Origin of the sequence: Oerskovia sp. NPDC057915, assembly GCF_042887685.1 — a bacterium.
In the GTDB taxonomy this organism is placed as follows: domain Bacteria; phylum Actinomycetota; class Actinomycetes; order Actinomycetales; family Cellulomonadaceae; genus Oerskovia.
Window position 1 is genome coordinate 1 of sequence record NZ_JBHVOS010000008.1, and the last position, 162,153, is coordinate 162,153.

The window sequence follows — 162,153 nt, forward strand, 5'->3', positions numbered from 1 at the left end:
CGGTGGATCGAGATGGACGCCACGGGGGGTGCGCGTGCTATCGCGGACAACGGGAGCTCGGTCCTGACGATGGGGATCAAGGCCGCCGACGAGGGTTCGATGGCAGGTGGCTGGAAGAACTACCGCAACGACGCGATGCTCTCCGTGGTCTTCGACCGTCCCCCGAGCGGGCCCGCGAACGTGCACCTCTCCGACCCCTACACCCCCGCGTGCGTGGTCGGTGGCGCGCGTCCCTACATCCGCACCACGACCCCGACCATGAGCTGGACGGTCGCGGACCCCGACGGAACAAGCGTGATCGGGAACCTCGACATCGTCGACTACGCCGCACCGGGCTTCGCCTGGGACGCCCCCGAGGACACCGCGATGGCCTCCGGAAGCACCCACAAGCGCATCGTGCCTGCCGGAAAGCTCATCGACGGCCACACCTACCAGTGGCGCGCCGGTGGCAAGGACAGCGTCACCGGACGCTACGGCCCCATGTCCGCGTGCGAGTTCACCATCGACATGACGAAACCACCAGCACCGACCGTGACAGCGGTCACCGGGCAACCCGCCGTCTACCTCGAGAACCAGATCGCCGGCGGGATCGGCCAGGCCGGCAAGTTCACGCTCGATCCGAGCGGCGCAGCCGACGTCGTCGCGTACAAGTACTCGTTCAACTCCGACTCCCTGGGCACGACGGTCGCCGTGAGCAGCGGGCACACGCACACGATTCTGCATACGCCGACAGTCGCGGGTGGTACGACGCTGTATGTCCAGACGGTGGATCGTGCGGGGAACATCAGTCCTGTACGGACGTACTTCTTCCGGGTGGCGTACCCCGAGTTGGTGGGTTCGTGGTTGTTGAACGAGGGGTCGGGTTCGGTCGCGAGCGACGCTCTGGTAGGCAGCCAACAGACTCGTCCGTTGAATCATCTGGGTGTGGTGGGGTCGGGTATGTGGGTCGATGGTCGGTTGGGTGGTGCGGACAAGGGGTTGTTGTTCGACTCGGTCGACGACGTGGCCTCGTCTGCGGCTCCGGTGACGTGGACCGATGGGACGTTCGCGGTGAACGCGATGGTGCGTGCTGATGTGGTGGATGGTTCGACGCGGGTGGCGGTCAGTCAGGACGGTCGGGTCGCGAGCGGGTTCGGGTTGGGGGTGGCGTCGGGGGCGTCGTGTCCTGCGGGGTTGTCCTCGTGCTGGGCGTTCTGGATGAACGGGGCTGACTCGACGACCCCGGGGGCGGTGGTCTCGGCCTCGACGGTGCCTGTGGTGGAGGGGCAGTGGGTGTCGTTGACGGGGGTGTATGACGCGGCGAGCGACTCTTTGAGGGTGGTGGTGTGTCGGCCGTCGGAGTTCGAACAGCCGGTTGCTGGGCCTGGGGTGTCGTTCGTTCCGTCGTGGTTCGCGCCGGGTGTGTTGCAGGTTGGTCGTGGGCAGGTGGCTGGTGCTGGGGCGCAGCAGTGGCGCGGGGTCGTGTCCACGGTGCGGGCGTACACGGTCGTGCCGACTCAGGACATGTCGTCCACGGACTGCTACACGTCTGCGTCATGACCGACAGATCCAGACCCTTCGCCACCCACTCTCTGAAAGGCAGCGCGATGACGTCTGCGGTGTCCTTGTCCTGGGCGTTCTCGAGCGCTCGCTTCCGTGCGAGCGTCGGCGCCGCAGTCGGTACGGCTCTCCTTGCCGGGCTGCTGGTCGTCGCGCCCTCCGCCTCTGCGCAGGACGACCTGCTCGAGCGTGAGGGATGGACGCAGGAAGAGCGCATCGCGCACGGCCTGTCCCTGTACCCCGAGATCGATCCGGAGAAGCCCCTCAGCGTGACCGAGGGGAAGTCTCGACCGGCCGCGACGGCACAGTCGATCGCGGCGAATGCCGCGGCAGGCACCACGTGGCCACAGGGCGGGGCCGTCGACCTGTCGCTCCCACCTGAGGGTGGGGAGGTGTCCGGTTCGGCTGGTGGGCTTCCGGTGAGCATCGCTCCCGCCGCAGAGGCCGGGGCGATCGTCGACAGCGAGGTGAGCGTCGAGGTCTTCGACCAGAAGGTCGCCGCAGCGACGGGGGTCGACGGCGTGGTGCTCGAGGTCGCGACCACTGCCGCGGAACCGACGAGCCCGGTGGAGCTGACGGTCGACTACTCGGGCTTCGCCGGAAAGTACGGCGGAGACTGGGCATCTCGCCTTCGCCTGGTCGGCCTGCCTGACTGTGCCCTTTCCACCCCGGACGAGCCGGAGTGCCAGGAGAGCGTGCCGCTGACGTCGACGAACGACGTCGAGTCTTCGACCGTGACCGCTCGGGTGGAGCCTGCTGCGTTCGGTGCCATGGCCCTGACGGCAGGCGCCGCAGGTGGCGCAGGCAACTGGTCGGCGACCCCGTTGTCCGCGTCGGCGAGCTGGCAGGCGGGTGGACCCAGCGGGAACTTCTCCTGGTCGTACCCGATGCGGGTGGTGCCCTCTCCCGGCGGCCTGGCTCCCGAGCTCGCGCTGTCCTACTCGTCCGGGGGACTGGACGGTCGCGTCGTCTCGACGAACAACCAGTCCACCTGGGTCGGCGACGGGTGGGACTTGTGGTCCGGCTACGTCGAGCGCAAGTACACCTCGTGCAGCGAGGACGCGCAGGGGAACGCGAACAACCTCTCGCGCAAGACCGGCGACCTGTGCTGGAAGTCGGACAACGCGACCCTCGTGTTCAACGGCATGTCCACGGAACTCGTCAAGGATGTCGCGACCGGTGCCTGGAAGCCGGAGTCGGACGACGGCTCGCGCGTCGAGCGACTGACCGGTGCGTGGAACGGCGACAACGACACCGAGTACTGGAAGGTCACGACCCCCGACGGAACCCAGTACTTCTTCGGCCGCGACAAGCGGTCCGCGTCGGATCCTCTCGCGCTCGGCTCTGCGTGGACCGTCCCTGTGTACGGCAACCACCCCGGTGAGCCCTGCTACCAGGCGACGTTCGAGGCGTCGTCGTGCACGCAGGGGTGGAAGTGGAACCTCGACTATGTCATCGACCCGTTCGGCAACTCCCTGACGTACACGTACGGCAAGGAGACCAACAGCTACGGACGCAACCTCAACACCGCGGTGTCGTCGTACGACCGCGGCGGCTACCTGAAGTCGGTCGAGTACGGGACGCGTGCGGGTGCGGAGGCAGGGGCCCAGGCGCCCATGCGCGTCGACTTCACGGTCGCCGAGCGCTGCCTGCCGTCGGGCACCGTCACCTGCACCGAGGCCCAGCTGACCGCGGCCAACGCGTCGAAGTGGCCGGACGTGCCCTTCGACCTCATCTGCTCGTCCACCACGACGTGCCCCACGCAGAGCTCGCCGTCATTCTTCACGCGCAAGCGCCTGACGTCGGTCACGACGAAGGTCCTGAACGGCGCGTCGTACCGCGAGGTCGACTCCTGGACCCTGGGGCACCAGCTTCCTGACCCGGGCGACGGGAGCGACCCGGTCCTGTGGTTGTCGTCGATCGAGCACAAGGGGCTGGCCGGCGGCACGATCACGCTGCCCAAGGTCACGTTCATCGGCCAGCAGATGGCCAACCGGGTGGACACGCTCGGCGACCACGGACCGCCCATGAACCGCCTGCGAGTCATCGCGGTCAACAGCGAGTCGGGCGGGACGATCTCGGTCAACTACTCGCCGATCGACTGCACGAGCTCGAACCTTCCGGCCTCTCCCGAGACCAACACCCGCCGGTGCTTCCCGGTGTTCTGGACGCCCGAGGGACTCCCGGACCCGATCATGGAGTACTTCCACAAGTACCTCGTCACGTTGGTGGTCTCCGACGGCCGTGACTCGCAGTCGCTGGCGACCGAGACCCGCTACAGCTACGTGGGTACGCCCGCCTGGCACTACGACGACAGCGAGCTGACCCCGCCCAGGCAGCGGACCTGGGCGCAGTTCCGGGGCTACGGCACGGTCGACGTCATCACCGGCGCGTCCACCACGACCCAGCTCAAGACCCGCTACCGGTATTTCCGGGGCATGGACGGGGACCGCGCGGCTCCCGCAGGCGGGGTCCGCAGCGTCGCGGTCGACGGCATCACCGACCACGACCGGTTCAGCGGGATGACGCGCGAGGAGACCACGTACAACGGGGCCGAGGTCGTCTCGACGTCGCTCTCGACGCCGTGGCGCTCCCCGGCGACAGCGACCGGTGCCGACGGGACCAAGTCCTACTTCACCGGCGAGTCGGTCAGTGAGACGCGGACCACCGCGCCGAGCGTCCCGGGGGGCGTGCAGACCACCCGGACGGTCACGACGTACGACGACACCTACGGGTCGCCGGTCCAGGTCGAGGACCTGGGCGACGTCGCGACCGCTGCCGACGACAAGTGCACCCGCCTGGAGTACGCCCGCAACACGACGGCGAACATCCTGTCCACTGTCAAGCGGTCGGAGTCGGTCGCCGTGGCGTGCGGTGTCACGCCGTCCCGTCCGGGCGACGTGGTCAACGACGAGCGCATGCTGTACGACGGCGCCGCGTACGGTGTCGCACCGACCAAGGGGCGCGCGACCGCGACCCAGCAGGTCAAGTCCTTCTCGGGGGCGACGCCCGAGTACCTGACGACCATGACGAGCACGTTCGACGCCTTGGGCCGCGCCATCACGCAGACCGACGCGCTGGGACGGACGACCTCGATGGCGTACACCCCGGCGGGCGCCGGTCCGGTGACCAAGGTCGTGACGACAACTCCCGACCCTGATGGTGCCGGGGCCCTCACCCCGCTGGTCACGAGCATGGACCTCGACCCTGCGTGGGGCGTGCCGGTGAAGTCGGTCGACCCGAACGGCAAGGTCACGACGGCGACGTACGACGCGTTCGGGCGACTGACGAACGTGTGGATGCCGGACCGGCCGCAGGCCACGAAGTCCCCGAGCATCACGTACGAGTACCAGGTGCGGTCCGACGGGCCGAACTCGGTGACCACCAAGACTCTCACCTCGGCAGAGACGTACATGACGTCGGTCGCTCTTTACGACGGCCTGCTGCGTGCGCGTCAGACGCAGGCGCCATCGGTCGACAAGGACAGTCCCGGTCGCATCGTGACGGACCAGATCTACGACTCCCGCGGGTTGGTCATCCGGTCCACCAGCCCGTGGTTCACGGAGGGGATCCCTGGTCTGACCACGGTCGTCCCCACGACCCCGGTCCCGGGGCGCACGGTCATGGAGTACGACGGCGCGGGGCGCGCGACGGTGCAGAGCGTGCAGGTGGGCGAGCAGGAGAAGTGGCGCACGACCACGACCTACGGTGGCGACCGGGTCACGGTCATACCGCCTGCGGGTGGCACCCCTCAGACGACGATCAGCGACGCTCGCGGCAACCTCGTCGAGCTGCGTCAGTACACGACCGCCTCCGTCACCGGACCGTTCCAGTCGACGACCTACACCTACGACAAGGACGGTCAGCTCGCGACGACCAGGGACACCGCGGGCAACACGTGGTCCAACACGTACGACATCCTCGGTCGGGTCGTCTCCGCCTCGGACCCTGACAAGGGCACGACGAGCACGACGTACGACGACGCGGGCCAGGTGGTCACCACGACCGACGCGCGCGGCATCGTCCTGGCGAGCAAGTACGACCACCTGGGCCGTCCCACGGAGACACGTGAAGGCTCCCTGACGGGTGCGCTGCGCTCGTCGTGGTCCTACGACACCCTCGCCAAGGGGCAGCTCACCTCGACCACCCGCTACGACAAGGGCAACGCCTACGTCATGGCGGTCACGTCCTACGACGCGCTGAATCGCCCGTTGGGCCAGTCCCTGAAGCTGCCGGCGTCCGAGGGCGCCCTTGCGGGCACCTACACGAGCGCCCTGACCTACACGGCCGACGGCCAGGTGAAGACCGTCTCGCTGCCCGCGGTGGGAAATCTCCCGGCGGAGACGGTGGGAACCATCTTCGACGACCAGTCCCTGCCCAGCCGGGTGGTCTCGGGCAACGGTGGTGTCTATGCGGCGAGCACGAAGTACTCGCCGTACGGAGAGATCCTGGTCCAGGACCTGGGCGACGTGTACTCGACGATCCAGCACAACACCTACGAGCACGGCACCCGGAGGCCGATGACCGCCAAGGTCGAGCGCGAGGGGATCGCGAACCTGGACCTCGATGTGAGCTACGGCTACGACGCGGCCGGGAACATCACCTCGATCTCGAACAAGCCGATGGGCTCGACCAGCGACACCCAGTGCTTCACCTACGACGGCCTGCGACGCCTGACCGAGGCCTGGACCCCGGCGAGCAACGACTGCGCGACCCCTCGCACGGCTGCGGCTCTCGGCGGTGCAGCACCGTACTGGACGAGCTACACCTTCGACCCGGTCGGTAACCGGACGAGCACGACCCAGCACACCACTGCCGGCGACCGGACCTCCGCGTACACCTACCCCGCGGCAGGTGCTGCGCGACCGCACGCCGTCACGCAGGTGACGACGACGGGGACGGCAACCGCGACGAACACCTACGGCTACGACCAGACGGGGAACACCACCACGCGGGCGGTCGCCGGACAGCCGGTGCAGGCGCTCGCGTGGGACGCCGAGGGCAAGCTCGACACCGTCACTGAGGCCGGCGTCGTCACGGACGACTACCTCTACACGCCCGAGGGCGACCGACTCCTGCGACGCCAGGACGGGGCGACCACCATCTACCTGCCAGGCGGGCAGGAGCTCACTCTGACCCAGGGCGGAGACCTCAAGGCGACCCGCTACTACTCCCTGGCAGGGCAGACGGTCGCCGTGCGCACCGGGGTGGGTGCCGCAGGCGTCGACACTCTTGTCGCGGACCACCACGGGACCGCCGAGATGACGGTCAACAATGCGACCCAGCAGGTCACGCGTCGCTACCACGACCCGTATGGGAACGCTCGCGGCACCTCGCCGACGAGCTGGGTCGACGACAAGGGCTTCCTCGGGAAGCCGGTCGACTCGACCGGTCTGACCAGCGTCGGGGCCAGATACTACGACTCGCAGCTCGGCAGGTTCATCTCGGTCGACCCGATCATGGACCTCACCGACCCCCAGCAGTGGTCGGCGTACGCCTACGCCGACAACAACCCTGTGACGTACTCGGACCCCACAGGACTGCTGTCCTGGAAGGGGGCGTGGAACAAGGTCAAGAAGGCCGGCGGCGCCGTTAATGGTTTCGTCAAGAAGTACCAGGGCGAGATCGTCGGCGCTGTCGTGGGCGTCGTCGTCACCTCCGGTTGCCTGGCCGTCACGGCCGGCGCCGGAAGCCTGGGCTGCATGGCCCTCGGCGGCGCAGCGGGTGGAGCTGCCACCAACCTCTGGAAGAGCAAGGTCCAGAAGACCCAGAAGTTCTCCCTGATGGGGTTGGCTCGCGACACGGTGATGGGCGGAGCCCTGGGCTTCCTCGGTGGAGCCGGTGGAAAGCTGCTCGCGCCAGCGCTGGGCAAGGCTTCGACCAGCATCCGCGCCGCGGTCTCCCGGACGACCACAGCGAAGAAACCGGTGTCGACGTCGGCCGCCACAACGAATGCGACAAAGTCTCCACCAAAGCCAGCTGCTGCGGGTGCGTCCGCACCAAAGCCGTCTCCCGTTAGTGTTGCGGGTGCGGATGAGCTCCATTCGATCGCCACGGCGCCCATGAAGGGACAGTTGACTTCCGCTGGTCGAGCTCTCCAAAAGCATGGCGATACCAGCGTAGATAACATCGCCAAACGAGGCGCAGAACATGTTTCGCGATACGACTTCGGAAAGCTAACCAACTTGCAGAAGTCCGAGGTTGCCGACGAGATGATTCAGGAGATTCTTACAAACCCAAATGCGACGGATGTCGTATCGGCCGCATCGGCGCACTACGGTGCTGTCACTAGAGATATCATGATCCCTGGGGGTTGGGGCGCCCGATGGAGTATGCGCGGAGGTCAAGTTGCCTTCGAGGGCTTCTTGTAGTCGAGAGATTTCTGAAGGGTGGAAAAAGTGCACTACAAGGCCGAGGACTTTGAGATAGATGGTGCGCTGCGTGACATTTGCATCTTCGATACAAGTGTTCGGGACTGGGAACTGCTGATCGCCGCACTTTCGCGCTCTGGTTGGGAGATGCGTTTTCGTCTCACTCTGCCAGAGGGGGAAGCGGAGGTGTTGGAAGACGTATCTGAGCTATTTGATCGGCTTGCCGTCGACGGCGAGATTTCGGCTGCCATGTCGGTTCGCGTGGGCGAAGTAGTATTCTCCAGCTACTTCTTTGACCCAGAACGGGTTGAGTTTACTTTCAATCCGCGTGACGTCAGGGGCGAAGTTTCCTTTGGCTCGCTTGAGAAATTCATGACTTGGCTCGGGGGTGTCACGGGGAAGCGTGTGGTAATGACAATGGAGAGTGTTGACCAGCGATTGTTGCCGCCTCTTTTGGAGTACTTGCCAACGCAATAGACAGGTTTGCCTCTGTGTCTGAACGGCCGGTGCGGTCAACGCCGGGTTCCGATTCTTCGGTCGCGCACCTCGTGGTCGAGCTCGCTCGGCAAGGGTTCGTGAAGAGGGTTCTAGACGGGGAGTTGATTCGCTGACCGCTAGACTCGGCGCTCACCGTTCAAGCGAGCCGGTGTTGAGTCGAATCATGAAGCGCCCAGCATTACGTTCTCCTGTCCCAGGAGCCGCCCGTCCGCCAGGTGCACCCGCGCGTCGACCGTGCTGAGCGTCGCCTCGTCGTGGGTCACGACGATGGTCGCGGCTCCGGTCTCGCGGGTCAGCCGCGTGACGAGCTCGATGATCTGGAGGCCGCGTGCGTGGTCGAGCGCGGAGGTGGGCTCGTCGACGAGCAGGACCTCGGGGTGGTTCATGAGGGCGCGGGCGATCGCGACGCGCTGGCGCTGACCGCCGGAGAGCTGACCGGGTCGCTTGGCGGCCTGGTCTCGCAGCCCGACGGCGTCGAGCAGCTCGAGCGCCCGGTCGCGGTGCGCCGAGGGCCGCTCGCCGCGCAGGTGGCTCATGAGCTCGAGGTTCTCGAGCGCCGTGAGCGACGCGATGAGCTGCGGCTGCTGGAAGACGATCCCGATCCGGTCGCGCCGCAGCCGCGCCGCGTCCGACGAGACGGCGGACGCGGCGCGCCGCGATCGCTGTGGTGAGCCCTGCGACGCACCAGCCGGTGCACCAGCGGTCGCCCCGCCGACGGGCGCGTTCACGACGTCGCCCCCGATGCGCACTTCGCCCGCGGTCGGTGTCGTGAGGGTCGCCGCGACCGCGAGGAGCGAGGACTTGCCCGAGCCCGACGGGCCGAGCACCGCGGTCGTGGTCCCGGCGGGGACGGTCAGGGAGACGTCGTCGACCGCGGTGACGGTCGACTCGCCGTCGGGGTAGACGAGGGTGACATGGTCGAGAGTGAGGTCCATGGTGTGCCTTTCAGGAGCAGTCTTCAGGTGCAAGGAGCGTCAAGGAGGAAGGAGAGCGCCAACGCCGCCGCAGTAGCAGGGAGCAGGCGGTCGCCTCAGCGGGCCGCGAGCGCCGCGTGCGGGTCGATGCGGGTGATCCGCAGGATCGCCGCGACGGCGCCGACCGCCCCGAGGACGACGAGCACGAGCGCGGGCAGGAGCGTCGTGGCGGGGGAGACGACGACGGGCATGACCTGGGCCGCGAGCGCACCGGCCCCGGCTGCGATCGCGGTGCCGATGCCGACCCCGAGCACGAGCAGGACGAGCGCCTGGCCGATCGCGTCGCGCAGCAGGTAGGAGGTCGAGGCGCCGAGGGCCTTGAGCACCGCGACGTCGCCGGCCCGGTTGATGGTCCAGACCGTGAAGAACGCGCCGACGACGAGGGCCGAGATCGCGAGCAGGAAGCCCTGCATCATCGTGAGGGACATGTTCTCGGCCGAGAACGACGACACGGCGGCGCGGGCGCCCATCGGGGTCAGGGTCGCGGTGCCCGTCTGGGACTCGGCGGCAGCCAGGGCGGCGGCATCCGGGTTCCCGGTGAGCGCGACGACCGTCGCGACCTCGTCACCGGACGCTCCGCCGCCGCGCGCCCCGACGGTCTGCCAGTCGCTCAGGTCCATCCAGACGACGGGCGTGTGGGAGAAGTCGGCCTGGGTGTCGAGCACGCCCGCGACGGTCAGGGTCAGCGAGCCCAGCGCGACCTCGTCGCCCTCCTGTGCTCCCAGGTCGTCGGCTGCGCCGCTCGACAGCAGCACGGTCCCGGGGGCGGCCTCGGCGCCGTCGGGCACGAGGCCTGAGCCGGGCCGCGAGCCGAACGCGGTGACGGCCGCGGTGGTCCCGGCCTCGCCGTCGGCGCCTGCGGTGACCGATGCGCGCGTCGTCGCGATCCCGAGAGGCTGGGCCGAGGAGACACCGTCCACGGCGGCGAACGCCTCCCACTGCGTGGCGTCGACCTGGGACTCGGTGAAGGAGGGCTTGGCGTCACCGGTCACGGTGAACGCGAGGCGCTCGACCGGGAGGTCGGTGATGCCCGACGTGCTCGCGCGGGCGAGCCCCGCGGTCAGCGAGGCGAGGAAGCCCACGAGGAACGTGATGAGGACGATGACGGTGGACATGAGGACGAAGCGTCCCCGGGCGAAGCGCAGGTCGCGCAGCGCGACGAACATCAAGAGCCTCCGGTGGTCGGTGTGGAATCGATCTGCGTCCAGCCTCCCGCCGCGGGGCCTCGCGCGGATCGGGCCCGTGGACGGTCTCCGGTGGCCGCAGGGTGGGTCCGAGGATCAATCTTTCGATGGATCGCGCGCGGCACGTCGCGACCGCCGCGTGGCTAGGGTGGCGATGTGAAGCCTCGCGCCGTGATCTCCGCCGCCCTCGGGCTCCAGATCGCGCTCGACGTGCTCCTGGTGGCCCTCGTCGGGCTCGCGGTCGGCTCCCGCTGGGCCGAGGCCCTGAGCGCCGGTGGCCTGGACGCCGGGGCGTGGGGCGCGCTCGCGTGCGGCCTGGGACTCCTGCTCGTCTACGGCGTGGGGCGCTCGCGGATCAACGTGCGCGACACCGCGGTCGACGCCCCGCGCGGCGCCTGGTGGCCCACGGGCGCCTGGGTCGCGGCGCTGATCGTGGGCTGGGCGCTCCTGCTGCTCCTGACCCCGGTCGCGCTGTGGATCGCGTTCCCGCTCATGTTCCTGGAGATGCACGTGCTCGGCCCGCGCCGCGGGATCGTGGCCGTGGCGGCGACGACCGCGTGTGCGATCGGCGGCGCCATCCTGGGCGGCCAGCAGCTCGTGGGCTCGATCCTCGGCCCGACGTTCGGCGGCCTCGTCGCGATCGCCGTCGTCCTCGGCTTCGAGACGATCGTGCGCGAGTCGCAGGGCCGCCAGGAGCTCATCGACGACCTGGTCCGCACCCGCGCGGACCTCGCGGCCTCCGAGCGCGAGGCCGCGGTCGCGACCGAGCGCGAGCGCCTCGCGCGCGAGATCCACGACACGCTCGCGCAGGGCTTCTCGTCGATCGAGCTGCTGCTGCGCGCCGCGGACACCGCGCTCGCGGAGGTCGAGGCGCCGGGAGCGTTCGCCGAGGGAGCCCCCGGCCCGACGGCGGCACGCACCGCACGCGGCTACGTCACCCGGTCGCGGGTCGCCGCGCAGCAGAACCTCGCCGAGGCCCGACGCTTCGTGCGGGACCTCGCCCCCGCGGACCTCGAGTCGGCGACCCTCGTCGGGGCGCTCGAACGCGTCGCCGAGCGCACGGCGCTGGCCTCGGGCGACGACCTGCGCGTGAGAGTCGAGGTATCAGGTCGCCCGCGCGCGCTGCCCGTGCCCGTCGAGACCGCGCTGCTGCGGATCGCGCAGTCCGCGCTCGCCAACGTCGTCCAGCACGCGGCAGCCTCGCGGGCCGCGGTCACGCTCAGCTTCCTCGGCGACGCCGTCGCGCTCGACGTGGTCGACGACGGTCGCGGGTTCGACCCGCTCGCGCCCCCCGTGCCGCACCCGGGCGCCGACGGGGGCTCCGCCGTCTGGCAGGAGGGCCGTGACGACGGCGCGCCACGAGCGTCGGCGCCCCCGCCCCGCTCGGGGTTCGGCCTGACCGCGATGCGCTCACGTGTCGCCGAGCTCGGCGGCACGTTCTCGCTCGAGACCGAGCCGGGCGCCGGGACGGCGCTCGCAGTCCACCTTCCGCTCGACCCCCAGGAGCCTCAGTGACGATCGAGCGGGAGCCCACGACGACCGACCGCCTCCAGGAGGCACGGTGACCATCCGCGTCGTGCTGACCGACGACCACCCCGTGGTCCGCGCGGGCCTGCGCGCCGTCGTCGACGCCGAGGGGGACATGGAGGTCGTCGACGAGCTCGCGACGGCCGAGGAGCTCGTGCGCCGCGTCGGGGCCGGGCTCGAGGCCGACGTCGTGCTGCTCGACCTGCGCTTCGGCGAGGGACGCATGGGCGGCGCGCAGGCCGCCCGCGAGGTCGCGCGCCTGGGTGGCCCGCCCGTCCTGATCCTCACGACCTACGACTCCGACCAGGAGATCCTCGCCGCGATCGAGGCCGGCGCCATCGGCTACCTGCTCAAGGACGCGCCGACCGACGAGCTGACCGCCGCGATCCGCGCCGCGGCCGACGGGCAGGTCGCGCTCGGGCCGAGCGTGCAGCGACGCCTGCTCGGGCGCATGCGGGCACCGGGGGTCTCGCTGTCGCTGCGCGAGCTCGAGGTGCTCGGGCTCGTGGCGCAGGGGTGCTCGAACGACGAGGTCGCGCGCCGGCTGTTCCTGTCGAAGGCGACCGTGAAGTCCCACCTGGTCCACGTGTACGAGAAGCTCGGGGTCGACTCGCGCACGGCCGCGGTGGCCGAGGCGCGCAGGCGGGGGCTGCTGGGGGAGTGAGCCCGACGGGCCCCGAGGGCCTCCCGGTACGCTCGTCCAGGTACCGGGCTCGCCGTCCCGCGAGGTCAGGGCCGCGCCCCGGGCAACCCTGCTAGACTATGGGCGCCGTCAGAACGGCCGCGGAGGCTGGCAAGCCTGCCGAAGAGCCCAGGGATCAAGCCCTGGCGCGCCGCGCAACGAACACCACAAGGAGAGCCGTGCCCCTCGACACTGCCACCAAGCAGCGCATCATGACCGAGTACGCCACGAGCGAGGGCGACACCGGTTCGCCCGAGGTCCAGATCGCGATGCTGACGCAGCGCATCAAGGACCTGACCGAGCACCTCAAGGAGCACAAGCACGACCACCACAGCCGTCGTGGCCTGCTGCTCCTCGTCGGCCAGCGTCGCCGTCTCCTCGGCTACCTGCAGAAGGTCGACATCAACCGCTACCGCAGCCTCATCGAGCGCCTCGGCCTGCGTCGCTGACACCCCCTGACTCAGCCCGGCCCCGGACGGGGCCGGGCTGGTCCGGTGTGAAGCACCCGTAAGAAAACCCACGCCGCCAGCCTTTCGTTCGGTCCTCGGTAGTGGCTCCCGGAACCCGCCGCGTGCGGGAAGACCGTGGGCCTCGATCGAAGACCGCCGAGCGTCGAGTGGATGCACCCTCGACAGGCACCGAAGGCGGCACTTCGAGAGTGAGGAGGGCACCCGTGGAGGGTCCCGAGATCGAATTCACCGAGGCAACGATCGACAACGGTCGCTTCGGAACCCGCACCGTCCGGTTCGAGACCGGACGCCTCGCGCGCCAGGCCGGTGGCTCCGCCGCCGCCTACCTGGACGGCGAGACCATGCTGCTGTCGACCACGACGGCCGGCAAGCACCCCAAGGACCAGTTCGACTTCTTCCCCCTGACGGTGGACGTCGAGGAGCGGCAGTACGCCGCCGGCAAGATCCCCGGTTCGTTCTTCCGTCGTGAGGGTCGTCCCTCGACCGAGGCGATCCTGGCCTGCCGCCTGATCGACCGCCCGCTGCGCCCCCTGTTCGTCAAGGGCCTGCGCAACGAGGTCCAGGTCGTCATCACCGTGCTCGCGATCCACCCGGACGACGCGTACGACACCCTGGCCATCAACGCCGCGTCGATCTCGACGCAGCTCTCCGGCCTGCCGTTCTCCGGCCCGATCGGCGCCGTCCGCGTCGCCCTGATCGACGGCCAGTGGGTCGCGTTCCCCAAGTACTCCGACAAGGAGCGCGCCGTCTTCGACATGGTCGTGGCGGGGCGTGTCGTGGGTGACGACGTCGCGATCACCATGGTCGAGGCCGAGGCCACCGAGGGTTCCTGGAACCTCATCAAGAACGAGGGCGTCGGCGCCCCGACCGAAGAGGTCGTCGCCGAGGGCCTCGAGGCCGCCAAGCCCTTCATCCGCACGCTCGTCGAGGCGCAGCAGGAGCTCGCGGCCAAGGCCGCCAAGCCCGTGCAGGACTTCCCGACGTTCCCGGACTACCAGGACGACACCTACGCCGCGGTCGAGGCCGCCGCGTCGGCCCGCCTGGGCGAGGCCCTGAGCATCGCCGACAAGCAGGACCGCGAGAACCGTCTCGACGAGATCAAGGCCGAGATCCAGGCCGAGCTCGCCGGTGACTTCGCGGGCCGCGAGAAGGAGATCTCCGCCGCGTACCGCTCGGTGCAGAAGAAGCTCATCCGCGCGCGCATCCTCACGGACGGCTTCCGCATCGACGGCCGTGGGCTCGCGGACATCCGCACCCTGTCGGCCGAGGTCGAGGTCCTGCCCCGCGTGCACGGCTCGGCGATCTTCGAGCGCGGCGAGACCCAGATCCTGGGTGTCACCACGCTCAACATGCTCCGCATGGAGCAGCAGCTCGACACGCTCTCCCCGGAGACGCGCAAGCGCTACATGCACAACTACAACTTCCCGCCCTACTCGACCGGCGAGACCGGCCGCGTGGGCAGCCCGAAGCGTCGCGAGATCGGGCACGGCGCCCTCGCCGAGCGCGCGATCGTGCCGGTGCTGCCGAGCCGCGAGGAGTTCCCCTACGCGATCCGTCAGGTCTCCGAGGCCCTCGGGTCCAACGGCTCGACCTCGATGGGCTCCGTGTGCGCCTCGACGCTCTCGCTCCTCAACGCCGGTGTGCCGCTGCGCGCAGCGGTCGCGGGCATCGCGATGGGCCTCGTCTCCGACACGGTGAACGGTGAGACCCGCTACGCGGCGCTCACCGACATCCTCGGCGCCGAGGACGCGTTCGGCGACATGGACTTCAAGGTCGCCGGTACGCGTGAGTTCATCACGGCCATCCAGCTCGACACCAAGCTCGACGGCATCCCCGCCTCGGTCCTGGCCGGCGCGCTGACCCAGGCCCGCGACGCGCGCCTGACCATCCTGGACGTCCTCAACGAGGCCATCGACGTGCCGGACGAGATGAGCCCCAACGCTCCTCGCGTCATCGCGGTCAAGGTCCCCGTGGACAAGATCGGCGAGGTCATCGGCCCCAAGGGCAAGATGATCAACCAGATCCAGGAGGAGACGGGCGCGGACATCTCCATCGAGGACGACGGCACCGTGTACATCGGTGCCACCGACGGCCCCTCCGCAGAGGCCGCCCGCGCGGCGATCAACGCGATCGCCAACCCGCACGTCCCCGAGATCGGCGAGCGCTTCGTCGGCACGGTCGTCAAGACCACGTCGTTCGGCGCCTTCGTCTCGCTGTCCCCGGGCAAGGACGGTCTGCTGCACATCAGCCAGATCCGCAAGCTCGTCGGTGGCAAGCGCGTCGAGAACGTCGAGGACGTGCTGTCGATCGGCCAGAAGGTCCAGGTCGAGATCGGCGAGATCGACCCGCGCGGCAAGCTGTCGCTGCACGCGGTCGTCGAGGGCTCGGACGACGCTGCGGCCGACGCCGAGGCACCTGCCGGGGACGACGCCTGACGTGCCCTGGAACCTTCCGCTCGTCCCCTCGGGTTCGCCCGAGGGTGAGCTGACCGCCGGGCAGGACGGGGCGACGATTCGTCGCTCGGTCCTGCCCGGCGGGGTTCGGGTCCTCACCGAGTCGATGCCGGGCCTGCGCTCGGCGACCGTCGGCGCATGGGTCGGTGTCGGCTCGCGCGACGAGACCGACGGACACTTCGGCTCGACGCACTTCCTGGAGCACCTGCTCTTCAAGGGAACTGCCCGCCGGTCCGCGATGGACATCGCCGAGGCGTTCGACGCCGTCGGTGGTGAGGCCAACGCCGCGACCGGCAAGGAGCACACCTGCTACTACGCGCGTGTGCTCGACTCCGACCTGCCCATGGCGGTCGACGTCATCACGGACATGGTCACCTCGGCGCGCCTCGACGAGGACGAGCTCGAGACCGAGCGCGGCGTGATCCTCGAAGAGCTCGCGATGAACGACGACGACCCGTCGGACGTCGTGCACGAGGAGTTCGCGCAGGCAGTCCTGGCCGGGCACCCCCTGGGGCGCCCGATCGGCGGCACCCCCGACACCATCAACGCCGTGCCGCGCAGCGCCGTCTGGGAGCACTACCAGTGGCACTACCGCCCGGAGACGCTCGTCGTCGCCGCGGCCGGCGGCGTCGACCACGACACGCTGTGCGAGCAGGTCGCGACCGCGCTCACGACCGGTGGCTGGGACCTCGACCCTGCGGGCACGCCGCGCGCTCGCCGCGACAACGCGGACGTGCAGGGCGTCGGCATCGAGGGCGTCGAGCTCACGATCCGCCGCACCGTCGAGCAGGCCAACGTCGTCATCGGCGGCACGGGCCTGTCCGCGACGGACGACCGCCGCTTCGTGCTCTCGGTGCTCAGCGCCGTCCTCGGTGGCGGCATGAGCTCGCGGCTCTTCCAGGAGATCCGCGAGAAGCGGGGCCTGGCGTACTCGACGTACTCGTTCGCGTCCGGCCACGGCGGCATCGGCACGTTCGGCCTGTACGCGGGCTGCACGCCCTCGAAGGTCGACCAGGTGACCGAGCTCATGACGCGCGAGCTCGAGAAGCTCGCCGAGTCGGGCATCACGCAGGCCGAGCTGGACCGCAGCATCGGCCAGCTCTCCGGCGGGCTGGTGCTGGGCCTGGAGGACTCGGGCTCGCGCATGAGCCGCCTGGGCAAGTCGGAGCTCGTGTTCGGCGAGCTGCTGAGCGTCGCCGAGTCGCTCGAACGGATCCGTTCGGTGACGTCCGACGACGTGCGCAAGCTCGCGGAGGAGCTCGCCTCCCGCCCGCGCTCGACCGTGCGCGTCGGTCCTTTCGGGGACTGAGTCTCGACACGTGAACGAGGAGGGCCGGTGCGCATCGTGCGCACCGGCCCTCCTCTCGTTGCGGCTAGGGTTGTCCGGTGACCTCGAACGACGTGAACCCCGCCCAGAGCGCCCCCCAGCCCGCCCACGAGCCCGCCGCCCCGACGCCGATCAAGGTCGCCGTCCTCGGCGCCGCCGGGCGCATGGGCGCCACGGTGTGCGCGGCGGTCGAGGCCGCCGCTGACATGGAGCTCGTCGCGCGCATCGACGCGGGGGACGACCTGGCGCAGGTCGCCGCCGCGGGCGCCCAGGTCGCGGTCGACTTCACCGTCCCGGCGGTCACCGAGGACAACGTGCACGCGCTCATCGACCTCGGCGTGCACGCGGTCGTGGGCACCACGGGCTGGACGGATGTGAGCCGCGGGCGCCTCGTCGCGCACCTGGGGCGCAGGGCGGCCGAGGGCACGAGCGTCGGCGTGCTGATCGCCCCGAACTTCGGCCTGTCGGCCGTGCTCGCCATGACGTTCGCGGCCAAGGCCGCGCGCTACTTCGAATCGGCCGAGGTCATCGAGCTGCACCACCCGAACAAGGTCGACGCCCCGAGCGGCACCGCGACGCACACGGCCGGCGCGATCGCCAGGGCCCGCGAGGAGGCGGGGCTGGGCGCGAGCCCCGACGCGACCGAGTCCGGCTGGGAGGCGCGCGGCGCCGACGTGGACGGGGTCCGGGTGCACGCGGTGCGCCTGCGGGGCCTGGTCGCGCACGAGGAGATCCTCTTCGGCAACGAGGGCGAGCAGCTCATCATCCGCCAGGACTCGTTCGACCGGGTCTCCTTCATGCCCGGCGTGCTGCTCGGCATCCGCGAGGTCGTCTCGCGTCCGGGTCTGACGGTCGGGCTCGAGAACGTCATGGACCTCTCGTGAGGAACCGCAAGGGCCTGATCGGGGCCGTGGTCGTCACGGCCCTGCTCGCGATCTACGTGTGGGCGATCCTGGGTCGCGCCCAGGCGCTCGTGGGGACGGGCGAGCCCGTGGGGATCGCGATCGGGATCGGCGTGCTGCTCATCCCGCTCCTCGTGATCGGGCTCATCGCGTGGGAGTTCTGGCTCGCGGTCACGGTCCAGAAGATGGCCGACGAGCTCGCCGCCGCGGGCGAGCTGCCGGTCGACGACCTGCCGCGCTCGCCGGGCGGACGCATCGACCGGGCCGCGGCCGACGCGGCGTTCGAGGAGCACCGGGCCCACGCGGAGGAGCACCCCGACGACTGGCGGTCCTGGTACCACGTGGCGTTCGCGTACGACGCGTCGGGGGACCGCAAGCGGGCCCGGGCCATGCTGCGCAAGGCCGCGGGGATGTACCGGGCCGAGCGCAGGGCGTCCCGCTAGGACGCTCCGCGAGCGCCTCAGATCGAGGCGCTCCACCGGTGCTCGACGACGTCGCGCACCCCGGTCGCCAAGGTCCGGGTCCGCTGGTCCGGGCCCAGGCCCGCGCCGCCCAGGAACTGCTCGCGCGCGGTGTCGCCGTCCAGGATCCACGCCACGACCTCCTCGGACCCGTCCTGGCGCAGCCGGTCGACGGCCGCGGCCAGCAGCCGCGAGCCGTGCCCTCCGCGCTGGTGGGCGGGCAGGACCTCGAGCGCGACGAGCTGGCCGGGGGCCACGGCGGCGAAGCCCACGACACGGTCCGCGGCGAGGGCCACGAGCACCGCGAAGCCGGGCCCCGGCGGTGACGACACCGCCCCGGCCCACTGCTCCTGCATCCGCGGGACGTCGAGTGCGTCGAGCACCGCCGCACCGAGCACGTCGGCGTGCGCGGTGCGCCAGGACTCGATCTGGATCGCGGTCATCGCGACCTCGTCGCCGGGGACTGCCGGACGGACGGAGACGTCCGCCGACTCGCTGAAGAGGGCCATCCGCCAGACCCTACCCGAGGCCGCGACCGCTGCGGCCCGTCACGCGAGGCCGAGCGCGCGCAGCCCCGCGGCGGTCGCGGCCGCCAGGATCACGACGACGAGGAACGGCGCCCGCAGGGCGAGCGCGACCGCGGCGACGCCGAGCGCCGGGAGCCGGGCGTCGAGAGTGATCCCCTGACCGTCGCCGACGGTCTGGACCGCGACGAGGGCGGCGAGCAGCGAGGCCGTGACGAGGGCCGCGGTGCGCGCGACGCGGTCGGACGCCAGCCAGTGCTCGGGGATCAGGTGCCCCGCGAGCTTGAGCCCGAGGCACACGAGCGAGGCCGCGATCACGGTGGCCCACAGGGCGGCGTCGGACATCAGGGCTCCTCGGTGCGGTCGGTCGTGGCTGTCGGGGCAGAGGGGTCGACCGGGGCAGAAGGGTCGACCGGGTCGGTGGGCCGGTCGGCCGGGCCGGCCGGGTCGGTCGGGCGCGCCGTGGCGGGCGGCGCCTCGGGCGAGGGGGCGGGTGAAGGGGGCGCGGCGCCGTCGGGCACGTACTCCGTGACGGTGACCGGCTGCCGCGGCTGCCGGACGACCTGCCCCACCACGATGGCCACGGCCGCCGCCGCGAGCACGGGGACCCCGGGCGGCACGAACGGGAGCAGCGCGACCGCCACCACGACGGCGAGCGCCGCGGTGAGCTGCATGACCCGGCTCGCGAGGCGGGGCCACAGGAGCGCGAGGAACGCGGCGCCCGCCGCGGCGTCGAGGCCCCACGCCTTGGGATCGCCCATGGCGTCCCCGGCGAGCGCGCCGACGAGCGTCAGCAGGTTCCAGACGACGAAGATCCCGACCCCGGTCCACCAGAACCCGGCCCGGAAGGCCGCCCTGCTGCGCTGCGCGGTCGCGACGGCCGTCGACTCGTCGATCGTGACGTGGGCCGCCAGCACGCGCCGCCAGCCGTGCAGCGCGAGCAGCGGCGAGAGCTGGGCGCCGTACAGGGTGTTGCGCAGGCCGAGCAGGCCCGCGGTCGTGACCGCGGCGGCGGACGTCCCGCCCGAGGCGACGACGCCGAGGAGCGCGAACTGCGACCCGCCCGAGAACATGAGCAGGCTCAGGACCATGGTCTGCGGCAGGCTCAGCCCCGCGACCACGGACAGCGCCCCGAACGAGATGCCGTAGAGGCCCGTCGCGATCGAGACGGACACGGCCTGCCGGACGGCGGCGCGCACCTCGGTGCGCTCGTCGGGGCCGGCCGCGGACTCGGCGGGCAGGGGCGAGTCGGCCCCGGAGGAGGTCTTCACGGTGGGGTCAGAGCGCGACGTACACGGTCTCGAGGTACTCCTCGAGCCCAGCCTCGCCACCCTCGCGTCCGAGCCCGGACTGCTTCATGCCGCCGAAGGGCGCGCTCGCGTCCGAGACCAGGCCGCGGTTGATCCCGATCATCCCGGCGTCGACCTCCTCGCCCACGCGCACCGCGCGTGCGAGGTCCCGGGTGTAGGCGTAGGCCGCGAGCCCGTACTCGGTGTCGTTGGCCAGGGCGATGCCCTCGTCGTCGTCGGCGAACGCGACGATCGGGGCGACCGGCCCGAAGATCTCCTCGGTCACCGCGCGCGAGCCGGCGTCCACCCCGGTCAGGACCGTGGGGGAGTAGAAGTGCCCCGGCGAGCGCGGACGGTCGCCCCCCGTGAGGACCTGCGCGCCCTCGTCGGACGCGACCGCGACGAGCTCGTCGACCTTGTCGACGGCCTTGGCCTCGATGAGCGGCCCGACCTGCACGCCCTCCTCGCTGCCCGGCCCGACGCGCAGCTCCCCGAACGCCCGGGCGAGGCGCTGGCCGAAGTCGCGCGCGACGGCGTCGTGCACCAGGAAGCGGTTGGCCGCGACGCAGCTCTGCCCCGTGTTGCGAAGCTTGGCGACCAGGGCACCCTCGACCGCGGCGTCGAGGTCGGCGTCCGCGAAGACGAGGAACGGCGCGTTGCCGCCGAGCTCCATCGAGGTCCGCAGGACCTGGTCCGCGGCGCCCTTGAGGAGCGTGCGACCCACGCCCGTGGACCCGGTGAAGGAGAGCTTGCGCAGGCGCGGGTCCGCGAGGAGGGGCGTGGTCACCTCCGACGCCGACGACGTCGGCACGACGTTGACCACGCCCGTCGGCAGGCCGCGGTCCTCCAGGTGACCACGGATGATCTCGGCGACCAGCGACGTCGTGAGCGGGGTCAGGTGCGCGGGCTTGATCACGACCGTGCAGCCCGCGGCCAGCGCCGGGCCGATCTTGCGCGTGGCCATCGCGATCGGGAAGTTCCACGGCGTGATGAGCAGCGCCGGACCCACGGGGCGACGCGAGACGAGCTGACGGTTCGCCCCGCCCGGCGCCGTGCGGACCAGGCCGTCGGTGCGCACGGCCTGCTCGGCGTACCAGCGCAGGAACTCGGCGCCGTACACGACCTCGGCACGCGCCTCGGCGAGCGGCTTGCCGCACTCGGCCGTGATGAGCGCGGCGATGTCGTCCGCGCGGGCCGTCAGCGTCGCGAAGACCGCGCGCAGCAGCTCGGAGCGCTCGCGCGGGGCGACGGCACGCCAGGCCGGGGCTGCGGCGTGCGCGGCCTCGAGCGCGCGCAGGCCGTCCGCGGGGCTCGCGTCCGAGACGTCGAACAGGACCTCCTCGGTCGCCGGATCGGCGACCTCGAACGTCCGGCCCCCCTCGGCCGGACCCCACTGGCCACCGATCAGCAACCCGGTCGGCAGGTGCGAGACCAGGGCGGGGGACAGGGCGTTCGTGACGGGCGACATGGTTCGAGTATCACGCGCGGCGCGCGGGTTCGCATCGACGGGTCCTCGTCGGCCGGCGACCCGCCGAGGTGACCTGCGCCTCGAACACCGCAGAACCTCGCGCCCGGACCGCTGGTACCCGTGGACCGACACGCCGTTTCGGTCGCGCGCGCGGTAGTTTGTGCACATGGCACTTCCCCCCACGCAGGCCCGACCCTTCGGCGCCGTCCTGACCGCGATGGTCACCCCGATGACCCTCGCCGGAGAGATCGACCTCGACGCAGCGGTCAAGGTCGCCAAGCACCTCGTGGACAACGGGAACGACGGGATCGTACTGAGCGGGACCACGGGCGAGTCGCCCACGACGCACGCACCCGAGAAGGCCGAGCTCATCCGCGCGGTCGTCGACGCCGTCGGAGACCGCGCGCACGTGCTGGCCGGCGCCGGCTCGAACGACACCCAGCACGCCGTCCGCATGGCCGAGCAGGCCGCGGAGGCGGGCGCCCACGGGCTCCTCGTCGTGAGCCCCTACTACTCCCGCCCCTCCCAGGAGGGGCTGTACCGCCACATCGTGGCCGTCGCCGACGCGACGCCGCTGCCCGTGATGGTCTACGACGTCCCGGGCCGCTCGGGCGTCCGCATCGCCCCGGCGACGATCGAGCGCCTCGCCGCGCACGAGCGCATCGTCGCGAACAAGGACGCGACGGGCGACGTCTACACCGCGGCCAAGCTCATCGAGTCGACCGGCCTCGCCTGGTACAGCGGGGACGACGCCATGCTGCTGCCGTTCCTCGCGCACGGCGCCGCCGGCATCGTGTCCGTGTCCGCGCACGTGGTCGGCGCGCGCTTCGCCCAGGTCGTCGCGGCGTTCGACGCCGGTGACAACGCGGCGGCCCTCGCGGCCTTCCGCTCCGTCACCCCGACGATCGACGCCATCAACGGAGCGGGCTTCCAGGCCGTCATGGCCAAGGCCGCGCTCCAGCTCCTCGGAGTCACCGAGAACCGATACCTCAGGCTGCCGTACGTCGCAGCCACGGACGACGAGGTCGCCGTCGTCCGCGCCGGTCTGGAGGCCTCCGGCCTGCTGGACCCGGTGACCCCGCGGCCACGCTGAACAAGCTGAACAAAGGCCAGGAGGCCCCGTGAGCCACCCTCACCCCGAACTGTCCCTGCCCCCCGCGCTGCCGGCCGGTGCCCTGCGCATCGTCGCCCTCGGCGGCCTGGGCGAGGTCGGACGCAACATGGCCGTCCTCGAGTACGACGGGCGTCTGCTCGTCATCGACTGCGGTGTCCTCTTCCCCGAGGACAACCAGCCCGGCGTGGACCTGATCCTGCCGGACTTCGACTACATCAAGGACCGTCTCGACGACATCGAGGCGATCATCCTGACGCACGGCCACGAGGACCACATCGGTGCCGTGCCGTACCTGCTGCGCCTGCGCCGCGACATCCCCCTGGTGGGCTCGCAGCTCACGCTCGCGTTCATCTCGGCCAAGCTCAAGGAGCACCGCATCGCCCCCGTGACCCGCGTGGTCAAGGAGGACGAGACGGTCGAGCTCGGCCCCTTCAGCTGCGAGTTCGTCGCGGTCAACCACTCCATCCCGGACGCGCTCGCGGTCGCGGTCACCACGGGGGCCGGCACGGTCCTGCACACGGGCGACTTCAAGATGGACCAGCTGCCGCTCGACGGCCGCGTCACGGACCTGCGTGCCTTCGCGCGCCTGGGCGAGAAGGGCGTCGACCTGTTCATGGTCGACTCGACCAACGCCGAGGTCCCGGGCTTCGTGACCCCCGAGGTCGAGATCGGGCCCGTCCTGGACAGCGTCTTCGGCGCCTCGGACAAGCGGATCATCGTCGCGTCGTTCTCCTCGCACGTGCACCGCGTCCAGCAGGTCCTCAACGCCGCGCACAACCACGGCCGCCGCGTCGCTCTCGTCGGTCGTTCGATGGTCCGCAACATGGGCATCGCGGCCGAGCTCGGCTACCTCAAGGTGCCGGACGGCGTCCTGATCGACCTCAAGAAGGTCGACTCGCTGCGTGACGACGAGATCGTGCTCATGTGCACGGGCTCGCAGGGCGAGCCCATGGCCGCGCTGTCGCGCATGGCCAACGGTGACCACAAGGTCTCGGTCGGCCACGGTGACACCGTGATCCTCGCGTCGTCGCTCATCCCGGGCAACGAGAACGCGGTCTTCCGCATCATCAACGGCCTCACGCGCCTCGGCGCGCGCGTCGTGCACGGCGGCAACGCCAAGGTGCACGTCTCGGGCCACGCGAGCGCGGGCGAGCTCATCTACTGCTACAACATCCTGCGGCCCAAGAACGTCATGCCCGTGCACGGCGAGGTCCGCCACCTCGTCGCCAACGGGGCGCTCGCCGTCAAGACGGGTGTGCCCGCCGACCGCGTGGTCCTCGCCGAGGACGGCGTGGTCGTGGACCTCGTCGACGGCAAGGCCTCGGTCGTGGGCGCTGTCCCGTGCGGCTACGTGTACGTGGACGGGTCGAGCGTCGGCGAGCTCACGGACGCCGAGCTCAAGGACCGTCAGATCCTCGGCGAGGAGGGCTTCATCTCGCTGTTCGCCGTGGTCGACTCCGCGACGGGCAAGGTCATCGCCGGCCCGCACATCCTCGCGCGCGGTTTCGCCGAGGACGACGCCGTGTTCGAGGACGTCCGCCCGCAGGTCGTCCAGGCCCTCGAGGACGCCATCTCGGGTGGCGCCACGGACGTCCACCAGCTCCAGCAGGTCATGCGCCGTGTGGTCGGGCGCTGGGTGTCGAACCGCCTGCGTCGTCGCCCGATGATCGTCCCGGTCGTGGTCGAGGCCTGACGGTCCTTCCCGGGCGCGTCGTCCCCCCCCGGACGATGCGCCCGTAGGGCTTGGACGGAGCGCTGTCCTGGCGCTCCGTCCGAGCCTTCGGGAGGCCGCCTCGTCCTACCAGCGACCTGCCGACGTCCCGCCGTCGCAGGGCTGTCCGGTGGCGCCCCCACCGGCCCTCGGCCTCAGGGTGGCACCTCTGCAGGCACCGGCGCCCGGCTGGTCCTGACGAGGCACGATCTCCCGGGCGAGGTCGTGTCGGTGCGGGTCGCTAGCATCGCGGCCATGGCAACCTCAGCAGACTTCGCAGACCTCGCCCCGGTCCTCCTCGTGACCCACGACGCGAGCTCGAGCATCATCTACTCGCCGGGCGGGCCCGAGTACCTCGTGCACCAGGGCGCGCTCGAGCGCCACGGTGTCGAGGGGTCGGGCTACGACTTCGCGGGAGCGCTCCAGGCGGTCCTCACCGACGAGTCGCCCGCGACGCTCGACGCGGTCGGGTTCGATCCCGAGGGCGGGATGCTGAGCGTCTACGGCACGGACCTCGACGCGCTCCTGGTCGCGGCCCGGCACCTGTCGCGGATCATCGCCGACGACGCCGCGCTGGACGCCGCCCTCGCGCGGTCGGTCGAGCTCGGTCTCGACGACTGAGGACCCCGTGACGGACGAGCTCACGCTCACCGGGAAGCCCGCGCTCGACGCCGTCGCGACCGAGCTGCTGGAGGGTTTCCGGTTCGACGACGGAGAGGGGTTCCCGTCCTCGTACCGGCGGCTCGTCGGGCGGGCGGGGTTCTGCCGCCTGTTCGGTCTCTGGCTCGTGTACCCGCCGGCCCGTGACGGGTTCGCCGACGGGTGGCAGCACCGGGCCGCGCGCCTCACCGACCGCTTCCGTGCGACCTACGAGGACGGACAGGCCGAGGGGTTCGACTGGATGGTCGAGCCCGACGGGGACTGGTCGATCGCCCGGCGGCTCGTCGTCTTCGCGTTCAGCGAGAACGGCGACGCGCTGCTCTGGGACCCCTCGACGCGGACGGGCGGCGAGCTCGCCGTCTGGTGCAGCACCGGTCTGAACGCGCTCACCCTCCTGGGGGCGTCGTGGTCCCTCGCGCTGCCCCGGCTGCGCGCGCTGAGCGAGCCGTTCGCGACGGGAGCGGCCGCCGACGTCGAGTGCCTGACGCCCGCACGCGTCGGGTGACGCCCGCACGCGTCGGGTAGCGCCCGCCCGCGTCGGGTGGCGCGGCGGGCGCAGCGCCGCGGTGCCCGCACCGGCCGTCCGGAGGGCTAGGCGGGGCGTGTGCCGCGCAGGTGGTCGAGCTGCTTGCGGTGCTCGCCCACGACCCACTCGCCCGTGATGCGCAGGTCCCCGGAGGCGAGCGTCGCACCCTGGGTGGCGTCGCCGCTCGCCTCGGCCTCCAGGACGTCCAGGTAGGCCCGGTCGGCGCCGAAGCGCTCCCAGATCGCGTCGCTGCCCGTGGCGACGTGCCCGTGTCCCGGGACGAGGGTGTGCACGCCGTGCTCGGAGACCGCGCGCTCGAGCACGTCGAGGCCCGCGCGGTACGCGCCCACGGGGTCGGGGGACTCGAGGTCGAGGAGCGGCACCTCGATGTCCGAGAGCATGTCTCCCACGACGATCACCCCGGCGCCCGGCAGGACGAGCGCGCCGTGGCCGGGCGCGTGCGCCTGGTGCTCGACCACGAGCACGAGGGGCTCCGCGGCGCCGGTCGCCACGCCGGGCACCGCCGCAGCGCCCGACGGCGTCGCGCGCCCGGGCCCGTCGGGCCACGGCAGGTGCCGCCCGTCCGCATGCCCGGCTCCGGTGGAGCGGTCGGTCTCCGCCGGGGGCACCGGCGTGAGGTGGCCGAACAGGGTGAGGTCGTGCCCCGGGGCCTCGCGCTCGACCTTCACGAGGTCCTCGGCGAGGCTCCGCTCCTGGGCGCGCACCGCCGTCGGGCAGGCCCAGCGCGGGACGTCGCCCAGCGACCGGGACCACAGGACGTGGTCCCAGTGCGGGTGGGTCGAGAACCCGGCGGTGACGCGCCAGCCACGGTGCTCGATCGCGGCCGCGAGCGACTCGACCTCGGCGACCGTGATGCCCGGGTCCACGACCAGGGCCCGTCCGTCCGGGGCCACGACGACGGTCGTGATGCTCGTCCAGATCTCGGCCGTGGCGACGTGCACGCCGTCGGCGATCTCGCGCAGGCCGCGCAGCGGGGGAGGGGTGCTCATGCCCCGATCCTGCCCCGGTCGGGCCACCCGCCGCGACCGCTCCCGCCCGGCACGCCATGGCGCAGTGCCTCCGGGCAGGCCGGGGAGGTTGCCGGATTCGTCACAGGACACGCGCCCTCGGGGTGCGGGTCCGGCCTGGCGTGCACGGGTACGGTGGTGCGTACTATGGCGACCCGGACGTCCACCTCGGCGAAACGGCCCGCGACCTCCCGCAAGACCACCTCGCGTGGTGCGACGGGCAGATCGGGGGGATCCTCGAGCGCGTCCCGCGCTCCGCGGGGCTCGTCGGCACGCAGGCCGGCCGCCCGACCTGCACCCTGGCCCGTCCGCGCGGTGCGCGGCCTGTGGCTCGGGTGCGCGCACGCGGTCGGCGCGGTCACCCGCAGCATCGGCAAGGGAGCAAGAGAGCTGGACCCCTCACATCGGCGCGACGGCGTCGCGTTCCTCCTCCTGGCACTCGCCGTGATCGTCGCGGCCCGCGAGTGGTGGGGGATCTCGGGCGCGTTCGGCACCGCCGTCCACGCAGTCTCGGCGGGCGTCTTCGGCGTCGCCGCGGTCGCCCTGCCCGTCCTGCTCATCTGGCTGGCCGTCCGGATCATGCGGCACCCCGAGCGGACGCAGGCGAACTCGCGCGTCACGATCGGGCTCTCGTTCATCGTCGTGTCGGTCTGCTCGCTGGTGCACATCGCCGAGGACCTGCCCGCCCCGCGCGACGGCTTCGCGGCAGTTCAGGACGCGGGTGGCGTGATCGGCTACCTGTTCGCGACCCCGGTCCACACGGGACTCACCGAGTGGTTCGCGGTGCCGCTGTTCCTGCTGCTGGGGTTCTTCGGGATCCTCGTGGTCACCGCGACGCCCGTGCACGCCATCCCGAGCCGCCTGCGCGGCATCTACGACCGGTTGACCGGCAACCACCGGGAGGGCGAGGACGGGCGCGGCCCTCAGGACGACGACGGCCTGCAGCTCGCCGACGGCGTCTCACGTCACGACGGCACCGACGAGGCGCCGCGCAAGCGCCGCGTCGGGCGCAGCCGCAAGACCAAGGCCGAGCGCGAGGCCGACGCGGCCGAGCGCGAGCGGCTCGACGGCGGATACGTCGGCGACGAGGCCTTCGAGCGCGCAGCGATGCTCGAGGCCGAGGAGGAAGCGGCCCGCAAGAGCGCCCGGGGTCGCCGCGCGGGCCCCGTCGGCCCCCCGCCGCCGCCCGACGCGCACGAGGACGCGGCCGACCTGCCCACGCAGGTCATCCCCTCCCTCGGCAGGACGGCGCCGTCGCCCAGCGCACCCCCGCCGCCGCCCAACAACCCCGTGCCACGCGGCGTCCAGCCCATGCTCGAGGGCGACACGGTCTACGTGCTGCCCTCCGAGGACGACCTCGTCAAGGGCGCGCCGCACAAGGTGCGCTCCGCGGCGAACGACCGCGTGGTCGAGTCGCTCACGCGCGTCTTCGAGCAGTTCGAGATCGACGCCAAGGTCACGGGCTTCACGCGCGGACCGACCGTGACCCGCTACGAGGTCGAGGTCGGCCCGGCCGTCAAGGTCGAGCGCATCACGAACCTGTCCAAGAACATCGCCTACGCGGTGGCGTCGGCCGACGTGCGCATCCTCTCGCCCATCCCCGGCAAGTCCGCGATCGGCATCGAGATCCCCAACACCGACCGCGAGACGGTCGTCCTGGGCGACGTGCTGCGCTCGTCCGTGGCCCGGCGCACCGAGCACCCCATGGTCATGGGCGTCGGCAAGGACGTCGAGGGCGGGTATGTCGTCGCGAACCTCGCCAAGATGCCGCACATCCTCGTCGCGGGAGCCACGGGCGCCGGCAAGTCGAGCTTCATCAACTCCATGATCGTCTCGATCCTCATGCGGGCCACGCCCGAGGAGGTGCGCATGGTCCTCGTGGACCCCAAGCGCGTCGAGCTCACGATCTACGAGGGCATCCCGCACCTCATCACGCCCATCATCACGAGCCCCAAGAAGGCCGCCGAGGCCCTCGAGTGGGTCGTGCGCGAGATGGACGCGCGCTACGACGACCTCGCGATGTTCGGGTACAAGCACGTCGACGACTTCAACGCCGCGGTCCGCGCCGGGAAGGTCAAGCCGCTGCCGGGCTCGGAGCGCAAGATCGCGACGTACCCGTACCTGCTCGTGGTCGTCGACGAGCTCGCGGACCTCATGATGGTCGCCCCGCGCGACGTCGAGGCCTCGATCCAGCGCATCACCCAGCTCGCGCGCGCCGCGGGCATCCACCTGGTGCTCGCGACGCAGCGCCCGTCGGTCGACGTCGTCACGGGTCTCATCAAGGCCAACGTGCCCTCGCGCCTCGCGTTCGCGACGTCGTCGCTCGCGGACTCGCGCGTCGTGCTCGACCAGCCGGGCGCCGAGAAGCTCATCGGTCAGGGTGACGCGCTCTTCCTGCCCATGGGGGCTGCCAAGCCCATGCGCGTGCAGGGGGCGTGGGTCGCGGAGAGCGAGGTCCACGCCGTCGTCGAGCACGTCAAGGCGCAGCTCAAGCCGTCCTACCGGACCGACGTCGCGGCCTCCGCCGCGACCAAGAAGCAGGTCGACGAGGACATCGGCGACGACCTCGACCTGCTGCTGCAGGCCGCCGAGCTCGTCATCACGACCCAGTTCGGCTCGACGTCGATGCTGCAGCGCAAGCTGCGCGTCGGCTTCGCCAAGGCCGGGCGGCTCATGGACCTGCTCGAGTCGCGCGAGATCGTCGGCCCCTCCGAGGGGTCCAAGGCCCGCGAGGTCCTGCTCACGGCCGACGACCTGCCCGCGACGCTCGCGATGCTGCGCGGCGAGCCCGGGGCCGAGGTGTACGACGGGGAGTCGGGCGGTGCCGGGCCGGCCGCGGGGACCGGCCGTGACTACTCCGACGGCGCCGACGGGCACATGCCTCCCGTCGCCCAGGAGTACCACGACGACGCCGACGACGAGGCGGACTGGCGCGAGCGCTGAGTCGTGTGCGCGGCCCCCGTCCGTGCGGGCGGGCCTCGCCCCCGCTGGTCCAGCTGCTCGTCGAGCGCAGATCAGCGGGACGGATCAGCCGGACGCGTCCGTCGTGCCGGCGGCCGTCCCGACGACGGGCGCCCCGGCGGACCGGGGCGTCACGGTCGGCGGTGGTCCCGTGCCGGCCGGGGGAGCGACGCGTTCGGTGGTGGCGTCCCCGACCGCGGCTCTGACCCGGTCGTAGCGGGCGGTGAGGTCGGCCGCGCTCAGGGTGCTCGTGTTGTCGCCCGTGAGGTCGGCGAGGGCCAGGACCGCGTGCTTGCCCAGCCGGTCGACCGTGATCGCCGTCCAGTCGAAGCCGGTCACGCGGGCCGGCGCACCCGCCGGCTGGGTGATGGTCGCGGTGACGAGCAGACCCGAGTCGGTCCGCGCGTCGCAGCAGTCGCCGTCCTGGTTCGAGACGTAGTTGCCGAGCCCGTACGCGACCCACATGCCCTGACCGTCAGGGCCACCGGGCAGGAGAGCGATCGGCTGCGGGACGTGCGCGTGGTGTCCGAGCACCAGGTCCACCTGGCCTGAGGCGGCGAGGAGAGTCGCGAGCTGCACCTGCTCGTCGGTCGGAGGCGTCGAGTACTCGACACCGGAGTGCATGCTCACGATCACCAGGTCGGCCCCCGCCGCCCGCGCGGCCCGCGCGCGTTCGACGAGGTCGGCGCCGTCGAGCAGCGTGACCGACCAGGGCGCTGACGTCGGGATCGGCATGCCGTTGGTCCCGTAGGTGCCTGCGAGGTGCGCCACGACGATCGACCGTCCGGCCCGCTCGAGCGTGTACAGGGCGGGCGCCGCAGCCTCGGCGGCGCTGCGGGCGGTGCCGACGTGCCCGAGCCCTGCGGCGTCGAGGGCGTCGAGCGTGGCGGTCACGCCGGCGCTGCCCTGGTCCACCGAGTGGTTCGAGGCGGTCGAGCAGCCGTCCCAGCCTTGTTCGCGCAGGTCGGTCGCGAGGTGCGCGTCGGCCGCGAACAGGGGGTAGCCGGCGGGGCGGACGCCCGGAGGGGTGAGAGGGACCTCGAGGTGGCACAACGCGAGGTCGGCACCGCCGACCCAGGCGTCGGTACCGGAGAGGACGTCGCTGAAGTCGTAGCCGCCGGTCGTGGCGCGGGCCGAGACGTGCACCGGGAGGTGGGGGAGGACGTCACCCGTCGCGACCACGGTGAAGACGGCGTCCGGCTCGGGGCGGACCACGACCTCCGCGGCCGGTGTCGCCACGGCCGCGGGCGGGCGCACGTCGGGCGTCGTGCCTGCGTCGAGCACCAGGGCGCCGAGCATCGCGAGCGCTGCGGTCGTGATCCCGACCGTGAGGAGCTGGAGGAGGTGGCGCTGCCCGCCGTCGGGCCGCGCATGACGTGTCACGGCGCTGAGACTAGCGTCCCGGAACGAGGCACGTGACATCGCCATGGCCGTAGTCGGGTGTTGTGTCCTGGTGTGTCCGTTGAGTCGGAATCCGGGTCTGGTCGGACGAGGGGGCGTGCAGCGCCTACGCTTGTCGTGTGGTCACAGCCGTCCCGTCCCCCTGGAACTCCGCGAACGCGGTCACTATCGCCCGGATCGCCGTGGTCCCCTTCTTCGCGTGGGCGCTGCTCGCCGACGGCGGGCACACGGTCACCTGGCGCCTGGTCGCGACGGCGCTGTTCGTCCTCGCCGCCGCGACGGACCGGGTCGACGGCTACCTCGCCAGGAAGTACGACCTGGTCACGGACCTCGGAAAGCTCCTCGACCCCATCGCCGACAAGCTGCTGATCGGCGCTGCGCTGGTCCTGCTGTCTGCCCTCGGTGACCTGCCCTGGTGGGTCACGATCGTCATCCTGGCTCGCGAGCTGGGCATCACGCTCATGCGGTTCGCGGTCCTCAAGTACACCGTCATGCCCGCCTCGCGCGGCGGCAAGCTCAAGACGGTCCTGCAGTCCGTCGCGATCTCGATCTTCCTGCTCCCGCTGGACCAGATGCCCGGGTGGATCTCGGTCGTCGGCTGGGTCGTGCTCAGCGCGGCGCTGGTCGTCACGGTGGTCACCGGCGTCGAGTACGCCTACCAGGGCTGGCGGCTGCGCCGCGACGCGCTCCGCGCCGCGAAGACGGTCGGCCAGGACTGACCCGGCCCGTGGCGAGCGCGGACCTGACCCCTGCGACCGGAGCTGCCGAGCTCCTGGCCTCGCTCGGGTCGCGGGGCTGGACCCTCGCGGTCGCCGAGTCGCTGACCGGCGGGCTCGTCACGGCGCGCCTCGTGGCCGTCCCGGGAGCCTCCGCCGTCCTGCGGGGCGGAGTCACGGCGTACGCGACCGACCTCAAGGCGAGCGTGCTGGGGGTCGACGCCGGGCTGCTCGCCGAGCGCGGCGCCGTCGACCCCGAGGTCGCACGGCAGATGGCCCGAGGCATACGGCGCCTCCTGGGCGCGGACGTCGGTCTCGCGACGACCGGGGTGGCCGGCCCGGACCCCCAGGACGGCAAGGCACCGGGCCTCGTCCACGTGGCCGTGGCGTCGCCCGAGCGGACCGAGGCCGTCGAGCTGCACCTCGACGGCGACCGGGCAGCGGTCCGCGAGGCCACGGTGCTGCATCTCCTGGCGCTCGCACAAGCCGTCGTCACCGGGTGATCTCTGCGGAGCTCCACCGGTGGCCCGTCATGCCGTCGGCTGGCCCGGACGAGGGCAAGCGCTGGTGAGTGCGTGGAGAGTTCGTGAACTCCCGGCAACGTCGTGGACGTCTCCTCCTGGTGGGAACAACCCTGGGAGGAAGCGCGTTGAACAGCACGTGATCGCCAAGAGGCCATTCAACAGATCAGCGCATGAGACAACCCCGGGTGCGGGGTACGGTAGGACGATCCCCGCGCGAGGGGCGCGGGGAACGACAGGTCAGCGAACCACCACAGGAGCCAGGCAGGCTCCGTCGATCGCACGGGACACGGAAGGGGGCCGCCAGATGATTGTTCTTCGACGAGAGATCGGGGACGTGCTGCGAGACGCTCGCCAGCGACAGGGCCGCACCCTGCGAGAGGTGTCCTCGGCTGCACGCGTCTCCCTGGGATACCTCAGCGAGGTCGAGCGCGGCCAGAAGGAAGCGTCGTCCGAGCTCCTGGGCTCGATCTGCGAGGCGCTCGACATCCCCATGTCGGTCGTGCTCCGCGAGGTCAGCGACCGGGTCGCCGTGGCCGAGGGCCTCATGATCCCGGACACCATCCCCGCAGACTTCGCCACGAGCCTCATGGGCCGCGGTGCTGCGGCCGAGAGCGCACGACGCATGCGGGAGGACCTCCAGCCGGTCGGCTGACGGGCTCAGGGCATCTGACAGGTCGGACACCAGAAGATCGGTCGCTCGAACGGCGCTTGGTTCGCCGGAGCGACAGCGACGGGCGTGCCACACCGGTGGCACGCCCGTCGTGCTCTGCCGTGGACGTGCCGGCGCACCGTGCCGACTCCCTCCGCGACGCTGCGGAGCATCAGTCCGCGGGTCGTGCGCAGCAGGGCCTCCAGGTCGTGGTCGGACACGTCGTCGACCGGGGTCCACGGCCACAGTTGCTGGGCGAACAAGCCCTCGGCGGTGTAGATGGTGCCGAGACCCGAGACCCCGCGCTGGTCGAGCAGAGCGTCGGCGACCGGCAGCCGCTGGCTCCGTGGTTCCGGGGACGCGCTGCCCCCCACCGTGACCTGCGCGGGGAACCCGCCCTCGGCAGCGGCCGCCCGCAGGCGGGTCAGCGCGAGCTGCACGCCCGTCTCGGGGGCCGTGAGGAAGTCCGCCGCGAGGATGTCTGGCCCCAGGTGCCCCAGGAGCAGGTGCTCGTCGCGCGTGCGGACGACGTCGAGCATCCCGAGCCGCTCGCCGACGCACGTCCACACCTCGTTCGCGAGGACCGCCCGCACGTCGCCTCCTCGTGCGGCGGCAGCGGCCGACCCCGTACGGGCGATGCGCCACTGCCCTTCCATCCGCAGGTGCGTGTGCAGGGTCGTGCCGTCGTCGAGACGCGTCAGGAGATGCTTCGCGTACGCCAGCACCTCGGTCACGGTCCGGCCGGTCAGGTCGGTCCCGCCCGCCTCGGCCCAGCGCAGCTCGGCGCGCTCCAGGACGCGCCCGCTCAGCGCGGCGTCGAGGCGCTGCGCGGTGACCCGGACGACGTCACCCTCGGGCACGGTGCGTCTCCCTCCCGCGCTGGGTGTCGACCGCCAGCGGCCTCATGCGCGCAGGCCTCGCGGGGTGGGCCGGAAACCGGCCTCCATGAGTGCGGCCGTGACGCCGAACGCGCGCGACGCGGTGCTGCCCGCACCCGCCAGGGCGTCGATCCCGTCGATCCGCCCGATCACCATCCTGCCGAGCAGACCGGCCCGCGAGGCACGCGCGAGCTCGGCGCACGCCGTCGCGAGGCGGCGGACGGCGGACGGCGAGTCGTCACCGAACGAGATCAGCGACCGGCCGCCGCGCTCGACGTACAGCACCAGGTCCCCGCCCACGAGGACGACGACGGAGCCCACCTTGCGCCCCGGACGGTGCGTCGCGCGGGCCACGGGGCGGGCGGTGACCGCCTGGGCGGTCATGAGTGCGGTCGCGGACGACGCGCGCGAGGCACCGGTCACGGCGTCGGCCGTCGCTGACCCCCTCTCCGAGGCGGGCGACGCGATCCCGATCGGAGACCCGCCGCCGGGCTCGCGCGGCACCCGCGGCTCGGGCCACGGCAGGGCCGCACCGTAGGGGTTGGCCGGGTCGGTCGCGGCGAGCAGCAGCGCGCCGAGCTCGCGGCGTCCCGGCGACTCCTCGGCGTGCTCTCGGTCCTGGGCGTCCGTGCGGAGCTGGTCGACCGCTCCCGGCAGCGCGAACTGCGAACCGCCGAGGTGCTCGACGAAGTACCCCCGCCGGACCGTGCCCGTGGACTCGAGCTCCGACAGGACGCGGTAGACGCCGCGGAAGTAGTTCGTGACGCCCTCGGACGGGGCCGCTCCCCGGGTCAGCACGCCGTGGCGGTCGAGCAGCACCCTGGTGAGGGCGTGCGTGCGGCGCGTGGGGTCGAGCTCGCGGGCGGGCAGCGCCGACCACCGCCCGGAGCCGCCGCGCAGGTCGCTCTCGCCCCGTGCCGACGCGGACGCGCCCGCGCCGAGCGAGGCGAAGCGTCCCCGCGCCAGCGGACGAGCTCGGACGGGAGCGCGGGGGGCGCGGTGCGCCCCGCCCCCCGGACCGAGTCGGCTGCGCAGGGCACCCAGGCCGTCGTTCGTGACCCAGCCCGCCCACACGAGGTCCCACAGCGCCTCGAGCGTCGCCGCCTGGGACGCGCCCGCGAGCTCGGCGATGCGCGGCAGGAAGAAGCCGCCCGAGCCGGTCAGCAGGTCCACGACGGCGCGGTGCAGGTCGCTGTCGAGCGGGCCGTCCTCCTCGAGCGGGCTCGCGTCGGGGAGCGTGAGGGGAGCGGCGTCGGCCAGGTGCAGGCTCACGAGCCCGTCCTTGCCCCCGGGCAGCGACGAGTGGCCGCACCACAGGACCTCGCCCGTGGTCGTCAGCTCGTCGAGCAGCGCGGGCGAGTAGTCGGTCACGCGCGAGGGCAGCACGAGCGTCTCGAGGGCCGAGGCGGGGACCGCGGCTCCCGAGAGCTGCTCGACGACTCGCAGGAGCCCGTCCGTGCCACGCAGCGTGCCGATGCCGTGCCAGCGCGGCAGGAAGACCCCGAGGGCCTCGGGGGCGACGGGCTCGACCTCGGCCCGCAGCGCGGCGAGCGACCGACGCCGCAGGGTCCGCAGGACCTCGGCGTCGCACCACTCCTCGCCCGTCCCGCCGAGCGACTCGGGGCGCAGCCGCCCGCACACGAGCACGCGCGCGGCCTCGAGCCGTCGCAGCACCCCGGTGGCCACGGCCACCCCGATCCCGAACCGGGCCGCGACCTCGTGCGCCGAGAAGGGGCCGTGCGTGCGGGCGTGGCGCCGCACGAGGTCGCCCAGCGGGTCGGGGACGGGTTCGGTGAACACCTCGGGGATCCCCGTGGGCAGGGCGACACCGAGGGCGTCCCGGAGCCGCCCGGCGTCCTCGACCACTGCCCACTGCTGCGCGACGTCGTCGGGCACCCCGGCCAGACGCACCTGGATCACCCGGCGTGCCCCCTCCAGCGCGGTGAGCCACGCGGGCGCCTCGTCACGCACGTCCTCGCGCGTGCGCCGGGCCACCTCCGCGGCGGGCAGCGGGCCCAGCCGGCGCAGCAGGTCCCACACGTCCTCCGCGTGGCGGGTCTGGCGGGTCGGCACCAGGGCGCCGAGCTCGGCCTCGGTGCGCTCGACCGACCCGGGGTCCAGCAGGTCGGCGAGCTGCGACGCCCCGCCCTCGGTGCCGAGCAGCTCGGCGAGCAGCGTCGGGTCGAGGGACAGCGCGGCCGCGCGCCGCTCCGCGAGGGGCGCGTCGCCGTCGTACAGGAACTGGGCCGTGTACCCGAACAGCAGCGACTGCGCGAAGGGGGACGGGGTCGGGGTCGTGACGTCGACGAGCCGGACCCGGCCCGCGGCCAGGTCCCGCATGAGGTCGGTCAGCGCTGCGACGTCGAAGTCGTCCTGGAGGCACTCGCGCGCTGCCTCCAGGACGATCGGGAACTCGGGGTACTCGCTCGCGACCGACAGGAGCTGTGCTGAGCGCTGGCGCTGCTGCCACAACGGCTGCCGCTTGTCGGGGCGGCGCCGGGGGAGGAGCAGGGCCCGGGCGGCGGCCTCCCGGAAGCGCGCCGCGAACATGATCGAGCCGCCCAGCTCGGCCCGGACCTCGTCGAGGACCTCCTCCGGGGCGAGCAGCAGGTCCTCGGCCGTCACGCCGGGCGACCCGGCCGCCCCCGGCCCGGCCGCGCCGCCGGGCTCGTCGCCCCAGCCGCCGTCGCCCAGGTCCGGCAGGCGCAGCACGATCCCGTCGTCCGAGTGCATGGCCGCGGCGTCCAGGCCGTAGCGGTCGCGCAGCCGGGCGCCCAGGACGAGCGCCCACGGCGCGTGGACCTTGGCGCCGTAGGGCGAGTGGATGACGACCCGCCAGTCGCCCAGCTCGTCGCGGAAGCGCTCGACGACGACGGTCCGGTCGTCGGGCACACGACCGGTGGCCTCGCGCTGGTCGCCGAGGTAGGCCATGAGGTTGTCGGTCGCCCAGGCGTCGAGGCCCGCGTCGCGCAGCCGCTCCGCGAGCGGGCCGCCGGACGCGGCGAGGGTCTCGAGCTCCCGGACCCAGGCGCCCACGGCCCGGCCGAGCTCGGCCGGTCGGCCCGGCGAGTCGCCCTTCCAGAACGGCAGGCGCCCCGGGGCGCCTGGGGCCGGGGTCACGAGCACGCGGTCGGGGGTGATGTCCTCGATGCGCCACGTGCTCGACCCGAGCGTGAACGTGTCGCCGACCCGCGACTCGTAGACCATCTCCTCGTCGAGCTCGCCCACGCGCCGCCCGCCCCGGGCGCGTGACCCCGTCGCGGCGCCCCCCGGCGCGTCGCCGAGCACCCCGGCCGTGTCCTCGGGGCCTGCGGTCGTGGAGGGGTCCGTCGCGAGGAAGACCCCGTACAGGCCCCGGTCGGGGATGGTCCCGCCGCTCGTGACCGCCAGCCGCAGCGCTCCGGGTCGCCCGCTGAGGGTCCCCGACGTCCGGTCCCACACGATCCGCGCGCGCAGCTCGCCGAAGTCCTCGCTCGGGTAGCGGCCCGCGAGCATGTCCAGCACGGCGTGCAGCGTCGCGTCGCCCAGCGCCCCGTACGGTGCGCTGCGTCGCACGAGGGCCGCGAGCTCCGCGACGGTCCAGTCGTCGAGCGCGACCATCGCGACGACCTGCTGCGCGAGCACGTCGAGCGGGTTGGACAGCACGTGCAGGTGCTCGATCTGACCGGTCCGCATACGGTCCGCGATCACGGCCGAGGGCACCAGGTCGCCCCGGAAGGTCGGGAACACGACGCCGTGCGACACCGCGCCCACCTGGTGCCCCGCGCGCCCGATGCGCTGGAGCCCGCTCGCGACCGACGGCGGCGCCCCGACCTGGACCACGAGGTCCACCGCGCCCATGTCGATGCCCAGCTCGAGCGAGGACGTCGCGACGACCGCGGGCAGCCGCCCGTCCTTGAGCTCGGTCTCGGTGCGGGTGCGCTCGGCACGGCTCATGGAACCGTGGTGTGCGCGAGCGATCACGGGGTCCGTGCCCGCGCTGGCCCCCGACTGGGCCAGCACCTGGGCGGGCTGGAGCGTCCCGACGTCGGGGACGTCCTCGCCCTGGCGCTCGGCCCAGACCTCGTTCATGCGCGCCGTGAGGCGCTCGGCCCCGCGCCGGGAGTTGGTGAAGACGAGGGTCGAGCGGTGCTCGGCGACGAGGTCGACCACGCGCTCCTCGACGTGAGGCCACACCGACGGGCGCGGGGGGCGGGCCGTCGCGGGACCCGAGAGGTCGGGCTCGCCGTCGGGCAGGGGAGGGAGGCCGTCCGGCCCGGAGCTCCCGCCGGGACCCGGCGCGCTGCGCAGGTCGGCGAGGTCCGGGACGGGGACGACGATGTCGACCTCGATCTTCTTCTCGGACGGCGGCTGCACGACGACGACCTCCCGCCCCTGGTCCTGCGGCCGGCGGTGCCCGGCGAGGAACGTCGCGACGGCCTCGACCGGGCGGACCGTCGCCGAGAGGCCCACGCGCTGCGCGGGCACGGGGAGCAGCACGTCGAGACGTTCGAGCGAGACCGCGAGGTGCGCACCACGCTTGGTCCCCGCCACGGCATGGATCTCGTCGACGATGACGGTCTGCACGCCGGCCAGACCCGCGCGTGCCTGGGACGTCAGGACGAGGAACAGCGACTCGGGCGTCGTGATGAGGATGTCCGGGGGAGCGGTCCCGAAGCGGCGACGCTCGCTCGCAGGAGTGTCACCCGTGCGGGTGCCGACCACGACGTCCGGGACCGTGGTGCCGAGCCGCACCGCAGCCTGCCGGATGCCGGCGAGCGGGGAGCGCAGGTTGCGCTCGACGTCCGCGGCCAGGGCCTTGAGCGGGGAGACGTAGAGGATCTTGCAGCGGTGCGCGGGGTCGTCGGGAGCGCCCGTCCCCTCGGGAGCGCTGCCCGGGCTCAGCAGCCTGTCGAGCGACCAGAGGAAGGCCGCGAGGGTCTTGCCCGAGCCCGTCGGTGCGACGACGAGCGCGTGCCGGTCGCTCCCGATCGCCTGCCACGCGCCCGCCTGCGCGGCCGTCGGACGCTCGAAGGCGCCCTCGAACCAGGCGCGGGTCGGAGCGCTGAAGCCGGCGAGAGGATCGGGGGACGTCACCTCGCCATTGTGGTCTCTGGCACCCACAACCGCTCCCTGCCCGGGGGCCACCCCGTCTCGCGCCGTGCGGCGAGGCACCGGGATGACGAGGGATCCCCGGGGACGTGGCAGGCTGTCCCCGTGCGGTATCGAGAGTTCTGGCAGCTGGTGGACGAGGTCTTCGGATCGGCCTACGGTCGCGCCCTGACCCGGGACCAGGTGCTGAACGCGCTGGGCGACCGCACCGCGGTCCAGGCGCTCGAGGACGGCGTCGAGCCCCGGCACGTGTGGCACGCGCTGTGCGACGCGCTGGAGGTGCCGGACTCGCAGCGCTGGGGTACCGACAAGCACCGTCAGGCGCCGCCCGCTCGCTAGGGGTTCACCGCTGGGGTGGGGAGGTGTGCTGCCGAGCACCGTCAGGCGCCGCCCGCGCGGCAGGTCTGCCCGCGCGGCATCATGGCACCCATGTGGCACCGTCTCCCGTTCTCCGTGCACGACCTGACGGGAGCCCTCTGGTCGCTCGTGTCGACGACGGCGGGCCTGGCGCTCGCGATCTGGATCGTCCCCGGGGTGCGGATCACGTCGTGGTGGTCGGTGTTTCTCGCGGCGTTCGTGGTGGGGGTCGGTGACGCGGTCCTGCGGCCGTTGTGGCGAGTGGTCGCCGGGCGTGCGGGGGTCGTCGGGGCCCTGGTCTCGGGGCTCGCGGGTCAGGTGCTCGTGGCGTGGCTCGCGCTCACGTACCTGCCGGGCTTCGAGACCGACGACTGGGGCAGCGTCGTGGCGGTGCTCGTCCTGGCGGCGTTCTTCATGGCGATCGGTCGCTGGGCGATCGGTGCGAGCGACAACGAGTACGTGATCGACCACCTGCTGCGACGTGCCCGCCGGGCGCAGCGCGCGGCTGCCCGCCGGGCCGCGCGGTCGGCGTCGGGCGGGGCGGGCGGCCGTGCCGGGGGCCCACCCGGCACGCCCGGCCCCTCGGACGGCTCGCCGACCACCGCCCCCGGGACCCGTCCCGCGGGCCTCCTGGTCGTCCAGCTGGACGGTGTCGCCCGCTCGACGTTCGACCATGCCGTCCAGGCGGGGCTGGCGCCGAACCTCGCGCGCTGGATCAGCGAGGGCACGCACGACCTCGAGACGTGGTGGGCGCGCGTCCCGTCGACCACGCCCGCGAGCCAGGCCGGCCTCCTGCACGGCACGAGCGAGCACGTGCCGGCGTTCCGCTGGTGGGACCGCGCGCAGGGGCGACTGGTCGTGACGAACCGTCCGGCCGACGCCGCGCAGGTCGAGGCCCTCACGAGCGACGGGCGCGGTCTGCTCGCGGACGGCGGGGTCGCGGTCTCGACGATGTTCTCGGGCGACGCCTCGACGAACCTGCTCGTCATGAGCCGGGCGGGTGCGGGGCTGGGGCCGGGGCAGCTCTTCGTGCACTTCTTCTCGAGCCCGTTCGTCCTGGTGCGGGCGCTGGTGGCGACCGTGGGGGAGTTCTTCAAGGAGCTCTACCAGGGGTGGCAGCAGGCCGTGCGGGACGTCGTGCCGCGGGTCTCGCGCCTGGGCGCCTACCCGGTCCTGCGGGCGGTCTCGAACGTGGTGCTGCGCGATCTCAGCACGTCGCTCGTCGCGGAGCAGCTCGTGCGCGGGGCGCCCGTGGTGTTCGTGGACCTCGTGGACTACGACGAGATCGCGCACCACGCGGGGCCGTTGCGCCCCGAGGCGATGCGGGCGCTCGAGGGCCTCGACCGGGTCGTGGGGCTGTGGGAGCAGGTGGCCCAGGTCGCGCCGCGCCGCTACGAGATCGTCGTGCTGTCGGACCACGGCCAGTCGCTCGGTGCGACGTTCGAGCAGGTCGTGGGTCGTTCGTTCCTCGACGAGGTGCGCCGCCTCATGGCGGTCGCGCCCGCCTCGGGCGAGCGGCGCCGTCGGGCGTCCGGGGTGCGGTCGCCCGCGGGGGCGGACTCCGAGGCGTGGGGCGCGGTCAACACCGCGCTCAACGCGTTCGGGCGCGGTGGTGCGCAGGACGCGAGGGGCGGTCGCGTCGTGGTCGGTCCCGACCGGGAGCCCGGGGACGCGGGCACGGGCGACCTGCCCGAGGTCGCGGTCGTCGGCTCGGGGAACCTGGGCCTCGTGTGGTTCCCGCGCTCACCGGTGCGGCTCGTGGGCGACGAGATCCGGGCGCGCTGGCCCGCGCTCGTGCCGGGCCTGGTCGCGAACCCGGCTGTGGGGGTCGTCGTCGTGCAGGAGAGCGGGCCCGTGCAGGGCGAGGTGCCCGACGTCGTCGCGTACGGCCCGGCGGGCAGCCGCCACCTGGTCACGGGCGAGGTCCACGGGCGGGACCCGCTCGTCCCGTACGGGCCGCGGGCCGCGCCCGACCTCCTGCGGGCGGCCTCGCTCGAGCACGCGGGGGACCTGCTGCTGGTCTCGAGCGTCGACGACGCGGGGCTGGTCCACGCGTTCGAGGGCCTTGTGGGTTCGCACGGCGGTCTGGGCGGCGCCCAGAACGAGGCCGTGCTGCTGCACCCCGCGGGCCTGCGGGTGTCGGACGGTGCGCGCGAGGACGTGGGCGGGACCCGCATGCTCGTGGGTGCCGAGGCCGTGCACGGCGAGCTCGTCGGATGGCTGCGGGAGCTGGGGGTGCGGACGTGAGCGGGGGACGGGCGGCGCCGGGGCTGCGGGTGACATGGCTCGGGCACTCGACGGTCGTGCTCGACGTCGAGACCCCGGACGGGGACGTGCGCATCGTGACCGACCCCCTGCTCAGGCGTCATGCCGGGCTGCTGCGGCGACGCGGCGTGCGGCCCGCCGAGGCGTGGCGCGGCGCCGACGCGGTGCTGCTCTCGCACCTTCACCACGACCACGCCGAGCTCGGCTCGCTCCGTCTCCTGGGCGACGCCCCGGTCCTCACGGCGCCCGCGAACGCGCGCTGGCTGCGCGCGAAGGGGCGCCCCGGCGTCGGCCTCGGCGCGGGACCCGAGCACGACGACAGGCCGCTCGCGGGCCCCGTGCCGGGCCGCCCGCGCGTCCCGCCGCCCGCCTCCGAGGGGAGCGGGCACGGGGCCTGGCACGACGTCGGAGCGCACGTCCGCGTGCACCTCACGCCCGCGGTGCACGGGCACCGGCCCATGCCGCACCGGCCCAACGCCGCCGTGGGGCACCTGGTGCAGACGGACCGCTGGACGCTGTGGGCGGTGGGGGACACCGAGGCCTACCCGGGCATGGCCCACCTGCCGGCGCTCGCGGGCGGGCCGGTCGACGTCGCGCTCGTCCCCGTGGCGGGCTGGGGGCCACGGCTCTCGGGCGGTCACCTGGGGCCGGTCGAGGCCGCGCGCGTGTGCGCGACCGTCGGGGTGCAGGTCGCGATCCCGGTGCACTGGGGCACGCTGCACACGCCGGGCGGGCAGAACCTGCCGCGCGGGTGGATGGACCACGCGGGGGCGGCGTTCGCCGCGGCGGTGCACCGGTGGGCGCCCGGGACGCGGGCGGTCGTGCTGCGACCGGGGGAGTCGTGGGAGGGGTAGGGGGCGGGTTCCCGGGGTGGGCCGGGCCCGGCCGACGGCGCCGCCGAGGACGGGGCGGCGAGGGCAGGGAGGGGTGCCGGCGACACGCCGCGCCGTGAGGGTTCTCTCGAACAGGTGTTCGGGTAGAGTTGTGCACAGCACGAGCTGACCGTCCGTCGTCCACAGGCAGGACCAGGGGGACGGCGAGTGTCAGTGGCGGCACGTACCGTCGGGACACGACACAGGCTTCCTGAACACACTCTCGGCACGGTTCCGTGCCCCGCACGCAAAGGTGACCGACATGCCCGCACCCGCAGACCGCGAGAAGGCGCTCGAAGCCGCCCTCGCCCAGATCGACCGCAACTTCGGCAAGGGCTCGGTGATGCGCCTCGGCGAGGAGGGGCGTGCGCCCATCGAGGTCATCCCCACGGGGTCCATCGCCCTGGACATCGCGCTCGGCATCGGCGGGCTCCCGCGAGGCCGCGTCGTGGAGATCTACGGCCCCGAGTCCAGCGGCAAGACGACCGTCGCCCTGCACGCCGTCGCGAGCGCGCAGCGAGCGGGCGGCATCGCGGCGTTCATCGACGCCGAGCACGCGCTGGACCCCGAGTACGCGAAGAAGCTGGGCGTCGACACCGACGCGCTGCTCGTCTCGCAGCCGGACACCGGCGAGCAGGCCCTCGAGATCACGGACATGCTGATCCGCTCGGGCGCGATCGACATCATCGTCATCGACTCGGTCGCGGCCCTCGTGCCCAAGGCCGAGATCGAGGGCGAGATGGGCGACAGCCACGTCGGTCTCCAGGCCCGCCTCATGTCTCAGGCGCTGCGCAAGCTCACGGGTGCCCTGAGCCAGTCCGGCACCACCGCGATCTTCATCAACCAGCTCCGCGAGAAGATCGGCGTGTTCTTCGGCACGCCCGAGACCACGACCGGTGGCAAGGCCCTGAAGTTCTACGCGTCGGTCCGCCTGGACATCCGCCGCATCGAGACGCTCAAGGAGGGTACCGACGCGGTCGGCAACCGCACGCGCGTCAAGGTGGTCAAGAACAAGATGGCACCGCCCTTCAAGCAGGCCGAGTTCGACATCCTGTACGGCGTCGGCATCTCCCGCGAGGGTGGTCTGATCGACATGGGCGTCGAGCACGGCTTCGTGCGCAAGTCCGGGTCCTGGTTCACCTACGGCGGCGACCAGCTCGGCCAGGGCAAGGAGAACGCGCGCTCGTTCCTGCGCGACAACCCGGACCTCGCCAACGAGCTCGAGAAGCGCATCAAGGAGAAGCTCGGCGTGGGGGCCAAGGTCGACGCGCCCGCGGACCCCGCAGCGGTCGCCGAGCCGGTCGCCCCCGTGGCGGCCCCCGCCGGTAAGGGCAAGAAGGCCGTCCTCTGATCGTCGACGACCCGCTGGACCGCATGCCCGAGTGGGCGCGTCCCCTTCCCGGTGAGGAGGGGGACGCGCCCGCCGGTGCTTCCGGCACGGGCGGCACGTCCGGAGCCGGTGGCAGGTCCGACGCGGGTAGCGCGTCCGGAACCGGTGGCAGGTCCGGAACCGCTGGTACGTCCGGCGCGAGGAGCGCCTCCAGGACCGGAGGGGCTGCCCGCCCGGCGCCCGGTGCCGCCGCAGGGCGTGCCACCGGGGGGAGCTCGTCGTTCGCGCGCGGGGCCTCACGGTCGCGCGACGGGAGCGGTTCGTCGGGTCGTGGAGGGTTCGGGCAGCGCAGCTCGTCCGGGTTCGGCAGCAGCGGGCTGAACGGCGGGTTCGGCTCGACGTCCTCGAAGCGGGGCGCCGGTGGGTCGCGCCGCAAGGAGTACTCGGGGGAGCGCAAGGAACGCACGCCCCGCCCCACGGTCGCCGACCGCGTCGAGTCGGGGGCGCTCGCCGGCGCCGAGCTCACCGAGCACGCACGCGAGGCGATCCTGCGGACCCTGACCGCAGCCCCCAAGAGCAGGCGCCAGCTCATGGACGCCATGACGCGCAAGGGGTACCCCCCCGAGGTCCTCGAACCGATCCTCGAACGCTTCGAGGAGGTCGGCCTCGTCGACGACGCCGAGTACGCCGGGATGCTCGTCCGCACCCGGCACGGCGAGCGCGGGCTCTCGCGCCGAGCCATCGCCCAGGAGCTGCGGCGCAAGGGCATCGACGACGACACCGCGACCGAGGCCCTCGACCAGGTCGACGAGGACGACGAGGCCGAGGCCGCCCGTGACCTGGTCCAGCGGCGCCTCGCCCGCACGACCGGGCTCGACCGCGAGGTCCGTACCCGGCGCATCGTCGGGATGCTCGCGCGCAAGGGCTACAGCCCGTCCCTCGCGCTCACCCTGGTCCGCGAGGAGCTGGCCCGCGAGGGGGAGCCGCCCGACGACGACGAGCCCTTCGGCGGGCTCGACGACCTCTGAGGGCGAGCGGCGCCGTCGGGCCGTCCGCTCGAGCGATGCACCCGTACGGGGCACGCTGCGGCACGAGACGGCCGTCCCGGTCCGTGGTGGACCGGGACGGCCGCGTCACGCTCGTGCCGTCGCGGGCGCCTACTTCGGTGCCGGCGGGACGACGGGGGCCGTGCCCACAGGGGCCGCACCACGTGCCCCGACCGCGAGGCCCGGAGTGGCCGCCCGGACCGGCCCTGCGGTCCGCCCCTTGAGGCGGCGCGCGAGGATCTCGGCGACCTTCGACAGGACGTAGTTGATCGTGATGAACAAGATCGCCGCGACGAGCAGCGACTGGAGGATGTTGCCGTACGCCGACCCCAGGCGGCGCGACTCCTGGAGCAGCTCGGTGTACGTGATGATGTAGCCCAGCGCGGTGTCCTTGAGGACGACGACGAGCTGCGACACGAGAGCGGGCAGCATCGCGATGAGCGCCTGCGGCACCTCGACCGACCGGAGCGACTGGCCCCGCGTCAGACCGACCGCGAGAGCCGCCTCGTGCTGCCCCTTGGGCAGCCCGTACACGCCCGAACGGACCAGCTCCGCGACCACCGACCCGTTGTAGAGGATCAGGGCGATCACGACCGCCCAGAACGGGGCGTCGGGCACCTTGAGCTGGGCCAGGAACAGCCAGAAGAAGATCATCATGAGCAGCACGGGGACGGCCCGGAAGAACTCGACGACCAGCCCTGAGAGCCAACGGACAAGCCGGACCGACGAGAGCCGCCCGACACCGAACAGCAGGCCGAACACGATCGCCCCCACGATCGCCACGCCCGCGGCGCGCAGGGTGTCGACGAGGCCGGGCAGGTAGAAGTTCTCCCACGCGTCGGCCGTGAAGATCGGCTGCCACTTCTCGGCGGCCAGCTGCCCCTCACGACCCAGCAGGACCAGCGCGTAGGCGGCGATCCCCGCCACCACGACCGCGCCCACGACGTTGCCGACCACGATGGTCCGGCGCCCCCGGGGACCCGGTGCGTCGAACAGGACCGTCTGCTGCTGCGCGCTCATCGCTTCACCGCCAGGCGGCGGGACAGCGCCGTCGTCGCGAGGCCCACCGGGATCACGAGGATGACGTAGCCGATCGCGAACGTCAGGAAGATCGCGATGATGACGTCGGAGTCGAACTCGATCATGGTCTTCATGAGGCTGGAGGTCTCCGTCGCGACACCGGCCGCGGCGGCCACGGTTGAGTTCTTGATGAGGGCGATGAGGACGTTGCCGAGCGGGGCGACCGACCCGCGGAACGCCTGCGGCAGGATGATGATCCGCGCGGCGGGCAGGAACGACAGGCCGATCGCACGCGCGGCCTCGGCCTGACCGATCGGCACGGTGTTGACCCCCGAGCGGATCGCCTCGCACACGAACGCCGCGTGGTACACCGCCAGGCCGACCACGGCGAAGCGGAAGAAGTTCGACGGGAAGTCGTCGGCGAGCTGGATCTTGAGCTGCCCCCAGACACCCAGGGTCAGGAACACCATGATGATCGTCAGCGGCGTGTTGCGGAACAGCGTGACGTACGTGGCACCTGCCCACTGCAGGCTCGGGATCGGGGAGATCCGCATGAGCGCGAGCACCGTGCCGATGACCAGCGCGAGGATCGCCGCCCAGAACGTGAGCTGGATGTTGACCCAGAACGCGCCCAGGACGTCGTAGGACTCGAAGAGTCGCAGGAACTGAGAGAGGTAGTCACCCACTACGGGTCACCCTTCGCGAGGTGCGGCGCGGACGCCGCACGGGACTGGACAGGGACGGTTGCCGGGCCGGACCCGCGCCTGTGGCGCGAGCCCGGCCCGGCAGCGGACCTGTCAGGCGCAGGCGTCCGGCGTGGGCGGGTTCTCCGAGGCGTTCGGGGTGTACCCGGTGCCCTCGGTCGCGCTCGTGATCGCTTCCTCCCACGAGCCGTCGTCGATCATCTCGGTGATCGCGGCGTTGATGTCCTCGCACCTGTCGCTGCTCTGCGGGATCCCGACGCCGTAGCGCTCGGTCGAGAACGGCGCCCCGACGACCTTGACCTTGCCCTTGTTCGCGGGCTGCGCCGCGAGGCCGGCCAGGATGATGTCGTCCGTGGTGACCGCGTCGACCTGGCCTGAGAGCAGGGCGGTCACGCACTCGGCGTAGCCCGGCTGCTCGAGGAGGTTCACGCCCGCGGCGTACTCGTCCTTGATGCGCTGCGCCGATGTCGAGCCCGTGACCGAGCAGAGGTTCTTGCCCTCGAGGTCCTCGGGCCCCTTGATGTCGGTGTTGTCCTCCGCGACGAGCAGGTCCTGCCCGGCGACGAAGTACGGACCGGCGAACGCGACGGTCTCCTTGCGCTTGTCGGTGATCGAGTAGGTCGCGAAGATCATGTCGACCTGGTCGGTGCTCAGCAGCGTCTCGCGCTGGGCCGAGGGAGCTTCCTTCCACTCGATCTGGTCCTCGGAGTAGCCGAGCTTCTCGGCGACGTACCGGGCGACGTCGGTGTCGAACCCGGTGTAGGTGTCGCCCTCCTTGAAGCCGAGGCCGGGCTGGTCGAACTTGATGCCGATCGTGATCTTCTCTCCGCCGGCGCTCGCGGACGAGCCGTCGGTCGAGCCGCCGCCGTCGTCGCTGCCTCCGCACGCGCTCAGGGCGAGTGCGGCGGTCGCGGCGAGAGCGACGAGCCCTCCGGTACGGGTGCGTGTGCGCATGGTGTCTTCCCCTTCGTCGGTGCCGAGCCGTCACGGGAGTCCTGGTGGTCACCCGCTGCGCCCGGCGGTCGTTGCCGGTCGAGCTGTTCGGTTGCTACAGGTGGGCCGGGCTCGTCGGTGAGCCCGGGGACCGTGGGGCGTGCCTTGTGCTGTGGGGACTGCTGGTGGTCGCGAGACCGGGTGGTGAGGTGGGCCGGGGCGGACGCGCCTGTGCGTCCGCGAGGGTGTCAGTGGGTGAGGATCTTGGACAGGAAGTCCTGGGCGCGGTGGCTCTTGGGGTTCGTGAAGAACTCCTCGGGTGGTGCCTCCTCGACGATCTGGCCGTCGGCCATGAACACCACGCGGTGGGCCGCCTTGCGGGCGAAGCCCATCTCGTGGGTCACGACGATCATGGTCATGCCTTCCTTGGCGAGGGCGACCATGACGTCCAGGACCTCGTTGATCATCTCGGGGTCGAGCGCCGAGGTCGGTTCGTCGAAGAGCATGACCTTGGGGTGCATGGCCAGGGCTCGGGCGATGGCCACGCGCTGCTGCTGCCCGCCCGAGAGCTGGGCAGGCATCTTGTCGGCCTGGTTCCCGATCCCGACCCGGTCGAGCAGGGCCAGGGCCTCCTTCTTGGCGTCCGCGGACCTCGTCCGACGGACCTTGACGGGCCCGAGCGTCACGTTGTCGAGGATCGTCTTGTGGGCGAAGAGGTTGAACGACTGGAACACCATGCCGACGTCGGCACGGAGCTTCGCGAGCTCCTTGCCCTCCTCCGGCAGGGGCTGGCCGTCGATCACGATCGTGCCGATGTCGATGGTCTCGAGCCGGTTGATGGCACGGCACAGCGTGGACTTCCCCGAGCCCGAGGGGCCGATCACGACGAGCACCTCGCCCCGGCGGACCGTGAGGTCGATGTCCTGCAGGACGTGGAGGTCTCCGAAGTGCTTGTTGACGCCGTGGAGCTCGACGAGCGGAGGCCCGAGCTCGTCGTCACGCGAGGGCGCGTCGGGTGGTGGCGAGGGTGTGGTGGGCGACGCGTCGGGAGCGTCGCTCGGGGTGGTCGGTTGCGCGTCCATTTCATGAACCTAAGGGGGTTTTGTTGCGCACGCCACCGTTTCCGGCAACAGTTCGGCAACGGACGGGCAACAGATGCCCGGCTGGTGGCGAAAGAGCGTTTCGGTCCGGCGCCCGGCGCGCCGTACCCTTGACGGTGATGTTCTCCACCGCCCTCCGCCCCGAAGACAGCCCCCTCGCGGGTCCCGCCGACGCGCCCGTGGTCGACCCGCCGGGGGTCGCCGCGACCGCGGTCCCCGCCGGGGGCTCGCCGGCGGCGGCGCAGCGGACCTACATGGTCCGTACCCTCGGGTGCCAGATGAACGTCCACGACTCCGAGCACATGGCTGGCATGCTCGAGGAGGCCGGCTACACCCGTGCGGAGGCCGCCGACGAGGCCGCGCACCGCGCCGACGTCGTCGTCATCAACACGTGCGCGGTCCGCGAGAACGCCGCCACCCGCCTGTACGGCAACCTGGGTCAGCTCGCGTCGCTCAAGGCCAGGCGACCCGGCATGCAGATCGCGGTGGGGGGTTGCCTCGCGCAGAAGGACCGGTCGGGCATCGTCGAGAAGGCCCCGTGGGTCGACGTCGTGTTCGGCACGCACAACCTCGACGCGCTGCCCGTGCTCCTGGAGCGCGCGCGGCACAACGAGGCCGCGCAGGTCGAGATCGCCGAGTCGCTCCAGGTCTTCCCGTCGACCTTGCCGACCAAGCGCGAGTCCGTGTACGCGGGCTGGGTGTCGATCAGCGTCGGCTGCAACAACACGTGCACGTTCTGCATCGTGCCGCACCTGCGCGGCAAGGAGCGCGACCGGCGCCCGGGCCAGGTCCTGGCCGAGGTCCAGGCGCTCGTCGACCAGGGCGCGATCGAGGTGACCCTGCTCGGGCAGAACGTCAACAGCTACGGTGTCGAGTTCGGCGACCGTGGTGCGTTCGCCAAGCTCCTGCGTGCGTGCGGCGAGATCGAGGGGCTCGAGCGCGTGCGCTTCACGTCCCCGCACCCGGCCGCCTTCACGGACGACGTGATCGCCGCCATGGCCGAGACGCCCAACGTGATGCCCCAGCTCCACATGCCGCTCCAGGCAGGGTCCGACCGCATCCTGCGGGCCATGCGCCGGTCCTACCGCTCCGAGAAGTTCCTCGGGATCCTCGACCGGGTGCGGGCAGCCATGCCCGACGCGTCGATCACCACGGACCTCATCGTGGGCTTCCCCGGGGAGACCGAGGAGGACTTCGCCGAGACCTTGCGGGTCGTCGAGGCCTCGCGCTTCTCCTCGGCCTTCACCTTCCAGTACTCGCAGCGCCCGGGCACCCCTGCGGCCACGCTCCCGGACCAGCTGCCCAAGGAGGTCGTCCAGGAGCGCTACGAGCGTCTCCAGGCGCTCCAGGACCGGGTCAGCGCCGAGGAGTCGGCCCGGCAGGTCGGCCGCACGGTCGAGGTCCTCGTGACCGTGGGCTCGGGCCGCAAGGACGGTGCGACGCACCGCCTGACGGGCCGCGCCGCCGACAACCGTCTGGTGCACCTCGCGGTGCCGGACGACGTCGTCGCCCTGATGGCCGGACGCGCCGACGCCGACGTCACGGCCGACGACCCGCGCCTCGCCGACGACCTGGACGCGCGGCTGCCCCGCCCCGGCGACATGGTCACGGTCGAGGTCACGCGTTCCGCGCCGTACCACCTCGTCGCGGACTCCGTGCTCGCCGGCGGCGCCTACGCGGTACGTCGCACGCGCTCAGGCGATGCCTGGGTGGCGCGCGAGAAGACGCGCCTCGGTGGTGGCGACGACCACGGTCACTCGCACGGCGCACCCGCGGCGGGCGGCCCCGTGAGCCTCGGCCTGCCGAGCCTGCGCCGCCCCTGAGGCCGCGGTGGCCCGGCAGCGGGACGGGCTCAGGTGGGCGGGAGCTGGCCGCCGATCGTGCTGAAGAGCTGCACCGCGGTGCCCAGCCCGCACGAGACGATCTGCCCGAGCTGGTCGTCGGTCGCGCCCTGCTCGAGGTCGACCGAGACCTCGGCGTACACGGCGAGACCCTGGCTCTCCTCACGGACGTAGACCTTGGGCCAGATGCGCTCGCGGTTCCAGTCGTTGACGGTCTGCAGGAGCGCGAGCCGGGCCGCCACGGGAACGGTCGTCGACCAGCGGCCGCGGACCTGGAGGATCTCCTCGTGGTCGCCCAGGAGAAGGAACCAGAACCGGTTCCCGTCCCACGTGCCCGTGACGTCGCCGTCGTCGTCGATGCGGAAGTGGTAGCCGCGCCGCGCGAGGTAGTCGCCGACGCGGCGGGTCGACAGCGGCGAGGGAACCTCGACGTCGACGGGGACGTCCTCGACGGGCTTGGGCCGGTGGTTGCCGAACAGGCGCGCGAGCCAGCTCGTCCGGGGGGCGGGGCTCACGGCGCCGACCTCGCAGGGTCCGGGTAGAACTCGTCGAGGGCGTCGAAGAACATCGAGCCCGTCGAGAGGCCGCACTGCAGGAGCTGGTCGAGCTGGTCGTCGTTCACGCCGTGCTCGAGGTCGACCGTGACCTCGGTGAACACGTGGACCATGCCGTTGTCCCGCACGCGCGTGTAGGCCTTGGGCCAGATGCGGTCCGCGTTCCACTCGTTGCAGAACTCGAGGATCTCCTCGAGGCGCTCGATGGTGATGTCCCGGTTCCATTGACCGCGCACCTGCAGGATCTCGTGGTGGGAGCCGAACAGCAGGAAGTAGAACAGCCGCCCGTGCCACAGCCCGCCCACGTCGCCCTCGGCGTCGATGAAGTAGCTGTACCCGGCGTCGGCGATCCACTCCAGGACGCGGGCGCGGTGCAGGGGCGTGGGGATCTTGTCGTGCTCGACGTCGGCGATCATGGTGCCGCCGAGCTCGCGGAGCAGGAGACTCTCGACCGAGGCGTGCAGTGCCGCGTCGTCGAGCGGGCTGCCGGCGCCCGAGGGCCCGTCGGCCTCGTCCCAGGCGTGCTCGTCGGGAGCGTCCTTCCTGCCCTGGTCGCCCGAGTCGTCTCGTCCTGCCTGGTGTCCCCGTCTGCCGCCGAAGAACCTCATGTGCCCACCCTACCTGCGCCCGCTGGGGATCGTCCTGCTCGCGGGGTAGCGTGGCGCGCGTGATCGTTCGCGCCGTCGCCCTGCCCGGTACCCCACTGCTCGTCCCGGGCGTCGCGGGCGGCGCCGAGGTCCTCGCAGAGTCCCGCGCCCAGGTCCTCGACGCGCTCCGAGAGCTCGTGCGAGACGCGCGGCGCGTCGTCGTCCTGGACTGCGGGGCGCGCACGGCGGGCGACCGACGGGGCGAGATGCGCCCGGGGCTGGAGGCGGCCGGGGTCGACCCGCGCTGGTGGGGCTGGGTACCGCGAGCCTCTGCCCCGGGCCTGCCCGTCGCGGGCGTCCCCGCGTCGGTCGCTCTCCTCGCCCTCGACGCGGCGGGCTGGGAGGGCCCGGTCGAGGTCGTCGAGCTGGGGACCGGGAGCGTCCCGGGGACCGGGGTCGCCCTGGTACGAGGCGTCCTGGCGGAGCCGGGGACGGGACTGGTCGTCGTCACGGGGGCACGGCCCCCGCAGCCCGACGGCGCCGCTCACCGCGCGGTCGAGGGCGCGGCAGGCGGCACGGCCGCGGGTGCGCGTGCGGCAGGCGGCACGGTCGAGGACACCGTGCTCGGGGAGCTCCGCGAGGCCTGGGCGCGCGATGCCCGGCACGCGACGGGCGAGTACGAGGAGCGTCTCTACGAGGTCGTGAGATTCGGCGTCCCTGCGGACGGCCCGGTTGCTACCGTGCCCCGGTGACCTCACCGCTGCGCGTCGTCGCCCTGCTCTTCCCCGGCTGCACCCAGCTCGACCTGACGGGGCCCGCCCAGGTCTTCGCGCGCCTTCCCGGTGCGCGCGTGGACCTGGCCTGGCGTGACACCGACCCGGTCGCCACGGACTGCGGGTGGTCGATCGTCCCGACCACCACGCTCGCGGACGCACCCCCGGCCGACGTGCTCTTCGTGCCCGGCGGGGACGGGACGTTCGACCTGCTGGGGGACGAGGACGTGCTCGCCTTCCTGCGGCGGCAGGCGGCCGGCGCGCGGTGGGTGACCTCGGTCTGCACCGGGGCGTTCCTGCTGGCCGCGGCGGGCCTGCTCGACGGCTACCGGGCAACGACCCACTGGGCGTCCTTGCCGCTGCTCGCCGAGCTCGGGGCCGTCCCGGTCGCCGAGCGGGTCGTCGTCGACCGCAACCGTGTCACGGGAGCCGGGGTGACCTCGGGCATCGACTTCGCCCTCGTCCTGGCGGCCCGTGTCCACGGCGACGCCGTGGCCCGACGGCTGCAGCTCATGCTCGAGTACGACCCCCGTCCGCCGTTCGACGCGGGCTCGCCCGCGACGGCCGATCCCGCAGAGGTCGCCGCTATCCGGTCCGCGGTGCGCGACGCGCGATGGGGACGCGTGCAGGCGGCCGGGGCGCGCCGACTCGCCGCGGCACCGACCGCGGCGACGTGATCGGGGCGCCGCGGGCAGGACTGCCCGCGGGATGCACCGGTGTGCCGACCGGCCGGGGAGGTCCGGACCGGTCGGCACACCGGTGCCGCGCAGGTCAGCGGCGGCTCACCGACTCCGCCACCTGACCGGCCTCGTCGTCGCGGCCCAGGCGGCGCAGGACGCCGACGAGCTCGTTGCCCACGAGCGCACGGGAGGCCTGGTCGTGGGCGAGCCGGAACCCGTCGAGCGCCGACTCGAGCGCGAGGGCCGCGCTCCCGAGGTCGCCCGCGACGGCGCGCGTGGTCCCGGCCAGCCAGAACGCGTGCGCGGCACCGCTCAGGTCCCCCGCACGGGCGTACTCCTCGGCGACGGCCTCGGCGGCCGAGGACGCGTGCTCGTGCTCGCCGAGCGCGGCCAGGAGCCGGGCGCGCGTGTCGAGGAGCTCGCGGCGCTCACGGGCCGTCCGTTCCTCCTCCGCCGCGGAGACCGACCCCTCGGCGGGGCCGGCGCCGGTGGTGACCTCGGTGACGCCCCCCGGGCCCGTGGTGCCCTCGACGACGGTGCCACCCGCCTCCGCCAGAACCTTGTCGACGGCAGCGAGCCCTGTCCTCGCGGCACCTGCCTGCGCGGTGAGCCGTGCGTACGCCCGCACGACCGGGCCCCGGAACGCCGGAACCACGCCGCCGGCCCGCAGGAGCGCCACGGCACGAGGGAAGGCCGCGAGGGCGCCCTCGACGTCCTGCTCGGTCGCCGCGAGCTGCGCGGCCTCGGCCAGGGCGAAGCCCGCCAGATCGAGCGCACCCCTGGCCTCGAACGACGCGGCGGCCCGCTGGTAGAGGCCGGCGGCCCCGGCAGGATCGTCGGTGCTGAGGTCCTCCGCGAGGGCCAGGAGCGTCGCCGCGCCGTCGGCCTGCGCGCCGTCGTCCTGCGCGCCGTCGATCGCGGGCGCGGAGCTGGTGTCCGCGACGAGGGCCGAGATGTCGGCGGGTCCGCCCGTCGGCATAGGGGTCGGTGCGGTCCCTGCCTGGGCCGGGGAGGACGGTCCCGCCGGCACGGGCTCGTCGGTGCCCGTCGCCCCGAGCACGCTCAGGCTCACGGGCAGGAGCGTCGGGGTGGTCGCCCACACCGCCTCGGTGCGCTGCGCCGTCGCGCCGGTGCCGTTGCGGGCGTCGAAGGCCGCGGCGATCTCGCGCGCCTCGGCGTGCACCCAGGCGTCGAGCTCGGCGACCGTGGACGCCGGGACCTCGCGCAGCGCGACCGGACGCTCACCGTGCTCCGCCACGAGCAGCGACGTCGCCGTCCCGACGCTGAGGAGGAACGCCCAGCGGTCGCGGGGGGAGTCCGCGGTCACCAGGTTGTCCTGGTGCTCCACGATCCGGGTCAGTGCGCGCTCGACGTTGCCCGTCCGCGCGAGGAACTCGATGTGGCGGCCCTGCGGCCCCTCCATCGAGACCCCGTTGTCGAGGTGCCGCAGTCCTCGTCGGTGGGTGGCCGCCGCCTTGTCGGCGTCCCCCGTCTCGAGGTATGCGAGCTGGAGCCGGGAGAGCATGTCGCCCGGCTCGGTCGCGCACTCGGGGGAGCCCGCGAGCACCTGCTCCAGGAGACGGATGCCCTCGTCCACGCGCCCGGCGTCGAACAGGTAGGCGGCGCGGTCGCCCGGTTCGCACGCCTCGCACTGCGAGAAGTCGTCCCGGGGTGTCGCGACCCAGGCCTCGTACGCCGTCTCCGCGTCCTGCGTCCCCCGCTCGCGGGCCCACTGGAAGCGAGACATGGTCACGGCGTTCATGCCGTTGCCCGCGACGGCGTACCGGCGCTCCATGTCGTCGAGAGTCCGCTCGATCTGTGCGGCCGGGACGGCGGGGAAGTCCATGAGGTTGCCGACCATCCACTTGAACGACCAGAACAGCGAGTGCGTGTCCTGCTCGTCGAAGTGCTCCGGGTGCTCGTCCCACCACCGCAGGAGCTGGGTGAAGGGCAGGTAGGCCTTGGTGACCTCGTTGCCCCACACGTACGACTCGACCATGACGAACAGCGCGTACGCCCTGGCCTCGACGGGGCCGTCGGTCGTGATCCGTCCGAGCTCTGCCTCCGCCGCGGTGCTCCGGGCGATGCCGTACGGCATCTCGCGGACGTGGAACAGTGCTTCGTTGGCCTCGTGGACCGTTCGGGTCATCGGTTCTCCTCCAGGGGTGTCGTGCCGGGGCGCAGCGCGCGGTCGAGCAGCACGCCGAGCGAGCCGTTCATGAGGGTGGCCTCGGAGGCCCGCAGGGGCCGGCCGGACAGCAGCAGGGCGGTCACGTACAGGGACTGGGCGCCGGCCTCCAGGACCTGCGGGTCCGTCGTCGCGAGGAGCGAGCGGACGGTCTCGTTCGTGTCGTTGAGGACGAGCTGCCGCGACCGGGCGGGACCCGAGAGCTCGGCCAGCACCTGGCCCCAGACGTCGTCCGTCGCGTCGGCCGTGGCCCGGGCCTCGCGCTGGTGGTCGCCGTCGCGGTCGTGCAGGAGCATCGCGGGCAGCGCCGCGGGCTCGAAGGCACGCACGATCGCCTCGCAGTCCTGCGGTGCGAGCGCGTCGTGCACGGCCCGGACGGCGTCGGCGACCTCGAGCTCGCGCAGCGGGTCGACCTCCAGGAGCGCCTGGGAGACGTCGTCCGACGTCACGGGGGCCAGGCGCCACTGCGGGAAGCGCCGGGAGATGCGCTCGAGCAGGTCCGCGTCGTAGACGTACCCGCCGTTGACGAGGCCGAGCCCCTGGGCCGCGGCGACGGGTGCGACCCGCCGGAACTCCTCGACGCTCGGGGTCCACAGCAGGCGGGCCCCTTCCGGCAGGGTCGCCGCGAGGTCCGTGAGCGTGCCCGTCCCCTCGGTGGTCTCGAACGGCAGGACCCGGGCCGCGAGGTCGAGCATGTCGTCGTCCTGGAGGGCGAGCGCCCGCACGGCAAGATGGTGCACGCGCAGGAACGCGCGGCTCGTGGGCGAGCTCTCGGCCAGGGTGGCGAGCGCCCACGCCCGGACCTGGGCGCCGAGGGCCTCGCGCGTGGCGAGCAGCACCTCGTCCTCGTACAGTCCCTCGCGCGACGCGGTGGGGCGCAGCGCGGAGGCGTCCAGGACGCAGCGGACGAAGAACGCCCACGGCGGCAGGAGGTCGTCCACCCGGGTCCCCAGGAGCATGCGCTTGAGGTACACGCGGTGGCTCGAGGGCGTCGTGGGGGAGACCGCCGCGGGCAGCACGTACGCGACGCCCGTCAGGCCTGCGAGCGGGAGGTCGAGGTCGATGCGTGCCAGCGGCGTGAAGCCGAGCGTCTGCTCGGCGTACCGCGTCAGGGCCGCGTCGCGCTCGGCGGGCGTCGCGTGGCGCTCCTTCCACGGGAGGTCCGTGCCGCTGAGCCGGCGCCAGACCGTGGGCGAGGCATCGCCCGACGCCGGTGCGTCCCCAGCGGTCCCGGCGGCGTCGCCCGCCCCGGCTCCGCCGGCACGGTCGGCACCGTCGGCCAGGTCGAGCCGGACCTCGACCTGGAGGTCGACGGGAAGCAGCGACCCGAAGTCCTGCGCGAGCGCCGTGACGCTCTCCGGGGCGAGCCAGTGCTCCATGTCGCGGCGCGGACGCAGGCGGACGACGCTGCCGGGCTCGGCGGGGACCGCGGGGTCCTCGTCCGGGACCTCCGTCAGCTCGTAGCTGCCGTCCGCGAACCCGCGCCAGCGCACCGGGGCGGGAGCTGCGCCGTCGGGCAGGGTGCGCGCCGAGCGGGACGTGAGCTCGATCTCGTCGGCGACCATGAACGCGGACAGCAGCCCGATGCCGAACTGGCCCAGGAACTCCTCGCGGCCCGTGCCGAGCTCGACGTCGCGCTTGGAGCTGCGACCGATCGTCGCGAGCAGCTCGGCCGCCTCGGCGAGCGTCAGGCCCACGCCCGTGTCCGCGACCTCGAGCGACCCGTCGGGCAGGGGACGCAGCCGGATCGAGGCGGGGACGTCGTCCCCGTCGAGCTCCCGGCGCGCGGTGATGGCGTCCACGCCGTTCTGCAGGAGCTCGCGCAGGTACACGCGCGGGCTCGAGTACAGGTGACGGGCGAGCAGGTCGACGACGCCGTGCAGGTCGACCTGGAACGTGCTCGTCAAAGCGGCCGGTCCTCGACGAAGGTGTTCGCCTCGGAGGTGTCGGCGTCGGGGTCGGGGAACCGCTCGTCGAGCTGCTCGAAGAACTGCAGCCCCGAGTACAGGCCGCACTCGACGAGCTGGCCGAGCTGGTCGTCCGCGACGCCGAACTCCAGGTCGGTCGCGACCTCGGTGTAGACCGCGACCCGTTCGCCCTCGACCCGGCAGAAGACCTTGGGCCACACCTTGCGCTGGTTGAAGTCGTTGGCGAGCATGACGAGTCCCACGTGCTCCTCGGCGGGCAGCGTGCGGTGCCAGCGCCCGCGGACCTGCAGGATCTCCTGCTTCGCGCCCTGGACGAAGAAGTAGAAGACGTTCCCGTCCCAGCCACCGCCGAGGTCGCCGTCGTCGTCGATCCCGTAGTTCCAGCCCTTGCCCGCCAGGAAGGCCTCGACCCGGTCGCGCGAGAGCGGTGCGTTGGGGGTGCGGTCCAGGTCGCCGGGCTTGGTGAAGTAGCTCATGTCTCGTTCCTCGTCGTCGGTGGCCGCTGCGGTGCGGCGGCGAAGGCCGTGCGGGCGGGCACCTGCCCCTGTCCACCCACCCTGAGGAGCCTACGCAGAACCACCCACACCGGGACAGAGGGTTTCACCGGTCCGGCGCCCGCGTGGCGGTGCCGTACGCCGGGTACGGTTCTCGGATGCTCATCGTCGCCGTCGTCGGCCCCACCGCGACCGGGAAGTCGGACCTCGCCCTCGACCTCGCACAGGCCCTCACCCCTGCCGAGATCGTCAACGCCGACGCCTACCAGCTCTACCGCGGCATGGACGTGGGGACCGCCAAGGTGCCCGTCGACGAGCGGCGGGGGATCGCCCACCACCAGCTCGACGTGCTCGACCCCGCCGACGACGCGTCGGTCGCCGACTACCAGGGCGCGGCCCGTGCGGACCTCGACGCGATCACCGCACGCGGGGCGCGCCCGGTCGTCGTCGGCGGCTCGGGGCTCTACGTGCGCGCGCTCCTCGACGAGATGGACTTCCCCGGCACGGACCCGGCCGTCCGCGTCCGGCTCGAGGAGCGCGCCGAGCGCGAGGGCACCAGGGCGCTGCACACCGAGCTCGCCCGGTTGGATCCCGCGGCCGCGACGTCGATCGGTCCGTCGAACACCCGGCGCATCGTCCGCGCGCTCGAGGTCATCGCGATCACCGGCGAGCCCTTCACCGCGAACCTGCCGCGCCAGGAGTACGTCCGCCCGGCCGTGCAGATCGGGCTGGACTGCGACCGCGAGACGCTCGACGAGCGCGTCGCGGGCCGCGTCGAGCGGATGTGGGAGCACGGGCTCCTCGACGAGGTCCGCTCCCTCGCGCCGAGACTCGGACGGACCGCGGAACGGGCCGTCGGCTACGCCGAGGTGCTCGCGCACCTGCGCGGGGAGACCACGGCCGACGAGGCACGCGAGCAGATCACCGCGAACACGCGCCGGCTCGCCCGCAAGCAGATGGGCTGGTTCGGCCGCGACCCGCGCGTGCACTGGCTCGACGCGCAGTCGCCAACGCTGCTCGCCGACGCGCTCGAGATCGTCCGGGCCGCCGACGACGGCACCCTGGACGCGCGCACGGACGACCGCCCGACGCGCCGTAGTCTGGGCTCATGAGCCCCACGCCGCCCCGTTCGACGACCCGTTTCGCCAAGGGCCACGGGACCCGCAACGACTTCGTCCTGATCGCCGACGTCGACGGCAGCCGGGACCTCGACGCCGACCAGGTCCGGGCGCTCGCGGACCGCCGGTCCGGGATCGGCGGCGACGGCGTGATCCGGCTCGTACCCACCGCGTACGTGCCCGAGTCCGCGCAGGTCCTCGCGGAGGACCCCGACGCGATCTGGTTCATGGACTACCGCAACGCGGACGGCTCGATCGCGGAGATGTGCGGCAACGGGGTGCGCGTCTTCGCGGCCTTCGCCGAGCGGCTCGGTCTCGTGACCCTCGCCGCGGCGGAGGTCCACCCTGGTGCCGACGACGCGCAGGAGGCCCCTGCGGCTCCCCGCGTCCTCGCGGTCGGCACGCGCGCGGGCGTCAAGTACGTGCGCAAGGAGGCCAACGGCTGGTACGCCGTCGACATGGGCCCGTGGTTCCTGCCGGGCGGCCGCACAGCCCTCGACGAGGGCTTCGACGCCGCGGTCGCGATCTCGGGCTGGGACGTCCCGCGCCCCGCGCTGAGCGTCGACCTGGGCAACCCGCACACGGTCCTCGCGCTGCCGCAGGAGGACGAGCTCGAGGCCGCCGACCTCACGCAGGCACCGGTCGTCTCGCCCGAGCCGCCGCACGGCACCAACGTCGAGCTCGTCGTCCCGCTCGGTGAGGAGGTCTCGGTCGACGGGACCGTCGTCGGGCGCCTGCGCATGCGCGTGCACGAGCGCGGCGTGGGGGAGACCGAGTCCTGCGGGACGGGGGCGTGCGCCGCGGCGCTCGCGGTCCGCGCGTGGGGCGGCCCGGCCTCGCCCGACGTGTGGCTCGTCGACGTGCCGGGCGGCACGGTGCGCGTGACCGCCCTGGAGGGCGGCCGCGTCGAGCTCGCCGGACCGGCCGAGATCGTCTTCGGCGGCGAGCTGGACCTCGCGTCGTTCGGCCGCTGACCCACCCCGGGGCCCGACGGCGCCGCGCACCCCGCGTGCCCGGCGAGGGTCGGGCACGGGTCGGGTACGGGTCTCGTCGGCCGCGGCCGACGTCGGGCGCGGCCGCGGCGTTCGCACGTGCCTCGGACCGCGAGCCCTGCCGGCTCAGCCCGCGCGCGTGACCTCGAGCACCCGGAACCCCTTGGCGCTGGCGAGCTTGCCGACCGACAGGTCGTCGCCCAGGTTCTCGTCCAGCCAGGACATGAGCGAGTCCGCGCCGAGGTTGCGCTGCACCACGAGGTAGGCCTCGGTGCCGGGCTCCAGGCGCGGCAGCCAGTGGAGCAGCATGTCGTGGAGCACGTCCTTGCCGACCCGGATGGGCGGGTTGGACCAGATCGCCGCGAACCGGACGTCGGCCGGGACGTCCTCGGGGCGCACCGCGCGCACGTTCTCGAGCCCCAGCCGCGCGGCGTTGCGGCGCACCAGGTCGAGCGCGCGCTCGTTGACGTCGACGGCCCACACGGTCGCGGCGGGCGACTCGAGCGCCATGGTCAGCGCGACCGGGCCCCAGCCGCAGCCGAGGTCCAGGAGGTGCGCGGCGCCGTCGGGCCCGGACGTCGCGGGCGGGAGGTCCGGGACCGAGCGCAGGAGGACCTGCGTGCCCAGGTCCAGGCGGCCGGGGGAGAAGATGCCCGACGCGACCTCGACCGTGACCTCGCGGCCCGCGAGCCGGACCGTGAGCTCCCGGCGCTCCTCGGCGGAGGCGGGCTGCGCCGTGAAGTAGTGGTCGGGGGAGGGTTCGGGCGTCGCTTCAGGGGTCATGTCGGGAGGTGTCACGAGGACCGATCCTATCGGCCGGTGCTCGACCCGCCGCGGTATCGCGGGCCTGCCCCGACGGTCGGTCCGCGCTGCGCCCTGGGACGAACCGCGACCCGACGGGGCGAATTGGTTCGCGCCGGGACGATCCGGCGTGCCACGCTTGTTGTACGACATGCCGACCGGAGCCTCTCCGGACGGACCGACCGGCCCAGGTCACCTCGACCCGGGCCGGACCCTCAGCTGAAAGGCGGCCCATGACCCAGACCCCCGCGAACCCCACCCCCGAGACCGCACCGGAGAGCGCGCGCCCCGAGCGCGACATCGCCGGGGACGTCGTGGCACGGGTGCTCGCACGGGCGGGTACCGCGCGCGCCGAGGGAGGCACCCAGCACTCCGTCCACGACGGGGACCAGCTCGAGCTCGCCGAGCGCACCGCGCTGCGACGGGTCGCGAACCTGTCGACCGAGCTCGAGGACGTCACCGAGGTCGAGTACCGGCAGCTGCGCCTCGAGAAGGTCGTGCTGGTCGGTCTGTACAGCGGCAGCGGCGACGCCGCGGCGGCCGAGGCCGAGGTCTCGCTCCGCGAGCTCGCGGCGCTCGCCGAGACGGCCGGCTCCCAGGTGCTCGACGGCGTGCTCCAGCGGCGCCAGAAGCCGGACCCCGGGACCTACCTCGGGTCGGGCAAGGCCGAGGAGCTCGCGTCCGTCGTGGCCGTGAGCGGCGCGGACACCGTCGTGATCGACGGCGAGCTCGCGCCCTCCCAGCGCCGCGCGCTCGAGGACATCGTCAAGGTCAAGGTCGTCGACCGGACCGCGCTGATCCTCGACATCTTCGCCCAGCACGCCAAGTCCCGGGAGGGCAAGGCGCAGGTCGAGCTCGCGCAGCTCGAGTACCTGCTCCCGCGCCTGCGAGGCTGGGGCGAGTCGATGTCCCGCCAGGCCGGTGGCCAGGTGGGTGGTGCCGGTGCGGGCATGGGCTCGCGCGGACCCGGTGAGACGAAGATCGAGCTCGACCGACGTCGCATCCGCGACCGCATGACCAAGCTGCGCCGCGAGATCGCCGCGATGGCGCCGGGCCGTGAGACCAAGCGGTCCTCGCGCAAGCGCCACGCGATCCCGTCGGTCGCGATCGCCGGATACACCAACGCGGGCAAGTCGAGCCTGCTCAACGCCCTCACGGGCGCGGGCGTGCTCGTCGAGAACGCCCTGTTCGCGACCCTGGACCCCACGGTCCGCCGCGCGCAGACCGAGGACGGGCGCGTGTACACGCTCGCCGACACGGTCGGGTTCGTGCGGTCCCTGCCGCACCAGCTCGTCGAGGCGTTCCGCTCGACGCTCGAGGAGGTCGGCCAGGCAGACCTGCTGCTCCACGTCGTCGACGCGGCGCACCCCGACCCCGAGGGGCAGATCGCGGCCGTCCGCCACGTCCTCGCCGACATCCCGGGCATCGACCAGGTGCTCGAGGTGGTCGTGCTCAACAAGGTCGACGTCGCCGACCCTGACGTCGTCGCGCGCATCCGCGGGCGCGAGCGCCGCACGATCCTCGTCTCGGCGCACACCGGGCAGGGGATCGACGACCTGCTGCAGCTCATCTCCGACGAGCTGCCGCGACCCGACGTCTCGATCGACGTCGTGGTGCCCTACCACCGCGGCGACCTGGTCAACCGCGTGCACCTCACGGGCGAGATCGACCTCGAGGAGCACGTCGAGACCGGGACGCGCCTGCTGGGCCGCGTCGACGAAGGGCTCGCGCTCGAGCTCAACGCGGTGGCCGTCCGGGCCTAGCCGTCCGCGGGGGCCACCGTCCCGGCGCTCCATGAGCCCTGTCGGTGGCCCCACGTAGACTTCCGGGGTGCCCGAGGAGACCACCACCACCCTGACCACGGGCCCCGCGACCCCTGACGTCGAGGAGCTGCTCGACCTCGCCGTCGGCGCCCTGGGCGGCGGCCGCCGCGCCGGGCAGCACCAGATGGCCGTGGACGTCGCGCGGACGATCGACGGGTCGGGCGGCCCCGACCACCTGCTGGTCCAGGCCGGGACGGGTACCGGCAAGTCCCTCGGGTACCTCGTGCCGGCGGTGCGGCACGCCGTCTGCGAGGACGAGCGCGTCATCGTCTCGACCGCGACCCTCGCGCTCCAGCGCCAGATCATCACGCGCGACCTGCCGCTCGTCGCCCAGGCCGTCGCGGACCGCCTGCCGCGCCCCCCGCGGATCGCGCTCCTCAAGGGCTGGCACAACTACCTGTGCCAGCACAAGATCGAGGGCGGCTACCCGGCCGACGAGCCCACGCTGTTCGACCTGCCCACTGGCGGCGAGCGCGCGGGCGTCGCCGAGCACCCGGCGCCCGGTGCCGCGTCGGGGGCCGCGGCCCTGGGGGAGCAGGTCGTGCGCCTGCGCGAGTGGGCGCAGGAGACCACGACCGGGGACCGGGACGACCTCGTGCCCGGCGTGTCCGACAAGGCGTGGCGCCAGGTCTCGGTCACGGCGCTCGAGTGCTTGGGCTCCAAGTGCCCGCTGATCGACGACTGCTTCCCCGACCAGGCCCGCACGAGCGCCCGGGAGGCCGACGTCGTCGTGACCAACCACGCCATGCTGGGCATCGCCGCGTCGGGGTCGCCCGGCGTGCTGCCCGAGCACGGTGTCGTGGTCGTCGACGAGGCGCACGAGCTCAGCGACCGCGTCACGGCCGCTGCGACCGCGGACCTCTCCGTGCCGATCATCGAGCACGCCGCGCGCCTCGCGCGCCGCCACGGCGGCGTCCAGACGACGGACCTCGACCTCGCGACGGGAGCGTTCGGGACCGTCGTCGCGTCGCTTCCCGCGGAGCGCTTCCCCGACGGCCTGCCCGACGACGCGCGCTCGGCCGTGGCCGCCGTCCGCGACGCCGCACGCACCGTGCTGAGCGCGCTCAAGCCCGACACCTCGGGCGGCCCGCAGGCCCAGCCGGACACCGGCATGAAGATGGCCCAGGCCACCATGCTCCAGGTCTTCGAGATCGCCGAGCGCATGGCCCAGGACCCCACGGGACACGACGTCCTGTGGTGCTCGCGCGCGGGCGACGACGGCCGGTGGAGCGGGGACGGCGTGAGCAAGCTCCACGCCGCGCCGCTCGCGGTCGCGGGCCTCATCCGCACGCACCTCCTGACCGAGCGCACGGGCGTCTTCACGTCGGCGACGCTCGCGCTCGGCGGCACGTTCGACCCCGTGGCCCGCTCGCTGGGCCTCGACGACGACGGTGCCACCTGGACCGGCGTGGACGTCGGCAGCCCGTTCGACTACCCCCAGCAGGGCATCCTCTACATCGCCAAGCACCTGCCCCAGCCCGGTCGCGAGGCTGCCACGGACGGCCAGCTCGACGAGATCGCCGACCTCATCACAGCAGCCGGGGGCCGGACCCTCGGGCTCTTCTCCTCGCGCCGGGCGGCGCTCGCGGTAGCCGAGGCCATGCGCGAGCGTCTCGACGTCCCGATCCTGTGCCAGGGGGAGGACCAGCTGCCGACGCTCGTCAAGGAGTTCGCCGCGGACCCCGCGACGTGCCTGTTCGGCACGCTCTCGCTGTGGCAGGGCGTGGACGTCCCGGGCCCGAGCTGCCAGCTCGTCCTGATCGACCGGATCCCCTTCCCGCGTCCCGACGACCCCGTGAAGTCGGCCCGTGCCCGCGCGGTCGAGGCCGCGGGCGGCAACGGCTTCATGCAGGTCTCGGCGAACCACGCCGCGCTGCTGCTCGCGCAGGGGGCGGGACGGCTCATCCGCTCGACCGCCGACCGCGGGGTGGTCGCGGTCCTCGACCCGCGCCTGGCGACCGCCCGCTACGGCTCCTACCTCACGAGGTCGATGCCGGACTTCTGGACCACGACCGACCGCCGTGTCGTCCTCTCTGCGCTCGAGCGCCTGTCCGCCCTAGGCTGAGACCTGGCAGTCCACGCAAACGGACGTCGCGACGCTCGTGCAGCGACCGACGCCGTGCGCTCAACGTCCAGGAGGCACAGTGCCCGCCCGTACCACCAAGCTCGCGATCGTCGGCGCAGGTTCCGTCGGATCGACCCTCGCCTACGCGGCGCTCATGCGTGGAGCCGCTCACACCGTGAGCCTGCTCGACATCAACAGGACCAAGGTCGAGGCCGAGGTCCTCGACCTCCAGCACGGCATCCAGTTCATGCCCATGGCCAAGGTCGAGGGCTCCGACGACGTCGCGGTGTGCGCCGACGCCGACGTCGTGGTCTTCACGGCCGGTGCCAAGCAGAAGCCCGGACAGACGCGCCTCGACCTCGCCGAGGCGACGATCTCGCTCGTGCGCAAGATCCTGCCCGGGCTCGTCGAGGTCGCCCCCAACGCCGTCTACATCATGGTGACGAACCCGGTCGACGTGGTGACGTACGCGGCCCTCAAGTACTCGGGCCTGCCGCCGAACCAGCTCTTCGGGAGCGGCACGGTCCTGGACTCGTCCCGGCTGCGCTTCCTGGTCGCGCAGCACTGCGGCGTCGCGGTGCAGAACGTGCACGCGTACATCGCCGGGGAGCACGGGGACAGCGAGATCCCGCTCTGGAGCTCTGCGACGATCAGCGGGGTGCCGCTGCTCGAGTGGCAGGGGCTGAAGGGGCGGGGGCCGCTCACGGCCGAGGTGCGCGAGGACATCGCGCACGAGGTCGTGCAGTCGGCCTACCGCATCATCGAGGGCAAGGGGGCGACCAACTACGCGGTCGCGCTCGCCGCGACCCGCATCATCGAGGCCGTGCTCGACGACGAGCACCGGGTCCTGCCGGTGTCCTCGCTCCTCGAGGACTTCCACGGGATCAACGACGTCTGCCTCTCCGTCCCGTCGCTGCTCGAGCGGCGAGGGTGCGGTGAGCGGATCGAGGTCCCGCTGTCCGACCACGAGCTCGCCGGACTCCGCGCGTCCGCGGAGTCGGTCCGGGCAGTGGCCAAGAGCTTCGGGCTGTAGCCGTCTTCCCGGTGCCCGCGGAGGGCACCGGGCACGACGAAGGGGACGACCCGCCGGGCCGTCCCCTTCGTCATGCCCGCCGACGCTGGCCGCGACACGGCCACCGTGCCGGTGTGCTCAGAGGCTCCGCAGGACCGAGACGACCCGACCGAGGATCTGGGCGTCGTCCCCCGAGATGGGCCGGTACGCCGCGTTGTGCGGCATGAGCCACACGTGCTTGTCGATGCGCTTGAACGTCTTGACGGTCGCCTCACCGTCGATCATCGCCGCGACGATCTCCCCGTTCTCGGCGACGGGCTGGCGGCGCACCACGACCCAGTCACCGTCGCAGATCGCAGCGTCGATCATCGAGTCGCCGGCCACGCGGAGGAGGAAGAGCTCACCGTCCCCCACGAGCTGGCGGGGGAGCGGGAAGACGTCCTCGACCACCTGCTCGGCCAGGATGGGGCCACCGGCCGCGATGCGTCCCACGACGGGCACGTACGACGGCGTGGGGCGCTCGGGCGAGTCCTCCGACGCGTCGATGCCCTCGACGCGCGGGAAGGCGCTGCCGGGGAGTGCGGCGATCGTCCGCGCGTCGTCGTGCTGGACGACCTCGATCGCGCGCGGGCGGTTCGGGTCGCGGCGCAGGTACCCCTTGCGCTCGAGCGTCGTGAGCTGGTGCTTGACGCTCGAGGGGCTCGTGAGGCCCACGGCCTCGCCGATCTCGCGCATGCTCGGCGGATAGCCCCGCTGGTCGACCGACGCGCGGATCGTCTCGAGCACGAGGCGCTGGCGCGGTGTGAGACCGTCGCCGCCCGTCGTGCCGTCGGGCAGCTCGTGCACCTTCGCGAGCCTGCCCGTGGTGTCGGCCACCCGTCCCGCCATCGTCGTCTCCGCCCTGCTCGGCCGTCTCGGTCCCTGTCCTGCGAGCGGCACCGTGAGCGGCACCGGCTCTGACGTGGCCGACCGGGCTCTCGTCAGCCCGTGCGCGGGGAGCCGCGCCACGAGCGTCCGACATATCGGACGACCAGTACTCGAACAGCGTAGGTCACCGGGCGACACGAATCAAACACATGTTCGAGCATGTCTCGACATTCGCTCCCGACGGTGATAGAAATCGTACAGATGTTCGACGTACAGGTGTTCGAACCGACCGGGGAAGGCGGTTCGGGCGCCACGGGCGAAGGAGTGGGAATGAGTGCGATCAGTGCGATGGGCGCTTCCGATGGCTGGCGCGTCGAGCGACGGCCCGGCACGCAGGTCGAGGCTCCGCTGAGGCTGACGGCGCGGGGACGCCTCGTGCTCGTCCTGCTCGTCGCGGCGGTCGTCGCGCTCGGGGCCCTGTGGGGCGCTCGTGCGGTCGCGTCCGGGCCGGGCGAACCGGTCGAGGTGCGGATCCACGTCGTCCAGGCGGGGGAGACGCTGTGGCAGCACGCCTCGGCCCTGGCTGCGGGGGGACGCGACGTCCGCGACGTCATGGCGGACCTCGCCGAGCTCAACAATCTGTCCTCGACCGGGCTGCAGGTCGGTCAGCAGCTCCTGCTCCCGGTCGACCCGGACTTCGGGCGCTGACCCGCGGCACGCTGACTCGAGGCGCGTCGACCCGCGGCGCGGGCCTGTGCTGCGGCGGTCCGGGTGGGCCGGGGGTCGGTTCGAACCCAGACGGCTCGTCGGGCGACGTGAGGCCTCTCGGCGTCAGGGCTTGCGCGATTGCATTAGGTTCCCCTAAGTTAGTACTGCCTCACCAACCCGGCTGGGGGGTCGGTCGGTGAGGGGGAGACGCGCCACGCGCGTCTCCGCAGTTGCGTCGACGTCAGCGAGGCGAGTCGCGGACGTGAGATGGGGACGGGGGCGTCCCGACGGAGGTGGCCGGTCATCGGCCACCTCCGTTCTCATGTGCCATGACACATCTCTCAGGGGCCAGTACGCATCGTGACCGTCCTGCGAGGCGAGGCGCCTTGCGCCCTGTCGAGGTCGAGACATAGGTTCGGGACGCACCGTTCCGCGGCGTCCGCCCCGGAAGCCTCGCGCAGACCCACAGGAGTATCGCCTCATGCACTGTCCGTTCTGCCGGCACGCGGACTCACGGGTCGTCGACTCGCGCACCTCCGACGACGGTGCGTCCATCCGTCGTCGCAGGCAGTGCCCGGCGTGCAACCGCCGCTTCACCACGATCGAGACGGCGAGCCTGTCGGTCGTCAAGCGCTCGGGCGTGACCGAGCCCTTCAGCAGGGAGAAGATCGTCACGGGCGTCCGCAAGGCCTGCCAGGGGCGCCCCGTGAACGAGGACGACCTCGCCGTGCTGGCGCAGAAGGTCGAGGAGTCGCTCCGGGCCGGGGGGAGCGCGGAGCTGGACGCCTACGAGATCGGCCTCGCGATCCTCGGGCCTCTCCGAGAGCTCGACGAGGTCGCCTACCTGCGTTTCGCGAGCGTCTACCAGGCCTTCGACTCGCTCGAGGACTTCGAGACCGCGATCAACTCGCTCCGGGCCGAGCGCGAGGAACGCGCGGCGACCTTCGGCGGGGCGGGGGCGCGCCCGACGGGTGACGAGCCCGCCGACGACGTGGTGCCCGACCTGGCCTGAGCCGTCGGGCATGGTCCGCCGCCGGTTCCCCGGGGTCGACCGGCTAGAGGTCGCTCGAGCGGGCTGCCCAAATGTTGATCCCCGTGTCCAGGGGACGGCGGCTCCCGTCGGGGGCGACCTCGGTCGTCACGGCGTCGACGGCTGCCAGCTCGTCGTCCGTGAACGGCGGCGCACCGAGCGCTGCGAGGTTCTCGTCCACCTGGGCGGTCGTCCGGGCACCCACGAGGACCGACGTGACGCGCGGGTCGCGCAGCGTCCAGGCGATCGCGGTCCGGGCGAGGGGTTCCCCGCGACGGTTCGCGACCTCGCGCAGCGCGCGGATCCTCGCGAGGTTCTCGGGGGCTAGGTGCTCGGGACGCAACGAGACCGAGCGGGCAGCGCGCGAGTCGGGTGGTACGCCGTCGAGATACCGGTCGGAGAGCATGCCCTGGGCCAGCGGCGAGAAGACGATCAACCCGGTCCCCGAGTCGCCCGCGACGTCGAGCAGGGTGCGGCCACCCTGGCCGGGCGCCTCGATCCACCGGTTCAGCATCGAGTACGACGGTTGGTGCAGCACCAGGGGAAGGCCGAGGTCGTCCGCGACCGCGAGGGCCTCGCTCGTGCGTTCGGCAGAGTACGAGGAGATGGCCGCGTAGGTGGCCCGCCCCGAGGAGACCGCCGTGGCGAGCGCGCCGATCGTCTCGTGGAGCGGGGTCGTCGGGTCGAACCGGTGGGAGTAGAAGACGTCGACGTGGTCGGTGCCGAGGCGGCGCAGCGACGCGTCGAGCGACGACAGCAGGTACTTGCGCGACCCGCCCTCCCCGTACGGCCCGGGGCCCATGCGGTAGCCCGCCTTGGTCGAGACCAGGAGCTCGTCGCGGTGCCCTCGGAGGTCGTTCGCCAGGACGCGCCCGAAGGCGGCCTCCGCAGAACCCGGCGGCGGGCCGTAGTTGTTCGCGAGGTCGAAGTGCACGATGCCGCGCTCGTACGCGTGCAGGACCAGCTCACGCTGCGCCGAGTACGGGGTCGCTTCCCCGAAGTTCTGCCAGAGCCCGAGGGAGAGGCGGGGGAGGACCAGACCGGAGCGCCCGGCGCGGGCGAACGGCATCCCGGAGCCCGGCTCCGGCGCTTTGTGCGACATGTCTCGACCGTACCCGGTCGTATTCGCTGGCGTTACCCCGCCGGGTGCGACAGGCTGGGGCACGGGAGCGCCCGACGGCGCACCTGTACCACCGAGAGAAGGAGGCCCGCCGATGACGACGTCGAAGGACGAGACACCCGGGACCACGCCCAGCGAGGACGCCAAGGCGAAGTTCCGCGAGGCGCTGGACCGCAAGAACGCCGCGAGCCACCGCACCGCGGACGCAGGCTCGAACACGGGCTCGGTCCACGGGTCGGAGACCGTCGGACCTGTGCAGCGCACGTTCCGCCGCAAGTCCGGCTGAGTGTCGGCCGGGAACCGGGAGGTTCCCCCGCACCCGCACAGCATGAGGAAGGGGACCAGCCCGACGGGCTGGTCCCCTTCCTCATGCTGTGCGGGTTGCCCCGGTCAGGACAGGACGCGCAGCTTGACGGTCGCGTCCATGGCCTGCAGCTCCGCGATGGCGGCGGGCAGGAGCTCCGCACCGACATCGGTCACCACGTAGCCGAGCTCCCCGCGCGTCGCGAGCATCTGGCCCTCGATGTTCGTCCCGTGCTCGGCGAGGACCGCGTTGACGGCCGCGAGCACGCCCGGCGTGTTGCGGTGCAGGTGGGCGATGCGGCTCACACCGGTGCTCTGCTCGAGCGCGAGGTTCGGGATGTTGACGCTCAGGGTCGTGGAACCGGTCGCGAGGTAGTCGCGGAGCTTGCCCGCGACGAACTGGCCGATCGACTCCTGCGCCTCCTCGGTCGACCCGCCGATGTGCGGGGTCAGGATGACGTTCGGGAGGCCGCGCAGCTCCGAGTCGAAGTGGTCGCCGCGCTTCTTGGGCTCCTCGGGGAACACGTCGATGGCCGCCCCCGACAGGTGCCCGGAGAGGATCGCCTCGCGCAGCGCGCCGGTGTCCACGACGAAGCCGCGCGACAGGTTGAGCAGGATCGCGCCCTGGCGCATGCGCGAGATCTGCTTCTCGCCGAACAGGCCGGCGTTGCCGCCGCGCCCGTCGACGTGGAGCGTGACGACGTCCGCCGTCTCGAGGAGCTCGTCGAGGCTGTCCATGCGACGCGCGTTGCCCAGGGCCAGCTTCTCGGCCGTGTCGTAGAAGACGACCGACATGCCCAGGGCCTCGGCGACGACCGAGAGCTGCGTGCCGATGTTGCCGTAGCCGATGATGCCCAGCGTGCGACCGCGGACCTCGTGGGCGCCCTCGGCGGACTTGTCCCAGACGCCGTCGTGCAGCGCACGGTCGCGCTCGGTCAGGCGGCGGGTCAGCGCGATGATCTCGGCGAGCGCGATCTCGACGACCGAGCGCGTGTTCGAGAACGGCGCGTTGAAGGTCGCGACGCCGTGGGAGGCCGCGGCCTTGAGGTCGATCTGGTTGGTCCCGATGCAGAACGCGCCGATCGCGATCAGGTCCGGGGCGGACTCGATCACGCGGGCCGTGACATTGGTCTTGGACCGGATCCCGAGGATGTTCACGCCCTCGAGGGCTTCGATCAGCTCGGACTCGTCCATGGCCCCGGTGCGCACGGTCACGTCGATACCGGCGGACTCGAGGATCGAGGTGGCGAGAGGGTGCAGGTTTTCAAGGAGGAGGGCACGTAGCACGTGTCTATGGTGCGCCGAGTTGCTGCGAGCACCAAACGAGTCTTGTCCCTCGGACGACGCGATCTCCTCCGGTCAGTCGGCGAGCCCGCGGGGGAGCGGGCGGGAGTGCACGACCACGAGACGCTGGGTCGGGCGGGTCATCGCGACGTAGAGCTCGGAGGCCCCGGACGTCGCCGCTAGGACGTCGGCAGGTTCCAGGAGGACCACCGCGTCGAACTCGAGCCCCTTGGCCTGGGTCGGGCTCAGGACCGTGAGCGCCGCGCCCAGGGCACCCTCGACCTCGGCCGCGGGGCCCGACAGCAGCGGGTCGACGGCGTGGGCACGGGTCAGGTGCTCACGCACTCCCGCGACCCGGTCGGCCGGGGCGACGACCGCGACCCTGCCCGCGCCGTCGGGCCCGACGAACTCCGCGAGGGCCGACCGGACCCGGACCGCTACCTCGGTCAGCGGATCCTCGCCGTCCGGCACCGGAGCCAGGACGAGCGCTCCCGGCACGTCGCGCGCCGAGGTGAGCGACGACGTCGGCAGGCCGTGGGCCGCGGCGAAGCGCTGCGCGGTGTCCGCGATCTGCGTGGGCGTGCGGTAGTTCACGGTCAACGTCGCAAGACGCCACGAGGTGCGCAGCAACGGGTCGAGCATGCTCGCCCACGACCGGGCCCCCGCGAGCGACGACGTCTGGGCGACGTCGCCGACGATCGTCATGGACCGCGTGGGGCAGCGGCGGACCAGGGCGCGCCACGCCATCGCGGACAGCTCCTGGGCCTCGTCGACCACGACGTGCGCGTAGGTCCACGTGCGGTCCTGCGCGGCCCGCTCGGCAGTGGTCAGGCGAGAGCCGCCGCCGGCGAAACGGTCGGCGAGGATCTCCGCGCCCACGATCCCGCCGCCCGCACCGGACGACTCGAGGACCTGACGTGCGTAGTCCAGGCTGGCAGCCCGCTCCGCCGCCTCGGCCTTGGCCTGGGCCCGTGCGGCCTGGTCGTCCTCGCCGAGGAGCTCGGCGGCCTCGTCCAGGAGCGGGACGTCGGCAGGGGTCCACGGCGAGCCCTTGGCGCGCACCAGCGCAGCACGGTCCGTGCGCGACATGTCGGGGGCGGCCTCCGCGAGCCGGTGCGGCTTGACGAACAGGTCCTCGATCAGACGCTCGGGCGTCAGCGGCATCCACGCGAGGTTGAGGGCGATGCGGATCTCGCGCTGGTGGCGCAGGTCGTCGATCACCTCGGCCCGCTCCTCGGGGGCGACCGGGCCGCCGAGCTGCGCCACGTACTGGTCGGCGAGGCGGCCCAGCATCTCGCGCACGAACGGGACGCGGGCGAGGTTGTGCGGCTTGTGGGTGCGGTGGGCCTTGGCGATCGCCTCGCGCACGTCCGCTCGCCGGATCACGAGGTCGTGCCCGTCGACGCGCAGGTGCTGGTCCTCGGCGGGGACGCGCTGCCGCGCGCGGACGGCCCGCTGGACGACCCGGGCCCACGACGCGCGGCCCTTGATGCGCGCCACCTCGGGGGACTCCTCGCCGTCGGCGACGAGGCCCGGGAGGAGCTCGGCGACGGTCGTGCTCACGACGCCGGTCTCCCCGAGCGAGGGCAGGACCTGGTCGATGTAGTGCAGGAAGGACAGGCTCGGCCCGACGAGGAGCACGCCCGAGCGCTCGAGCAGGCGCCGGTGCGCGTACAGCAGGTAGGCGGCGCGGTGCAGCGCGACCGCGGTCTTGCCCGTGCCCGGCCCGCCCTGCACCACGAGGGCCCCGGCGAGCTCGGAGCGGATGATCGCGTCCTGCTCGGCCTGGATCGTCGCGACGATGTCGCCCATGCGGCTCGTCCGGCCGGCGGCCATCGCGGCGAGCAGGGCCCCCTCGCCCGACAGGGACGACTCGGCGACGGTTCCCGACGTGAGGTCCAGGACCTCGTCCTCGATGCTCGTGACCGACCGCCCCTGGGTCACGAGGTGGCGGCGTCGCCGGACCCCGTCGGGGTGCGCCGCGGTCGCGCGGTAGAAGGACTGCGCGGCAGGAGCACGCCAGTCGGTGAGGATCGACGTGTGCTCCTCGTCGGACAGGCCGATGCGCCCGACGTAGCGGGTCGCGCCGTCCTCCAGGTCGAGGCGGCCGAACGCGAGCCGGTCCTCGACCGCCTCGAGCTGGGCGAGACGGTCCTCGTAGAGGGTCGCGAAGGCGTCGCGCTCGCTGCGGTTCTGGGGAGATCCGGAGGGGCCGGACCTGCGCACCCCCGCCAGCCGCGAGCGGGTCGAGGCCCGCAGCTCGTCGAGCCGCGCGTAGAGCGTGTCGACGACGCCCTGCTCGGTGATGATCTCGTGCTGGCGGTTCGACGTCGGGACGTCCTCCGGCCGGACCTTCTCGCCGGTGGTCGACGCCCCGCTCGTCCGGTCGCTCGTCTCGCGCACGCTGTTCCGTCCTGTCGTCTGGTCCCTCGCGGTCCGCTCGCGCACCCCGCGACGCAGCCGTCCATTATTGCCGATCACGCACGTACCGGGCACCACCCGCCCCGCGCGTGGACACGCTCTCCCGAGAGGGCGCGGGCTGCGCGGTGCGGGCCGCACCTCCCAGCACGAGGCGCCCGCGTCCTCTACGATCGGGAACCATGGCGACTGACCGGAGGCGCGCGTCGTGGTGACTGAGCCCTTGTCGCCCCGTCCGGAGAGCGGGACTCCAGGCGTCCTGTCCCCCGAGGACCTCCTGCGCGTCCTGCTGGTCGAGGACGACGACGGAGACGCGGTCCTCGTGGAGGAGCTCCTCGACGACGCACGGGTCAAGGTCGAGCTGCACCGGGCGAGGAGCCTCGACGTCGCCCTCGAGATGCTGCGCCTGCACGACGTGCACTGCGTGCTGCTCGACCTCGGCCTCCCGGACGCGGTGGGCCTCACCGCGGTCGAGCGCCTCCAGTCCCGTCAGGACCCGCCGGCGCTCGTCGTGCTCACCGGGCACACCGGGATCGACCTCGGGGTCCAGGCCGTGGCGGCGGGCGCCGACGACTACCTGGTCAAGGGCGAGGTCGACGGAGACCTTCTGGGTCGATCGGTCCGCTACTCGGTGCAGCGCCGCCGGTCCAAGGAGCAGCAGCGCGCGCTGTACCGCAGCGAGGTGCGTGCCGCCGAGACCGCCCGGCTCGAGCACGCCCTGCTGCCCAAGCCGCTCGTGACGGACGAGACGATCGCCGTGATGGTGGGCTACATCCCCGGCGGCAACGGCCTGCTGGGCGGGGACTTCTACGACGCGGTCGAGCGGCCCGACGGGAGCGTCCTGTGCCTGATCGGCGACGTGGCCGGGCACGGCCCGGACGAGGCGGCGCTCGGCGCGACCCTGCGCACCGCGTGGCGCACCCTCGTCCTGTCGGACGTCGAGCCCGCCGAGATCCTGCCCCTCGTCGAACGTGTCCTGGTCCCGGAGCGTGCCCGGCCCGAGGTGTTCGTGACCCTCTGCCAGGTCGTCATCTCGCCGGACCGGGCGAGCGTCGACCTCTACCTCGCCGGCCACATGCCCCCGCTGCTCCTGCAGGGTTCGTGCACGGAGCTCCCGACGACCTCCCGGGGCAGGGCGCTGGGCATCCCCGTCACGGGTGGGTGGCGGGCCGAGCACGTACGGCTCGAGGCGCCCTGGGCGCTCATGCTCTACACCGACGGGCTGATCGAGGCGACCCTCGCCGAGGACACCCAGGCCGCAGGGGCCGACGCACCGGCCCCCGGCGGGACGCCAGGGCGGCGCGAGCGCCTCGGCGTCCAGGGGCTGGTCGCGGCCGTCGACACCGAGCTCGCGCACGGAGGGGAGGGGCTGGTCGAGAGACTCTTCCGGCGGGTGCGCACCCTGCACGGCGGGCCCCTCGCCGACGACGCGGCGGTGCTCGTGATCGGGTGGGGCGGCCCCGACCAGGACGCTCGGGGCGAGCGGACCGCGACGCTCGCCGACTCCGACGGATGGTCGCAGTGACGGTGTCGTCCTCGGCAGGTCCGGGGCAGGAGGCCCCGGCCGGGCCCGACGACACGCCCCTGCCCGACGAGACGTCGAGCGACCAGCCGGGGGCGACCGACCCGGCACCGCCCGCAGCCCCTCCCTCGGGACCGTCGCTGCGACGACGGCTCGGCGGCCTGCTCGTCCTCGCCGCCGCGATCCTCCTCGTGGTGGTCACCGTCTCGGTGATCGCTCTCGTCAACGTGGTGCGGTACCAGGACGAGGTCACCAACCCCTACTTCACGGCCGTCACGCAGGCCGACAGCGCGTACGTGACCCTCGTCGACGCCGAGTCCTCGGTACGGAGCTACCTGGCGACGGGGACGGCGCTGAGCCTCGAGGCCTTCGACCGGTCGCTCGCCACCGAGGAGGGCAGCGCGATCCACGACGACCTCACGGCCGAGCTCATCACCAGGTCGGCACCGGTCGCCACGGCGCTCGACGACGCGACGCGGGCGATCCACGCGTGGTCGGTCGAGTTCGCGCAGCCCGCCGTCGAGAAGGTGCGCGAGGGCGGGCCGGACGCCGTGACGACGGACGACCGGCTCGAGGGCGCCCGCCTCTTCGCGGAGGCCCGCACCGCGACGGGCGACTACATCGCCGTGCTCCGCGAGGTCCGGGAGGAGAAGGTCCGCTCGCTCGAGCTGTGGACGCAGGTGCTGTTCGGCTCGGTCGTCGTCCTGGTCGTCGCCGCGGTCCTCGTCGGTGGGTTCCTGTGGAGCGTGCTCAAGCGCTGGATCACCGATCCGGTGACGACGCTCGCCCACCAGGTACGGGTCGTGAGCGACGGGAACCTCCGCCAGCCCGTCGCCGTCCAGGCCCCGGGGGAGATCGGGGCGCTCGCGGTCGACGTCGAGCACATGCGCAGAGAGCTCGTGAGCCAGGTCGCGGAGATCCGCACGTCGCACGAGGAGGTCGAGCACTCGCACGAGCTCCTCGCGGCCCAGGCGCAGGAGCTCGCACGCTCGAACCGCGACCTGGAGCAGTTCGCCTACGTCGCGTCGCACGACCTGCAGGAGCCGTTGCGCAAGGTTGCGTCGTTCACCCAGCTCCTCCAGAAGCGGTACGGCGGCCAGCTCGACGACCGGGCCGACCAGTACATCGAGTTCGCCGTGGACGGCGCGAAGCGGATGCAGCGCCTCATCCAGGACCTGCTGGGCTTCTCGCGGGTCGGGCGCACAGGGACCGAGCGGGGACCGGTCGACCTCGAGAAGGCCTTCGGGGTGGTGCTCTCCGACCTCGAGGAGAAGATCACGACGACGGGCACGACCGTGACCCACGACCCCTTGCCCACGGTGCGCGGGGAGCGGGGGCTGCTCGAACAGCTCTTCGTCAACCTCGTCGGGAACGCCGTCAAGTTCCGGGACCCCGACCGCCCGCCGGTGGTCCACGTCGGGGTCCGCGCGCTCGACGACGCCTGGGAGTTCGCCGTCTCCGACAACGGGATCGGGATCGACGCCCAGTACGCGGAGCGGGTCTTCGTGATCTTCCAGCGCCTGCACCCCAAGGACGTCTACGAGGGGACCGGGATCGGCCTCGCGCTCTGCAAGCGGATCGTCGAGTACCACGGGGGCCGGATCTGGATCGAGCCGACCGCGGGCGGCGGAACGACCGTCCGGTTCACGATCGCGCACCGGTACGACCCGGTCGGGAGCGCGCCGTCGCCGTCGGCGTCGTGAGGCGCGCGGGCTCCCGCGGCGCGGGCGTCCGCGCCCGTCCGGTCCGCGTCGACTAGGCTCGCGGCGTGGCTCCGACCGGGGTCCGACGACGACGAGACGACGTGGTGGACGAGATGAGCAACGGGCACAAGGTGATCGACGTCCTGCTGGTCGAGGACGACCCCGGTGACGTGCTCATGACGCGCGAGGCCTTCGAGGACCACAAGGTGACCAACCGCCTCTCGGTCGTCAGCGACGGCGTCAGCGCGATGGCCTTCCTGCGCAAGGAGGGCGAGTACGCCGACGCCCCGACCCCCGACCTGATCCTGCTCGACCTGAACCTGCCCCGCATGGACGGCCGGGAGGTGCTCGGCGAGCTCAAGTCCGACCCGGCCCTGCGCCAGATCCCGGTCGTGGTCCTGACGACGTCGGAGGCGGAGGAGGACGTCGTGCGGTCCTACTCCTTGCACGCGAACGCCTACGTGACCAAGCCGGTCGACTTCGACCGGTTCATCGACGTCGTGCGTCAGATCGACGACTTCTTCGTCACCGTGGTCCGGCTGCCTGCCCGCTGAGACGCTGCACCGCCGCGCCTCGCGCGGCCGCGCGACCGTGCCCCTCCCGCGGCCGCAGCGCGGCTGCGGGAGTCCGACCCGTCGGGCGGGAAGCATCGGGCGGCCCTCGGTGTTGTCGTGATCGAACCGCCCGAGAACCGTGCCGGCCCCGACCGGCCGTCGACCTGGGCGGGCGAGGACGACGACGGAGGAGCATCTGGTGCTGGACCCACGAGAGATCTACGAGGTGGACGAGGCCGCTGTGGCGCGCGTCCTGCCCGCGGCGACGGGGACGCAGGGAGAGGTTGCCGTCCGCGCGACGGGCCCGGTCATGCTGCACTCCGTGCGCGGGTTCGTGGACGCGGGGACGACCGGCGAGCTCGCCGTCGAGCACCTGCTCGAGGAGTTCGAGGTCACGCGGCTGGTCACGTTCGACGTGGACCAGCTCCTGGACTACCGCTCGAAGCGCGTGACGATGGTGTTCGACGCGGACCGGTGGGCGTCGTACGACGAGCCGTTCCTGGCGATCGACCACGTGCGCGACGCCGAGGGCACGGGTTTCCTGCTCCTGCACGGCATGGAGCCGGACCTGCAGTGGGAGCGCGTGGTCGCTGCCCTGCGCGAGCTCGTGGACCGCTTCGACGTGTCGCTCGTCGTGGGCTTCCACGGCATCCCCATGGGCATCCCGCACACGCGTCCGCTGTCGGTGACGGCGCACGCGACGCGGCGCGAGCTGATCGAGGACCACACGTCGTGGTTCGGCACGGTCAAGGTCCCGGGCTCGCTGGCCTCGTTGCTCGAGCTGCGCCTGGGGGAGTCGGGGCACGACGCGATGGGCTTCACGGTGCACGTGCCGCACTACCTGGCGCAGTCGCCGTTCCCGCCCGCCGCCGTGGTGGCGCTCGAGAACGTCCAGCGCTCGACCGGCCTGGACCTGCGGGTCACGGCGCTCACGGCGGGGGCCCAGGAGGCCGTGGCCGAGGTCGAGCGTCAGATGGCCGAGTCGGAGGAGGTCACGGCGGTCGTGCGTGCGCTCGAGGAGCAGTACGACGCGTTCGCGCGCTCGGTGGGTCGCACGAGCCTGCTCGCGGAGTTGGCTCCTATTCCGACTGCTGACGAGCTCGGGGCCGAGTTCGAACGCTTCCTTGCCCAGCAGACGGGGGAGTGACGACCTCTCGCGGAGGTTCTGCGGAGGTTGTGCGGACGAATCACGGTATTTCCTCGGCGCCTGACGTGGCGAACTTCACCTTCACCGTGCAAAACTAAGTCTCGTTGCAGTGACGTGCTCGAGACATGCCTTCGCGTGAACCGGTATCGGCGCAGCAGGATCCCGGTCCGCCGGGGTCGTGCCAGTCCAACCGGCGGTCGCCACGACCGGACCTCGCGGAGCGCGTCGCGGGTCCGCGTGGCTGCGGCTCGATGAACGGGCGAAGGGTCCGTTCGCGGATGTCCCCGCATGGACAGAAGGTACGAGGAACAGCATGGCGCAGGGTTCTGTGAAGTGGTTCAACGCTGAGAAGGGCTACGGGTTCATCGCCCAGGACGGCGGCGGCGCCGACGTCTTCGTCCACTACTCCGCGATCGAGGCCCAGGGCTACCGGTCGCTCGAAGAAGCTCAGCGGGTCGAGTTCGAGATCACCCAGGGTCCCAAGGGCCCGCAGGCGGAGAACGTCCGCCCGCTCTGATCTCCCTGATCGTGTGCCGACTCTCGCGGGTCGGTGTCGGAGGCCGCATCCCCGCAGGGGTGCGGCCTCCGTGCTGCTCAGCCCTCGCCCTGCCCGACGGCGTCGCGCCCGTCCGCCGCCGGCGCACCCGGGCGCGTGGCGTCGTCGGGCAGGACGGGCGGTACGGGTGCCGGCGGGTCCTCGAGGGGCACCGCGGTGCCGGCGAACCGGCGCACCTCCTCGCCCGTGAGCAGCGTGGCCGGGACCGGCAGGCTCCGCAGCGTGCGGGCGAGCGTCGCGTCGCGCAGGTCGAGCCGGGCCGGGGCGTCGGACGGGTCGGTCGCCGTGGCGCCCGGGCGGACCGCGACCAGGACCAGGTTCCCGTAGCGGCGCCCCTTGAGCTGTCCTGGCTCGGCGATCAGTCCCACGTCGCCCCAGACCACCCGAGCGGTGGGGTCGTCCGCGGCGAGGGCGGAGGCGGCCGTCGCCACCTCGGCCCGGACGAGGGCGAGCGGCGGGCGGTCGGCGCAGTTCGCGAGGTAGACGCCGCCCGGGCGCAGCACGCGCAGCACCTCGCGCACGAAGCCGGTCATCGTGACGTGCGCCGGGGTCGTGTCGCCCGCGAAGACGTCACGCACGACGACGTCGGCGCTCGCGTCGGGCAGGGTCGCGAGGGTGGCGCGCGCGTCGCCCGCACGCAGACGCAGGCGCGGTGCGCGCGGGAGGGCGAACCACTCCCGCACGCGCGTGACGAGGTCGGCGTCGAGGTCGACCGCGACCTGTCGCGAGTCGGGACGCTCGTGCTCGACGTACCGGGCGAACGCGCACCCGGCGGCGCCCAGGTGCACGACCCGCAGCGGCCCGGAAGGGAGCGCGGCGAGCACCGCCGCCATCTGCTGCATGTACTCGAACGTGAGCAGGCCCGGGTCTGCGAGGTCCAGGTGCGAGCTCGGCACCCCGTTGACGAGGAGGGTGACGCCCGTGCTGCCGTCGGGGTCAGGTACCAGCCGGGCGGTGCCCGTCGAGGTGCGGACCTCCTCGGTGGGCAGGTCGCGGGTGGTCTCGGCACCCTGGTGCCGAGCGCCGGTGCGGCCGCGCCGCGAGGCCGCGACGGTCTCTGTGGGTGGCGAGGTGGATGCTGAGGAACGACGGGACGAGCGCCCGGTGGTCTTGCGGCCCATGGGGTCAACCGTAGGTGGTCCGTGGCCCGGGCGTGGCGCCGCGTCGCCGGGGCACCGCTCGGACGGGTGCCCGCGGGATTGACAGGATCGAACAGGTGTTCGATAGTTGGCATGGAGGTGTTCCGATGACCACGCAGCACAGTGCGCTCCCTGGAGCGAGGTTCGTGGCTCCCGAGGTCGCGCGCCTCCTGGCCCGTGCCGACGCGGAGCTCGTCGCCGCCGGGCTCACCGCGGACCCGGCCGAGCGCTTCGTCCACTCGCACCTCGGCGCGCTGCGTGCCGCGGCCGCCGTCGTCGCGCTCCGCGGCAGGCCGTCCCCCCGGTCGCGCGCCCGATCGGTCTGGGACATGCTCGCGCTCGTCGAGCCGGGGTTGTCCGCCTGGTCGGTCTACTTCGCGGGCGGGGCCCGGATCCGGGCTGCCGTCGACGCCGGGCGGTTCGACGCGGTCGAGGCGCGGCAGGCCGACGAGATCATGGCCTGTGCCGAGGACTTCCGGGACGAGGTCGCCATGCTCGTCGACCCTGGTGTCGGCTTCGTGCGCCACCCCTCGCTGCGGGTCGCGGCCTCGTGAGCACCTCCCGGGGGAGCGCGCGGTGAGCCGCGGCCCACGGGCCACCCTGGCCCGGCGCGACTGGGGTCACGACGAGTCGGGCTGCTCGATCATGCACGTGGACATGGACGCCTTCTTCGCCTCGGTCGAGCTGACGCGCCGGCCGGAGCTCGTGGGGCGTCCCGTGATCGTCGGCGGGGCCGAGCGCAGCGTCGTCCTCGCCGCGACCTACGAGGCACGCTCCTTCGGGGTCCACTCGGCCATGCCCATGGCGCTCGCGCGCCGGCTGTGCCCGCAGGCCGTCGTCGTACCGCCCGACCACCGTGCGTACCAGGACGCCTCGCGAGCCGTCATGGAGATCGTCCGCGAGATCACGGCGCTGGTCGAGCAGATCAGCATCGACGAGGCGTTCCTCGACGTGAGCGGTGCCCGTCGTCGCCTCGGCGCACCCACCCTCATCGCCCGGGACCTGCGCGCGCGGGTCCGGGAGGAGGTCGGCATCACCTGCTCGGTGGGGATCGCCTCGACCAAGTTCGTCGCCAAGCTCGCGTCGACGCACGCCAAGCCAGACGGCGTCCTGCTCGTCCCTGCCGCCTCGACCGTCCCGTTCCTGCGCACGCTGCCGGTCGGTGCGCTGTGGGGGGTCGGGGAGAGGACCGAGAAGACGCTCGCCGGGTGGGGGATCACGACCGTGGCGGAGCTGGCCGACACGGACGTCGCGACGCTGCAGGCCGCGGTCGGCAAGGCTGCCGGGGCGCACCTGCACGACCTCGCATGGGGCAGGGACCCTCGACCCGTCGAACCGGGCCGTGCCGAGCAGAGCATCGGCGCCGAGACGACCTTCGCGCAGGACCTCTACGACTTCGTGATCATCGGATCGGCCCTGCTGGGGCTCGCGGACCGGTGCGCCACGCGGCTGCGCGGCCAAGGGTTCGTGGCGCGGACCGTCTCGGTCAAGGTCCGGACGTCGGACTTCCGGACGCTGACCCGTTCGCGGACGCTCTCCTCTCCCACGGACGTCGCGCAGGAGATCCACGCCGTGGCGCTCGAGCTCGCCCGAGGGGTCGACCGACGGGGCCTGCCCGTCCGGCTCGTGGGTGTGCGCGCGGAGAACCTCGAGCGTCGAGGCGCCTCCGTCGAGCAGCCGACCCTCGAGGAGTCGGTGCAGGAGGCGTCCGGTGCGCAGCGTGAGGCCGAGAAGACTCTCGACCGGATCCGCGACCGTTTTGGGGTGAATTCGATCGGGCCGGCGTCCACCCGTCGACGCTCGACTACCACGCGGGCAGATGTCGAACTATCCTGAGGGAGACACATATCAACCGCTGAGAACCGGGGGTGCCCATGCCTCTGTCAGAGTACGAGCAGCGCGTACTGGAACAGATGGAAAGAGCGCTGACCTCGGATGATCCGCGGTTGGCGACGACGCTTCAGTCGAGCCCCCGCAAGTCGGGTCTGCGCTACGTTGCCGCAGGCATCGGCGTGGTCGGGGGACTGCTGCTCCTGGTCTTCGGTGCGGCGTCCGCCTCGCCCGTGCTGGGAGTGGTCGGGTTCGTCGTGATGTTCGCAGGAGTCGCGTTCGCCTTCTCCGCGCCCCGCAAGTCGACGACCGGGCCGGTCGGGGTCGTGGACGAGCACGGCAAGGTGACGCCCCCCAAGGCCTCCGCGAAGAAGGGGGCGCCCCGTCAGGGCTTCCTCAACCGACTGGAAGAGCGTTGGGACCGTCGACGTGAGCAGGGCGGTCGCTGAGCTCGTCCCGGACCCCCGCGACCACCGTGTCCCGCAGAGCGGCGAGGTCGCCCGGCGGCGGAGGTGACCAGGTGCGCGCGTAGCGCTCCAGCTCCACCTCTGCGGCCAGGGCGACGAGGGCGTCGGTCGTCGCGTCCGGCAGGTGCCGTCCCGTCCTCTCCGCGACCTGAGCCGCCACGACGGCGGGAACCCGGCGGAGCGTCACGGAGTCCTGCCAGCTGATGCCGAGGTCGGCGAGCTGCCGGGCGAGATCCGTCCACGTCGACTCGACGTCCGGCTCTGCCGAAGACCCGCGGCGACGGCGCGCCACGAGCCACCCCAGCGTCGACAGGACGACGACGACCACGAGGGCGATCAGGCCCATGCCCCAGCCTCGCCCGGAGGCCCCCTCGTCGCCGAGGGAGCCGGAGCCCGCCCCCGGGGCCGGAGCCGTGGACTGGGTCGCTCCCGGGGTCGCGTTCGGCCCGGCCTGGTTCGTCGCGACGTCACCCGGTACCGGGGTCGAGTCGTCGCCCGAGGGCCCGAGCAACGGGTCGGCCCACGCGGGCACCGGCCCGGCCTGCACTGCAGGCGTCGGCTCGAACCGGACCCACCCCTGACCGGGGAAGTACAGCTCCGGCCACGCGTGCGAGTCCTTGCCCGTCACCTGGAAGACGTTGTCGCTGGCCCGTTCCCCGGGCAGGAAGCCCACGGCCAGGCGGGCCGGGATCCCGACGGCGCGGGCCATGATCGTCATCGACGTCGCGAACTGGACGCAGTACCCCTCCCGGTCCTGGAGGAAGTTCCAGACCGTGTCGTCGGTCGCGCCGTCGGGGACCTCGGTGGAGTACGTGAAGTTGCTCCCGTCGCGGAAGTAGGACTGCAGGGCGACCGCGGCGTCGTAGCGGGTCGTCGCGCCCGCCACGACCTCCTCGGCGACCGCGCGGATCTCGTCCCGGTGCGCGCTCTCCGGTACCTCGACGACGTTCGGGTCGTCGATGTCGTCTCCCGCGCTGGCCCGCAGGGCGTCGGCGGTCAGGTCACGTGCGAAGACCTCGAACGAGTACGTCATGCCGGGCGTCGTCGCGGTGTTGCCCGTCACCTCGTCTCGGGAGTCGTCGTAGAACCACTCGCCGCCGACGTCGACGGACCGGGGTTCGGTCGGAAGGACGAGCTTCTCGTCGCGCAGGGTCCGGAGCGTGACGTCGACCGTCCGAGGTTCGGACGCCCCGGCCCCGGGGTCCCCGGGCCACAGGACCTGTCCGGCCTCGACCGGAGGGCCCACGCGCGAGTCGCCGCGTCGCCAGCTCTTCCCGTCGAAGCCGGTGAGCGTGAACATCCGCAGGGGGCCGATGCCGGTGCTCGCGCCCCCCTTGTCGATCTCCTGCGGGAACTCGTACGTCAGCGCGACCTCCTGGGAGCGGGCTCCGAGGTTCTCCTCCATGTCGAGGTCGCTCGCCAGGCGCACGGTCGGGCCGGCGCTCGTGAAGAACGACGACCACGGCGAGCTCAGGATCTGGGGGATCGCGCCCGCCGCGGTGCCGGCGACGAGAGCCAGCACGGCGATGGCAGCGGTGGCACCCAGGATGCCGCCCGCGCGCAGCGTCCGCGCGCCCGGCCCGACGGGGGCGGGCGCAGCACCTCGGCGACGGGCCGCGCGGTGCGGGTTGTCGACCGCTACCAGGAGGAGGAGTGCGACGACCGTGACCACGAACACCGGCGGCGGGATCGAGCCCTCGATCACCAGCGGAGGGATCCACAGGGCCAGCAGAGGCAGCGCGGCCGCCGCCGGGAACCGGAGGCCGGCCACGACGAGGTCGGTGGCGAGCAGGACGAGGATCGTCCCGGCCACGGCGATCAGGGCGAGAGGGAACGAGGCGTCGATCGGGGCGACCTCCTCGGCGATGAGCTGTTGCCCTGCACCGAGGCGTGCGAGCAGCCGGTCGATGCTCGCGCCGCTGATCGCCAGGTCGATGCCGCGCGAGGTGGGTCCGCCGAACACGGCCAGGAGCCCCCAGGCGCCCACGACCAGGCCCACGAGGGTCGGCACGACGCCGCGGAACCCGATGTCGTGCCGTCCCGGCCGGGCGTCGTGGCCGCGTTCCAGCAGGAGCCGGGTGCCCCCGGTCACGACGGCGAGCACCAGCACGAACAGCGTGCCCGTGCGTGTCCACTGCCCTGGTCCGATGAGCACGGTGAGCGCGTGGAACGAGGCGAGCGTCGCGACGGCGACGAGGGCGGACGTGGCGACGATCCTCAGGACGACGTCGCGGGAGACGGCGCGGGTCGCCGGCGTGGGCGTGGCGGTCACCGGTGCTCCTCCATGAGTCGGTTCCAGGCTGCGCTGATCGTGGTCTCGCGCGGGTCGACGCCGACTGCGAGCCAGCCGATCGCGCGCAGCACCGACAGCGTGTCCTCGACGGCGCTGCCCGGACGGTCCCCGTCAGGCGCGACGACGAACGCCCAGTGGTTGCCGTCGCCCGCCAGCGGTGCGACGGACGGTCCGGAGATCGCGCCCAGGGGTCCCAGCACGGCCACGGTGAGCTCGCCGGGACGACGGGAGCCGCGCAGGGCGTCGGCGGTCGCGGCGAGCGCACGCTCGGCGTCGCGCGGGTTCGCATGGCCACCGAGGTCGATCGTGTCGTCGAGGATCTGGGCCGCTCCGTCGCTCGTGCGTCCGGTGGAGTAGGGGTAGGCGTCGAGGGTCGGGGCTGCGGACGACGCGACGAGGCGGACGGGGTGACCCGCCCCCAGGAGCGTGACGGCGACGGACGCCGCCGCCTCGACCGCCCACTCCCCGTCCCGGGCCACGCTCGAGGACCGGTCGGTGTCCGGTGGCGGGAGGACGCCACGGTCGAGGAGCACCGTGACCGACGCCATGCCTGCGTTCTCGTCGGTTCGCACCATGAGCTGTCCGCGACGGGCGGCCGTGGCCCAGTGGACGCGGCGCGGGTCGTCGCCTGCGACGTACTCCCGCAGGACGCTGTCGTCGCTCGATGAGGTCCGTGCGCCGTTCCTGGACCTGGCGAGGTCGCCGAAGGCGCGCGAGCCTCGTACCGCCAGCTCGGTCGTGCGGGGACGGACCGAGACGGTGCTCGCCTCCCCGAGGGGCTGCCTCGCGCGGACCAGGCCGAAGACGTCCACCCTGCTGGTGAGGACCGGGCCGAGCGGCCAACGGCCCCTGTGGTCCGGACGGAGCCTGTAGCGGACGGCGATCCGGTCCGGGTGGGAGACGACCTGCGCGCGGAGAGCGTCGTGCTCGCAGAGCTCGGCCGCGGCCTGCTCGCTGATCTGCAGCCGCCCGAGCCGCCCGAGGGCCGTCGCGTTCGGCGAGACGGGGGAGACGAGGAGCCGGGTCGTGACCTGGTTGCCGCGGACCGCAGGATCCGGTTCGATCCGGCGCGCGACGCGCAGGGCGCCCCGGCCGCGATCGATCCGGCGCACCACCATCCAGGCCCACGCTGCCGCGACGACGAGCAGCCCCGAGGCTCCGAGCCCGACGATGTCGGTCAGTCCGAGGGCGGTGCCCGTGCCGACCAGCACGAGGCTCGCGGCGAGGACGGCCGTGCCTCTGGCGGTGGGGCGGACCTGCGCGACCCTCCCCCCGCCCGGCAGCGAGCGACGTGAGCCGGACACGTCAGCGACGTTCCGTCGCCGCGTGGGCAGGGATCGGGGTCGCCTCGACGATCCCGCGGACGACCTGCTCGGTCGTGCGTCCCGCGAGCCGGGACTCGGTCGACAGGATCAGGCGGTGCGCGAGCACGGGCTGCGCCAGCAGCTGGACGTCGTCGGGCAGGACGTGGTCCCGGCCGGCCATCGCCGCGACGGACTTCGCGGCACGCAGGAGCTGGAGCGAGGTGCGGGGCGACGCACCGAGCTTGAGCCCCGGGTGCTCTCTGGTCTGGGTCACCAGGTCCAGGACGTAGCGCTTGACGGCGACCGAGGCGTAGACCGACCGCGCGACCTGGGCGAAGCGCAGGATCGTCGCGCCGTCGACCACCGGCTCGATGTGCTCGAGGGGCGTGTCCGACTCCTGGCGGTCGAGCATCTCGAGCTCGGCGTCGAGGTCCGGGTAGCCGACCGTGAGCCGGGCCATGAAACGGTCGCGCTGTGCCTCCGGGAGCGGGTAGGTGCCCTCCATCTCGACCGGGTTCTGCGTGGCGACGACGAGGAACGGGCGGGGAAGCCGGTGGGTGGTCCCGTCCACGGTCGTCTGCCCTTCCTCCATGCACTCGAGCAGGGCGGACTGCGTCTTGGGCGAGGCACGGTTGATCTCGTCACCGATGACGATGTTGGAGAACACCGGACCCCGGCGGAACTCGAAGTCGTGGGTCTCCGTGCGGAAGATGTTGACCCCGGTGAGGTCGCTCGGGAGCAGGTCCGGGGTGAACTGGATGCGTCCGACCTGGCAGTCGATGGTCCTGGCGAGCGCCTTGGCGAGGGTCGTCTTGCCGACGCCGGGCACGTCCTCGAGGAGGAGGTGCCCCTCTGCGAGGAGGACGGCCACGGTGAGGTGGACGAGCTCGGGCCGCCCGGAGATCACCGACTCGATCCGGGTCCGGATCCGCCCTGTCGCCTCGACGAGCTCCCCGAGAGGATCGATCCCGTCGCGCCGTGGCGCGGTGGAGTAGTCGGTGAGCACGAGAACCTCCGTTGGTCACGCCTGGCGTCTGGAAGGTCGAGCCTAGTTGACCATTCTCCCCACTTCCCTCCACGTCCGGATCCCGGGACCGGCAGCGTGGGGGTGCAGCAGGGGGACGAGCCGGGCGTACGGCGCGAAGCGCCCGTACGTGCCTGGTGCGGCGCGCGTCGCGCCCCACGCCGAACCATGTGCCCTGACCTGCGGAGATTCTGCGAAGAGGGGTGAAATGGCGTGCATATCCCGGGCCTGGTGGAGGCTTGTGGAGTACTGTGGAGGACGAGGGAGCGGGAGGGGAGGTGGAGTCTGGTGAACGAGTCGTTCGGCGGTTCTCCGAGCCTGCTCCTGGGGACGTACACCCCTCGGCTCGACGACAAGGGGCGGCTCATCCTGCCTGCGAAGTTCCGCGGTCAGCTCGCCTCCGGTCTGGTCATGACGCGGGGGCAGGAACGGTGCTTGTTCCTCCTGCCGATGGACGAGTTCCGCCGGATGTACGACCAGATCCGCCAGGCCCCCGTCACCAGCAAGCAGGCGCGGGACTATCTCCGTGTCTTCCTCTCGGGAGCCAGTGACGAGATCCCGGACAAGCAGGGCAGGATCTCGATCCCGGCCGCGCTGCGGACGTACGCAGGACTCGACCGCGACGTCGCCGTGATCGGCGCGGGCACCCGCGTCGAGATCTGGGACGCCGCGGCGTGGGAGGCGTACCTCGCCGACCAGGAGGCCGAGTACGCGGCGACGGCCGAGGAGGTGCTTCCGGCGTTGCGCTTCTGAGCCCACGGCCCGGGCCCGCCCGGGACGAGACACGAGACACGAGCACGAGCAGCACTGAGCAGCAGGTGACGAGGCTCCGCACGATGAGGCCTCCTCCCGCCCGGTCTGGCGCACTTCCCCGGCGCCAGAAAGGACGCGGAGGGAGACCTGATCGGGTGGGGCCGCGAAGCAGCAGGACGGCGTTCCCCGGCAGTACAACAGCTGCAGCAGCGACAGGCAGCTGGCAGACCGCACGACAGACAGGCACCGCACCACATGCTCCACCCCTCATCGACCCGACGAGGACCCACCAGGAAGGAGGCGTCATGACCACACCTCGCAGCACGTCAGGATCAGGAGCGGGGGACCGCCACGTCCCGGTCCTCCTGCAACGGTGCGTGGACCTCCTCGCCCCCGCCCTCGCCGAGCCCGGCTCGGTGCTCGTCGACTGCACGCTCGGGATGGGCGGCCACACCGAGGCGGTGCTCGAGCAGGTGCCCACCGCTCGTGTGGTGGGGATCGACCGCGACCCGCAGGCCATCGCGCTCGCCTCCGAGCGGCTCGCCCGGTTCGGTGACCGCTTCCAGGCCGTGCACGCCGTGTACGACGAGATCGGGGACGTCCTCGGGGACCTGGGGCTCTCCGCCGTGCAGGGCGTCCTGATGGACCTCGGTGTCTCGTCGCTGCAGATCGACGAGTCGGAGCGCGGGTTCTCCTACGCCCAGGACGCGCCGCTCGACATGCGCATGGACACGACGACGGGCATCACCGCTGCGGACGTCCTCAACACCTACGACGAGCGCGACCTGACGAGGATCCTGCGGGAGTACGGGGAGGAACGGTTCGCGCAGCGGATCGCGCGGGCCGTCGTCCGTCGTCGTGAGGTCGAGCCGTGGACGCGCAGCGCCGCGCTCGTGGACCTCGTGCGTGCCAACATCCCGGCCGCGACCCGCAAGACCGGGGGCAACCCTGCCAAGCGCACCTTCCAGGCGTTGCGGATCGAGGTCAACGGCGAGCTCGAGGTGCTCGAGCGTGCCGTCCCGGCCGCGGTCGACGCCCTCGCGGTCGGTGGCCGGATCGTGGTCGAGTCCTACCAGTCGCTCGAGGACCGCATCGTCAAGCGGGAGCTCGCGCGTGGTGCGACGTCCAGCGCGCCGGCAGGGCTGCCCGTCGAGCCCGAGACCCACAAGCCGTACCTCAAGCTGCTCGTCCGTGGTGCCGAGGAGGCTCCGCCGGACGAGCTCGAGCACAACCCGCGCTCGGCCTCGGTGCGACTGCGCGCCGCCGAGAGGCTGCGTCCCACACCTGACCATCTACGCCACCGCCCGCGAGGGGAGAACAAGCCATGAGCCCACGACAGGCCGCCGCTCGGCCTCTGACGTCGTCCAGCCCTGCCCCTGCCCCGACCCGCAGGCCGTCGCTCACCGCCCTGCCGGGAGGGGCCGCGGGGCGGTCCCACCGCCCACGGCTCGAAGCGGTGCGCGCGCCGCTGCAGGTGCGCTCACGGGTTCCCTTCCTGGTCCTGTGCATGTCGATCCTCGGTGCTGCGCTCCTGGGGGCGCTGCTGCTCAACACCACCATGGCCAAGGGGTCCTACCAGCTCTCCGACCTGCGGACCCGGGCGGGCGTGCTCGAGCAGGACACGCAGTCCTTGCACTCGCAGCTGCAGGCCGCAGCGACGTCGCTCCCCAGCCGCGCCGGCGCGCTGGGCATGGTCGAGTCCGATGCGCCGACGATGCTCCGCCTGTCCGACGGTGCGATCGTGGGGGCGCCGGAGGCAGGGAGCACCCCGTGACGCGTGGGGCGGACCGGCCGGGGCGTGGCGAGCAGCCGCGCCGGGTCGGCCCGTCCCGCACGAGCACGTCGACCCGGTCGTCGGGCGAGGCGGCGGGCCGTGGCGCGACGCCGCGCTCCTCGACGCCGGGCGAGGCGCCTCGGACGACGCCTGGCCGGGCCGTGAGGAAGTCGTCGCCGGCACGCGGGGCGAGCGCCGCGCCGGGATCGGCCGTGGGGCGCAGCGGTTCGGGACGCGGCACGGGTCTCGGTCGACCTGCCGCTCCGGCCGTACCCGCCCCGGGGCGTCCGGAGCACCGTCAGCGCTGGATCATGGGTATCGCCCTGGCAGTGCTGCTGGTCTTCACGGTCCGCCTGGTGTACGTCCAGGTCGTGATCGGTCCGGGTCTCGCCCAGGCCGCCGAGAACCAGCGCACGCAGTCGCACGTGACGATGGCGCACCGGGGTGACATCACGGACGCCGACGGCGTCGTGCTGGCCACGTCGATCGACCGGTACACGGTCTCGGCGGACCAGAAGACGATCCCGGACTTCGTCCCGTCGGCGAGGCACACGGTGGACGGGAAGAAGGTCGAGGGCACGGGAGCGGTCGCGCTCGCGAGGCTGCTGGCGCCCATCCTCGACCGCTCGGCGCCCGAGCTCGCGGCCCAGCTCAGCGGGACGAACGGTCGGGTCAACCGCAACGTGGTCCTCAAGAAGGAGGTGGTCCCGGAGGTCCAGCGCCAGATCGTCGAGCTCGGCGTCTCGGCCTACATCAGCACGAAGCTGACCACCGAGCGCACCTACCCGGCAGGTACCACCGCCGGGAACATCGTCGGGTACGTCGGCGCGAAGCCCTCGGAGGACGGCGTGACCGAGCAGGTCGTGGGGCTCGGGGGCATCGAGGCGACCTACGACGACCTCCTCACGGGGACGCCCGGCACCGAGCTCTTCCAGCGGGCGGGCGGCGCGGGCGGCGTGCGCATCCCCGGCAGCACCCGGGAGAGCGTCGAGGCCGTGCCGGGAGACTCGGTGGCGCTGACCCTCGTCCGCGACATCGGGTGGAAGGCGCAGGACTCGATCGACAAGGCGGTCGCCGAGACGGGGGCCGACTACGGCATCGCGGTCGTGCAGGACGTCAGGACCCAGGAGATCCTCGCCCTGGCGGACTCGGGAGCGATCGACCCGAACGACCGGTCCAGCTCGCGCGTCGCGGACGGCAGCCGTGCCGTCAAGGACGTCTTCGCCCCGGGCTCGACGGGCAAGGTGATCACGATGGCGGCCGTGATCGAGGAGGGGCTCGCGACCCCTGCCAGCCAGTACGAGGTCGGGTACACCTACACGACGGCGAACGGTGAGACGTTCAAGGACTCGCACCAGCACGGCCTCGAGAAGATGACGCTCGCGGGCATCCTCGCCCAGTCGTCCAACACGGGGACCGTCATGGTGGGTCAGGACCTGCCCAAGTCGGTCCGGGAGGACTATCTCCGTGGGTTCGGGTTCGGGTCGAAGACCGGGCTCGGGCTGCCGGGCGAGTCCGCCGGTCTGCTCGCCCCGGCCGAGAAGTGGGACGGGCGCACCGAGTACGCGGTCCTGTTCGGTCAGGGGCTGGCGGTCAACGCCGTCCAGGCCACGAGCGTCTTCTCGACGATCGCCAACGGCGGCACGCGCGTGGCCCCGACCCTCCTGAAGGGCACGACCGGTCCGGACGGGGTCTTCACCCCGGCACCGCCGAGAGCGACGACCCAGGTCGTCTCGGAGTCGACCGCGGACCAGGTCCTGCACATGATGGAGGCCGTGGTCCAGGACGGCTCGGGTGCTGCGGCGGCGATCGACGGCTACCGGGTCGCGGGCAAGACGGGCACGGCGGAGGAGGTCGGTGCCAACGGTCGGCTCACGGACATCATGGCGTCGTTCATCGGCGTGGCCCCCGCGGACGACCCGCAGTACACGGTCGCGGTCTTCCTCAAGAACCCGCGCACGACGATCTACGGCGGGCTCGTGGCGGCCCCGGTGTTCAAGGACGTGATGGGCTTCACGCTCCAGCACATGAACGTCCCGCCCAGCTCGAAGGTCGAGGAGCCCTACGCGACGGAGTGGTGAGCAGCCGGCCCGCGGCCGCTCCGCCGCCGGAGCGCCGGAGCGCCATAGCGCCGGGAGCGCCCGGATCCCCCCGAGCATCCGGGCACCGGAGCACGCCCGACGCCGCGTCGCCGGGGCCCGCTGGCACCGTCGGCCCGAGGAGGGGCGGGGTCGCCCGGGTGCTCCGGGCACGCGGTCCTGGGGGTGCGTCCGCGGACCGTTCTGTGGGGGTTCCCACACGGGCTGCCCCGGCGCGCGCCAAGGACGCCGAGCGTGCGTGAAGGTCCCGTGAAGTACCCGGTCCGGGCGTCCTCGCCGACCGGCCGAGAGCCTGGCGCACGGTAGGTTCTACTCGTGACATCCCCGATCGACCGCCTTCGTCCCGCCACGTCCGTGCACCGCACGGCCCGGGAGCTCGCGACCACCTTCGGCCTTGCCGTCGCCGCCGGGGGGACGGCGTCGGGCCAGGGGCCGGAGGCCCTCGGCGCGGCCGAGATCTGGTCCGTGGCCTCGGACAACCGCGTCGTCGCCGACGGCGACCTCTTCGTCGCCCTGCCCGGTGCGGGCACGCACGGCGCGAGGTTCGCGAGCGACGCGATCTCTCGTGGTGCGCGCGTCGTGCTGACGGACCCGCAGGGGGCGCGGCTGCTCGCCGAGGCGGGCGAGAGCCGCGTGCCGGTCCTCGTGACCGAGGACCCGCGCGCCGTCCTGGGCCGCGTCGCGGCCTGGGTGTACGGGGAGCCCGCGACGCAGCTCACGACGTTCGCCGTCACGGGTACCAACGGCAAGACGACCACGACCTACCTGCTGGACCACGTCCTGCGCACGCTCGGCTGGAAGGGCGGCCTGATCGGCACGGTCGAGATGCGCTCGGGCGACCGTGTCCTGCCGAGCCGCCTGACGACGCCCGAGGCGGCCGACCTGCAGGCCCTGCTCGCCACGATGCGCGAGGACGGCGTCGGGACCCTCGCGATGGAGGTCTCCTCGCACGCGCTGTCGCTGCACCGCGTGGACGGCATCGTGTTCGACGTGGCGGGCTTCACCAACCTGAGCCAGGACCACCTGGACTTCCACGGCGACCTCCAGGAGTACTTCGAGGCCAAGGCCGCGCTCTTCACGCCGCAGCATGCCCGTCGGGGCGTGGTCGTGGTCGACGACGCCTGGGGGCGGCGGCTGGCCGAGGTCGCGACGATCCCCGTCTCGACGCTCGCCGTCACGAGCAGCACCGACAGCACCAGCAGCACCGACAGCACCGACAGCACCAGGGCAGTCGCCGACTGGACCGTGTCCGACGTGCGTGCCGTCGACGCGGCCGCGGGGACGGGGAGCACGTTCGTGCTGCGCCACCGCGACGGACGCGAGGTGCGCACGTCGACCGCGCTGCCCGGGGGGTTCAACGTGGCGAACGCGGCGCTCGCCCTGGCCATGGTCCTCGAGGCGGGCGCGGACCCGCGCGACGTCGCCGCGGCGCTCGACGCGGCGGACGGCGTGAGCGCCCAGGTCCCTGGACGCATGGAGGTCGTGGGCACCGCGCCACGTGTCGTGGTCGACTTCGCGCACAACACGGACGCGCTCTCGCTCGCCCTGGCCGCGCTGCGCCCGACGACGACGGGTCGCCTCGTCGTGGTCTTCGGGGCGACCGGCGACCGTGACAAGGGCAAGCGACCGAGCATGGGGGCGGTCGCGGTCGAGGGTGCCGACGTGGTCGTGATCACGGACGACGACCCGCACGGGGAGGACCCGGCAGCGATCCGCGCCGAGGTGCTCGCCGGGGCGAGGGCGGCACAGCAGGCCGCGGAGGCGGCCGAGGGCTCAGGAGGGCGCGACGCCGTCGGGCACGGGGGAGCGCCGCGTGCGCGCACCGTGGTCGAGGTCGCGCCGCGGGCCACCGCGATCCGTGACACGATCCGGGAGGCCGCGCCCCAGGACACGGTCCTGGTCGCGGGCCGGGGCCACGAGGTCTGGCAGGAGATCGCCGGGGTGGACCACGCCCTGGACGACAGGGTGGAGGCGCGTGCCGCACTGGCCGCGCGCCACGAGACGACGAAGGAGCACGGAGAATGATCGAGCTGACTGCGGCGGAGGTCGCCGCAGCGACCGGTGGGCGGCTGGCCGCCGACCCGGACGTGAGGGTGACCGGCTCGGTCGTCGTCGACTCCCGCCTGGTCCGCACGGGATCGCTCTTCGTGGCGCTGCCCGGCGAGCACGTCGACGGGCACGACTTCGTGCCGGTCGCGGTCGACAAGGGGGCGGCGCTCGTCCTGGCCGCCCGTGACGTGGACGCGCCCGCGGTCGTCGTGGAGGACGTGCAGACCGCGCTCGGTGCCCTGGCGCGCGAGGTGCTGCGGCGCCTGCGAGCCGAGGGCGACCTCCGGGTCGTCGGGATCACCGGGTCGGTGGGCAAGACGACCACGAAGGACCTGCTGGGCCAGCTCCTGACGCCCCACGGGCGCACGGTCGTGCCGAGGGGCTCGTTCAACAACGAGATCGGTCTGCCCCTGACCGTGCTCGAGGCCGATCCCTCGACCCGCTACCTGGTCCTGGAGATGGGCGCGAGCGGTCTGGGGCACCTGACCTACCTGACGCGGATCGCGCCCCCGGACGTGTCCGTGGTCCTGGCGGTGGGCAGCGCCCACCTGGGCGAGTTCGGCGGGATCGAGGCGGTGGCGACGGCCAAGGCCGAGATCGTCACGGGCCTCGCCCCGGGGGGGACGGCCGTGCTCAACGCGGACGACCTGCGCGTGGTCGCGATGGCGGACGTCGCGCCCGGACCCGTCGTGACGTTCGGGACCATCCCCGCGGCCGACGTGCGTGCCGAGAACATCGGGATGGACCGAGCCGGGTGCGCGTCGTTCGACCTGCGCGTGCGCGGCGTCGAGGAGACCTTCCCGGTCCAGCTCCGGCTCGTGGGCGAGCACCACGTCACCAACGCGCTCGCAGCCGCCACCGCGGCGGTCCGGCTCGGCCTCGACCCGCGGGTCGTGGCCGCGGGCCTGGCCGAGGCGACCGCGATCAGCCCGCACCGCATGGCGGTCACGCAGCGCCCCGACGGCATCACCGTGATCGACGACTCGTACAACGCGAACCCCGACTCGATGCGCGCGGCCCTCAAGGCCCTCGCGGTCATGGCGGGGCGCGAGCGCAGGTCGGTCGCCGTCCTGGGCGAGATGCGAGAACTCGGGCCCGACTCGCGCGCCGCTCACGACGAGATCGGCCGTCTCGTGGTCCGATTGAACATCAAGCTGCTCGTCGTGGTCGGTGACGGTGCCGGCGGCATCCACGACGGCGCCACCCAAGAAGGGTCCTGGGGCGATGAGACTCGGTTCGTGCCCGACGTCGAGGCCGCGTCCGCGCTGCTGCGCGACGAGCTGCTGCCGGGCGACGTGGTCCTGGTGAAGTCCTCGAACGGCTCGGGTCTGTGGCGCCTGGGCGACGAGCTCGCCGGTGAGGTGCACGCATGATCGCGATCCTCGTCTCCGCGTGCGTCTCGCTGCTCGTGGCCCTCCTGGGCACCCCGCTGTTCATCAAGTTCCTGATCCACCGCAACTACGGTCAGTTCGTCCGCCAGGACGGCCCGACGGCGCACTTCACCAAGCGCGGTACGCCCACCATGGGCGGGGTCGTCATCATCGGGGCGACCCTGATCGGCTGGGCGATGTCCTACGTCGTGTCCTCGATCGTCTCGGACACGCCGAGGACGCCGAGCGTGTCCTCGCTCCTCGTGCTGTTCCTCATGACGGGGCTGGGGCTGGTCGGCTTCTTCGACGACTTCACGAAGATCCGCAAGCAGCGCAGCCTGGGGCTGTCCCCGCGGGCCAAGATCGTCGGCCAGGGGGTCGTGGGCGTCACGTTCGCGGTCCTGGCGCTCCAGTTCCCCAACGAGAACTTCCGGACCCCGGCCTCGACGCACATCTCGTTCCTGCGGGACACGAACCTCGACCTCGCGTTCGCGGGGGCCACGGTCGGCCTCATCCTGTTCGTCCTGTGGGCCAACTTCCTCATCACGGCGTGGTCGAACGCGGTCAACCTGACGGACGGCCTCGACGGCCTGGCCACGGGCGTGTCCGTGATCGTCTTCGGCAGCTACATCCTCGTGAGCATCTGGCAGCTCAACCAGAGCTGCCAGATCCTCGACGCCGCCGGGCCGCGCTGCTACGAGGTCCGTGACCCGCAGGACCTGGCGATCGTCGCCGCGGCCATCATGGGGGCCTGCGTCGGCTTCCTGTGGTGGAACGCGAGCCCCGCGAAGATCTTCATGGGCGACACCGGGTCGCTCGCTCTGGGCGGCGCGCTGGCCGGCCTGACGATCCTGTCCCGCACCGAGGTGCTCGCGGTCATCATCGGCGGCCTGTTCGTCATCATCGTGCTGTCCGACGTCATCCAGATCGGGTACTTCAAGATGACCGGGAAACGCGTCTTCAAGATGGCGCCGCTGCACCACCACTTCGAGCTGTCCGGCTGGGGAGAGGTGACCATCGTCATCCGGTTCTGGCTGATCGCGGGACTGTTCGCGGGCCTGGGGCTCGGGATCTTCTACGCCGAGTGGGTGGTCAGCTAGTGTCCGACACCGCCGCCCACGCGCTGCGTGTCCCGTGGGAACGGGCGCGCGTCCTGGTCGCCGGGCTCGGGGTCTCGGGTCGTGCCGCGGTCGCCGCGCTGACGCCTCGGGCGGCCTCGGTCGTCACGGTGGACCGTGCGGCGCCCGACGCCGACGTGCAGGACGCCACGCGCGTCGACCTGGCGACGATCGACCTGGTGGTCGCGTCGCCCGGGTGGGCGCCGTCGTCGGACCTGCTGGTCGCTGCCCGGGAGGCGGGCGTGCCCGTCTGGAGCGAGGTCGAGCTCGCCTGGCAGCTGCGCACCCCGCGCGCCGACGGGTCGTACGCGCCGTGGCTCGCGGTCACGGGGACCAACGGCAAGACGACCACGGTCGAGATGCTCACGTCGATCCTGTCCGCCGCAGGGCTGCGGGCCGCCGCGGTGGGGAACGTCGGCACGCCGGTCGTGACCGCCGCGCTCGATCCCGACCTCGACGTGCTCGCGGTCGAGCTCTCGAGCTTCCAGCTCCACTTCACGCACAGCATGTCGGCCCAGGCCGCGGCCGTGCTCAACGTCGCGCCCGACCACCTCGACTGGCACGGCTCGCTCGACGCCTACGCGGGCGACAAGGGCCGCATCTACGAGCGTGCCCAGGTGGCCTGCGTGTACAACGTGGCGGACGCCCGGACCGAGCACCTCGTCCGGGAGGCCGACGTCGAGGAGGGGGCCCGCGCGGTCGGCTTCACGGTCGGGGCGCCCGCCCGGGCGCAGCTCGGCGTGATCGAGGACGTCCTGGTGGACCGCGCGTTCCACACGGCCCCCGACGACCCGGCACGGCACCGCAGCGCGCAGGAGCTCGCGACGTTCGCGGACCTCGCGCACCTCGCGGGGCCAGACGGCGTGGTGCCCGTCCACGTCGTCGCCAACGCCCTCGCGGCCGCCGCGCTCGCCCGGGCCCACGGGGTCGACGCACGCGCCGTCCGGGACGGCCTGCGCTCCTTCAGCCCTGGCGCCCACCGGATCGCGCACGTGGCGAGCGTCGACGGGGTCTCCTACGTCGACGACTCGAAGGCGACGAACGCGCACGCCGCGGCCGCGGCGCTCGGTGCCTTCGCTGCCGGGTCCGTCGTCTGGGTCGCGGGCGGCCTGGCCAAGGGGGCGACGTTCGACGAGCTCGTGCGTTCGCGCCTGTCGAGGCTGCGCGCGGTCGTGCTGATCGGGACCGACCCCGAGCCGCTGGCGGGTGCACTGGCCCGACACGCACCCGATGTCCCCGTGGTCCGCGTCGATCCCGGTGACACTGGGACGGTGATGCAGCGCGCGGTGTCCAGCGCCCGCGGACTCGCCGTCCCCGGGGACACGGTCCTGCTCGCGCCCGCGTGCGCGTCGATGGACCAGTTCGCGTCCTACGCGGCCCGGGGCGACGCGTTCGTGCGCGCCGTCCACGACCTGACAGGTTCCGAGACCGAGCTGGAGGGGTAGCCCAGTGGCCCAGACGACGAGTGGGCGAGGGCCTGCGTCCCGCTCGGCCGCGGGCCGCACCACGCCGAAGCCCCCTGCCTCGGGTGACGCCCGACCGGGAGCCGCTCGCCAGGCCGGGAGGCCGGCACCCACGAACCCTGTCCGGACGAAGGGGAGCGGGACGGGGGGAGCGGTGCGACCTCGGACGGAGGCGGGCACCGGCGCCGCCGGGACGCCCCGGACCACCGGCGCTGCGACGCCTCGGGCCACCGGTGCCGGGAAGCCGACGGGCACCCCCAGGACCACCGGGAGGGCCAAGCCCGCGGCGCGCTCCACGGGCACCGCCGCGACGGGCCTGCTCGGCCGGCGCAAGGACGCCGCGAAGGCGGGCACCCCCCGCAGTCGGGCGCGCGCGACCAAGCGGGCGACCGTCCAGGAACGTGCCTGGCTCGGTCAGTGGGACAGCGCGGTGACGAGCTACTACCTGCTGGTCGGCGCGACGACCCTGCTCGCGATCATCGGCCTGGTCATGGTGCTGTCGAGCTCGGCCGTCACGGAGATCGCCGCGGGCCGCTCGCCGTACCAGGCGTTCTTCACCCAGGCGCGGTTCGCCCTCATGGGGCTGCCCGTGCTGCTCGTCGCGACCCGGTTGCCCACGAGCTTCTACCGGCACGCCGCCTGGCCGCTCCTGGGTTTCAGCCTGCTCCTCCAGGTGCTGATCTTCAGCCCGCTCGGCAAGGAGGTCAACGGCAACCTGAACTGGCTGAACTTCGGCTCGTTCTACGTCCAGCCCTCGGAGCCGGCCAAGCTCGCGCTCGCGGTGTGGCTCGGGGTGGTGCTCGGCCGCAAGCAGCGGTTGCTGGGTTCGTGGAAGCACGCGATCGTCCCGGCCGTCCCCGGCTCGCTGCTGGTCATGGGTCTGGTCCTGGCGGGTCACGACCTGGGCACCATGCTCGTGATCCTGCTGCTCGTCGCGGGCGCGTTCTTCGTCGCCGGTGTCGACTGGAGGCTCCTCGCGACGGCGGGAGGCATCGCCGCACTGGTGGTCGGCGTCGGGTTCGTGGCCATGCAGGAGAGCTCCAACCGCACGAGCCGCTTCCTCGCGACCTACGCGGGCGTCTGCGACACGACCGACGCGAACGTGGGCACGGGGTGCTACCAGTCGGTGCACGGCCTGTGGGCCCTCGGGACCGGCGGGTTCGGCGGCGTGGGCCTGGGGGCGAGCCGCGAGAAGTGGAGCTATCTCCCCGAGGCGCACAACGACTTCATCTTCGGCGTGATCGGCGAGGAGCTGGGCCTGCTCGGCACGCTCCTCGTCCTCGCGCTCTTCGCGGTGCTCGGGCTCGCGATGAGCCGCGTGATCCGTCGGCACCCGGACCCGTTCGTGAAGATCACGACCGCGGGCATCGCGTGCTGGATCGTCGGGCAGGCGTTCATCAACATCGGTGTCGTGATCGGCATCGTCCCCGTCATCGGCGTCCCGCTGCCCCTGGTCTCCTCGGGCGGCTCGGCACTCATCACGACCATGGCCGCGCTCGGCGTCGTCATCTCGTTCGCGCGCGACGAGCCGGGGGCGCGCGAGGCGCTCAGCGCCCGGGGGAGCGTGGTGCGCAGGTCGCTCGCCGTCGTCGGGCACGCCGGGCGACGCGCCCTCCCGCGCCGACGCTCCCAGCAGCGATGACCGCGGGCCGGCACGGGTGCGACGCCCGGGCGCCGGGACCGTCGCCGACGCGCACGGCTACCCTCAGGACTCCGGGCCTTCCCGGGACAGCAACCAGCAGCGACAGCAAGGACAGGTGACAGGTACGTGGTGAGCTCTTCAGTCGGCTCGGTGGTGCTCGCAGGCGGCGGGACGGCGGGGCACGTCAACCCGCTGCTCGCGGTCGCGGACGAGCTGCGCGCACGCAACCCCGAGGCGGTCCTGACCGTGCTCGGGACGGAGAGCGGGCTCGAGGCGGACCTCGTGCCGGCGCGCGGGTACCCGCTGCGCTTCGTGCCCAAGGTGCCGATGCCGCGCCGCCCGAGCGGCGAGTGGGTCGCGCTGCCGGGGCGGCTCAAGGCCGCGGTCGAGGCGGCGGGGGCCGTGATCGACGAGACCCGGGCCGAGGTCGTGGTGGGCTTCGGCGGCTACGTCTCGACCCCCGCGTACATCGCGGCTCACCGCCGCGGCGTACCGATCGTGATCCACGAGCAGAATGCTCGGCCTGGCCTCGCGAACCGGGCGGGCGCTCGCTGGGCGACGTCGGTCGCGCTCACGTTCGAGGGGACCCCGCTCAAGGGTGGTGTCGTCACGGGGCTGCCGCTGCGCTGGGAGATCGCCGACCTGATCCGCGACCGCGGGGTCGACGCACCGACGGTGCGGGCGAACGCCGCGGCGTCGTTGGGCCTGGACCCGGCGCGCCCCACCGTGGTCGTCACGGGTGGCTCGCTCGGCGCCCAGAGCCTCAACGAGGCGGTGTCGGGTGCGGCGCGCGAGATCCTCGCGACCGGGGCCCAGGTCCTGCACCTGACCGGCCGGGGCAAGGCGGACGCGGTGCGCGCAGCGGTGGCAGGGCTGGGTGGCTACGACGTGCGCGAGTACCTCGCGGAGATGCACCTCGCGTACGCGGTCGCGGACCTCGTGGTCTGCCGCTCGGGCGCGGGGACGGTCAGCGAGCTCGCCGCGCTGGGTATCCCCGCGGTCTACGTGCCGCTGCCCATCGGGAACGGCGAGCAGAGGCTCAACGCCGGTCCGCTCGTGCGGGCCGGGGGCGGCATCCTCGTCGAGGACGAGGCGTTCACCGCGCCGTGGGTGGCCGTGAACGTCCCGGCGCTGGTCACCGACGGCGACCGCCTGCGCACCATGGCCTCGCTCGCCTCGCGGGCCGGGGTCCAGGACGCGACGGCACGGGTCGCGGACCTGGTCGTGAAGGCCGCCGGGAGCGCGCGATGACGGGCACCGACGGCGGGCCCGCGGCGGCGCCTCCGGCGCTCGACGACCTGGGGACCGTCCACCTCGTCGGCATCGGCGGCGCGGGCATGTCCGTCGTGGCCCGCCTGCTCGTCGCGCGCGGGGTGCGGGTCCAGGGCTCGGACGCCAAGGACAGCGCCGTGGTCGAGGCGCTGCGATCGGACGGAGTCACCGTCCACGTGGGGCACGACGCGCGCAACGTCGAGGGGGCCGACACGCTCGTGCTGTCGAGCGCGGTGCGTCCCGACAACCCCGAGCTGGTCGCGGCGCGAGCCGCGGGCCTGCGCGTGCTGCACCGTTCGGAGGCGCTCGCCGCGCTCATGGCGCTGGGCCGCTCGGTCGCGGTCGCGGGCGCGCACGGCAAGACCACGACGTCGGCCATGGTCGCGACGACCCTGCGCTCGGCGGGTCTCGACCCGTCCTTCGCGATCGGGGGCTCGGTCATCACGAGCGACGGCGCGGTCCCCGGGGGACACCTGGGGGCGGGGGACGTCGTGGTCGCGGAGGCCGACGAGTCGGACGGCTCGTTCCTCAACTACGCCCCGACCATCGCGGTCGTGCTGAACGTCGAGCCCGACCACCTGGACCACTACGGCTCGCGCGAGGCGTTCGAGCAGGCGTTCGTCGACTTCGCGCAGCGCATCGCGCCGGGCGGGTTCCTCGTCGCGTGCGCGGACGACCCGGGTGCCCGCACCCTGGCCGACGCGCACCGCGCGTCGGGCGGTCGGGTCGTCACGTACGGCACGTCGCCGGGCAGCGACGCGCGGCTGTCGGACGTCCGGCCCGACGGCGCCACGGGCGTGGCTGCGCGGCTCACCGTCACCGGTGAGGCAGAGGGCCGGGACGCCCGGGCGCTCGTCGGCGCGCCGGACGTCCTCGAGCCGAGGTCCCACGACCTGCGCCTGCAGGTGCCCGGCGCGCACAACGCGCTCAACGCCGCCGCGGCGGTCGCGACCGCGATCCTGCTGGGCGTGAGCACCGAGCAGGCCGTGGCCGGGGTGGGCGAGTTCCTGGGCACCGGTCGACGCTTCGAGTCCCGGGGCGAGGCGGGCGGCGTACGGGTGGTCGACGACTACGCGCACCACCCGACCGAGGTCGCGGCGCTCCTGGCCGCGGCGCGCCCCGTGGCTGCGGGCGGGCGGGTGCTCGTGCTCTTCCAGCCGCACCTGTTCTCCCGCACGCGCACCTTCGCTCGGGAGTTCGCCGACGCGTTGTCGCTCGCCGACGAGGTCGTGGTCACAGGCGTGTACGCGGCGCGGGAGGACCCGGACCCGACGACGGGTTCGTGGACGATCACCGACCTCATGGCGGGCGGGGTCGTCCGGGGCGTCGAGGACAGGTTCGAGGCGGCTCGTGCGATCGCGGCCTCCGCGCGTCCCGGTGACCTGCTGCTCACGGTGGGGGCCGGGGACGTGACCGAGCTCGGCGCGGTGGTCCTCGATGCGCTCTCGCAGCCCGTCGCGCCTGCGGGGGAGGGCGACGACTGATGCGTCCGCCGTCCCGCCCTCGGCCCGCGGCGCCTCGTCCGGCCTCGCATCCTGCGCAGCCTCGGCAGGCGCAGCCGGCCCGGCCTCCCCGGCCGGAGCCCGGTCCGGGCGGCCCGGCCGGTCCGACCCGGCCCCCGGAGGCGCCCGACGCGCCGGGCTGGGGCGAGGAGGCGGCGGGCGACGACGTCGCGACGCAGCCGCTCGTGCTCCGGGGCGCCGAGCTCGCACGGACCGAGCCCACGAACGCGCGACGGGAACGTCCCCCGACCGCCCCGGTCCCCTTCGTTGGGGCGGGGGGTGGGCAGGGTGGGCGACCGGTCGACCGGGTGGTCTCGACCGGGATGGCGGACCGGCTGGCCGAGAAGGCCGCGATGCGTCGGCACCTGCTCAGGAACCGGATCCTGGGGTGGGCCGCGGCGGTGCTCGCGGTCGTGGCCGGGGTGTGGGTCGTGCTCTTCTCGCCCCTGCTCGGGACGGACCCGGCCAAGGTCGAGATCTCGGGGGAGGGGACGGTGATCGACGTCGCCCAGGTCGAGCAGGCCGTGGCGCGGGTCGACGGCGTCCCGTTGCCCCGCGTGGACACGATCGGGCTGCGGGACGCGATCCTCGATCTCAACGGCGTCCGTGACGTGCGGATCCTGCGAGTGTGGCCGGACGGGCTGAGCGTGACCCTCGAGTCGAGGGAGCCGGTGGCGGCCGTCCCGCACGAGGGTGCCTTCGCTCTGCTGGACCGTGACGGGGTCCAGGTCGCCACGGTCGACGCGGTGCCGGACGGCCTGCCGGAGATCGGCGTGACGCTCGACGAGAAGGGTGCGCGGTCGTTGCATGCGGCTCGTATCGTGCTCAACGCTCTCCCTCCCGAGCTGCGGGCCGAGGTCGCAGAGGTCACGGCTCCGACGCAGGACGCGGTCACCATGACGTTGCGCGACGGTGCGGTCGTCGAGTGGGGCAACGAGGAGGACGCGGCGCTCAAGGTCCGGGTGCTCCAGGCGTTGCGGGCGCTGCCCGAGAACCAGGGGGTCACGCTCTTCGACGTGTCGGCCCCCACGATGCCGATCAGCCGGTGAGCGGCTGGGAGGATGTGACATGGACCATCGCGGAGGTTTTCGCCGACACGCGCGGGCGGGTCGTTGATACGGCAGGGACGGGCACCTACCGTCGACACAGCACAACCTGACATAACTATAACCCTCTAGTTGAGGGTGAAGGTTGAGGGCTACAGGATCGAGAGGCATTGACGTGGCAACTCCGCAGAACTACCTAGCAGTGATCAAGGTGGTCGGCATCGGCGGTGGTGGCGTGAACGCCGTCAACCGGATGATCGAGGTCGGTCTCAAGGGCGTCGAGTTCATCGCCATCAACACCGACGCGCAGGCGCTGCTGATGTCCGACGCGGACGTCAAGCTCGACGTCGGGCGCGAGCTCACGCGCGGCCTCGGAGCGGGGGCCGACCCTGAGGTGGGCAAGAAAGCGGCCGAGGACCACGCCGAGGAGATCGAGGACGTCCTGCGCGGCGCCGACATGGTCTTCGTCACGGCGGGCGAGGGCGGCGGCACCGGGACCGGTGGCGCGCCCGTGGTCGCGCGCATCGCCCGCTCGCTCGGCGCCCTGACCGTCGGTGTCGTCACGCGACCCTTCACGTTCGAGGGTCGTCGTCGGTCCGTCCAGGCGGACCAGGGGATCGAGGCACTGCGCAACGAGGTCGACACCCTCATCGTCATCCCGAACGACCGGCTCCTGTCGATGTCCGACCGCAACGTCTCGGCGCTCGACGCGTTCCACTCGGCCGACCAGGTCCTGCTCTCGGGCGTCCAGGGCATCACGGACCTCATCACGACCCCGGGCCTGATCAACCTCGACTTCGCCGACGTGAAGTCCGTCATGCAGGGCGCGGGCAGCGCCCTCATGGGCATCGGCTCCGCACGCGGCGAGGACCGGGCCGTCCAGGCGGCCGAGCTCGCGATCTCCTCCCCGCTGCTCGAGGCGAGCATCGACGGTGCGCACGGGGTCCTGCTGTCGATCCAGGGCGGCTCCGACCTCGGGCTCTTCGAGATCAACGAGGCGGCACGCCTGGTCCACGAGGCGGCCCACACCGAGGCGAACATCATCTTCGGTGCGGTGATCGACGACGCCCTCGGCGACGAGGTCCGCGTGACGGTCATCGCGGCCGGGTTCGACGGCGGCACGCCCCAGATCCGCAAGGACGCCCGCGCGCTGGGTCAGGTCGCCGGGACGCCTGCGGCCCCGCCCGTACCCGCACCGCTGCCCGCGGCCGTGCCGACGGCCACGGGCAGCCACACGCTCCCGCGCCCGGTGGTCCCGATCGCCTCGGAGCCCGACGACGTCCCCGTCACCTTCGGGGGCGGTGCCGCGACGGTCTCGGCCGGCTATGCGCCGATCCCGACGTTCAGCGTCGTCCCGACCGAGGAGAACGTCAACGCCGAGCAGCCGTCGGCCGAGCGCTCGGCCCAGGTCGAGGTTCCCCGCCTGTACGACGAGGAGCCCGTCCGGCGCAAGGTCGAGGACCTCGACGTCCCCGACTTCCTGAAGTAGCCCGTGCCCGATCCTGCACTCCCCGCACCCCCGGTTCTCGAGGTCGACCTCGGACCGGGGGTGCGTGCTGCTTTCACGGGACGGGTCGGCGGGTCCTCGCCCGCACCCTGGTCCGGGCTCAACCTCGGCCTGGGGGTCGGTGACGACGCCGAGCGTGTCCTCGCTCATCGCGAGGCGGTCGGTCGCCGGCTCGGTGCACCGCTGGTCTTCGGCACGCAGGTGCACGGCGCCGAGGTCCGCGTGCTCTCGGCGGCCGACCGGGCGGCCCGGGTCGAGACGGGCGAGGGGGCAGCTACGTGCGGCGAGCAGGACGCGCTCGTGACGGCCCAGCCCGGGCTCGGGCTCGGGGTCCTGGTCGCGGACTGCGTCCCGGTCCTGCTCGCCGACCCGTACGCCCGGGTCGTCGGCGTCGTCCACGCGGGGCGCCAAGGGCTGCTCGCAGGGGTCGTCGGCGCTGCGCTCGGGGTGCTCGTCGCCCAGGGGGCGCGCGCGGACCAGGTGCGTGCCGTCGTCGGGCCTGCTGCCTGCGGGCGGTGCTACGAGGTCCCCGAGCACATGCGCGACGAGGTCGCCGCGGCCCGTCCCGGCACGTCGTCGACCACGAGCTGGGGCACCCCGGCGCTCGACCTGCCCGCCGGGGTCGTCGCGGAGCTGCGTGCCGCCGGCGTGCGGACCGTCGTCGAGACCGGGATCTGCACCCTCGAGGACGAGCGCTTCTACTCCCACCGTCTCGCGACCCGTGGCGGCACCACGACGGGGCGGTTCGCGGGTGTCGTCGCTCTCGAGTGACCGGCCGCCGGGTCTCGACGTGCCGTTTCTCACCCCCCGGCCCGTTGTCGTCTCCTGGGCGTGTCGCATCACGCGCGTGTCCGGGGCTGGGCTAGCGTGCAAAGCACGGAACCAGCAGTCGACATGAGGACGGAGAGAGGGCGATGGCCGGAGCACTTCGCAAGACCATGCTTTACCTGGGCCTCGCTGATGATCGAGGCGAGGGCGACCAGGAAGAGTTCATCGACGAGTACGACGACTTGGGGGCCGACGTGCCGACCGACTACCAGGCTCAGGTGACCCCGCTGCACCGGACGGTCGCCCCACGAGAGGTACCCCAGACGAGCATGTCAGCAGCCGAGCTCCGCCGGATCACCACCGTGCACCCGCGCTCCTACAACGACGCCCGCGTCATCGGGGAGGCGTTCCGTGGCGGCACCCCCGTCATCATGAACCTCTCCGACATGGACGACGCGGACGCCAAGCGACTCGTCGACTTCTCCGCAGGCCTCATCTTCGGGCTGCACGGAGCCATCGAACGAGTGACCAACAAGGTCTTCCTGCTCTCTCCGGAGCACGTCGAGATCACCGGTGAGGAGCAGGCTCCCGAGCCTCCGGTGAGCCGGGCCGGCTTCTTCAACCAGAGCTGACCGCGGACTCTGGCACAGTTGACCCTGTGAATTTCGTCTTCGATCTGCTGGCATTCGTCCTCGGCCTCTACCTCGTGGTGCTCATCGGACGGGTGGTGTTCGACTGGGTGCAGGTCTTCGCCCGGGACTGGCGCCCTCGGGGCGTCATGCTCGTCCTGGCGGAGGCCATCTACACCCTGACCGACCCACCGCTGCGAGCGCTGCGCAAGGTCATCCCGCCCCTGACCCTCGGTCAGGTGCGGATCGATCTCGGCTTCATCGTGCTCTTCCTCGCAGTGTCGTTCGCTGCACAGATCCTGAGGGCCCTGTAAACACGTAGAAATCTGACATCACGGCGTTCTTGCGACCGACGCCCCCTGGAGGGGCTCGGTCGGAGGCCGCCTCCGCTGACAATCTCCGCTACTTTGGACTGTGGCGATCTCGAGATCGCCCGGACTGACGGCGCAAACGCATTGAGGTGAGACGATGGCACTGCTGACAGCAGAGGACATCCTGAACAAGAAGTTCTCCGCGACGAAGTTCCGCGAGGGATACGACGTCGAAGAGGTCGATGACTTCCTGGACGAGGTGGTGAGGACGCTCAACTCCGTGCAGGAGGAGAACGACGACCTCAAGACCAAGCTGGCCGCAGCGGAGCGACGTGTCGCCGAGCTCAGCCGGGCCGACGCCTCGGCGCCGTCCAAGCCGGCCGTGGTCGAGACCCCGTCGGCACCGGAGCCCGCACCCGTCGTGGCGAGCGTCGCGCCCGCCCTGGGCAAGCCGACCGCCGAGCCGGAGTCGGCCACCGGCATGCTCCAGCTCGCCCAGAAGCTGCACGACGACTACGTGCGCTCGGGCCAGCAGGAGGGCGACCGCCTCATCGCGGAAGCGAAGGAGGAGGGGACCCGGATCGTGCAGGAGGCCGAGGAGACCTCGCACCGCACGCTCTCGCAGCTCGAGCAGGAGCGGTCGCTCCTGGAGCGCAAGATCGACGAGCTCCGTCTCTTCGAGCGGGACTACCGCACGCGCCTCAAGAGCTACCTGCAGAACCTCATGGGGGACCTCGACAACCGCGGCAGCGCTCTCCCGCCCCGCAGCGGTTCCGGCGCGGGTCGCTCGAGCGACCTCAGCGCGGGCATCTAGTCCACCTGCCACCTGGCAGACGATCACACCAGGCGTGCGGACCACAGGGTTCGCCGTCGGTCGGTCCGTGACGACGCACCACACCGGTCCATCCGGCGTGGTGCGTTGTGCGTACCGGCGGGCGGCGTCTACTCTCACCGCAACTCGAACCGGAGGGGCGACATGACCAAGCTCAGCACCGCGACGCGCGCGGTCGTACGACAGCAGTTCCCGAACCTAGCTCGCGACGTCAAGTCCTTCCCCGTGCGTGACGGCGAGGAGCCGTGGACGCTGAAGGAGGCGGAGGAGCAGGCAGCGACCCTGCTGGAGGAGCGCGAGCGCCTCGAGCGAGAGCTCACCGAGGCGGACCAGGAGCTCTCGGAGCTCCTGCGCAACTCGGGGGACGGTGCGGGCGACGACCAGGCGGACTCCGGGTCCAGCGCGCTCGAACGCGAGCAGGAGCTCACCCTCGTCAACAACATGAGGGACCTGCTCGAGCAGACCAAGCACGCGCTCGACCGCATCGCGGCCGGGACCTACGCGACGTGCGAGGCGACCGGGCTCCCGATCGGCAAGGCTCGCCTGCAGGCCTACCCGCGGGCGAACCTGTCCGTCGAGGCGAAGCAGCGCGAGGAACGTCGCTGACGCGACCGCACGCCGCGTGCGAGAAGGCCGCCGTCCCCACGGGGACGGCGGCCTTCGCCGTCCGGATCGTTGACCAGCGGCTGGACATGGCAGACTTGCCGCCGATGCCATCGACTCCCTCTCCCCAGCAGCCCGTGCCCGCCGACCCGTCCGAGGGCGGCGCCGAGGCCGTGCCCGCGGCCCCCGCCGCGGACGTCCGGCCGCGCGCGACCGTCGCCCCACGGCGCCTCGTCCTGTGGGTCGTGGTGCTCGCGGCCCTCGTGATCCTGGTCGACCAGGTCACCAAGATCTGGGCCGTCGCAGAGCTCGAGGGTCGCGAGACCATCGAGCTCCTCGGCGAGTGGCTCCACCTGACGTTCATCCGCAACGAGGGGGCGGCGCTCGGGATCGGCTCGGGCTACACCTGGATCCTGACGATCGTCGTCACGGTCGTGATCGTGTTCATCCTGCGCAGCATGCGCAAGATCGGGTCGCGGGGCTGGGCGATCGCCCTCGGGCTGCTGCTCGGAGGGGCGCTGGGCAACCTCATCGACCGGATCTTCCGGGAGCCCGGGTTCGCACAGGGGCACGTGGTCGACTTCATCGGGTACGGCGACCTGTTCATCGGGAACGTCGCGGACATCGCGGTCGTGGCGGCCGCGGTGATGATCGCGATCCTCTCGGTCCAGGGGATCGGCATCGACGGGCAGCGGCACGTCGAGCAGGAACCGGCGAAGGACGACACTGACGAGGAGGGGAGCGCCGCCGCGGAGCAGGACACCGACGCACCCGAGCAGGGGGCCCCGACGACCTCCCCGGCCGCCGGGACCCAGGGTTCCGGCACGGCGACGGCCTCCGGCCCGACGGCCGGGACGGAGTCCTGATGGGCCAGGTGCGCTCGCTCCCGGTCCCGGACGGGCTGGCCGGCGAACGGGTCGACGCCGCGCTGGCGCGACTGCTGGGTCTGTCCCGGACGCGTGCCGCCGAGGTCGCCGCCGCGGGCGGCGTGCGGGTCGACGGCCGCGAGGTCGGCAAGTCCGACCGGCTGGTCGCCGGGGCCTGGCTCGAGGTGGAGATCCCCGACGAGCCCGAGGCCCGGGCGCCCCAGGTCGTCGCCGAGCCCGTGCCGGGCATGAAGATCGTGTACGACGACGACGACGTCGTGGTCATCGACAAGCCCGTCGGTGTCGCGGCCCACCCTTCTCCCGGCTGGACGGGGCCGACGGTCGTCGGCGCCCTGATCGCCGCGGGGTACCGGATCTCGACGTCGGGGGCCGCGGAGCGCCAGGGCATCGTGCACCGCCTCGACGTCGGGACGTCCGGCCTCATGGTCGTGGCCAAGAGCGAGCTCGCGTACTCGGTGCTCAAGCGCGCGTTCAAGGAGCGCACGGTCGAGAAGGTCTACCACGCGCTCGTCCAGGGACACCCCGAGCCGACGACCGGGACGATCGACGCGCCCATCGGGCGTCACCCGTCGGCCGACTACAAGTTCGCCGTCACGGCCGAGGGCAAGCCCTCGGTGACGCACTACGAGGTTCTCGAGATGCTCCCGGCGGCGTCGCTCGTCGAGGTGCACCTCGAGACCGGCCGGACCCACCAGATCAGGGTGCACTTCTCCGCGCTTCGCCACCCTTGCGTGGGCGACCTGACGTACGGGGCGGACCCGGTGCTGGCCAAGAAGGTCGGCCTCACGCGGCAGTGGCTGCACGCGGTGCAGCTCGGCTTCGAGCACCCGGCGACCGGGCAGTGGACGCAGGTCACGAGCGAGTACCCCGACGACCTGGCTCGTGCGCTCGAGGTCGTGCGCGGGGCCTACTCCTGACGACGTCGGCCGGGCTCGAGGGTCCGCCGGGAGAAGGACGACGATGCTGACCACCGAACGGGTCCGGACGCCCGAGCAGCTCACCGAGGCGCACGCGCTGCGGCTGGAGGTCTTCGTGGACGAGCAGCAGGTCCCGCTCGCCGAGGAGATCGACGACGCCGACTTCGCGCCCACCACGACGCACGTCGTGGTCCGGGACCCGTCGGGGGCCGTCGTGGGGACCGGGCGCCTGCTGACCGACCCCTCCCACCCGGGGGAGGTGCACATCGGGCGGGTCGCGGTGGCGCGCGCTGCGCGAGGCACCGGTGCGGGCGCTGCGGTCATGCGGGCGCTCGAGGAGATCGCGCTCGCCGAGCACGCGTCGCAGGGCAGCGTCCGGATCGAGCTCAGCGCGCAGACGCAGGCCACGGGCTTCTACGAGCGTCTCGGCTACCAGGTGTACGGCCCGGTGTACCTCGATGCCGGGATCGACCACCGCGACGCCGCCAGGACGCTCACGACCGGCGGCTGACGGTCGGGCCCTGCCGGCCCGGCAGGCGGACCGGGCAGCCTCCCGGCTGCCGCGGTTCCCGGCGGGGCGTCCGCGGGGCGCCGTGCTCCTGCGGCCCCGTCCACGCGGGCCGGCGCGCCGCTCCCACGGGGCGAGCGACGCCGTCGGGCGGGGAGGCGTGCCGCCCGGCGCGCATGAGACGAGGCACACGCCGGTGCCGGTGGGCGACACGCCGGAGGCGTCGGTGGGTCGATCTAGACTCGTCGCATGCCGTCTGCCGCCGCCCCCGGAAGCACCCAGAAGTCCGACGACTTCGTCCACCTCCACGTCCACACCGAGTACTCGATGCTGGACGGCGCCGCGCGGCTCGGAGACCTCTTCGAGGAGACCGCGCGCCTGGGGCAGAAGGCCATCGCGACGACGGACCACGGCTACATCTTCGGGGCGTTCGACTTCTGGTCCAAGGCGACCCAGGCGGGCATCAAGCCCATCATCGGCGTCGAGGCGTACGTCACGCCCGGCACGAGCCGTTTCGACCAGACCCGTGTGCGCTTCGGCGAGAAGGGCCAGGAGTCCGACGACGTCTCGGCCCGCGGCGCCTACACGCACCTGACGATGTGGGCCCGCAACAACGAGGGCCTGCACAACCTCTTCCGGGCGAGCTCGCTCGCCTCGCTCGACGGCCAGATGGGCAAGTGGCCCCGCATGGACCGCGACCTGCTCGAGCGCTACGGCAAGGGCATGATCGCGTCCTCGGGCTGCCCCTCGGGCGAGATCCAGACCAAGCTGCGGCTCGGCCAGTGGGACGCGGCAGTGCAGGCCGCCGGTGAGCTCCAGGACGTGTTCGGCAAGGAGAACTTCTACGTCGAGCTCATGGACCACGGGCTCGACATCGAGCGTCGCGTCATCAAGGACCTGCTGCGGCTCTCGGAGACCATCGGGGCCCCGCTGGTCGCGACGAACGACCTGCACTACGTGAAGAAGGAGGACAGCCACTCCCAGGAGGCGTTGCTGTGCATCAACTCCGGCTCCACGCTCGCCGACCCCGACCGCTTCAAGTTCGACGGCGACGGCTACTACGTCAAGTCCGCGGCAGAGATGCGTCACATCTGGAAAGAGCTGCCCGAGGCCTGCGACAACACGCTGCTCATCGCCGAGCAGTGCGAGGTCAGCTTCGACACGTCCGCGAACTACATGCCCAACTACCCCTGCCCTCCGGGCGAGGACGAGACCTCCTGGTTCATCAAGGAGGTCGAGAAGGGCCTGCACTACCGCTACCCGGACGGCATCTCGGACGCCGTGCGCAAGCAGGCCGAGTACGAGACCCAGGTCATCGTGCAGATGGGCTTCCCGGGCTACTTCCTCGTCGTCGCCGACTTCATCAACTGGGCCAAGGACAACGGGATCCGCGTGGGACCGGGACGTGGCTCGGGTGCGGGCTCCATGGCCGCGTACGCGATGCGCATCACGGACCTCGACCCGCTGCAGCACGGCCTGATCTTCGAGCGCTTCCTCAACCCGGACCGCGTGTCCATGCCCGACTTCGACGTCGACTTCGACGAGCGACGTCGTGGTGAGGTCATCCGCTACGTCACGGAGAAGTACGGCGAGGACCGCGTCGCCCAGATCGTCACGTACGGCACCATCAAGGCCAAGCAGGCCCTCAAGGACTCCTCACGCCTCCTGGGCTTCCCCTTCGCGATGGGTGAAAAGCTCACCAAGGCCATGCCGCCCGCGATCATGGGCAAGGACATCTCGCTCACGGGCATCTTCAACCCCGACGACAAGCGGTACAACGAGGCCGACGAGTTCCGCCAGATCCACTCGGCGGACCCCGACGCCCAGCGCGTGGTCGAGCTCGCCAAGGGTATCGAGGGCCTGAAGCGCCAGTGGGGTGTGCACGCGGCCGGCGTCATCATGTCGAGCGAGCCGCTCATCGACATCATCCCGATCATGCGCCGCCTCCAGGACGGTGCGGTCATCACGCAGTTCGACTACCCCACGTGCGAGGGCCTCGGCCTGATCAAGATGGACTTCCTGGGCCTGCGCAACCTCACGATCCTCGACGACGCGCTCGAGAACATCGTGATGAACGGCAAGGACCCGGTCGAGCTCGAGGCCCTGACCCTCGACGACCCCAAGACGTACGACCTCCTGGGGCGCGGCGACACCCTGGGCGTGTTCCAGCTCGACGGCGGCGGCATGCGGACCCTGCTCAAGCTCATGCGCCCCGACAACTTCGAGGACATCTCGGCCGTGGGCGCGCTGTACCGCCCGGGCCCCATGGGCGCCAACTCGCACACCAACTACGCGCTGCGCAAGAACGGGATGCAGGAGGTCACTCCCATCCACCCCGAGCTCGAGGAAGCCCTCGAGGACATCCTGGGGACCACGTACGGCCTGATCGTGTACCAGGAGCAGGTCATGGCCATCGCGCAGAAGGTCGCCGGGTACTCGCTCGGTCAGGCCGACATCCTGCGCCGCGCGATGGGCAAGAAGAAGAAGTCCGAGCTGGACAAGCAGTTCGAGGGCTTCTCGAACGGCATGAAGGAGCGCGGCTTCTCCATGGCCGCGGTCAAGACGCTGTGGGACATCCTGCTGCCGTTCTCGGACTACGCTTTCAACAAGGCGCACTCCGCGGCCTACGGAGTCGTCTCCTACTGGACCGCCTACCTCAAGGCCAACTACCCGACCGAGTACATGGCGGCGCTGCTCACGAGCGTGCGCGACGACAAGGACAAGTCGGCGCTCTACCTCAACGAGTGCCGCCGCATGGGGATCACGGTCCTGCCGCCGGACGTGAACTCGTCGTCGGCGAACTTCACCGCCGTCGGCAAGGACATCCGCTTCGGCCTCACGGCGGTCCGCAACGTCGGTGCCAACGTCGTGGACGCGATCGTCGCGACGCGCGAGGACAAGGGCACGTTCGCGTCCTTCACCGACTTCCTCGACAAGGTCCCCGCCGTGGTCTGCAACAAGCGGACCATCGAGTCGCTCATCAAGGCCGGGGCGTTCGACTCGCTCGACCACGCGCGGCGCGCCCTGCTCGTGGTGCACGAGCAGGCCGTGGACTCGGTCATCAGCGTCAAGCGCGAGGAGGCCAAGGGGCAGTTCGACCTCTTCGCCGATCTGGGGGGTGAGGACCCCGCCATGTCCTTCAGCGTCGACGTGCCCGACATCCCCGACTGGGACAAGAAGCAGCGCCTCGCGTTCGAGCGGGAGATGCTCGGCCTGTACGTCTCCGACCACCCGTTGTCGGGACTCGAGCACGTGCTGACCCGCGCGGCCGACACGTCGATCGCCGCGCTCATGGCCGACGAGGCGCGTCCCGACGGCTCGACCGTCGTGATCGCCGGGCTCATCACCTCGCTCCAGCGCAAGATGAGCAAGAACGGCAACCCGTGGGCCGCGGTGACGATCGAGGACCTCGAGGGCGGGGTCGAGGTCATGTTCTTCGGCGAGACCTACCTGGCGTACTCGACGATCCTCGCCGAGGACCAGGTCGTGGTGCTGCGGGGACGGGTGCGGCGACGCGACGAGACCATGCAGCTCCAGGCCATGGAGGTGTCGCTCCCGGACATCTCGACGGTCGCCGACACGCCGGTGCTCGTGAGCCTGCCCGAGTCGCGCTGCACACAGCCCGTGGTCGAGAAGCTGCGCGAGATCCTCTCGACGCACCCGGGGGTGACCGAGGTCCATCTCAAGCTCACGAGCCCCGGGCGGACCAAGGTCATGCGGCTCGAGGACACCCTGCGGGTCACCAAGAGCCCGGCGCTGTACGGCGACCTCAAGGCGCTGCTCGGTCCGACGTGCCTCACGGTGTGACCGGGGACGCGGGCCCAGGGGGCGCGGACGGGTACCGACCAGCGGCGGACGGGTCTCCGGGACGCTTCCAGGTGATCCCGGCGGCCTACGTGCTGCTGCGCCGAGGCGACCAGGTCCTGCTCCAGCTCCGGCAGAACACCGGCTACATGGACGGGCACTGGGCCGCGGCCGCGGCGGGGCACGTCGAGCAGGGCGAGAGCGTGCTGGCCGCCGCCCGGCGTGAGGCGCGCGAGGAGCTGGGCATCGACGTCGCAGCGACGGACCTCGAGCCGGTCACGGTCATGCACCGGACCCGTCCGGACGGGGGACCGATCGAGCAGCGGGTCGACTTCTTCTTCGTGTGCCGCACGTGGACGGGCGACCCGGTGATCGAGGAGCGGGAGAAGGCCGCAGACCTGCGCTGGTTCGCACTGTCCGCGCTGCCCGAGCCCCTCGTGCCGCACGAGGCCGCGGTGCTCGCCGGGCTCGCGCGTGGCGTCGTGCCGGCCGTCATGACCTACGGGTTCGGAGCCACGGAGGGCACGTAGACTCGCGGTCGTGATCCACCTGACCCCCGAGCAGCGCGTCTTCGTGACCGAGCGCCACCTGGCGACCCTGACCACCCTCCGCGCGGACGGCAGCCCGCACGTCGTCCCCGTGGGCTTCACGTGGGACCCCGAGACCGGGGTCGTGCGCATCACGACGAACGACACCTCGGTCAAGGCCCTCAACGCCGGCCGGCTCACGGCCGACGGCGCACAACCGCGCGCGGCCGTCTGCCAGGTCGAGGGCGGACGCTGGATCACGCTCGAGGGCACCGTCTCGGTCTCGCGCGACCCCGACGAGGTCGCCGAGGCCGTGCGTCGCTACACCAAGCGGTACAAGGAGCCGCGGGTCAACCCGCGCCGCGTCGTCCTGCGGATCGTCGCGGACAAGGTCATGAGCTCGAGCTACATGGCCTTCTGATCACTCGTGGGCGGCCCGTGCCGCCGCACGGGCCGTCTCCGGCTAGCCGACGATCGCGCCGATCTGGCCGGTCGGGACGTCGACCGTCACGACGTCGCCCTTGCGCAGCTGGCGCCCGCGGCGCGTGTCGACCTCGCCGTTGACCTGGACCTCCCCCTCGGAGATGAGGTCGCGGGCCTGGGCGCCGGAGTCGACGAGGCTCGCGAGCTTGAGGAACTGGCCGAGGCGGATGACGTCGTCGGTGATCTCCACCGTGGGTGTCGTGGTCATGAGAGCCATTCTCTCGCGTCCGGGACGTCCCGGGGAACTGCCCACCTGCTGAATGGCCTGGAGGTCGGTTCGCGGCCCGGCCTACGATGGACCGGTGATCAATCGCATCGACCTGCGTGGTCGTTCCCTGTCTCCCCGTGAGCTCACGGAGATCCTGCCCCGTCCGGAGATCGGCGTCGAGGACGCCGCGGAGAAGGTCGCCCCGATCCTGCACGACGTCCGCCTGCACGGCTCCTCCGCGCTGCGGGACCTCTCGGAGCGGTTCGACGGCGTGCGACCGGTCCACCTGCGGGTCCCGGCCGAGCGCCTGTCGGCCGCGCTCGAGACGCTCGACCCGCTCGTGCGCGACGGCCTCGAGGAGGCGATCCGTCGTGTCCGCACGGTGCACGCCGCGCAGCGCCCCCAGCCGTTCTCGGTCGACCTGGCCCCCGGGGCGCAGGTCCGCCAGCGCTGGATCCCGGTGCGTCGTGTCGGGCTCTACGTGCCCGGTGGGATCGCGGTGTACCCGTCGTCGGTCATCATGAGCGTCGTCGCGGCGCAGGAGGCCGGCGTGCGCGAGCTCGCGGTGGCCTCGCCGCCGCAGCGCGAGAACGACGGCCTGCCGCACCCCACGATCCTCGCGGCGTGCGCGCTGCTGGGCGTCGAGGAGGTCTACGCGGTCGGTGGCGCGCAGGCGATTGGCATGTTCGCGTACGGCGCCGCGGGCAGCGAGCCGCAGGACGGCGACTACCTGTGCGAGCCCGTCGACGTCATCACGGGTCCGGGGAACATCTACGTCGCGGCCGCCAAGCGGCTCGTGCGCGGTGTCGTGGGCATCGACTCCGAGGCCGGCCCCACCGAGATCGCGATCCTCGCGGACGGTGGCGCCGACGCGACGCACGTCGCGCTCGACCTCATCAGCCAGGGTGAGCACACTCCCGACGCCGCGGCGGTCCTCGTGACGCCGTCGGTCGAGCTCGCGGCCGCGGTGGACGCCCGCCTCGTGGACCTCGTCCCCGAGACCAAGCACGCGGCACGCGTGGCGCAGGCGCTGTCGGGTCCGCAGTCCGCGATCATCGTGGTCGACGACCTGGAGCAGGGGCTCGACGTGGTCGACTCGTACGGCGCCGAGCACCTCGAGGTCCAGACGGCCGACGCCGCGGCCGTGGCCGAGCGGGTGCAGAGCGCGGGCGCCATCTTCGTCGGCCCGTACTCGCCCGTCCCGCTGGGCGACTACATGGCGGGCTCCAACCACGTCCTGCCGACCGGTGGGTGCGCGCACTACTCGAGCGGGCTCGGGGTGCACAGCTTCCTGCGCGCGGTGCAGGTCGTCGAGTACTCGGCCGACGCGCTCCAGGAGCTGGCCGACCGCATCGTGGCCGTCGCGAACGACGAGGACCTGCCCGCGCACGGCGAGGCGATCAAGGCGCGCTTCCAGTAGGCGCGGCCCGTCCCGACGGGAGCGGGGTGCGGACCGGAGACAGGTTCTCCGGTCCGCACCCCGCTCTCGTGCGTCGTGGACGGCGCCCGGTCCTCAGCGCACCCCGAGCACGAACGGGTAGACCGCCGTGGCGCCCGCCTGGCGCAGCAGACGCGCGGCGACCGTGAGGGTCCACCCCGAGTCCGTGTAGTCGTCGACCAGGAGGATGCGGCGCCCCGCGAGCCCGGCCAGCGCAGGCCCCGAGAGCTCGAGCCGGAGGCGTTCGACGACCCCCGCCAGCCGCATGGCCGAGTTCACGTCGTGGCGGCCCGGCTGCTCGCGGCCCGGCACGGGACCGACCGACCCGACGAGCGGGCGGTCGAGGTAGCGCGCGAGCCCGCCGGCGAGGTGCTGGACGAGGTGGGGGCGAGTGGCCGACCGGACGGACACGACGCCGTCGAGCAGGAGCCGGCGCACGGGTGCCGGCTCGTCGGTCGCCGCGTCGCCCTCGTCGGGCGCCCCGGCTACGCCGGCGCCGTCGGTGGAAGGGGCCGCGTACAGCGCGTCCCACTCGTCGAGCACGCGCGCAGCCGCGCGACGCAGCGCGACGGGGGTCTCGCCGTCGGGCACACCGGGGGCGAACAGCTCACGCAGCGGACCCGACCAGCCCAGCCCGTCGAGGCGCGCGACGGCGCGCCCCGGGGAAGCGAGCTCCTCGGGGGACAGGCGGCCCTTGAGGTCGAGCCCCATCCGGTCGAGGCCCGTGGGCCACTGGCGGCGGGCCACGACCTCGACGCCCGGTCGGTCCATGTCGGCGCGGGCCGCGGACACGGCCTCGGCGTCCGGAGCCGCGGGCAGGTCGACGCCGCCGCAGCGGTCGCACCGCCCGCACGTCCAGCCGGGCTCGAGCTCGGGGTCGTCGAGCGTCGCGCGCAGGAACGCCATGCGGCAGCCTGTCGTGGCCTCGTAGTCGATCATGGAGCGCTGCTCGGCGAGCCGGGTCTGCTCGACGCGCGCGTAGCGGTCGGCGTCGTAGACCCACGGCTGCCCGGTCGAGACCCAGCCGCCCTTGACGCGGCGCACCGCGCCGTCGACGTCGAGGACCTTGAGCATGGTCTCCAGTCGCGACCGCTTGAGGTCGACCTGCGTCTCGAGGGCCGCGACCGACTGGGTGCCACCGCCCGCCTCGAGGGCCGCGAGGGTCTCGCGGACCTGGCGCTCGGCGGGGAACGCGAGCGAGCCGAAGTACTCCCAGATGCGCCGGTCCTCCTCGCCCGGCAGGAGCACCACGACCGCGCTGTCGACGCCACGTCCCGCACGGCCGACCTGCTGGTAGTACGCGATGGGCGAGGACGGCGCGCCGAGGTGCACGACGAACGCGAGGTCCGGCTTGTCGAAGCCCATGCCGAGCGCCGAGGTCGCGATGAGCGCCTTGACGCGGTTCTCCTTGAGGTCCGCCTCGAGCTGCTCGCGCTCGGTCGTGTCGGTCTGCCCCGTGTACGCGGCCACGGCCAGGCCCGTCGCACGGAGCTGGCTCGCGACCTGCTCGGCGGCCGAGACGGTGAGGCAGTAGACGATCCCCGAGCCGTCGACGTCCTGGAGGGTCTCCGCGAGCCACGCGATGCGGCTCGGCTGGTCGGGCAGGTTCAGGACGGCCAGGTGCAAGGACTCGCGGTCCAGGCCGCCGCGCAGCACGAGCACGTCCTCGCGCGGGGCGCCGGGCGCACCGCCGGCGGTGCCCGGGGCGCCCGCGCCGACCGACGCCCCCGTGACCCCGAGCTGCTCGGCGACGTCAGCGGTGACGCGCTCGTTCGCGGTCGCGGTCGTGGCGAGCACGGGGATACCCGGGGGCAGGTCCGCGAGCAGGGTGCGGATGCGCCGGTAGTCGGGCCGGAAGTCGTGGCCCCAGTCGGAGATGCAGTGCGCCTCGTCGATCACGACGAGGCCCGCGTCGGCCGCGAGCCGGGGGAGCACCTCGTCGCGGAAGCCGGGGTTGTTGAGCCGCTCGGGCGAGCAGAGCAGGACGTCGACCTCGCCCGCGGCGATCGCGGCGTGCACCTCGTCCCACTCGGTCATGTTCGAGGAGTTGATGGTCACGGCGCGGATCCCGGCGCGGGCCGCGGCCGAGATCTGGTCGCGCATCAGGGCGAGCAGCGGCGAGACGATGACCGTGGGGCCCGCGCCGCGCGAGCGCAGCAGCGAGGTCGCGACGAAGTAGACCGCGGACTTGCCCCAGCCGGTCCGCTGGACCACGAGGGCCCGACGGCGGAACGCGACCAGGGCCTCGATCGCGAGCCACTGGTCGTCGCGCAGCGCCGCGTCCTCCCGGCCGACCAGCTTGCGGAGCGCGGTCTCGGCCTCCTCGCGCAGGTCCTTGCCCTCGAGGAGGCCGCGGAGCATCGCGACCTTGGCGAGGCGCGCGGCGTCGGCGGCGGAGGCGCCCGACGCTGCGTCGACCGGCGCGTCGGCCGCCGCGGCCGAAGGAGCCGGGGCAGCGGCGGGGGCAGCGGACCGGCGAGCCGCAGGTGCCCCGGCGTCGTCGGGGACCGGGGGCTCGTCGTAGAGGTCGGCAGGGGGCTCCGACGCAAAGTCGGGAGGGAGGTCGGCGTACGGGTCGTGCTGGTCACGGGGGAACGAGGTCACCCAGCGATCGTAGGCGCTGGGTGGGACAGCGCGCGGTCGTGCACAGGCGAGGCCCGGCGCGTCCGACGGTGGTCCGTCGGGCGCGCCGGGCCCTCAGCGGTGCGCAGGGGCGGGCCGGCCCCCTCAGGGGCACGTCAGGAGCGCATGTCCATGACCACGCGCCCGTCGATCGCGCCCCGCTCCATCTCGCCGAAGATGTCGTTGACGTCGCTCAGCGGCCGGACGGTGTACGTCGGGGAGACCTTGCCCCGGGCGAAGAAGTCCAGGGCCTCGGCCATGTCCTTGCGGGTCCCGACGATCGAGCCGCGGACCGTCAGACCGAAGAGCACCGTCGTGAAGATGTCGAGCGGGAACTTCTCGGGGGGCAGACCCACGAGCGACACGGTGCCCCCGCGGCGCAGCGCACCGACGGCCTGGGGGAACGCGTGCGCGTTGACGGCCGTCACGAGCGCGCCGTGGACGCCGCCCCCGGTCTTCTCCTGGATCTCGGCCGCGGCGTCGGCCGAGGTGGCCGCGTTGACCGTGACCTCGGCGCCGTGCTTGCGGGCCAGGGCGAGCTTGTCGTCGTCGACGTCGACCGCGGCGACGCGGCGGCCCATGGCCACGGCGTACTGGACGGCGATGTGCCCGAGGCCGCCGATGCCGGAGATCAGGACCCACTCGCCGGGCTGGGTGTCGGTCTGCTTGAGGCCCTTGTAGACAGTGACGCCCGCGCACAGGATCGGCCCGACCGCGGAGTCCTCGACCCCCTCGGGGATGATCGGGGCGTAGCGCGAGTCGACGAGCATGTACTGGCCGAACGAGCCGTCGACCGAGTAGCCGCCGTTCTTCTGGTTCGGGCAGAGGGTCTCCCAGCCGGTCTCGCAGTACTCGCACTCGCCGCACGCGCTCCAGAGCCAGGCGTTGCCGACCTTGTCGCCGACCGCGACGCGCGTGACCTGGTCGCCGACGGCCACGACGGTGCCGACGCCCTCGTGGCCGGGCACGAACGGCGGGGACGGCTTGACCGGCCAGTCGCCGTGGGCGGCGTGCAGGTCGGTGTGACACACGCCGGTGTAGTCGACCTTGACGAGCGCTTCGAGGGGTCCGGGGGTGGGGACCTCGACGTCGTCGATCGTGAGGGGTGCGGCGAACGTGTGGACGACGGCTGCCTTCATGGTGCTCATGACTCTCCTCCAGGAGCGGACACCCGTGGTGGGTCGAGCCGTCGACTGGCGCGTCAGGCGCGACGGGACGCGCTGCGCGTCCGACGATGTCCGGCTCCTCGACCGTATCCGAGCGTGTCGGTGGGTGCGCGGCGAGGGCCGGTCGGGACCGTACGGCGGGGCGCGAAGATCCTCACCCGACGCGTCCGTGCAGGTCAGGCCTTCTTCCGCGACCGTCCCGACGCCCGACGGCGCTCGACCACGAGCGCCAGCAGCGCACCGACGAGCGCCACCCACTCGGCCACCGCGGCCGTGACCTGCTGGACGCCGCCGACGGTCTCGTTGACGCTGAAGAAGCCAACCGTCGTCGACAGGTAGAACGCGCCCAGCGTCGCGACGGAGAACCCGATCGCCCCCAGGAGCGGCAGCCAGTGCCGCCACACCAGGACGAGGAGCCCGAGCGCGAAACCCGCCACCGCGTTGAGGAGGAACAGCGGCCCGACGACCTCGATGTCCTGGTAGCCCTGGACGTAGAGGAACAGGTGCACGTCCGCCGACAGCAGCAGACCCGCGGCCGTCACGCCGCGCAGCAGCCACGCGCCGCGGGGCAGCGGCGGGGGCGTCGGAGGAGTGCCCGACGCCGGGGAGCGCCCGGTCGTCGAGCCGGCAGGGACGGTCTGGCCGGTCTGGCCGGTCCGGCCGTCGGTGGGAGGAGGGTCGGACGCGTCCATGAGGTGCTCCGAGTGCTCTGGCGCAGGTGTGCTGCGCGCCCCGGCACGCACGGGGCGCGCGTGCCGTGCGGGCGGCGTCTCGCTCGCGCGCGGCACCGGGCCCGATGCTTCAATTGAAGGACCGATCGACCCGGAACGCACGGCGGAGGGTGACCATGAGGACCTCGACCACGCAGGTGACCCAGACCCAGACCCAGACCCCAGCACCGGCACGGGCAGCGGCCCCCGCCCACGACCTCCTCTCGCGGCGCTCGCTCCTCGTGTCGGCGGGCACCGGTGCGGGCGCGCTGGTCCTCGCGGCGTGCTCGGGCGGCGGCGGAGGTGGCGGGACAGCGGGGACCACGGGCGGGGGCGGGGCGACGAGCGGGACGAGCGCGGCGCCGTCGGGCACCGTGGTCACCGCCACGGGCGACGTACCCGTGGGCGGCGCGGTCTCGGTCCAGGTCGACGGTGCCCCCTACCTCGTGACCCAGCCCGAGGAGGGGACGTTCGAGGCCTTCAGCGCGATCTGCACGCACCAGGGCTGCACGGTCGCCCCGGGCGACGGCGAGCTCGACTGCCCGTGCCACGGGTCCCGCTTCGACCTGAGCACGGGCGACGTGCTCGGCGGCCCGGCCCCCTCACCGCTGCCGCGCCTCGCCGTCACGGTCAGCGGGACCGACGTCGTCACCGCCTGACGCGCCCCGGCCCGGGCGTGACGCTCCGTCGGGCGGCCGCCGGGGCAGCCCGCCGCGGGCAGGCTCACCGCCCGCCTGCCGGACGTCCACCGCTCCCGCACGAACCGCTTCGTAGACTGTCCTGGTGACCACTCCACTCCTCGAGTCCCCGGACGGCGCACCCCAGGCGGGTGCCTCCCTCTCGCAGCCCCGCGCGCACGCCGCCTCCGAGGTGCACCTGCCGGTGCGGGCCGAGCACGCGGGGATCGAGCCGTACGGGGCGCCGCAGCTCGACGTCCCCGTCCTGCTCAACGTCAACGAGAACCCCTACGCGCCCTCGGCCGAGGTCGTCGCGACCATCGCCGCCGACGTCGCCGCGGCCGCCGCGACCCTCAACCGCTACCCGGACCGCGACTTCCTGGGGCTGCGCCAGGACCTCGCCGACTACCTCGCGGGCGAGTCGGGCGTGCGCGTGGACCCCGAGCAGCTCTGGGCCGCGAACGGGTCGAACGAGATCATGCTCCACCTGCTCCAGGCCTTCGGCGGACCGGGCCGCACCGCGCTGTCCTTCGCACCCACCTACTCGATGTACCCCGAGTACGCGCGCGACACCTCGACCGCCTGGGTCACCGGGCGCCGCGAGGAGGACTTCACGCTCGACGCCGACGCCGCCCGCGCGGCGATCGCCGAGCACGCGCCGTCCGTGATCCTCCTGGCCAGCCCCAACAACCCGACCGGCACGGCCCTGTCGCGAGAGGTCGTCGAGGCCGTGTGCGAGGCGGCGCTCGCGGTCACGCCGCGCGGCGCCGAGCCCGGCACCTCCGCGGTCGTCGTGGTCGACGAGGCGTACGGCGAGTTCCGGCGCGCCGGGGTCCCCTCGGCCCTCGAGCTGCTCGAGCGCTACCCGAACCTCGCGGTCACGCGCACCATGTCCAAGGCGTTCGCGCTGGCCGGCGCCCGCGTGGGCTACCTCGCCGCCGACCGCCCGCTCGTGGACGCGCTGCGCGTCGTCCGCCTGCCGTACCACCTGTCCGCCGCGACGCAGGCCGTCGCGCGCGCGGCGCTCAAGCACTCGGCGTCGCTGCTGGCCCAGGTCGACGACCTGCGGGCCGAGCGCGACGCCACGGTGGCCTGGCTGCGTGCCCAGCGCCCGGCCGCCCTGGGCGGCGAGCCCCTGCAGGTCGCCGACTCCGACGCGAACTTCGTCCTGTTCGGCACCTTCCCGGACCGCCACGCGATCTGGCAGGGCCTGTTGGATCGAGGCGTCCTCATCCGGGAGACTGGTCCCGACGGATGGCTGCGGGTGTCGATCGGCACGCCGCACGAGATGACGGCGTTCAAGAACGCCCTGGTGGAGGTGGCAGGACTGTGAAGCGCACCGCGCGCATCGAGCGCGCGACGTCGGAGTCGAGCGTCCTCGTCGAGCTGGACCTCGACGGGACCGGGAAGACGGACATCTCGACGACCGTCCCGTTCTACGACCACATGCTGACGGCCCTCGGCAAGCACTCGCTCATCGACCTCACGGTCAAGGCCACGGGTGACACGCACATCGACGCGCACCACACCGTCGAGGACGTCGCGATCACGATCGGCGAGGCGCTCAGGATCGCGCTGGGCGACAAGGCCGGGATCTCGCGCTTCGGCGACGCCATGGTCCCGCTCGACGAGGCGCTCGCGCTCGCGGTCGTCGACGTGTCGGGCCGCCCGTACCTCGTGCACGAGGGCGAGCCCGCGGGCCAGGAGTACCACCTCATCGGTGGACACTTCACGGGGTCGCTCACGCGCCACGTGCTCGAGTCGATCGCGCACCACGCGGCCATCTGCATCCACGTGCGCGTGCTCTCGGGCCGCGACCCCCACCACATCGTGGAGGCGCAGTTCAAGGCGCTCGCCCGCGCGCTGCGCTTCGCCGTGGCGCCCGACGCCCGGGTCGACGGCATCCCGTCGACCAAGGGCGCCCTGTGACCTCCGAGCCGACCACCCCCGCTCAGCCCGACGGGCCTGAGCACGGCGATCACCCCCGCGACCCGCGGACGACCGAGACGGACGACATGACCACCCCGCAGAACCCCGCCGACGAGCCCGAGCTGGACCTGGAGATCCCGGACGACATCTCGAGCCTGCTCACCCCGTCCTCCGACCCCGAGGTCGCCGTCCTCGTGACCCAGATCGCGGGCGCCGAGCCGCTCGCGGCGGCGTGCTCGATCGCGCAGATCGAGGTCGACGCCGTCCCCACGGGCATCGGTGCGCTCGCCGTCCTGCGCGACCTGACGGGCGACGCCCCGCAGCGGGCGGCGGCCGCCATCTCGACGCTCGTCAAGGGCGTGCCCCTGATCCTCCTCACGCGTCGTGGCGAGCAGCTCACCGCGGTGCGCTGGGAGGACGGCGTCGAGGGCGACACGCTCGCCCCCGGCCTGGTGCTCGGCGGCGCCCCCGAGGAGCTCGAGGACCTCGTGACCGGCCAGACGACCGTCGCGGACCTCCAGGGCGTCGTCCCCAGCGCGGACATCTCGCGCTGGAAGGCCATGCGCCTGCTCACGGCCTCTGCCCGCAAGGCGCGCAAGAAGTGAGCGAGGGCCCCTCGGTCGTCGTCCTCGACTACGGCTTCGGCAACGTCCGCTCGGCGGTGCGCGCGCTCGAGCGCGTCGGTGCACGGGTCGAGCTGACCGCCGACCGCGCACGCGCGTCGGAGGCCGACGGCCTGGTCGTGCCCGGCGTCGGGGCCTTCGCGGCCGTCATGGCGGGGCTCAAGGCCGTGCGCGGCGACCAGATCGTCGAGCGCCGCCTCGCGGGCGGTCGTCCCGTGCTCGGGATCTGCGTCGGCATGCAGGTCATGTTCGACGAGGGCGACGAGCACGGCACTCTCACCGAGGGCCTCGGCGAGTGGCCGGGCACCGTCGACCGGCTCGAGGCGCCCGTGGTCCCGCACATGGGGTGGGACACGGTCGAGGTGCCCGAGGGCTCGGTGCTGTTCGACGGCATCGCCGACGAGCGCTTCTACTTCGTGCACTCCTACGCGGCCCGTCACTTCTCGCTCGGTGTCGACGAGCCCGTGGGTGCGGCGTTCCGCGCCCCGCTCGTCACGTGGTCCGACCACGGCGGCCGGTTCGTCGCGGCCGTCGAGAACGGTCCGCTCTCCGCGACGCAGTTCCACCCGGAGAAGTCCGGCGACGCCGGTGCCCGCCTCCTGGAGAACTGGGTCCGTTCGCTCTGATACCCGTCCGGGCGGGGCCCGCCCCGCCCGCTGCTCGACCGTTCCATCGCGTCACCCGGCGTCCGCGCCCCGCGCTCGCGCCCACCCACTCGTGAATCCTCGGAAGGACCACCTCATGACCGATCGTCTCGTCCTGCTGCCCGCCGTCGACGTCGCCGCCGGGCAGGCGGTGCGCCTCGTCCAGGGGGAGGCGGGCTCGGAGACCTCGTACGGCGACCCGCTGTCCGCGGCCCTCGACTGGCAGGCCGGTGGCGCCGAGTGGGTGCACCTCGTCGACCTCGACGCGGCCTTCGGTCGCGGCTCGAACGCCGAGCTCCTCGCCGACGTCGTCGCGCGCCTCGACGTCAAGGTCGAGCTCTCCGGCGGCATCCGGGACGACGAGTCCCTGGCCCGCGCGCTCGCGACGGGCTGCGCGCGCGTCAACCTCGGCACCGCGGCCCTCGAGAACCCCGAGTGGACGGCCAAGGTCATCGCCGAGCACGGCGACGCGATCGCGGTCGGGCTCGACGTGCGCGGCACGACCCTCGCCGCCCGCGGCTGGACGCAGGAGGGCGGGGACCTGTGGGAGGTCCTCGAGCGCCTCGACGCGGCCGGCTGCTCGCGCTACGTCGTGACCGACGTGACCAAGGACGGGACGCTGCGCGGCCCGAACATCGACCTGCTGCGCGAGGTCGCCTCACGCACCGACGCCCCGGTCGTCGCGTCGGGCGGCATCTCGAGCCTCGCGGACCTCGAGGCGCTGCGTGCGCTCGTGGGCGAGGGTGTCGAGGGGGCCATCGTCGGCAAGGCACTGTACGCGGGCGCCTTCACGCTGCCTCAGGCCCTCGACGTGGCAGGCCGTCCGTGACCTCGTCGATCTCGCCCTCGGCGGACGCCTCGGCCTCATCTGCCGCAGGGGACCCGCACGCGGGGCACGCGCACGGCGCGTCGCCGTTCTCGAAGGGCTCGGCGGGGGAGGGGACGGGCAAGGCGCTGCCCCCGTCCTCGGGCTTCTCGGACGACGACGGCTCGGCGGACCCGGCGCTCACGAGCCTCCTCGCGGGGTTCGCGGCGGGCACGGCGAGCCTCACGGAGGTCGTCGCCCGGCTCGGTCGCACGCGACTGCTGATCCCCATCCTGGCCGAGCTCGAGAAGTCGGGCGTCGGTGAGCACGGGCAGAAGGTCGACAAGGAGGCCTCGGCAGGTGTCGTGGCGCTCGAGGCGCCCGACGGACGGCGGGCGCTCCCGGTGTTCTCGAGCGTCGCGAGCATGGCTGCCTGGCGGCCCGACGCGCGCCCGGTCCCGGTCGACGCGCCGCGGGCCGCCCTGTCGGCCGTGAGCGAGGACTGGTCCCTCCTGGTCCTCGACCCCTCGGGACCGGTCACGGTCCTGGTCCCGCGCCCGGCGGTGTGGGCGCTCGCGCAGGGCAAGCAGTGGGCGCCCGCGGTCGCGGACGGCGTCGTCGCCACCGACGTCGCAGCGGAGATCGCGGGCGCGGTCTCGGGGATCGAGCACGTCGCCGCGGTCCGCGCCGAGACGGGTCGCAGCGCGGAGGTCGCGGTCGTGCTCTCGATCGACTCGGGGCTCGACCGGCGCGGCCTGGACGCGGTGCTGGCCCAGGTCAACGCCGCCCTCGCGGGCAGCGACCTGGTCTCGGAGCGGGTCGACTCGCTCGAGCTGCGCATCGGGCGCGCCGACTGACCTGACGGCGCGACGTCGTCGGGCACGCTGCGGTGCCAGGTGGTGCCCCCGCAGGGCGCCCGACGACGTCGCCCGCCCTGCGAGGTTCGCTCGCCGGTTCAGCGGCGACGGCGCCCCAGGACCCAGCCGCCCACGAGCGCGATCACCATGGCCACAGCCTGGCCCCCCAGGATGACCCGGTTGAGGTCGAGGGCGGGGTGCCAGCGGGTTCCGTCGGGGCCCACGGAGTAGACGCCGACCGGTCGCACGTGCACGCCGTAGCCGCCGCCGCCCCCGGCTCCCTCGCCCGAGCCCTCGCCCTGCCCGGCGTCGTCGGCAGAGGGGCCCGTCGACCCGTCGAGCGCGCCGACGCCGTACCCGTAGCCCGTCCCGGTGCCGCCCCACACCTTGGCCACGGGGATCACGAGGGTCCCGTCGCGCTCGTAGGCGTCGCCGAAGACCTTGCGCACCGAGAAGGCGTCGCTCGCCGCGCGCGTGATGAAGGAGGGTTCGGGCCGACCGGCCGCGTCCTTGCTGGTGTCGCTGCTCATGCTCCGCAGCCTACGAGCAGGGCGGCAGGGTCGCGAAGGCTGACGAGTCGTCGAGCATGGCGCGCAGCGTCGAGACGGGCACGAGGAGCGACGCGTCGGTCGACTTCGCGTAGACCACGCCGATCACCTCGCCGGCCTCGTTGAGCGCCGCCGAGCCCGAGCTGCCGGGCTCGACCTGCGCGTCGGTCACGAGGACCTGGCCCAGGTTCTCGTGCAGGGGGTCGGTGGCGGTCCCCACGACCGTGCCCTGCGTGACCGTGAGCTGGCCGCCCTCGGGGTAGCCGACGACCGTCACGGTGTCGCCCTGGGCGGGGTCGGCGGCGGCGAGCGTCGGGGCCGAGGGGAGGTCGTCGCTCGTGCGCACGATCGCGAGGTCGGCGAGCCCGGCCGCGCTCGCCGTCTCGACCTGGATGTCACGGCCGTCGTACGTCAGCACCTGGAGGGACCTGGACCCCTCGACCACGTGCTTGTTGGTGATGAGCGTGCGGTCGTCGAGCGCGAAGCCAGAGCCGGTCGAGAGCGACGAGCACCCGACGTTGCGGATGCGGACCGCCATGCGCTTGACGGCGTCGAAGCCGTCGGGGGACAGGTTCTCGGACCCGACGGGGTCGGCCTGGGGGGCCACGCTGGGCACGACCGAGGTGGGCATGGGCTCGGGGAGCCCGGGCAGGACCCCGCACCCCGCGGCCAGGGTCGCGACGAGCGTCGCGGCGACGGCCGCGGTCACCGGGCGGACGAGCGGCCGGCCGGGGCGCCGTCTCCAGCTCACTTCTCGAGCTCCTTCTGGAGGTCGGTGTTGGCGGCGGTCGCGGCGTTGCACAGGTCGTCGACCTGGGTCGCGAAGCGCGCGAGGTCGTCGGGGTTGTAGGCGTCGCGGTTGTTGAGGTAGCCGATGAGCTCGTCCTGGGCGGTGGTGCACTGGCCGAGAGCCGCGGCGACCGTGCCGGCGGCCTCGGAGATGCGGGCCTGGTAGTCGAGGTACTGCTGCGAGGCCACGTTCTCGTCGCCCAGCTGGGCCTTCTCGTTCGCGAGCGCGGTGATGCGCTCCTGGGCCGTCGTGAGCTGGGAGCGCGCGGACTCGAGCTCGGCGTTCGCACCGTCGAGGTCTGCGTCGAGCCGGGCGACCTGGCGGCCGAGCTCGCGGGACTCCTTCTCCCACTGTGCGCTGCGGTCCTGCCAGCTCAGGGTCGTGACCAGGAGGTACGCCGCGAGCCCGAGCGCGACGACCAGCGCCGCGGAGAGCGCGAGGATCGCGACGGTCCTCCCGCGCCCGGACCTGGTCCGCGCAGGTCCGGTCGCCGGTCCTGCCCCGTCCGCGACGGACAGGTAGGCCTGGGTCTGCGGCGCGGCCCCGTGCGGGAGCGCGGTCGAGGTGCCCGGGACGAACGCCGGGGGAGGGGGCGGCGGCCCGGGGGTTCCGCCGGGCGGGGGCACGACGCCGCCGCCCCCGTGCGCGCTGGACGGCGGGGGAGGGGGTGTCGGCTGCCCGCCCGGCGGGGTGCTCAACTGACCGCGCCCGTGTACTTCTCGCCCGGGCCCTCGCCCAGGGCGTCGGGGTAGACCGAGGCCTCGCGGAACGCGAGCTGGAGCGAGCGCAGGCCGTCGCGGAGCGAACGCGCGTGCTGGTTGCCGATGTCGGGGGCCGAGGCCGTCACGAGCGCGGCGAGGGCGTTGATGAGCTTGCGCGCCTCGTCGAGGTCCAGGTGCTCCTTCTCGACGGCGTCCTCGGCGAGGCCGCACTTGACGGCGGCGGCGCTCATGAGGTGGACGGCGGCGGAGGTGATGACCTCGACGGCCGCGACGTCGGCGATGTCCCGGGTGGCGTCCTGGGCGATGGGGTCGTTCTCGGTAGTCATGTGCTCATCCTTCCAGAGGGAACGCGCGCCCGGGACCTGTGCGCGGCACCCGGGTCGCGCGGCTGGCGGGTGCGACGGGGCGTGAGGGTGCGCTCCGCCGTCGGGCCGGACGTGGAAGGTAAAAAGTGTGCCAAGCGACGATGCTCGACGATGCTCGACGCTGGTCGACCAGCCGGCCGGCGGTCACGAGAAGCCCGGAGGCCGGGCCCGCGGGGAGCGGACCCGGCCTCCGGGCTCCGACGACGGAGCGCGCTGACCGACGACGTCGCGCCAGGCAGCAGCGCGGGCGTCAGGAGTGCGCGGGCTCCGACGTGACGCCGGGCTCGTCGGCCGCGAGCGGGGCGACCTCGAGGGCGCTGCGCAGGGCGGCGCCCAGGTTCGCGTCCACGCTGGTCCAGTACTGGATCGCGCGCTCGCGGATCGCGATGCTCTGCACGCCGCCCACGGCGCCCGTGATGGTCTCGAGGAAGCGCGCCTTGGCCGCGTCGTCGAAGACCTCGCGGTAGAGCGTGCCGGCCTGACCGAAGTCGTCGTCCTGCGCGTGCAGCGTCGCCGCGGCGCGCGTCAGCTCACCGTCCGACTCCCAGGACCCGACGCCCGCACGTGCCTCGTCGGCCACGGGGCCACCCAGGCTGTTGGGCGCGTAGACCGGCGTCGTAGGCGCGTTGAACCCGTGACGCTGCGCACCGTCCTGCGAGTAGTTGTGCACCGGCGCCGCGTGCGGGGCGTTGACCGGGATCTGGTGGTAGTTCGTGCCCACGCGGTAGCGCTGCGCGTCCGGGTAGGAGAACACGCGGGCCATGAGCATCTTGTCGGGGCTGATGTCGATGCCCGGCACCGTGTTCGCGGGGGAGAACGCCGCCTGCTCGATCTCCGCGAAGAAGTTCTGCGGGTTGCGGTTGAGCGTGTGCGTCCCGACCTTGACGAGCGGGTAGTCCGCGTGCGGCCAGACCTTCGTCAGGTCGAACGGGTTGAAGCGGTACGTCTTGGCGTCCTCGTAGGGCATGACCTGGACGTACAGGTCCCACGACGGGAACTCGCCGGCCTCGATGGCCTCGTACAGGTCGCGACGGTAGTGGTCGGCGTCGGCGCCCGCGATGAGCTCGGCCTCCGCCCCCTCCATCTCGACGTTGCCCTGGTTCGACGTGAAGTGGTACTTGACCCAGAAGCGCTCGCCCGCAGCGTTGATCCACTGGTAGGTGTGCGAGCCGAAGCCCGGCATCTCGCGCCACGAGCGCGGCAGGCCACGGTCGCCCATGAGGTAGGTGACCTGGTGCGCGGACTCGGGGGACAGGGTCCAGAAGTCCCACTGCATGTCGGCGTCGCGCAGGCCCGAGCCCGGCAGGCGCTTCTGCGAGTGGATGAAGTCGGGGAACTTGATGCCGTCACGGATGAAGAAGACGGGGGTGTTGTTGCCGACGATGTCGTAGTTGCCCTCGGTCGTGTAGAACTTCACCGAGAACCCGCGCACGTCGCGCCAGGTGTCGGGGGAGCCCTGCTCGCCCGCGACGCTCGAGAAGCGCTGCAGCGTCTCGGTGCGCGCGCCCGGCTGGAACACGGCCGCACGGGTGTACGCCGAGACGTCCTCCGTGACGACGAACTCGCCGAACGCGCCGCCGCCCTTGGCGTGCACGATGCGCTCCGGGATGCGCTCGCGGTTGAACTGCGCGAGCTTCTCGACCAGGTAGCGGTCGTGCAGCGCGGTCGCGCCGTCGGTGCCCGCGGTCAGCGAGTGCGCGTCGCTCGGGACGGGGGCGCCCGTCTGGGTCGTGGTGAAGGGGGTGTTCGTCATCGTCTTCTCCTTCAGGTTGAGGGCGCTGAGGGCCCAGGGCCTGTATCTGGGTAGGGGGCGGTAGGGACAGGTGCTCCGGGGAGCGGTGAGGGGGACGAGGAGGTCGGCGGGACCCGCCCGGACGCGAGGGGTCCGGCGTCAGTCCGCGCAGTCGGGACACAGACCCCAGTAGGTGACCTCGGCGGTGTCGATCGTGAAGCCGCTGCTCCCGCTGGGGGTCAGGCACGGCGCGTGCCCGACCGCGCAGTCGATGTCCGCGACGGCGCCGCACGAGCGGCACACCACGTGGTGGTGGTTGTCGCCCAGGCGCCGTTCGTAGCGGGCCGGGTGGCCCGCGGGTTCGATGCGGCGCAGGAGGCCGTGCTCGGTGAGGGCGTTCAGGACGTCGTAGACGGCCTGGACGGACACCGAGCCGAGGACCTCGCGCGTCGCTCGCAGCACGTCGTCCGCGTCGGCGTGCTGCTGCCGGGTGACCACGTCGAGGACCGCGAGGCGGGCGGCGGTCACCCGGAGCCCGCTGTCGCGGAGCTCGGTCTCGTGGTCCGCGGGGCGGATCGTCTTCTCGGTGGGCACGTCCTCACTCTACCCACATTCTCTGGAAGAGTTCCATTGATGGAGGATGTCCAGTGTGTTGCGTGTCGATGAACGAGCGAGGTCGCGTCCCGGGCGCGCGGAGCCCCCGGTCGTGCGTGCTATTCTTGGTGGCTGACCGACCCGTAGGTTCTCGTCGAGGCTCCAGCTGGTGCTTCGACGACCGGATCACGGGTGCGCAAAGTGGATTCCATCCCACCTGAGCTTCAACTGCTGACGATCGTCACGACAGAGGCCGGGTCTCGGTCCGGAGCGTCGCCGTTCTTCACGGTGGCGCGACGGTGTGTTCGTCGCACCCCGCGACGACCCGATCGATGGCCTCCTCCCTGCGCTCTGGGACGGGGGCCTTTCCCGTTCCTGGTGGTCTACCGACGACTTCCTAGGAGCATCACATCAGCGAGCCTCGCATCAACGATCGGATCCGTGTCCCCGAGGTCCGACTTGTCGGCCCAGGTGGGGAGCAGGTCGGCGTCGTCCGCATTGAGGTCGCCCTGAGCCTTGCCCAGGACGCTGACCTCGACCTGGTGGAGGTCGCCCCCGACGCACGCCCGCCGGTGTGCAAGCTCATGGACTACGGCAAGTTCAAGTACGAGTCGGACATGAAGGCCCGTGAGGCTCGCCGGAACCAGGCGAACACGGTCCTCAAGGAGATCCGTTTCCGTCTGAAGATCGACCCGCACGACTACGGCACCAAGAAGGGCCACGTCGAGCGCTTCCTCGCCGCCGGCGACAAGGTCAAGGTCATGATCATGTTCCGTGGCCGCGAGCAGTCGCGCCCGGAGATGGGTGTCCGCCTCCTGCAGCGCCTCGCCGACGACGTCGCCGAGCTCGGCTTCATCGAGAGCATGCCCAAGCAGGACGGGCGCAACATGGTCATGGTGCTCGGCCCGGTCAAGAAGAAGGCCGAGGCCAAGAGCGAGCAGCGCAAGCGTGCTCAGGAGGCCGAGCCCCGCCAGACGAAGTCGGCCGCCAAGTCCGCTCCGGTCGAGGTCTCCGAGGAGCCCGCTGACGGCGGTGACGTGCCCTTCGAGGTGCAGGTCGCCGAGGCCGCCGAGCTCGTCGCGTCGGCCGAGGCCGCTGCCGCGGCCAAGGCTGCTGCCGCTCCCGAGCCCGCGCCGGCCCCCGCCGCTGCTCCGGCAGCAGCGCCCAAGGCTGCCGCCCCCAAGGCCGCACCCCGCACGTCCGCCCCGAAGGCCGCGCCCAAGGCTGCTGCTCCGGCAGCACCTGCGGCCACGCCCAAGCCCGTGACGGCTCCCAAGCCCGTCGCGGTGCCCAAGCCGGCCGCACTGCCCAAGCCTCCGGCCCCCCGGCCGGCAGCGCCCAGGCCGAGCGCGGCCAAGCCGAAGCCCGGCGGCAAGCCCAGCTGACCAACTGACACCGAGCCAGGCCCACCGGCCACGGCCCGAACACGTCGGGTCCCTCCCGGGATCTCGACCAGACAAAGGAGAAACGGCAGCCATGCCGAAGAACAAGACGCACTCCGGCGCTAAGAAGCGGTTCCGCATCACCGGCAGCGGCAAGGTCATGCGCGAGCAGGCCAACAAGCGCCACCTGCTCGAGCACAAGTCGAGCACCCGCACGCGTCGCCTGTCTGCTGACCAGGTCGTCGCCCCCGCTGACGTCAAGAAGATCAAGAAGCTGCTCGGTAAGTGATCTGCCTGGTGGTCGCGCCCCTGGTGCTGATCACCGCTGAGTCCCTACCTGAGCCCCGAACTGCAAGGAGCATCACGTGGCACGCGTGAAGCGGGCGGTCAACGCCCAGAAGAAGCGCCGTACAACTCTCGAGCGCGCTGCGGGTTACCGCGGCCAGCGTTCGCGTCTCTACCGGAAGGCGAAGGAGCAGGTCACCCACTCCCTCGTCTACTCCTACCGCGACCGCAAGGCGCGCAAGGGCGACTTCCGTCGTCTGTGGATCCAGCGCATCAACGCTGCGTCCCGCGCGCAGGGCCTGACGTACAACCGCCTCATCCAGGGCCTCAAGGCCGCTGGCATCGAGGTCGACCGTCGCGTCCTCGCTGACCTCGCGGTCAACGACGTCACGGTCTTCAACGCGCTCGTCCAGGCTGCGAAGGACGCTCTGCCTGCCGACGTGAACGCCCCGAAGGCTGCTGCCTGATCATCGAGCAGCGACTCTTCTCACCGGACGCCCGCACAGTGAACGATCTGTCCTCAGATCGCCCCGTACCGTTCTTCCGCCGCGTTCCCGAGGTCTCGAACCCTCGGAGCGACCGGGTCAAGGCGGTCCGGGCACTGTCCGGGCGTCCGGCGCGTTCGCGCCACCAGCAGTTCCTCGTCGAGGGACCGCAGGGGGTGCGTGAGGCCGTCCGGCACGGCGCGCGGCTCGTCCGTGACGTGTACGTGACGTCGTCGGCCGCCGACCGCTACGCCGAGATCGTCGACGACGCGCTCGCCGAGGGCCTGCGCGTGCACCTCACGACGCCCGACGCGTTCGAGGCCATGAGCTCGGACGCCCAGGGAATCCTCGCGGTCGTCCGGACCCAGGACCTCGCGCTCGACGACGCGGTCTCGGCCTCGCCGCGGCTCGTCGCGGTCCTCGCGACCGTGCGGGACCCCGGCAACGCGGGCACGGTGATCCGTGCCGCGGACGCCGCCGGCGCCGACCTGGTCGTCCTCGCGGGCGAGAGCGTCGACGTGCACAACCCCAAGGTCGTACGCTCCACAGCGGGCTCGCTGTTCCACGTCCCCGTCGTGACGGGCGTGAGCCTCGTCGAGACGGTCGACGCGCTGCGTGCCGCCGGTCTGGCCGTCCTGGCCGCCGACGGCGCCGGGGACCACGACCTCGACGACCTGCTGGACGTCGCCGGTCGTGCGCCTGCCGAGACTCCGGACCTCGCCCGGCCGACCGCGTGGATCTTCGGCAACGAGGCCTGGGGCCTCCCGCCCGAGGACCGTGAGCTCGCCGACGCGGTCGTGAGCGTCCCGATCCGAGGTCAGGCGGAGTCGCTCAACCTCGCGACCGCAGCGACGGTCTGCTTGTACGCGTCGAGCCGGGCGCACCGCCCGCACCGCGCGGACACGCCCGCCTCGCCCACGGACGTTCCCGACGGCACGGACGGGGCCCTGTGAGGGGACGGTCGGTGCGACTGTTCGCGGCCCTGTACCCCTCGGACGAGGCACTCGACCACCTGGGGCTCGCGCTCTCCGCCCTCGGTGCGGTCGCCCTCGACGACGGACGGCCCTCGGTGCGCTGGACCCCTCGCGACCTCATGCACCTCACGGTCGCCTTCTTCGGCGAGGTCGCCGAGGGGGCGGCGGACGACCTGGCCGGGGCGCTCGACGCGGTCGCCCGGGACGCGGGACCGCTGACGCTGCACCTGCGCGGCGCCGGGACGTTCGAGGACCGCATCCTGTTCGCGGGCGCGGGTGGCGACACGGAAGACCTGCGACGTCTGAGCGCCGCGACCGCGGAGGCGGCCTCCGACGTCGGGCTGCGGCTCGACCGGAGGCCCCGCCAGCGCGCCCACCTGACCGTGGCGCGCGCCTCCGGTCCGCGCCGGACCGGCCGTCGCAGGACCGACCCGCAGCCCACCGGCCCAGGACTCGGCGAGCTCGCGCACGCCCTCGCCGTCTACGAGGGACCGCGATTCACCGCGGACGAGCTCTGCCTCGTCGAGTCGACCCCGGGGGCCGGGCGCAGCGGCGGCCCGCTGTACGAGGTCGTGCGGACGTTCGGGCTCGGCGAGCACCGCTGACGCCGCTCGGCCCGTGGGCGGCCGGTCCGGCTGGACCCGCCGCCGGGCCGCGAGGGCCGGGCCCACGCCCCCCGGGCGCGCGCCCCGCACCCTCCGAGGCCGCGCCCCGCGCCCACGCCCACGGCGCGGCGGTGTGGGACGATGAGGACATGCAGCGCGATGATCGCCGATTTACGTGGCCCGCTCGAGGGCCGCGCGGCTGACGCTGCGCACGTCGACCACAGGCCACCGCGCGGTGGCCCCGGATCGACCGGTCGTGCCCCGGCGGGCGCTCTAGAATCTTCAGTTGGACGCGCGAGGTGACCTCTGCGCGTCCGATCCCGATCCCGCCAGGAAGGCACGCATGTCCACCCCTGATCCGGTCCAGCCCGCCGCGCCCTCGCCGCTCGACGGCCCCGCGCTCGAGACCGTCCTCTCCGAGGCCCTCGCGGCCGTCGAGGCCGCCCGCGACCTCGACGAGCTCAAGACGGTGCGTCTCGAGCACACCGGCGACCGCAGCGCCCTCGCGCTCGCGAACCGCCAGATCGGCCAGCTCGCGCCCGCCGACAAGGCCGCCGCGGGCAAGCTCCTCGGCCCCGTCCGTGGCCGCCTCAACCAGGCGCTCGCCGCGCGCACGCAGGTCCTCGAGGCCGAGCGCGACGAGCGTGTCCTGGTCGAGGAGTCGGTCGACGTGACGCTCCCCGTCGACCGTGCACCCGCCGGTGCTCGGCACCCGCTCGAGACGCTCCAGGAGCGCGCCGCGGACTTCTTCACGGCCATGGGCTGGGAGATCGCGGAGGGCCCGGAGATCGAGGCCGAGTGGTTCAACTTCGACGCCCTCAACTTCGGTCCGGACCACCCGGCCCGTCAGATGCAGGACACGTTCTTCCTCCAGGCGCCGACAGGACCCGACGGCGAGCCCGGTGAGCCGTCGAACCTCGTGCTGCGCACGCACACGTCGCCCGTGCAGGCCCGCACGCTCCTCGAGCGCGAGCTGCCCGTGTACATCGCGTGCCCCGGCAAGGTGTTCCGCACCGACGAGCTCGACGCGACGCACACACCCGTCTTCCACCAGGTCGAGGGCCTCGCGGTCGACAAGGGGCTGACCATGGCGCACCTGCTCGGGACGCTCGACCACTTCGCCAAGGCGATGTTCGGTCCTGAGGCCCGCACGCGCCTGCGCCCCTCGTTCTTCCCCTTCACCGAGCCCAGCGCCGAGATGGACCTGTGGTTCCCCCAGAAGAAGGGCGGGGCCGGCTGGATCGAGTGGGGTGGCTGCGGCATGGTCAACCCGAACGTCCTGCGCTCCGCGGGGATCGACCCCGAGGTGTACTCGGGCTTCGCGTTCGGCATGGGCATCGAGCGCACGCTCATGCTGCGCCACGGAATTGCTGACATGCACGACATGGTGGAGGGCGACGTCCGCTTCTCGACCCAGTTCGGAATGGGGATCTGATGCCGAACATCGTCATCGACTGGCTCGGCGAGCACGTCGAGCTGCCGGAAGGCCTGACGGCCGAGACGCTGGCCGCCGCGCTCGTGAAGGTCGGCCTGGAGGAGGAGGCGATCCACGGGTCGTCCGTCACCGGTCCGCTCGTCGTGGGCCAGGTCGTCTCGGTCGAGCCCGAGGAGCAGAAGAACGGCAAGGTCATCAACTGGTGCCAGGTCGACGTCGGGGCGCACAACGTCGACGGCGTCCCCGTCGCCGAGGGCGGGACCCCGCGCGGCATCATCTGCGGCGCGCACAACTTCGGCCCGGGCGACCGCGTCGTCGTCGCGCTGCCCGGCGCCGTGCTGCCCGGACCCTTCCCCATCGCGAGCCGCAAGACCTACGGCCACGTCTCGGACGGCATGATCTGCTCGGCCAAGGAGCTGGGGCTGGGGCAGGACCACGACGGCATCATCGTGCTCGACCGCTACGGGTACTCCCCGGAGACCGGCTACGACACGACGCCCGGCACCGACGCGCTCGAGCTCCTGGGTCTGGGCGACGAGGTCCTCGAGATCAACGTCACCCCGGACCGCGGGTACTGCTTCTCCTACCGCGGCGTGGCCCGCGAGTTCTCGCACTCCACGGGTGCGGCCTTCACGGACCGCGGGCTCCCGTCGGGCGACCTGCCCGGCGTGACGCCCGACGGCTTCCCCGTCGAGGTCGAGGACGACGCCCCGATCCACGGCGTGACCGGTTGCGACCGGTTCGTCACCCGGATCGTGCGCGGCATCGACCCGCAGGCGCCGACCCCGGCGTGGATGCAGCGCCGCCTGACCCAGGCGGGCATGCGCCCCATCTCGCTCGCGGTCGACATCACGAACTACGTCATGCTCGACCTCGGTCAGCCCCTGCACGCCTACGACCTCGCGAAGGTCGCAGGGCCGATCGTCGTGCGCCGCGCGACACCGGGGGAGCGGCTCACGACGCTCGACGCCGTCGACCGCCGCCTCGACGTCGAGGACCTGCTCATCACCGACTCGCCCGAGGGGGCGCGCGCCTCGCGGGTGCTCGGGATCGCGGGCGTCATGGGCGGGGCGTCGAGCGAGGTCAGCGCGACCACGACGGACGTCCTGGTCGAGGCCGCGCACTTCGACCCGATCACGGTGGCGCGTTCCGCCCGCCGCCACAAGCTGCCCTCCGAGGCGGCCAAGCGCTTCGAGCGCGGCGCCGACCCCGCGCTGCCGCCCGTCGCGGCGCAGCGCGTCGTCGACCTGCTCGTCGAGCTCGGTGGCGGCACGGCGGACGACGCCGTGAGCGACCTCAACGCGGTCGTCCCCGTCACCCCGATCGTGTTCCCGATCCACGAGGCCGAGCGCCTCGTCGGGGTCGCGTACACGTCGGAGCAGGTGCGTGGCGTGCTCGCCGAGATCGGCTGCACGGTCCGCGACCTCGACGGTGGCACGACCCTCGAGGTCACCCCGCCGACGTGGCGCCCCGACCTGACGGGCGCCGCGGAGCTCGTCGAGGAGATCGCGCGCCTCGTCGGCTACGACAAGATCCCGTCGATCCTCCCGCCCGCCCCGGCTGGTCGCGGGCTGACGACGTCGCAGCAGCTGCGCCGTTCGGTCGCCCGTGCCCTCGCGGAGGCCGGGTTCGTCGAGACGCTCAGCTACCCGTTCGTGAACCCGCAGTCGCACGACGACCTGCGTCTGCCCGCCGCCGACGACCGTCGTCGCGCCCTGCGGCTCGTCAACCCGCTCGCGGACGACCACCCCGAGATGCGCACGAACCTGCTGACGACGCTGCTCGGCACGCTCAAGCGCAACGTGGGCCGTGGGAACACCGACCTGGCGATCTTCGAGATCGGCCTCGTGACGCGCCCCGTGGCCGGTGCGCCGGCGGCCCCGCAGCTCCCGGGCGGCGTCCGCCCGAGCGAGCAGGACCTCGAGACCCTGCAGGCCGCGGTCCCGCCGCAGCCCCGCCGGGTCGCGGGCGTCCTGACAGGTCAGCGTCAGGCCTCGGGCTGGTGGGGCGCGGGTCGCGCGGCCGACTGGACCGACGCGCTGGCCGCAGCACGGCTCGTCGCCGAGCGCGTCGGCGCCCAGGTGAGCGTGGTCGCCGACCACGACCACGCGCCGTGGCACCCGGGCCGGACGGCGAGGCTCGAGCTGGCGGACGGGACCGTCGTCGGGCACGCGGGCGAGCTGCACCCCAAGGTGCTCGAGACGCTCGGCCTGCCCGCGCGGACCGTCGCGTTCGAGGTCGACCTCGACGCGCTGATCGCCGCCGCACCGGGGCAGCCCGTCCAGGCGGAGCCCGTCTCGTCGTTCCCGCTCGCGAAGGAGGACCTGGCGCTCGTCGTCGACGCCTCCGTGCCGGCCTCGGCCGTGCGTGCCGCGATCGAGGACGGGGCGGGCGAGCTGCTCGAGGAGCTCGCGCTGTTCGACGTCTACACCGGACCCCAGGTCGGCGAGGGCAAGAAGTCCCTCGCGTTCTCGCTGCGGCTGCGCGGCACCGACCGCACGCTCACCGCGGAGGACTCCGCGGCCGTGCGCGCCGCGGCGGTCGCCGCGGCGCACGAGAAGGTCGGGGCCGAGCTCCGTGGCTGACGTCACCACCGTGGCCCCCGCGCGCACCGCCCTCGTCACGGGTGGTGCGCGCGGGATCGGCCGCGCGGTCGTGCTGGGGCTCGCCCACGCGGGCCTCGACGTCGCGGTGCTGGGCCGGGACGCGTCCCGCGTGGACGACGTCGTCGCGCAGGTCCGCGCGCTGGGTCGCCGCTCCGTGGGCCTGGTCGCGGACGTGGGCGACCCCGCAGCCGTGGACGCCGCCGTCGCGCGGGCCGAGGCCGAGCTGGGCGGGATCGACCTCCTGGTCAACAACGCCGGGCGCATCGACGCCGAGGTCCCGCTGTGGGAGGCGGACCCGGACGAGTGGTGGTCCGTCATGGAGACCAACGTGCGCGGGCCGTTCCTGCTCGCGCGCGCGGTCGTCCCGGGGATGCTCGCGCGGGGCGGTGGGCGGGTCGTCGACCTGAACTCTGGTGCCGGGTCGCACGACATGGACGGCGCGAGCGCGTACAACGCGAGCAAGACCGCGCTGCTGCGCATCGGGTCGAACCTGCACCTGTCGGGCCACGCCCGGGGGCTGCGGACGTTCGAGGTCGCGCCCGGCGTGGTGCAGACCGACCTGACCGCGTCGATGGACATGCACGTGGGGCGCACCGAGTGGACGCCCGTCGAGCGGACGGTCGAGATGGTCGTCGCGATCGCGGGCGGCGAGCTCGACGCGTGGTCGGGGACGTTCGTGCGGGTCACGCACGACTCGCCCGCGTCGCTGCGGGCGGCCGCCACGGCCGGCTCCGAGGGTGCGGAGGCCGTGCCGGGTCCCGAGGCGCGCCGCTTGCGCGTGACGCGCTTCGGCGACGACGACCCCATGCCGGGAGCGCTCCCGGCACGCTGACCCGTCCGCGCCGGTCGTCGGTCAGTGGTGGTGGCCGTGCCGGCCGAGGGTCTCCACGGCGGTGGCCCCCGGCCGCGTCCACTGCGGCACAGGACGCGTGGACTCGCTCCAACCGGCCACGCCGTCCGCGTCTGACCGCCAGAACCAGCCCGGGCCCCGGCCTGCGGGCCAGCCCTCGGGGTCGACCTCCCAGGCCTCGCCGCGGCCGTACGGCGTCATGTCCAGCAGGGCGAACGCGGGGTTGGTCGGCTCGGTGCCACGGCCCGTCGTGCGGTAGGTGAGGAACACGTCGTCGCCGTCGCGCAGGAAGAACGAGAGGTAGCCCATCTCGCCGCCGACGGGCGCCTCCAGGTCGCGCACCGAGTACCAGGGCTGGGTGTAGCCCATGAACTCGACGTACGGGGCGACCTCGTCCCACGCCCCGGTCGTCACGAGAGCGAACGAGACGCCGCGCGCGTTGAGGTACACGGCGTCCTTCAGGTGCCACGCCGTCCAGGTGCAGCCCTCGCACTGGCCCTGGTGCGGCGCGCCGTCGTGCCACATGTGCTGGTAGACCACGAGCTCGTCGCGACCCTGGAAGAGGTCCAGGAACGGGACGGGGCCGTCGGGACCGACGACCTCCACGGTGCCGTCGACCCTCGCCATGGGCAGCCGCCGCCGGGCCGCGGCGATGGCATCACCCTCGTGGGTGTGCGCCTTCTCCCGGACCAGGAGCGCGTCCCGGGTGGCTTCCCAGGTGGCCAGGTCGACGACGGGCGGGCGGCCTGACGGGGCTGCGGTCGGGTCCTCGGGCGGGGTCGTCATGGTGTCCTCCGTGCGGGCTCGTGCAGGGCCGCGCCGGACGGCGCTCACCTGCGGTCACGAGGGCAGACTCGGGACCGGGCCGGAACTCATCGTCGGTGGCGCTGCCCGTCAGTGGTTTCGGCGCCCGCGCGAGGCGCCGAACGGGCCGCCCACGAACAGCCCCAGACCGAGCACGAAGCCGAAGTCGTACCAGTTCCCGTTGTTGTGGACCTCGTAGATGTTCACCGTGTCGGTGAACAACGAGACCACGAACGTCACGGGCACGATGATGCCCTGCCACAGGCCGAGCCAGAACCCGGCCGGGCTGCCGTCCGCGGTGGGCGTGCCCACGTCGGGGTTGGGACCCGGGGCGCAGGCCGCGAGCGCGAGCGCCCCGACGACCAGTGCCGCGGCGAGGACGACGCGTCGGGCTCGTGCGGACGTGAGCGCCGTACGTGCGGAGTCGTGGGGTGAGACGTCGTGCGTCGGGCGCATGGCCGACCTCCTCGTGGCTGGACCGGACGGTCGCCCCCAGCATCCGCCGTGGCGCGGCTCGGCTCAACCGGAGGGCGTCGGTCGCGCTCGGTACGCTGCCGGACATGTACGCCGCGACCCCACCCCACGCCCAGGGACTCCTCGACGTCGGCGACGGCCACGAGATCTGGTGGGAGGTGCGGGGCAACCCGGACGGCAAGCCCGCGGTCGTGCTGCACGGCGGTCCGGGAGCGGGGTGCACCCCGGGTTCGGCTCGGCCGTTCGACCCCGAGAGGTACCGGGTCGTGCTGCTCGACCAGCGCGGATGCGGTCGGAGCCGGCCGCTCGCGAGCGACGACGACGCCGACCTGCAGGCCAACACCACGGCCCACCTGCTCGCGGACGTCGAGCTCCTGCGCAAGCACCTGGGCATCGACGCGTGGCTGGTCCTCGGGACCTCGTGGGGCGCGACGCTCGGGCTTGCGTACGCCGTGGCGCACCCGGAGCACGTGACGGAGGTGGTCCTGGGCGCGGTCACGAGCACGACTGCCCGCGAGGTCGAGTGGATCACGCGCGAGATGGGGCGGCTCTTCCCCGAGGAATGGGACCGGTTCGTCGCCGAGGTGCCCGTGGCGGAGCGCGCCGGCAACCTCGCGGCGGCCTACGCCCGCCTGCTCGCCTCTTCGGACCGAGCGGTGCGTGAGCGCGCGGCGGCGGCCTGGTGCCGCTGGGAGGACGTGCACGTCTCGCTGGTGCACGGCTTCGAGCGGTGGGACCGCTACGACGACCCGACCTTCCGGCTGCTGTTCGCGCGCCTCGTGACGCACTACTGGTCCCATGCGGCGTTCCTGCCCGACGGCGCACTGCTGGCCGGGGTGCGCGCGCTCGGCGGGGTCCCGGCCGTCCTGGTGCACGGGCGCCAGGACGTGTCGGGACCGCTCGACGTCGCATGGCGCCTGCACCAGGCGTGGCCGGGGAGCGAGCTCGTGGTGCTCGAGGGCGCAGGGCACGGGGGACCAGGGTTCCCGGAGGCGCTGGTCGCGGCGACGGACCGGTTCGCGGGCTAGCCCGCGCGCCGGTCCGGTACGGTGGTGGCTCCACGCTGCCCCGCCTGCCCCACCTGCCCCGCAGTCGACGACGACCACCGAGGTGAGCGCCATGCCCCGCCGTTCCGCACTGCTCCTCGGAGTCCTGGTCGTGTCGTGCGGCTCGCTCGCGCTCGGTGCCGCGCTCGGCGCGGCCGGACCGGTCGCCGTGCCCGCCGAGGGGCCGTGGTCCGTCCATGTCGAGGGCCCGTCCGAGGGTGACGCGGAGTGCGCGGCGGATCCTGCCGTCGCCTTCGCCCTGACCCCGGCGATCATGCCCCCGGTCGGGACGTCGTTCGGGCTGGTCCCCGACGCCACCCGCGCCGACCTGGAGCGCGTCGTGTCGTGTCTGGCGAAGCACGTGTCGACGTCGCGGATCAGTGTCGTGCCGACCGGGACCCCGGCGTCCCCCTGACCGCGTCGCAGGGCGGGTCGCCGGGCGGGTCGACGGTGCTGGTGCCACCTGGCAAGCGGCAGCCCCCGGGTGTGCCGTCCGCCCGCTAGAGTTCCCTGCGAAGACACGGGGTGCCCGCTCCCACGAGCCGGGCTGAGATCACACCCGTCGAACCTGATCTAGCTAGCACTAGCGAAGGGATGTCGGCAATGTCGCTTGCTGCCACCACACCTGTCCTGCCCGTACCCGCCCGCACGCCGGCGGCGGACGCCCAGGCCGCGGACGAGCACGGCGCGTCGCGGGGGGCCGAGCCCTCCCGCCCTCGCGTCCTGTCGATCGCCGGCACGGACCCGACCGGGGGCGCCGGGATCCAGGCGGACCTCAAGGCGTTCGCGGCCCACGGCGCCTACGGCATGGCGGTCACGACCGCTCTCGTCGCGCAGAACACGCACGGCGTCCGCACGGTCCACGTCCCCGGCGCGGACTTCCTCGCCGAGCAGCTCGACGCGGTCTCCGACGACGTGGTGATCGACGCCGTGAAGATCGGCATGGTCGCCGACGAGCCCAACGCACGGGCGATCGCCGCGTGGCTGGGGCGCGTGCGGCCGCCGTTCGTCGTGCTGGACCCCGTCATGGTCGCCACGAGCGGCCACCGCCTGCTCGACGAGGGGGCCGAGCAGGCCGTGCGTGAGCTGGTCGCGCTCGCCGACCTCGTGACCCCCAACCTCCCCGAGCTCGCCGTCCTCGTCGGCGAGCCCGCCGCGACCACCTGGCCCGACGCCCTCGCCCAGGCGAGGCGCCTGCACGCGGCGAGCGGCGCCGTCGTGCTCCTGAAGGGTGGTCACCTCACAGGGGAGGAGTCACCCGACGCGCTGGTGGGCGCTCGCGGGCCCGACGACGTCACGACCTTCTCCGCGCCCCGCGTCGACACCGTGCACACCCACGGGACCGGGTGCTCGCTGTCGGCGGCGGTCGCCGCGCTGCGACCCCGGCGGGACGGCTGGGAGAGCGCGACGCGCGACGCCAAGACCTGGCTGACCGGGGCGCTCCGGGCCGGGGGAGCGCTCGCGGTGGGCACGGGCCGCGGACCCGTCGACCACCTGGCGCACCTGCCCGCGCTGGGGCAGCGGACGTTCTCCGAGGAGGCGTGGGAGCGCGTCGCGGGCTGGCGCGAGGCCGTCGAGAGCATGGGGTTCGTGCGGGCGCTCGCGGACGGGAGCCTCGCGGCCGGGGACTTCGGGTTCTACCTCGCGCAGGACGCCGCGTACCTCGCCGAGTACTCGCGTGTGCTGTCGCGGGCGAGCCAGCTCGCGCCGACGCCCGAGGCGCGGCAGTTCTTCGCCGGCGCCGCGGTCGAGTCGCTCGAGGTCGAGCAGGCGCTGCACCGCGACTGGTTGGGCGAGCACGCCGGGATGGACCGCGGGGCGGTCGAGAGCGTCGACCCGTCGCCCGTGACGGCCGCCTACACCAACCACCTGCACGCGGCCTCGAACGGGTCCTACGCGGAGACGGTCGCGGCCCTGCTGCCGTGCTACTGGCTGTACTCGCACGTCGGCGACGTCCTGGTGCGCCGGGCGGGGGACCTCGACGGGCACCCCTACGCGCGGTGGATCTCGCTCTACGGCGACCCGGCCTTCGCCGAGGCCACGCGCACCGCGTGCTCGTTCGCCGACGAGGCCGCGCGCTGGGCCTCGCCCGCCGAGCGCGAGCGCATGCTGCGCGCGTTCGAGCTGTCCTCGATGCACGAGTACCTGTTCTTCGAGCAGGGGCTGACGCGACCGACCTGGCCCGCGCCGCCTCTCGCTGCGCGCTGATCTCCCGCCGAGGAGCGAGCAGTCGCCCCGGACCTGGCTCGACCCGGGGCGACGGCTGACCTCTCGCCGCGGGAGTCGCTAGACGCTCTGCGCGCCGCCGTCCGGGTACCCGCAGTCGTACCCGGGTGGCCACCAGCGCCACGTCGTGGTGACCTCGCTGGTCGAGACGCCCTCCGGGCGGTCGGCCAGGCACTGCGTGCGCATCTGGTCGAGCCCGACGGTCAGGTAGTACACCGCGAGCACGCCCGTGAAGACGACCACGAGGACCGTCACCGCCAGGCGCAGGCGGCGGTCGGAGCGGCGGGTGGGCTCGTCCTCGCCGGGCCGTGGCGGGACCCAGTCCCAGCTCACGGGGCGGGGTCCGTCGTCGGGCCGGAGGCGGCGCCGGTGCCGGTGACTCCGTCGCTGCCGGGCTCGAGGTCCGGCACGAGCAGGACCTTGCCGGTCGTCGCGCGCCCCTCCAGGGCGCGGTGCGCGTCGGCGGCGCGCGCGAGCGGGAACGTCGCGCCCACGCGCACGTCGAGGTCTCCCGACGCGACGAGCGCGAACACCTCGCTCGCCCGGTCGAGGAGCTCGGCGCGCGTCGCGGTGTAGTCGTCGAGCTTGGGGCGCGTCGTGAACAGCGAGCCGCCCTTGTTGAGGCGTTGCAGGTCGAACGGCGGCACCTGGCCCGAGGACCCGCCGAACAGCACGAGCATGCCGCGGCGGCGCAACGACGCGAGGGACGCCTCGAACGTGTCCTTGCCGACCGAGTCGTAGACGACGGCGACGCCGCGCCCGCCCGTGAGGTCGCGCACGATCGCGGGCAGCTCGGACGTGAGGTCGTCGAGCTCGGCGTAGTTCACGACGTCGGAGGCTCCGGCCGCGCGCGACAGCTCGGCCTTGGCCTCGGTCGAGACGGTCGTGATGACGCGCGCGCCGCGGCGCACCGCGAGCTGGGTCGCGAGCAGCCCGACGCCGCCGGCGCCCGCGTGCAGCAGGACGTCGTCGCCGGGCTGGACCGGGTACGTCGAGGTCACGAGGTAGTGGGCGGTGAGCCCCTGCAGGCCGACGGCCGCCGCGACGCGCAGGTCGACCGACGCCGGGACCGGGATCGCGACGTCGGCGGGGACGACGACCTGCTCGGCGTACGAGCCGAACGCGTTGGTCCACGCGACGTGGTCGCCGGGCTCGAAGTCAGCGACCCCCGGGCCGACCGCGGTGACGACGCCGGCGCCCTCGGTCCCGACCACGTGGGGATACGCCATCGGGTACACCCCGGCCCGCCGGTAGGTGTCGATGAAGTTGACCCCGGCCGCCGCGACGTCGACGAGGAGCTCGCCGGGTCCGGGGACGGGGGTCGGGAGCTCGACGAGCTCGAGGACGTCGGGGCCGCCTGCCTGGAGTGCCTGGATCACGCGCATGGGGTCAGCCTAGGTGGCGGGACCCGGGTCGGTGGTCGGGGCCTCGCCGAGTGTGCAGTTCGGGCGGTCCAGGGCGCCCACCAGCAGCCCGAACTGCACACTCGGCGAGCCGGGCTTCAGGTCGTCGCAGGACCCGCCGAGGCCCGCCAACGTCCGCGGTGGCGTCCGACGTGGATGGGGTGGTCGAAGCAGCGCGAGACGGCCTCCGTCGTCAGCACCTCGTCGGCCGGTCCGGCCGCCGACACGCGACCCGGCGCGAGCAGCAGCGCGTGGGTCGTGGACGTGGGCAGCTCTTCGAGGTGATGGGTCACGAGCACCGAGGCGACCTCGGGGTGAACGACCCGCACGGCGTCGAGCGTCGAGAGGAGCTGCTCGCGCGCGGCGACGTCGAGGCCCGTGCTCGGCTCGTCGAGGAGCAGCAGCTCGGGTTCGGCGACGAGCGCCCGGGCGATGATGGTGCGCCCACGCTCACCCTGGGACAGCGTGGTCCACGGCTCGCGCTCCTTGCCGCCCAGGCCGAGGTGGGTGATCAGCGCGCGAGCACGGTCGACCTCGTCGGAGGTCGGCGCCCACCGTGGACGCAGTTCGATCGTGCCGGTGAGCCCCGTCAGGACGACCTCCTGGATCGTCAGGGCGGTGCGCAGCAGGTGACGCGGGTTCACGTGCCCGACGCGGCGGTGGAGGGCCTGGACGTCGACGCGCCCGAGCGTGTGGCCGAGCACGTCGACCGAGCCGCGCGTGGGGTGGTTGCGCGCGCCGCACAGGCTGAGGATCGTGCTCTTGCCCGCGCCGTTGGGGCCGATCAGCGCCCAGTGCTCACCCGCACGGACCGTGAGGTCAACGTGCTCGAGGATCGTTCGGCCGTCGCGGACGAACGCGACGTCGCGCAGGTCCAGCACGGCGGGGTCGCTGCTCGCCGGGGGCGACGGTGCGAAGAGCGTCCGGTCCTGGGCGGGCGCCGGGGACAGCGGCGAGGAGGCCGGGGACGTGGTGTCAGTGCTCACGGGTGACCTTCTCGTGGACGGAGGTGAGGTGCCGGCGGCTCGTCGCGGCGGCCCGGTCGGCATCGCGGTTGCGGACGGCGTCGAGGATCGCCTCGTGGGCGTCCTGGTCGTGCCGGTGGCGCTTGCCCGGGCCGTCGAGCTCGATCATGTCGACCATCGCCCGGCGCAGGCGGGGGAGGAACGTCGCGAACAGGTCGGTCAGGACCGCGTTGTGCGCGGCGTCCACGACCGCACGGTGGAAGACCAGGTCGGCGTCGACGTACTCCGGTGCGCTCGCGGTCGCGGGGATCTTGCCGCGACCCGCGAGCGCCGAGTCGAGCGTACGGAGGTCGGCCGGGGTGCGGCGGGTCGCGGCGAGCCGCGCGGCCTCTGTCTCCAGGGCGCCGCGGACCTCGAGGACGTCGACGATCTCGCCGCGCCGCAGGACCTCCTCCCAGTCCTCGCCCGACTCGGCCCGGACGACGTAGACGCCCGAGCCCTGGCGGCTCTCGAGCACGCCTTTGCCCGCGAGCTGCCGGACGGCCTCGCGCACGGTCGATCGCCCGACGCCGAGCTCTGCCGCGAGCGCGTGCTCACCCGGGAGGCGGTGGTCGAGCGGCCACGTGCCGGTGCGGACGCGGTCGAGCATGAGCTCGGCCGCCTGGTCGGCGAGGGGGAGCCGGCGGAGAGTGGGCATGGGAGCCAACCTCTCAGGTTGTCTGAGGACTTGATCGCCGCTAGCGTACTCGACATGTCGTGGAGCGCACTCCTTCTTGGTCGCCGCGGCGGGGTCTGAGCCGACCGGCTCCCCGCCGTGGGGGTCTGCCGTGCGCCGGTCGGACCCTCCTGCCGCGTACCGCGCGGCCCGCACCCCGGAGCCACGACCATGACCACGAGCCCGTTCCCCATGCTGCGCACCCCCGACGGCCCGCCCGCCCCTGACCAGCCCGCGTGGAACCGCCAACGCGCCTCGCACATGCCCTCGCACCGCTACGAGGACGTGTTCTCGCGCGTGCCGGTCCCCCTCACTGACCGCCGGTGGCCCGGCAACCGACTCTCGGTGGCACCGCTGTGGGTGCCCGTGGACCTGCGCGACGGCAACCAGGCGCTGACCGAGCCCATGGACCCGGCGCGCAAGCGTCGTTTCTTCGAGCTCCTGGTCGCGATGGGTTACACCGAGATCGAGGTCGGCTACCCGTCCGCCTCGCAGACCGACTTCGACTTCGTCCGCCTGCTCGCCGAGACGGACCTGGCGCCCGAGCACGTGACGGTCGTGGTCTTCACCGCGGCCCGGGCGGACCTGGTCGCCCGGACGTTCGAGTCGGTCCGCGGGCTGCGCAATCCCGTCGTGGTGCACCTGTACGCGGCGACCGCGCCCACCTGGCGCGACGTCGTGCTGGGCAAGGACCGTGCCGAGCTCTCGGACCTCGTCGCGGCTGCGGGCGCCGAGGTCCTGCGCCACGCGGGGGACGACTCTCGGGTCCGCTTCGAGTTCTCGCCCGAGGTCTTCAACCTCACCGAGCCGGACTACGCGCTCGAGGTCTGCGCGCGCATGACGACCCTGTGGGACGCCACCGCGGAGCGGCCGGTGATCCTCAACCTCCCGGCGACGGTCGAGGTCGCGACCCCCAACGTGTACGCCGACCAGATCGAGTACATGCACCGGAACCTCGACCGTCGCGACGCGGTGATCCTGTCCGTCCACCCGCACAACGACCGCGGCACGGGCGTGGCGTGCGCGGAGCTGGCGGTCCTGGCGGGCGCGCAGCGCGTCGAGGGCTGCCTGTTCGGCAACGGCGAGCGCACGGGCAACGTCGACCTGGTGACCCTGGGCCTCAACCTGCACGCACAGGGCGTGGACCCCATGATCGACTTCTCCGACATCGATGAGATCCGCCGCACGGTCGTGGACTGCAACGGCATCGGTGTCCACGAGCGCCACCCGTACGCGGGCGACCTCGTGCACACGGCGTACTCCGGGACGCACCAGGACGCGATCCGCAAGGGGTTCGCGCGTCACCGTGCCGACGCGCGTGCCACGGGCCTTGACCCGGCGGACGCTCCATGGAAGGTGCCGTACCTGCCTGTCGACCCTGCCGACGTCGGGCGCTCGTACGACGCCGTGGTGCGGGTCAACAGCCAGTCCGGCAAGGGCGGCATCGCGTACCTGCTCGAGTCCGCGTACGGCCTGGAGCTGCCGCGACGACTCCAGGTCGACTTCGCGCGCCGGGTCCAGGCGCACGCGGACGGCAGCGGGGGAGAGGTCACGGCCGAGGAGCTGTGGCGCCTCTTCGAGGCAGCGTACGTCCTGCCCGACGGCGGAGGTCGCCAGGTCGTGCCGCTCGCCTGGTCGGTGGCGCAGCCAGAGGCGGACGGCGACCACGAGCGGCTGGACGTCGCGCTGTCCCTGGACGGTGAGCGGGTCGAACGGTCCGCGTCCGGGTCCGGGCCGGTCGACGCGCTCACCCGAGTCCTGGCAGGGCTGGGCATGCCGGTCGAGGTGCTGGGACTGACGCAGCAGTCGGTCGCCTCGGGCAGCGACGCGGGGGCCGTGACCTACCTGGAGCACCGCGCCGCAGACGGCTCGGTCGTGTGGGCGGTGGGGCGGGACGAGTCGGTGCTGGGCGCGAGCGTTCGCGCGGTGACCCGGGCGGCGGCGAGCCGACCCCGTGCGACGGCAGCGGTGCGCCAGAGCCAGGTCGTCGCCTCGGCGGACCGTGCCTGAGCGACGCGCCCGACCCCGGTCGCGGCGGTGGGACGAGACGCCGCTGCCCTCTCACCCCCAGCGTGAGAGCGAGCCTTCGCCGAGTGTGCAGTTCGGGCGGTCCAGAGCGCCCACCAGCAGCCCGAACTGCACACTCGGCGAGCACGGCGCGTCGATCAGCGTCGTCCGGCCCCGTGTCGGTGCCGCGTGGCACGCTGCCCGCATGGCTACCCACGCGCACGGCATCCACCACTCGATCGACTACCTCGAGCTCTCGGTCACGGACATGGCGGAGGCGCAGGCGTTCTACGCGCAGGCCTTCGGGTGGGAGTTCGTCCCCTACGGCCCCGGCTATGCGGGCTTCCGGACGTCCGCGGAGGTGGGCGAGGCGGAGGCCGGCGGGCTGGCGCTCGCGGACCAGGTCACCCGGGGCGGCCCGCTGGTCCTCCTCTTCTCGTCCGACCTCGACGAGTCGCTCCTGCTGGTCCAGGACGCGGGCGGGGAGATCGCCGAGGGGCCGTACGACTTCCCGGGTGGCCGACGCTTCCACTTCCTCGACCCGAGCGGCAACGAGCTGGGCGTCTGGGGGAAGTAGGTCCCGATCGGGCGGGGTGCGGAACCCGAGGTGGGGCACAGCGGGGCGCAAGGCCTGGGAACCCTGGGCTCGGCCCCTGGTGGGCGACGCGTCGTGGTCCGTTCCCGATCGACTGCATAACTATGTATAGTTCTGCATATGACGATCACAGTGGCAGTCGCCGGTGCGTCCGGCTACGCGGGCGGGGAGATGCTCCGGCTGCTCGCCGGGCACCCCGAGGTCGAGATCGGCGCGCTCACGGCGCACTCCAACGCGGGGTCGCTGCTCGGGCTGCACCAGCCGCACCTGCGCTCTCTCGCCGACCGCGTCCTGCTGCCCACGAGCGTCGAGCACCTGGTGGGCCACGACGTCGTCGTGCTCGCACTGCCGCACGGCGCGTCGGGCGAGATCGCCGCGCAGCTCCCCGACGACGTCCTCGTCCTCGACCTGGGAGCGGACCACCGGCTCGCGTCCGCCGCGGACTGGACCGCGTTCTACGGCTCCGAGCACGCGGGCACCTGGCCCTACGGCCTGCCCGAGCTCCTGATCACCGAGCAGACCGGTGCGGGCGTCGAGTACACCAAGCAGCGCGAGGTCCTCGCGGGTGCGCGTCGCATCGCCGTCCCCGGCTGCAACGTCACGGCCGTGACCCTGGGCCTGCAGCCCGGCATCGCCGCGGGCCTGCTCAGCCCGGTCGACGTCGTCGCGGTCCTCGCGAACGGGTACTCGGGCGCGGGCAGGTCGCTCAAGACGCACCTGCTCGCCTCCGAGGCCCTCGGCTCCGCGCAGCCCTACGCCGTGGGCGGCTCGCACCGCCACATCCCGGAGATCGCGCAGAACCTGCGCTCGGCCGGCGCCGACGAGGTCACGATCTCCTTCACGCCGACCCTCGTGCCCATGGCGCGCGGCATCCTCGCGACCGCGACGGCCCGCCTGGCCCCCGGCCACGAGGACCTGAGCGTCGCCGACCTGCGCCAGGCGTACGAGCAGGCGTACGTCGGCGAGCCGTTCGTCGAGCTCCTGCCCGAGGGGCAGTGGCCCACCACGGCCATGACGTTGGGCGCCAATACGGCCCTGGTGCAGGTCGCGGTCGACCGCGCCGCGGGCCGCGTCGTGACCGTGACCGCGATCGACAACCTCGTCAAGGGGACCGCCGGCGGCGCCGTGCAGTCCATGAACATCGCCCTGGGGCTGCCGCAGACCCTGGGCCTGACCACCGAAGGGGTCGCACCGTGACCGTCACCGGACCGCTCGGCTTCCGTGCCGCAGGAGTCGCCGCCGGGCTCAAGTCGACCGGGAAGAAGGACGTCGCGCTCGTCGTCAACGAGGGCCCGCTCGACGTCGCCGCGGCCGTCTTCACGTCGAACCGCGTGTTCGCGGCCCCCGTCGCGTGGTCGCGCCAGGCCGTCGCGGACGGCATCGCGCGCGCCGTCGTCCTCAACTCGGGTGGCGCGAACGCGTGCACCGGGCCCGAGGGCTTCGCCGACACCCACCACACGGCCGAGTACGTCGCGGACCTCCTCGAGGTCTCGGCGGGCGACGTCCTGGTCTGCTCGACGGGCCTCATCGGCGAGCGCCTGCCCATGGACAGCCTCCTCGCGGGCTGCGACGCCGCGGCGGGTGCGGCCGACGCCGAGGGCGGCCCCGACGCGGCGCTGGCGATCATGACGACCGACACGGTCCCCAAGACGGTCCTCGTCACGCGCGACGTGACCGACGCGCACAGCGTCGACGGCGCCACGAGCTGGTCGGTGGGCGGCATGGCCAAGGGCGCCGGGATGCTCGCACCGGGCCTCGCGACCATGCTCTGCGTCCTGACCACCGACGCCGTGGTCGACGCCGCGACCGCAGACGCCGCGCTGCGCGCCGCGACCGCGACCACGTTCGACCGGGTCGACTCCGACGGCTGCATGTCGACGAACGACACGGTGATCCTCCTGGCCTCCGGTGCGTCCCAGGTGCCGGTGACCCTCGAGGAGCTCACGGCGGCCGTGACCGAGGCGTGCGCGGACCTCGCACGGGCCCTGGTCGCGGACGCCGAGGGCGCCAGCCACGACATCGCGGTGACCGTCACGGACGCGAGCGACGAGAGCGCGGCGCTCGCGGTCGCCCGCGCCGTCACGCGCTCCAACCTGTTCAAGGCCGCGGTGTTCGGCAACGACCCCAACTGGGGCCGCGTCCTCTCGGCCGTCGGTACCGTCCCCGAGGACGTCGCCCCCTTCGACGCGCTCGCGCTCGACGTGTCGATCAACGGCGTCCAGGTCTGCCGCGCCGGGGGAGTGGGCGAGCCCCGCGAGCTCGTCGACCTCGCCTCGGCCCGCGAGGTGCACGTCGAGGTCGACCTGCACGCAGGCGACGCCCGGGTCACGGTCTGGACCAACGACCTCACGCACGACTACGTCCACGAGAACAGCGCGTACTCGTCGTGAGCGCCCACACCTCCGAGGGCGCCGCGTTCGACACCCGCACCGACCTGACCCCCGGCCAGAAGGCGGAGGTCCTGCTCGAGGCCATGCCCTGGCTGCAGGAGTTCCGCGACGCGCTCGTGGTGGTCAAGTACGGCGGCAACGCCATGATCGACGACGAGCTCAAGGCCGCGTTCGCACGCGACATGGTGTTCCTGCGCCAGGTCGGCCTGCACCCCGTCGTGGTGCACGGCGGCGGCCCGCAGATCTCCGCGATGCTCGCGCGCCTCGGCATCGAGAGCGAGTTCCGCGGCGGCCTGCGCGTGACCACGCCGGAAGCCATGGACGTCGTGCGCATGGTCCTCACGGGCCAGGTCTCGCGCGAGCTCGTCGGGCTCATCAACGCGCACGGCCCGTACGCGGTCGGGCTGTCGGGCGAGGACGGGGGCCTGCTCCAGGCGCAGCGTCGCCATGCCGTGGTCGACGGCGAGCCCGTCGACGTCGGGCTCGTGGGCGACGTCGTCGAGGTCCACCCCTCCGCGGTCCAGGACCTGCTCGACGCCGGACGCATCCCCGTCGTCTCGACCATCGCGCCCGACATCGACGACCCGACCCAGGTCCTCAACGTCAACGCGGACACCGCGGCGGCGGCGCTCGCGGTCGCCCTCGGCGCGAAGAAGCTCATCGTCCTGACCGACGTCGAGGGCCTGTACACGTCGTGGCCGGACAAGAGCTCGCTCGTCGCCGAGATCACGCGCTCCGAGCTCGCCGACCTGCTGCCCTCGCTCGAGGCCGGCATGGTGCCCAAGATGGAGGCGTGCCTGCGGGCGGTGTCCGGGGGCGTCCCGCGCGCGACCGTGATCGACGGCCGCGTCGCGCACTCGGTCCTCCTGGAGGTCTTCACGACGCGCGGCAACGGGACCATGGTCGTCCCGGACGCGCTCGCCTCCACCCCCGTCGCACCCCTCCCCGTCCCGCAGGAGCAGTCATGAACGGCACGACCGGCGAGATCTCGCCGACACACCCCGCCGAGGTCTCGACCGCGACCACCGCGCCGCAGGCCGCCGACGCCGCCCGGAGCGTCGAGGGGGCCGCGGACACGACCCTGGCCGGCCCGGGCAGCGTCGCGCAGTGGACCGAGCGCTACACGCACGCGGTCATGGACACGTTCGGCGCACCGCAGAAGGTCCTGGTGCGCGGCGAGGGCGCGTACGTGTGGGACGCCGACGGCAAGCGCTACCTCGACCTGCTCGCGGGCATCGCGGTCAACGCGCTGGGCCACGCGCACCCCACGCTCACCGCAGCGGTCAGCGCGCAGCTCGGGACGCTCGGGCACGTGTCGAACTTCTTCGGGTCGCCCACGCAGATCGCGCTCGCCGAGCGGCTCCTGGACCTCGCGCAGGCTCCCGAGGGCTCGCGCGTCTTCTTCACCAACTCGGGCACCGAGGCCAACGAGGCCGCGTTCAAGATGGCGCGCCGCAACCGTGACGGGGCCGCCGGCCCGGGGACGCGGACCAGGGTCCTCGCGCTCGAGGGGGGCTTCCACGGTCGCAGCATGGGCGCGCTCGCGCTCACGTCGAAGGCCGCGTACCGCGAGCCCTTCGAGCCTCTGCCGGGCGGCGTCGAGTTCGTCCCGTTCGGCGACGTGGCCGCGCTCGAGGAGGCGTTCTCGGCCGAGGCGGTCGCTGCCCGCGGCGAGGTCGCCGCGCTGGTCGTCGAGCCGGTCCAGGGCGAGGCGGGCGTGCGCCCGCTGCCGCCCGGCTACCTGGTGGCCGCGCGCGAGCTGACCGCGTCGTCGGGCGCCCTGCTGGTCCTCGACGAGGTCCAGACGGGCGTGGGGCGCACGGGGTCGTGGTTCGCGTTCCAGCAGCAGGAGATCGGCGGGGGCATCACGCCCGACGTCGTCACGCTCGCCAAGGGGCTCGGCGGCGGCTTCCCCGTGGGTGCCGTCGTGGCGTTCGGCGAGCGGGCAGCGACCCTCCTGGGGCGTGGTCAGCACGGCACGACGTTCGGGGGCAACCCCGTCGCCGCGGCCGCCTCGCTCGCGACGCTCGGCGTGATCGAGCGCGACGGCCTGCTCGCCAACGTGCGCACGGTCGGCGAGGCGCTGCGCGACGGGATCGCCGCGTGCGGCAACCCCGTGGTCGCGGGGACCCGCGGCCTGGGCCTGCTGATCGCGGTCCAGCTCTCGGCGCCCGTCTCGGCCGAGGTCGTGCGGCTGGCGCTCGACGCCGGGTTCATCGTCAACGCCGTGCAGCCCGACGCGATCCGTCTCGCCCCGCCCCTGATCCTGACGCGCGACCAGGCGAGCGAGGTCGTCGCGTTCTTCGCCGGGCTCCCCGCCGACCTCGTGAGCCCGGGCAGCGCGCAGACCGCCCCCACCACCCCGTCCACGCCTCCGAAGGGCTGACAGTGACCTCGACCGCCCCCGTCCGACACTTCCTGCGCGACGACGACCTGACCCCCGCCGAGCAGCGCGAGGTCCTCGAGCTGGGCCTCGGCTTCCGCGAGGACCGCTTCATCCGCACGCCGCTGCGCGGGCCGCAGGCCGTCGCGGTGATCTTCGACAAGCCCTCGACCCGCACACGCGTGTCGTTCTCGGTCGGCATCGCCGAGCTCGGTGGCTACCCGCTCGTGATCGACGCAGCGTCGAGCCAGCTCGGGCGCGGCGAGCCCATCGCGGACACGGCCCGGGTCCTGGACCGTCAGACGTCGGCGATCGTGTGGCGGACCTTCGGCCAGGAGCGCGTCGAGGAGATGGCCCGGGTCGCGACCGTCCCGGTCGTCAACGCCCTGACCGACGAATTCCACCCGTGCCAGATCCTCGCGGACCTGCTGACGGTCGCCCAGCTGCGGGGCGGCGTCGACTCGCTCGCCGGGACGTCGCTCGTCTACCTGGGCGACGGCGCCAACAACATGGCGCACTCCTACCTCCTGGGCGGCGTGACCGCGGGCATGCACGTGCGAATCGGGGCCCCGGCCGGCTTCCTGCCGGACCCGGCGGTGGTCGCCGACGCCGAGCGCATCGCGCGCGAGACCGGCGGTTCCGTGCTCGTGACCACGGACGCGGTCGAGGCCACGCGCGGCGCGGACGTCGTCGCGACCGACACCTGGGTCTCCATGGGCGACGAGGCGAGCGCGGCCGAGCGCGAGCTGCCGTTCGTTCCGTACCAGGTCAACGCCGAGCTCATGGCGGTCGCCGCCGAGGACGCGCTCGTGCTCCACTGCCTGCCCGCGTACCGCGGCAAGGAGATCACGGCCGAGGTCATCGACGGTCCGCGGTCGGCCGTCTGGGACGAGGCCGAGAACCGCCTGCACGCCCAGAAGGCGCTGCTGACCTGGTTGCTGGAACGCTCGTGACGACCGCTCTCGGTCCGGGGAGCGTGCCCACCACCAAGGCGGCACGCCACGCGCGCATCGCGCAGCTCGTCGCCCGGCACGAGATCCACTCCCAGGCCGAGCTCGCCAAGGCGCTCGCCGAGGACGGGGTGAGCGTCACGCAGGCGACGCTGTCTCGCGACCTCATCGAGCTGCGGGCCGAGAAGGTCCGCAGCGCGTCGGGCGCGCTGGTCTACGCGGTGCCCGGAGAGGGCGGCGACCGCTCGGTCCAGGTCGCGAACGACGCCGAGTACGTCGCGGCCCGGCTCGCGCGGCTGTGCGCCGAGCTCCTGGTCTCGGCCGAGGCGTCGGGCAACCTGGTCGTGCTGCGCACGCCGCCCGGCGCGGCGCAGTACCTGGCCTCGGCGATCGACCACTCGGTGTTCGTCGGCGTCCTGGGCACGATCGCGGGGGACGACACCGTCCTGGTGATCTCGCGCGACGTCGACGGCGGCGAGGACCTGGCCGCGCGCTTCCTGGCCCTGACCAACCCCGTGGCCCCGGCCACACCCACGACCTCCTAGCCCGCGTCGGCCCTCACGGGCCGCGCAGCGACCACGGCGGCCGCCGAGCCTCGGCGGCTGCCACACTTGGACCCATCACCCCACGCAAGGAAGAGAACAAGTCATGACTGAACGCGTCGTGCTCGCCTACTCGGGCGGCCTGGACACCTCCGTTGCCATCGGCTGGATCGGCGAGGCCACCGGGGCCGAGGTCGTTGCCGTCGCGGTCGACGTCGGCCAGGGCGGCGAGGACCTCGAGGTCATCCGCCAGCGCGCCCTCGACTGCGGCGCCGTCGAGGCCTACGTCGCGGACGCCCGCGACGAGTTCGCCGAAGAGTACTGCATGCCCGCGCTGCGCGCGAACGGCCTGTACCTCGACCGCTACCCGCTGGTCTCCGCGATCTCGCGCCCCGTGATCGTCAAGCACCTGGTGCGCGCGGCCCGCCAGTTCGGCGCGACGACCGTCGCGCACGGCTGCACGGGCAAGGGCAACGACCAGGTCCGCTTCGAGGTCGCGACGACGTCGCTCGCGCCCGAGCTCAAGACGATCGCGCCGGTCCGCGACCTCGCGCTGACGCGTGAGAAGGCCATCGCGTACGCCGAGAAGCACTCGCTGCCGATCGCGACGACCAAGCACAACCCGTTCTCGGTCGACCAGAACGTGTGGGGCCGTGCGGTCGAGACGGGCTTCCTCGAGGACATCTGGAACGCCCCGACGAAGGACGTCTACAACTACACCGACGACCCGACGTTCCCGCCGGTCGCGGACGAGGTCGTCATCACGTTCGAGCAGGGCGTGCCGGTCGCGCTCGACGGCGTCGCGGTGACCCCGCTGCAGGCCATCCAGGAGATGAACCGTCGCGCCGGCGCCCAGGGCGTGGGCCGCATCGACATCGTCGAGGACCGCCTGGTCGGCATCAAGTCCCGTGAGATCTACGAGGCCCCGGGCGCGATCGCGCTCATCGCGGCGCACCAGGAGCTCGAGAACGTGACCCTCGAGCGCGAGCAGGCCCGCTTCAAGCGTGGCGTCGAGCAGCGCTGGACCGAGCTGGTCTACGACGGCATGTGGTTCAGCCCGCTCAAGAAGTCGCTCGACGTCTTCATCGACGACACCCAGCGCTACGTCTCGGGCGACATCCGCCTCGTCCTGCACGGTGGCCGTGCGACCGTGACGGGCCGCCGCAGCGAGTCGAGCCTGTACGACTTCAACCTCGCGACCTACGACGAGGGCGACTCGTTCGACCAGTCGCAGGCCAAGGGCTTCATCGAGATCTTCGGCCTCACGGCAAAGCTCTCCGCGGCCCGCGACGAGAAGTTCGGCAACGGCGTGGACTTCGGCACCGGGAGCCTGTGAACCATGGGTGACGAGATCACGTCCGGCGCCGCGGCGGGCGAAGTGGGCGAGGTGCAGGGCGCAGCCGGCGTGTCACAGGCTCCGGTGAGCCTGTGGGGCGGCCGGTTCGCCGGCGGTCCCGCCGAGGCCCTGGCCGCCCTGTCGCAGTCGACGCACTTCGACTGGCGCCTCGCGCAGCACGACATCGCGGGCTCCCGGGCCCACGCCAAGGTGCTCGCGGCGGCGGGTCTGCTCGACGACGACGAGCTGACCGCGATGCTCGAGGCGCTGGACGTGCTCTCGGCCGACGTCGGGTCGGGCGATTTCCTGCCGGTCCTGGCCGACGAGGACGTGCACACGGCCCTCGAGCGCGGGCTCATCGAGCGCGCGGGTCCGGAGCTCGGGGGCAAGCTGCGCGCGGGGCGTTCGCGCAACGACCAGATCGCGACGCTCGTGCGGTCGTACCTGCGCGAGGAGGCCCGGGCGATCGGGCTCCTGGTGCTCGACGTCGTCGACGCCCTCGTCGAGCAGGCCGAGGCGCACCCCGGCGCCCCGATGCCGGGCCGCACGCACCTGCAGCACGCGCAGCCGGTGCTGCTCGCGCACCACCTGCTGGCGCACGCGTGGCCGCTGCTGCGCGACGTCGACCGCTTCATCGACTGGGACGTCCGGGCGGGGCGCTCGCCCTACGGCTCGGGCGCGCTCGCGGGCTCGTCGCTGGGTCTGGACCCGGCGGCCGTCGCGGCGGACCTGGGCTTCGACGGCCCGGTCGAGAACTCGATCGACGGCACGGCCTCGCGCGACGTCGTCGCGGAGTTCGCGTTCGTCTCGGCGATGCTGGGGGTCGACCTCTCGCGCTTCGCGGAGGAGATCATCATCTGGAACACCAAGGAGTTCGGCTTCGTCCGCCTGGACGACGCCTACTCCACGGGGTCCAGCATCATGCCGCAGAAGAAGAACCCGGACATCGCCGAGCTCGCGCGCGGCAAGGCCGGGCGTCTGATCGGGGACCTGACGGGTCTGCTGGCCACGCTCAAGGGCCTGCCGCTCGCGTACAACCGTGACCTGCAGGAGGACAAGGAGCCGGTGTTCGACCAGGTCGACACCCTCAAGGTCCTGCTCCCCGCGTACGCGGGCATGGTCCGCACCCTGACGTTCGACACCGAGCGCATGGCGTCCCTCGCGCCGCAGGGCTTCTCGCTCGCGACCGACATCGCGGAGTGGCTCGTCCGTCAGGGCGTGCCCTTCCGGGTGGCGCACGAGGTCGCGGGTGCGTGCGTGCGGGTCTGCGAGGAGCGCGGCATCGAGCTGTGGGACCTGACGGACACGGACCTCGCGGACATCTCCGAGCACCTCACCCCGGGGGTGCGGGACGTGCTCACGGTCGAGGGGTCGCTCGCCTCGCGCGACGCGGTGGGCGGCACGGCTCCCGCGCGTGTCGCGGAGCAGCTCGAGGAGGCCAAGGTGCGTTCGGCCGAGTACCGCTTCTGGGTGCAGGGCTGAGGTCGCCGTGAGCGTGAGCGCTGCGGTCCTCGACGACCTCGTGGCCCGCGTGCACGACGGCGCAGCGCGCCTCGGCCAGGGACGTCCGGCGGGTCCGGGCGTCCCTGCCGGGGAGGGCTGCCGCCTGGTCGTCGTCGACGGCCCGGCAGGGTCGGGCAAGACGACCCTGGCCGCGCAGCTCGCGGCGGCCCTGCCTGCCCAGGTGATCCACATGGACGACCTGTACGAGGGCTGGACGGGCATGACGGCGGGCGTGGGGCGGCTCGTCGAGCAGGTCCTCGACCCGCTCTCCGCCGGTCGGCCCGGGAGGTACCAGCGGTACGACTGGACGCTCGAGGACTTCGCCGAGTGGCACGACGTCCCGCGAGCCCCGTTCCTCGTGGTCGAGGGCTGCGGTGCGGGCGCTCGGCGGATCGCCGACGTGACGACGCTTCTCGTGTGGGTCGAGGCCGACGACGAGCTCCGCCTGGCGCGTGGTCTCGCACGTGACGGTCAGGAGGCCCGGGTGCACTGGCTCGAGTGGATGGCCTCGGAGCGGGCGGTCTACGCGGCCGAGGGGACGGCCGAGCGGGCCGACGTCGTGCTCGACGGGTTCGGCGAGCCGGTCTCGCCGCGTCCTCGTGCGCAGGAGCACGCGGGCGACGTCTGACAGCCCACCCCCGCAGGCGAGAAGTCGAAACATGCGGGGCGTAGATTGCGGGGGAGACGCCCGCCCAGCCAGGAGGCCCACGTGACCGAGTCCCGCTCCACCACGGACCTCGACGCCCCCACACCGGACGTCCCCGCGCGCGGATGGTTCGCCCGCCCGAGCCTCGAGGTCGCGCGCGACCTCCTGGGGGCCTCGATCACGCACCGGACGCCCGCGGGCAGCGTCACCGTCCGCCTCACCGAGGTGGAGGCCTACGACGGCGAGCGGGACCCGGGGTCGCACGCCTTCCGGGGACGCTCCGAACGCAACCGGGCCATGTACGGCGAGCCGGGTCACCTGTACGTCTACCGCCACCTGGGGCTGCACCACTGCGTCAACGTGGTCTGCGGCCCGGTGGGCTCCGCGTCGGCGGTCCTCCTGCGGGCGGGCGAGGTGACCGACGGCGTCGAGCTGGCCCGGACGCGTCGGCTGGAGGCCGGCGTCTGCGACTCGGACCGCCAGATCGCGCGCGGTCCGGCGCGGCTCGCCGTGGCGCTCGGCCTGGACCTGGCCCACTACGGGCTGGACGTGACGGACGAGGCGGGCGACGTCGTCGTGCACCGGGACGTTCGGACCCTGCGGCCCGCGATCGCGACCGGACCACGCGTCGGCGTGAGCGGCGACGGGGGCGACGCGAGCGTCTATCCGTGGCGCCTGTGGCTCACGGGCGACCCCACCGTCTCCGCGTACCGGCCCGCGACCCGGCGCACCCGCTGAGGTCGCCGCTCCGGGACGGAGTCGGTACCGGAGGGCAGGACACGGCAGACTAGGACCTCGGGCGCGCAGGACGACGGCGTGCCCGTCCCACGCCCGCGCCGCACCGCGCGCGGGCACGACGAAGGAGATGCAGTGAACGACGTTCTCGACGAGTTGCAATGGCGAGGCCTGGTGGCGCAGTCCACCGACGAGGCCGCGCTGCGTGCTGCGCTGGCCGAGGGACCCGTCACGTATTACTGCGGCTTCGACCCGACCGCGCCGAGCCTGCACCACGGGCACCTGGTCCAGCTCATCCTCCTGCGTCACCTGCAGCTCGCCGGCCACCGCGCCATCGCGCTCGTCGGTGGCGCCACGGGCATGATCGGTGACCCGCGCCAGTCGGGGGAGCGGATCCTCAACACCAAGGACACGGTCGCCGAGTGGACCGAGCGCCTCAAGGCGCAGGTCTCGCGCTTCCTCGACTTCGAGGGCGACAACCCGGCGCGCATCGCGAACAACCTCGACTGGACCGGTGAGCTCACGGCGATCGACTTCCTGCGGGAGATCGGCAAGCACTACCGCCTGGGCACCATGCTGGCCAAGGACACCGTGGCCCGCCGGTTGAAGTCCGACGAGGGCATCAGCTTCACCGAGTTCAGCTACCAGATCCTCCAGGGCAACGACTACCTCGAGCTGTTCCGGCGCGAGGGCGTCACGCTCCAGACGGGCGGCAACGACCAGTGGGGCAACCTGCTCTCGGGCGTCGAGCTCATCCGCAAGGCCGAGGGTGCGTCGGTGCACGTTCTGACGACGCCGCTCATCACCAAGGCGGACGGGACCAAGTTCGGCAAGACCGAGGGCGGGGCCGTGTGGCTCGACCCCGACATGATGAGCCCGTACGCGTTCTACCAGTACTGGGTCAACGCGGACGACGCCGACGTGGTGGGCTGGCTCAAGATCTTCACCTTCCGTACCGCTGAGGAGATCGCCGAGCTCGAGCGCGCCGTCGCCGAGCGCCCTGCGGCGCGCGAGGCGCAGAAGGCGCTCGCGGCCGACGTCACCACGCTGGTCCACGGCGCCGCGGCGACCGAGGCGGTCATCGCGGCGAGCCAGGCGCTCTTCGGCCGCGGGGACCTGGCTGCGCTCGACGCCGGCACGCTGGCTGCGGCAGTGGCAGAGCTCCCGCGCACGACGGCGGCGCCCGGCGAGCTGGTCGTCGACCTCCTCGTGGGCTCGGGGCTCGTTGCCTCGAAGGGCGCGGCGCGTCGTGCGATCGCCGAGGGCGGCGCCTACGTCAACAACGTGAAGGTGACGTCCGAGGACGCGACGCTCGGGGCGGACGACCTGCTGCACGGGCGATTCGCCGTCCTGCGCAGGGGCAAGCGGACGCTCGCGGTGGCCGAGGTCGAGTGACCGACCTGCGTGCATGACGGCGGGGCCGGGGGGAGCGTTCCCCCGGCCCCGCCGTCGTCGGAGGTGCAGGCCGGGCGACCGTCGGGGGCGGAACGGCAGGGTAAGCGACGGCTCGGTGACCGGGGTCACCGCGCCCGGGTTTGACCTCGCCCGTCACCTCGACGTAATCTTCTGGATGTCAGCTCGACAGGGAGGAACAGACACCACTGCGAAGCTCCTCGGAGCCGCCGCGAAGTGGCTGGTCCCACGGGCAGGCCACCCACACGAACTTCAGGTCCTGGATCTGTCGACTCGTGAGGGAGCCGGAGAAGAGTCGCGGTAGACACCGAGACTCAGACCTGGTAAGGTAGAGAAGTTGCCCCGAGTGAAGGCCCCTGGTGGGTTGGAGTCGGTGCGTGTCGGTTGCTTGAGAACTCAACAGTGTGCTTGATAGTTAATGCCA

At 72.8% G+C, this 162,153-nt stretch carries 141 protein-coding genes, 1 pseudogene and 1 riboswitch; of the genes and pseudogenes, 98 read left to right on the forward strand and 44 right to left on the reverse strand.

Annotation, left to right across the window (positions count from 1 at the left end; all coding sequences use genetic code 11):
* From ACFVQ3_RS07020 to ACFVQ3_RS07030, 3 genes are all read left to right on the forward strand, one after another.
* Positions 1-1,539, forward strand: a 1,539-nt coding sequence (locus tag ACFVQ3_RS07020) for a LamG-like jellyroll fold domain-containing protein (protein WP_387636805.1), incomplete at its 5' end; no start/stop codon positions are given.
* Between the two features lie 47 nt (positions 1,540-1,586).
* Positions 1,587-7,910, forward strand: a complete 6,324-nt coding sequence (locus tag ACFVQ3_RS07025) for an RHS repeat-associated core domain-containing protein (RefSeq protein ID WP_387636808.1) — start codon at positions 1,587-1,589, stop codon at positions 7,908-7,910.
* An 18-nt stretch (positions 7,911-7,928) separates the two neighbouring features.
* Entirely contained in the window at positions 7,929-8,387 is a 459-nt protein-coding gene (locus tag ACFVQ3_RS07030) for a hypothetical protein (protein ID WP_387636811.1), read from the forward strand.
* A 182-nt stretch (positions 8,388-8,569) separates the two neighbouring features.
* On the opposite strand, the gene ACFVQ3_RS07035 is transcribed toward ACFVQ3_RS07030, so the two are convergent.
* A complete protein-coding gene (locus tag ACFVQ3_RS07035; RefSeq protein WP_387636813.1) occupies positions 8,570-9,343 on the reverse strand; it encodes an ABC transporter ATP-binding protein in 774 nt (257 codons plus the stop codon).
* Between the two features lie 95 nt (positions 9,344-9,438).
* Positions 9,439-10,548, reverse strand: coding sequence for an ABC transporter permease (locus ACFVQ3_RS07040; protein WP_387636815.1), 1,110 nt, complete (start codon positions 10,546-10,548; stop codon positions 9,439-9,441).
* A 189-nt stretch (positions 10,549-10,737) separates the two neighbouring features.
* Here ACFVQ3_RS07040 and ACFVQ3_RS07045 point away from each other — a divergent pair, with 189 nt between their 5' ends.
* The 7 genes from ACFVQ3_RS07045 (at position 10,738) to ACFVQ3_RS07075 (ending at position 18,370) form a co-directional block, all read left to right on the forward strand.
* Positions 10,738-12,081: a sensor histidine kinase gene (locus ACFVQ3_RS07045; RefSeq protein WP_387636818.1), complete on the forward strand. Its 1,344-nt coding sequence runs from the start codon at positions 10,738-10,740 to the stop codon at positions 12,079-12,081.
* Positions 12,082-12,127: 46 nt separating this feature from the next.
* Positions 12,128-12,757 carry a LuxR C-terminal-related transcriptional regulator gene (locus ACFVQ3_RS07050; protein WP_387636821.1) on the forward strand — a complete coding sequence of 210 codons (630 nt, stop codon included), beginning with the start codon at positions 12,128-12,130 and terminating at the stop codon, positions 12,755-12,757.
* A 197-nt stretch (positions 12,758-12,954) separates the two neighbouring features.
* The gene (rpsO, locus tag ACFVQ3_RS07055) at positions 12,955-13,224 is read left to right on the forward strand and encodes a 30S ribosomal protein S15 (RefSeq protein ID WP_030150575.1); all 270 of its coding nucleotides are present in this window, start codon (positions 12,955-12,957) and stop codon (positions 13,222-13,224) included.
* Positions 13,225-13,448: 224 nt separating this feature from the next.
* Complete coding sequence (locus ACFVQ3_RS07060; protein WP_387636823.1) at positions 13,449-15,680, forward strand: polyribonucleotide nucleotidyltransferase; 2,232 nt, start codon at positions 13,449-13,451, stop codon at positions 15,678-15,680.
* Between the two features lies 1 nt (position 15,681).
* Positions 15,682-17,007: a M16 family metallopeptidase gene (locus ACFVQ3_RS07065; RefSeq protein ID WP_387636825.1), complete on the forward strand. Its 1,326-nt coding sequence runs from the start codon at positions 15,682-15,684 to the stop codon at positions 17,005-17,007.
* Positions 17,008-17,156: 149 nt separating this feature from the next.
* Positions 17,157-17,909, forward strand: coding sequence for a 4-hydroxy-tetrahydrodipicolinate reductase (gene dapB, locus ACFVQ3_RS07070; RefSeq protein ID WP_387637094.1), 753 nt, complete (start codon positions 17,157-17,159; stop codon positions 17,907-17,909).
* Positions 17,906-18,370 (forward strand): hypothetical protein, encoded by a 465-nt coding sequence (locus ACFVQ3_RS07075; protein WP_387636828.1) that lies wholly within the window; start codon positions 17,906-17,908, stop codon positions 18,368-18,370. The genes dapB and ACFVQ3_RS07075 overlap by 4 nt, the downstream gene beginning before the upstream one ends.
* A 17-nt stretch (positions 18,371-18,387) precedes the next feature.
* On the opposite strand, the gene ACFVQ3_RS07080 is transcribed toward ACFVQ3_RS07075, so the two are convergent.
* Genes ACFVQ3_RS07080 through ACFVQ3_RS07095 form a run of 4 tightly spaced genes read right to left on the reverse strand, consistent with a single transcriptional unit; the run spans position 18,388 to position 21,669 of the window.
* On the reverse strand, positions 18,388-18,897 hold the full coding sequence (locus tag ACFVQ3_RS07080) for a GNAT family N-acetyltransferase (RefSeq protein WP_387636830.1): 510 nt from the start codon (positions 18,895-18,897) through the stop codon (positions 18,388-18,390).
* A gap of 39 nt (positions 18,898-18,936) precedes the next feature.
* A complete protein-coding gene (locus ACFVQ3_RS07085) occupies positions 18,937-19,257 on the reverse strand; it encodes an AzlD domain-containing protein (RefSeq protein WP_138824775.1) in 321 nt (106 codons plus the stop codon).
* Entirely contained in the window at positions 19,257-20,153 is an 897-nt protein-coding gene (locus ACFVQ3_RS07090; RefSeq protein ID WP_387637096.1) for an AzlC family ABC transporter permease, read from the reverse strand. The genes ACFVQ3_RS07085 and ACFVQ3_RS07090 overlap by 1 nt, the downstream gene beginning before the upstream one ends.
* 37 nt (positions 20,154-20,190) lie before the next feature.
* The gene (locus tag ACFVQ3_RS07095) at positions 20,191-21,669 is read right to left on the reverse strand and encodes an NAD-dependent succinate-semialdehyde dehydrogenase (RefSeq protein ID WP_387636834.1); all 1,479 of its coding nucleotides are present in this window, start codon (positions 21,667-21,669) and stop codon (positions 20,191-20,193) included.
* Between the two features lie 166 nt (positions 21,670-21,835).
* Between ACFVQ3_RS07095 and dapA the strand changes: the two genes are divergently transcribed.
* The 4 genes from dapA to ACFVQ3_RS07115 all read left to right on the forward strand — a co-directional run bounded on the left by dapA (position 21,836) and on the right by ACFVQ3_RS07115 (position 25,659).
* A complete protein-coding gene (gene dapA, locus ACFVQ3_RS07100) occupies positions 21,836-22,762 on the forward strand; it encodes a 4-hydroxy-tetrahydrodipicolinate synthase (protein WP_387636837.1) in 927 nt (308 codons plus the stop codon).
* 28 nt (positions 22,763-22,790) lie between these two features.
* Entirely contained in the window at positions 22,791-24,476 is a 1,686-nt protein-coding gene (locus tag ACFVQ3_RS07105; RefSeq protein WP_387636840.1) for a ribonuclease J, read from the forward strand.
* Positions 24,477-24,749: 273 nt separating this feature from the next.
* Positions 24,750-25,115 (forward strand): Imm51 family immunity protein, encoded by a 366-nt coding sequence (locus ACFVQ3_RS07110; RefSeq protein ID WP_387636843.1) that lies wholly within the window; start codon positions 24,750-24,752, stop codon positions 25,113-25,115.
* Positions 25,116-25,122: 7 nt separating this feature from the next.
* On the forward strand, positions 25,123-25,659 hold the full coding sequence (locus ACFVQ3_RS07115; RefSeq protein ID WP_387636845.1) for a hypothetical protein: 537 nt from the start codon (positions 25,123-25,125) through the stop codon (positions 25,657-25,659).
* Between the two features lie 86 nt (positions 25,660-25,745).
* Here the strand turns inward: ACFVQ3_RS07115 and ACFVQ3_RS07120 are convergent, their stop codons facing one another.
* Positions 25,746-26,690, reverse strand: coding sequence for an MBL fold metallo-hydrolase (locus ACFVQ3_RS07120; RefSeq protein ID WP_387636848.1), 945 nt, complete (start codon positions 26,688-26,690; stop codon positions 25,746-25,748).
* Between the two features lie 165 nt (positions 26,691-26,855).
* On the opposite strand from ACFVQ3_RS07120, the gene ACFVQ3_RS07125 reads away from it, so the two are divergent.
* Positions 26,856-29,651 (forward strand): DNA translocase FtsK 4TM domain-containing protein, encoded by a 2,796-nt coding sequence (locus ACFVQ3_RS07125; protein WP_387636850.1) that lies wholly within the window; start codon positions 26,856-26,858, stop codon positions 29,649-29,651.
* 84 nt (positions 29,652-29,735) lie between these two features.
* Here the strand turns inward: ACFVQ3_RS07125 and ACFVQ3_RS07130 are convergent, their stop codons facing one another.
* The gene (locus ACFVQ3_RS07130; protein ID WP_387636853.1) at positions 29,736-31,052 is read right to left on the reverse strand and encodes a CapA family protein; all 1,317 of its coding nucleotides are present in this window, start codon (positions 31,050-31,052) and stop codon (positions 29,736-29,738) included.
* Between the two features lie 137 nt (positions 31,053-31,189).
* Here ACFVQ3_RS07130 and pgsA point away from each other — a divergent pair, with 137 nt between their 5' ends.
* The 3 genes from pgsA to ACFVQ3_RS07145 all read left to right on the forward strand — a co-directional run bounded on the left by pgsA (position 31,190) and on the right by ACFVQ3_RS07145 (position 32,962).
* Positions 31,190-31,789 (forward strand): CDP-diacylglycerol--glycerol-3-phosphate 3-phosphatidyltransferase, encoded by a 600-nt coding sequence (gene pgsA, locus ACFVQ3_RS07135; protein WP_387636855.1) that lies wholly within the window; start codon positions 31,190-31,192, stop codon positions 31,787-31,789.
* Positions 31,790-31,797: 8 nt separating this feature from the next.
* Positions 31,798-32,289, forward strand: a complete 492-nt coding sequence (locus tag ACFVQ3_RS07140) for a CinA family protein (RefSeq protein ID WP_387636858.1) — start codon at positions 31,798-31,800, stop codon at positions 32,287-32,289.
* Between the two features lie 325 nt (positions 32,290-32,614).
* The gene (locus ACFVQ3_RS07145) at positions 32,615-32,962 is read left to right on the forward strand and encodes a helix-turn-helix domain-containing protein (protein WP_030150559.1); all 348 of its coding nucleotides are present in this window, start codon (positions 32,615-32,617) and stop codon (positions 32,960-32,962) included.
* Positions 32,963-32,967: 5 nt separating this feature from the next.
* Here ACFVQ3_RS07145 and ACFVQ3_RS07150 read toward each other — a convergent pair whose 3' ends face one another.
* Together ACFVQ3_RS07150 and ACFVQ3_RS07155 are read right to left on the reverse strand one after the other, a co-directional pair.
* Positions 32,968-33,819: a DNA-formamidopyrimidine glycosylase family protein gene (locus tag ACFVQ3_RS07150; protein WP_387636860.1), complete on the reverse strand. Its 852-nt coding sequence runs from the start codon at positions 33,817-33,819 to the stop codon at positions 32,968-32,970.
* 42 nt (positions 33,820-33,861) lie between these two features.
* Positions 33,862-38,913: a DEAD/DEAH box helicase gene (locus ACFVQ3_RS07155; protein ID WP_387636862.1), complete on the reverse strand. Its 5,052-nt coding sequence runs from the start codon at positions 38,911-38,913 to the stop codon at positions 33,862-33,864.
* Positions 38,914-39,033: 120 nt separating this feature from the next.
* Between ACFVQ3_RS07155 and ACFVQ3_RS07160 the strand changes: the two genes are divergently transcribed.
* The 5 genes from ACFVQ3_RS07160 (at position 39,034) to ACFVQ3_RS07180 (ending at position 44,780) form a co-directional block, all read left to right on the forward strand.
* A complete protein-coding gene (locus ACFVQ3_RS07160; RefSeq protein WP_387636865.1) occupies positions 39,034-39,267 on the forward strand; it encodes a DUF3046 domain-containing protein in 234 nt (77 codons plus the stop codon).
* A 90-nt stretch (positions 39,268-39,357) separates the two neighbouring features.
* A complete protein-coding gene (locus tag ACFVQ3_RS07165) occupies positions 39,358-41,532 on the forward strand; it encodes an alkaline phosphatase family protein (RefSeq protein ID WP_387636868.1) in 2,175 nt (724 codons plus the stop codon).
* Complete coding sequence (locus tag ACFVQ3_RS07170) at positions 41,529-42,404, forward strand: MBL fold metallo-hydrolase (RefSeq protein WP_387636870.1); 876 nt, start codon at positions 41,529-41,531, stop codon at positions 42,402-42,404. The genes ACFVQ3_RS07165 and ACFVQ3_RS07170 overlap by 4 nt, the downstream gene beginning before the upstream one ends.
* 280 nt (positions 42,405-42,684) lie before the next feature.
* A complete protein-coding gene (gene recA / locus ACFVQ3_RS07175; RefSeq protein WP_377677748.1) occupies positions 42,685-43,773 on the forward strand; it encodes a recombinase RecA in 1,089 nt (362 codons plus the stop codon).
* Between the two features lie 23 nt (positions 43,774-43,796).
* Positions 43,797-44,780: a regulatory protein RecX gene (locus ACFVQ3_RS07180; protein ID WP_387636873.1), complete on the forward strand. Its 984-nt coding sequence runs from the start codon at positions 43,797-43,799 to the stop codon at positions 44,778-44,780.
* A 129-nt stretch (positions 44,781-44,909) separates the two neighbouring features.
* On the opposite strand, the gene ACFVQ3_RS07185 is transcribed toward ACFVQ3_RS07180, so the two are convergent.
* From ACFVQ3_RS07185 to ACFVQ3_RS07200, 4 genes are all read right to left on the reverse strand, one after another.
* Positions 44,910-45,818, reverse strand: a complete 909-nt coding sequence (locus ACFVQ3_RS07185; protein WP_387636876.1) for an amino acid ABC transporter permease — start codon at positions 45,816-45,818, stop codon at positions 44,910-44,912.
* Positions 45,815-46,504, reverse strand: coding sequence for an amino acid ABC transporter permease (locus ACFVQ3_RS07190; RefSeq protein ID WP_387636878.1), 690 nt, complete (start codon positions 46,502-46,504; stop codon positions 45,815-45,817). The genes ACFVQ3_RS07185 and ACFVQ3_RS07190 overlap by 4 nt, the downstream gene beginning before the upstream one ends.
* A gap of 111 nt (positions 46,505-46,615) precedes the next feature.
* A complete protein-coding gene (locus ACFVQ3_RS07195; RefSeq protein ID WP_387636881.1) occupies positions 46,616-47,476 on the reverse strand; it encodes a glutamate ABC transporter substrate-binding protein in 861 nt (286 codons plus the stop codon).
* Positions 47,477-47,703: 227 nt separating this feature from the next.
* On the reverse strand, positions 47,704-48,537 hold the full coding sequence (locus ACFVQ3_RS07200; protein ID WP_387636884.1) for an amino acid ABC transporter ATP-binding protein: 834 nt from the start codon (positions 48,535-48,537) through the stop codon (positions 47,704-47,706).
* Positions 48,538-48,674: 137 nt separating this feature from the next.
* On the opposite strand from ACFVQ3_RS07200, the gene miaB reads away from it, so the two are divergent.
* Positions 48,675-50,378, forward strand: coding sequence for a tRNA (N6-isopentenyl adenosine(37)-C2)-methylthiotransferase MiaB (gene miaB, locus ACFVQ3_RS07205; RefSeq protein WP_387636887.1), 1,704 nt, complete (start codon positions 48,675-48,677; stop codon positions 50,376-50,378).
* A 29-nt stretch (positions 50,379-50,407) separates the two neighbouring features.
* On the opposite strand, the gene ACFVQ3_RS07210 is transcribed toward miaB, so the two are convergent.
* Together ACFVQ3_RS07210 and ACFVQ3_RS07215 are read right to left on the reverse strand one after the other, a co-directional pair.
* Entirely contained in the window at positions 50,408-50,911 is a 504-nt protein-coding gene (locus tag ACFVQ3_RS07210) for a YbjN domain-containing protein (RefSeq protein ID WP_387636890.1), read from the reverse strand.
* Positions 50,908-51,558: a YbjN domain-containing protein gene (locus ACFVQ3_RS07215; protein ID WP_387636893.1), complete on the reverse strand. Its 651-nt coding sequence runs from the start codon at positions 51,556-51,558 to the stop codon at positions 50,908-50,910. The genes ACFVQ3_RS07210 and ACFVQ3_RS07215 overlap by 4 nt, the downstream gene beginning before the upstream one ends.
* Before the next feature lie 59 nt (positions 51,559-51,617).
* Between ACFVQ3_RS07215 and ACFVQ3_RS07220 the strand changes: the two genes are divergently transcribed.
* Positions 51,618-52,289, forward strand: a complete 672-nt coding sequence (locus ACFVQ3_RS07220; protein WP_387636895.1) for a hypothetical protein — start codon at positions 51,618-51,620, stop codon at positions 52,287-52,289.
* The gene (locus ACFVQ3_RS07225) at positions 52,286-52,987 is read left to right on the forward strand and encodes a DJ-1/PfpI family protein (RefSeq protein ID WP_387636897.1); all 702 of its coding nucleotides are present in this window, start codon (positions 52,286-52,288) and stop codon (positions 52,985-52,987) included. Before ACFVQ3_RS07220 ends, ACFVQ3_RS07225 begins: the two co-directional genes overlap by 4 nt.
* A gap of 94 nt (positions 52,988-53,081) precedes the next feature.
* Here the strand turns inward: ACFVQ3_RS07225 and ACFVQ3_RS07230 are convergent, their stop codons facing one another.
* The 3 genes from ACFVQ3_RS07230 to ACFVQ3_RS07240 are packed head-to-tail and all read right to left on the reverse strand — an operon-like array spanning position 53,082 to position 57,582.
* On the reverse strand, positions 53,082-55,139 hold the full coding sequence (locus ACFVQ3_RS07230; RefSeq protein ID WP_387636899.1) for a hypothetical protein: 2,058 nt from the start codon (positions 55,137-55,139) through the stop codon (positions 53,082-53,084).
* Positions 55,136-57,085: an HSP90 family protein gene (locus ACFVQ3_RS07235; RefSeq protein WP_387636902.1), complete on the reverse strand. Its 1,950-nt coding sequence runs from the start codon at positions 57,083-57,085 to the stop codon at positions 55,136-55,138. Before ACFVQ3_RS07235 ends, ACFVQ3_RS07230 begins: the two co-directional genes overlap by 4 nt.
* Positions 57,082-57,582 carry a YbjN domain-containing protein gene (locus tag ACFVQ3_RS07240; protein WP_387636905.1) on the reverse strand — a complete coding sequence of 167 codons (501 nt, stop codon included), beginning with the start codon at positions 57,580-57,582 and terminating at the stop codon, positions 57,082-57,084. The genes ACFVQ3_RS07235 and ACFVQ3_RS07240 overlap by 4 nt, the downstream gene beginning before the upstream one ends.
* 176 nt (positions 57,583-57,758) lie before the next feature.
* On the opposite strand from ACFVQ3_RS07240, the gene miaA reads away from it, so the two are divergent.
* Positions 57,759-58,712 (forward strand): tRNA (adenosine(37)-N6)-dimethylallyltransferase MiaA, encoded by a 954-nt coding sequence (gene miaA / locus ACFVQ3_RS07245; protein ID WP_387636907.1) that lies wholly within the window; start codon positions 57,759-57,761, stop codon positions 58,710-58,712.
* Positions 58,709-59,692, forward strand: coding sequence for a diaminopimelate epimerase (gene dapF / locus ACFVQ3_RS07250; protein WP_387636908.1), 984 nt, complete (start codon positions 58,709-58,711; stop codon positions 59,690-59,692). The genes miaA and dapF overlap by 4 nt, the downstream gene beginning before the upstream one ends.
* A 144-nt stretch (positions 59,693-59,836) precedes the next feature.
* Here dapF and ACFVQ3_RS07255 read toward each other — a convergent pair whose 3' ends face one another.
* Positions 59,837-60,493 carry a class I SAM-dependent methyltransferase gene (locus tag ACFVQ3_RS07255; protein WP_387637098.1) on the reverse strand — a complete coding sequence of 219 codons (657 nt, stop codon included), beginning with the start codon at positions 60,491-60,493 and terminating at the stop codon, positions 59,837-59,839.
* 251 nt (positions 60,494-60,744) lie between these two features.
* Between ACFVQ3_RS07255 and hflX the strand changes: the two genes are divergently transcribed.
* The 3 genes from hflX to ACFVQ3_RS07270 all read left to right on the forward strand — a co-directional run bounded on the left by hflX (position 60,745) and on the right by ACFVQ3_RS07270 (position 65,432).
* Positions 60,745-62,274, forward strand: coding sequence for a GTPase HflX (gene hflX, locus ACFVQ3_RS07260; protein WP_387636910.1), 1,530 nt, complete (start codon positions 60,745-60,747; stop codon positions 62,272-62,274).
* 67 nt (positions 62,275-62,341) lie between these two features.
* Entirely contained in the window at positions 62,342-64,399 is a 2,058-nt protein-coding gene (locus ACFVQ3_RS07265; RefSeq protein WP_387636911.1) for an ATP-dependent DNA helicase, read from the forward strand.
* 79 nt (positions 64,400-64,478) lie between these two features.
* Positions 64,479-65,432: an L-lactate dehydrogenase gene (locus ACFVQ3_RS07270; RefSeq protein ID WP_387636912.1), complete on the forward strand. Its 954-nt coding sequence runs from the start codon at positions 64,479-64,481 to the stop codon at positions 65,430-65,432.
* Positions 65,433-65,549: 117 nt separating this feature from the next.
* Here ACFVQ3_RS07270 and lexA read toward each other — a convergent pair whose 3' ends face one another.
* Positions 65,550-66,299 carry a transcriptional repressor LexA gene (gene lexA / locus ACFVQ3_RS07275; RefSeq protein ID WP_387636914.1) on the reverse strand — a complete coding sequence of 250 codons (750 nt, stop codon included), beginning with the start codon at positions 66,297-66,299 and terminating at the stop codon, positions 65,550-65,552.
* A 309-nt stretch (positions 66,300-66,608) separates the two neighbouring features.
* Here lexA and ACFVQ3_RS07280 point away from each other — a divergent pair, with 309 nt between their 5' ends.
* Both ACFVQ3_RS07280 and nrdR read left to right on the forward strand, forming a co-directional pair.
* A complete protein-coding gene (locus ACFVQ3_RS07280; protein WP_387636915.1) occupies positions 66,609-66,986 on the forward strand; it encodes a LysM peptidoglycan-binding domain-containing protein in 378 nt (125 codons plus the stop codon).
* A 481-nt stretch (positions 66,987-67,467) separates the two neighbouring features.
* Positions 67,468-67,998 carry a transcriptional regulator NrdR gene (gene nrdR / locus ACFVQ3_RS07285; protein WP_387636917.1) on the forward strand — a complete coding sequence of 177 codons (531 nt, stop codon included), beginning with the start codon at positions 67,468-67,470 and terminating at the stop codon, positions 67,996-67,998.
* A gap of 43 nt (positions 67,999-68,041) precedes the next feature.
* Here nrdR and ACFVQ3_RS07290 read toward each other — a convergent pair whose 3' ends face one another.
* Positions 68,042-69,118, reverse strand: a complete 1,077-nt coding sequence (locus tag ACFVQ3_RS07290) for an aldo/keto reductase (protein ID WP_387636918.1) — start codon at positions 69,116-69,118, stop codon at positions 68,042-68,044.
* A gap of 112 nt (positions 69,119-69,230) precedes the next feature.
* On the opposite strand from ACFVQ3_RS07290, the gene ACFVQ3_RS07295 reads away from it, so the two are divergent.
* On the forward strand, positions 69,231-69,422 hold the full coding sequence (locus tag ACFVQ3_RS07295; protein WP_387636920.1) for a DUF5302 domain-containing protein: 192 nt from the start codon (positions 69,231-69,233) through the stop codon (positions 69,420-69,422).
* Positions 69,423-69,526: 104 nt separating this feature from the next.
* Here ACFVQ3_RS07295 and serA read toward each other — a convergent pair whose 3' ends face one another.
* Together serA and ACFVQ3_RS07305 are read right to left on the reverse strand one after the other, a co-directional pair.
* Complete coding sequence (gene serA, locus ACFVQ3_RS07300; protein WP_387636923.1) at positions 69,527-70,726, reverse strand: phosphoglycerate dehydrogenase; 1,200 nt, start codon at positions 70,724-70,726, stop codon at positions 69,527-69,529.
* A 72-nt stretch (positions 70,727-70,798) separates the two neighbouring features.
* A complete protein-coding gene (locus tag ACFVQ3_RS07305; protein ID WP_387637101.1) occupies positions 70,799-73,033 on the reverse strand; it encodes a HelD family protein in 2,235 nt (744 codons plus the stop codon).
* A gap of 316 nt (positions 73,034-73,349) precedes the next feature.
* Between ACFVQ3_RS07305 and ACFVQ3_RS07310 the strand changes: the two genes are divergently transcribed.
* The 5 genes from ACFVQ3_RS07310 to ACFVQ3_RS07330 all read left to right on the forward strand — a co-directional run bounded on the left by ACFVQ3_RS07310 (position 73,350) and on the right by ACFVQ3_RS07330 (position 78,584).
* A complete protein-coding gene (locus ACFVQ3_RS07310; RefSeq protein WP_387636927.1) occupies positions 73,350-74,666 on the forward strand; it encodes a PP2C family protein-serine/threonine phosphatase in 1,317 nt (438 codons plus the stop codon).
* Positions 74,654-76,366 carry an ATP-binding protein gene (locus tag ACFVQ3_RS07315; protein ID WP_387636930.1) on the forward strand — a complete coding sequence of 571 codons (1,713 nt, stop codon included), beginning with the start codon at positions 74,654-74,656 and terminating at the stop codon, positions 76,364-76,366. Before ACFVQ3_RS07310 ends, ACFVQ3_RS07315 begins: the two co-directional genes overlap by 13 nt.
* 113 nt (positions 76,367-76,479) lie before the next feature.
* Positions 76,480-76,920, forward strand: coding sequence for a response regulator (locus ACFVQ3_RS07320; RefSeq protein ID WP_030150524.1), 441 nt, complete (start codon positions 76,480-76,482; stop codon positions 76,918-76,920).
* 199 nt (positions 76,921-77,119) lie between these two features.
* On the forward strand, positions 77,120-78,067 hold the full coding sequence (locus tag ACFVQ3_RS07325) for a proteasome assembly chaperone family protein (RefSeq protein ID WP_387636932.1): 948 nt from the start codon (positions 77,120-77,122) through the stop codon (positions 78,065-78,067).
* Between the two features lie 313 nt (positions 78,068-78,380).
* A complete protein-coding gene (locus tag ACFVQ3_RS07330) occupies positions 78,381-78,584 on the forward strand; it encodes a cold-shock protein (RefSeq protein WP_030150522.1) in 204 nt (67 codons plus the stop codon).
* Between the two features lie 77 nt (positions 78,585-78,661).
* Here ACFVQ3_RS07330 and ACFVQ3_RS07335 read toward each other — a convergent pair whose 3' ends face one another.
* Positions 78,662-79,744 carry a spermidine synthase gene (locus tag ACFVQ3_RS07335; protein ID WP_387636935.1) on the reverse strand — a complete coding sequence of 361 codons (1,083 nt, stop codon included), beginning with the start codon at positions 79,742-79,744 and terminating at the stop codon, positions 78,662-78,664.
* A gap of 125 nt (positions 79,745-79,869) precedes the next feature.
* On the opposite strand from ACFVQ3_RS07335, the gene ACFVQ3_RS07340 reads away from it, so the two are divergent.
* The 3 genes from ACFVQ3_RS07340 to ACFVQ3_RS07350 all read left to right on the forward strand — a co-directional run bounded on the left by ACFVQ3_RS07340 (position 79,870) and on the right by ACFVQ3_RS07350 (position 82,041).
* Complete coding sequence (locus ACFVQ3_RS07340) at positions 79,870-80,316, forward strand: SAV_6107 family HEPN domain-containing protein (RefSeq protein WP_387636937.1); 447 nt, start codon at positions 79,870-79,872, stop codon at positions 80,314-80,316.
* Positions 80,317-80,338: 22 nt separating this feature from the next.
* Complete coding sequence (locus ACFVQ3_RS07345) at positions 80,339-81,598, forward strand: DNA polymerase IV (RefSeq protein ID WP_387636940.1); 1,260 nt, start codon at positions 80,339-80,341, stop codon at positions 81,596-81,598.
* A gap of 77 nt (positions 81,599-81,675) precedes the next feature.
* Positions 81,676-82,041, forward strand: coding sequence for a DUF3040 domain-containing protein (locus ACFVQ3_RS07350; RefSeq protein ID WP_387637103.1), 366 nt, complete (start codon positions 81,676-81,678; stop codon positions 82,039-82,041).
* Here ACFVQ3_RS07350 and ACFVQ3_RS07355 read toward each other — a convergent pair.
* The 3 genes from ACFVQ3_RS07355 to ACFVQ3_RS07365 are packed head-to-tail and all read right to left on the reverse strand — an operon-like array spanning position 81,989 to position 86,662.
* A complete protein-coding gene (locus ACFVQ3_RS07355) occupies positions 81,989-84,331 on the reverse strand; it encodes a transglutaminaseTgpA domain-containing protein (protein WP_387636942.1) in 2,343 nt (780 codons plus the stop codon). The two genes, ACFVQ3_RS07350 and ACFVQ3_RS07355, sit on opposite strands and share 53 nt — an antisense overlap.
* Entirely contained in the window at positions 84,328-85,656 is a 1,329-nt protein-coding gene (locus ACFVQ3_RS07360) for a DUF58 domain-containing protein (RefSeq protein WP_387636945.1), read from the reverse strand. The genes ACFVQ3_RS07355 and ACFVQ3_RS07360 overlap by 4 nt, the downstream gene beginning before the upstream one ends.
* 1 nt (position 85,657) lies before the next feature.
* Positions 85,658-86,662 carry an AAA family ATPase gene (locus ACFVQ3_RS07365; RefSeq protein WP_387636948.1) on the reverse strand — a complete coding sequence of 335 codons (1,005 nt, stop codon included), beginning with the start codon at positions 86,660-86,662 and terminating at the stop codon, positions 85,658-85,660.
* Positions 86,663-86,998: 336 nt separating this feature from the next.
* Between ACFVQ3_RS07365 and mraZ the strand changes: the two genes are divergently transcribed.
* The 24 genes from mraZ to ACFVQ3_RS07485 all read left to right on the forward strand — a co-directional run bounded on the left by mraZ (position 86,999) and on the right by ACFVQ3_RS07485 (position 114,482).
* The gene (gene mraZ, locus ACFVQ3_RS07370) at positions 86,999-87,433 is read left to right on the forward strand and encodes a division/cell wall cluster transcriptional repressor MraZ (protein ID WP_191795696.1); all 435 of its coding nucleotides are present in this window, start codon (positions 86,999-87,001) and stop codon (positions 87,431-87,433) included.
* A gap of 305 nt (positions 87,434-87,738) precedes the next feature.
* A complete protein-coding gene (gene rsmH, locus ACFVQ3_RS07375) occupies positions 87,739-88,761 on the forward strand; it encodes a 16S rRNA (cytosine(1402)-N(4))-methyltransferase RsmH (RefSeq protein ID WP_387636950.1) in 1,023 nt (340 codons plus the stop codon).
* Positions 88,758-89,207: a hypothetical protein gene (locus ACFVQ3_RS07380; protein WP_387636953.1), complete on the forward strand. Its 450-nt coding sequence runs from the start codon at positions 88,758-88,760 to the stop codon at positions 89,205-89,207. The genes rsmH and ACFVQ3_RS07380 overlap by 4 nt, the downstream gene beginning before the upstream one ends.
* A gap of 311 nt (positions 89,208-89,518) precedes the next feature.
* A complete protein-coding gene (locus ACFVQ3_RS07385) occupies positions 89,519-91,288 on the forward strand; it encodes a peptidoglycan D,D-transpeptidase FtsI family protein (RefSeq protein WP_387636955.1) in 1,770 nt (589 codons plus the stop codon).
* A 333-nt stretch (positions 91,289-91,621) separates the two neighbouring features.
* The gene (locus ACFVQ3_RS07390) at positions 91,622-93,331 is read left to right on the forward strand and encodes a UDP-N-acetylmuramoyl-L-alanyl-D-glutamate--2,6-diaminopimelate ligase (RefSeq protein WP_387636957.1); all 1,710 of its coding nucleotides are present in this window, start codon (positions 91,622-91,624) and stop codon (positions 93,329-93,331) included.
* Positions 93,328-94,728 carry a UDP-N-acetylmuramoyl-tripeptide--D-alanyl-D-alanine ligase gene (gene murF / locus ACFVQ3_RS07395; protein ID WP_387636959.1) on the forward strand — a complete coding sequence of 467 codons (1,401 nt, stop codon included), beginning with the start codon at positions 93,328-93,330 and terminating at the stop codon, positions 94,726-94,728. Before ACFVQ3_RS07390 ends, murF begins: the two co-directional genes overlap by 4 nt.
* Positions 94,725-95,825, forward strand: coding sequence for a phospho-N-acetylmuramoyl-pentapeptide-transferase (mraY, locus tag ACFVQ3_RS07400; protein WP_387636962.1), 1,101 nt, complete (start codon positions 94,725-94,727; stop codon positions 95,823-95,825). The genes murF and mraY overlap by 4 nt, the downstream gene beginning before the upstream one ends.
* Positions 95,825-97,288: a UDP-N-acetylmuramoyl-L-alanine--D-glutamate ligase gene (gene murD / locus ACFVQ3_RS07405; RefSeq protein WP_387636964.1), complete on the forward strand. Its 1,464-nt coding sequence runs from the start codon at positions 95,825-95,827 to the stop codon at positions 97,286-97,288. Before mraY ends, murD begins: the two co-directional genes overlap by 1 nt.
* A gap of 334 nt (positions 97,289-97,622) precedes the next feature.
* Positions 97,623-98,948, forward strand: a complete 1,326-nt coding sequence (locus ACFVQ3_RS07410; protein WP_387637106.1) for a putative peptidoglycan glycosyltransferase FtsW — start codon at positions 97,623-97,625, stop codon at positions 98,946-98,948.
* Positions 98,949-99,074: 126 nt separating this feature from the next.
* The gene (murG, locus tag ACFVQ3_RS07415) at positions 99,075-100,199 is read left to right on the forward strand and encodes an undecaprenyldiphospho-muramoylpentapeptide beta-N-acetylglucosaminyltransferase (protein WP_387636967.1); all 1,125 of its coding nucleotides are present in this window, start codon (positions 99,075-99,077) and stop codon (positions 100,197-100,199) included.
* Positions 100,196-101,704, forward strand: a complete 1,509-nt coding sequence (gene murC / locus ACFVQ3_RS07420; RefSeq protein ID WP_387636969.1) for a UDP-N-acetylmuramate--L-alanine ligase — start codon at positions 100,196-100,198, stop codon at positions 101,702-101,704. Before murG ends, murC begins: the two co-directional genes overlap by 4 nt.
* 326 nt (positions 101,705-102,030) lie before the next feature.
* Entirely contained in the window at positions 102,031-102,771 is a 741-nt protein-coding gene (locus tag ACFVQ3_RS07425) for a cell division protein FtsQ/DivIB (RefSeq protein ID WP_387636972.1), read from the forward strand.
* A gap of 172 nt (positions 102,772-102,943) precedes the next feature.
* Positions 102,944-104,257, forward strand: coding sequence for a cell division protein FtsZ (gene ftsZ / locus ACFVQ3_RS07430; RefSeq protein ID WP_387636975.1), 1,314 nt, complete (start codon positions 102,944-102,946; stop codon positions 104,255-104,257).
* 3 nt (positions 104,258-104,260) lie between these two features.
* The gene (locus ACFVQ3_RS07435) at positions 104,261-105,046 is read left to right on the forward strand and encodes a polyphenol oxidase family protein (protein WP_387636977.1); all 786 of its coding nucleotides are present in this window, start codon (positions 104,261-104,263) and stop codon (positions 105,044-105,046) included.
* Positions 105,047-105,189: 143 nt separating this feature from the next.
* Complete coding sequence (locus ACFVQ3_RS07440) at positions 105,190-105,675, forward strand: cell division protein SepF (protein ID WP_030150500.1); 486 nt, start codon at positions 105,190-105,192, stop codon at positions 105,673-105,675.
* Positions 105,676-105,701: 26 nt separating this feature from the next.
* Positions 105,702-105,986, forward strand: coding sequence for a YggT family protein (locus ACFVQ3_RS07445; RefSeq protein ID WP_387636981.1), 285 nt, complete (start codon positions 105,702-105,704; stop codon positions 105,984-105,986).
* A gap of 154 nt (positions 105,987-106,140) precedes the next feature.
* The gene (locus ACFVQ3_RS07450) at positions 106,141-106,797 is read left to right on the forward strand and encodes a DivIVA domain-containing protein (protein WP_138824719.1); all 657 of its coding nucleotides are present in this window, start codon (positions 106,141-106,143) and stop codon (positions 106,795-106,797) included.
* A gap of 162 nt (positions 106,798-106,959) precedes the next feature.
* Positions 106,960-107,421 (forward strand): TraR/DksA C4-type zinc finger protein, encoded by a 462-nt coding sequence (locus ACFVQ3_RS07455; protein WP_138824718.1) that lies wholly within the window; start codon positions 106,960-106,962, stop codon positions 107,419-107,421.
* A gap of 104 nt (positions 107,422-107,525) precedes the next feature.
* The gene (locus ACFVQ3_RS07460; protein WP_387636984.1) at positions 107,526-108,284 is read left to right on the forward strand and encodes a signal peptidase II; all 759 of its coding nucleotides are present in this window, start codon (positions 107,526-107,528) and stop codon (positions 108,282-108,284) included.
* Positions 108,284-109,222, forward strand: coding sequence for an RluA family pseudouridine synthase (locus ACFVQ3_RS07465; RefSeq protein WP_387636986.1), 939 nt, complete (start codon positions 108,284-108,286; stop codon positions 109,220-109,222). The genes ACFVQ3_RS07460 and ACFVQ3_RS07465 overlap by 1 nt, the downstream gene beginning before the upstream one ends.
* 43 nt (positions 109,223-109,265) lie before the next feature.
* Positions 109,266-109,733, forward strand: a complete 468-nt coding sequence (locus ACFVQ3_RS07470; RefSeq protein WP_387636988.1) for a GNAT family N-acetyltransferase — start codon at positions 109,266-109,268, stop codon at positions 109,731-109,733.
* Between the two features lie 246 nt (positions 109,734-109,979).
* Complete coding sequence (dnaE, locus tag ACFVQ3_RS07475) at positions 109,980-113,537, forward strand: DNA polymerase III subunit alpha (protein ID WP_387636991.1); 3,558 nt, start codon at positions 109,980-109,982, stop codon at positions 113,535-113,537.
* A 71-nt stretch (positions 113,538-113,608) separates the two neighbouring features.
* The gene (locus ACFVQ3_RS07480) at positions 113,609-114,064 is read left to right on the forward strand and encodes an NUDIX domain-containing protein (RefSeq protein ID WP_387636994.1); all 456 of its coding nucleotides are present in this window, start codon (positions 113,609-113,611) and stop codon (positions 114,062-114,064) included.
* A 10-nt stretch (positions 114,065-114,074) separates the two neighbouring features.
* Positions 114,075-114,482 carry a pyridoxamine 5'-phosphate oxidase family protein gene (locus tag ACFVQ3_RS07485; protein WP_387636997.1) on the forward strand — a complete coding sequence of 136 codons (408 nt, stop codon included), beginning with the start codon at positions 114,075-114,077 and terminating at the stop codon, positions 114,480-114,482.
* Between the two features lie 42 nt (positions 114,483-114,524).
* On the opposite strand, the gene ACFVQ3_RS07490 is transcribed toward ACFVQ3_RS07485, so the two are convergent.
* Complete coding sequence (locus ACFVQ3_RS07490; protein ID WP_387637000.1) at positions 114,525-114,752, reverse strand: RNA-binding S4 domain-containing protein; 228 nt, start codon at positions 114,750-114,752, stop codon at positions 114,525-114,527.
* Positions 114,753-114,846: 94 nt separating this feature from the next.
* Here ACFVQ3_RS07490 and hisD point away from each other — a divergent pair, with 94 nt between their 5' ends.
* Entirely contained in the window at positions 114,847-116,172 is a 1,326-nt protein-coding gene (hisD, locus tag ACFVQ3_RS07495; protein ID WP_387637002.1) for a histidinol dehydrogenase, read from the forward strand.
* 93 nt (positions 116,173-116,265) lie between these two features.
* Here hisD and ACFVQ3_RS07500 read toward each other — a convergent pair whose 3' ends face one another.
* From ACFVQ3_RS07500 to ACFVQ3_RS07510, 3 genes are all read right to left on the reverse strand, one after another.
* Positions 116,266-118,551, reverse strand: coding sequence for a DEAD/DEAH box helicase (locus tag ACFVQ3_RS07500; protein ID WP_387637109.1), 2,286 nt, complete (start codon positions 118,549-118,551; stop codon positions 116,266-116,268).
* Between the two features lie 377 nt (positions 118,552-118,928).
* Positions 118,929-119,960, reverse strand: coding sequence for an alcohol dehydrogenase AdhP (adhP, locus tag ACFVQ3_RS07505; RefSeq protein WP_387637004.1), 1,032 nt, complete (start codon positions 119,958-119,960; stop codon positions 118,929-118,931).
* Positions 119,961-120,154: 194 nt separating this feature from the next.
* Entirely contained in the window at positions 120,155-120,670 is a 516-nt protein-coding gene (locus tag ACFVQ3_RS07510) for a hypothetical protein (protein ID WP_387637007.1), read from the reverse strand.
* A gap of 155 nt (positions 120,671-120,825) precedes the next feature.
* Here ACFVQ3_RS07510 and ACFVQ3_RS07515 point away from each other — a divergent pair, with 155 nt between their 5' ends.
* The 7 genes from ACFVQ3_RS07515 (at position 120,826) to ACFVQ3_RS07545 (ending at position 126,223) form a co-directional block, all read left to right on the forward strand.
* Positions 120,826-121,347 carry a Rieske (2Fe-2S) protein gene (locus ACFVQ3_RS07515; RefSeq protein ID WP_387637009.1) on the forward strand — a complete coding sequence of 174 codons (522 nt, stop codon included), beginning with the start codon at positions 120,826-120,828 and terminating at the stop codon, positions 121,345-121,347.
* 211 nt (positions 121,348-121,558) lie between these two features.
* A complete protein-coding gene (locus ACFVQ3_RS07520; protein ID WP_387637111.1) occupies positions 121,559-122,698 on the forward strand; it encodes a histidinol-phosphate transaminase in 1,140 nt (379 codons plus the stop codon).
* On the forward strand, positions 122,695-123,294 hold the full coding sequence (hisB, locus tag ACFVQ3_RS07525) for an imidazoleglycerol-phosphate dehydratase HisB (protein WP_191790683.1): 600 nt from the start codon (positions 122,695-122,697) through the stop codon (positions 123,292-123,294). Before ACFVQ3_RS07520 ends, hisB begins: the two co-directional genes overlap by 4 nt.
* 86 nt (positions 123,295-123,380) lie before the next feature.
* Positions 123,381-123,899 (forward strand): hypothetical protein, encoded by a 519-nt coding sequence (locus ACFVQ3_RS07530; protein WP_387637011.1) that lies wholly within the window; start codon positions 123,381-123,383, stop codon positions 123,897-123,899.
* Entirely contained in the window at positions 123,896-124,543 is a 648-nt protein-coding gene (gene hisH / locus ACFVQ3_RS07535; protein WP_387637013.1) for an imidazole glycerol phosphate synthase subunit HisH, read from the forward strand. Before ACFVQ3_RS07530 ends, hisH begins: the two co-directional genes overlap by 4 nt.
* 115 nt (positions 124,544-124,658) lie before the next feature.
* Positions 124,659-125,390, forward strand: a complete 732-nt coding sequence (priA, locus tag ACFVQ3_RS07540; RefSeq protein ID WP_387637015.1) for a bifunctional 1-(5-phosphoribosyl)-5-((5-phosphoribosylamino)methylideneamino)imidazole-4-carboxamide isomerase/phosphoribosylanthranilate isomerase PriA — start codon at positions 124,659-124,661, stop codon at positions 125,388-125,390.
* Entirely contained in the window at positions 125,387-126,223 is an 837-nt protein-coding gene (locus tag ACFVQ3_RS07545) for an SseB family protein (protein WP_387637017.1), read from the forward strand. The genes priA and ACFVQ3_RS07545 overlap by 4 nt, the downstream gene beginning before the upstream one ends.
* 98 nt (positions 126,224-126,321) lie before the next feature.
* On the opposite strand, the gene ACFVQ3_RS07550 is transcribed toward ACFVQ3_RS07545, so the two are convergent.
* From ACFVQ3_RS07550 to ACFVQ3_RS07575, 6 genes are all read right to left on the reverse strand, one after another.
* A complete protein-coding gene (locus ACFVQ3_RS07550) occupies positions 126,322-126,753 on the reverse strand; it encodes a spore germination protein GerW family protein (protein WP_387637019.1) in 432 nt (143 codons plus the stop codon).
* A gap of 10 nt (positions 126,754-126,763) precedes the next feature.
* Positions 126,764-127,522 (reverse strand): S1C family serine protease, encoded by a 759-nt coding sequence (locus ACFVQ3_RS07555; protein WP_387637021.1) that lies wholly within the window; start codon positions 127,520-127,522, stop codon positions 126,764-126,766.
* Positions 127,519-128,187: a hypothetical protein gene (locus tag ACFVQ3_RS07560; RefSeq protein WP_387637023.1), complete on the reverse strand. Its 669-nt coding sequence runs from the start codon at positions 128,185-128,187 to the stop codon at positions 127,519-127,521. The genes ACFVQ3_RS07555 and ACFVQ3_RS07560 overlap by 4 nt, the downstream gene beginning before the upstream one ends.
* A 68-nt stretch (positions 128,188-128,255) precedes the next feature.
* Positions 128,256-128,609, reverse strand: a complete 354-nt coding sequence (locus ACFVQ3_RS07565; RefSeq protein WP_030150476.1) for a DUF1844 domain-containing protein — start codon at positions 128,607-128,609, stop codon at positions 128,256-128,258.
* A gap of 289 nt (positions 128,610-128,898) precedes the next feature.
* Positions 128,899-130,401, reverse strand: coding sequence for a catalase (locus tag ACFVQ3_RS07570; RefSeq protein ID WP_387637025.1), 1,503 nt, complete (start codon positions 130,399-130,401; stop codon positions 128,899-128,901).
* Positions 130,402-130,539: 138 nt separating this feature from the next.
* Positions 130,540-130,974: a Fur family transcriptional regulator gene (locus tag ACFVQ3_RS07575; RefSeq protein ID WP_387637027.1), complete on the reverse strand. Its 435-nt coding sequence runs from the start codon at positions 130,972-130,974 to the stop codon at positions 130,540-130,542.
* A 410-nt stretch (positions 130,975-131,384) separates the two neighbouring features.
* Here ACFVQ3_RS07575 and infC point away from each other — a divergent pair.
* The 8 genes and pseudogenes from infC to ACFVQ3_RS07615 form a co-directional block, all read left to right on the forward strand.
* Positions 131,385-131,925: pseudogene (infC, locus tag ACFVQ3_RS07580) on the forward strand (translation initiation factor IF-3); the annotation flags it as partial.
* A gap of 525 nt (positions 131,926-132,450) precedes the next feature.
* Entirely contained in the window at positions 132,451-132,645 is a 195-nt protein-coding gene (rpmI, locus tag ACFVQ3_RS07585) for a 50S ribosomal protein L35 (protein ID WP_030150472.1), read from the forward strand.
* A gap of 76 nt (positions 132,646-132,721) precedes the next feature.
* Entirely contained in the window at positions 132,722-133,108 is a 387-nt protein-coding gene (gene rplT, locus ACFVQ3_RS07590) for a 50S ribosomal protein L20 (RefSeq protein ID WP_030150471.1), read from the forward strand.
* 38 nt (positions 133,109-133,146) lie between these two features.
* Positions 133,147-134,079 (forward strand): TrmH family RNA methyltransferase, encoded by a 933-nt coding sequence (locus ACFVQ3_RS07595; protein WP_387637029.1) that lies wholly within the window; start codon positions 133,147-133,149, stop codon positions 134,077-134,079.
* Positions 134,080-134,090: 11 nt separating this feature from the next.
* A complete protein-coding gene (thpR, locus tag ACFVQ3_RS07600; protein WP_387637032.1) occupies positions 134,091-134,705 on the forward strand; it encodes an RNA 2',3'-cyclic phosphodiesterase in 615 nt (204 codons plus the stop codon).
* A gap of 343 nt (positions 134,706-135,048) precedes the next feature.
* Entirely contained in the window at positions 135,049-136,140 is a 1,092-nt protein-coding gene (pheS, locus tag ACFVQ3_RS07605) for a phenylalanine--tRNA ligase subunit alpha (protein WP_387637035.1), read from the forward strand.
* The gene (pheT, locus tag ACFVQ3_RS07610) at positions 136,140-138,725 is read left to right on the forward strand and encodes a phenylalanine--tRNA ligase subunit beta (RefSeq protein ID WP_387637038.1); all 2,586 of its coding nucleotides are present in this window, start codon (positions 136,140-136,142) and stop codon (positions 138,723-138,725) included. The genes pheS and pheT overlap by 1 nt, the downstream gene beginning before the upstream one ends.
* Positions 138,718-139,578 carry an SDR family NAD(P)-dependent oxidoreductase gene (locus tag ACFVQ3_RS07615; protein ID WP_387637040.1) on the forward strand — a complete coding sequence of 287 codons (861 nt, stop codon included), beginning with the start codon at positions 138,718-138,720 and terminating at the stop codon, positions 139,576-139,578. Before pheT ends, ACFVQ3_RS07615 begins: the two co-directional genes overlap by 8 nt.
* A gap of 21 nt (positions 139,579-139,599) precedes the next feature.
* Here the strand turns inward: ACFVQ3_RS07615 and ACFVQ3_RS07620 are convergent, their stop codons facing one another.
* On the reverse strand, positions 139,600-140,382 hold the full coding sequence (locus ACFVQ3_RS07620; RefSeq protein ID WP_387637043.1) for a DUF899 family protein: 783 nt from the start codon (positions 140,380-140,382) through the stop codon (positions 139,600-139,602).
* A gap of 108 nt (positions 140,383-140,490) precedes the next feature.
* Positions 140,491-140,856 (reverse strand): hypothetical protein, encoded by a 366-nt coding sequence (locus ACFVQ3_RS07625; RefSeq protein WP_387637046.1) that lies wholly within the window; start codon positions 140,854-140,856, stop codon positions 140,491-140,493.
* A 104-nt stretch (positions 140,857-140,960) separates the two neighbouring features.
* On the opposite strand from ACFVQ3_RS07625, the gene pip reads away from it, so the two are divergent.
* The 3 genes from pip (at position 140,961) to thiD (ending at position 144,128) form a co-directional block, all read left to right on the forward strand.
* A complete protein-coding gene (pip, locus tag ACFVQ3_RS07630) occupies positions 140,961-141,902 on the forward strand; it encodes a prolyl aminopeptidase (RefSeq protein WP_387637049.1) in 942 nt (313 codons plus the stop codon).
* A 91-nt stretch (positions 141,903-141,993) separates the two neighbouring features.
* Positions 141,994-142,335 carry a hypothetical protein gene (locus tag ACFVQ3_RS07635; protein ID WP_387637052.1) on the forward strand — a complete coding sequence of 114 codons (342 nt, stop codon included), beginning with the start codon at positions 141,994-141,996 and terminating at the stop codon, positions 142,333-142,335.
* A gap of 96 nt (positions 142,336-142,431) precedes the next feature.
* Positions 142,432-142,532, forward strand: a riboswitch (TPP riboswitch).
* The gene (thiD, locus tag ACFVQ3_RS07640) at positions 142,524-144,128 is read left to right on the forward strand and encodes a bifunctional hydroxymethylpyrimidine kinase/phosphomethylpyrimidine kinase (protein WP_387637055.1); all 1,605 of its coding nucleotides are present in this window, start codon (positions 142,524-142,526) and stop codon (positions 144,126-144,128) included. (Overlaps the previous riboswitch by 9 nt.)
* A 78-nt stretch (positions 144,129-144,206) precedes the next feature.
* On the opposite strand, the gene ACFVQ3_RS07645 is transcribed toward thiD, so the two are convergent.
* The 4 genes from ACFVQ3_RS07645 to ACFVQ3_RS07660 form a co-directional block, all read right to left on the reverse strand.
* Positions 144,207-144,479: a hypothetical protein gene (locus ACFVQ3_RS07645; RefSeq protein ID WP_387637058.1), complete on the reverse strand. Its 273-nt coding sequence runs from the start codon at positions 144,477-144,479 to the stop codon at positions 144,207-144,209.
* Complete coding sequence (locus ACFVQ3_RS07650; protein ID WP_387637061.1) at positions 144,476-145,531, reverse strand: quinone oxidoreductase family protein; 1,056 nt, start codon at positions 145,529-145,531, stop codon at positions 144,476-144,478. The genes ACFVQ3_RS07645 and ACFVQ3_RS07650 overlap by 4 nt, the downstream gene beginning before the upstream one ends.
* A gap of 116 nt (positions 145,532-145,647) precedes the next feature.
* Positions 145,648-146,535 carry an ABC transporter ATP-binding protein gene (locus ACFVQ3_RS07655; protein WP_387637063.1) on the reverse strand — a complete coding sequence of 296 codons (888 nt, stop codon included), beginning with the start codon at positions 146,533-146,535 and terminating at the stop codon, positions 145,648-145,650.
* Positions 146,525-147,211 (reverse strand): FadR/GntR family transcriptional regulator, encoded by a 687-nt coding sequence (locus ACFVQ3_RS07660; protein WP_387637066.1) that lies wholly within the window; start codon positions 147,209-147,211, stop codon positions 146,525-146,527. Before ACFVQ3_RS07660 ends, ACFVQ3_RS07655 begins: the two co-directional genes overlap by 11 nt.
* 189 nt (positions 147,212-147,400) lie before the next feature.
* On the opposite strand from ACFVQ3_RS07660, the gene ACFVQ3_RS07665 reads away from it, so the two are divergent.
* The 13 genes from ACFVQ3_RS07665 (at position 147,401) to tyrS (ending at position 161,711) form a co-directional block, all read left to right on the forward strand.
* Complete coding sequence (locus ACFVQ3_RS07665; protein WP_387637068.1) at positions 147,401-149,239, forward strand: 2-isopropylmalate synthase; 1,839 nt, start codon at positions 147,401-147,403, stop codon at positions 149,237-149,239.
* Positions 149,240-149,441: 202 nt separating this feature from the next.
* On the forward strand, positions 149,442-149,813 hold the full coding sequence (locus tag ACFVQ3_RS07670; RefSeq protein ID WP_387637071.1) for a VOC family protein: 372 nt from the start codon (positions 149,442-149,444) through the stop codon (positions 149,811-149,813).
* Between the two features lie 138 nt (positions 149,814-149,951).
* On the forward strand, positions 149,952-151,028 hold the full coding sequence (gene argC, locus ACFVQ3_RS07675; RefSeq protein WP_387637074.1) for an N-acetyl-gamma-glutamyl-phosphate reductase: 1,077 nt from the start codon (positions 149,952-149,954) through the stop codon (positions 151,026-151,028).
* A complete protein-coding gene (gene argJ, locus ACFVQ3_RS07680) occupies positions 151,025-152,221 on the forward strand; it encodes a bifunctional glutamate N-acetyltransferase/amino-acid acetyltransferase ArgJ (protein WP_387637076.1) in 1,197 nt (398 codons plus the stop codon). Before argC ends, argJ begins: the two co-directional genes overlap by 4 nt.
* On the forward strand, positions 152,218-153,189 hold the full coding sequence (gene argB, locus ACFVQ3_RS07685) for an acetylglutamate kinase (protein ID WP_387637078.1): 972 nt from the start codon (positions 152,218-152,220) through the stop codon (positions 153,187-153,189). The genes argJ and argB overlap by 4 nt, the downstream gene beginning before the upstream one ends.
* The gene (locus ACFVQ3_RS07690) at positions 153,186-154,607 is read left to right on the forward strand and encodes an acetylornithine transaminase (RefSeq protein WP_387637081.1); all 1,422 of its coding nucleotides are present in this window, start codon (positions 153,186-153,188) and stop codon (positions 154,605-154,607) included. Before argB ends, ACFVQ3_RS07690 begins: the two co-directional genes overlap by 4 nt.
* 2 nt (positions 154,608-154,609) lie before the next feature.
* A complete protein-coding gene (argF, locus tag ACFVQ3_RS07695; protein ID WP_387637083.1) occupies positions 154,610-155,557 on the forward strand; it encodes an ornithine carbamoyltransferase in 948 nt (315 codons plus the stop codon).
* A complete protein-coding gene (locus ACFVQ3_RS07700) occupies positions 155,554-156,099 on the forward strand; it encodes an arginine repressor (protein WP_387487455.1) in 546 nt (181 codons plus the stop codon). Before argF ends, ACFVQ3_RS07700 begins: the two co-directional genes overlap by 4 nt.
* Before the next feature lie 103 nt (positions 156,100-156,202).
* Positions 156,203-157,432 carry an argininosuccinate synthase gene (locus tag ACFVQ3_RS07705; RefSeq protein WP_138824679.1) on the forward strand — a complete coding sequence of 410 codons (1,230 nt, stop codon included), beginning with the start codon at positions 156,203-156,205 and terminating at the stop codon, positions 157,430-157,432.
* Positions 157,433-157,435: 3 nt separating this feature from the next.
* Positions 157,436-158,914: an argininosuccinate lyase gene (argH, locus tag ACFVQ3_RS07710; RefSeq protein WP_387637085.1), complete on the forward strand. Its 1,479-nt coding sequence runs from the start codon at positions 157,436-157,438 to the stop codon at positions 158,912-158,914.
* A gap of 13 nt (positions 158,915-158,927) precedes the next feature.
* Positions 158,928-159,563 (forward strand): uridine kinase, encoded by a 636-nt coding sequence (locus tag ACFVQ3_RS07715; RefSeq protein WP_387637087.1) that lies wholly within the window; start codon positions 158,928-158,930, stop codon positions 159,561-159,563.
* 81 nt (positions 159,564-159,644) lie between these two features.
* A complete protein-coding gene (locus ACFVQ3_RS07720) occupies positions 159,645-160,319 on the forward strand; it encodes a DNA-3-methyladenine glycosylase (RefSeq protein WP_387637090.1) in 675 nt (224 codons plus the stop codon).
* A 132-nt stretch (positions 160,320-160,451) separates the two neighbouring features.
* Complete coding sequence (gene tyrS, locus ACFVQ3_RS07725) at positions 160,452-161,711, forward strand: tyrosine--tRNA ligase (protein WP_387637092.1); 1,260 nt, start codon at positions 160,452-160,454, stop codon at positions 161,709-161,711.
* Positions 161,712-162,153: the final 442 nt, after the last annotated feature.

Bases quoted from the DNA above. Each gene is read 5' to 3' on its own strand.
- ACFVQ3_RS07025 (WP_387636808.1), top strand. From the start codon at position 1,587: ATGACGTCTGCGGTGTCCTTGTCCTGGGCGTTCTCGAGCGCTCGCTTC.
- ACFVQ3_RS07035 (WP_387636813.1), bottom strand. From the start codon at position 9,343: ATGGACCTCACTCTCGACCATGTCACCCTCGTCTACCCCGACGGCGAG.
- ACFVQ3_RS07040 (WP_387636815.1), bottom strand. From the start codon at position 10,548: ATGTTCGTCGCGCTGCGCGACCTGCGCTTCGCCCGGGGACGCTTCGTC.
- ACFVQ3_RS07080 (WP_387636830.1), bottom strand. From the start codon at position 18,897: ATGGCCCTCTTCAGCGAGTCGGCGGACGTCTCCGTCCGTCCGGCAGTC.
- ACFVQ3_RS07085 (WP_138824775.1), bottom strand. From the start codon at position 19,257: ATGTCCGACGCCGCCCTGTGGGCCACCGTGATCGCGGCCTCGCTCGTG.
- ACFVQ3_RS07095 (WP_387636834.1), bottom strand. From the start codon at position 21,669: ATGTCGCCCGTCACGAACGCCCTGTCCCCCGCCCTGGTCTCGCACCTG.
- dapA (WP_387636837.1), top strand. From the start codon at position 21,836: ATGGCACTTCCCCCCACGCAGGCCCGACCCTTCGGCGCCGTCCTGACC.
- ACFVQ3_RS07110 (WP_387636843.1), top strand. From the start codon at position 24,750: ATGGCAACCTCAGCAGACTTCGCAGACCTCGCCCCGGTCCTCCTCGTG.
- ACFVQ3_RS07120 (WP_387636848.1), bottom strand. From the start codon at position 26,690: ATGAGCACCCCTCCCCCGCTGCGCGGCCTGCGCGAGATCGCCGACGGC.
- ACFVQ3_RS07125 (WP_387636850.1), top strand. From the start codon at position 26,856: ATGGCGACCCGGACGTCCACCTCGGCGAAACGGCCCGCGACCTCCCGC.
- ACFVQ3_RS07145 (WP_030150559.1), top strand. From the start codon at position 32,615: ATGATTGTTCTTCGACGAGAGATCGGGGACGTGCTGCGAGACGCTCGC.
- ACFVQ3_RS07165 (WP_387636868.1), top strand. From the start codon at position 39,358: ATGTGGCACCGTCTCCCGTTCTCCGTGCACGACCTGACGGGAGCCCTC.
- recA (WP_377677748.1), top strand. From the start codon at position 42,685: ATGCCCGCACCCGCAGACCGCGAGAAGGCGCTCGAAGCCGCCCTCGCC.
- ACFVQ3_RS07180 (WP_387636873.1), top strand. From the start codon at position 43,797: ATGCCCGAGTGGGCGCGTCCCCTTCCCGGTGAGGAGGGGGACGCGCCC.
- ACFVQ3_RS07185 (WP_387636876.1), bottom strand. From the start codon at position 45,818: ATGAGCGCGCAGCAGCAGACGGTCCTGTTCGACGCACCGGGTCCCCGG.
- ACFVQ3_RS07195 (WP_387636881.1), bottom strand. From the start codon at position 47,476: ATGCGCACACGCACCCGTACCGGAGGGCTCGTCGCTCTCGCCGCGACC.
- ACFVQ3_RS07200 (WP_387636884.1), bottom strand. From the start codon at position 48,537: ATGGACGCGCAACCGACCACCCCGAGCGACGCTCCCGACGCGTCGCCC.
- miaB (WP_387636887.1), top strand. From the start codon at position 48,675: ATGTTCTCCACCGCCCTCCGCCCCGAAGACAGCCCCCTCGCGGGTCCC.
- ACFVQ3_RS07215 (WP_387636893.1), bottom strand. From the start codon at position 51,558: ATGAGGTTCTTCGGCGGCAGACGGGGACACCAGGCAGGACGAGACGAC.
- ACFVQ3_RS07230 (WP_387636899.1), bottom strand. From the start codon at position 55,139: ATGACCCGAACGGTCCACGAGGCCAACGAAGCACTGTTCCACGTCCGC.
- ACFVQ3_RS07240 (WP_387636905.1), bottom strand. From the start codon at position 57,582: ATGAGCTACTTCACCAAGCCCGGCGACCTGGACCGCACCCCCAACGCA.
- miaA (WP_387636907.1), top strand. From the start codon at position 57,759: ATGCTCATCGTCGCCGTCGTCGGCCCCACCGCGACCGGGAAGTCGGAC.
- dapF (WP_387636908.1), top strand. From the start codon at position 58,709: ATGAGCCCCACGCCGCCCCGTTCGACGACCCGTTTCGCCAAGGGCCAC.
- ACFVQ3_RS07255 (WP_387637098.1), bottom strand. From the start codon at position 60,493: ATGACCCCTGAAGCGACGCCCGAACCCTCCCCCGACCACTACTTCACG.
- hflX (WP_387636910.1), top strand. From the start codon at position 60,745: ATGACCCAGACCCCCGCGAACCCCACCCCCGAGACCGCACCGGAGAGC.
- lexA (WP_387636914.1), bottom strand. From the start codon at position 66,299: ATGGCGGGACGGGTGGCCGACACCACGGGCAGGCTCGCGAAGGTGCAC.
- ACFVQ3_RS07280 (WP_387636915.1), top strand. From the start codon at position 66,609: ATGAGTGCGATCAGTGCGATGGGCGCTTCCGATGGCTGGCGCGTCGAG.
- nrdR (WP_387636917.1), top strand. From the start codon at position 67,468: ATGCACTGTCCGTTCTGCCGGCACGCGGACTCACGGGTCGTCGACTCG.
- ACFVQ3_RS07290 (WP_387636918.1), bottom strand. From the start codon at position 69,118: ATGTCGCACAAAGCGCCGGAGCCGGGCTCCGGGATGCCGTTCGCCCGC.
- ACFVQ3_RS07295 (WP_387636920.1), top strand. From the start codon at position 69,231: ATGACGACGTCGAAGGACGAGACACCCGGGACCACGCCCAGCGAGGAC.
- ACFVQ3_RS07315 (WP_387636930.1), top strand. From the start codon at position 74,654: ATGGTCGCAGTGACGGTGTCGTCCTCGGCAGGTCCGGGGCAGGAGGCC.
- ACFVQ3_RS07320 (WP_030150524.1), top strand. From the start codon at position 76,480: ATGAGCAACGGGCACAAGGTGATCGACGTCCTGCTGGTCGAGGACGAC.
- ACFVQ3_RS07330 (WP_030150522.1), top strand. From the start codon at position 78,381: ATGGCGCAGGGTTCTGTGAAGTGGTTCAACGCTGAGAAGGGCTACGGG.
- ACFVQ3_RS07335 (WP_387636935.1), bottom strand. From the start codon at position 79,744: ATGGGCCGCAAGACCACCGGGCGCTCGTCCCGTCGTTCCTCAGCATCC.
- ACFVQ3_RS07340 (WP_387636937.1), top strand. From the start codon at position 79,870: ATGACCACGCAGCACAGTGCGCTCCCTGGAGCGAGGTTCGTGGCTCCC.
- ACFVQ3_RS07350 (WP_387637103.1), top strand. From the start codon at position 81,676: ATGGAAAGAGCGCTGACCTCGGATGATCCGCGGTTGGCGACGACGCTT.
- rsmH (WP_387636950.1), top strand. From the start codon at position 87,739: ATGACCACACCTCGCAGCACGTCAGGATCAGGAGCGGGGGACCGCCAC.
- ACFVQ3_RS07380 (WP_387636953.1), top strand. From the start codon at position 88,758: ATGAGCCCACGACAGGCCGCCGCTCGGCCTCTGACGTCGTCCAGCCCT.
- ACFVQ3_RS07385 (WP_387636955.1), top strand. From the start codon at position 89,519: ATGGGTATCGCCCTGGCAGTGCTGCTGGTCTTCACGGTCCGCCTGGTG.
- murF (WP_387636959.1), top strand. From the start codon at position 93,328: ATGATCGAGCTGACTGCGGCGGAGGTCGCCGCAGCGACCGGTGGGCGG.
- mraY (WP_387636962.1), top strand. From the start codon at position 94,725: ATGATCGCGATCCTCGTCTCCGCGTGCGTCTCGCTGCTCGTGGCCCTC.
- murC (WP_387636969.1), top strand. From the start codon at position 100,196: ATGACGGGCACCGACGGCGGGCCCGCGGCGGCGCCTCCGGCGCTCGAC.
- ACFVQ3_RS07440 (WP_030150500.1), top strand. From the start codon at position 105,190: ATGGCCGGAGCACTTCGCAAGACCATGCTTTACCTGGGCCTCGCTGAT.
- ACFVQ3_RS07450 (WP_138824719.1), top strand. From the start codon at position 106,141: ATGGCACTGCTGACAGCAGAGGACATCCTGAACAAGAAGTTCTCCGCG.
- ACFVQ3_RS07455 (WP_138824718.1), top strand. From the start codon at position 106,960: ATGACCAAGCTCAGCACCGCGACGCGCGCGGTCGTACGACAGCAGTTC.
- ACFVQ3_RS07460 (WP_387636984.1), top strand. From the start codon at position 107,526: ATGCCATCGACTCCCTCTCCCCAGCAGCCCGTGCCCGCCGACCCGTCC.
- ACFVQ3_RS07465 (WP_387636986.1), top strand. From the start codon at position 108,284: ATGGGCCAGGTGCGCTCGCTCCCGGTCCCGGACGGGCTGGCCGGCGAA.
- ACFVQ3_RS07470 (WP_387636988.1), top strand. From the start codon at position 109,266: ATGCTGACCACCGAACGGGTCCGGACGCCCGAGCAGCTCACCGAGGCG.
- dnaE (WP_387636991.1), top strand. From the start codon at position 109,980: ATGCCGTCTGCCGCCGCCCCCGGAAGCACCCAGAAGTCCGACGACTTC.
- ACFVQ3_RS07490 (WP_387637000.1), bottom strand. From the start codon at position 114,752: ATGACCACGACACCCACGGTGGAGATCACCGACGACGTCATCCGCCTC.
- ACFVQ3_RS07500 (WP_387637109.1), bottom strand. From the start codon at position 118,551: ATGCTCCGCGGCCTCCTCGAGGGCAAGGACCTGCGCGAGGAGGCCGAG.
- adhP (WP_387637004.1), bottom strand. From the start codon at position 119,960: ATGAGCACCATGAAGGCAGCCGTCGTCCACACGTTCGCCGCACCCCTC.
- ACFVQ3_RS07510 (WP_387637007.1), bottom strand. From the start codon at position 120,670: ATGGACGCGTCCGACCCTCCTCCCACCGACGGCCGGACCGGCCAGACC.
- ACFVQ3_RS07515 (WP_387637009.1), top strand. From the start codon at position 120,826: ATGAGGACCTCGACCACGCAGGTGACCCAGACCCAGACCCAGACCCCA.
- ACFVQ3_RS07530 (WP_387637011.1), top strand. From the start codon at position 123,381: ATGACCACCCCGCAGAACCCCGCCGACGAGCCCGAGCTGGACCTGGAG.
- priA (WP_387637015.1), top strand. From the start codon at position 124,659: ATGACCGATCGTCTCGTCCTGCTGCCCGCCGTCGACGTCGCCGCCGGG.
- ACFVQ3_RS07550 (WP_387637019.1), bottom strand. From the start codon at position 126,753: ATGAGCAGCGACACCAGCAAGGACGCGGCCGGTCGGCCCGAACCCTCC.
- ACFVQ3_RS07565 (WP_030150476.1), bottom strand. From the start codon at position 128,609: ATGACTACCGAGAACGACCCCATCGCCCAGGACGCCACCCGGGACATC.
- ACFVQ3_RS07570 (WP_387637025.1), bottom strand. From the start codon at position 130,401: ATGACGAACACCCCCTTCACCACGACCCAGACGGGCGCCCCCGTCCCG.
- rpmI (WP_030150472.1), top strand. From the start codon at position 132,451: ATGCCGAAGAACAAGACGCACTCCGGCGCTAAGAAGCGGTTCCGCATC.
- pheS (WP_387637035.1), top strand. From the start codon at position 135,049: ATGTCCACCCCTGATCCGGTCCAGCCCGCCGCGCCCTCGCCGCTCGAC.
- pheT (WP_387637038.1), top strand. From the start codon at position 136,140: ATGCCGAACATCGTCATCGACTGGCTCGGCGAGCACGTCGAGCTGCCG.
- ACFVQ3_RS07620 (WP_387637043.1), bottom strand. From the start codon at position 140,382: ATGACGACCCCGCCCGAGGACCCGACCGCAGCCCCGTCAGGCCGCCCG.
- ACFVQ3_RS07625 (WP_387637046.1), bottom strand. From the start codon at position 140,856: ATGCGCCCGACGCACGACGTCTCACCCCACGACTCCGCACGTACGGCG.
- pip (WP_387637049.1), top strand. From the start codon at position 140,961: ATGTACGCCGCGACCCCACCCCACGCCCAGGGACTCCTCGACGTCGGC.
- ACFVQ3_RS07635 (WP_387637052.1), top strand. From the start codon at position 141,994: ATGCCCCGCCGTTCCGCACTGCTCCTCGGAGTCCTGGTCGTGTCGTGC.
- thiD (WP_387637055.1), top strand. From the start codon at position 142,524: ATGTCGCTTGCTGCCACCACACCTGTCCTGCCCGTACCCGCCCGCACG.
- ACFVQ3_RS07650 (WP_387637061.1), bottom strand. From the start codon at position 145,531: ATGCGCGTGATCCAGGCACTCCAGGCAGGCGGCCCCGACGTCCTCGAG.
- ACFVQ3_RS07660 (WP_387637066.1), bottom strand. From the start codon at position 147,211: ATGCCCACTCTCCGCCGGCTCCCCCTCGCCGACCAGGCGGCCGAGCTC.
- ACFVQ3_RS07665 (WP_387637068.1), top strand. From the start codon at position 147,401: ATGACCACGAGCCCGTTCCCCATGCTGCGCACCCCCGACGGCCCGCCC.
- ACFVQ3_RS07670 (WP_387637071.1), top strand. From the start codon at position 149,442: ATGGCTACCCACGCGCACGGCATCCACCACTCGATCGACTACCTCGAG.
- argC (WP_387637074.1), top strand. From the start codon at position 149,952: ATGACGATCACAGTGGCAGTCGCCGGTGCGTCCGGCTACGCGGGCGGG.
- ACFVQ3_RS07690 (WP_387637081.1), top strand. From the start codon at position 153,186: ATGAACGGCACGACCGGCGAGATCTCGCCGACACACCCCGCCGAGGTC.
- ACFVQ3_RS07705 (WP_138824679.1), top strand. From the start codon at position 156,203: ATGACTGAACGCGTCGTGCTCGCCTACTCGGGCGGCCTGGACACCTCC.
- argH (WP_387637085.1), top strand. From the start codon at position 157,436: ATGGGTGACGAGATCACGTCCGGCGCCGCGGCGGGCGAAGTGGGCGAG.